Below are 179,417 nucleotides of genomic sequence, written 5' to 3'. Positions count from 1 at the left end.
GGCGGCTTTGAAGTAGTTCTGGCATTCGGTTGGCGGGTAGAGTGTGCAGATGTCGCCGATCGCCTGCCAAAGGCCGTCGATGGTTCGAATGGCGCGTGCCCTGAGCTGGGACTTCAACTTGGAGAAGGCCATCTCGATCGGATTGAGATCGGGGCTGTAAGGCGGCAGGAACAGCATCCATGCACCGCGGGCCTTGATGGCCGCCTCTGCCTTTGGGCTCTTGTGGGCGGAGAGGTTATCGAGGATGACGACGTCGCCTTTCAACAGTGTCGGTGCGAGTTGGGTCTCGACATAGGCCTCGAAGATGCGCCGGTTCATCGGCCTGTCGACGACGAAGGGGGCGGTCAGGCCGAAGCATCTGAGGGCGGCGATGAAGGTCTGGGTCTTCCAGTGCCCGAACGGCGCCTTGGAGCGCAGCCGCTGGCCCTTGGGACATCTGCCGCGCAGACGCGTCATCTTTGTAGTGGTTCCGGTCTCGTCGATGAACACCAGGCGATGGGGTTCAAGCCGCATCCTTGGCTGGCGGGCGGCCCACTCCTGGCGCGCGGCGGCGACGTCGGGGCGGTCCTGCTCGCTGGCCAGTAGCGTTTTTTTTGAAGCGGTAGCCGTTGCGGATCAGCCAGCGCGAGATCGACGACGGCGCCACCACCGTGCCCCGCCCGGCCAGTTCGGCCGCCAGCTCCGGCATGGTGATGTCGTCTGTCTCGGCCACCCGGCGCATCAGGAAGTCCCGGTACGGATCGAGCTTGGAATAGCGCCAGCCGCCCTCCGGCTTCGCCTCGAGGCTGCCAGTCCGCCGAAACGCCGCCATCAGCTTCACGGCGAACGATACCGAAACTCCGAAATGCGCCGCAGCCGCATGGCACGACCCGCCGCATTCCACAAACCGCGCAACACGCTCACGAAGATCAAGCGAATAGGAACGGGTCATCGCAAATCACCTCCAACCGAAGTGAATCACGAAATCCAGTTCTCAGGAATCCCATTCGATTCAATCAGAACGCTCGCCGCTCTAGCCTAATTATCGGGGAAAACCATCCGTCTGCATCTGCCAATCGAGACTTCGGCAACCAGGTCTTGGCTAGCCAGCTTTGGAGTTGGCGCCGACGCTGCACTCGATCCCGTATTCGGCAAGCAGCGGCAGGGTACGCCTGCCGATCTGGTTCAGGTGGCTGATGTAATCGGGCACGACCAGCAGAATGCCATCGAGGTCGGCGTTCTGAACCTGCGTCGCGATCTTGCGGGCGAGCGTCCCGTAGGAGCCGATGAACGCTCCCGGCATCACCGATCGATATTGCGCGCCGCCGAGCGGCGCCAGAGACGAGCTGCTCATCTCCTTGAAGCCCTTGACGTTTTTCTCGTAACCGCGAGCGAGATCGGCAAGACCTTCGAGATCGACGCCCGCCTCGAGGTGATCCATCAGGGCCTGCGCCTCGGCGTCGGTTTCGCCCGGGATGAGCGTCATCAGGCCATAGACCTTGAAGTCGGGCTTGTTCAGTTCCTGGGCGATCGATTTGGCCTGTTTCGCCGAGTTTTCGAAACCGGACTCGGAGCCGCTCATGAGGAACGCGACGTCGCAATTGGCAACCGCAAATCGCAGCCCCCGCGTCGACGCACCGGCATTGACCAGCGTCGGCATCTTGGACGGCCGCGGGCTCAAAATGCCGTCGTCCATCTTGAAGAAGCGGCCTTCATGGTTCACCCGTTCCTCGGTCCAGAATTTCTTGACGACCTTGATCCACTCGTCGGCGACGTCATAGCGGTCGTCATGTGAGAGCGTGTCGTCCCACAGCCCGAGCGGATAGAAGCTCGATTGATGTCCGCCGGTGACGATGTTCATGCCGACGCGCCCCTCCCCGATCTCCGACAGCGAGGCCACGATCTTGGCGATGGCCGCGGGCGGATAGACGTTGGTGTGGGTGGTGCACCAGACCTTGATGCGGTCTGTCGCCTGGAGCAGGCCGCCGGTCGCGGCGATCGACTCCACCGTGTCGCCCCAGAAGCGGGTTGGGCCCTGCGCGCCGCGCCAGTTCTGGGGGCTGAGCACAAAGTCAAAGCCGAGAAACTCAGCAAGGCGTGCCACCTCAAGGGCGTGCTTGTAAGAGCCGGGGCTATACGGAGCATTGGCGGAGTGAACCCAGCCGTGTCTCACCGTCGGCAGAAACACTCCCGCTTCGATCTTCTTTGTCATGATACGTTCCACTCTTTTTGATTTAGCTGATAGGTATTCGAGGGCGTATTCACGACTATGCTGCATGAACAAATCGACTGACTATCCAGTTTTCATTGAGTATTTATCCACTCGGAGATGCCCCAAGAGATTAGGGACCCAAAGCGGGATCTTACCGCGCAAAGGTGGATTTTCGATTGGGAAAGGCGGCCATTTCAACGGACGGGTCTGTCGATCAGGGCTCGTGCGACTGTCTCCTTCGGGCTTTCGCCAAAGGCTTCTTTGTAGTCGATCGAGAACCGACCGAAGTGGTTGAAACCAACGTCCAGCACGACCGTAGAGATCTTCCGAACTGGACCCGGACACATCAACAACTCCCGAGCCCGCTCAAGGCGGATCTGCTTGAGATACCCCATGGGTGATTGTCCAACGTGCTCTCTGAACTGCGTACCGAGACGCGAGGCATTTAGACCTGCCGCGCGCTGCAAGTGACCAAGAGTGAGGGGTTCGGCATAGTTCTGTTCGACGAACGCCTTCGCCCTCTCAATGGAGGGAGGAAGAGCCGTCGACACCGCCTGGTCGATCTGGTCCTTCATGTTACTGTCTTGCGTAAGCAAGAGAGAGCGGATCAGCCCTCGCTCGAGCTCGGGTCCGATCCCTGGCAGGGTGAAAATACTCTGATCCCGGGCCAGCTCTCGCAGGTAAACTCGGACGCTGCGCCACCAGGAGGCAGACAATCCGCCCATGCCAGTCATTTCAAGGGCAAAGACTGGCAACTTGCCTCTCTTGCTGCCAAGCAGACGGCGCAGCTCGAGCTCGACCGTGCTGCGATGAATGGTAACGAGAAGGAAGCGACAGCCTTCGCTCACCTCGATCGAACCTTGTTGGCCGGGCGACAGGATGAAGGCACGCCCGTCGGAAAAATGGCTCTCGTGTTTGCCAGCAACGACAGTCTGCCTGCCCTTAAGCGGTAGACTGAGACTATAGTTTTCGTAGTCGCTGTTCAGCTGAACGGAAACGTTTGAGTTGTATTGCAGGTGACCGAACGAGCCGTTGCCCGCGGAGGTCACACTTCCCTGAAAGCTGAAATTGAACTTGTCTGGCGCCAGCACACGGAAAGCGTGCTGGCCGCAGAAGCTTTCCAGAAACCGGTACGCCTTGTCGGGGCTCTTTTCGCAGTAACTGACAAGTCTCTGCGCGGACATCGTTCTCCCTCGACCATAACCATGTTCACGGGAACTGGCGGCTTCGCCAGCCGGCGTCTTTGCCCGCAGGGCGGAAGATCAGCGCGTTGACCGCAACACCGGTGCTGGCAGGTCGGTAGTCACCGAAATACTCGGCACGGACTTTCCAGTATTCCTTGGTCACGTCCGTGGTGAGCGGACAGGCATAGTAGGTGGTCATCTTCACGATATCGGACGTCGCAGCGCCCTCTCGCTTGAGGATCGCCTTGATGTTCTCGAAGCACTGCCTGGCCTGAGCGATCACGTCGCCTTCCCCCACGACTTCGCCGTTCGCACCAAGAGCGATCTGCCCGGAGAGATACAGGGTATTGCCCGCGCGTACGGCCGGAGCCGGCGGCATGTCCTTCTCCCACTCCCATTCCGTTGCTACGGACTTGATGTGACGCGCGCTCATTCCGATCCTCCGAGTTTCCGGTCGACTGCTCATGTCTGCGTTGACCGGGTTAAGCATGGCCGCATTTGAGCGCAGTCCCCTGAAGCGGCCTATCCGGTTTTCCATCTCGTTCTGTCCAAGAATGTTCGGCCTGTTCGAAGTGCGCCATCAAGGCAGCGCTTCCTGACGAGTTCATGCCCTGCGAACGCAACAAAAACGCCGCCCGATGCAGAAGCGTCAGGCGGCGAGACATGTCCTGGGAGGACACGGGGAGACTTCGGTGTTCTTGTAGCGTGGGCCTAGCTGTCGGAAGGCACTTTCTGCAGGCTGCGAAACGCGCTTCCATGGAAGACGAGTGGTTCCTCCTGCGGGCGGATGGTCAGAGCATCGACCCGCAACAAGACGATGCCGTGGTCCCCGGCGGGCACCACTGCCTCAATGGCGCAGTCGAGCCAGGCCGTGGCGCCATCGACAAAAACGGCGCCTTCCGGACTGTACGAAAGGCCGAGCTGATCGAATTTGTCTTCCGCTCTGGAGGCGAGACGGCGGACACTCTCATTGTGACGATCGCCGAGAACGCTAATCCCGACCCGCGGCAAATCCTTGAGAGAGGCCCATGTCTGCGAGGTCCATTGTACGCAGAAGGCGACCAAGGGCGGGTCGATCGAGACGGCGACGAAGCTGCTTGCCACCAGGCAAATCGGCTCGTTGTTGCAAACCGCGCTTACCGCGACCACTCCAGATGGAAAGCAGCCATACGCACGTTTGAGCAGTTTGATCTCTTCGTCAGTTCCTTGAAGGGGTTGGAAGGGCGGATCAGGAGTTAGATTGGTTTCGAGATAGCGAGACATCATCGTGCCCTCCACCCAAGGACCGCATTGGACAGTACATGCCCCCAAGCCTCGGCATACTTCCCAATCTGGATACCGTCTTCGTAGGTCTTGTCCGAAAGATACAGGCCTGGTGCCGGGCATGTTGCCCTCAGTTCGACAAGCAACGGCTTAAGGAGCAGATCAGGTGCCATGCCATGGGCAGGTCCAGCGCCGAGCATCAGCGGCACGGCGACAACGCCACGCAGGCCGTCACCTGTGGCGAACTGGTCGAGGAAGAGCTTCAACAGGCCGCTGTAAGTAGCCTTGAAGGTTGGACTTGCCACTATGACCAGTTCAGCGTTTGAGGTGGCCTGCACGGCCCTTGTGACACCCGGATCCTCCCACCCCAACAGGCCGGCCCCCAATTCGACGACATCGATGATCTGGTCCGGCTGGTGTCCGGTCAGCGCCGTCGCAAGCAACGTTGCGGCATGTGCTGTCCGCGATCCTGGTTTTGGATTTCCAACTACGACAACCGTAGACATTCTACCTCCCGTATTTGACTAGAGCCTTTTCCGCCAAGTGTCGGAAGGAGACTGAGATCGCGAACGGTGGGATGGGCAGATCCGGCGCATTGCCAACTTGCCTTTACCGCCGACCGCGACCTCGAATGACAGTCAGTTTGAAGATGACGCGGTAGCCGAGCTATCCAGTTATCTCAGCAACCTTGTACATATCTGGGCCTCCGCCGAGTGGTCGGCTCAGTTGCGGAGCACCTTTGCGGCCTCTCCTCCATGCCGGACATGGAGGGGCGATGTCTCGCGTAGGGACAAGACAACCAACGCCCCGAGCACCAATGCACCCAACGCAAGATGCATGACGTACTGGATGCCGTAGTGCTGGGCGACGTAGCCAGCGATGGCAGGCGCAATCCCGCCGCCAAATACTTCACCGACACCAATAACTATTCCCGATGCGCTGGACATCAGCTTCGCCGGCACCGCCTCCACGCTCAGCGGGCCTGTCGTCATCGCGATCAATCCAAAGAAAAACAAGGTGACCAGGAGCCAGATGAAGAGCTGCATTGCGTCCGGCCCGGTGGACATCAGCATCCACATCGCGCCCACTGCACCGATGCTGGCTATGACAACAACGGGCTTGCGGCCGAGACGATCCGAAAGCGTCGGCATCAGGAATGTCCCGAACATTCCACCGAAACCGATGGCCGAGAGCACAAATCCCATCTGCGTGATGTTGAGGTGGAGATAGTCGGTGAGGTAGCTCGGAAACAGTGCGCTCAGGACGATCAGGCACGTGAGCCAGCACAACATGGTCACGATGTTGCGGGGAATGTTGTGGTAGCGCAAGACATCCGACCATTTGTGATCTGACACGTCGGCGACCGACGTATGGCTTGCTGCAACCGATGGCTTGGTGTCACGCAGCACCCTGTACATCAGGAAGGCTACGATCAACCCTGGCAAGGACACCATGGCGAATATCCAGTGCCAATCCACCACGCCGAGCAACTGCGTGACCACGATCGGCGCGACACCGAGTCCGAACAACGGGAAGGCCGTCTGTTGAAGCCCGATGTTCAGTCCGTGGCGGCTCGGCTTTGACGCTTCGAGCGTCGCAACGATACTGGCTGGCGTATACGCACCTTCTGCAAATCCCATCAGCCTGCGGATCAGCATCAGGCTGAAGACCCCTGTCGCCGCGCCGCTCAATCCGGCCAACAGTGAAAAGATGATCAGCGCCGGAATGATGACCCGTCGATGCCCGATCCGGTCCGACAGGTTTCCCATGAATATCGCCGAAATGCCCCACGTAACGGCCAGAACTCCAGTGATGTGGCCGAGATCCTGGTAATCAAGATCCAAATCCTTCATCATCACCGGAAACAGCGGCATGATCATAAAACGATCAACGCCAACCAGAGCAAAGCCGCACGCCAGCAGCGCCACGGCCTTCCATTCATATTTCGGATCCCACGCAGGGCTGCCGCTTTGGTTCACTATGCTTCTCTCCGCTCGGGTTCCACGAGACCTCACGGAAGGCAATTTCCTCCTTTGCACTATCCGCAATCCTGGGGATTTTTGTCCAAGTCCAGATGGGCTGATCTGCGAGCCAACGGAACAAACGCGAGTGATACGACCGCGTTCCGACAAATTTTGCGGATATGTGTGGCTTATCGAGTGCGCTGCGGGACCGGCATGCCAAGCTCCGCAGCAGGTGCATGCGGCATACTGAGATGCGACAATTGCGCCAAAAATACTCCGCCGTCCAACGGAGGTAAACTTTGCCAAGCGTCGCAGGACAGGACATCGCCAAGAGCAGCAGTGGGTGCTTGACGTCGCCCGCAGATCTGGGCACACAGGTGATGCACAAATTGTGGCAAGGCCACTTCGAAAGAACGATTTTCTCAGCAAGATCAAATGTCTAGCTGGGATGCGGTGTTTATTTGGCTGGGAATCCAGGTTCCCCAGCCATTACTCCCTTCATCAACAAAAACAGCTACTTAGCTGAAGCGATGTTCGCAAGCGGAACATTTTTTCGGGTCATAATTCGGAACTCGGGCGGCGGCTAGGTCGTCTTGCGCGCCCCTGCCAAGAAACGCGGTTCCAGAACTCAACGGCCTCAGTTCGGGACTGTTGTTCGCGGTCCACGAGGTCCAGGGCGTGGCCCGCGACCGCGATTCTCGCCGGATCAAGCGGAAAAGCCAGGTGATACCCCCGTCGGTGAGCGCCTGCCGGAACCAGCGCTGTCGTATGCCGGTACCATCAACGCAAGACATCTACAAAATTATTGACTGACCAGTCAGTCTGCGTAATGTGGAGCCACACGAGCCGTCGGGTCGGTGCTCCTTCCATTTCACATTGACCTATCGACCCTACGATTTGCGCGCTTTCCTTCCTGGTACAACCACGCCCCGACGATTGCACGGCCACAGCAAGCAAAGGTCTCAGAATGCAGCCAAATACCTTGCCCATTGCGAACGAGACCATACTTAGGCACCTGGTGGATGAGCTTGTTCCAGGCGACGGTCGCTGGCCCTCAGCCTCCGAGGTCGGCGTCCACGGCGTGGTGATGTTGCGCCTGTTTGGCGATCAACCCTCCAGCGCCATCGAACAATTGGCTTTAGCGCTCGATTGTGGCTCGGACGGCCTGCTGAACGCCGCTTCGGAACGCCGCATCTCGGCTGTCCGACAGTTTGAAGCTGCAAACCCTGTCTTGTTCGAGAAAATCTACACCGCAGCGGTACTCGCCTATTACGAGATGCCGGGCGTAGTGGAGGCGATCAGGGCCGGGGGTCGACCATACTCCACATTCCCCCATGCAGACGGATACCCGATGCCGGCCTTTGACCTTGAACACGATACGCCGACCCACGGCCGCGGACGCTATCTGCGGACCGAAGACGTCGTGCCCCTGGACGTGTCGTCGATCGACCTTGGTTCAGCAACAACCGAACGTTGGGGGATGGAGCGATGAGCCGGCAGCGTATCTGCGACGTGCTGATCGTCGGCGCCGGTGCGACAGGGTCGCTCGCCGCGCTCGTCTTCGCGCAGGCCGGGCTCGATGTGGTCTGCCTGGAGCAAGGATCCTGGGTAAAGGCTGACGATCGGCCGCACGGACATGCGGACTGGTCTTGGCAGAGACGCACCAGATGGAACCCCGACGTCAACAAACGCGACCACGCCGACGATTTTCCTGTCGAGTCCAACTCATCGCAGGTCCTGATGTGGAACGCCGTTGGCGGGTCGACCAACGCTTATGGCGGGCTATGGCCCCGCTACCGCCCGTCGGACTTCAGGAAGGGCACCGAACACGGCCTTCAGCCCGACTGGCCCATCACCTATGAGGACGTCTCCCCCTTCTATGAGCTTGCGGATCAGGTCGTAGGCGTCTCGGGGCTGGCCGGCGACCCGGCAATGCCACCGCGAGAGCGCTGCCCAACCCGACCGCTGCCTGTATCCGACGTCGCCCGGCGGCTTTCGGCCGGTTTTGACAGACTTGATTGGCACTGGTGGCCCGTCGAGGCATCAGTCATCTCCGAAGACTATGACGACCGCCCTGCCTGCAACAACTGCGGCGTTTGCAATGGCTGCCCGCGCAGCTCAATGAACGAATACGCGACATCGATCTGGCCCAAGGCATTGCGTGCGGGGTGTGAACTGCGAACCCATGCCCGCGTCCTCAAGATCGAGAAGGGAGCGGATGGCCGCGCAACCGGTGCCTACTACAAAGATCGCAACTCCGGCCAGGTCCTGTTCCAGAAGGCGCGGATTGTTGTCGTGGCGGCCAACGGCGTTGGCACGCCGCGCCTCCTGCTGGCCTCCGACAACCTGGCCAACGGCAACGACCAGGTCGGCCGCAACCTGCTGCACCACACGCTGGTGGCGTCCGAAATGTGGGTCGACCGCCCGGTCGACGGCCACATCGGCTATGCCGCCTCGCTGATCAGTCGCGAATTCGCGGAAACCGACCTGTCGCGCGGCTTCGTCAACGGCTTCAACCTCAACTGCATCACTTCAACCCCCTCTGCCGGGGAGTTGGCAGCCGGATGGTTCTCGTCGGCCCGCGCGCCCTGGGGATCCGGGCACCATCGATGGTTCGAAAATCATTTCGGCCATTCCATCGGGGTCTTTGCCATCGGCGATGATCTTCCCAATCCCGAAAATCGCGTCACGCTGGACATCAGGACGGATTCGGACGGAATGCCCGGAGCCAGGCTGCATTACGCGCCCGGTGAGAACGACAAGCGCATGATGAACTACATGCTGGATCGGCTGAAGGATCTCGCGCAGGCATGCGATGCCGTCGAGTATCGCCTGCAGGATTACCGCGACGAAAATGGGGTCTACCGGACGCCCGCCTGGCATATGCTGGGCACATGCCGGATGGGCAAGGATCCGGAAACCTCCGTGGTGAACGGCTGGAACCAGAGTTGGGAGGTGCCCAACCTGTTCATCATCGACGGGAGCGTCCTTGCAACCGGCGGCACCGTGAATCCGACGCCGACGATATCCGCGCTGGCCTTACGGTCCGCGACCTACATACGCGACAACTTCGCCGCCTTGTCCAAGGCCACAAGTGTTCCGTCAATGGCATGATTGCCGAGCGGAGCGAGCAGTCTCCGTGACGCTCGCTCCGTCTCAACTACAAGAAAACGTGGGCCACATCCCTCAATAGTGGCCCACTCAACCGGGACGCAGACCGGTTCCGTCCAGCGAACTCAGGTGATCCGGCCGCGCGCTGCCACCGGCTCGGCCCGGACGTAATACTCTCCCCTGACGAGATGCACGCAATCGACCATGTTGCTGACGACACAGGCATGGTTGGGGATGATGCGCAGGAATTCCCCCACCGAAGGCATCTGCTCGCCGCCATATTCGATCCGTCCGTGCTCTTCGTTGAGCGAAATGACCGAGCTGTCGGGGCGGTCCAGAACCAGGCCATGGCCGCTCATGCCGAAGAGATCGGACGTCAGGACCTTTGTGCCGGCATCGATGATCGCGCGGCCGCGCGCGGGCGAACTGATGACGGTGGTCAGCACCGTCAGCGCGCAATCCTCTGGCCCGCAAGCACCTGAAGTGACAAGCGAGCGATCATTGTAGATGTAGCTGCCCGGCCTGTACTCGGTCAGGCTGGCGTGATGCTTCATTGCATAGAGGTCGGGGGTTCCGCCGCTCGACACGACTTCAGCTTCGATCCCCGCGGAACGAATGAGGCAAGCAACACGCTCCAGCCATTCGCCGGCCGCATTGCCCTGGCCGGGAGCCGGGTAGGTCATCACGCCAGCGAAACGCAAGCCTGGGGAGCTGGAGATCTGCCTTGCCAGTTCGAGCGCATCCTCCGGCGTCAGGACGCCGCACCGCTGCATGCCGGTGTCGCATTCCACCAGGACGCCGAGTTCACTTTTCCCGTCCGCGAATGCACGCGCAAGGCCATCAACGACTTCGGCACTATCGGCAACCACCGAAAGGTGGCACCGCTCGGCGAGACGCCTGAGCCGCCCAAGCTTGCGATCGCCGACAATGTTGTAGGAAATGAGGATGTCGTCGATCCCGGCATCGGCCATTACCTCGGCTTCGCCGATCTTCTGCGCCGTCACGCCGACCGCCCCCGCCGCCAATTGGGCGTACGCCAGTAGCGGCAATTTGTGCGTCTTGATGTGGGGCCGGACTGTGACGCCGAGCTTGTCACACTGCTCCTGGCAGCGCGTGATGTTCCGTTCGACGACATCCAGGTCGATCAGCACCGCGGGTGTTTCGACGACGTCGCGCCAGCGCAGCGGCCCGGCTTCCGGCAGCATCAGGGGCGTTTCGGTCATTCTTTTCCGTCCAAGGATTTGACGTTGCGCAGATAGTCGAGAACCATTTCGGTCATATGCTGGAGACGTACCTCTTCCGCACCCTGCCCCAGCAGATCGCGATTGAAGACCACGCCGAGGGTCCAGCGATTGGCCAGGAAGAAATAGCCCAGGCCGACGATCGAGATGTAGAGTTCGACGACATCGACATTCGACCGGAAAATGCCCTGCTCCTGACCGCGGCTGATCAGCTCGCTCAGGCGCCGCGATAGCGGCGTGAACATGTTGCGGATGCTCGCCGATTGCTCGAGATGCTGGGCCTTCATCAGGTTTTCGGAATTCACCAGCACGATGAATTCGGGATGATCGACGAAGTACCGGTATGTGTGCGCGATGAGTTCGCGGATGCCGGCTTCCGGTTCGAACTCGTCCAGAACCAGGGCCTCGTTCTGCGAGCGAAGCTCCTGATAGATATCTTCCAGGACTGCTACGAAAAGATCATCCTTCGAACTGAAGTAGTGATAGAGAACACCCTTGCTCATGCCCGTGCGAGTGGCGATCCGGTCCGTGCGGGCGCCGTCGTAGCCGTTCTCGGCAAATTCCTCGCGAGCTGCCTCGATGATCACGAGCCTGGTGCGCTCGGGGTCGCGCTTTCTTCCCTCAGCCGGCTTTGCTTCGCTGCCAGAGCCTCGATTACGCGTTGCTACCATTGGATACGCTCCTTGGTTTCGGCTGCGAAGAGGTGGAGGTTGGTCGGGTCGAAGGCGAGCCCGACACGCTCTCCTTGCACGAGATGCTGGCGGGTCCGGGACTGGACCGTCCACTTCTCGGATCCAACTGAAAGAATGACGTTCGTTTCACACCCGGTATGTTCGACGAGATCAACCGTTCCGGTGAGCCCGGCGCCCTCCGGAGAAACAACTTCCAGGTGTTGCGGACGCACCCCAGCCACAACCTCCTTGTGAGCCGACGGCGGGACGTTGGCAAGGTCGATCGGACCAGAGCCGGCATGGAATTCGAGCGTGGCTGATCCGTCTCCGGCCGAAAGCGTTGCGCTGCCCAGGTTGATCGTCGGCGAACCGAGGAACCCAGCGACGAAGACATTTGCCGGCTTGTCGAAGAGTTCAAGCGGCGTGCCCACCTGCTCGACCTTGCCGCGGTTCATCACCACGATCCGGTCGGCCATGGTCATCGCCTCGATCTGGTCGTGCGTGACATAGATCGACGTGGCGCCCAGCTGCTTGTGCAATTGGCGCAGCTCGATGCGCATGTGATGCCTTAGTTTCGCGTCGAGATTGCTCAGCGGTTCGTCGAAAAGGAAAGCCCGCGGCTCCCGTACCATCGCCCTGCCCATCGCGACGCGCTGACGCTGTCCCCCGGAAAGGGCACGCGGTTGGCGGTCAAGAAGGGCGTCGAGATGCAGCGTGTTGGCGACTTCGGCGACAGAACGACCAATATCGTCCTGGCTGGCGCCGCGCAGCTTCAGGGGAAAGCCGATGTTCTGCGCGGTCGTCATATGCGGATAGAGCGCATAGGTCTGAAACACCATCGCGAGATCACGCCGCTGCGGCCCAACGTCGTTAACGACCTCGCCATCAATGGCAATGGTGCCTCCCGAGATCGATTCCAGCCCTGCGATCATCCGCAGGAGCGTGGACTTGCCGCATCCGGACGGACCGACCAGGACGACGAATTCGCGATCCTCGATTGCGATACTGACGTCGTCGATGATCGTGACCGAGCCATATTGCTTGCGAATATTGGTGAGATTGATCGAAGCCACTCAGCTCCTCCTACTTGACCCCACCAAGCGCCATTCCCCCAATGAGGTAGCGCTGGATGGTTGCGAAGACGATTGCGACAGGCACCGACGCAAGTAACGTCGCGGCCATGATGAGATGCCATTCAATTTGATAGAGAGTGCCTGTCAGGAACGCGATCTGGACCGGCGCGGTCTGCTGGCTGACCTGGCGCAACAGCGTCAGCGACATTGCGTATTCGTTCCAGGAATTGACGAAGGTGAAGATTGCCGTGACGACAATTCCGGGAAGGCACAACGGCAGGAAGACGCGGACGAAGGCACTGAACCGGCCGGCGCCGTCGATCCACGCGGCCTCTTCGAGATCCTTCGGAATGGTCGCGAAATAGCTCTGCAGCATCCACACGGCAAACGCCATGAAGAAGGCGCTGTGCGCGATGATGACCGACAGCAGGCTGTTGACCAGGCCGAAATAGGCAAACATCCGGAACAGGCCAATGATCAGTACGATCGGCGAGATCATCTGGGTGATGAGCAGGTAGTTGGTCAGCGCGCCCTTGGCGGGAACCCGCATCCGGGTGAGCGCATAGGCGGCCGGTATCGCCACGGCGAGGGACAAAACGGTAGCCCCGACGCTGATGGCAAGTGAATTTGCCAATGCCCGTCCAAACCCCTTCTCGAAGATGAGTTCGGCAAAATTGCCCAGATAGAACTCGCGCGGCAGCCATGTCCGATGGAAGGTGAATATCTCGTCCTTCTGCTTCAGCGACGTCGACAGCATCGTCGCGTAGGGAAAAAGTACGACCACGAGGAAGGGCGAAAGCAGCGCCCAGCAAACGAGACTTTTCTTCGCCTTAGACATCGTTGCGCGCCCCCTGCGCTTTTGTCAGAAACAGATAGACGACGGCAAAGACCAGCAGCATCGCGAACATGACCACGGAACCGGCTGCTGCGTTGCCAAGCTTTCCGAAGGCGAAGGCCTGCTTGTAGACATAGGTAATCAGAATGTCGGTCCGGTTGGCGGGACCGCCATTGGTCATGATCCAGATGATCGGGAAGGAATTGAAAACATAGATGACGTTGAGGACGAGCGCGATCTGCATGAACGGCCAAAGCAGCGGCATCGTGATGTAGTAAAAGCTCCTGGTCGACGACGCGCCGTCGATGGCGGAGGCCTCATACAGGGACTCCGGGATGGACGTCAGCCCGCCGAGGAGGATCGTCACGGTGAACGGCACCGACACCAAAATTCCGACCAGTATCTCAAGTAGGAACGCCATCCTGGCGTCGGCCAACCACGGATAATTCTCGAACGGCAGGCCAAGTGCGGCCAAGGTCATGTTGAGCGTGCCGAAATCACCATTGACGACATAGCGCCAGACCACCGCCGTCATCGCCAGCGAGATGGCCCACGGCAGCAGCACGATCGTTCGGGCAATTGTCCGGCCGTAGAAATCCTCGTTGAGGATCAAAGCAATCGGCACCGAGATCAGCAGGGTTCCGCCCACGACGGCGACCGTCCAGACAAGGGTCTGGCGCGCAGCCTGCAGGAAAACCGGGTCGGCGAACGCCTTGGCAAAGTTGGCAAGGCCAGCAAACTCGCGGACAACGCCGGTGCGGCTTACGTCAAAGAGCGACATGCGGATCACGTCGAATATCGGATAGCCGATCACGGCGACCGAAAGCAGCAGACAAGGCGCAATCAGGATCAGCGCGAAGGCCGGACCCGGTAGCCCCGTCTTGCTCGGCCGGCCCGCGTTAACGCCCCGTCCTGGAGCGGTCTTCTCAATTGCCCGCATGCGCGCTTGACCTTTAAGGAAGAGAGGTGGCGTGGTCGTCACGCCACCTGAGTAGAGTGGGATTGCCCGCAGGCGATGATTTCAGGGCCTATTCTTCTTCGGCAAGAATCGCGTCCATCTTCGCGGCCGCCTGCTTCAAGCCTTCCTCAGCCGAAACCTCGCCTGCGTAGATCCTGGACAGTTCGGACTTGAGGCCGTCCGCCATCTCTTCCCAGCGCGGGAACAGAGGTGCGAACTTGGCCATCGATCCCATTTCCAGGAACACCGACATCTTCGGATTCTCGGTGAAGAAGGGCTCGGTCGATTCCGCCTTCAGGACCGGCACGAATCCTTCGAGCTTGCCGAACTCAAGCCTGTTTTCCTTGTTGAAGATGAACTCCAGGAACTTCATAGCCTGGGGCTTCACCTTCGAGGATTCCAGGACGGCGATCGTGTCGGTGACGCCGTAGGTCGCCTCAGTCGTGGCGACAGGGATGCGGCTGATGCCGTATTCGACATCCTTGCCCTGCTCGGCGAGTTGCGCATTAAACCAGGGGCCCGACAGGACCATGCCCATCTTTCCGGCGGCGAAGAGATTCTGCAGGTCTTCGCGGCTGGCGCCGTTTACCCCCGGCTGCGTGACATTCGCCTTGATCATGCGCAGGTAATTGTTGGTTGCCGTCACGGCCTCAGGCGAAGCGAAACCGCTCTTGCCGTCAGGTCCGAGAATGCTGCCGCCATGGGTCCAGAGGCTGTAGAACCAATAGCCCTCGGTATCCAGGTCTCGACCCTGGACGCCGATGCCGTACACTTCATCGCCCAGCGCGTCGATCTTCTTGGCTGCCTCGAACGCTTCGTCCCAGGTTGCCGGCGGATTCGCGATGCCAGCCTTCTCGAAGAGCTTCTTGTTGTAGAACAGGCCGCGTGCCGACGCGGCAATCGGCAGGCCCCATGTATGGCCGTCCTGCTTCTGGAGGTCGAGATAGGTCGGCACGAAGGTGTCGGCAAAGTCGGGCGACATCAGGCCTTCGATCGGCGCCAGCGCCCCGTCCTTGGCAAAGCCCGCCATCCAGCGAGTCGCCATATGCGAGATGTCAGGCGCGGTACCAGCTGAGATGTCACTCACCAGCTGCTGCTGCATTTCAGGCCAGGGCAGGTGCTCGACCTTGACCTCGATTTCGGGATTCGCCGCGTTGAACTTTGCCGCCAGATCCTGGAAAAACGGACCGGTCTTCGTGCTGTATTCCGCGACGCGGACCCGAACTGTTTCCTTGGCCCAAGCGCTGCCAGAGTGCAGCAACGCCGCTGCAGTGGCCGTGCTGACGATCAGCGCGGCCAAAAACTTCTTGCCCATAAGAACCTCCCAAATGGTGCTGTAGATGTCGAATGACGCAGCCATCTGGAATGAAAATGGTGTCATTGTCAATATTGACTGACCAGTCAGTATGTGCTTTTTTGCTGCGCAGATCACTACCCCATCTTGAACGGCCCGAGCGCAACAGGCGCTGCACAGGGCCCTCACCGGAGACGAGCTCGCCAATGGCACGACGAACAGTTCTACAAGGCGGCCACGTCCTGGCCTTCGGCGGCGCACCGGGCGCAATTGCCGATGTCGCTATCGCTGACGGTCGCATCGTGGCGATCGGCGCCGGCTTGTCGCGCCCGGAAGATATCGTTGTCGACGCGCGAGAAGCAATCGTTCTGCCGGCGCTGACCGACATCCACACACATATCTACTGGGGCGCCACCTCCCTGGGGGTCCGCCCCGAGCTGGTTGCGCATCGGTCCGCGACCGGAACCTTCGTCGACGCCGGTTCGGCCGGGGCAGGAAACTTCGAAGGCCTGAAAACCTTCATCTTCGAACCGCTGCCCTTCCACGCATTTGCCTTTCTCAACATCTCGTTTCCGGGAATCTTCGGCTTTTCCAAGCGCGTGATGGTCGGCGAATGCTGCGACATGCGCCTGGTCGACGCCGAGAGCTGCATCGAAGCCGCGCAAGCCTATCCGGAGCAAATCGTCGGTATCAAGGTGCGTGCCGGCCGGAAAGCTTCCGGCGAAAACGGCGGCGCAGCGCTCGAGGTGGCACTTGAGGTGGCCGAGCGCCTGAACCTGCCGGTGATGTGCCACGTCGACCTTGACCCTCCCACCATCGAGGAAGTCCTGCAACGGCTGCGGCCCGGTGACATCATCACGCATTGCTGCCGGCCGGATCCCAATGCGGCGACCGAAAATGGCCGCGTCCGCGAGGCCGTATGGCGCGCACGCGAGAACGGCGTCCATTTCGACATCGGCCATGGCATGGGTGGTTTCTCCTTCCGCGTCTGCCGCGAGATGCTGGCCGAAGGCTTCGTGCCTGACCTGATCAGCTCGGACATCCATTCGCTTTCGGTGAACGGCCCTGCCTTCGATCTTCTGACCACGATCAACAAGATGATCGCACTCGGCGTCGACCAGACGACGGCCCTGGCTGCCGGCAGCGCCAACCCTGCAAAGGTGATCGGCCGTCCTGACCTCGGCCGTATCGCTGTCGGCGACGAAGCCAATGTTGCCGTGCTGAAATGGCGGGATGAACCCTGGACCTTCAGGGACGCGGCCGGTGAAGGCCTCGACGTTTCCACAAGGCTGGTGTGCGATCGCCTCATCGTGAAGGGCCGTCAGATCGACCCGGCGGGCGGCAGCCATCCCATGCAATCCCAGTAAGAATCCAAGCGGAACAACGACGATGGAACACAGCGTAGTTCAGGCGCACCATTTCATAGCGGGCAAGTGGACGCCCTCACACAGCGGCAAGACGTTCGAGGCGAGGTCGCCTTACGACGGCAAGCTGCTGGCAGTGCTTGCCGAGGGTGACCGCAGCGACGCCCAAGATGCGATCAAGGCAGCGGAAGCCGGTTTCAATGCGCTATCCCGAATGTCGGCATGGGATCGGTCACGCCTCTGCAACCGCGTCGCCGATATCATCGAGAAGCGCCGCGACGAACTGGCCCTCACGCTCGCACTCGAGCAAGGCAAGCCGCTGGCGTCAGAGGCCTATGGCGAAGTCGATGCCGCCGCCACCGGATTCCGGGAGGCTGGTGAACTCATCAAGTGGCTCGAAGGCGAGTTCATCCCGGTCGAGACACCCGGCAAGCGCGCCATCAGCTTCCGTCAGGCACGTGGCGTCTACGCGATCGTCACGCCCTGGAACTTCCCGATCAACATTCCCGTCGAGTATCTCGCGCCCTGCCTAGCGGCAGGCAACGCGGTGGTGTGGGTGCCCGCCCCGACGACGTCGCTTTGTGCCGTCAAGCTGATGGAATGCATCGCCGAAGCTGGTCTCCCCGACGGGGCGGTAAACCTTGTCCTCGGCCCAGGTGCGGTTGTCGGTGACGAGATCGTCGCCAATCCCGGCACGCATGGCATCGGCTTCACCGGCAGCCCGCAGACCGGAAACGCCATCGCAAGGCGTGGAGCCGGCAAGCCGATGCTGCTGGAGCTCGGCGGCAACGGACCCGTCGTCGTGCTCGATGATGCAGATCTGGATCGCGCCGCACAGGCTGCCGCCTTCGGCAGCTTCTTCAATGCCGGGCAGGTCTGCGCCGCCACAGGCCGCATCCTCGTCACCGAAAAGAACCACGACGCCCTGGCCGCCCGCATCGCCGGCATTGCCGAGGCGATCCGCCTTGGCGATCCGCTTCTCGCCGAAACGACAATGGGTCCGCTGAACAACCCCCAGGTGCTCGCCAAGGTCGAACAACATGTGGCAGACGGATTGTCCCGCGGCGCCGACATCCTCACCGGTGGAAAGAAAGGGGCGGGTCTGCTGTACCACCCCACCGTCATGGGACGCGTAGACCGCCATGCCCTGCTCAACACATCCGAGACCTTCGGACCAGTAGCACCCCTGGTGGTCTGCGCTGACGACGCCGACCTGCTCGACACGGCCAACGCTTCATCGCACGGACTTGCCGCCAGCGTGTTCACCCGCGATCTCAGCCGTGCCTTTTCATTCGGCGAGAAACTGCGTGCGGGTCTCGTCAACATCAACAGCGCAAGTTGCTACTGGGAACTGCACCTGCCGTTTGGCGGCGCTTCGGGCAAGGCCAGCGGGCTGGGCCGCCTCGGCGGCAAGCATACGCTGCGCGAAGTCACCGACGTCAAGACGATCACTTTCGACATCAGCTGAGCAATAGGCCGGGCGGCTTCGCGCCGCCCGGTTCGCCACACCAACGATCAAACACAGGCCGGCATCGCGCCGCCCGCGAACATGCGCCCGGTTTCCCGGGACCAAACACCATCGAATCGCAAGCGAGGAACGATGCGACTTTGTAGCTATCTCCATAACGGCCGCGCCGGATACGGCGTTGTGGCGGACGACCGCGTCATCGACATCAGCAGCGTCCTTGGCGACCGCTTCCCGACCCTCGCAAATCTCCTCGCCGAGGAGGACTTCCTCGACATCTGCACCCAGGCGATCGGCCGCAGCTCCGAGCTGCCGCTTGCCGGCATCGCGCTGCAAGCGCCAATTCCCAATCCGGGAAAGATCATCTGTGTCGGGTTGAACTATCACGACCACATGGTCGAAACGCGCCACGCACCGACACAGCATCCGACCTTGTTTGCCCGCTTCGCCGACTCCCAGTGCGCGCATGGTGAGCCGATGCTGATGCCGTCGGTTTCCACTGAGTTCGACTTCGAGGCGGAGCTCGCCGTCGTCATCGGCAAAAGCGGCCGTAAACTCCAGGCGGATGCCGCATTGGATCACGTCGCCGGCTACTCGTGCTACAACGACGGCTCCGTGCGCGACTGGCAGGTCCACACGTCGCAGTTCCTCCCGGGCAAGAACTTCCCGGCGACCGGAGCCTTCGGGCCGTTCCTGGTCACCGCCGACGAGATCCCCGACCCGCAGGATCTGGCCATCAGCTGCCGCTTGAACGGCAACACCGTCCAGGCGGCGCGCACGAGCCAGATGATTCACTCGGTGGCCGAGCTGATCGCCTACATCTCGCGCATCACTCCACTTTCACCCGGCGACGTGATTGTGACCGGCACGCCCGGCGGGGTCGGCTTCGCCCGCGTGCCGCCCCTCTTCATGAAGGAAGGCGATCTTGTCGAAGTCGACATCGAAGGTGTCGGCCTGCTGCGCAACCGGATTGCGCGTGAAACCATCCAAAGCGCCTAGCGGCAATGCGCGCAGGCACAGTGCTTGCCTTGCCCTTGCCAGCCAGGTCGGCACGTGGCGAGGGGCACGTTCGTTTGTTTCAGACCAGATGGCGACAGGCCCATCTGGCATTTCATTTTCAGGAGAGACACCATGGGCGAAGTGATTGAATTTCCATCTGGCGGCTACCGTTTCATCAAGGGCGTATCGCAATATTCGGGCGGCGTAGCGGCCTTGCCGGGCTTTCGCCTGGAACGGGTGCGCTTTGCGCAGCCCCTGCCCCTGAAGGAAGGTTTTGCCGAGATAAAGAAGATCATCGCGGCTGCCGGCCGGCCGCTCACGGCATTTGCGGCGTGCGAATTGCGGTCTCCGGCGCCATTCACCGAAGAGGGTTTCGTTGCCTTCAACAGCACCTACACGGAAACGCTGAAAGCCTGGGGCCTGCTCGACACCGGCCTCAATCCCGTGGCGCGCAGCAACGTCTGTCCGCAGATCGCGCCGCCGCCGGTTCCGTCGATCTATGCCTTCTCATTCACGGTGGCCGCCGCCGAAGCCACGCCTTCCTTCGTCATCTCCGGCTCCGCCGAAGTGCCGGAAGGACATGCGGCCTATCGCGACCATATCGTCAGCCGTGGCGATCTCTCCCCCCAAGGCTTGCGCACCAAGGCGCAATTCGTGCTTGAAGAAATGGAGCGTCGCGCCAGCACGCTGGGCTTCGGATGGGAAAGTGCGACGGCGGTCCAGGTCTACACCATCCACGATCTCTACCCGTTCCTGGCTGACGAGATCGTCAAGCGCGGTGCCGCACGCGCCGGCCTGACCTGGCACTACAACAATCCGCCCGTCGTGGATCTCGAATACGAGATGGATCTCCGGGGCGTTGCCGCGGAACATGTCGTCTGAAAGCGCTTATCGGATGACCATGCGTACTGACATCGGCAGCTATGACTATGTCATCGTCGGGGCGGGCTCGTCCGGTTGCGTTCTGGCAAACCGGCTGAGCGCCGACCCCGGCAAACGGGTGCTGCTTCTGGAAGCCGGCGGTTCGGACAACTATCACTGGATCCACGTCCCGGTCGGCTATCTCTACTGCATGGGCAATCCGCGTACGGACTGGGGCTATCGGACAGCGGCGGAGCCCTGCCTGAACGGCCGCTCGCTTGCCTATCCACGCGGCAAGGTGATGGGCGGCTGCTCGTCCATCAACGGCATGATCTACATGCGCGGCCAGGCCGCCGACTACGATCAATGGCGCCAGCTCGGAAATCCGGGCTGGGGCTGGGACGACGTGCTGCCGCTGTTCAGGAAGTCGGAGGACCACCATGGCCTTTCCGGCCAGTTCCACGGCCAGGGCGGCGAACTCAAGGTCGAACGTCAGCGCCTGAGCTGGCCGATCCTCGACGCCGTGCGCGAGGCCGCCGAAGAGCTCGGCGTGCCGAAGGTCGACGATTTCAACGACGGCAGCAATTTCGGCTCGTCCTATTTCGAGGTGAACCAGAAATCCGGGTTCCGCTTCAATGCCGTGCGCGCCTTCATCAAGCCTGTTCGGCACCGCAGGAACCTGACGATCCTCACCCATGCGCAGGCGCAACGCATCCTGTTTTCCGGCCGTCGGGCCACCGGGCTCGAACTGCGCCACAAGGGCCAGCCTGCCCATGTGAAGGTATCAGGCGAACTCATCCTGTCAGGCGGCGCCATCGGCACGCCGCAGCTGCTGCAATTGTCGGGCGTGGGACCGGCCGGCCTGCTCGGACGTCACGGCATAGACGTGGTCCACCACTTGCCCGGCGTCGGCGAGAACCTGCAGGACCACCTGCAGATCCGGACGGCGTTCAAGGTTTCGGGAGCAAAGACGCTCAACGAGCGCCAGGCAAGCCTCACCGGCAAGGCCCTGATCGCGCTCGAATATGCTCTCAAGCGTTCCGGCCCCATGTCCATGGCACCGAGCCAGCTCGGCATCTTCATGAAGTCGGATGCGCGCTTTGCGACACCCAACATCGAGTTCCATGTCCAGCCGCTGTCGCTGGAAGCCTTCGGCCAGCCACTGCACAGCTTCCCGGCGATCACCGTTTCGGTCTGCAATCTCAGGCCTGAAGCGCGCGGCCATGTGCGCATCGTCTCATCCCGTCCCGACGATCATCCCGAGATCGCGCCCAACTATCTCTCCACGGAGGGCGACCGCGAGGTCGCTGCCGCTTCGATCACCATCGCCCGCCGGCTGATGGAAACCCGACGCATGGCCCAGTTCCGCCCCGAGGAATTCAAGCCGGGCGCACATATCCAGGCGCCCGAGGAGCTCGCCCGCGCCGCCGGCGACATCGCCACGACGATCTTCCATCCCGTCGGCACGGCTCGCATGGGCAGCGACGATATGGCGGTGGTCGATCCTCAACTGCGCGTGCGCGGGCTTGAGGGACTGCGCATCGCCGATTGCTCGATCATGCCGACGATCGTCTCTGGCAACACGCACGCCCCGGCGGTGATGATCGCCGAAAAGGCAGCCAAGTTAATCGCGTGAATTCTGGCCATGTTCGAACATGGGACGGGCCGACAGGCAGCTTGCCACTGAGAGGTTCTAATTGCGAGTAGATGGGTCGAATATGCGCGGCGGGGACTACGAGTAGAGATATCCAACCCCGCGGATGGTCTTGATTACCTGCGGCTTGGAAGGATCGCTTTCGATCTTTTTTCGCAGCCTGGAAATCCTGATGTCGATACTGCGATCGAAGGGATCCCATCCGCGATCATGGGCAAGCTCCAGCAATTGGTCACGGTTGAGCGTTCGGCCGCGATTGTCCGCAAACACCTTCAGGAGCTGGAACTCCATCGGCGTAATGGCGATGTCCGTACCAATGGCGTCGAGAAGCTTGTGGGTTTCCAAGTCCAGGCGGCAAGTGCCAAATTGGGCTATGTGCGGACCCAGATGATCCCCCCTCGCCGGTTCCTGGCCCGAGGTTCGGCGCAGAACAGCTTTCACCCGCGCGAGCAACTCGCGCAGGTCGACGGGCTTGGCAACATAGTCATCGGCGCCAACTTCCAGACCAACCACCTTGTCGATGATCTCGGCAGACCCTGTCAGCATGATGATCGCGACGTTGGAATGCTCGCGCAGATAGCGCGCCAGCGAGAGACCGTCTTCGCCAGGCATGCGGATATCGAGTATGACGACATCGACTGGCTGCGCGTCGATGAGCGTGCGCAGCGCGGGACCGGCATCGGCGGTCGTTACGGCGTAACCATTGCGCTCCAGATACTCCGCGACCGCATCGCGTACATCCGGCTCGTCATCGCAGACTACGACGTGTGGGCTGGCGGTCAACGCGTCCTCACCTCAGGCTGAAAATAACCTTCTTCGACCGGGCAGGCAAATCAATCGTGCTTCAGCCGCCCCTGTCGACCAGTTTGGAAACAAACATCCGGAGTTCGAACGGCTTTACGGGCTTCTCGAGGTAAGGCCGCTTCGTTGCGCGCAAGAAGACCTGCGCGTCGGGGCTGATCGTATCGCCGGTCAGGAAGGCGAGCCTGCCCACCTCCGCGGGGTGGTAGTCGGAGACATGATTGTAAAGCCTGCGACCATCCATGTCAGGCATCCTCAGATCGCTGAGAATGACATCGAATGGTCGCTGCTTCAGCTGCGCCACCGCCTCTTTGCCCGACCTGGCAATGAACACCGTGAACCCATCGCGAGTTAGAATTTCGGCTATCAACTCGCCGACGTCCTTTTCGTCATCCACCACCAGGCAGAAGCGCCCCGTCGACCTGGACGGTTCGGATGCGTCGGTCTCGGCGCGGTCGGGGACCTGGTCGGATGCGGGCAGCGACACCACGAAGGTGGATCCGCCGCCTTCCGTCGTTTCGACCCGGATCGTGCCTTGGTGGGATTGTACGATGCGATGACAAAAAGACAGGCCGATACCGGTCCCCGCCCCTACCTCCTTGGTGGTGAAAAAGGGCTCGAAGATACGGGGCAGGATTTCTTCCGATACGCCAGGGCCGCTATCTGCCACCTTGACGACGATATTGCCGCTCTCCGCGTGACGACAGGTCGAAACCGTGATCTGCCGTTGGCCGTCCCAGTCATGCAGCGCGTGCTCGGCATTGACCAGCAAATTGATCAGAACCTGGCTGAGTTGATCAGGGTCAGCCCAGATCGCCGGCAGGTCAGATTCGAGTTCAAGTGCCAGCTTGATGTCGGACGACTTGATGGAATAACCCACCACTTCCGTCGCCGCCGTCACGATGTCGTCGATTGCGACGTTCGAGGTCCTTGTCGGTTGCTGCCTGGCCATCGCCAGGAATGTCTTGACGATCCGGGCGCAGCGTTCCGCAGCCTTGCTGATCTTGTCGGCTCGTTCAATTGTCTTGGTGTCCGATGCCGTCTCCTTCAGCGTCAAGGACATGCCGAGCACCACAGACAGCGGGTTGTTCAATTCATGTGCCACGCCCGCAAGCAACCCACCGAGCGCCGACAGCTTCTCGTTCTGGTGTAGCGTTTCGCGCTGACGCTCCAGCTGCTGCTGCATCTCGATACGATCGGAGAGGTCGTAGGTGTGCGAGACGATGACTTGCTCGCCATGAAAATCGATCAGCTTGGCCGAGATCGAGCACCAGCACGGTTGCCCGTCCTTGCGCTTGAGCTGTGTCTCGAAATCGTCGACCGCCCCCTCCCGCAGCAGGCGCTCGACGAATTGCTTCCGATGCAACGGGTTGATGTAACTGTCGAAGGCGCGCTCGACATCGCCGAGCAACTCTTGCGATGCCGGACTGCGATAGAGCACCCTCCCATCATCCACCCGGGTCATCTGGATGCTGGCCGGGCACGCCTCGAGAACGCGACGCAACAGTTCGTCGGCCTCCTTCGCCGCCAGTTCGGCACGCTTGCGCTCGGTGATGTCGATCCGGGTGACAACGAACCCGCCCTCGCGGGTCGGACAATTCGAAACGAAGAACCAGCCTCCATCGCTGTGCTGGAATTCCTGCTGGCGGAACTCTCGCCGATCCTTCGCCCGTTCCACCAGCCAGTCATCGATCCTGTCCCTTGAAATGGGAAACTGGTTGCGTTGCGCCGTCACCCGCAGGAAGTCGAACCAATTGACCCCCGGAACCAGCACGTCGGCGCTGACGGAATGCATCTTGCGGTACTGGCTGTTGGCCAGAACCAGTCGATCGTCCTTGTCGTAGAGCGCAAAACCTTCGGCCAGGGATTCGATACCGTCGGCCAACCGCTCGTTGGCCTGCCGGGTCTGATCCTGAGCGACGATCATGTCGGTGATGTTTGTCGCGTTGGAGACGATTACCGACCGTCCCTGGAAATCGATCAGCCTCGCCGAGATCGAGCCCCAGAAGATATTGTCGTTGGCATCGTACTGGCGCACGCGAAAATCATCGATGCAGCCCTTTTCCAGCAGGACGCCGACCAGCGCCTGTCGGTCTTCGGGCTCAACGTAGTAGTCGTCAATGAGCGTGCGGTCGCCATAAAGCGCCTTGCTGGCGGGATTGCGGTACAGCGTTTCCCCGGCGATGGTCGACATGCGCGTCGGCACCGGGCAGGCATCGAGCACCAATTGCATGAGGACCATCGCGTCACGTTCAGCCGCCTCGGCCTTCTTGCCGTCAGCTTGTTGCATGCGTCATCTCCTCGAAATAGGCAGAAGCCTCCGTATCGCGTTCACTGCGGCGTGAAGGCCGCTCGCTGAATACAGGCCCTGTGTTTCGGTTTGAGATCGAGACCCTCCCGTTTTGTTTCAATTTTTCCGGACTTCGCGCCAATTAGGTGAACAAACGAAACATTTCTTCTCCGGTTTGGAAGGCTGGCTGAAACAGGGCTGCGTTAGCTTTGCAGCACCGACTTCGCTCGGCCGCTCTGCGCAGCCGAAGGAGTCTACCAAAAATCCTGAGCTCTGTTGATGGGCTACGGCTCGGTGCGCGACGTCAACGACCCGAACTTCCCATGAGGAGATGGACGATGAGACTGACCCTTTTCGCCTTAGCCGCTGTCTTGCCGACATTCGGCGCAGCCTTTGCCAACGATATCGGCTCGATAATGGTGTTTCCGAGCTTTGACGGAGTGCCCGTCAGGCAGCCACACGCGGCGCCTTATACTGCCATGCCGGGAGTGGCTCCCGATTTCCCGTCGAAAACCTCGCTGGGTGTCCCTGGAAGGATGCGGTACCTGTTTCGGGAAGCGCCAGTGCGTTCCACGGTCCGCAACGGCGCCAAGCCACTCATCCAGTGCGCTGATCCCACGCGGCATGCAGACTGAGCCCCGATATGGCAAAAGACGCGTCGGGTACGAACTGAAACAGAACTGGTGTCCGGCATCAGCTGGCGCCTTGGCCCGTAGTTCGAAAACGATTTTCTGAAATCCCGATGCGCAGATCTAAGCATTGGTGTGTCCTTCTGTGCATTGGCCCGACCCGGGAGCCTGGAAGAGATCCAGCGGAACTCCCCGGCACAACTCGTTGCCCAACATCGCGGGCGGTCTCGGACCCGGCAATCTCCCTCACCGGGTCTGGCCACAAATGCCCTGCACGCTCCGCCTGACGCTGGCGGTGATGGCTACCAAGCCCGATCGCCAGCCTGCGCGTCGCGGAAACTCGCTACCCCATCCCCACTGACCGACCCTTTCGCCGTGATCCGAGGGCTGCGACCTGTCAAGGCGCGCTGTCCAGGCGTGGCACATGGCCCATGCCTGCTTTCCGCCGACAGACGGGCCCCGCACCCATTGGCCGCCAAGATGAAGCCGCCTGTTCCGACGCCTCAAGGGGTTTCGCAGCCACGACGCAAGCGTGGGTCTGTCTCCCTGGCTCGCTCGCCAACCTGAAATGGCCCGAGCCCAGTGCCGGTTGAATGGAGTTCCGACATTCTTGTCGGGGCTGATCTTGTCGGAAAACCAGTTTCCTGCGCCTGGAGACGCGATCGCCAGGGGCTGCCTGAAACGCCTCTGTGGCGGGCATATCTTCCATTTTTCTTCGTTCCTTGCCCGATTGAAACAAACGAAACACTGATTATCGATTTCAGAAAATAGCTCGAAACAGCGAGAGCCTAGAACGGGGACGTCGCCGATTTGGCGTCACCTCCCAAGAAGGAAGCACTCAATGAAGACCTTTGTTCTCGCCGCCGCTTCACTCGCCTTCATGTCTGGCGCCGCCCTGGCATCGTCGTCGAACGGCATGATCGCCATGTTCAACCCGTCAGCGCGCGTCATCACGCTCGAAAACGGCAAGAGCTTTACCATTCCGCGCGATGTTGCCCTTCCCCCCCTCCAGGTCGGCGAAAGGGTCTCGATCCAGCTCAATGACGAAGGTGACAAGGTCACAAGTGTGTTGCGGTAGTTCTGATCCCCACGGATCTCCGCAGCAGGCGGCCTGACAGGCAGCCGCAAAGCCATGGGCGCCGCTCCGCCCATGGCTTTTGATCGGCGTCAGGCCGGCATCATCAGCGCCACGGCTGCGAACGAAAATCGATTGCTTCGGATCGCGACGCTCATAGCCAGGCTGTGTCGCCCCACGCCGCCGTTGCAATTTCGCGATTGTCAGGAGTCAGCATCTGCGCTATCCATCATTTCGACATTTATAGGATTGTTGAAATATGGATGAACGCCAGGCGCTGATCGCATTGGGGGCAATGTCCCAGGAAACGCGGCTGAAGATCGTTCGGCTGCTGGTGAAGGCTGGCCCGGAAGGCATGGCCGCAGGCTCCATCGCGGAAGCCGCGGGGGTCTCAGCGTCGAATGTCTCGTTTCATCTCAAGGAGCTCGAGCGTGGTGGTCTGGTTGCCGCCCGCAGGGACGCGCGCTCCATCGTCTACTCTGCGGAGTTCCAAGCCTTGAGCGGCCTGATCCGGTTTCTGATGGAAGACTGCTGTGCGGGCAACCCGGCCATATGCCAGCCAGCCCCTGCCTGCTGCTAGCATTCGGACAACCAGAAATCATGTCGACATTCGAACGCTATCTGACCCTCTGGGTCGCCCTTTGCATCGTCGTGGGCATCGCTCTCGGCCATCTGATGCCTGATGTCTTCCACGCAATCGGCGGGGCAGAAATCGCCAAGGTGAACATTCCGGTCGCCGTCCTGATCTGGCTGATGATCATCCCGATGCTGTTGAAGATCGACTTCGCCGCCATGGGCGAGGTCGGCAGGCATTGGCGCGGCATCGGGGTCACGCTCTTCATCAACTGGGCGGTGAAACCGTTCTCGATGGCGCTGCTTGGCTGGCTTTTCATCGGCTGGCTTTTCCGCCCGTATCTGCCAGCAGACCAGATCGATTCCTACATCGCAGGCCTCATCATCCTGGCAGCGGCCCCCTGCACGGCCATGGTCTTCGTGTGGTCGAACCTGACCAAGGGCGAACCGCATTTCACCCTGTCGCAGGTGGCGCTCAACGATGCCATCATGGTGGTTGCCTTCGCGCCGATCGTCGGTCTGCTGCTCGGCCTGTCCGCGATCACCGTTCCGTGGGGCACGCTCGTCCTGTCTGTCGTGCTCTACATCATCATTCCGGTGATCATTGCGCAGGTGATAAGACGTCGGCTACTCGCCTCAGGCGGCCAAAAGGCGCTCGACCGCCTGCTTCATACCCTGCAGCCTCTCTCCCTCGTGGCGCTGCTGGCGACGCTTGTCCTTCTGTTCGGCTTCCAGGGTGAGCAGATCATCGCGCAGCCGATGATCATTGCGCTGCTGGCGGTGCCGATCCTGATCCAGGTCTACCTGAACTCGGGCCTTGCCTACCTGCTCAACCGCATCTCCGGCGAACAGCATTGCGTCGCAGGTCCGTCGGCGCTGATCGGCGCATCCAATTTCTTCGAACTGGCGGTTGCCGCCGCCATCAGCCTGTTCGGCTTCAGTTCTGGCGCAGCACTGGCAACCGTCGTCGGCGTGCTGGTCGAGGTGCCTGTGATGCTGTCGGTCGTGTGGATCGTGAACCGCAGCAAGGGCTGGTACGAGCGCGGAGCGGCGGTCAAAACCTCCAACGAAGCTGAAAGGACCGCATGATGGACATCACCATCTACCACAATCCTTCCTGCGGCACGTCCCGCAACACCCTTGCCCTCATCCGCAACGCCGGGATCGAGCCCATGGTCATCGAGTATCTGAAAGCGCCGCCGACGCGCGCGGTCCTGCAAGACATCATCTCAAGGGCTGGCCTGACAGTGCGCGAAGCCATCAGGCAGAAGGGAACGCCCTATGGCGAACTCGGCCTGGAAGACTCCACGCTGACCGACGATCAGCTTCTGGATGCCATGCTGAAACATCCTATCCTGATCAACCGCCCGTTCGTCATCACGCCGTGGGGCGTGCGCCTTAGCCGCCCGTCCGAGGTCGTTCTCGACATCCTGCCGCTTCCCCAGAAGGGACCCTTCTACAAGGAGGATGGCGAGCCATTGATCGATGCCGAAGGAAACCGAGTTGCCTGACCTGCCCAACATCGCCGAAGACGCGCTGGAACTGCCTGACCCCTCCAAGCTGTCCGTCGCCCTGTCGACCCACAAGCCGCGGATCCTGCTTCTCTACGGTTCGCTTCGTGGACGCTCATACAGCCGTTTCCTGACCCAGGAGGCTGCGCGCCTGCTGGAGCACTTCGGTGCCGAGACCCGCATCTTCGATCCGGCTGGCCTGCCTCTCCCAGATGGCGCTACAACCGATCACCCGAAGGTTAAGGAACTCCGCGAGCTCTCCCTGTGGTCAGAAGGACAGGTCTGGACCAGCCCCGAACGACACGGCGCGATGAGCGGCGTCATGAAATCGCAGATCGACTGGATCCCGCTGGCCGTCGGCTCAATCCGGCCGACCCAAGGTCGAACCTTGGCCGTCATGCAGGTGTCGGGCGGATCGCAGTCGTTCAACGCGGTCAGCCAGATGCGCATCCTCGGCCGCTGGATGCGCATGATCACCATTCCGAACCAGTCTTCCGTGGCGAAGGCCTACCAGGAGTTCGATGAGGCTGGTCGCATGAAGCCGTCGTCCTACTATGACCGCGTGGTCGACGTTATGGAGGAGCTGGTCAAGTTCACCCTGCTCACCCGCGATGTCGCCCCGTATCTGACGAACCGCTACAGCGAGCGGAAGGAAGAAGCACAGAAGCTCGAAGCTCGCGTCAAGCTCAAAGCCATCTAGGTCGCATCATGACGTGGAAGACGGCATCGTCCGTTCCTATCGAAGATCGACGCGGCGCAGTCATCTGGGGCCTGGGCCTGACCCAGATCATTGGCTACGGCACTTTGTACTACAGCTTCAGCATCCTGGCGCCCGACATGGCCAGGGATCTCGGCTGGACACGGGAATGGGTGTTCGGCATCTTTTCGGCAGCCCTGCTGCTCGGCGGCTTGGCCGCGCCTTCCATCGGCCGCCGCATCGACCGTCACGGCGCAGGCTCGATGATGGCGCTCGGTTCGCTGGCCGCAGCCCTCTCGCTGGTCATGTGCGCGCTTGCGCCAAGCCGCCTCGTCTTCGTCGCCGGCATGATGGCGATGGAGATCGCCTCGACATTTGTCCTCTACAACGCCGCCTTTGCCGCCTTGGTACAGGCAACGCCCCGAACGGCCCAGCGAAGCATCACCCACCTCACCCTCATCGCCGGCTTCGCATCGACCCTTTTCTGGCCGGTCACAGCCGAGCTTCACAAGCATCTGACCTGGCGGGAGGTGTATCTGGCCTTCGCCGTCCTCCATGTTGCCATTTGCCTGCCGATTCATGTCTGGCTTGCGCGGACGATGGGCATGGAGCGCAGGAATCAGGCTGTCGGCCGGAGCAATGCCGGGGCAATCGTCGAAGGGAAACTGGCTCCGGGTGACCGTCGCAGGGTGTTCGCGCTCATGGCGCTGGGATTCGCGCTTCAGGGGCTCGTCCTGTCGTCGCTGCTCGTTCACATGGTCCCGCTCCTCACCGCAGTCGGGCTCGGGACCAGCGCGGTACTGGTGGGGACGCTGTTTGGTCCTTCACAGGTCGTCAGTCGCTTCATCAACATGCTCGCCGGCCACGGCCTGTCCCAGTTGGCCCTGGCTGTCATTTCCGCGGCCCTCCTGGTAGTGGGCCTGGCAGCGCTGCTGTTGTCGGCGCCACGGCTCTATGGCGCAGTGGCCTTCGCCATCCTGTTCGGCCTGGGCTCTGGCCTGACGAGCATCGTACAGGGCTCCCTCCCCCTGGCCCTGTTCGGTTCCGAGGGCTACGGCGCGCTGATGGGTCGGATATCCGCCATCAGGCTGATCGTGTCGGCGCTCGCACCGTTTGTCTTCTCGATGATGATGGCGCATGTGGGGACCTGGTCGGCGTTGTCCGTGACTATCGCGCTGGGGATTACAGCCGCTGCCGCGTTTGCCAGCATCGGATGGAAGCCGCAATCACCCGAATTGGTATCGGCGACGTGAGCTTTGGCGCCGATCCCCGCGAGCCGTCTCGCCAGCCCCTCCCATTTCTACGTCAGGGAAAGAGCGGATCGCTCGTCATTGTCTGCTCTCCGGCGCGTAGTGGAGGATGACAACTCCTGACTTGAGCGTCCTCGTTTCCAGATGTCTCAGGGGTACCCGGTTCAGACCGCCCTTGAAGAGCGGCGTGCCTCTCCCGAGAATGACGGGGTTGATCCCGAGGTGATATTCGTCGATCAGGCCGTGCTCCATCAGGGTCGCCGTGAGGTCGGCGCTGCCGAACACGAATATGTCTCCGCCGTCCCTGGCCTTCATCTTGGAAACTTCTTCCACGACATTGCCATTGAAGAGCGTCGTGTTGTTCCAGTCGGCGCTTTTCAGCGTGCGCGAGAAGACGACCTTCTCGACCTTGTTCATGAAGTCCGCGATCCAGCCTTGCTCGGCCGGCCAATAGGCTGCCATGAGCTCGTAGGTCACACGGCCGAAGATCAGCGTGTCGGCCTTTTCCTGGGTCTCACGAATGTAGTTCTCGAGTTCTTCGTCGAAGACGAACCAGCTGATGTCCCTGTCCGGACCCTCGAAGAAGCCGTCGACGGTCACCATGTCCCATATGATCAGTTTTCTCATGGAACCCTCCTCTTTGTGTCTTGAATTCCTGGCCTTATTCCGCGAAGCGGAAGCGCATGTCGCCCGCCAACCCGAGCCGACGGGAACCATTTCAGCGGGCTGTGACGAAGCGTTCCAGCTTGCCCAGGGTTTGCAGACCCAGTTCCACGGCACCGAAGCCCTTCGCCTCCTCGAACTCGACGGGCGTGCTGAACACCATGCCCAGCGTTACCTTCGTTGCCCCGTCCTGATCCTCGAACGAGGCCCAGGCGTCGGCATGTTTCGGCCCGTTTTCGCCCCATAGCAGCGCATAGCCGATCCTCGCCTCGGGCCGGACCTCGTGATAGCGATGGTGGTTCGGGAAGACCGTGCCGTCGGGCGCGATCATGTCGAACACCCATTCGCCGCCGCTGCGCAGGTCGATCCTCTGCGTGCGACAAGAGTAGCCTTCCGGCCCCCACCATTGCGGCAAGGTTTCAGGGTTCATCCAAGCTCCCCACACGATGGACCGCGGTGCCTGAATCACCCGCTGCAACACCATGGTCCGTCCAGCCACGCCCGCGAGGTTGTCCAGTGCTGCGCCGTAGCCTGCTCGATAGCCCGCCTCCATATCTTCCGCCAGCGAGGAGAGCTGCACCGTGATGACCAACCGGCTACGCTCGTGCGTGCCCGACATATCCGCCGTCACCAGCGCGACCGATTGCGTCACGCCGTCGGATGACATCACCTCGTAGTTCACGCTGCCCAGTTCCGGCTGCAACGCCAGCCAGCCGCACTCGCAGCGGATGTCCGGCGGGCGCTCGCCCTTGCAGAGCGTGACCTCGCGTCCACCCACCCTGGTATCTGCTTCCAAGAACTCCACGGTGACCGAGGGCGATGGCGCAGCCCAGATCGCCCGCGCGGCCGGGGCTGTCCACGCCTCCCACAGCACGGCCAATGGCGCGGCCACGTCCCGTTCGAAGGTGAGCGTCGCAATACGGCCCTTCCCGTCCTCAGGAGAAGCGCTGGTCGCACTGTATGCAGCGAGGTTCTGTGTCATGCTCCGCTTTCCTTCATCACATTCATCACAAATGCATCCAGCCGGTCGAGGCGAGCCTGCCAGATAGACCGCTGTTCATCGAGCCATGACCGCATCGGATCCAGAGCCTCAGGTACGATGGCGCAGGTACGTATCCGCCCATCCTTGGACGTGGTGATCAACCCTGCCTCCTCCAGCACGGAAAGGTGCCGCATCACCGTGGGCAGCCGCAGTCCGGTAGGCCCGGCCAGATCCGTTACCCGCGCAGGTGTTTCGGCAAGCCGGGATAGGATCGAGCGGCGGGTCGGATCCGCCAGTGCATGGAAGAGCAGCGAGAGATCAGTGTCATGCTTAGCCATATCGCTAACTATCACCCGATTTGAGCGTGGCGCAAGTGAATACTTCGTCAAATAGCTAAGTTTTCTCCGCCCGAGCTAGGAGCGGTCGCCATTCTCGTTCGCATGAATGTCGCACAGGCCGACGCCTCACGGAGATCGCCGAACTCGCAGCGGCGTGACGACGCTGGCCGGGACACACCGAAACGCTTTGCAGGCAATGCCAGACCCGGCTCACCACCGGTCCGGCGACGACAAGGATGTGCATCGGCTTCGCGCAGCGGCCGGTGCCAAGGCTGGACCGAATTGCGGATCGTGAAAGCGGGCTGGTGGCTATCACGGCAGGCGCCACTCGACTTCGCTGGGAACAGCTTCACCGGCCCTGGGCGCGTCTTCGCAATAAACAAGGACAGCTGTTGCAGCTGCCAAACGTCTTGTCACACGTGCTCCGCGATCACCGCGAGGAAGGCGGGGCCGTAGCGGTCGAGCTTGGCTTCGCCGACACCGGGCACGTTCGCCATCTCGGCGCGCGACGCCGGTCGCGCCGCCGCCAGCTCGATCAGGGTCTTGTCATGGAAAATGACATAGGGCGGCACGTTCTGCAGGCGCGCTATTTCCGTGCGCTTCCGCCGCAGTGCCTGGAACAGGTCCTGATCCCCATCGCTGACGGCAGGCTGCGCGGTGCTGCCTGCGACCTTGCCGCGCCTGGCGCGCGAAGGCGCAGCCACACGCAGCATCAGTTCAGGCTTGTCGCGCAGGAACTCGCGGCCGGCGGGCGCGATCGACAGGCCGCCATGGCCGGTGAGGTCGACGTCGATGAGGCGCAGCGCGATCATCTGGCGCAGGATCGCGCGCCACGTGCGGTTGTCATGCTCGGTGCCGATGCCAAAGGTCGATATTCGGTCATGGCCGAACTGGGAGATGCGCTCGTTTTCCACGCCCAGCAAAACGTCGACAACATAGGCTTGCCCGAAACGCTCGCCGGTGCGGTAGATGCACGACAAGGCCTTTTGCGCAGCAATGGCGCCGTCGAACAATCTTGGCGGCTCGGCGCAGGTATCGCAATTGCCACATGGTTCGCAATGGTCGCCGAAATAGGACAAAAGAACCTGCCGGCGGCAGCTTGCCGTCTCGGCCAGCCCCAGCAGCGCGTCGAGTTTCTGCCGCTCCATGCGCTTGCGCTGGTCGGGCGCCTCCGACTCCTCGATGAAGCGGCTGCGCAGCGCGATGTCGTCGTAGCCGTAGAGCATCAGCGTGTCGGACGGCAGGCCGTCGCGCCCGGCGCGGCCGGTCTCCTGATAATAGGCCTCGATGCTGCCCGGCAGGTCGATATGGGCGACGAAGCGCACATCCGGCTTGTCGATACCCATGCCAAAGGCGACAGTGGCGACCATGATGACCGCCTCGCCATGCTGGAAGCGCATCTGGTTGGCCTCGCGCGCCGCCTTGTCCATGCCAGCGTGATAGGCGAGCGCATCGTAGCCGAGGCCTTGAAGCCAGGCGGCGGTTTCCTCGGTCTTGCGTTTCGACAGACAGTAGACGATGCCGCTCTCGCCTCCGTAGCGCTTCAGGAATTCCTTGAGCTGGGCACGCGGATTGTCCTTTTCCTCGATGGCGTAGCGAATGTTGGGCCGGTCGAAGCCGGCGATGAAGGCGTCGGTTTCGTCAATGGCGAGATGCGACAGGATTTCCGCGCGCGTCGGCTCGTCCGCCGTGGCCGTCAGCGCCATGCGCGGGGTACCGGCAAAGCGCGACACGACCGCGTCGAGCTGACGATAGGAAGGGCGGAAATCGTGGCCCCATTGCGACAGGCAGTGCGCCTCGTCGATGGCGATCAGCGACAGCTTCACACCATCCAGAAGCTCCAGCACGTCAGGCCGCAGCAGTGTTTCGGGGGCGACATAGAGCAGGTCGAGCGTACCCGTGCGGATATCGTGCCACAGGGTGCGGCGGTCGTCGAACGACAGGTCGGAATTCAGGCTTGCCGCCCGCACGCCTGCCTGCCGCAATGCCGCCACCTGGTCGGCCATCAGCGCCAGAAGCGGCGAAACGACGACACCCATGCCGGGACGGACGATCGCGGGGATCTGGTAACAGAGCGACTTGCCGCCACCTGTCGGCATGAGCACGAAGGCATTGTTGCCGGCAAGCACATGCTCGACGATCCGCGCCTGCGGCCCCCTGAACGCATCATAGCCAAAAACAGTCTTGAGGATTTCGAGGGCGGTGGCGGTCATCGGCAGCTGCATGGAGAATCACGGAGATGTCCTTCATAGCAGCATCGCCGTCTTGGCTGTCCGTCTCCCTGCAACTGTTTCTCATAGCCACCGTAGTTGTCGCGTCGCAGCATAAGATTGCTGCAACGGCCATGACCATCACCGTGACATGCCTCATCCCGCGACGATGTCTTTTTGCATTGCACAATGGCGCCGGACAGTCAAAATATGGCGGCATGAGCCGCACTGCCCTAAGGATTCTTATCATCGACGAGAACCGCATTCGTGCGGCCATCATCGAGGCTGGGCTGCACGAAGCCGGGCACACCGCGGTGACGTTGATTCATGAGATGACGGGCATCGCGCGGCGTATCGCCGAGGTCAGTCCCGACGTCATCGTGATCGACCTGGAAAACCCCAATCGCGACATGCTGGAAAACATGTTCCAGCTTTCGCGCGCGGTGAAACGACCGGTTGCGATGTTCGTCGACCGTTCCGACAGCGCCTCCATCGAGGCCGCGGTGGAAGCAGGCGTTTCAGCCTATGTCGTCGACGGCCTGCGCAAGGAGCGGATCAAGCCGATCCTCGACATGGCGATCAGCCGGTTCAATGCGTTTTCGCGGATGGCGCGCGAACTTGAGGAGGCGCGCAGCGAACTCGAGGACCGCAAGGTGATCGACCGCGCCAAGGGCATCCTGATGAAGTCGCGCAAACTCTCCGAGGCGGACGCCTACGCGCTGCTGCGCAAGACGGCGATGAACCAGAATCGCAAGCTTGCCGAGATCGCGCGGAGCCTGGTGACCGCGGCCGGGTTGTTGGGGGACGATGCATGACCGAAACCCGCTTCGAGATTTCAGCCGGTTTCCTGCCGCTGCTCGACAGTTCGCTTCTGGTGGTTGCGCGGGAGAAAGGATTTGCGGGCGACGAAGGCGTTGCCCTTCATCTGGCTCGCGAAACCTCATGGGCAAATGTCCGCGACCGCATCGCTGTCGGCCATTTCCAGGTCGCGCATATGCTGGCGCCGATGCCGATCGCCTGCAATCTCGGGCTGACACCGCTGGCCGCGACGACGGTCGTGCCGATGGCGCTCGGGCTTGGCGGCAATGCCGTGACCGTTTCGAACCGGCTGTGGGCGGAACTGACCACGCATGGCGCCGCCGGCGATCTCGCGCCGCGCGCGACAGGTGAAGCGCTCAAGGCGGTGGTGGCGCAAAGGGCGGGAAAGCCGCCATTGCGCTTCGCAGTGGTGCATCCGCATTCCGGGCACAACTACGAGCTTCGCTACTGGCTTGCCGCCTGCGGCATCGATCCGGACCGCGACATCGAGATCGTGATCCTTCCGCCGCCGCTGATGGCCGATGCGCTCGGCTCGGGCGCGCTCGACGGCTTTTGCGCAGGCGAACCGTGGAACACTGCCGCCGTTTTGCTCGGCCACGGGCGCATCGCCACCGTCAAGGCCAAGATATGGCGCTCAAGCCCGGAAAAGGTGCTGGGTGCCGACGCGCGCTGGGCGGAGGCCAATCCCGAGGCGCTGGCAGCGCTGCTACGCGCCCTCTACCGCTCCGCGCAATGGTGCGCGGAGCCTGTCAATCATCCCGAACTGGCCGCCATCCTGTCGGCGCCCGGCTATGTCGACCGGCCGGCGGAATGGATGCTGCCAGCGCTGTCAGGTATCCTGCGCGCCGGGCCCGAGACGACGGTCGGCGTCGAGGATTTCTTCGTTCCGCAGGCAAAAGCGGCAACTTTTCCGTGGAAAAGCCACGCGCTGTGGTTCTACAGCCAGATGGTTCGTTGGAGCCAGGTCGCGCATTCGGCCGAGAACGCGGCAGTGGTCCGCGAAACCTACAGGCCCGATCTCTATCGCGCCGCCCTCAAGCCGTTGGGCGTGGCCCTGCCGGGCGCCAACGCCAAGGTCGAAGGCGCGCTTGCCGCGGCCACTCCCGTCGGCTCGGCAGGCGCCAGCCTGACGCTCGGGCCTGACGGCTTCTTTGACGGCAGCCTGTTCGACCCCGACGAACTTGATAGCTATATCGCCGGCCAGCGAGACGCGTTCGCCCGCTGACCCGCCGTCAATTTTTGTGCACTGCACATGAAATAGGCAATCGCCACCTGCAATTGATCATTCATTGATCGCCGGAATTTCAACGGCCACCATCGTTCTGCATAGCTAAGCATCTGACAATAAACGGAATCGCCGTGCCCACCCAAACTGGCACGCTTTGTGCGTTGCAATAGACAAGGCCTCCGCATCGGTCCGAAACATCGGGTTTCGGCAAGCACGATGCGGAACTCCAGGACTGGAGCGTCCTTGGCGCGTCTGACCGATGCGCGGCGCTCCAGAGGCCAGACATATCGGCGTCCAATGGCGGGCGCCCCAGGCAAAGCTGCCGACCAGACGACCGCGATCCCGGATGTACGGACGCGCGACCCTGGCCGGCAGCTTTTTTTGTTTTCGCGATCCAGACCAGCGCGGCGCCTCCCACGCCGCCCAACGGAGCCGACAATGACCGCAACCCTCCAAGGCGCGCCCTGCCAGGACAATGCTCCAGCCAGGGCGCTTGCCATCTCCACCCTCGCCTTCACCGTCTGCTTTGCGGTGTGGACGATCTTTTCCATCATCGGCGTGCGCATAAAGCAGGAGCTCGGCCTCTCCGAAACCCAGCTTGGCCTGCTCATCGGGACGCCCATCCTGACTGGTTCGCTGGTGCGCATCGTGCTCGGTGTCTGGACCGACCGCTTTGGCGGGCGCCTCGTCTACACCGCCACCATGCTGGCGGCGGCCATCGCCACCTTCCTGCTCGCCTTTGCCCAGACCTACACGCAGATGCTGATCGCGGCCCTCGGCGTCGGCCTCGCTGGCGGCTCCTTCGCCGTCGGTGTCGCCTATGTCTCGCGCTTCTTCCCGGCGGCAAAGCAGGGCACGGCACTCGGCATCTTCGGCGTCGGCAATGTCGGTGCGGCCGTCACCAAGTTCCTGGCGCCGTTCGTGCTGCTTGCCGGCGGATGGCAGGAGGTGGCGCTGATCTGGGCCGCTTGCCTGGGCTTTATGGCCTTCATCTTCTGGTTCGGCACCGAGGATGACCCGGTCATCCGCGAGCGTCGCATCCATGGCGGTCAGCCGAAGGCTTTGTGGAGCGAGTTCGCGCCACTGAGGAACGTCCAGGTCTGGCGCTTCGGCCTCTACTATTTCTTCTCCTTCGGCGCCTTCGTCGCGCTGGCGCTGTGGCTGCCGCGCTATCTCATCGGCGTCTACGGCTTCGACATCGTCACCGCAGGCATGATCGGCGCCGCCTATTCGATCCCCGCCAGTATCTTCCGCGCCTATGGCGGCGTGCTGTCCGACAGGATTGGCGCGCGCACGGTCTTGTACTGGACCTTCGGCGTGTCCGCACTCGCCACGCTGATCCTGTCGCTTCCCGCGGCCGACTATGTCGTTCACGGCATCAGCGGCCCGATGTCCTTCCATTTCGAGGTCGGGCCCGTGGCCTTCATGGTCGTCGCCTTCGTACTCGGCTTCTTCATGAGCCTGGGCAAGGCGGCCGTCTACAAGCATATCCCGGTCTATTACCCGCAAAGCGTTGGCGCCGTCGGTGGCCTTGTCGGGATGATCGGCGGGCTCGGCGGCTTCATCCTGCCCATTGCCTTCGGTGCCCTCAACGACCTCACCGGCCTGTGGTCGAGTTGCTTCATGCTGCTCTTTGCCATCGTCGTCGTCTCACTCATGTGGATGCACCTGTCTATCCGCAAGATGTCGAGCGAACCTGTCACGCCGGTCTCCGTTGCCGCAGAGTAAGGACCATCACCATGACCGAACGTCTCGTCATCATCGGCAACGGCATGGCTCCGGGCCGCATGCTGGAGCATTTGCTGGAAGCAGCGCCCGGCCGCTATCAGGTCACCATCTTCAACGCCGAGCCACGCGTGAACTACGACCGCATCATGCTGTCGCCGGTCCTGTCAGGGGAAAAGGCCTTCGAAGAGATCGTGATCCACGGTGACGGCTGGTACATCGCCAACGGCATCACCCTCTACAAGGGGCACAAGATCGTCGCCATCGACCGCGAGGCCAAGACCGTCACCTCCGACCAGGGCGTGACCGAGCCCTACGACAAGCTTGTCGTTGCCACCGGCTCGGTGCCCTTCATCATCCCGGTGCCGGGCAAGGATTTGCCCGGCGTGCTGACCTACCGCGACCTCGACGACGTCAACGCCATGCTGCTCGCCGCCCAGTCGCGAGCGAAGGCGGTGGTGATTGGCGGCGGCCTGCTCGGCCTGGAGGCCGCGGCGGGTCTGAAGGAGCAGGGCATGGATGTGACGGTGCTGCACGTCATGCCGACGCTGATGGAGCGCCAGCTTGATCCGGCCGCTGGCTATCTGCTGCAGCGGGCTGTCGAAGCCCGTGGCATCGCGGTCATGACCAAGGCCAACACCAAGGCCATCGTCGGCAACGGCAGGGTCAAAGGTGTCGAACTTGCCGACGGCACCATCATCCCGGCGACGCTGGTGGTGATGGCGGTCGGAATCCGGCCGAATGCCGTCCTTGCAAGGGAGGCCGGCCTTGAGGTCAATCGCGGCATCGTCACCGACGACCGGATGCAGACCTCGGACCCGGATATCCTCGCTGTCGGCGAATGCGCCGAAGTTGGCGGCAATGTCTATGGCCTTGTCGCGCCGCTTTACGAGATGGCGCGCGTGGCGGCGGCCGGCCTCGCGGGTTCAGGCGATCGCCGCTTCGCTCACGTCGACACCCCGACGAAGCTCAAGGTCACCGGCATCGACCTGTATTCCGTCGGCGATTTCGCCGACGGCGACGACCGCGAGGAGATCGTGCTGCGCGACGCATCCGCCGGCATCTACAAGCGCGTCGTACTGCGTGAAAACCGCATCATCGGCACGGTGCTGTTCGGCGAGACCTCGGACGGCGCCTGGTTCGGCGACCTGCAGAAGAAGCAGACCGACATTTCCGAGATGCGCGACACGTTGATCTTCGGCCAGACATTCCAGGGAGGGCCGTCCGCGGACCCTTTGGCGGCCGTTGCGGCACTGGCGGATGATGCGGAAATCTGCGGCTGCAACGGCGTCTGCAAGGGCAAGATCGTCTCCACCATCACCGACAAGGGCCTGACCTCGCTCGATGACGTCCGCGCCCACACCAAGGCCTCGGCATCGTGCGGCACCTGCACCGGGCTGGTCGAGAAACTGATGACGCTGACGCTCGGCGACAGCTACAACCCGGCGGCCGTGCAGCCGATGTGCAAGTGCACCGACCTCGGCCATGACGACGTGCGCCGGCTGATCAAGGCCAAGGGGCTGAAAACCATCCCCGAGGTCATGCAGGAGCTGCAGTGGAAGACGTCCTGCGGCTGCGCCAAGTGCCGGCCCGCGCTCAACTACTACCTCGTCTGCGACTGGCCGGACCAATATGCCGATGACTACCAGTCGCGCTTCGTCAACGAGCGCGTCCACGCCAACATCCAGAAGGACGGCACCTATTCGGTGGTTCCGCGCATGTGGGGCGGGGTGACCAATGCGGACGAGCTGCGTGCCATCGCCGATGTCGTCGACAAATTCGAAATCCCGCTGGTCAAGGTCACCGGCGGCCAGCGCATCGACATGCTCGGCATCCGCAAGGAAGACCTGCCGGCTGTCTGGTCCGACCTCGGCAAGGCAGGGTTCGTCTCCGGGCACGCCTATGCCAAGGGCCTGCGCACGGTGAAGACCTGCGTCGGCTCCGACTGGTGCCGCTTCGGCACGCAGGATTCGACAGGGCTCGGCATCCGCATCGAAAAATTCATGTGGGGTTCGTGGACACCGGCCAAGCTCAAGATGGCGGTGTCGGGCTGTCCGCGCAACTGCGCCGAGGCGACCTGCAAGGACGTTGGCGTGATCTGCGTCGATTCCGGCTATGAGATCCACTTCGCGGGTGCTGCCGGCCTCGACATCAAGGGCACCGAGGTGCTCGGGCTGGTGAAGAGCGAGGACGAGGCGCTCGAGGTGATCGTCGCGCTGACGCAGATGTATCGCGAGCAGGGCCGCTATCTCGAACGCATCTACAAATGGGCCAAGCGCGTCGGGGTGGCCGAGATCAAGCGCCAGACCCTCGACGATGCCGACAAGCGCAAGGCCTATTACGAGCGCTTCGTCTTCAGCCAGAAATTCGCCCAGGTCGACCCGTGGTCGGAGCGCGTTTCCGGCAAGGACAAGCACGAGTTCCGCCCGATGGCCTCGGTCGGTTTCGCGGAGGCAGCGGAATGAGCGAGATGGACTGGATCGCGATTGGCACGTTGGCCGACATACCGTTGCGCGGCGCGCGCTGCGTGAACACGCCCCAGGGCAAGATCGGCGTGTTCCGCACCGCCGACGACCAGATCTTCGCCATCGAGGACCACTGTCCGCACAAGGGCGGGCCGCTGAGCCAGGGCATCGTGCATGGCGCGTCGGTGACCTGCCCGCTGCACAACTGGGTGTTTTCACTCGAAACCGGCAAGGCGCTCGGCGCCGACGAAGGCGCGGTCAGGACGATACCGGTACGGGTCGAGAACGGCCGGATTTCGCTGGCGCTGGAACCGGTGGCGTTGGCTGCGGAATGAATGCGATGGACACGATGCCGGCGGCCGAAGTGAGGACGACCTGCCCCTATTGCGGGGTGGGTTGCGGCGTGCTGGCGCGCGTCGCCACGGACGGATCGGTCACCGTCCGTGGCGACCCGGATCATCCTGCCAATCGCGGCAGGCTTTGCTCGAAGGGCACCGCACTTGGGGAAACCACTGGCCTCGAAGCGCGCGTACTGTCGCCCGAGATCGGCGGCCGGGAAGCGGGTTGGGACGAGGCGCTCGGGCTGGTGGCGCAGCGTTTTTCCGAAACGATCGCCCGACACGGCCCGGATTCGGTCGCCTTCTACGTCTCGGGGCAACTGCTCACCGAGGACTATTACGTCGCCAACAAGCTGATGAAGGGTTTCATCGGCTCGGCCAACATCGATACCAATTCGCGGCTCTGCATGGCCTCCAGCGTTGCCGGCCACAAGCGCGCCTTCGGCGAAGACATCGTGCCTGGTGTCTACGAGGATTTTGAGCTCGCCAACCTCGTCGTGCTCGCCGGATCGAACGCCGCCTGGTGCCACCCGGTCCTGTACCAGCGGCTGCTTGCCGCGCGGGCCGAACGCGGGACACGCATCGTCGTCATCGATCCCAGGCGGACAGCAACTGCCGACGAGTGTGACCTGCATCTGGCGATAGACCCCGGCACCGACGTTCTGCTGTTCAATGGCCTGCTGGCGCAGCTTGGGCGCAGCGGCTCCCTCGACAAGGACTACATCGGCGAGGCGACCTCGGGTTTCGCCGAGGCACTTTCGGTCGCCACGGCCGACGCGCCTTCACCTGAGGCGGTCGCGGCAGGATGCGGGCTGGCGCCGGCCGACGTCAGGATGTTCTTCGAGCTGTTCGCGGCGACGGAGCGCTGCATCACCGTCTACAGCCAGGGCGTCAACCAGTCCGCGCACGGCACCGACAAGGTCAACGCCATCATCAACTGCCATCTTGCCACCGGGCGCATCGGGCGGCCTGGCATGGGGCCGTTCTCGGTGACGGGCCAGCCGAACGCCATGGGCGGCCGCGAGGTCGGCGGTTTGGCGAACCAGCTTGCGGCGCACATGAACTTCGACGATCCCGGGGCTATCGACCGTGTCGGCCGTTTCTGGCGTGCACCGAACATCGCCCGCAGCCCCGGCCTGAAGGCGGTCGACATGTTCCGCGCCGCCGGCGACGGCCGCATCAAGGCGCTGTGGATCATGGGGACCAATCCAGCCGCCAGCATGCCTGACGCGACGCGCGTGCGTTCGGCCCTGAAGGCCTGCGATTTCGTCGCCGTTTCCGACGTCACCAGGACCGATACGACGCGCTTTGCCGACGTGTATCTGCCGGCAGCCACCTGGGGCGAAAAGGACGGCACGGTCACCAGTTCGGAACGGCTGATATCGCGCCAGCGGCCGTTCCTGCCAATGCCCGGAGAGGCACGGCCTGACTGGCGCATCGTCTGCGATGTCGCCAGGCTGATGGGCTTCGGCGCGTCCTTCGACTATGCCGGACCGGACGCGATCTTCCGTGAGCATTCCGCACTCTCTGGTTTCGAGAACGATGGCGAGAGGCTGTTCGACATTGGCGCGCTCGCCGGCCTGGAGAAGTCGGAGTACGAAAGCTTCGTGCCGCGCCATTGGCCCGCGACGGGCGGCGGAAACGATGCGGACCGCCTGCTCGGGGGCCGGCGATTTCCAACGCCCGACGGCCGCGCGCGCTTCGTTGCCGTGCGACAGGAAGGCGTCGCCCACCCAACCGATGCGCAGCGCCCTATCGGGCTCAACTCGGGGCGCCTGCGCGACCAGTGGCACACGATGACCCGCACCGGCCAAGTGCCGCGGCTGATGGCCAATGCGCCGGAACCAAATATCGAGATCAATGCGCTGGATGCAGCCCGCAGCGGCTGCGCCGATGGCGACCTCGTCCGGCTGGACAGCCCTCATGGCTTCGCGCGCGCCAGGGTGAAGATCAGCGACGCCCAGAGGCCGGGCACCGCCTTCCTGCCGATGCACTGGAGCGGTCAGTACGCCGCGAACGCTGGAACCGGGTCGCTCGCAAGTCCGCTGTGCGATGCCTTTTCGGGCCAGCCGGAACTCAAGCATGTGCCGATCAGGATCCAACGGGAAGAAATAGCCTGGACCGGCATCCTCGTGACCCGGCGCGACCTCAGGCCGACAGGCTTCGTGCACTGGAGCCGCCGGACCGTCGAGGGCGGCTGGGTCTACGACCTCTGCGGCACCGAAACGCCTGACCAGGGCATCCTGCTTGCACGTCCGTTCCTGGATGTCTTTCGCCGCGATGCCCTGGTCGAATACACCGACAGGCGCGGCCTCAACTACCGGGCTGCCGCGTTGGGCGATGACGGGACGCTGGCCGAAGCGTTGATGGTGGCGCCACCTGGCCAATTGCCGCCGCGCGACTGGCTGGTACAACTTTTGGGATCGCGCCAGCCGCTGTCCCCGGCCGACCGGATGGCGCTGCTGTCAGGGCGTTCGCCAGTTCCGCTGCCGTCGATCGGCCGCGTCGTATGCGCCTGTTTCAATGTCGGCGTAAGCCAGATCACGGATGCCGCCGCAGTTGGCTGCACCAGCGTCGAACAAATCGGCGAACGCCTGCGTGCCGGCACCAATTGCGGCTCCTGCCGGGCCGAGATAGGGGCAATCATCAATGCAGATCGTCGCGCCGCAGCCGAGTGAACTCTCCGCGCCACGCATTGGCTGGGCACGTTCCCAGCTATTGGCTTCGCGAAAGAGACCTTGAATGGGGCCGTTCCGGTCGCTGCGCATTGCAGACAACCGCGAGTTGATCCACTAATTGCGGCCGCCGGGTTGGTCCCGCAGAAACGTCAAGTGCGAAGTGCACTGGGCATGAGGAGGAAACGTCGTGCATGAACTTGCAATCCTGTTCTCCATCCTCGGGGTGTTCCTGCTCGGGGCCATCAGCCCGGGCCCTAGCTTTGTGGTGGTTTCGCGGATCGCGATTTCCAGTTCGCGTGCAGATGGCATAATGGCAGCGTTGGGCATGGGTATAGGCGGCTTTGTTTTCGCCTGCGTCGCGGTCGCGGGCCTGACGGCGATCCTGCTGCAAGTTGAATGGCTTAACATTGCGCTACGGCTGACCGGAGGAGCCTACTTGGTTTGGCTGGGCATCAATATCTGGCGCGCCGCGCCAGAACCGATTGAGGTTGCCGAGACGGCGGCTGGACGGCCAAGCACACTTTGGAAGTCCCTGACACGAGGACTCTTGGTGCAACTGTCCAACCCAAAGACAGCAGTTTTCTATGCTTCGATGTTCGCCGCGCTTTTGCCATCGCCGACGCCATCCTGGATGTTGCTTGCTTTGCCGCCGCTGCTCTTCCTCAACGAATTTTTATGGTACACCATCGTCGCGCTGGGTTTCTCATCGCGTGGACCGAAGGCTGCCTATCTGCGATCTAAGATCTGGATCGACCGCGCTGCAGGAATGGTGGTTGGAGCGCTTGGCGTGAAACTCATAACCGACAGCGTACGATCTTCTGCTTGAAGCATTGCTCCTGCGTAGATCGCCCGGTCGCCCGCACCGGGTGGGACGGCCCCTTCAAAGCCGGCGTTGCCGTTCCTGGCGGCGCGCTGACTTGGATTACGGCAGCAGGCACACTGGCGTTGACCTGTGCGTCGACGGCCGCGCACGCACTGTCATGCCTGCGTACCAATCCGGCAGGGCTCGGCCATTTGTCATGATGGCCGAGCCCCATTGTGCGTCGGTCAATCGCGCCACGAAAGGCGCGCTCCGAAAACCGGAGCACCCTCCTTTGTGCAGGCAGCCGACCTAGGCCTCGAGCCAGACGCGCGACGCCACATAGCCGTTCGACATGTCGTTGCCGACGTCCTCGGTATAGCCCTTTAGAGCTGATGTCGCGGCGTTGATGTTGTTGTTGAACACCGGAATGATCGAGCCGCCTTCGTCGCGCACCATCAGTGCGGCAGCACGATACAGTTCCGCGCGCTTTGCCTCGTCTTCGACGACGCGCGCTTCCTTGATGAGCTTGTCGAAGTCCGGACGATTGAAGTTGGTCTCGTTGGCCGGCGAACCCGCCAGGTGCTCGGTGGCATACATCAGGTCCTGGGTCAGGCGGCTGCCGTAGTAGGACATGCAGAACGGGGCCTTGCGCCAGATATTGTTCCAGTAGCCGTCAGCCGGCTCGCGCTTGACCTCGATCTGGATGCCGGCCTTCTTGGCGTTCTCCTGGTAGAGGATGGCTGCGTCCACTGCGCCGGGGAACGTGCCGTCGGACGTGCGCAGCACGACCGGACCGTCATGGCCGGACTTCTTGAAATGGAAGGCGGCCTTGTCCGGATCGTAGGCCCGCTGCTCGATGTCGGACGGGAAGTTGGGATAGGTGGCGTTGATCGGGAAGTCGTTGCCGATGGTGCCGAAGCCGCCGAGGGTCGTCTGCAGCATGGCCTCGCGGTCGATAGCATATTTCAACGCCAGACGCAGGTCGTTGTTGTCGAAGGGCGCAGTGTCGACGAGCATCGGCAGCGTGTAGTGGCCGCGGCTCGGTGCGTTGAGAATCGTGACGTTTTGCGCGCGCTTCAGCAGCGTCACGGTCTTGGGGCTGACGGCATTGATGAAGTGAACGCGTCCCGCCGAAATCGCCGCTATGCGCGCGGTGGCGTCGTTCATGGCGATCATCTCGACGCTGTCGACGTAACCGCGGTCCTGCCAGTCATTGACGTTCTTCTCGAACACGGCACGCACGCCCGGCTCGAAGCTGACGAGCTTGTAGGGGCCGGTGCCGACGCCTTCGGCAGGATTGTCCATGCCGCCATTCGGCTGGATCATCAGCAGGTGGATGGTGAAGACCAGCGGCAGGTCGACATTGCTCTCCGAGAGCCTGACGTGGAGCTCCTCACCCTTGGCCTCGACGGTCTCGATGGAGGCGATCATGCCCCGCGCACCGGAACCCGACTCTTCCTTCATGTGGCGGCGGATCGTCTGGGCGCAATCCTCCGCGGTCAGCTTCTTGCCGTTGTGGAAGGTGATGTCGTTGCGGACCTTGAACACCCAGTCCTTGGACTGGTTGCTGGATTCCCAGCTGGAGGCGATGCCCGGGAGGGCCTTGCCGGTGGCAGGATCGCTGGTGACCAGCGTATCGCCGATCGTGCGCGCGACCAGGAAGGCGAAGGAGCCGATCACCTTTGCAGGGTCAAGCGTGTCGGTCGTGGCAGCGCCATCGATGCCCAGCTTGAGGGTGCCGCCCTTTTTCGGCGTTGCCGCCGCTTGCGCATGGGCTGCACCGGCGAGCCCGCCCAGCAGAAGGCCAGCCCCGATCGTGCCCTTCAGGAAGTCACGCCTGTTGGCCGCAAGGTCCATGCCGATCAAGTTCGATTTCTTCATTTCCATTCCCCCTTCTTAGAGATCAGTCAGGCAGCCGGAACCAGAGCGCGCCCGGCAAGGACGCGCTCCAGCCAGCCGATTTGCATTTCGGGCACCGAGCTCAAGAGCTTTTCGGTGTAGTCGTCGTAGGGTGGTGCAAGGACGGACGCCTTGTCGCCCTGACGAACGATGCGGCCGCGATGCATGACCGCGACGCGATCGGCGATCGCCCGCACGATGGCGATGTCGTGGGTGATGAACAGGTAGGAAACGGCTGTCGCCTCCTGCAGCCGCATCAGCAGCTTCAGAATGCCCTCAGCCACCAGCGGATCGAGCGCGGAAGTCGGCTCATCGCACAGGATCAATTCCGGTTCGGCCGCCAAGGCGCGGGCGATGGCGACACGCTGTTTCTGCCCGCCGGACAGCTCGGCCGGATAGCGGTCGAGAAACTGCGGACCCATCTCGATCTGGCCAAGCAGTTCAGTGACCCGTGAGGTTCGCGCAGCTCCCCTGAGGCCAAAATAGAGGGTCAGCGGCCGGCCAATGATATCGCTGACCTTCTGGCGCGGGTTCATCGCCGTGTCGGCCATCTGGTAGATCATCTGGACGCGGCGCAGTTGCTCGAGCGTACGTTCCTTGCGGGCGGGCGGCAGCCTTTCACCCTTGAACGTGACGGTGCCCTGACGCGGCGGGAGCAGCCCGGTGACGACGCGCGCCAGGGTCGATTTTCCCGATCCGGACTCGCCGACCACAGCCAATGTCTGGCCTTTCGGCAGCGACAGCGACACGTCGTGCAGGACAGTCATGCTCGAATAGCCGGCCGTCAGCCCTTCGATTTTCAGCAGCTCTTCCTCGGCCTTGCGGACAGGCTCGCGCACGGCCTGGCGAATGCTCACCAAGGCCTTGGTGTAGTCCTCGCGCGGCGTCTCGATGATCTGCCGGGTCGGGCCATATTCCACCGTCTTGCCGTGCCTGAGCACCATGATGTCGTCGGCGACCTGGGCGACGACAGCGAGGTCGTGCGTGATGTAGAGCGCGGCTGTTCCGGTCTCGGAGATCGCGTGCTTGATTGCTGCCAAAACCTCGATCTGGGTGGTCACGTCGAGTGCGGTGGTCGGCTCGTCGAAGACTATGAGTTCGGGCCTGGCACAGAGCGCCATGGCGGTCATGGCACGCTGCAGCTGACCACCAGAGACCTGGTGCGGGTAGCGTTCGCCAAAGCGCTCCGGTTCGGGAAGGCCGAGCACCTTGAACAGGTACTGGGCGCGCTTCTTGGCTTCCGGCTGCGTCATGAGGCCATGCCGCACGGTCGCCTCGATGACCTGCCGTCCCAGCTTGTGAGCGGGATTGAAGGCGGCGGCGGCCGATTGCGCGACATAAGCCACGCGCGCGCCGCGAATGGTGCGCACGCCGCCCGGCGACAGGGCCGTCACGTCAACGCCATCGAGCAGCACCTGGCCGCCTGAAATGCGCACGCCACCACGGCCATAGGCCAGCGTCGACAGGCCGATGGTCGACTTGCCAGCACCGGATTCACCGATCAGGCCAAGGACCTTGCCTTTTCCAACATCGAAGGAGACGTCATCTACCAGCACCAGGTCGCTGGCCGATCCATCAGCCTGGTGCGCGCGCACCTCGATGCGCAGATCCCGGACCGAGAGCATCTCACGCATCGCCACGCCCTCCCTTGAGGCTCGCGGTGGAATTGATCATCCAGTCGACGACCAGATTGACCGAGATCACCAGGCCGGCGATCGCGGCACCGGGAATGAGCGAGGCCGAAACGCCGAAAATGATGCCGTCCTTGTTGTCCTTGACCATGCCGCCCCAGTCGGCGGCCGGCGGCTGGATGCCAAGGCCCAGAAACGACAGGGTCGCGAGGAACAGGATGGAGTAAGCAAAACGCAACCCGAACTCGCCCAGCAGGGGTGCCAGGGTATTGGGCAGGATTTCGCGGAAGATGATCCACAGCTTGCCTTCGCCACGCAGCCAGGCGGCCTCGACAAAATCCATGACGCTGACGTCGAGCGCGACTGCCCGGCCGATGCGGTAGACGCGCGTCGAGTCGATCGCAGCCATGACCAGGATGAGGATCAGGGTGCCTTGCGGCAGCACCGCGAGCACGACAAGCGCCAGGATCAGCCCTGGGACGGACATCATCAGGTCGTTGAACCGCGACAGCAGCTGATCGACCACGCCGCCGCTGACGACTGCGGTGAAACTGAGCAGCATCCCGATGGCGAATGACAGCATGGTGGCGGCCAGGGCGACGAAGAGCGTGGCGCGCGCACCAAAGATCAGGCGCGACAGGAGATCGCGACCGAGGCTGTCGGTACCAAGCAGGAAGTCTCCACCCATCGGGGCCCAGACTTCACCGACGATGGCGCTCTGATCGTAGGGCGCGATCAGCGGCGCAAAGACTGCGCAGGCCACAACGACCAGAATCCCCGCCGCGCCCACGCGTGCACTTATGGGCATCGATTTCAGTCTCATCGCGGATGCCTCAAGCGTGGGTTCGCCAGGATCGAAACGATGTCGGCCAACAGGTTGAGTACGATATAGATGGCCGCGAAAATCAGTCCGCAGGCCTGGACAACGGGCATGTCGCGCACCGTCACGGCATCCACCATGTATTGGCCGATGCCTGGGTAGACGAACACCACTTCGATGACGACGACGCCGACCACGAGCGCTGCAAGGTTCAGCGCAATCACCGTGACGATGGGCGCCACGGCATTGGGCGCGGCGTGTTCGGCAATGATGCGCAGCGCCGAAAGTCCCTTTAGTTCGGCGGTTTCCACATAGGGCGACGACATGACGTTGAGGATCGCCGATCGCGTCATGCGCATCATGTGAGCCAACACCGCGACGACCAGCGTCAGCACCGGCAAGGCGATGGCCGAAAGCCGTTCGCCAAGGCTCATCCCGTCATAAACGGTCGCTGGAAAGGCCGCGACGCCGAGCTGGACGGTAAAGAACTGGATGAGCAGGTAACCGATGAAAAACTCGGGCAACGACACCGCGGCAAGCGACAGGATGCTGATGGCGCGGTCGGGAAAGCGGTTGCGGTAGCGCACTGCGATCATGCCAAGGCCGAGCGCCAACGGAACCGCGATTGCTGCTGAGGCAACGGCAAGCAGCATCGAATTGCCCAGGCGTTTCCAAAGCTGCTCGGCGACCGAGTTGTGGTTGGACCACGAGGTTCCGAAATCACCCTGGACGATGCCCCCCAGCCATTCGCCGTAGCGCTGGATCATCGGGCGGTCGAGGCCCAGTTCCTTGCGCACATGCTCGACCGATTCCGGTGTCGCGTCGCGCCCGAGATAGGTCGCGGCGAAATCGCCCGGCAGCATCTCGACCCCGCCATAGACCAGCATCGAGGCCGCCAGCAGCAGCCCGAAGCCAAGCAGGATGCGGCGCAGGATCAGCCTTGCGAGCAGGTTGTTCGAGCGCCCTGCTGAGGTCGCTATCTGGTCGTTGCCCGGCGCGCTCATCCGTACCGTGCTCCCGGCCCTTCACCGTAGACCAGCATATTCAAGGCAACCGGACGGCGGCTTTGCGCTTCACGCACGCTGCGCATCCGCGAAATGCCCCTCACGCCTCCTGCGCGACCATTTCGGCATGGCTGCTTCGACCTCCGCTTCGGTGGCGAAGGTGTCCTTCTCGAACCGCTCGAGACGAAAGCGGGTCGGATCGACGAAAGGTTTCTGGCCGAGGATCAGTTCTGCCGACAGGCGGCCAAGGCCCGGGCCATGGCTCACGCCGCTTTCGTTGTCACCGCCCACAGCAACGACATTGGCCGTGCCGGGGACGCGGCCGACCAGCAGGCCACGGTCGGGGGTGTAGCAGGGCACGCCCTGCGCCCAGTTCGAGATCTTCGATCCGCGCAGCGGCGGGAAGATTTCTTGCAGACGCGCGAGATCGCCATCGGCCATGGCCTGCATCAGGTCAGGCTTGTGCGGCTGTCCGGGCGCAATCCATGCGTCGCTGAGCTTGTGATAAGAGTGGTAGTGCCCACCCGTTCCCCACATGATGGCGCCAAAGGTTTCGCGCAGCCAAAGGCCCAGTTCGCGGCACTGGACGGTCGGGATGGTCGACGGCAGGCCACGGCTGTCGGTGACGATGCGGGTTGCGAGCACCCGGAGCAGCGGCAGTTTCCAGCCGAGCGTCTCAAGCAGCTCGTTGTTCCAGGCGCCCGCGGCGATCACCACGCCATCGGCCTGCAACGTGCCCTTGTCGGTCTCGATCGTCACGCCGTTGCCGGCATCTTCAATGCCAACGACCTTCGTATGGTCCCGGAACGTACCGCCCAGCCTGGCGATTTCGCCAGCCAGCGCACGCAGGCCCAGCGTCGTGTCGAACTGGATGCCATGAGGGTTGTAGGCGCCCGAGTGGACCTTCGACGGGTCGATCAGGCCCTGCATCTTCTCGCCAATCTCGGCCGCGTTGAGGTCCTGCATTTCGGCCGGCGCATAAGGCGAGTCCAGCACAGGACGTACGAATTCTTCGCGACCTTCTTCCGTCAGCGCCATGATCAGCGTGCCGTTGGGACGGTAGCCGATTTCGTCGCCGAGCTCGCTCAGTGCCTTGTAGAAGTCGAGCCCGTATTGCTGGAGCTTGAACCCCTCCTCGCCAAGCGGGATCATGCCGGCAGACCAGTGCGACACGAAACCGGCGCCTGCGCCGCTGGTCGCCTTGGCGAGTTCGCCGGCCTCGACGATGGTGACGTCGGCGCCTGCCTTCAGCAGGTGGTAGGCGGTGCAGCAACCGATGATGCCGCCGCCGACAACGACGATCCGCTCGCGTTTTGCATTCGTGGCCATGATGTTCCCCCTTCTTGCCGCCTGTTCAGGCGGCGTTATGCACGTATGTATCGAGCCACCACAGGATGCGGGCAGCGCTGTCGAAATATTCCGGGTAGCTGCGCATGCTGTGCCCGGCGTTGGGATAGATGACGAGCTCGGCAGGCGAGCCCGACCTGACGGCAGCGAAGTAGCATTCCTCCGCCTGGCCCGCCGGGGTGCTGCGGTCGATGCCGCCGGCCATCACCAGCGTCGGCACCTTCTTCTTGTGCTTGAAGAAGGCCGGGCTGCGCTCGAAATAGGCCCCCGCTTCCGCCCAGGGCGAGGCATCAAGCATGATCTCGTCGAATTCGGGGATCTGCGTCGTGCGGTGCTGGCTGTACCAGTTGCCGACAGGCGACAAAGGGATCGCCGCGGCGAAGCGATCGCTCTGCGACGGCAGCCAGGCCGACATGAAGCCGCCATAGCTGGTTCCTGTCACGGCGACCTTGGCGTCGTCCGCCCAGCCCTTTGCCACCAGCGCGTCGACGCCGCTGATGATGTCGAGCACGTCGGCGCCGCCCATGTCGCCCTTGACGGCGCGGGCAAAAGCGTCGCCCCTGCCGGTACTGCCACGCGGATTGGGGTAGAAAACCGTCCAGCCGAGGCTGACGAGCATGGGCGTCGTGCGCATCCGCCCCATCCAGCGATTGCGGTGCGCGGAGATCGGACCGCCATGGACATCGACCAGAAGCGGTGTCGGCCCCTTGATGTCGCGGGGGCGTACCACCCAGCCCTGCATCTCCAACCCATCGGGCGCTGTCCAGGTGAATGGCTCGACGGAGCCGCAAGGCGACATTGCCTGCTCCGCTTCGGGCGCAGCCAGCGTTACCACCTCGCGCACGCCGGCGGCGGACGCTTCTGCCAGGAACGGCGCCCGCGCATAGGCCTCACCGACGAACAGGCAGCTTCCTGCGCCTAGCGGGAACGAGGCCGGAACCCACTCGCCATGGGCCATATCTCTGGACGCCCAGCTTTCAGTCGCTGTCGAGCGCGTCAGATCGTAGTCGCCCGCCACCGTTTCGTGACCGCGAAGGCCGGCGAAGTGGATGACGGACGGCGAACGCCATTCGACCGAGGTCACGTCGGCGCCCCGGCTGTCCAGCACCTCGACCGCTCCACTGCGTGGGTCGAGCAGGCAGAGCTGGCCATAGACGATGCCGCGGTCGCTGCAGAACGCTTTGACAAATGCGATCTTGCCGCCATCGGGCGAAGCCCTGACGCAGCCGATCTGGTCGGGCGGACTGTATTTCGTCGTTGCAACGCCGGTGGTCGAATCGACGAGAGAAAGGACCGCCCGATACCAACTGCCCTCGCTGTGATGGTCGCTTGATATCGCCGCGATCGAACCGTCGCCGCACCAGCTTGCTTCCCACACATTCAAGGGTGCCGCCGTGAGCTGACGCGGCTCGCCCTCGCCGTCCCAGGTCCAGATCGTACGCCACAGTTCGCCGCCTTCGTCGGAGCGGACTTCCGGAATCCATGCTGGCGCATCCGACTTCTGCTTCTGGGCGAAACCGCCATGAATGCCGGCAAGATCGGCGGCCGTGCCCGCCACCACCATCAGCAGCTTCGATCCGTCCGCCGACCAGTCGATCTGCTCGATCCGTCCGGCAACGGTCCGCGTCTTCAGGCAGCGGCCGTCCGACCAGATCTCGATCCGGTCGGCTGCAGCGTCGTCGCCGGCACAAGCCACCGCCAGTGCGTCGCCCGCGGGCGAAAGCCTTATCTGACGGGTGTCCCGTTCATTCAGGCGCTCGATCGCGCCACCATTGCGCGCGACGCGGCAAAGCCTGTTGCTCACGCCATATTCGAGACCGCCCTCGAAGCTCTGCCCGATGAAGTGCAAATGCGGAACATTCTCGTGCCCGCACAGCGCGCGACCGCTGTATATGTGCCCGCCCGGCGCAAGCAGCGCTCCGTACAGCTTCAAGGTCGCCGTGAACTCGGGCGACGAACGGAAATCTCGCTCCATGGGCTCTCCTCCAAGGGCCAACTCGGCACACGCCAGACGCACCTCCTCCGCCCGGGCACACACGGTGCACCGGCCAGAAAATCCAACGGCTTGGCGAGGTTGCCTGTGCGTTAGGCGGCAACATTACAGGCAATATCACGCCTGTCTAGACATAGATGTACATTTCTATGTCATAAAAGTCTGGCGACTTCGACGTGACGAAAAATTCGCTGCCAAGGGCCTGACGCCGACCGTATAAGGGTCAAAAAGGGGAAGACGGACCATGCCACAAAAAGAACGGAAGGCAGCCGCTTCAGGGGAGGACATGAAACCGGTCGAAGAAGCGGCAATCGAGGGATCGTCGCGGACGTCGAAGCAGGACTGGCTCAACCTGGCGATCAAGACGCTGGTCGAGGACGGCATCGACCAGGTCAAGATCCAGGTCATGGCCAGGAAGCTGAACGTCTCCCGCTCCAGTTTCTACTGGTTCTTCGAGAGCCTGGGAGACCTGCACGAACAGCTGCTGCAGAACTGGCTGCGCAGCAACACCGATCCGGTGGTCGATCACGCCTTGAGACCGGCGCCAAACATCAACCGCGCGATCCTCAACGTGTTCCAATGCTGGATCGACGACCGGCTGTTCGACCCGCAGCTCGACATTGCCGTCCGCATCTGGGCGCGACGCGATCCCTCGATCCGGGCCGTGATCGACGAAGCGGATACGCGCCGCATCGATGCAATCACCGCCATGTACCAGCGCTACGGCTATGACGAAAAGAACGCCTTCATCCGCGCCCGCGTGCTCTATTTCATGCAGATTGGCCATTACACCCTCGACGTCGACGAAGCACTCGACGTCAGGGTCTCGTATGTGCCGGCCTATCTGCTGTCCTTCAGCGGCCAGGAAGCCGAACCCGGCGATATCGCCGCCTTCGACGCGTTCATCGGCAGCCTCGGGCGTCGGCAAAAAATGGCCAAGGACTGAACGTTGGCCGGTTTGGCGCACCCCTGTGTCGCGCCTCCATCGCGTCCGGGCGTTTGACTATAGCTTCGCCTTGGTGCTGCGCGGCGTGGCCAATAGCAGGTTTGTTTCGCTGCCTGTGATGCCTGGGATCAGCCTGATGCGGCGCAGGACGGCGTCAAGATCGGTGAGCGTGGAAGTCCGCAGTTCGACCACCAGGTCCCAGCGACCGTTGGTGGTGTGAATTTCGGAGACTTCCGAGAAGCCGCCAAGGGCGCGGATCACCCGATCCGAAACATGGCCCTCGATCTCGATCAGCATGATGCCGCGCACAGCCTGGTCGACAGCGTCGGCGCGTAGGATGACAGTGTAGCCAACAATGTCGCCCGACTTTTCCAACCGCTCCATGCGGGCCCGCACAGTGGCACGGGAAACACCGAGATCGACTGCCAGATCGGAGATGCTGCTGCGCGCCTGGTGACGAAGCAAGGTGACAAGCCGCTTGTCCAAATCGTCCATGATGGTTCCATTCCGCGCATTTTGACCGCCGATTTGGACAGTTTGCATATCGAAACCACCATTTCAATGGCTTCAAAATGCCAGCGTGAACCCGTCCAATATGCCCTCTTCAAGCTCAATTGGCGGGTGACGACGAATGCACTGCAAGATCCTGGGAGCTCCGGTTCAAGACGGGGCCGGACGCATGGGCTGCGAGATGGGGCCGAGCGCGCTGCGCACCGCGGGCCTGGGCGCGGCGTTGCTGGAACTCGGCCATACCGTGACTGACCTTGGCACTGTCGAGCCTCGTCCGGCCGAGGTGCCCAAACACGCCAACAGCGCGCTCAAGTCGTTGCCCGAGATCGTCGCATGGACAACGGCTATCGCCGAAGCCGCTTATGCCGCCAGCGACAACGCCATGCCGATCTTTCTCGGCGGCGACCACAGCATGTCCGCCGGCACCTTGTCGGGCGTTGCCCGTCGCGCCGCCGAACAGGGCCGGCCGCTGTTTGTCCTGTGGCTTGACGCCCATCCCGACTTCCACACGCTCGAGACGACGGCGAGCGGCAACCTGCACGGCGTTCCCCTCGCCTATGCCAGCGGCCTTGCCGGCTTCGAGGGCTATTTCCCCGCGCTTGCCGCCACGGTCGATCCGCGTCGGGTATGCACGCTCGGCATCCGCAGCGTCGATCCGGCCGAGCGGCTGGCGCTGACCAAGGCGGGCGTTACCGTGCATGACATGCGCTCGATCGACGAGCATGGGCTGGCGCCGCTGCTGCGCGCCTTCCTCGAACGGGTCGCCGCGGAGAACGGCCTGCTGCATGTCAGCCTCGACGTCGATTTCCTCGACCCGGCGATCGCACCTGCCGTCGGCACCACCGTTCCCGGCGGCGCCACCTTCCGCGAGGCGCACCTCGCCATGGAAATGCTGCACGACAGCGGACTGGTCTCCAGCCTCGACCTGGTCGAGCTCAACCCGTTTCTCGATGAACGGGGCCGCACCGCAATCCTGATGGTCGACCTGACCGCCAGCCTGATGGGCCGCCGCATCATGGACCGCCCGACGAGGAGCTTCTGATGACCGCGCCCAAGCTCAACATCGTGCCTTTCGTCAGCGTCGACAACATGATGACGCTGGTGCTCGAAATCGGCGTCGACCGTTTTCTCGGCGACCTCTCCGGCTATATCGAGGAAGACTTCCGCCGCTGGGAACTGTTCGACAAGACCCCGCGGGTGGCCTCGCACAGCCATGACGGCGTCATCGAGCTGATGCCGACCAGCGACGGCCAGCTCTACGGCTTCAAATACGTCAATGGCCACCCCAAGAACACGCGCGAGGGCCTGCAGACCGTGACCGCCTTCGGCGTGCTGGCCGATGTCGGCTCGGGCTACCCGATGCTGCTCACCGAAATGACCATCCTGACCGCGCTGCGCACCGCGGCGACGTCGGCGGTCGCGGCAAAATACCTGGCGCCGAAGGGCTCCGACACGATGGCGATCATCGGCAACGGCGCACAGTCCGAGTTCCAGGCCCTCGCCTTCAAGCAACTTCTCGGCATCGACAAGCTGCGCCTCTACGACATCGATCCCGAGGCGAGCCGCAAATGCGCCCGCAACCTTGCCGGCCAGGGCTTCGAAATCACAATTTGCAGGACCGGCCAGGACGCCGTCGAAGGCGCCCAGATCATCACCACCGTCACCGCCGACAAGCAGTGCGCGACGATCCTGACCGACAACATGATCGGCTCCGGGGTCCACATCAACGCGGTTGGCGGCGATTGCCCCGGCAAGACCGAGCTGCATCGCGACATCCTGCTGCGCTCGCAGATTGTGGTGGAGTATCCGCCGCAAACCCGTATCGAGGGTGAGATCCAGCAGTTGCCTGCCGACTATCCGGTCATCGAGCTGTGGCAGGTGATGACTGGCGCGGCGCAAGGGCGCAGCGACGCCGGCCAGATCACGCTGTTTGATTCCGTCGGCTTCGCCATCGAGGACTTTTCAGCGCTTCGTTATGTCCGCGACCAGTTGCGCCTGACCAGACACTACGAAGAGCTCGACCTGCTCGCCGACCCGGACGAGCCGCGTGATCTGTTCGGCATGCTGTTGCGGCACCGCAAGCAATCGGCCTAGCTGGAGACGCGCTCGGACACGGCCAGCGCAAGATTTCTTGCCACTGGCGCGCCCGACACCGACTCTCAGAGGCGGCATTGTCGCATCTGGGTCTCGTAGCTCTGCGCCATCGAGACCGTCGAACGCGCGTAGCGCTGCATGGAACTGTTGTTCTTCCAATCGCCGCGCCCATAGCCGCTCCAGCCGAAATAATAGGCCAGATAGAGCGAATAGGCGTCGTCGCGGGCAACGCCATAGGTCTGGGCCGTTTTGGAATGATACCAGCCGACAAAATCGATTGCCGAGGCGAAGCTGGTGCGGCGAGCCGACCAGTTGCCGGTTTCGCGCTGGTACTGCGTCCAGGTGCCGTCGAGCGCCTGCGAATAACCATAAGCTGTGCTTGGACGCTTCCACGGTATGAAGCCCAGGAGCTTTGTCCGAGGCGGACGGGCGTTGCTCTTGAAACCTGATTCCTTGCGCAGCGTCGCCATCAGCACATGCACGGGCACACCATACTTTTGTTCGGCCCGCTTGGCATCGGTGTGCCAACTTTCGATCCAGCCATCGCGCTGCTGGAAGACCGCGCAGAGATTGTTGATGTCCTCGGGCGGGGTTGCGCAACCGGCGACCGCGAGCACGACCGCGATCGGAAGCATTTTGATAAAATTGGAGCTGCGCATGTTGTTGGGCTATGGCGCAAAGGTAAACAGAACCTTGCTGGCGGCGGCGGCGCCCTCTCAACCCTAGCCAATTGGGCGAACCGATGCACGCTTGGTAAACAGGGAGTTAACCAAGGCGCGTTTGGTGCCAATCCGGCTGCGCACGCAGCGAAAATTGGTTTGCGCGGTGCCAATTCCCGATTTTCAGGCCGATGCTGTGGTCAGACAAGTGCGTCGAGTGCCTGGCGCTGACGATGCATCTCAAGAAAGACGCGGTAGTCGCGGTCGAAACGCGCGCGTGCCGCCGGATTGGGACGACGCGCCCGGCCTTCCTGCCGCATCGCAATGCAAGCATCGGCTAGGCTCGGATAAATGTCCGACGCCGCAGCGGCCGCCATGGCGGTGCCCAGCAATACGGCGTCGCCGCCGACCGGTTCGATGACAGTGCAGGCAGTGGCGTCGGCATAAAGCTCCATCAGCAGCGGATTGCGGGTATGGCCGCCTGTGATGTGCAGCGTGTCTATCACGTAGCCATTGCCGTTGAGCGCATCGAGCACATTTCGCGTGCCGAGCGCTATCGCGACCGCGGTACGCCAGTAGAGCCTGCATAGGCTGTCGAACGAGGCGTCGAGCGTCAGCCCACTGATGACGCCTACTGCGTGCGGATCCGCAAGCGGCGAGCGGTTGCCATGGAAATCCGGCAGCACGTGGAGCCGTCCCGCGAGATCGAGGCCTTCGATGGCGCGCAACTGCAGGATGCGCTCGGTGATCGCCTGGTGCATGGCGGCTTCGGGTTCGCCGCCCGCGCCATGCCAGCGGATGACGTGGTCGAGCAGCGCCCCGGTGGCCGACTGTCCGCCCTCGCTGAGCCACAAGCCTGGCAGGGCCGCGCCGTAATACGGACCCCATCCGCCGGCAAAGGCGCGAGGCTCGGGCGACATCGCCATGACGCAGCTTGAGGTTCCGGCGATCAGCGCCAGGTGGCGCTCGATGCCCGGCATGCCGCCGATCACGCCGAGTGCGCCGGCAAAGGCGTCGATCATGCCGGAACCGACATGGCATTGCGTCGTCAGTCCAAGCGCCTTCGCGGCGTCTTCGGTGAGCAAGCCAAGGTTCGCGCCGACCGGACTTGCCCTTGCTGGCAGGCTGGCATGTTCAAAGAAGTCCGCGAGGCCGACCGAAGCAAAGAAATCGTGCCGCCAGCCTTCGCGCTCATGGGCGAGATAGGTCCATTTGGCGGCCAGCGTGCATTGCGAGCGGGCAAGAGAACCACAGGCCTTGTAGGTCAGGAAATCGGCAAGGTCGAACAACTGGCCGGTGCGCGCCCAGCTTTCCGGCCGATGACGCTTCACCCACATCAGCTTGGGCGTCGCCATCTCAGGCGACATCACGCCACCGACATATTTCAAGACCTCGTGCCCGGTGGCGGTGCATTCGTCGGCCTCCGCCAGGGCACGATGATCGAGCCAGACGATGGTGTCCCAACGAGCCTCGCCATCGTCGGATACTGAGATCTGTTCGCCGCTCCAGCCACGAAATACCGTCGAGCAGGTCGCGTCGAACGAAATGCCGGCGATGTCCTCCGCCGCAACTCCCGCTTGCTGGCGTGCGTCGCGAACCGACGCCGAAACGGCAGACCAGATGTTTTCGGAATCATGCTCGGCATGGCCGCTCGATGAGCGGTTCATCGCGATCGTGTGCTCGGCGCGCCCCAGCAGGTGGCCAGCGCGGTTGAAGATGCCCGCCCGCGCGCTTCCCGTCCCCACGTCGACCGCGCAGACCAGTTTGTCCATTCAGGACGCTTTCTTTCCCGCTCTCGGCTTGGTGACAAGCGCCAGCGTTTCCAACCTGCCGGCGAATATAAAGGGCAGCCGGATTGACGCAAGCGCGGAGCTTGCGTCGGCGGCCACCGGATCTGGTCACTCAGGCAAGATACCGTTCAAGGGTAGCGGGCGTCCCATTCTTCCACAAATCGGCGAGGCTGCGCCCGAAAGCCAGCGCAAAGGCGGCATTCTTGCCGACGTCACCGTAAATGTCCTCCATGGTCAGCCAATGCTGCGGATCGTCTTTGGCCTTGCGGGCAGTGGCTTGCAGGCGATCCCAATTGGGATCGTTCGGCTCAATGGCGACACCGGACTCGGTCGTGCCATGGCAGTAGCGGCACCAGAGCGCGGATTCGAGCGCAAGACCGTCAATGCCCTTGCCCGCTTTCAGCCTGTCGGCGATGGTCGGGATGACGAATTTCGGCTGCCTGTTCGAGCCATCCAGGCACAGGCGGCGCACAGTGTCGCCGATCTTCGGATTGGCGAAGCGCTGTTCGATCAGTTGGCAATATTCCTCAAGTACGACGCCGGGCACCGGCGGCACGGTCGGCATGATCTCCTCACGCTCGAGCTTGGCCAGAAAGCCGCGCACCAGTGGATTCTCCATTGCCTCGTGGACGAAGTGAATGTCCATCAGCCCGGCAGGATAGGCGATGGTCGCATGTCCGCCATTTAGTATCCTGATCTTCATCAGTTCGAACGGGGCGACATCCTTCACGAATTGCGCTCCAGCCTGTTCAAGTGCCGGCCGTCCCGTTGGAAACCGGTCTTCCAGCACCCACTGCCTGAACGATTCGCAAAATACCGGCCAGTTGTCGTCGACGCCGAATTGTTCCGAAAGGATCGCGCGCTCGCGGTCCGTGGTTGCGGGCGTGATACGGTCGACCATGCTGTTGGGGAAAGCGACGTGGTCGCGTATCCATGCCGCTAGCTGGCTGTCCACCAAGGCCGCAAGGCCGACCAGCGCGTCCGCCGTGACCCTGCCATTGTGGGGGATGTTGTCGCAGGACATGACAGTGAACGGCTCGGTCCCTTCCTGCCTTCGGCGCATCAGGCCAGCCAGCATCAATCCGAACACCGTCCTGGAAGCGGCGATATTGGCTGCGTCGGCCACGATCTGGGGGTGAGACGGATTGAACAGCCCCGACGCAGGATCGATGAAGTAGCCGCCCTCGGTGATGGTCAGCGACACGATACGGATATCCGGATCGGCCAGACGGGCAACGATGGCTTCGCTGTCGCCAGGGCGGATAAAATCGATCATCGCGCCGGTGACGCGCGCGCTCATATGGCCGCTGTCCTGCTCTACGACGGTGGTCAGCCAGTCCTGTTCGGCCAGCTTCTGGCGTCCGGCTTCTTCCGCCGCAAGCACGCCCGCACCGACGATGGCCCAGTCGTGATCGGCCCCTGAATTGAACAGTTCGTCGAGATAGACCGCCTGATGCGAGCGATGGAAATTGCCCACTCCGAAATGCAGGATGCCGGCCCTGAGCCTGGCGCGGTCGTAGGCTGGGCGCTGGACGCGCAGAGGCAATTCCGCAAGTGTTGCGGAAGACAATTTGACGGTCATGGTCTCTACCCTCTCCTTGAGGAGTTCGGGGTTCAGCTCATCCACTGGCCGCCGTCGACATTGTATGTCTGGGCGACGATGTATTCGGCCTCGCTGCTGGCCAGGAACACGGCCATGCCGACGAGGTCCTCGGCCCGGCCCATGCGGCCGTAAGGCACGCTCGCGCCGACAAGGCGCTTCTTTTCGCCGAGCGGCCGACCTTCGTGTTTGGCAAACAGCGCATCGACATGGTCCCAATGCTCGCCGTCGACGACGCCGGGCGCGATCGCGTTGACGTTGATGCGATGCTTGATCAGGTCGAGCCCAGCCGACTGGGTCAAGCTGATGACAGCGGCCTTGGTGGCGCAATAGACCCCGACGAGTGCTTCGCCCCGTCGCCCCGCCTGGCTTGCCATGTTGATGATCCGGCCGCCGCGGCCGCGTGCGATCATCGACCTGGCCGCCGCCTGCAGGGTGAACAGGGTTCCCGCGACATTGACCGCAAACAGCTTGTCGTAGCTGGCCTTGCTGATCTCGACGATGGGCGCCAGGTCGAACAGCGCGGCATTGTTGACCAGGATGTCGATGCCGCCAGCCTTGGCTTCCACCGCCCGGATCGCTGCCTCGATGGAGCCGAGATCGGTGACGTCAAGCTTTACGGCGTAGGCGTTGCGGCCGATTTCCGATGCGGTCCGCTCGGCTGCCTCAAGGTTGATGTCGCCTATGGCAACGACGGCCCCTTCGGAGACATAGGCCTCGGCGAAGGCCCGGCCGATGCCGCGCGCTGCCCCTGTTATCAGCGCTGACTTGCCCTCGAGCCGGTTCACAGTGCGCTCCCGTCCGGGCCGAAGCGATGCAGCTTGGCAAGGTCCGGAGACAAAAAGACGGTGTCGCCGTGACTGACGACAAACTCGCCGCCCGTTCGGACGTTGATCGTGCCGACGTCGGTATGGACATGCAGGAAAGTGTCAGCGCCGAGATGTTCGGCAACTCCGACCGTGCCTTTCCAATCGCCAGCGGTGGTGGAAATGTTGATGTGCTCGGGCCGGATGCCGATGGTGGAGGCGCCGTATTTGGCAGCGGTGGCGCCGTCCATGAGATTCATCTTCGGAGAACCGATGAAGCCGGCGACAAACAGGTTTTTCGGCGAACGGTAGAGCTCCAGCGGCGAGCCAACCTGCTCGATGTTGCCGGCGTTCAGCACGACGATCTTGTCGGCCATGGTCATCGCCTCGACCTGGTCGTGGGTGACGTAGATCATCGTGGTCTTCAACTGATGGTGCAGTTCGCTGATTTCGAGCCGCATGGTGCCGCGAAGTGCCGCGTCCAGGTTCGAAAGCGGCTCATCGAACAGGAATGCGGAAGGCTGCCGCACGATGGCGCGGCCGATGGCGACGCGCTGGCGCTGGCCGCCAGACAGCTGGCCGGGACGTCGCTCGAGATAGTTGGTCAGGTTGAGCACGCGCGCGGCGTCGCCCACCTTGCGCTCGATCACTGCCTTGTCCTCGCCGGCCATCTTGAGCGGGAAGGCGATGTTGTTGCGCACGGTCATGTGCGGATAGAGCGCGTAGGACTGGAACACCATGGCGAGCTTGCGCTTGGCCGGCTGTTCCGAGGTTACGTCGCGGCCGTCGATGTTGATCGATCCGGCCGAGGTGTCCTCCAGCCCGGCGATCAGGCGCAGCAGCGTGGACTTGCCGCACCCCGAGGGGCCGACGAAGACAACGAACTCGCCGTCTTCGATTTCGAGATCGATCTCGGGGATGATCGTCGTCGCGCCGAACGACTTCGACACCTTCTTCAGAACTATGTTGCCCATCGTTTCCTCCCGGGATCGACTATTTGACGGCGCCGAAGGTCAGGCCGCGAACCAGCTGGCGTTGCGAGAACCAACCCATGATGAGGATCGGCGCGATCGCCAGCGTTGAAGCCGCCGATAGCTTTGCCCAAAACAGCCCCTGCGGGCTCGAGAACGAGGCGATGAAGGCGGTGAGAGGCGCAGCGTTGGCGGCCGATAGCCGGATCGACCAGAACGACTCGTTCCAGGCGAGAATGATGTTGAGCAGCAGCGTCGAGGCGATGCCCGGCACCGCCATTGGCGTCAGCACATGGACGATCTCGTTGAACAGCGAGGCACCGTCCATGCGGGCTGCTTCCAGGATCTCTCCCGGAATTTCGCGAAAATAGGTGTAGAGCATCCAGACGACGATCGGCAGGTTGATCAGCGTCAGAACGATGGTCAGGCCAAGCCGCGTGTCGAGCAGCCCGGTGTCGCGGAATATCAGGTACATCGGCACGAGCACGCCGACCGCCGGCATCATCTTGGTCGACAGCATCCACATCAGCACGTCCTTGGTGCGCTTGGTCGGCGAGAACGCCATCGACCATGCGGATGGAATGGCAATCACGAGGGCGATAAGGGTCGAGCCGACGGAGATGATCACCGAGTTGATGAACGGCTTGAAGTAATCGTTCTGGCTCTGCACCGCGAAATAGCTCTCAAGCGTCCCCGAGGGGATCAGGCTGAAGCCGGCAATCGCTTCCGGCTCGGTCTTGAGGCTCGTGATGATCGTGTAGAGGATCGGAAAGAAGATCATCAGGGCGACCGCCCACGCGGCTATCGTGAAGCCTATCTTGCGTCTGGTGGAGACTGCGCGTGCCATGGTGCGCTCCTACTTGTCGAGGTTCTTGCCGACCGCGCGCATCAGGAAGATGGCGACGATGTTGGCGAGGATGACGGCTATGACGCCGCCCGCGGATGCACCGCCGACGTCATAGCCAAGAAGGGCCGTGCGATAGATCAGGAAGGCCAGATTGGTCGTGGCGTAGCCGGGGCCGCCATTGGTGGTGACCAGGATTTCCGCATAGACGCCAAGCAGGAAGATCGTCTGGATCAGGATGACCACCGTGATGGCGCGGGCCAGGTGCGGCAGCGTCAGGTACCAGAAGCGATTGGCGAAGTTGGCGCCGTCCATTTCGGCGGCTTCCTTCTGCTCCTCGTCGAGCGACTGCAACGCGGTGAGCAGGATGAGCGTCGCAAACGGCAGCCACTGCCAGGCGACAATGATGACGATCGAAATCAGCGGGTAGTGGGCAAACCAGTCGATCGGCTTCAGCCCGACGGATTTGCTGATGTCGGCCAGCACGCCATAGCCGGGGTGCATGATCATGTTCTTCCACACCAGCGCCGCCACCGGCGGCATGACGAAGAACGGTGAAATCACCAGGATACGGACGATGCCCTGGCCGAACATCGGCTGATCGAGCAGCATGGCCAGCGCAACGCCGCCGACCACGGTGATGACGAGCACGCCGATCACGATTGCCAGCGTGTTCCAGATCGACTGCAGGAATGCCGGATCGGTCAGGAAGAACTTGTAGTTGAACAGGCCGGCGAAGCTGACATTGCCTGGATTGAGCAGATTGTAGTTCTGGAACGAGAACCACAAGGTCATCGCCAGCGGCACGATCATCCAGATAAACAGGAGAATGACCGACGGCGCCATCATGAAGCGCGCAAGCGTGCGGGTCTGTCGAGTAGCCATGGCGAGCACCCTGTCGTCTAACGGGGAAAAGCGGCCGCCCGACTGGGAACGGGCGGCCGAGGCTCTGGGAGGTACTTTTCTACTTGATGTAGCCGGCGCGGGTCATCTCGCGGACCGATACCTGCTGTGCCTGTGCCAGCGCATCATCGACCGGCATCTGCCCGGCGAGTGCCGCCGAGAAGAGCTGCCCGACAGTCGTGCCAAGGCCCTGGAATTCGGGAATGGCGACGAACTGCACACCGACATAGGGCACCGGCTTGACGGTGGGCTTGGTCGGGTCGGCCGAGTTGATCGAGTCCAGCGTCATCTTGGCGAACGGCGCGGCCTTCTGGTACTCAGGATTGGCGTAGAGCGAGCTGCGCGTGCCCGGAGGCACATTGGCCCAGCCTTCCTTCGAGGCGACGAGCTCGAGATAGGGCTTGCCGGTCGCCCACGAGACGAACTTCTGGGCTGCTTCGGCTTTTTGCGTGCCAGCCGGAATACCGAGCGACCATGCCCACAGCCAGTTGCCGCGCTTGCCCAGCCCGTTGTCGGGCGCAAGCGCATAGCCGACCTTGTCGGCGACGGTCGAGTTCTTCGGATCGGAGACAAAGGATGCGGCGACGGTTGCGTCGATCCACATGCCGCATTTGCCCTGCTGGAACAGCGCCAAATTCTCATTGAAGCCGTTTGACGATGCGCCCTGTGGCCCGGCGTCGTTCATCAGCTTGACGTAGGTGTCGAGCGTGTTCTTCCACTCGGGCTGGTCGAACTGCGGCTGCCAGTTCTCGTCGAACCAACGCGCGCCGAAGGAATTGGACATGGCGGTCAGGAAGGCCATGTTTTCGCCCCAGCCGGCCTTGCCGCGCAGGCAAACGCCATTGATGTCGTTGGCGCGGTCGGTCATCTTGCGCGCCGCCTCGCCGATGAACTCCCAGGTCGGAGCCTCGGGCATGGTCAGGCCGGCCTTCTCCATCAGGTCCTTGCGGTACATGACGAAGGAGCTCTCGCCATAAAACGGCGCTGCGTAGAGCTTGCCGTCAGCCGAAAGGCCGCCGGCGATCGCGGGGATGATGTCGGCGGTGTCGTAGTCGGCGCCGAGATTGTCGAGCGGCAGGAGCCATTGCTGCTTGGCCCAGATCGGCACTTCGTAGGTGCCGATGGTCATGACGTCGTACTGGCCGCCCTTGGTGGCGATGTCGGTGGTGACGCGCTCACGCAGCACGTTCTCTTCAAGCGTCACCCACTGCAGGTCGATGTCGGGGTTCTTGGCTTTGAAGTCATCCGCAAGCTTCTGCATGCGGATCATGTCGCCATTGTTGACCGTGGCGATGGTGATGGTTTCGGCATGCGCGGCGAATGCGAGCGCACTCGTCCAGCACAGGCTCGCAACGAGCATGTTGAGTTTCATCGAATTCCTCCCAAAAACCAAAGTGAGCATTTGCCTTGGTTGTGAGCAATTATTCATTCGTCGTGATTTATGTCAAGCGGGAATCTGCTGACGGCAAAAACCCGCAGGCCGGGGTTGCCGGCGCGCGGGTCGATGATGATAACGATGTCCTGGTAGAGGCCGGGTCGCTGCCTTGCCGCGTGGGCAGCCTCAGCCCGCGAGAAGGGCCGCGGCGGTGCGCTCGTCGGTAATCAGCCCGTTGACGAGGCGGCGCGTGATCGCGGCCAGGATGCCGGGCAGCTTTCGCTCGCCCATGGCAAGGGCGACGACGAGCGACTTTTCGCGCGACGGCAGCGGCGCCGAGGCGACGCGGTCATTGGTGATGCCCTCGATAAGCCGGCCATCCTTGTCGAACGCCCAGCCAACGATTTCGCCGACCGCACCCGCCTTCTGCAGCGCCTTGAGCTCGGTTTCGGTGATGAAACCGTCTTCGTAGAGCGGCGCCTTCGGCCCCATGTCGCCAACACCGACAAAGGTAACGTCGGCCTGGGCCGCGAGTGCCAATGTCGGCTGGATCAGTGGCTGGCTGTGCAGCATCTTGCGCTCGTCCGGAGACGAGGCGATTGCCGGCAAAGGCATTGGAAAACTACGGGCCTTGATGGTGTCGGCCATCGTGAAGATGACGTTGTAGAACGCGGCCGAACCGTCGGGCGAAATGTTGCCGGTCAGCGAAACCACCTTGTGTTGCGGGCACTCCATCGGCGGCAATTGTTCGATCGCTGCCTTCAGCGTTCGGCCGGTGCCGATGGCCATCACGATCGGCTCGGGCGAGCGCAGCCATTTTTCGATTTCCGCTGCCGCGGCCTGGGCGATGCCCATGGTGGAAGAGGTGGAGTCGGGATCGCTCGGCGTTACTTCGACCAGATCCAGCGCGAAGCGGGATCGCAGCCTTGCGGCGAGATCCAGGCAACTGGCGATGGGGTGGTCGACGCGGACCTTGATCAGTCCTTCGGACATTGCCAGCGACACCAGGCGCTGCGCCGTCTGGCGCGATACGCCGAGTTTGGCGGCGATCTGGTCCTGCGTGTTGCCGGCGACATAATAGAGCCAGCCGGCGCGAGCCGCCTCGTCGAGTCGTGGGTTGCCGCTGTCTTGCCGGGCGCTCATGTGAAAATGCCTCGAAATGCTTGGGGCAGTTTCGCAGGCTTTGCGTCATTGTGCAATTGCCTCAGCAGTGCGGCATTTGTTCGAGCGGTGCGACGGGCAAAAATCGGCCGAACTCCCAAGTCACCGGCGTTGCGGCCGCCTGGATATCTGGCTCCCCTTTCGGTTGCAGAGGGAACGGCGTGTGGTCTCAATGGTTCCGAGGGCTGCGTCGAACTCAAAACCGGAACGACCAAAAAAGGCATGCCAACGTGGCAACGGCGAACACAACGAAGGCGAGGCTGCGCAACAGCACGTTTCGCCGAAACTCGTTCATTGCGAGATGGCTGCCGACCACGGCGGCAACGACCAGGAAACGCCAGTTGAGAAGCGCCGATGGCGCCGACGTCTGGCCGAACGCCCAGCGCGCGGCGATGCAGCCGACAATGGTCGCAAACAGCGCAACCACCACCCAATTGAGCATGTCGGCGGCGTTGAGCAGCACGAAGCTCGCCGCCTTCAGCGGCAGTACCATCATCAAAAGTGCCGCGAAGAAATAAATGCCGGCCAGCGGCAGGAAGCTGTCGGCGTTGGCGATGGCTTCCAGCCGCTTTGCCCCAGAGTTGCCGAAAGGGTAGCCATGCTGAAGCACCGCAAGGCTGAGCGCCATCAGCAAGGCTGTAAGAGCTGAGATCAGCAGAAATGTCGAGACCGTCTTGTTCATCGCAGGGAGCATCCGAATCGATATTCGCCTGCGTAGTCTAGAGCGCCGTGCGTCCGAATGGACGCACAAAGGACGCTCTTACTTACTGAGTTGGCGCATCGTGCTTTCCGAAAATCGGTTCCGATTTTCGGGCCGATGCGCTAGCCGAACGGCAGCTTCCAAATGCTTGGGCGGGCGTTCAGATTCCCATTACCCAGACGACCGCGCTCGACGCTCCGAACATCACCGCCAGGTAGAACCAGTCTGTCCAGTCCATCGCAACCTCCTGCTTGGCATCACAGTGCCTCAGAGTCCGGTAGAACTTCCCATCCCGTTGCCAAGCCCTCGCGCAATTCTCTCCGGCACAACGCTTCACGAGCGCAAGCGTTGCGTCGGGCGAAAAGATAGCCGCCTGCCTTGCCCACATCGGAAGCAGTGAAGGTGCTGGAAAGCTGCCGCCCGACGGGCAAGGCAAGCGCGATCAGTCGACCTGAAGCGATACGGCCGGATGCAGCTTCTTGAGATTTGGCAGCGACTTGGTCTGCCAGGGGATCTCCGAGCTGCCCTTGACGACCAGTTGGACGTCGGGATGCTTGCGCACCTCGATGGTGAATTTCGCCAGAAGGTTGATCCCGGACGAGTTGAGGAATTCGAGGTCCGTCAGGTCGAGCGTGATCGACGCCGGCTTCGTCGCCAGAATGTCGGTCATCAGCGCCATGATCGGTGCGTAGGCGTCGGTGCCCGACAGCCGCATGGTGCCGTCGAAATGGACGTCCGTTCCCTCGGTCCAGACACGGTATTCGTCCGTTTTGATTTCCATGAGCGGTTCTGCTTTTCTAGTGGGACTGGGAGACGGGGATGGTGGCGAATGTCTCGACGTGCACGCGCTTGCCGTCATCGACAGGGCTGAAGATCCAGGCAAGACGCGCGCCATAGTCGCTCATCAGCGTCAACAGGCCAAGGCCCGAGCCGGAAGCCTCGGGATCCGCGGCATTGGCCTCGATGCGCTCGATCAGCAGGTCGCCCGGATCGCCCACGGTGATCTCCGAAAGCAGTTCCTGGAAGGCAGCCGCGGTTTGCGTTGCGACGACATTGGAAACCTTCACCTTGAAGCTGTCCTGATCCATGGACGCCTCGACCATGATCTCGCCCGGTTCGCGGAACTTCACCGCATTCTCGATCAGTTCGTTGACCAGGTAGCCGATATTGTGCCGGACCTCGCGATAGTCGTTGCGCGAGGAATGATAGGGCAGCGCGAACATGTCGGCGATGAAATCCGACGTCGTGGCGCAATGGTGCCACTTCAGGTCAAGCGGCCCGTCGAACAGCCTGACGCGGCTGATGCTGTCGTTCATGCCGATCACGATCTCGGCTGGTCCATACAGAGTGGTCATGGCTCACCTGTGCCTCATGACGACGAGGGTGATGTCGTCGTGGATTTTTCGGGTTCCGATGTGGGCCATGAGGTCCTCGACGATACCCGTCTTGATTTCTTCGGCGCTGGCCCCGCGACGCTGCACCGCGCTTTCGCAAAGCCTGTCGAGACCGAACAGTTCGCCGCGCGCGCCCTCGGCTTCAGTCACGCCGTCCGTGTGCAGGACCACCACGTCGCCGCTGGCGAAGGGTATGTTGCGTGTCGCCACGAATGGCGAAATGTCTTTCTCGAGGCCGATGGGCAGGCCGAGGTCGATCGTGTCGATACGCTCGACCGAGCCACCGGCGCGCACGACAAGCACCTCCTCGTGCTGCCCCGACAGCACCAAGTGTTCGTCTTCATAGTCGAGGAACGCCAGCGACAGATGCTTGTCGGAGTTGGTCCGCTCGAGGTTCTTGAAGATGGCCCGGTTGAGCTGGTTGAGGAACAGCAGCGGGTCCCCCTGCCCGGTTTCCTGCAACGCGCGCGCCACCGACTGCACCATCAGCATCAGGACGCCGCTTTCCAGGCCGTGCCCGGTGACGTCGCCGATGCCGATCTTCAGCTTCCCGGCGTGCTGCAAGACGTCGTAATAATCGCCGCCGACTTCGTCGGCCGGGCGCATGAAGGCAGCGATTTCGACGCCCGGAATCTTGGCGAGCTCGCGGTCCTTGGGCAGAACCATCATCTGGATCTGGCGGGCGACGTCGAGTTCGGCACCGAGGCGGACATTTTCGCTGCGCAGTTTCTCATTGAGCGAGGAAATCTCGACATTGGCGTATTCAAGGTCCCTGGTGCGCTCGTCCACCAGCTGCTCGAGATTTTCGGTGTTGTAGCTGATCTCCTCGGCCATGCGGTTGAACGCGACGCCCACCTCTCCGACCTCGTCCTTGGTCGGGATGTTGACGCGGACCGAGTAGTCCTTGTTCTGCAAGCGCCGGGCAGCAGCTGCCAGCGCGCTGAGGCCCGCCGTGATGCGCTTCGACAGCCCGAACACCGCGGCGAACACGATCAGCAGCGAAACGATGATCGCCAGCAACTGATAGAGCAGGATGCGGTTCGTGGCCTTTGAAATGCTCTCCTGGGCGGCAACCAGCGAGGCGTAGATCTCGCCCTCCGGCACGACGATGCCGACCGACATTGCCTGCTTTTCAGCCGGCCCGGCGCTCCACAGATTGGTCGGCTTCAGTCCCTTGAGTACCACGATATAGGGAACGCTCTCGCCATCCTGCTGCAGCATGACGTGCTGGATGACGCCGTCATTTTCTTGCTTGAGATCGAGCGAGGCGATCGCCGGCTGCGTGCTGCCGTGCAACGAACGCTCCAGTCCGGTAACGCCGTCGACGCCCTTGTCGCTCGACGAAACGAGGCCGATCGTCGCTTCGCTCTTCGGATTGATGGCGATGACGTTGCCGTTCGGCATGCTGAGGAAGCCGAAGCCGGTCTCGGCGATCTTCACGTTCTCGACGATCTCGGCAAGCTGGTCGAGCGTGATGTCGGCGCCCGCCGCACCGGCCACGCCCTTGCGGTCCTTGGTCCACAGGGGGTGGAAGAAGCTGACGATGAGCTTGCCGGTGATCGCGTCGGTGTAGGGGGCGGTCTGGGTGATGCTGCTTTCCGGTACCGGACGCGTCGCCGGATCGCGCGCCCATTGCTCCCACGAGCCATAGATTCCGGGAAAGAAGAACTCCCAGAATTCCGCGCTGTTGTGCCCGGGGTACAGCCTGTCGAAGGTCTGCGCCTGGTCGGTATAGGGTGCTGTGCGGAAGATCGGCCGTTCCTTCGGCCCGATGAAATACATCTGCAGCTTCGACGAACCGCTGTTCATCAGGCTCGGCGCGACGAGGTCGAGCACCGCGCTGTTGTCGATCTCCTGCTGGACGGCAGGCAACGGCTTGTGATCAGGGCCGAGCAGGTAGCTCCAGACGCTGACCACCGACGGGGCCCCCGGGAGGTTCTGCGCCCATTGGCCCTTCGCGTCGTAGACGACATCCACCGAACCAGATGCCTGGCCGGCAAGCGTCGAGCCCACCTTCGCCTGTCTGTCGGGATCGTCGATCTGCCCCTGGATCACGCCGGCCAGCGATTGCACGTCGGCATGGACGCGGTCGAGCAGAAGGTCGACGCGCGAAGCCGTCGATTCCGCGTAGGAGCGTATGTAATCCTGGTTGGCCTCGGTCAGGCCGGCGCCAACTTCCGACGCCGCGTCCTGCGATAGCCGCTGCACGTTCCACAACGCCAGCCCGCCGCTCAGCAGCAGGTCGAACAGCACCGCACCGCCCACGACAAGCACGAACTTGGCGCGGAACGAGCGCAGCCCGAAACGGGGCATTTCCTTGCTGTCGTCACTCATCGTGGTTTACGTCCCGATGCGACCCAGATCGGCCAGCCCGCATATCCCTTGGGATGAAGTGCCGCAAATATATGATCCTTGAAGCCCTGCCGGAACTGCTTGATGAATTCCGGCGAATCGCCGCGCTTGACCGCCATCTCTCCGGCATAGACATCTTCCCACGCGGCGACGACATCGGCAAAGTCCTGCGGGTCGCCGTCGAGATTCGTCACCATGAAGCTTTCGACGCGGATGTCGTCGAAACCGGCGTCGGTCAGGTAGCGCCGGCTCTTCGGTCCCAGCTCGACGTCCATGTCGAAATGCTCGAACAGCCTGGCCACCTCGGTGTAGGTCCACTGGATGCTTTCGGCGCGTGGTTCGCCGAGGCAGTGCGAGTTCTTCTCATTGGTGATGTAGACGCGGCCGCCCGGCTTGCAGATCCGGAACAGCTCCTTGAGGATCAATCCGGGCCGGTCGAAAATCTGCAGCGAATGCCGGCAGGTCACAAGATCGAACTGGTTGTCTTCGAGCAGCATCTCCGACGCGTCGCCATAGGTGTATTCGATGCCGCTGATGTCGAACTCGGCCGCGACCTGGCGCGCATAGGCAAGGCTCGACTTCGAATGGTCGAGGGCCACGATCCGGGCCGGCTGGAATTCCTTCTGCGCCAGCACGGCGAAGTCGCCGATACCGCAGCAGATGTCAGCCATGGTGATGCCCGCGCGCATGCCATGCCTGGGCAAGATCGCACGCTCGTGGCGCCAGGTCATCTTGGTCTGCGTGCGCAGGATCGGGATGAAGCCGCCCTCTTCGAGGAAGCTTTGGCCGGGGTAGAACTCGCTGTCGTACTCCTCGACCGAGATGTTCGGCTCGATATGGTGGAGACGGCCGAACTTCTGTGTCGTCCAGCCGACGACGCTCGACGTGATGACCACAAATCTGAGGTCGGCCCGGGCGCGGCAGCTGTCGATGATCACCCTGGAGAAGGCGTGGAACGCCATGTTGTTCATTTGCGCCAGGCGCCTGACGTTCACATACAGGATGCCTCGCACCCGCTCGATCGAATCCTTGAGCAATGCCAGCGACGGCGCGATTTCCTCGATCGCCTGGGGCCGCACGGACCCGGATATCGTGAATTCCTGGTTGCTCAGGTCGAATTGCGCCTTGTATCGCGCCTGAGCGCCGAAAGCGGTTGCGCTCAATGTGCAAGTCCCCCGAGAGGGAGATCGACAACGAGGGTAACCGTGCCGTCATCGCCCTCGCCCAGGTTGACCGTCGCATTGTAGCTGACGGCCAGTTCGAGCAGCATGATATCGCGGCTGGGCGCGACATCGCCCGAGAGCGAGCTCAGGTAGCGGTCCTTGACGTCGCTGGCCTGGATGCGAGCTACCGCCGCTTCGAAGAAACGGCGCTCTTCCTCGCCGCATGAGAAAGTCAGCTCGACGCGGTCCATATCGCCGTCGCGCGACACCTTGCATGCGAGCGCCCCGCCATTGTGGCGGGTGCGGAAGGTGATCTCCAGAAGCTCGTTGAGGGCCGATGAGAACAGGTTCGAAAACAACACAGAATCCGGCCGGTTGTGGCTGATGGTACGGGCCAGGTAGGTCGCGATGTAGTCGCAGTGCGACCAATTGGCGTGGAAAGAGGCAATCTGCATGTCGATCTGGATCATCGTGCGAAACTGATCGTCCGCAGCGGTCTCGTGCGTTGGTGTCATCGGCATGGGCTGCTCTCGGTTATGCGGCATTGGCTGCTCTGGCAAGTGGTTCGGGAAATTCGTTTCAGTAGCGGTGCGCGTGGACGCCGGCGCGCTATTTATGGCGCCCTTGCCCTTCCAAATCGTGCACTTCCTGCAACGGACGGACGGTGTAGTCGCGCAGCGCCGACACGCTCATGGCCGCGCCCAGGAAGTTGCCTTGCAGGCAATCGCACCCCTCGTCGATCAGCCATCGCGCCTGCCCCTCGGTTTCAACCCCTTCGGCGGTGACGCTGATGCCCAGCCCGTGCGCCAGGCTGAGGATCGATCGCACGATGGTCTGGCTCTTCTGATCGGTGACCAGGTCCTTGATGAAGTACTGGTCGATCTTCAGCGTGTCGAACGGGAAGTTCTTGAGGTAGCCCAGTGACGAGTAATGCGTGCCGAAATCGTCGAGCGAAATCCGGATCCCCAGCACGTTGAGCGTGTTCAGAGTATCGAGATTGTCGACGGTCTGCTCAAGCAGCACTGTTTCGGTGATTTCGAGCTCGATCCGGTCGGCGCGGATGCCGACGCTGTCGATGATCTGGGCGACGGTGTCGGTCAGCGATCCACCCAGGAACTGCGCCGGCGACAAGTTTACCGCAATGGTCAGGGGTGACGGCCAGGTCATGGCCTGCCGGCAAGCCTGTTCGAGTACCCAGCGGCCGATTTCGTCCATGAGGCCATCGGTTTCGGCCATCGGGATGAACACATTTGGCGGAATCAACCCGATTTCGGGATGATTCCAGCGCAACAGCGCCTCGAACCCGACGATTGTAGCCGGCGGACGGATCAGCGGCTGGTATTCGAGGTAAAGCTCGTCGCGCTCCAGCGCCATGCGCAGGCTGCGCCGGAGATTTTCGCGCTGCTCGAGCAGCAACATCATCGAGCGATTGAAGGTGCGGAAGCAGCCGCGACCGTCGCGCTTGGCCGCATAGAGCGCGATATCGGCAGCCTTCATCAGCTCTTCGCTCTCGGTGCCATGTTGTGGGCCGAAGGCGATGCCGACGCTGGCACCGACGAAAAGCGGGATATCGTTGATGATGAACGGCGCCTTGAAGGCATCCACCAAAGCCTCGGCAAGCCATTCGGCATCCCCAGGCTGCCCCTTGCCGTACTGGATGACCGCGAACTCGTCCCCGGCATAGCGATAGGCCGAGTCGCCATCCTGCAACACACCGCGAATGCGATTGGCCGCCAGTTGCAGCAAGGTGTCGCCGGTGCCATGGCCAAGGGTATCGTTGACTGACTTGAAGTCGTCGAGATCGATCTGCAGAAGCGCCGAACGCTCACGTGGCCCGTTGGCGTCGGACAGGATCTCGTCCAGGCGTTCGCTGAAACGCCGCCTGTTCTGCAAGCCGGTCAGCACATCGTGCGTGGCCTGGTGCAGCAGCTTCACATGCTCGGCTTCTTCGACTGGCTTGGCATGCATGTCCGCCGATTCAATGATGCCCAGGCCGTCGGATGTGCGAAACAGCAGCGCTCGAAGCGGCTTGCGGTTGGGCACCAGATGCAGCGCGGTGGTGCATGGCACGCCGTCGCGCAGAACGCGGTCGAGCGCTTCCCGGGATTCGCCGTCGGCAAGCGCCGGATAGATCTCCCACACACTCGCGCCAGCCACCATGGCGCTGCCGCGAATGTCGCCCAGCCGCGCCGCAAATTGCGTCAGACGCAGGTCTCCATCGTAGAATGAGACCAGATCGGCGGTATTCTCCAAGAGATTGGCTAGCCGGGAGTCATTGACCGATGGCTCATGGTGCCCAGCCCCGCTCTTCCCTGCGCCCTTCAGATACCCAAACAAATTCCAAAAGCGGTGCAAGTCCGCATCTCCTCGCCGCTAGTGATTCAAAAACTAGCACAGAGCCGGAAGCGCTTACAAACCTCGTTCCACGACTGTACCAAGATATTGTGCACTGCGAACAGGTTGGGAGCCTCAACTTAAGCCAGCGGTTAACAAGCGCCTCAGAACATGAGTAATTTCTGATATTTAGCAACAGTTGACTGTGGATCTGCAGTAGATGGCGCTGCCACCACCTGCACTTGCCCAGGGCAATCTGACGCCTTGTTGTCGAAACATGCCGCCTAACTTGCCCGGCCCGCCAAAACAGGGAAATTACCGGCGCGTTCTGCCCGGCAGGATGCATGCGTCTTTGCTACATCGTCCAGCCGACCCTGAATTCACCGGCAAAAACACGAAACTGCTTCTAACAGAATTGGCGGTTTGCCCACTTGTGCCTGCAAAGCAACGGGCAGAAGCTGCATCACGTTTGCTCGGCAATCATGCCGGGCGTGGAGCAAACGGTCGCCGCCCGGCTCGGGAAGGCGGCGCCTGCAAGGCGCCGTGAGCTGCTGGCGGCATGAGGGACATCGGATTTCGACGCAAGCCTTGGTGATCCGTGCGGCTTCACGGTTCTCGCCAAAAGCGCGCGTCAGGAACCGCGGAACCTCGACCGCATGGGAGGAAGCAAAGAGTGCTCGAGAAGTATTTCAATCTGAAGGACCAGGGGACATCCGTCCGGACGGAGGTGATCGCCGGCATCACCACTTTCCTCACCATGTCGTACATCATCTTCGTCAACCCCGAGATCCTGTCGACCACCGGCATGGATCGCAACGCCGTGTTCGTGGCAACCTGTCTGGCCGCCGCGCTCGGCTCCATGATTATGGGCCTGCTCGCAAGATGGCCCATCGGCATGGCGCCGGGCATGGGCCTCAACGCCTTCTTCGCCTTCACCGTCGTTGGCGCCATGGGCTTCACCTGGCAGCAGGCGCTGGGCGCCGTGTTCATTTCCGGCGTCATCTTCCTGCTGCTGACGATCAGCGGCATACGCAGCTGGCTGATCGCCGGCATCCCGCATTCGATGCGCAGTGCGATTGCCGCCGGTATCGGCCTGTTCCTCGGCATCATCGCCCTGAAGAGCTCGGGCATCGTGGTGGCGAGCCCGGCGACGCTGGTTACGCTCGGCGACCTCAGCCAGACCGGCACGCTGCTGGCCATCGCCGGCTTCTTCATCATCGCAGCACTCGACGCGCTCAAGGTGCGCGGCGCGATCCTGATCGGCATTCTGATCGTCACCATCGTCTCGATGATGCTCGGCGTCAGCCAGTTCGGCGGTATCGTGTCGATGCCGCCAAGCATCCTGCCGACATTCCTGCAACTCGACATCGTCGGCGCGATGCATTCGGGTCTGGTGCATGTGATCCTGGTGTTCGTTCTGGTCGAGGTGTTCGACGCCACCGGAACCCTGATCGGCGTCGCCAAGCGCGCCGGCCTGATCGAGCCCGGCAAGCCGAACCGCCTCGGTCGCGCGCTGCTCGCCGATTCCACGGCCATCGTCGCCGGTTCGCTGCTCGGTACCAGCAGCACCACCGCCTATGTCGAAAGCGCCTCGGGCGTGCAGGCCGGTGGCCGCACCGGGCTGACGGCAATGGTCGTGGCCGTGCTGTTCCTTGCTGCGCTGTTCTTCTCGCCGCTGGCAGGCTCGGTTCCGGTCTATGCGACCGCGCCTGCCCTGCTCTACGTCGCCTGCCTGATGGTGCGCGAACTGATCGACGTCGAATGGGCCGACATCACCGAAGCAGCGCCCGCCGCGCTGACCGCGCTGATGATGCCGTTCACCTACTCGATCGCCAACGGCCTGGCCTTCGGCTTCGTCAGCTATGCCGTGCTGAAGACGCTGACCGGCCGGCCGGGAGACGTCCACCTGGCAACCTGGCTGGTGGCGGCGCTGTTCGTCATCCGCTTCGCTTTCTTCGCTGGATAAGGCAGTTCCGGCGCGGACAGGCGCCTGGACAAAACTCGGCCCGCCGGGGTTCGCGATGGCGATCCCCGGCGTCTTTTTTGATCCATTCTCACCGGCTATTGCGGCGCTGCGGCTGCCGTCTCGCCGGGTGGCAATATCCTGAACAGGAAGGTCGATACCTTTTCTCCCGGTTTCACGGGATCCGGCACCTTGTGACTGACCGGCTTGACGCTCTGCAGGAAGGCGGCGATGGCGCCTGCATCCTCAGGCGTCAACTGGGCAAATGCATGCCACGGCATGATGGGCGCGAGTTCGCGCCCGTCCGGCCGCTGGCCGGTCTGGATTGCGGCGACGATCTGCTCCCTGGTCCAGTCGCCAATGCCCGTTTCCTTGTCCGGCGTGATGTTGCGCCCGACAAACACGCCGAGACCCGGGATTTCAAAGCCGACGTCGGAGCCGCCCAAAAACTTGGCGTCGTCCGGCTTGCCAAAAAAATAGCCAGGCGTGTGGCAGTCGTTGCACCCGCCGATGGTGACCAGGTATTCGCCGCGCGCAACGTCCTTGTCTTGAGCCTCGGCCGCTGATGCTGCGGTCAACGCTGCGGCCAGCAATGCAAGTCCAAGTGGTGTCCGGTTCATCGCCTCACCCTTTGTCATTTGCTGTTGTGTCGAGCTCGCAAATCCGCCGCGATCTGCCATCCTCCCGCCCCAGGCAGGGGCAAAGGGACCGGCGATTCTGTCATCGCTGCGCCGGCCTGCAAAGTCACCCAATCGGATACGGTCGCGACGCGGCCCGGGCACACTTCCACAGCACGCGAAAAGTGAGCTTTCGTTTTTCCGAATCTCCACGAAAAACGAAACCTTGCATTGCGAAAGATGCCGGGACTGCGCGACTCGACCCGCATTCGCGGAGAATTTGAGCAAAGATGCCCAATAGGCATGGCAGGCGGATGTCCCTCGTATCTCCGCGAGATCCCATCAGGTCGGCATGCTTAACGCAAAGCGAAGGCGCTGCATCATCGGTATATTTCGTTTGACATTCGATCTTGGTTCGAAATAATCCAGCACCAGCTTCGAAAAGGTGCTGGATTGCTGCAGTGCGAAAAGGCGGCGAAGGCGTGAGCATACCGGAAATACACGACATTTTTGTTATCGGCGGCGGCATCAACGGCTGCGGAATTGCACGCGATGCAGTTGGCCGCGGCTATTCGGTCTATCTCGCCGAAATGAACGATCTGGCTTCCGGCACATCATCGTTTTCCACCAAACTCATCCATGGCGGACTGCGCTATCTCGAGCACTACGAGTTCCGCCTGGTGCGCGAGGCACTGATGGAGCGCGAGGTGCTGTGGAAAAACGCACCGCATATCATCTGGCCGATGCGCTTCGTGCTGCCCTACGCCAAAGGTCTGCGCCCGGCATGGCTGATCCGGCTCGGGCTGTTCCTCTATGACCATATCGGCGGCCGCAAGCTGCTGCCGGCGACACGCACGCTGGACATGCGCACCGACGCCGCCGGCAAGCCGCTGAAGCCGATCTTCGCGCGCGCCTTCGAATATTCCGACGGCTGGGTCAACGACGCAAGGCTGGTGGTGCTCAACGCCCGCGACGCCGCCGACCGTGGCGCTATCGTTCGCACCCGCACCAAGGTCACCAGCGCGCGCCGCGAGGCCGACCACTGGACCGTCGAGGTCGAAGACACCCGCACCGGCGCTCGCGAAGAGGTCAAGGCGCGGCTGGTGGTCAACGCGGCAGGGCCGTGGATCGACCACGTGCTGACCGAAACCGTCGGCCAGAACAACGTCCACAACGTTCGCCTCGTTCAGGGCAGCCATATCGTCGTGCGCAGGAAGTTCGACGATCCGCGCGCCTATTTCTTCCAGAACAGGGATGGCCGCATCATCTTCGCCATTCCCTACGAGGAAGACTTTACCCTTATCGGCACCACCGACCAGGACTATGACGGCGACCCGCATGAGGCCAGGATCACTCCGGCCGAGACGTCCTATCTGTGCGAGGCGGCGAGCGAGTACTTCTCGGAACCGGTGAAGCCGGAAGACATCGTCTGGACCTATTCAGGTGTGCGCCCGCTCTATGATGACGGGGCGACGAAGGCGCAGGAAGCGACCCGCGACTACGTGCTGAAGGCCGAGTCGCGCGACGGCCAGGCGGCGATCGTCAACATCTTCGGCGGAAAGATCACCACCTACCGCCGTCTCGCCGAGTCGATGCTCGAGATCATCGAGAAGCACCTCGGCAAGAAGGGCAAGCCCTGGACTGCAGCGGCCGCCCTGCCCGGCGGCGAATTTCCGGCCACCGCCTTCGACGCGGAGGTCGCCAAGCTCAAGTCGGCTTATCCGTTCCTCGAGATGAAGCTCGCCCGGCGGCTGACGCGGCTTTACGGCACCCGGGCAAAAACGCTGCTCGGGCTGGCCAAGTCGGAAGCCGACCTCGGGCGCAATTTCGGCGCCGACCTGTTCGAGGTCGAGGTCCGCTACCTGGTCGCCAACGAATGGGCGATGACTTCGGAAGACATCTTGTGGCGGCGGACCAAGCGCGGGCTCAAGCTCGACGCAGAGCAAGCGGCGGCACTCGACGAATTTCTGCATGGAATTAGCCCAGGCGTGCATCACGCCGCGGCAGAGTAGGCGCACATCCGCCTGCATCTGCCCTCGGGAGGAGGGGAAATGCTGGAACTGCGGAATGTAACCAAGACAGTCGCCGGCGTGGATCACATCCGCGACGTGACGCTTTCGCTTCAGCATGGCAGCCTCAACGTGCTGCTTGGGCCGACGCTGTCGGGGAAAACCAGCCTGATGCGGCTGATGGCGGGGCTTGACCGGCCGACCTCGGGCTCGGTGTGGTTCGACGGAGCGGACGTGACCGGCGTTCCGGTGCAAAGGCGCAATGTCGCCATGGTCTACCAGCAGTTCATCAACTACCCGGCCATGACGGTGTACGAAAACATCGCCTCGCCACTGCGTGTCGCCGGCATGGACGGTGCGAAGATCGACGCCGAGGTCCGGCGGGCGGCCGAACTGTTGAAGCTCACGCCCTATCTCGACCGCACCCCGCTGAACCTGTCTGGCGGGCAGCAGCAGCGCACCGCGCTCGCCCGCGCCATCGTCAAGAACGCCAGGCTGGTGCTGCTCGACGAGCCGCTCGCCAATCTCGACTACAAGCTGCGCGAGGAGTTGCGCGCCGAGTTGCCCAAGATTTTTGCCGAGACCGGCGCGATCTTCGTCTATGCGACGACCGAACCGCACGAGGCGCTGCTCTTGGGGGGCAATGTCGCGACGCTGTCCGAGGGACGCGTCACCCAGTTTGGGCCAACGATCGAGGTGTTCCGCAAGCCGAACGACCTGGTCACGGCGCGCACGTTCGCTGATCCGCCCCTGAACACCATCGTGCTCAGGAAAAGCGGCGACAGCTTCCAGCTTGATGGTGAGGTGGACCTCCCAGTGCCGGAGGAACTCACCGGCATTGCCGACGCGAGCTATACGATCGGCTTCCAGCCCCACCATCTTTCTTTCAACAGGCGCACGACCGACGCGGTCGGCGTGAAGGCCAAGGTCTCGGTGACCGAGATCACCGGGTCGGAAAGCTTTGTCCACCTCGACTTCGCCGATGTGCGCTGGGTGATGCTGGCCCACGGCATCCGCGTCTTCGAACCCGACGAGGCGATCGAGGTGTTCATCGACCCCTGCCACATCATGGTCTTCGACGCGGACGGCCGTTCGGCTGCGCCGCCGCCGCGGCTTGCGGCATAGGAGGAGAGTGAGATGGCGCGCATCGATCTCAACCACATCCGCCACGCCTACGGCGCCCATCCGAAGTCGGAGAGCGACTACGCGCTGCGCGAGGTGCACCACACCTTCGAAGACGGCGGCGCCTATGCCCTGCTCGGCCCCTCGGGTTGCGGCAAGACCACGCTGCTCAACATCATTTCCGGATTGCTGCACGCTTCGCACGGCCAGCTGCTGTTCGATGGCAAGGACGTGACCCGGCTGTCGACGCAGGAACGAAACATCGCCCAGGTGTTCCAGTTCCCGGTCATCTACGACACCATGACGGTGTACGACAATCTCGCCTTCCCCCTGCGCAACCGCGGCGTTGCCGAGCCCGAGGTCGACCGCAAGGTGCGCGAAACGCTCGACATGATCGACCTCGCCGACTGGGCGAAGCGCAAGGCGCGCGGGCTGACCGCCGACCAGAAGCAAAAGATTTCGCTCGGGCGCGGACTGGTGCGCTCCGACGTCAACGCCATCCTGTTCGACGAGCCGCTGACCGTCATCGACCCGCACATGAAGTGGGTGCTGCGTTCGCAGCTGAAGCAGCTACACCGCCGCTTCGGCTACACCATGATCTACGTCACCCACGACCAGACCGAGGCCCTGACCTTCGCCGAGAAGGTGGTGGTGATGTATGACGGCCAGATCGTCCAGATCGGCACGCCGGCGGAACTGTTCGAGCGTCCCCGACATACCTTCGTCGGCTACTTCATCGGCTCGCCGGGCATGAACGTGTTGCCGGTGGCGATCGACGGCCGCCGCGCGCGGCTCGGCGACCATGTGCTCGACCTGCCCGGAACGCCCGAGACCGACGGCAACGCGATCGAGCTCGGCATCCGCCCCGAATACGTCCGGCTGGGCACAAGCGGCATGCCCGTTTCGATCCATAAGGTCGAGGACATCGGCCGCCACAAGGTGGTGCGGGCGCGCCTGGAAGGGCGCGAGATCGCCGCCATCCTCGGCGAGGACGACCATGTGCCGGCGGAACCGCACGTGTCCTTCGACCCGGCCGGCATCAACCTCTACGAAAGATCCTGGCGCGTCGAGATGGGAGCGTAGACCATGGAAAAGACCTGGAACAACAGAGCCTGGTTCATGGTGCTGCCGGTGCTGGTGCTGGTCGCGTTTTCGGCCGTCATCCCGCTGATGACCGTCGTCAACTACTCGGTGCAGGACACCTTCGGCGGCAACCAGTTCTTCTGGGTGGGCAGCGAGTGGTACCAGGAAATCCTGCATTCCGACCGCTTCTGGGCGGCGATGGGGCGCAACCTGCTGTTTTCCGCCATCATCCTTGCGATCCAGATCCCGCTCGGCATCTTCATCGCGCTCAACATGCCGCGCAAGGGCTGGGGCGTGCCGGTGTGCCTGGTGCTGATGGCGCTGCCGCTGCTCATTCCATGGAACGTCGTCGGCACGATCTGGCAGGTATTCGGCCGCATCGACATCGGCCTTCTCGGTCGCGGGCTGGCCGAACTTGGCTTCGACTACAACTACGTCAACGACCCGTTCGACGCCTGGGTGACGGTCATCGTCATGGACGTCTGGCACTGGACCAGCCTTGTCGTGCTGCTTTGCTATGCCGGCCTGGTGTCGATCCCCGACGCCTTCTACCAGGCGGCCAAGATCGACGGCGCCTCGCGCTGGGCGGTGTTCCGCTACATCCAGCTGCCCAAGATGCAGCGCGTGCTTTTGATCGCCGTACTGCTGCGCTTCATGGACAGCTTCATGATCTACACCGAACCGTTCGTCGTTACCGGCGGCGGCCCGGGCAACTCCACCACCTACCTGTCGATCGACCTGGTCAAGATGGCCGTCGGCCAGTTCGACCTTGGGCCGGCGGCGGCGATGTCGATCGTCTACTTCCTCATCGTGCTCCTGCTGTCATGGGTCTTTTACACCGTCATGACCAACTACGACGCGGAGCGCTGAGATGGCCGGGACAAAGGAAATCGTCATCAACGCTGCCGACGACAGCGTTATGCGCAGCGCCGGAACCAGCCGGTCGCAGGCGCATGGCGGCGCCTTCAACGAGGCGCTGGCCAGGCGCATGCGCCGGCGTGGCGAGGAATCGCGGCTCTGGTGGCTGGTGCCGACGCTCTACATCATCTTCCTGATGCTGCCGATCTACTGGCTCATCAACATGAGCTTCAAGTCGAACCAGGAGATCCTCGGCACGTTCTCGCTGTGGCCACAGAACCCGACGCTGCGCAACTACGGCGTCATCTTCTCCGACCCGTCCTGGTACAAGGGCTACATCAACTCGATCATCTATGTGGTGATGAACACCGCGATCTCGATCGCCGTCGCCCTGCCGGCCGCCTACGCCTTCTCGCGCTATCGCTTTCTCGGCGACAAGCACCTGTTCTTCTGGCTTCTGACCAACCGAATGGCGCCGCCGGCGGTGTTCGCCCTGCCCTTCTTCCAGCTTTATTCGGCCTTCGGCCTGATCGACACGCACATCGCCGTTGCGCTGGCGCACTGCCTGTTCAACGTGCCGCTGGCCGTGTGGATCCTCGAAGGCTTCATGTCGGGCGTGCCGAAGGAGATCGACGAGACCGCCTATATCGATGGCTATTCGTTCCCGCGCTTCTTCCTCAAGATCTTCGTGCCGCTGATCGCAAGCGGCATCGGGGTCGCGGCATTCTTCTGCTTCATGTTTTCGTGGGTGGAACTGCTGATCGCCCGCACGCTGACCACGACCGACGCCAAGCCGATCGCCGCGATCATGACCCGCACCGTCTCCGCCTCGGGCATGGACTGGGGCGTGCTCGCCGCGGCCGGCGTGCTGACCATCATTCCTGGCGCGCTCGTGATCTGGTTCGTCCGCAACTACATCGCCAAGGGCTTTGCCCTGGGCCGGGTCTGAGGGAGCGCTGAGATGGACTTTTCCTGGATGGCCTGGACGCTGCCCACAGCAGCCTTCTTCACCACCATCTTCCTTATGCTCGCCGGCATGTGCGTGTGGGAATATTTCTCGCCCGGCGGCAATCCGCGCGTCGGCGTGCTGCGCTTCGAGACGACGCGGGGCGACAGGCTGTTCGTCTCGCTACTCGGCAGCGCTTTCATCAATCTCGCATGGCTGGGTCTCGTCGGACCCAACCTGTGGTGGGCTCTCGCTCTCTGCGTGGTCTACGCTATCGGCGTATTCCGCTTCGTCTAGGGCGAGAAATGTTGGAACCGCGGCAAGCACGCCGCGGCGCCAAAAGGCAATTGCAACCTTGTTTGGGAGGACTGGAATGCGACTGAAAATCTTGACGTCAACCAGCGTGATCGCCCTGCTCTTGGGGGCCAGCAATGCATTTGCCGGGATGGACGAGGCGAAAGCCTTCCTCGATACCGAGATCAAGGACCAATCGGCGCTCGATCGCGCCGCACAGGAAGCCGAAATGCAGTGGTTCATCGATGCCGCGAAACCTTTCGCCGGCATGGATATCAAGGTCGTTTCGGAAACCATCACCACGCACGAATATGAATCAAAGACGCTCGCCAAGGCGTTTACCGACATCACCGGCATCAAGATCACCCACGACCTGATCGGCGAAGGTGACGTCATCGAAAAGCTCCAGACCCAGATGCAGTCGGGCGAAAACATCTATGACGCCTATGTCAACGACTCCGACCTGATCGGCACGCACTGGCGCTACCAGCAGGCGCGCAGCCTGACCGACTGGATGGCCAACGAGGGCAAGGACGTCACCAATCCGGGCCTCGACCTCGCCGACTTCATCGGCTCCAAGTTCACGACTGCTCCTGACGGCAAGCTCTACCAGCTTCCCGACCAGCAGTTCGCCAACCTGTACTGGTTCCGCTACGACTGGTTCAACGACGAGAAAAACAAGGCCGACTTCAAGGCGAAATACGGCTACGACCTCGGCGTTCCGGTCAACTGGTCGGCCTATGAGGACATCGCCGCGTTCTTCACCGGCCGCGACATCAACGGCCAGAAGGTCTATGGCCACATGGACTACGGCAAGAAGGACCCCTCGCTCGGCTGGCGTTTCACCGATGCCTGGCTGTCGATGGCCGGCAATGGCGACAAGGGCCTGCCGAACGGCCTGCCGGTCGACGAATGGGGCATCAAGGTCAACGACAAGTCGCAGCCCGTCGGCTCGTGCGTGGCACGCGGCGGCGACACCAATGGCCCTGCCTCGGTCTACTCGATCGTCAAGTATCTCGACTGGCTGAAGGCCTATGCGCCGCCGGAAGCCCAGGGCATGACCTTCTCGGAATCCGGCCCCGTGCCGGCCCAGGGCGCGATTGCCCAGCAGATCTTCTGGTACACCGCGTTCACGGCCGACATGGTCAAGCCCGGCCTGCCCGTGATGAACGAGGACGGCACGCCGAAGTGGCGCATGGCGCCCTCGCCGCACGGCGTCTACTGGAAGGACGGCATGAAGCTCGGCTACCAGGACGTCGGGTCCTGGACGATCCTCAAGTCAACGCCGGAGGATCGCGCCAAGGCGGCCTGGCTGTATGCCCAGTTCGTCACATCCAAGACGGTGGACACGAAGAAGAGCCATGTCGGCCTGACCTTCGTGCGGCAGTCGACGCTCGATCACAAGAGCTTCACCGACCGCGCGCCGCAGCTTGGCGGCCTGATCGAGTTCTACCGCTCGCCGGCCCGGGTGCAGTGGTCGCCAACCGGCACCAACGTGCCTGACTACCCGAAGCTGGCTCAGCTGTGGTGGCAGGCGATCGGCGATGCGTCTTCCGGCGCCAAGACGGCACAGGAAGCCATGGACTCGCTGTGCGCCGAGCAGGAAAAGGTGATGGAACGGCTCGAACGTGCCGGCATCCAGGGCGACATCGGCCCGAAGATGGCGGAAGAGCACGACCTCGCCTACTGGAATGCGGAAGCGGTCAAGGCCGGCAATCTCGCGCCGCAGCTGAAGATCGAGAACGAAAAGGAAAAGCCGATCACCGTCAACTACGACGAGCTGGTGAAGAGCTGGAGCAAGTAAACATTTCGGGCGAAGCTTTCGCCCGGCCAACTATCCGGGGAGACGGCGCACTGCCGTCTCCCCTATTTGTGCAAGTGACTGCAGGAGTTTGGAAATGAGCGGTTTCGTTTTGGCCATCGACCAAGGCACGACATCCAGTCGGGCAATCGTGTTCGATGCGTCGATGAAGGTTGTCGGCGTCGGCCAGAAGGAATTCACCCAGCATTTTCCCGATTCCGGCTGGGTCGAGCACGATCCGGAGGAGATCTGGCGCAGCGTGGTCGACACATGCAAGACCGCCCTTGCGAAAGCGGGCAAGACTGCCGCGGACATCGCCGCCATCGGCATCACCAACCAGCGCGAAACCGTGGTTATCTGGGACAAGGCGACGGGCAAGCCGATCCACAACGCCATCGTCTGGCAGGATCGCCGGACCGCGGAGCTGTGCGCCAAGCTCAAGAAGCAGGGCCTCGAGCCACGCTTTACCAAGAAGACCGGGCTGCTGCTCGATCCCTATTTCTCCGGCACCAAGATCGCCTGGCTGCTCGACAAGGTGAAAGGCGCACGCAAGCGCGCCGAGCGCGGCGAACTCCTGGCCGGAACCATCGACAGCTTCCTGATCTGGCGGCTTACCGGCGGCAAGGTGCATGCCACAGACGCCACCAATGCCTCGCGCACGCTGGTCTACAACATCGAAAAGAACCTCTGGGACGCCGAGTTGCTCGACATCCTGCGCATTCCGGCCGTCATGTTGCCACAGGTCAAGGACTGCGCCGACGACTATGGGGTCACCGAAAAGAGCCTGTTTGGCGCAGAGATACCGATCCTCGGCGTCGCCGGCGACCAGCAGGCGGCGACCATCGGCCAGGCCTGCTTCGACCCGGGCATGATGAAGTCGACCTATGGAACGGGGTGCTTCGCCATCCTCAACACCGGGAGCGACATCGTCCGGTCAAAGAACCGGCTGCTGACAACCATCGCCTACCGGCTCGACGGCAAGACGACCTATGCACTCGAAGGCTCGATCTTCGTTGCGGGGGCTGCCGTGCAATGGTTGCGCGACGGCATCAAGGTGATCGGCAAGGCCGAGCACAGCGGCGAGCTCGCGGCGCATGCCGACGACAACCAGAACGTCTATCTGGTGCCGGCCTTCGTCGGTCTCGGCGCGCCCCATTGGGATGCCGAGGCGCGCGGAGCGATCTACGGCCTGACACGCAACACCGGCCCTGCCGAATTCGCCCGGGCAGCATTGGAGTCCGTTGCCTATCAGACCCGCGACCTGCTCGACGCGATGAAGAAGGACTGGAAGACCAAGAACGGCAAGACGGTGTTGCGCGTCGATGGCGGCATGGTCGCCTCGGACTGGACCATGCAGCGGCTGGCCGACATCCTCGATGCGCCGGTTGACCGCCCGACCGTGCTGGAGACGACGGCGCTGGGCGCCGCATGGCTGGCGGGTTCGCGGGCCGGCGTCTGGCCGAAGGCGAAGGAATTCGCCAAGGCATGGGCGCTCGACCGCCAGTTCAAGCCGGACATGGAGCCCAAGCTGCGCACCGCCAAGCTCAAGGGCTGGCACGACGCTGTGCGTCGGACGCTGACCCCATGACAACGGACGCGTAGCGGCCAGTCCTACCGGCGGGCGGGATCATCCCGCGAGTTTCGGAAACAGCGCCAAGGCCTCGGCGGCAAGCGCGCGGGTCAGTTCGCCGGCCGGCATCTCGCGGCCGAGGCGGGCCGCCTGGCCCGACCACAGCGACATGAAATCGCCGGAGCCCTTTGGCTCCGATGCCGCCCTGAGGGGCGCCAGCGCGCCGCCAGCCAGCGGAAACGCCGGGGCGATATCCGAGATCGGGCCAACTTCGCGCATGATCCGATTGACGATGCCGCGCGCCGGGCGGCCGGTGAAGACATTGGTCAGCGCGGTGTGATCGTCCTTGGCGGCGCGCAGCGCCTGCCGGTGCGGTGGCGCGACCTTGGCCTCGGGACAAAACAGATAGGCGGTGCCGATCTGGACGGCTGACGCGCCAAGCGCGAAGGCGGCGACAATGCCGCGTGCGTCGGCGATGCCGCCCGCGGCGATGACCGGCAGCCTGACCGCATCCACCACTTGCGGCACCAGCGCGAAGGTTCCGGGCTGGTTGGCGACGTCGTCGGTCAGGAAGATGCCGCGATGGCCACCGGCCTCGGCTCCCTGCGCGATGATCGCGTCGCAACCGTGTTGCTCCAGCCACGCCGCCTCGTCGGCAGTTGTTGCCGAAGCCAGTACCTTGGCGCCAGCCGCCTTGACCCGGTCAAGCAGGGCGGCGTCCGGCAGGCCGAAATGGAAGCTGACCACCTCCGGCCGGAATTCCTCGACGATGCCGCAGAACTCTTCATCGAACGGCGCGCGCGCCGAGCGCGGCGTCGGGGCCGACGGATCGAGACCAAGTTCGACATAGAAGGGCTCGAGCCGCTTCTTCCACGCCGCCTCCCGCGCCGGATCGTCCTCGGGCTGCCGGTGGCAGAAGAAATTGACATTGATCGGCCGCGACGTGCGCTGGCGGATGATGCCGAGTTCCGTTCGGGCTTTCTCGGGCGTCATCAGCGCGCAGGGCAGCCCACCCATGCCGCCGGCTTCGGAAACGGCGATGACCATTTCGGACTCGACGGGACCTGCCATCGGCGCTTGCAGGATCGGAAGCTCAAGGCCCAACAGATCAAGAATTCTACGATCGGGCCACATGGCGTCGTCCTCCGAAGGGCAGCTTTCAGGCTGTCTGCTGGCGCTCCGCCCTGCGGGCTGCGATCTGGCGCATCGCCATGACGCGACGGCGCAAGATCTCGGTGCGCATCACCATTAGATGCAGGGTGAAGAACAGAAGGGTAAAGCCAAGCGCCATGATCATCAGGGGCCAGAGCATGGACGGGTCGATGGTCGGACCGTCCATGCGGAACACCGAGGCCGGCTGGTGCAGCGTGTTCCACCATTCGACCGAGAACTTGATGATCGGAATGTTGACGAAACCGACCAGCGTGATGACCGCGGCTGCACGGGCGGAACGCGCGGGGTCATCGAGCGCGCGGGTCAGCGCGATGATGCCGAGATACATCAGGAACAGCACGAACACCGACGTCAGCCGGGCGTCCCAGACCCACCAGGTGCCCCACATCGGCTTGCCCCAGATCGACCCCGTCAGCAGGGCGAGCGCGGTGAACACCGCACCAACCGGGGCGGCCGACTTCAACGCGACATCAGCCAGCGGATGGCGCCAGACCAGCGTACCCAAAGCGGAGATCGCCATGACCGAGTAACACATCATCGACAACCAGGCGAAAGGCACGTGGATGTACATGATGCGGACGGTAATGCCCTGCTGGAAATCTTCCGGCGCGGCGAAGGCAAGATAGAGCCCGATGCCAAGCGCAAGCGCCGACATCGCGGCCAGCCATGGGACAAGCTTGTCCACCAAGGCGATGAAGCGTGTCGGGTTGGCGAGATCGCTGATGCGCCGGGATTGCGAGGTCGTCTGGGTCATGGATGCTAATTAACCCCACTGCGGCTGCGCTGCAATCGGCCGCGACGTCGCGGCGAGCTTCAGGCGGGGCCGGCCAGGCGATGTCCACACATGCGCTCAAAGACAAACGGGGCGCCGAAGCGCCCCGCCGAATTGCAGAGGATGCAGGCCTATGCGATCAGGCCGCAGCCTCGACATGGGTAACGCGACGCACCTCGTCGTCGTTGAGCAGGCCGCCGGCGCGAAGCAGCGAGGCGAAGCGGCCATTGCGGGCGGAAAGCTCGGCAAAACCGCCCATCTCGACGACATGGCCATGATCCATGAAGACGACCAGGTCGGCATCACGCACGGTGCTGAGGCGATGGGCGATGATGAACGTCGTTCGTCCATCGCGCAGCATGTCGATGGCATCCTTGACGCGGTTCTCTGTCTCGACGTCGAGCGCGCTTGTCGCTTCGTCGAGCACGAGGATCGGCGCGCTCTTGAGGATGGCGCGGGCGATGGCGATGCGCTGGCGCTCGCCGCCCGACAACGCGCCGCCGCGTTCGCCGACGCTTGTGTCGTAACCTTCGCTTTTCGACAGGATGAAATCCTGCGCAGCCGCCGCGCTGGCTGCGGCGTGGACTTCCTCGTTGCTGGCGCCGGCGCGGCCGAGGCGAATATTGTCCTCGATCGAGCGGTTGAGCAGCCCGGCGTCCTGGAACACGGTCGCGATCGAATGGCGCAGCGACTTGCGGGTCACCGTGCGGGTGTCGATACCATCGACGAGGATGCGGCCATGCTCGGGCGTGTGGACGCGCTGCAGCAGGTTGATGAGCGTGGTCTTGCCGGCGCCCGTCGGGCCGACGATGGCGACCGTCTGGCCGGCGCTGACCTCGAACGACACGTCGCGCACGCCCTGCCCCGAATTCGGGAATTCAAAGCTGACGTTTTCGAAGCGGACGTGACCGGTGACGTTTTCAAGCTCACGCAGGCCTTCCGGCTCACGATGATCGCCGGCCGTGTCTTCCATGCGGTAGAACTCTTCCAGCTTCGACCGGGCGTCGAAGATCTGGTTCACGAAATTCGAGACCTGGTCGAGGCGGCTGATCAGAAGCGTGGCAAAGCCGGTGAAGGCAACGATGTCGCCGATACGCAACTGGCCCTCCGTGACCAGATAGGCGCCGATCAGCAGAACGACCATCATCGAAATCGTCGACGCCAGGCGATGCATCGCCGAAGCCAGCGCCCACCAGTCCAGGACTGGGTTCTGGGCGGTGATCAGCGCCTGAACGAAGCTGCGCAGCGATTCCGTTTCCTGGCCGAGGCGGTTGTAGCTCTGCAGAACAGCGACGTTGCTGACCGAGTCAGAGACGTGAGAGAACACCTTGTGGTGGTGACGCTCGACCATGGCCTGGCCTTCCTTGGTCTTGCGCATGACCAGGCGGCCGATGGCGACGTACAGCGCGCCGAGCGCAATCAGCACCAGGGACATGCGGACATCGAGCGAAAACGCGGTCGGAACGAGCAGCACAAGGGCAACGGCGGTCGAAAGATGCGTGCGCATGAATTCGAGCCACAGCGTAAACAGCGAGTCGACCGCGCGCAGCAGGGTGTGCAGCGAATGCGAGGTGCCGCGCTGCTGGTGCCAGGACAGCGGCATGGTGACGACGCGTTCGAAAGACTGGCACAGCACTTCGCCACGCCGGGCATGGGCCAGGCGGTCTGCGCCACGGGCGACCAGAACGAAGGCTACGATGTTGAACGCACCGAAGCCCGCCCACAGCGCCATGGTTGGAACGACTTCCGATTTCTCGGCTATGGCATCGATGATGCGTCCGAAGAGGATCGGTTCTGCAATGGTGACGATCGCCAGCACGATGTTGGCGGCGCAAATGAGCGCAACCTTCCTGCCGTCAGCGGCAAGATAGCGGAGCGCTCTCCAATAAACCTCAAGCAACGACACTTTGGTACCCCTTGAGTCCCGTCCGTCCCTTTATTGTGCACTGCACAACGGCCGATAGATAGCGACCGCCAGTCCGCAAGACAATGCGCACATAGCCGCTACGTTCAAAAATATCGAACAAAACATTTCAACGGCCAGTAATCTGGTGTGATGCGATAAGGAATTGAGAAATAAGGAAAAAAGGCATGGTTGCGGCAAAATAATGACGAAACCACGTTACTTGGCGTCGCAGCCCGCTCCGGCCTAAGCCGGAATGCGGACCACGACCTCGATCTCCCCGCTGTCGCGCATGGCAAAGGACCCGTCCTTGCCCTTGACGCCGTCAACGTCCGCCTTCGCAGCCTTAGTGGCCTTGTCCCTGACCACCCGCAACCTGTAGACGGCGCCACCCATACGCAGCGTGGCCGAATACCCTTCCCAATGTTTGGGGATGGCGGGCGAAACCACCAGTCGGTCACCTCGGCGGGTGATGCCGAGAATACTTTCCACTGCCGCTCGATAGAGCCAGCCGGACGAGCCGGTGTACCAGGTCCAGCCGCCCCGGCCGGCCTTCGAAGGGTCGGCATAGACGTCGGCTGCCACGACGTAGGGCTCGACGCGATAAGTCTCGGCGGCCTTTTCATCGAGCGCGTGGTTGACCGGGTTGAGCATGGAGAAGCAGCGATAGGCTTCATCCACCTGTCCCATTTCGGCCAGGGCGATGACAAACCAGATCGCGGCGTGGGTGTACTGCCCGCCGTTCTCGCGCACCCCCGGCGGATAGGCCTTGATATAGCCCGGGTCCTTGGCGGTCTTCGAGAATGGCGGCGAGAACAGCTTGATGATGCCAAGCTCGTTGTCGACCAGCGCGGCGGTGGCCTGGTCCATGGCGGTGCGTGACCGCGCCGGGTCGCCTTCGCCCGAGATCACGCTCCACGACTGGGCGATAGAGTCGATCTTGCACTCGTCGGAATGGCGCGAGCCGAGCGGCGAGCCGTCGTCGAAGCTGCCGCGGCGATACCACTCGCCGTCCCATGCCGCGTTCTCCAGCGCACGCTTGAGAGAAGCCGCATGCTTTTCCCAGGCGCCGGCGCGCTTGGCGTCGCCCTCAGCCTTGGCCAGTTGGGCGAATTCGCCCAATGTCCTCAGCAGGAACCAGCCAAGCCAGACGCTGTCGCCCTTGCCGCCCTCGCCAACGCGGTTCATGCCGTCGTTCCAGTCGCCGCCGAGGATCAGCGGCAAACCGTTCTTGGCGGTCCGCTTGATGGCAAGGTCGAGCGCGCGCGCGCAATGCTCGTAGAGCGTGGCCTTCTTGCTCGAACGATCGGGCGTGAAGAACGCATCGTGTTCGCCCGGTTTCAGCGCCGGCCCTTCAAGGAACGTCAACTGCTCGGCAAGGATCGCCTTGTCGCCGGTGACGGCAACATAGCGGGCAGCAGCGCTGGCCAGCCAGACGACGTCGTCGGAAATCATGGTGCGCACGCCAGCGCCAGTACGTGGCAACCACCAATGCTGGACGTCGCCTTCCGCGAACTGGCGGCTGGCGGCGTTCAATATCTGTCCACGCGCCAGATTTGCGTCGTGCATCAACAGCGCCAACGTGTCTTGCAGCTGGTCGCGGAAGCCAAACGCGCCGCTTGCCTGGTAGAAGGCCGAACGGGCCCTGATACGGCAGGCCAGGCTCTGGTACGGCAGCCAGTTGTTGACCATCGCGTCGAGCGCCTTGTCCGGCGTCTCAACCTGGATGGTGTCGAGGAAGCAGCGCCAGTCACGTTGGTTGTCCGCCAGCCTGGTATCGAAATCAACCTTGAGATGACGCGCGACAAGGTCGCTCGCCTCTCCCTCGGAGCCGGCATCGCCAAGCAGCCATAGCAGCGACACCGAGCCGCCTGCGGGCACCTCGACGTCGTGGGCAATGGCGGCGCACGGATCGACGCCCGCCTCGACGCGGCCCGACAGCTCGGCAGCGAGCGTCACCGCCCGCGGGGCGTCGACCGATCCGCCGGAGCCGATGAACTCGTGGCGGTCGGCAGTCAAAGAGCTGGCCTTGCCACTGATCGCCATGAACGCGACGCGTTCGCCAAAATCGAGTCCGTAGCTGTTGCGCGCGAACATGGCGCCCGTCTTGTCGTCGACCGACGGAACGATGTTGGGCGCGGTCTTGGCGCGGCTGCTGCCAAGTACCCATTCGGCATATGCGTAGACCCGGACCTTGGCTGCCACCGCACCGGAATTTTCGATGCGCAGGCGCGAGACCCTGACCGGGTCGGCCGGGTCGACCAGATGGGTCAGCTCGGTGCCCAAGGTGCCGCGCTTGGACTTGAAAGTCGAATAGCCCTGGCCATGTCGCGCCTCATAGGCGGCGCCCGCCTCGCGCACGACAGCGGCGATCGGCGAGTAGGTCCGCCCACTGGCCTTGTCGACAATGTAGACTGCCTCGCCCGGCCGGTTGGTGACCGGATCGTTGGTCCATGGCGTCAGCTGGTAGTCGCGGCTGTTGCGGCTCCAGGTAAACGTCGCTCCCTCGGCGGACGAATGGAATCCGAACCCGCTGTTGGCGACGACGTTGATCCACGGCTGCGGCGTCGTACGCTGGCCGTTGAGACGCACGACGTAGTCGCGGCCGCCGGCGTCGAAGCCGCCGAAACCGTTCCAATAGGCCAGGCCCTCGCCCGACGCCTTGCGGGCGCCGCGCGAGGCGGGCATCTGCGAGACAGGCGCGACAGGTCTGTCGGGGGTCTGCGACTGCGCCAGGGCATCGCGCGCCAGCAAGGCGGCCGCTTCGGCGCGTTCGATCTGGTCGAAGATGGTGCCGTTGCGGGTGTGCAGGCAGACACGGGAGACCGCCAGAAGCGTGCGATACGACGCCTCGTCCATCAGATCGCGCCGGACCGCGAAGATATGCTGGCGCGGCCCGAGCTCCTTGCCGCGCAGGCGGCTGTTCTCGCACAGATGCTCGATCGCCTGCTGCAGGTCCTGGACATAGGACGAGGCCTGCTCGTTGACGATGACCAGATCGGCAACGAGGCCGCGGGCGCGCATGTACTCCTGGAAGCGCAGCGCCTGGGCGACGATCTCGATGTCGGCGATGTCGCCGATCCTGATTGCCAGGATCGGGAAGTCGCCGGAAATCGCCATCGGCCAGAGCGCCGATTGCGGACCGAGCCCGGAAGCAATGGCATCCGCCGACAGGCGCAGGAACGGATCCGGATAGATCAGGTACCGCGCCAGCTTCTGCACATTGGCGGCATCCGCCAGGCTGAGCCCGAGATGGCGGGTCTGCACCTGCGAACGCGTCCACGACAGCATCGCCTGACGCTGGTAGCCTTCGGGATGGTCGAGCCGCGAGACCGTCTCCTCGACCTCTTCGCGCGTCGCACCAACGATGGTCCAGAAGGTCAGCGTCACCTTCTTGTTGGCGGGAACGCGCACGCGACGGCGCAGGGCAGCAACCGGGTCGAGCGTGAAGCCCGCGCTGCCAGTCAGTTTGGCGCCGGGGTCGAACGCTGCCGGGTCGGCAATCGTGCGCCCGCGCCCAATGAAGGCGCGGCGGTCTGTTTCGGCCTCGGTGTCGCGCACATGACCAGACTGATCGGTGACGAAATGCGCGGCAACGACCGAAGGCTCGCCGGCGGACCGCGTGCGGCGGGTGGCCAGGATGGTGCTGCCGTTGTGCGTGATCTCGGTCTCGACGAACATCTTCGAGAAGGCCGGATGCGCAGTGTCGTTGGCCTCGGGCGCAAGGACCAGTTCGGCGAACGACGTCACCTCGATGTGGCGATCGACGGCCGCATCGTTCCAGATAACCACGCGACGCGCTTCGCCATTGCCCTCGGACACGACTATGCACTCGACCTCGCTGCGCAGCGTGCCGACTGTCTTGATGAAGTTGGCCTTGTCGTCGCAGAACACCGTCTGCACCTGCTCGCCGGTGGCGCGCTTCGGTTCGGACGTCGCCGACCACCAGTCGCCGGTCTCGGTGTCGCGCAGGAACAGGTAGGTGCCGAGACGGTCTTCCGTCGGATCGGGCTGCCAGCGGGTGATCGCCATGTCGTTCCAGCGGCTGTAGCCGGAGCCGGTGGCTGTCACCATCACCGAATAGCGGCCGTTCGACATCAGGTTGGTCGACCGCAGCGACCGCATCGGATTGAGCAACAGACGCGTGTCGGCGCTGTGATCGGCGGTCTCGTCCTTGGTGTGCTCGGCGACTTCGGTGCGCACGGTTGCGACAGGAATGTCGCGCGGCGCCTTCTCCTGCAGCAGCAGTTCGGCCGCCTCGATGACCTGATCGCTGTGGAAGCGGTCACGCATCCTGCCTTCGAAGATGACGTTGGCGATCGACACGATCGACATGCCCTGGTGGTGGGCCATGTAGTTGTAGACGACGGCATGGTCGGTGCCTTCGGGCACGCGCTGCGGCGTGTAGTCGACGGCGTCGTAGTAACCGTAGCGGCCCATCGCCCCGACCTTGCGCAAGCGCCTGAGGTTGGACGTAGCCTCGGCCGGCATGAACTGCGCGGCAAGCACGGTGGCGTAGGGCGCGATGACGGTGTTCTGGCCAAGACCGCGCTTGAGGCCGAGACCGGGCACGCCAAAATTGGTGTACTGATAGGTCAGCTCGCGGTCGCGGCCGTTGTAGGCGGCTTCCGAAATACCCCACGGAATGCCCTTCGAGCGGCCATACTGGATCTGGCGGCGGATGATCAGCTTGTTGGTCTGGTTGAGGATGCCGCCCTGCGGCTCCTTCATCACCAGCGGCGGCATCAGGTACTCGAACATCGAGCCGGACCACGACATCAGCGCGCCCTGGAAGCCGATCTCGACGATCGGGCGGCCCAGGCGGAACCAATGCTCGGTCGGCACGTCGCCCTTGGCGATGGCGAACAGGCTGGTCAGACGCGCTTCCGACGCCAGAAGGTCGTAGCAGCTTTCATCGAGCTGGTGCTCCTCGACACGATAGCCGATGGACAAGAGCTTGCGCTCGTTGCGCATCAGGAACGAGAAGTTCATCTCGAAGGCGAACTTGCGGGCGCGCTCGCGCAGTTCCATCAGCTTGACGCGGAGTGAGCTAACCGCTTGATCGTCGCTATGGGCGTCGTTGACATGGGCCTCGCAGGTAACTTCGAGCGTCCTGGCCCAATCGGCCAGCTGCTCGCTTTTGGTCGAGGCGGCCTCGGTGTGGATCGCACCGGCCAGCTTGCGGATTTCGCCCGACAGCACGGCGAGGTTGATCGTGCGGATCGAGGCCATTTCCGGTTGCGACTTGATGGTTTCAACCGCACGACGCATGCCGTCGACCCGGTCGATCAGGCGCTGGCGCAACGGGCGAAGCTGGCGGCGGTCGTCCGGAAGCTCGGCGACGCTCTCCTCGATGATTGAAACGATGTCGAGAATGCCCTGGAAATCGCCCTGCAGATGCACCGACGGCGCCTCGGCCCATTCCGAACAGGCGGCGGCGACGGCGACCAGGTGCCCGGCCAGATTGCCGCTGTCCACGCTCGAGACATAGAGCGGATAGAGCGGCCGCAGCGTCGTTGTGTCGTACCAATTGTAGAGATGGCCGCGAAACCGCTCCATCTTCTCGATGGTCGACATCGTGGCGTCGATACGCGTGACTGCGTCGGATAGGCTGATCCAGCCGAAATCGCGGGCCGAAACCACCGACAGCAAGTAGACGCCGATGTTGGTCGGCGAGGTGCGCGTGGCGATGACGCCGGTCGGATTTTCCTGGAAATTGTCCGGCGGAAGGTGGTTCTGCTCCGGGGTGACGAAGGTCTCGAAATAGTGCCAGGTGCGGCGCGCGACGGTGCGCAGCATGTGCACGTCCCATGGCGCGACGTGCAGCCGGTCCTCGGTCTCCGCCGAGCGGCTGATCAAGCAGGCAAAGGCGGGGGAGCCGGCCCAGAAGATGGCAAAGGCGAAGGCGACGAAGGCACCGGTCGAGTCGGCGAAAACAGGTATCGCCAGGCCAACGACGGCGATGATCACCGCACCATACATCATACGGTAGTAGGCGGCGAGGTCGTTGCCGCCGGACTTGTGCGCCTGCGAGGCCGTGCGCCACTCAAGGAGGTTCTTGCGGCTGACAAACAGACGATAGAGCGTACGGATGATCGCATCGCCCATCATCCAGGCGAGATGCGCCATCAGCACGACCTTGAGCGCCACCATGGCGGTGCCGAAGGCGAGATCGCGGGCCAGCGCGCTGAAATGGCCGCGCGCCGTGGCCTCGCGGTTCTTCGGCAGGATCGCATCGATGATATCGAAGGTCGGCGCCATGAACAGGCTGAGAATGAGCAAGGCCTGCCATTGCGCGGCCTGGGTGAACGGCAGCAGGGTCCAGCCGGCGATGGCCGCCATGACCCAGAAGATCGGAGTCAGCGAGCGGCGCAGGTTGTCGATCATCTTCCAGCGCGACAATGCGGGAACGCCAGAGCTCGGATCGAAGATGAAGCCGAGCAACTGCCAGTCGCCGCGCGCCCAGCGATGCTGCCGCGAGGCGTCGACCGAATAGCGCGTCGGGTAGTCTTCCACCACCTCGACGTCGGTGACAAGGGCGGCGCGTGCCAGCGCGCCTTCGAGCAGATCGTGGCTGAGAACGGTGTTTTCAGCGATGCGGCCCTTGAGCGCTGCCTCCATGGCATCGACGTGGTACAGGCCCTTACCGGTGAAGGTGCCCTCGCCGAAGACGTCCTGGTAGAGATCGGAAACGGCGAAAACATACGGATCGAGGCCGCGGTTGGCCGAAAAGACGCGCTGGAAGAACGACGCTTCGTCACCCGTGGTCAGGGACGGCGTGACGCGCGGCTGCAGGATGGCGTAGCCGGCCGTGACAACGCGGCGCTCGGCGTCGAACTCCGGCCGGTTGAGTGGATGGCACATCTTGCCGACCAGCTTGGCGACGGAGCCGCGTGTCATGCGCGTGTCGGCGTCGAGCGTCATGACATGGATGACGTTCTCCGGCAGCGGCGCGTCGGTGGGCAGGAAGGTGGTGTCGCCGTCGCCACGCAGCAGCAGGTCGAGTTCATGCAGCTTGCCGCGCTTGCGTTCCCAGCCCATCCAGCAATCCTGCGCGGGATTATGCAGCCGGCGGCGGTGCAGCAGGTAGAACCTGGGCGCGCCTTCGCTGGGGTAGCGCTGGTTCAGCCGGGCGATTTCGCGGCGGGCGTACTCGTAGATCTCGCGGTCGCCGGTCGACACCTCGACCTGGCTGTCGGGCCAGTCCGACAAGACGGCGAAATGGATTTCACCGGCCATGTTGGCGAGGTGGTGGACCTCGATGTTGCGGATGTTCTCGTCAACATCGTCACGCGAACCGATCAGCGACGGCACAACGACCAGGGTACGCGCTTCGGCCGGAACCCCGTCCTTGAACTCGTAGCCAACGAGCCGGGTCGGTTCGAGGAACTTGAGCACGATGGTGTTGAAGAAGGCCAGCGCGCCTTCGCTGGCCGGCACCGAAAACAACACCAGCATCAGCGCAATGGCGCCCGCCGGCAGGCCAAGCGCGGCCAGCGCGTTGCCGGCGAGGAACAGCAACAGCACGGTCAACGCGAACACCGGCACGGCAATGCCGAGCCAATTGGTCTTGCGGAAGGCGCGGTTGACCAGCCGGCCTATCGTCGGCCGGTATCCGATTGCCCGTTCAAGCTCCTGGCGGCGTGGCCCGACAAGGAAGAAGCCAACGTCGGAGCAATCCTTCTGCAGTTGTGGCGCACCCTCCGGAACCGGCTTTTCGGCGTCGGCAAAATCCGTCGCCCGTTCGGCGACCTGATATTCCGAGAGCTTCGAGTGCCGGGCGAGTTCCTCGATGGCCGCGCGGTACTGGTCGCGCGACGCGAAATCGAGTTGGGCGAAATTCGTGCGCTCGCGCAACAGCGCGTCAACACGGCTGACGTCCTCGAACCATACGGTCCAGTCCTGGTCGTCAATGAGCCTCAGGCCGCGGATGATGTTGCCGGTGGTGACATTTCCTGACGACAGCGTGTGATGCTCGCCGATGATGATCTCTTCGGCGTCGCTGCCAGACTTTTCGAGCTCATTTTCCAGCCAGCTCAATGCCTTACCGGCATTTTGCGAGCCATCGCGCAAACGGTACAGAAGCTGCGTGGCGAAGGTGGTGTCGCGGGCATGCGCGGCATAGGCCTGCAGCAGGGCCAGGCCGTCGTCCTTTTCCTGCACGGTTTGCAGGCGGTCGGCGACGTCGTTGGCGATGGCGCGCATTTCGCGGGCGCGATTGACGCGCACCGCGATGCGACGAAGGTTTTCGATCAGCACGAAGCGCAAAAGCGACGGCAACGCCCAGAGCTCGCCGATCTGAAGCGGTTCGATGGACTGGTAGCCCTCGACGATGGCCTTGAACATCTGCGCCGAAACAGTGCTGTCGGAATGGGCGACGTAGACCCAGGCTATTGCAAGGGCGCGCGGCACCGACTGGCCCGGCGCGATCTCCATCGTCGGCAGCTCGCGATAGAAGCGCTTCGGCAGGTCGCGCTTGACCTGATAGATCGTCTCTTCGACCAGATAGTTGTTGTCGAGCAGCCATTGCGCGGCAGGCGTGATCGGCTCGCCCCTTCCCTGCGCCGCATTGGTGTCGCGATAGACCTGAAGGATACGCTTGGCGCTTTCGCGGATGCGCGCGTGGAAATCAAACCCGCCAAGGCCGAAATAGGATGGCAGCTCCTTGCGCGCCAGGCTTTCGCCCGTGGCCCTGAGCCGATCCTCATGCAGCACGGTCGCCCGGATGGGCTGCTCCGCGACGGCCGGGAAGCTCGGCACTACATCGTTGATCCGGCGTGGGTCGGTCTGAATATTCATATACAGCATTGTCCGTTTGGCAGAAAAATCCGCGCCACCTTGCGGCGTCGCGGACCTGCCGCATAACCAGTTCAAACAACAAATGGTTGCATGGCAATACAACAGTCGTTGTACCGCTTTGCACCTGCGATTTAGTGAAAATATGACGTCGCCATCGCCCGCGACGCCACGTGCCACATAGCAGTGCCGAGTTCAGATCGGAACGCAAGTATTCAGGCTTTTTCGTGTTCAGCCAAACAAAATTGGGCATATGTCAGGCAGTGCCCTCAACAGGGCACCGCCTGCCGAGTTAGGCACCCGGTCCAGCGTCACCTGCTGCGCGGCAGAACCGTATAGACCCGGTCGATGAAGGCGTGAAACTCGGACATGTAACTCTCGAGGAATTTCGCGGTGTCCGGAACCGTCACGTCTCCGTCGTCGGTAATCAATCCCGGCTTGAACTGGATATAGGCCTCGGGCGCGTTCATCTGCGGCGAATTGCAAAAGCTGAGCACGCTGCGAAGGCTCTGCTGCGCCACTGCAGTGCCAATCGCACCCGGCGACGTTCCGATCACCGCCGAGGGCTTGCGGGTGAACGAATTCTGCCCGTAGGGCCGGCTCGCCCAGTCGATGGCGTTCTTCAATCCGCCAGGGATGGACCGGTTGTATTCGGGGGTGACGAACAGCACGGCGTCGACGTTGGCCAGGGCCTCCTTGAATGCGCGGGCGGCGGGCGGGAAATCAGCGTCGTAGTCATAGCTGTAGAGCGGAAGGTCGCGGAACGAGATTTCTTCCATCTCCAACGTTTCCGGCTTTAGCCGAACCAGAGCCTTGGCAAGTTTGCGATTGATCGAACCGGCCGCCAGACTGCCGATGAAATAGCCGACCCTGTGGTTGTCCATCACAGCTTCTCCCTTTGCCGCGCGGTTTCGGCCGGCGGCCTGACCTACCGTCCCTGAAAAGGAACAGTCCTCCAGTAACTAGCGGACGTCACGGCAAAGTGGAGGGTGCCGCCATGACATGATGTTGACGGCCAGCAGGCTCACCGCCGTGGCAGGCGCGATACGGAGCCTTCCCGCGCCGGGATCGAGACACAGCGTGTCCCGCTCGCCGAGGTCGATCGTCCCCTCGCCAACGCCGATGAGCGCCGCACCGGAAGCGATAAACAGCAGGAACGTCCCGTCACCCGCCTCAATATCGGCCTCGCGCGCCAGCTCAAGCCGGCGAACCCGATGGTTGTGGCTTCCACGGCGGGTCATCACGTTGAAGTCGAGCACGGGGCCGTCGACCAGTTTGGCGGATGTTGCGACATCGCCGGGGAAGACGCAGGGCTCGGAATGCCGCGACAGCAAGTGTTCGCCAGCGCCCTCGATCGCCAGCCGCATGGTGCCTTCGAGCACTGTCAGCGTGCGGTCGATACCGGAAAAGACGGAAAACGGGCCGCCGGCTGCCACCTGCGCCATCGAAATGCGCCAGTGGAAGTCGTCGAGCCCGGCCGCAGGCGGCCACGCGATGATTTCGGTCGTCACGCCGCCGCCGTTCTTCCACGGCATCGGGCGGCAGTCGGCGTGACGGATGATGCGCATGGTCAGCCCAGGATTGTTAGCCCAAGATCCCGGGCAGGTTGAGGCCCTTGTCCCTGGCGCAGTCAACGGCGATGTCGTAGCCGGCGTCGGCGTGGCGCATGACGCCCGTTGCCGGGTCGTTCCACAACACGCGCTCGAGTCGGCGGGCAGCATCGTCGGTGCCATCGGCGCAGATGACCACGCCCGAATGCTGTGAGAAGCCCATGCCGACGCCGCCGCCGTGGTGGAGCGACACCCAGGTTGCGCCGGATGCGGTGTTGAGCAGCGCGTTGAGCAGCGGCCAGTCGGACACGGCGTCCGAGCCGTCCTTCATCGCCTCGGTCTCGCGGTTCGGCGAAGCCACCGAGCCGGAGTCGAGGTGATCGCGGCCGATGACGACGGGCGCCTTGAGCTCGCCCTTGGCGACCATCTCGTTGAAGGCGAGGCCGAGACGGTGGCGATCGCCGAGGCCGACCCAGCAGATACGCGCCGGCAGGCCCTGGAAGTGGATGCGCTTGGCCGCCATGTCGAGCCAGTTGTGCAGGTGCTTGTTGCCGGGGGTCAGTTCCTTCACCTTGGCGTCGGTCTTGTAGATGTCCTCGGGATCGCCCGAAAGCGCTGCCCACCGGAACGGTCCGATGCCACGGCAGAAGAGCGGCCGGATGTAGGCCGGCACGAAGCCCGGAAAATCGAAGGCGTTCTCGACACCCTCTTCCTTGGCCACCTGGCGGATGTTGTTGCCGTAGTCGACGGTGGGGATGCCCATCTTGTGGAAGTCGAGCATCGCCTTGACGTGCACCGCCATCGACGCACGCGCGGCTTTTTCCACGGCCTTGGGGTCACGCTGGCGCTTGTCTTCCCACTCGGCCACCGTCCAGCCAATCGGCAGGTAGCCGTTGACAGGGTCATGTGCCGAGGTCTGGTCGGTCACCGCATCCGGCTTCACGCCGCGCCTGACGAGTTCCGGCAGGATTTCGGCGGCATTGCCGAGGAGTGCGACCGAAATCGCCTTCTTTTCCTTGCAGGCCTTGTCGATGATGGCGAGCGCGTCGTCGAGATCCTTGGCCTGGACGTCGACATAGCCGGTCTTGAGGCGCATCTCGATGCGGCTCGCCTGGCATTCGATGGCGAGGCAGGCGGCACCGGCCATGGTCGCGGCCAGCGGCTGGGCGCCGCCCATGCCGCCGAGGCCGGCGGTCAGGATCCAGCGGCCGGCGAGGTCGCCGCCAAAGTGCTGGCGGCCCATCTCGACGAAGGTCTCGTAGGTTCCCTGAACGATGCCCTGGCTGCCGATATAGATCCACGAGCCGGCCGTCATCTGGCCGTACATCATCAAACCCTTCTTATCGAGGGCGTTGAAATGGTCCCAGTTGGCCCAGTGCGGCACCAGATTGGAGTTGGCGAGCAGCACGCGCGGCGCATCCTTGTGGGTGCGGAATACGCCGACCGGCTTGCCCGACTGGATCAGCAGAGTCTCGTCGCCTTCCAGCTTGCGAAGGGCGGCTACGATGCGGTCGAAGCTGTCCCAGTCACGGGCGGCGCGGCCGATGCCGCCATAGACGACGAGTTCGCCCGGCTTTTCCGCGACCATCGGGTCGAGGTTGTTCATCAGCATGCGCAGCGGCGCTTCGGTGAGCCAGCTCTTGGCGGTCAGTTCCGTGCCCGTCGCTGCGCGGATGACGCGGGCATTGTCGATGCGGGAATGTTGGGTCATGCGGAAACCTCCCTTGGCGTGTGTCAGTTGCCCGCCCAGGCGAGCGCGGTCTTGAGGATGTCTGTCAGCGTCGCGCGGATCGGCGCGGAGAATTCGGCGTCGTAAGGCACTGGCCAGTTGGACGGTTCGCCCTTGCCTTCCGGCTCGAGCATGTAGCCGCGATTGGCGAGTTCCATCTGCAAGGCATGGACCCCTTCGGAGGGACGACCATGGTGACGGGTGATCCAGCCACCCTTGAAGCGGCCATTGACCACCCACGGCCTGCCGGTTCCGGCCATGATCGCAGCGACCTTGTCCTGCAGCACCGGATCGGTGCTCGTGCCGTCGTTGGTGCCAAGATTGAACACCGGCAGCCGGCCATCGAACAGGCGTGGCATCACCGAGCGGATCGAGTGGCAGTCATAGAGCACGATCTTCGGATGCAGCGCGCGGAGGCGCGAGATTTCGCTCTCCAGGGCAGCGTGATAGGGCTCGAAATAGGCAACGCGACGCCGGTTTATCTCGTCTGCGTCCGGCTGATGCTCCACCTTGTAGAGTGCATCGCCGTCGAACGTAGTCGTTGGGCAAAGCTCAGTCGTCGCCTGCCCCGGATAAAGCGAAGCGCCGGAAGGGTCGCGGTTGACGTCTATGACCGAGCGCGACACGGACGTCCGCACCACTGTCGCACCAAGGCCTTCGGCGAAATCGTAAAGCTTGTCGATCCACCAGTCCGTGTCGCGGCGCGCAAGCCATGTCGTGACGAAACGATCATCGAGCCCGACAAGGTCGGTTCCGGTATGCGGAATGCTGACCAGAAGCGGCGCATCGCCCCGCTTTACCGCCAGCCAGGAGGTTTCACTCATGCCGGCGCCCCCGAGACTGCTGGCAGTTCGACGCCGGCGATTGCATCAACAATCGCGCCTGAGCGAACCAATGCGATGGCCTTCTCCATGTCGGGATGGAAATGGCGGTCGTCGTCGAGATGCGGCACCTGGGCCCGCACCATCTTGCGCACCGCCTCGAGCGCTTCGCTGGAGGCGAGCGGCGCATGGAAGTCACAACCCTGGGCTGCCGCAAGCAGCTCGATGCCGAGCACGCCATTGGCGTTTTCGATCATGCCAAGCAGTCGGCGGGCGCCATGGGCGGCCATGGAAACATGGTCTTCCTGGTTGGCCGAGGTCGGGATCGAGTCGACGCTGGCCGGATAGGCCTTCTGCTTGTTTTCGGAAACGAGCGCCGCTGCCGTGACCTGCGGGATCATGAAGCCGGAGTTGAGGCCGGGCTTCGGCGTGAGGAACGCCGGCATGCCCGAAAGTGCCGGGTCGACAAGCATGGCGATGCGGCGTTCCGACAACGAGCCGATCTCGCAGACGGCCAGCGCAATCATGTCGGCGGCGAAGGCCACCGGTTCGGCGTGGAAATTGCCGCCGGACAGTGCGGTGTCGTCCTCGGTGAAAATCAGCGGATTGTCGGTGACGCCATTGGCTTCGGTGCCGAGCGTGTCGGCCGCCTGGCGCAGCAAGGTAAGCGCAGCGCCCATCACCTGTGGTTGGCAACGCAGGCAATACGGGTCCTGCACACGCTCGTCACCGACCCGGTGGCTTTCGCGAATGGCGCTGCCGGCCATCAGGTTGCGCAGCGTGTCGGCGGTCTCGATCTGGCCTGGATGCTTGCGCAGCATATGGATGCGCGGATCGAACGGCGCGTCCGAGCCCTTGGCGGCGTCGGTCGAGAGCGCGCCGGTGACCAGCGCCGACTGATACAGGTTTTCCGCCTCAAACAGGGCGGCAAGCGCGTAGGCCGTCGAAAACTGCGTGCCGTTGAGAAGCGCCAACCCCTCCTTGGCACCCAGCGTGATCGGCTCGAGTTCATGCGTGACGAAGGCCACCTTGGCTGGCACGATGCCGTGCGGCGTATGGCAATCGCCAACGCCGATCATTGTCGCAGTCATATGCGAGAGCGGTGCGAGATCGCCTGACGCGCCGACTGAGCCCTGCGCCGGGACGACCGGGATGACGTCCCTGGCAAGCATTTGCTGCAGCAGGTCGATGGTCTGCTCGCGCACGCCCGAAGCGCCCTGTGCGAGGCTGGCGAGTTTCAGCGCCATCATCAGGCGCGCAACAGCGACGGGCATCGCCTCGCCGACGCCGGCGGCATGGCTGAGCACGATGTTGCGCTGCAGGGTTTCGAGGTCGGATGCCGGAATGCGAACGCTGGCGAGCTTACCGAAACCAGTATTGATGCCGTAGACCGGTTCGCCCTTGGCGACGATCCGCGCCACCGTCTCGGCGCTGGCCTTGATCCTGGGCCGGCAGGCCGGATCGAGCTGCGGGATGGCTCCACGATAGATGGCACGCCAATCGGCAAGCGTTGCGCTACCGGGCTTGAGAACGAGCGTGGTCATTTTCCTCTCCAGATACGGGCATGGAGCGGGTTGAACCCCATGCGATAGACAAGTTCGGCCGGGCTCTCGATGTCCCAGATGGCCATGTCCGCCCATTTGCCTGCTTCGAGCGTGCCGGTTTCGGCCAACAGCCCAAGCGCACGCGCTGCTTCGCGGGTGGTGCCTGCGATGCACTCCTCGACGGTCATCGCAAACAGCGTGGCCGCCATATTCATCGTCAAAAGCAGCGACGCGAGGGGCGACGTGCCGGGGTTGTTGTCGGTGGCGACCGCCATTTTCACCCCGTGCTTGCGAAACAGGTCGACCTGCGGCTTTTTCGTCTCTCTGATGAAGTAGAAGGCGCCGGGCAGGATAACGGCGACCGTGCCCGCTTTCGCCATTGCGGCGGCACCCGCGTCGTCGGTGTATTCGAGATGATCGGCCGACAGTGCGCCGTAACTGGCGGCAAGTGCGGCGCCGCCGAGATTGGACAGCTGGTCGGCGTGGAGCTTGACCGGCAGGCCCTTGGCCACGGCCGCATCGAAGACGCGGGCCATCTGGTCTGGCGAAAACGCGATGCCTTCACAGAATCCGTCGACCGCATCGGCGAGCCCCTGAGAGGCGATCGCCTCCAGCATCGGACCGGCGACGAGGTCGACATAAGCGTCCTTGTCACCATTGGCTTCCGGCGGCAGCGCATGGGCGCCGAGGAAGGTGGTGCGAACGGTGACCGGGCGCTTGCCGGCTAGCTGCCGCGCAGCGCGCAGCGACTTGGTTTCGTTGTCGATGTCGAGGCCGTAGCCGGACTTGATCTCGACGGTCGTCACTCCTTCGGCGATCAGCGCATCGAGACGCGGCAGGGATTGCGCCACCAGATCGGTTTCGGAGGCTGCACGCAGCGCCTTGACTGAGGAAATAATGCCGCCCCCCGCCCGCGCCACCTCTTCATAGGTCGCGCCGGCAAGACGCATCTCGAACTCGTTGGCGCGATTGCCGGCGTGGACGAGATGGGTGTGGCAATCGATCAGGCCGGGTGTGATCCAGCGGCCTGCACAATCGACGGTCTCCGCGCCCACCACCAGATCGGCGGGCATGTCGGCTTCAGGCCCGGCAAAGGCGATGCGCCCATCGCGAACGGCAATCGCGCCCCGCTCCACCCTGCCCAGATCCGGCGCCCCCTCGATGAGGGTCGCCAGCCGCGCATTGCGCCAGATCCTCACTGCTGACTGCTCTCCAGCCATGATCTTTTTCATTTCCTCCAACTGCTATTATGTATATACATATTGGAATGCGATGCAAGTGGTATCGTGCGGGTCGCAAACAGGGTGAGGAAAACGATGGCGACGATCTATGCGCAGAGGGCGCTGCTGGCGGATGGCTGGCAGGAAAATGTGAGACTGGAGATAGCGGACGGCATGGTCTCCACCGTCCAGCCTGATGCAACGCCGCAGCCCGGCGACGAACGCCACGCCATTATCATCCCCGGCATGCCCAACCTGCACAGCCACGCCTTCCAGCGCGGCATGGCGGGGTTGGCCGAAATTCGCGGACCTTCCACCGACAGCTTCTGGTCCTGGCGCGAGGTGATGTACAAGTTCGCGCTGTCGATGACCCCGGAGCAGGTCGAGGCGGTGGCGGCACAACTCTATGTCGAAATGCTTGAAGCAGGCTTCACCCGCGTCGGCGAGTTCCACTATCTGCACCACGACCGCGACGGCAGCACCTATGCCAACATCGCCGAGATGGCCGAACGCGTCGCGGCCGCCTCGACCGAAACCGGCATCGGCCTGACATTGCTACCCGTATTCTACGCCCATTCGAGCTTCGGCGGCGCGCCGGCCAATCCCGGCCAGCGGCGATTCATCAACGATACGAATCGCTTCGCAAGGCTTTTTGAGAAATGCAGCGAAGCGCTGAAAGGCATCGATGGGGCAGTGCTAGGTCTCGCCCCGCACAGCCTACGCGCCGCGACGCCGGAGGAGCTTGCCGCCGTGACCGCGATGACGCGCGGTCCGATCCACATCCACATCGCCGAGCAGGTGAAGGAAGTGGAGGACTGCATTGCCTGGTCGGGCGCTCGCCCGGTGGAATGGCTGCTCGGCCACTCCAATGTGAGCGGGCGCTGGTGCCTGATCCACGCCACGCACATGACCGAGACGGAGACGATCGCCCTGGCCCGCACGGGTGCTGTGGCCGGTCTGTGCCCGATCACCGAGGCCAATCTCGGCGACGGCGTCTTTTCGGCGCCTTTGTTTGCCGAACATGGCGGCAGGTTCGGTGTCGGCTCGGATTCAAATGTCGAGATCAGCGTCGGCGGCGAGCTGCGCATGCTCGAATATTCGCAGCGCCTCGCCCACCGCGCCCGCAATGTGCTTGCCGCCGCCGGCCAGTCGACCGGACGCGCGCTGTTCGATGCGGCACTTGCCGGCGCGGCGCAGGCCCTGGGTGCAGGCCCCGCAGGTGTCACCAAGGGCGCTGCGGCCGATCTGGTCTCGCTCGACGCCGACCATCCGACGCTCGCCGGCAAGAGCGGCGACGCCATTCTCGACGCCGCGATCTTTGCCGGCGCAGACCGGATCGACAGCGTCTGGGTCCGCGGCCGCAAGGTTGTGACCAACGGCGCACATTTCCGCCGCGAGGCTATTGCGGCAAGGTTCCGCGCCGTGATGATTGAACTGTCCGCGGCTTAGGCGAAGGAGTTTCTGTGGCTGATTCGACTGGAGAAGCCGAAATTTCAGACGATACGGCGGGCGCGGAAGCCTCGCCGTCACTGTACCAGCGCATCCTCAACGACATCCGGGACCGCATCGTTTCGGGCGAATGGGAGCCGGGCTATCGCATCCCTTTCGAGCATGAACTGACCGAGCAGTATGGCTGCTCGCGCATGACGGTGAACAAGGCGCTGTCACAACTGGCCAAGGCCGGGCTGATTGAAAGGCGACGGCGCTCCGGCAGCTTCGTGCGGCGGCCACGGTCGCAGGCGGCGGTGCTCGAAATCCACGACATCCGCATCGAAGTCGAGGCGCTCGGCCTGCCCTACCGCTACGAGTTGATTGCCCAGTCCAAGCGACGGGCGACCGCATCCGACCGCGAAAGACTGGGCCTGGGCACTTCGGCGCCGGGCCAGATCATGGCGCTGCAATGCCTGCACTATGCCGGCTCGCGGCCGTTTTGCCTGGAAGACCGGTTGATCAATCTCGCGGCGGTGCCAGGCGCCGGCGACGAGCGCTTCGCCGAGGCGGCGCCAGGTCCGTGGCTGATTGACCGCGTCCCGTGGAGCGCGGCCGAGCATGTCATCCGGGCAACCGCAGCCGCCGCCGAGATCGCGGCCGACCTCAATCTCGCGCCGGGCGCGCCCTGTCTTGTCATCGAACGCCGGACCTGGAGCGCCGAGCATCCGGTGACGCATGTGCATTTCACCTATCCGGCCAACGCGCATGCGGTGGTCGCCCGCTTCACGCCTTCGGACAGCTAGAGCATTTTCGCTTTTCTTCGAATCGCGAAAACGCTCTATCTCCTTGTTTTGACGCAATTCCGAACGGAAAACCGCGTCACACTTTTCCTGGAATTGCGCTAGGCACCTTCAAACAAGAACGCCGCACGTCCAGGGACGCGCGGCGTTGATGCGAAATGCCTGCCGAGAACGCGAACGCCCCCGGCTGGACGCGTCAGGCGGCAGCCGTGACGATGATCTCGACCTTGTATTCCGGCGCGGCGAGCTTGGCTTCGCCGGTGGCGCGCGCAGGCGTGTTGCCCTGCGGCACCCAGCCATCCCACACCGAGTTCATTTCGGCGAAGGTCGACATGTCGTCGAGCCAGATGATGGCCTGCAGGATCTTGGTCTTGTCAGTGCCGGCCTTGGCCAGTAGCGCGTCGATCTCGGCGAGGATCGCCTTGGTCTGAGCGGCGACGCTTTCGCCCGGCGCGCCAACCTGGCCGGCCAGGTAGACGGTGTTGTTGTGGATGACGATCTGGCTCATGCGCGGGCCGACATCGATACGACGAATGCTCATGGTGGTCTCCTTCCGTTGGGGTGGCGCCCTTGTAGATTTCGCAAGCCCTTGGACGCAAGGCCGCAATGGCCAAATTCCGTGGTCCAGCCGCCGTCACAGCCGTTTTCACCAGCCAAATCCACGACATTGTCGCGGCGGCCGCGTTGACTAATGTAATAACATCACATATCCAGTCTCCATATTATCAGTCGCAGCAAGACACGCCGATGACCGACGCCTGCCTGACATTCAAGGACCTGACCCTTGGCTACAACAGCCATCCAGCGGTCCATCACCTGAACGGCTCGATCCGCACCGGGTCGCTGACCGCTATTGTTGGCGCCAACGGTTCGGGCAAATCGACCTTGATGAAGGGAATCGTCGGCGTGCTGAAGCCGATGGCGGGCAGTTGCACCATTTCGCCGGGCAAGCGCATCGCCTACCTGCCGCAGCAATCGGAGCTCGACCGCAGCTTTCCCGCCCGCGTCATCGATCTCGTATCACTCGGGCTTTGGCCTCGCCGCGGATTGCTCGGCCGCTTTACCCGCGACGATCGCGAGGCGGTCGCCAAGGCGCTGATGGCCGTTGGTCTCGAAGGCTTCGAGAAGCGGGCGATCGATACCCTGTCTGGCGGCCAGCTGCAGCGCGCGCTGTTTGCCCGCGTGCTCGTCCAGGACGCCGACATCATCCTGCTCGACGAGCCGTTCAATGCCGTCGACGCCAAGACGGTCGGCGATCTCATCGCGCTCATCAAGCGCTGGCACGGCGAGAACCGTACGGTGATGGTGGTCGCGCACGATCTCGAACTGGTTCGCGCCAATTTTCCCGACACGCTGCTGCTTGCCCGCCATCCCGTTGCCTGGGGCAAGACCCTCGACACGCTGAGGTCCGAAAACCTGCTGAAGGCACGCCGTTTCGACGAGGCCTGGCACGACGATGCACCGTGGTGCGAGCCGGTCCACGGCCATTCGCATGACCATGCGCACGACCACGACGACCACCATCATCATGAGCATGGCGACGTCCACGACCGCCCCGACCATGAATCCGGCCCGCGGGCAGCCTGACCATGTATGATTTCCTGATCGCTCCCTTTGCCGAATTCGGCTTCATGCAGCGCGCCCTTGCCGGGTCTCTGATGCTGGCGCTCGGTGCCTGCCCGGTCGGCGTGTTCCTGATGCTGAGGCGCATGAGCCTGACCGGTGACGCGATGGCCCACGCCATCCTGCCGGGGGCCGCCGCCGGCTTCCTGCTCTACGGCTTGCAGATCGTTCCGATGACCATAGGCGGGCTGATCGCCGGGGTCATCGTGGCGCTCGGCGCCGGTGCCGTGTCGCGCTTCACGGTGCAGCGCGAAGACGCCTCGATGGCGGCCTTCTACCTGATTTCGCTGGCGCTCGGCGTGCTCATCGTGTCGCTGCGCGGCTCGAGCGTCGATCTGATGCATGTGCTGTTCGGCACCGTGCTGGCGCTCAATGACGACGCCTTGACGCTGATCGCGCTGATTTCTGGCATCACCTTGCTGACGCTGGCGATCTTCTGGCGCGCGTTGGTCACCGAATGCCTCGACCCGCTGTTCCTGCGTTCGGTCAGCCGGCTGGGCACGCCGGTGCACTTCATCTTCCTTGGCCTTGTCGTGCTCAATCTCGTTGGCGGGTTCCAGGCGCTTGGCACGTTGCTTTCGGTCGGGCTGATGATGCTGCCGGCTGCGGCCGCCCGCTTCTGGACGGCGCGGGTCGAGCCGATGTGCCTGGTTGCGTTCCTGTTTGGCGCCGTGTCGTGCATTGCCGGACTGCTGATCTCGTATCACGCCTCCCTGCCCTCAGGCCCGGCGATCATTCTGTCGGCCGGCGTGATCTACCTGGCGTCCATCTTCTTCGGCACGCGCGGCGTCTTCAACACCAAGCTTCGCCGCCATCGCCACCGCACCGCCTGATTTCGATTTTCTGGTCCCCAAGACGGGAGAACTTCATGCTGACAAAGATTGCTTTCGCCTCCGCGATGAGCGTTATAACATTAAATTTCTGGTCCGCTTCCGCTTCGGCGGAGCCGTTGAAGGTGGTGGCGAGCTTCTCGATCATCGGCGACCTCGCCAACAATGTTGGCGGCGACCGCATCGAACTGACAACGCTCGTCGGCCCTGACGGCGACGCCCATGTCTACGAACCCTCGCCGGCCGATGCCGTCAGCATGTCCAGGGCAGATGTGGTTCTGGTCAACGGCCTGAATTTCGAAGGTTTCCTCAAGCGGCTGGTAGAGGCGAGCGCGACCAAGGCGTCCGTCGTCGAGTTGACCAAGGGCGTCATGCCGCGGAAGATGCAGGAAGCGCACGACCACGCCGCCGAAGGCGAACAGGCCGATGACGGTCACGACCACGGCGATATCGATCCGCACGCGTTCCAGTCGATCGCCAACGCCAAGGTCTATGTGAAGAACATTGCCGACGCCTTTTGTGCGGCCGATGCGTCGGGCTGCGACACCTACAAGGCGAATGCCGCGGCCTATGCCGGCAAGCTCGATGCGGCAGAGGCAGACGTGAAGGCCACGGTCGAAGCCATTCCCGCAACCAAACGCGCCATCATCACTTCGCACGACGCCTTCGGCTATTTCGAAGACGCCTATGGGCTGACCTTCCTTGCACCGGAAGGCATTTCGACCGAAGCGGAAGCGTCGGCAGCCGATGTCGCCGCCCTGATCAAGCAGGTGCGCGGCGACGCGGCATCCGCCATCTTCGTCGAGAACATCACCAATCCAAGGCTGATCGAGCAGATTTCCGCCGAAACCGGCGTCAAGGTCGGCGGAACACTCTATTCGGACGCACTGTCCAGGGTTGACGGGCCGGCTGCGACCTACATCGACATGATGACCGGCAACATCGCCACGATACGGAAGGCGATCGAAGGTGATTGAGGACGCCCGCCCGAGCACCGTTCGTCACGACATATCAGCACGTTAGAGCGCAATTCACGTAATCTGATTCAACACCCTGGCGTGCCGGGATCCCCATCCCCGATCAGCCTGCAAACGGCGGGATCACTCGTCTCTTGCCCTCAGCCTCCATGTAACGCAATAACATTTGGAGTTTCAGCCTCGTCGCCATCGGTGGTTCGGGCGAAGCTCACTGAGCACACGGCGCCGGCTTCCGGGCCGGCGCTTCGCCTCGAACGCATCTCAACAGCTGTTGCCCCGATGCGCCGACAGTGGCAAGACTGGCGCGCCGACCCGCCGCGTCGGCGGCCAACATTCTGCGAGGACACCATGGAATACCGCCAGATCACCGAGGAGTACTCGGTTTCCGGCCAGATCGAGCCGGACGAAGTTGCAGCCATCAAGGCTGCCGGCTTCAAGAGCGTCATCTGCAATCGCCCCGACAATGAGCAGCCAGGCCAGCCTTCGGCCGACAGCGTCAAGGCGGCTGTCGAAGCTGCAGGCCTGACGTTCCGCTACATTCCGGTAATCAGTGGCCAGATGACCGGCGACAATGTCGCCGACATGGCGGACGCACTGGACGAGATGGAGGGCCCGGTCTTCGCCTATTGCCGCTCCGGCACGCGCTGCACCAACCTCTATCTGGCGATTCAGCAGAACAAGGGCTGACTTCTTCGTCAGCCTAACCCCAGCCGCTCGACCTCCTCGCCACGAAACCTCAGGTCGTAGTCGAGAAAGAACTCGTCGAGCGGCGGCGGCGCGACCGAGGTGCCCGACAACATCGCGTGGACCTGCCCGCGATGATGGATTTCATGAAGAAACAGATGCGCCAGAAGGTCGCCGATACGCTCGGGGATCTGGCCTGCTTCACCGCGGTCCGACAGGACGTGGCGGTCAAGATCGGCTTCGCCGAGACGGTCGCAACAGGCGACAAGTCGCCGATCGAACGCCCCCTGCGCCTTGGCGAGCGCTGCGGGATCGTCAAAATCGACAAAGCGGTGGAAAACCTTCCGCCCCTCACCGCCCTCCTCGATCATGTCGAGGTAATACAGGTCGACCGAGAGGATGTGGTTGAGCGTCTCCCTGAGCGAGGGAAAGAAGCTCGTGCGTTCGGCTTCGAACTCGCCGGGCTGCAACGCTGCCATGGCGCGGTAAATGCGGTCGTTGGACCACAGATTGTTCCGCGCCATGCGGCGGAAATGTTCGCTCATCCGCATGACGGCCGGGCCCGAGCGCTCAGGGCAAAGGCTGTTCGAAACGGCCGACAAGCCGTTCGATGGCACCGAAAATCGAGTGACCGGCCTTGTCCTTCATTTCAACCCGCACCGTATCGCCAAGCGAGACCGCAAGCGTTTCGACCTGCCCCCTGACGACAGCGCCTGCAATCAACGAACGTCCTGCGGCCGCCTCGGCGATCAGCTTCGGAAAGTTGGTCGACCCCGTCGAAGCCACGGTGCGCGCACCGGCGAAAAGGGGAAGATGCACCGCGCCATCCCAGGCGGCCCCGAGCTCGTCGGTTGTCACTGCAACTGGCGACAGGGCCGACGTGCCGATCTGGCCACCGTCCAGCACGGTGTCGACGCAAAGCACGACGAGCGCGACGGACTCGAGCGCCGACGCCTCGCTTGCGCCCATGGCGACATCCGCCACAACCACCGCCGCGGCCGCTTCGACCTTGGCGTCGCGGGCCTTGCCGGCAAGCTCGATGGCATCGCGCGGGCCAACGATGGCGTCGCCGCCACCGACTCGCTGGAATGCCCTGGGCAGCGGCGAATGCGCGTCATGCTCGTGAAAGCGCGCGGAGGGTACCGAGCCAACCTCCAGGGACTGCGCGAGCGACGCCAGATGTGGCGAAATCCGTCGCCAATCGTCGAGCGCGGCCTGCAGGCTTGGTACGAGGAAGGATGCGTCGGTGTAGCGCGTCAGGTCACGCGATACGACGACCAGTTTGCCGTCACGCGAGCCGTTCTTCAGCGTTGCCAGTTTCATCTCGATCCTCCCGAATCCCGATATGGTCGCCCCCGAGTGCAACAACATGCCCGTCGTGACCGATCGTCAAGGGACCTGCCCAGGTTTTCCTGACAGCCTCGATCCAGTGGGCCTCGCTGATCTCGGCATCGTCGGCCGGAATGAGGTGGTTGAGCACGAGGCGGCCGACCCGGGCGCGCGCCCCAATCTCGCCGGCCTCGCCGGCCAGGCTGTGGCTGGCCATCAGGTGTTGCCTCAGCCGCGCGCCATTGCCGGTGCGCGCGACCAGTCGCTCGACGCCCTCCTCGAGCATGGCCTCGTGCAAGAGGATGTCGACGCCGCGCGCGAATTCGGCGAGCGGCGGGAAGAAGGCGGTGTCGGCGGAAAAGACGACGCTCTTGCCTTCGCAATCGAAGCGCAGGGCAAAGCAATCGGTCACCGGCGGATGATCGACGCGCAGCGCCGTCACCCGAACATCGCCTTCGAGGGTGACGTCCCCTTCATCGAACTCGACAATCTCGACCATGGCGCGCAGGTCCGGACGCCCCTCATCGTCGATGCGGGTTTCGATATCGAATTCAAGCGCTTGCAGGAACCCACGCCAGTATTGATTCAAGCCGGCCGGGCCGAATACCTTGACCGGGGTGGCGAGTCCGGCGGTCCATGCGGTGTGGATGAGTGGGCCGAGCTCCAGCACATGATCGGAATGCAGGTGGGTGACGAAGATCAGGTCGAGCGCCTTGAGGGCAACCCCGGCATCGGTCAGTCCGCGCGTCACGCCCAATCCGCAATCGACGACGATGGTTCGGCCGCCCAGCTCAAGAAGTGTCGATGTCGGCCACGGTCCGCCCGGGCGGATCGCCGGGCCACCCTTGGTTCCAAGCAAGACGAGGCGGTCGCTCATGCGCCCGCGTCCGAATTCAAGTTGCGCCGATGCCTCATGCCAAAGCTCTCCCTGACGCCCAAGCTAGAGCGCGGCCGGCGATCAAGGCAATATGAAAAGCGTCAGTCGACGCGGCGCGGGTACTGGGCGCGCGGCGGAATCCAGTGATGCACCAGCGCCAGCACCAGCAGGCTGACGCAACTCAGCAGCACGACGATGAACAGCGTGCTGCCATGATAGGGCGTGGCTGTCGCCACCAGAGGGATCGCTCCTGCCGGGGGGTGGGTGACACGGAACATCAGCATCAAGGCAATCGACACGCCGACCGCCACCGCCGACACTTCCCAAAGGCCGGGGAACGTCATCGCAGCCGCCACGCCGATCAGCGTGGCGATGAAATAGCCAGCGAAGATGTTGATCGGCTGCGCCAAGGGGCTGGCAGGCTGACCGAACAAAAGCACCGCAGTCGCGCCCAGCGGCGCGATCAACATCGGCAGGCCGGTGAACGATGCCAGGCCGCCTACGGCGGCCAGGCCGACAACCGCGCCCGACCCCGACTTGAGGTGCGACAGGAACTGCCCTTTCGGCTCATGCCGGGCGGTCAAGGTACGAATGTGGCGGCGCATCGGCATATCCAGTCGAACAGCGAGCCTCGATAGCAAATCGCAGGCCCGACTGACAATGCGCTTTTGTTCGAAAAATTCGCCTTACAGTGAAATTTCTTTCCTTACGTCACCAATCCATCACGACCTTGCCGGAATTGCCGCTGCGCATGGCGTCGAAACCAGCCTGAAAGTCGTCGATGCCGATGCGATGGGTGATCAGGCCGCTCACGTCAAGCGGCCCCTGGACCAGCGCGATCATCTTGTACCAGGTCTCGAACATCTCTCGACCATAGATGCCCTTGAGATGCAGCATCTTGAAGATGACCTTGTTCCAGTCGATCTCGAAACCGGTCGGCGCAATGCCGAGAATGGCGATCTTGCCGCCATTGTTCATGGTGTCGATCATGTCGCGGAAGGCGACGGCGGAACCGGACATCTCAAGACCCACATCGAAGCCCTCGGTCATGCCTTCGTCGCGCATCACATCGCGCAGCTTTTCCTTGGACGCGTCGACGACATGACGGACGCCCAGTTTCCTGGCCAGTTCCAGACGCACGGGGTTGATGTCGGTGATAACGACCTTGCGGGCGCCGACGCACTGCGCCACCAGCGCGCCCATGATGCCAATGGGGCCGGCGCCGGTCACCAGCACGTCCTCGCCGACCAGGTCGAACGACAGCGCGGTGTGCACGGCGTTGCCGAGCGGGTCGAAGATGGCTGCGACCTCGTCGGGCACATCGTCGGGGATCGGCACGACGTTGTGTTGCGGGATCGCCAGAAATTCGGCGAACGAGCCGGGACGATTGACCCCGACACCGAGCGTGTTGCGGCACAAATGGCCGCGCCCGGCGCGGCAGTTGCGGCAGTGGCCGCAGACGATGTGCCCTTCGCCCGAGACGCGCTGGCCGACCTTGTAGTCCTTCACCGCCGTGCCGAAATCCACAACCGTCCCAACGAACTCGTGGCCGGTCACCATCGGCACCGGCACCGTCTTTTGGGCCCATTCGTCCCAGTTATAGATATGAACGTCGGTGCCGCAGATCGCCGATTTCCTGACCTTGATCAGCACGTCGTTCGGCCCGATCTCGGGCATTGGCACTTCTTCCATCCAGATTCCGGGTTCGGCCTTCGCCTTCACCAGCGCGCGCATCATGTTCGACATCGTTTAGTCCTCGGAATCCCTTGATCCAGAATCACTTTTCCAAGTGCGGTCGTTTCAGGAAATAACGCCCAATTCGCGTCCAACCTCACCAAAAGCCGCAACGGCCCTATCGATATCCGCAGTCGAATGCGCCGCCGACATCTGGGTGCGGATACGCGCCTGCCCCTTTGGCACCACCGGGAAGGAGAAGCCGATGACATAGATGCCGCGCTTCAGCATGCGCGCCGCCATTTCCTGGGCGAGTGTTGCATCGCCAAGCATGACGGGGATGATCGGATGATCGGCACCGGCGAGCTTGAAACCGAGATTGCCCATGCCGGACCTGAAGCGGGCCGCGTTGTCATAAAGCTTTTCACGCAAGGTCCCACCTTCGGCGATGAGCTCCAGCACTCTGATCGACGCGCCGGCGATGGAGGGCGCCAGCGTGTTCGAGAAAAGATACGGGCGCGAGCGCTGGCGCAACCAGTCGACGACCTCGCGCTTGCCCGACGTGTAGCCGCCGGAGGCGCCGCCGAGCGCCTTGCCGAGCGTTCCGGTGATGATGTCGACCCGGCCCTCGACGCCGCAATGCTCCGGCGTGCCACGACCGTTAGCACCAACGAACCCGACGGCATGGCTGTCGTCGACCATCACCATCGCACCGTACTTGTCGGCTAGATCGCAGACGCCCGTCAGGTTGGCGATTATGCCATCCATCGAGAACACGCCATCTGTGGCGATCAGCTTGAAGCGGCTGCCCTCGGCCTTCTTCAACTCTGCCTCGAGCGCGGCCATGTCGTTGTTGGCGTAGCGGAAGCGCTTGGCCTTGGACAAGCGCACGCCATCAATGATCGAGGCGTGGTTCAGCGCATCCGAGATGATTGCGTCTTCTTCGCCCAACAGCGTTTCGAAAAGCCCGGCATTGGCGTCGAAGCATGACGAATAGAGGATCGTGTCCTCGGTGCCGAGGAAGGCCGACAGCTTTGCCTCGAGCTCCTTGTGCTCTTCCTGCGTGCCGCAGATGAACCGCACCGAAGCCATGCCGTAGCCGTAGCGATCAAGCGCCTTTTTGGCGGCGTCGCGCAAATCATGGCTGTCGGCGAGTCCGAGATAATTGTTGGCGCAGAAGTTCAGTACCTTTTCGCCGGCAACCTCGATCTCTGCCGACTGCGTCGAGGTGATGACGCGCTCGGACTTGTAAAGGCCTGCCTGTTTCAGGCCTTCGAGTTCCGAGGACATGTGCTCCAGGAACGCTTTGGTCATCGACAGTTTCTCCTGCTTCGCTTTGGAAGCGGACTGTCGCGCGGCGCGGCTGAAAAATCCATGAAAAAGGCGACACCGATGACGACCGGGTGACGCTGTGCCGCGCCCGGTCGTCGTCGCGGATCGGCTAAGGCCGGTCGCTGGTCAGCGGGGCGCCGATGATGTCGATGCCGTTGCGTGCGCAAACCTCGGTAAGGGCCGCGATCACCTCAGGGGTAGGCATCTCCTGCGGCGGAATCTCCGCCCGTTCGGCCGGAACGCTGACCTCGCGCACCATGCGCTCGAAATCGCCGCGCGTCGTGATGGTCAGGCAGCGCGCGCCTTCGGCCGAGATGACGCGATAGCAGTGCGGTATGCCCTTCGGCGCGAGCAAGGTCTGGCCGGCGTGGCCGTAGAAGTCCTTGCCCTCGACGTTGAAGCGCATGACACCTTCGAGGATGTGGAACACCTCGTCCTCGTTCCGGTGGATGTGCAGCGGCGTGGCCGAACCGTAGGGCATCAGATGTTCGATGACGCTGATGGTGTCGGCACCGGCCTCGCCAGATACCTTTATGGTGGCGAGGGTGCCGTTGAACCACAACAATTCACCGTTGCTGTCCGTCTTCGCATTGATGGTCATAGTCTGTCCTTTTCGAGCAGCGCGGCGGGAAGAGCCGCGGTGGCCTCGGGTTAAAGCGCCACCGTATCCGTTCGAATTCGACAAAACCGAAAGCTGTATCCGTTATCTGAAACAATTCGCGCATTTTGCGAAAACAGCGCCAGCCGCGCCTGTCAGGATGCGACCTGGCCGTGCGCCGCTTCCCTGACTTCGAACGATTGCGCCTGGCGATCCTGCCTGTCGGATCAGCAGCGCCAGGGGACGACATGAGCGACGCCAGCATTTCGAGCATCCGCATCTTCCGGCAGTGGCAGCCGTTTCGTGGCGGCACCTGTCGTTGCTCCGGCGGGCGCAGCGCAGAAGGCTTCGATTCGACGATCGTCGAAATATCCAGCAGGGACGATGCGACCGGCTATGGCGAGATGGCCCCGCCGGGCAGCTTCCACGACCCCGCCTTCGCCGCCGGCGAGGCGATGAAGGAGCTGGCGCCGCAGTTTATGGGCAGCGAAGCATCGGGAACCTGAAGGTCACGATCGAGGATACGGGCGGTGCGCAAGTCGATACGGCAGCCTATGGCGGGCTGATGATGTCGACGCCGGAAAACCTGCGCCAGCACACGGTCGACTTCCACAACTGGGTGACGGTGGCCTCCGCCGGCGGCGACTTCGCCATCGCCGATGGTGCGATGGTTCCGCCACAGGGGCCGGGGCTCGGCCTGGCCGTCGATCCGCTGGCGTTCGACGAGCCATTGTTCAGCTGCAAGCTTTGAAATGAGTTGGCTGGACGGACACGCCCCCGCACCCGTCCAGCCGAGCATCGGCGCTATGGTAGCGGGGCGCCGATGACCTGAAACTTGTCGTGTGCAAAGCCACGCGGATCCTTCGCCAATCCGGCCTGCGGCATGAACGCATCTTCGGGCAGGCTCATTTCGCGGATCAGCTGCTCGAATTCACCGCCTTGGGTAACGACGAGACACGACGCGCCCTCCGCCGATTCGATCCGGAACGTGTGGGGCATGCCCTTGGGTGCCATCACCGTCTGGCCGGCATGTGCCAGGAAAGCCTTGCCGTCGACCTGGAAACGCATGCTGCCTTCCAGGATATGAATGATGTCATCGCCGCTGAGTTCGACATGGAGAGGGGTCGCACCTCCGCGCGGCATGCGGCACTGAATGATGCTGACCCCGTCATTTTCGGCGCTCGCCGGCACCCGGATGGTCATCAGGTTGTCGCCAAACCAAAGAACCCTGGCGGCGCTCCCGGTCTTCTCATGCGCGGTCATCGATGCTCCCCTGCCCTGCGACGCAAACTGTCGCGCAGTCCGGGAAGTAGCGATGCCTTGTAACCATTTGAAGCCGAGCAGCGCGGCTGATGTTACAGAGCCTGAAACAATACGCGCTCCAGGTGAATTATATTCGAACCAACTAAACCCAGAAGCGAATGCGTAGCGCAAATCCGCATTCAACAAACATGCCTCAATGTATGACGGCCGCAGGATCGCTCCCACGGCCGTCAAGGCAGAATTCAGATGAAATTCGGCTTAGAAGAACGCCTGCAGGCCGGTCTGGGCACGACCGAGGATGAGCGCATGCACGTCGTGCGTGCCCTCATAGGTGTTGACCGTCTCCAGGTTCTGCGCGTGGCGCATGATGTGGTAGCCGATCTGGATACCGTTGCCGCCATGCATATCGCGAGCGACGCGGGCGATGTCGAGCGCCTTGCCGCAGTTGTTGCGCTTGATGATCGAAATCATCTCGGGCGCGAACTTGCCCTCATCCATCAGGCGGCCGACGCGCAGCGAAGCTTGCAAGCCAAGCGTGATTTCGGTCTGCATGTCCGCCAGCTTCTTCTGGTAGAGCTGCATGCCGGCGAGCGGCTTGCCAAACTGCTTGCGGTCGAGGCCGTACTGGCGGGCGCGGTGCCAGCAGTCCTCGGCAGCGCCCATCGCCCCCCAGGAGATGCCGTAGCGGGCACGGTTGAGGCAGCCGAACGGCCCCTTGAGACCCGACACATTCGGCAACAGCGCGTCTTCGCCGACTTCGACGCCGTCCATGACGACTTCGCCGGTGATCGAGGCGCGCAGCGACAGCTTGCCGCCGATCTTCGGCGCCGACAGGCCCTTCATGCCTTTTTCCAGCACGAAACCGCGGATCTGGTTGTCGTGGGCTGCCGACTTGGCCCAGATGACGAACACGTCGGCGATCGGCGCGTTGGAAATCCACATCTTGGCGCCGGAGATCTTGTAGCCATTGGCCGTCTTTTCAGCGCGGGTCTTCATGCCGCCCGGATCGGAACCTGCGTCCGGCTCGGTCAGGCCGAAGCAGCCGATCCATTCGCCCGAAGCGAGCTTGGGCAGATACTTCTTGCGCTGTTCTTCCGAGCCATAGGCATAGATCGGGTACATCACCAGAGACGACTGCACTGACATCATCGAGCGATAGCCCGAATCGACGCGCTCGACTTCGCGCGCGACGAGGCCGTAGGTGACGTAGCTGGCGCCAAGGCCGCCATATTCCTCAGGAACGGTAATGCCGAGCAGGCCAGCCTCGCCCATTTCGCGGAAGATCGACGGATCGGCCTTCTCCTCGAGATAGGCCTCCTCGATGCGCGGAGCGAGCTTGTCGGCTGCAAACGCCGCCGCGCCGTCGCGCACCATGCGCTCGTCTTCGGTCAGCTGGTCTTCAATCAGGAAAGGGTCGGCCCACACAAAAGTGCCACCGCCTGCCGGGCTTGATCCGCTCATAGTTCCTCCGAAACAGTCAATTCGTTGGCCGCATCCTAGACCGCTTCGGCGGCTTTCGCTAACAAGTAATCTTGCAAAGTTGATGCATAAATCCGATCAACTTGGATCAGGGCCCTTCCCATGCGCCGCGCCTATGTACCAACGATTGCAGAGCTTGAGGCCTTTCGCGCCTGCGCCCGATACGGCACGACCATTCGCGCGGCCGATCAGCTCGGGCTGACGCAAAGCTCGGTCAGCCGCTCGATCGGGCAACTGGAAGACCGACTGGGCGTTGCGCTGTTTCATCGCGTCAGGCAGCGGCTGGCGCTGTCCGACGCCGGCCGGCGTTTTGCCCGCGACGCCGAGGCAATCCTCGACAGCCTGCATGAGGCTGCGGTTCGCACCATGGCCTTTGGCGGCCAGTCCGACGTGCTGAGCCTGGCAGTGCTGCCGACGCTGGCCGACCGCTGGCTCATTCCGCGCCTGGCGGGCTTTCACGCTGCGGCACCCCATGTCGCCATCGATCTGGCGGTGCGGCTGGAGCCGGTCGACCTCGAAACCGAAGCCTTCGACGCGGCCGTGCAACGCGGACCGGTCGAGCCGGGGCAGCCGGGACTTGTCCGCCTGTTCGATGAAGAGCTGGTCGTGGTGGCGGCGCCGGCACTTCTTGACGGCCGCGCCTCGCTAGACGATGCGGAACTGGCGGCGCTGCCGCTGCTTCAGCAATCGACGCGGCCGACGCTTTGGCTGCAATGGTTCCAGGCCGCCGGCGTCGACCCGCGCACCACCTTGCGCGGCCATCGCTTCGAACAATTCTCGATGGTGGTCGAGGCGGCCGTCGCCGGCCTTGGCGTAGCCCTGGTGCCGCAGGTGCTCGCCGAACGCGAGCTGGCGGCGGGCCTGCTTGCCATGGCCTCGCCCAACCGCATCGCCGGCGACTTTCCCTATCGCCTTGCCTTCCGCCCCGGCACCGAGGACCGGCCGGGGCTGCGCGAATTCGTGCGCTGGCTGACTGCAGAGGCGCAGCCGATCAGATCCTGAGGCCATAGCGGATGCCGTCATAGATGGCGGCGTGGATGTTGCGCGCCTGCACGGCATCGCCGATGCGCAGCAGCAGGAAGCGGCCGTTCGGATTGCCTTGCGGGAAGATATCGCCGCCCTGGATCAGGCGCTCATAGTCGATGGCGCCGGCGTTCTTCGACAGCGGCTTGAGCTCGAAATAGAGGTCATCAAGCGGTAGCGTGCCGTGTTCGACGACCACCTGGTCGACACGCCGTTCCTCGCTCCACCCCTTGGCGAAGTCGGAGGTCAGGGTCGCGACCAGCTGATTGCCGTCGCGCCGCACCTGTTGCAGCCGTGTGTTGACGGTGATCTTCACGCCGTTGCGGTGGAACGCCTCCATATAGGGTACGTGGTTCATGCCGCCGATCTCGGGGGCAAAGAAGCGCTCGGGCGTCAAAAGCTCGAGCTTGCTGCCGGCCTTGCCGATCAGCTCGGCCGCCGTCATGCCCTGGTGGCCGCCATTGTCGTCATAGAGCAGCACGTTCTCGGCCGGCTTGACGCTGCCGGCGATGATATCCCAGCTCGACGTCACGAGGTCGTCGCCGGCATCGAGCGGCGGGTTCTGCGGCAGGCCACCGGTGGCGATCACCACCGCATCCGGGCCGAGCGCCAGTACGTCGTCCACACCGGCCCAGATGTCGTAGCGGATCTCGACGCCGAGCCGCTCCAGCTCGGCCAGCCGCCAGTCGACGATGCCGATCAGCTCGCGCCGGCGCGGGTTCTGGGCTGCCAGCCGAACCTGGCCGCCTGCCTGGCTCGATGCTTCCAGCACTGTCACCTTGTGACCGCGCTCGGCCAACACCCGCGCCGCTTCGAGACCGGCTGCACCGGCGCCGACCACGACGACATTGCGCAGCGGGCCGTCGGTGCGGGCAATGACATGCGGGATCGTCGCTTCGCGGCCGGTGGCGGCATTGTGGATGCACAGCGCACCACCGCCTTCGTAGATGCGGTCGAGGCAGTAGGTGGCGCCGACGCAGGGCCTGATCCGGTGCTCCTCGCCGGCCATCACCTTGGCCGTGATATGCGGGTCGGCGATGTGGGCGCGCGTCATGCCGACCATGTCGAGTTTGCCGGCGGCAATCGCATGACGAGCGGTGGCGACATCCGAGATGCGCGCGGCATGGAAGACCGGAAACTTGGTCGCGGCCCTCACCTCGCCGGCAAAATCGAGATGCGGCGACGCTGCCATGCCATGAATGGGGATCACGCCGGTCAGCGCGGCATCGGTGTCGATATGGCCGCGGATGATGTTGAGGAAATCGAACTTTCCCGACGACGCCAGGCGTCGGGCGATCTCGACGCCCTCCTCGCGCGAAAGACCCTTGTCCATGTCCTCGTCGGCGACCATGCGGATGCCGACAAGGAAATCCGGCCCGACGGCCGATCGCACCGCATCGATCACCCGCCGGGTGAAGCGCAGGCGATTGTCGAGGCTGCCACCATATTCGTCGTCGCGATGGTTGGTGGCCGGCGACCAGAAACCGTCGAGCAGATGGCCGTAAGCCTCGAATTCGATGCCGTCGAGCCCTGCCGCCTGCATGCGCTGGGCGGCCGAGGCATAGTCGGCGACGATGCGGTCGAGATCCCAGTCCTCAGCGGTTTTTGGGAATGTGCGGTGGGCGGCCTCGCGCACCGGCGAGGCACTGAGCACCGGCAGCCAGTCGGCCTTGTTCCAGGTGGTGCGCCGGCCGAGATGGGTCAGCTGGATCATCACCTTGCAATCGTGCTCGTGGCAGGCATCCGCCAGCTCTGACAGCCACGGCACGATGGCGTCGTCATAGGCATGCAGGTTGCCGAAGGCTGCCGGGCTGTCGCGCGAGACGATGGCCGACCCGGCCGTCATGGTCAGCGCCATTCCACCCTTGGCCTTCTCGGCGTGGTAGAGCCGGTAGCGCTCCTTGGGCATGCCGTCCTCGGAATAAGCCGGTTCATGGCTCGTCGACATGACACGGTTCTTGAGCCGCAGATGCTTGAGCTGGTAGGGTTGGAGAAGCGGATCGTTGCTCGTCATTGCCTTCCTGCATTATCAGGCGCTAATACACGCCACTTGAAAATCTGGCCCGTGCAGTCTGGCGCATGCCGCCTTTCAGGCAATGAGCCAGGCCAATTCAGAAGAGCCACCCAATGACCGTCACCGACACCCTCACCCAGCTTGGCACCCATGTTCAGACGCCGACTTCGCCCGAAGCCGCCGTGCTCGAAACCGTGCCCTACGAGCGCGTCGGCGGCCCACCCGCCATCGTGCGCTTCACCTGCCCGGAGTTCACCTCGCTGTGCCCGGTGACCGGCCAGCCCGACTTCGCCCACATCGTCATCGACTATGCCCCGGACCGGCTGCTGGTCGAATCCAAGTCGCTGAAACTGTTCATGGTTTCGTTCCGCAACCATGGCGCTTTCCACGAGGATTGCACGGTCATGATCGGTCGTCGCGTCGTCGAAGCGACAAAGCCGCTGTGGCTGCGCATCGCCGGCTACTGGTATCCGCGCGGCGGCATCCCGATCGACGTGTTCTGGCAGACCGGCACGCCGCCCGAGGGCTCCTGGCTGCCCGAAACAGGTGTCGCGCCCTATCGCGGGCGCGGCTGAACTGCTTCGACGCTCCGGCATATGCTCATGGCGCCACGGGGTCATCTTGCACCTCGACCTTGGCGATCCTGCCGCTTGCATCGAAATGCACCGTCTCCTCGCCGGACCTGACGAGCCGTGCGCCGGTGACGGCATGCGTCGCCTCGAGCCGCCAGCGCGACCAGGCGGAGCACGGCGAGCGTGCGGCCACCTCCTCGTCCTTGGAGACCTGGTCGCCATAGACGGCGAAATAGCCGCGAAACGCCGCCATGATCGCGTCGCGGCCGACAACGATTGCGCCGACGCCATCGGAGACATACTCGGCATCCGGCGCGAAGCAGGCCTCGATGGCCGCGAAGTCGAGGACGTCGATGGCGGCGTGGTAGTGCGTCAGCGCCGCAACGGGATCGAACGCGGTCTCATGCATATTGCCGGCGACCATCAATACCACGCGTCTTCCATCGACGCCTTCTTGCGCGTCATGAAGTCCTGCAGCGCCTCGTCGATGCCGGGGTCGAGCGGCGGCGCCTCATACTCGGCGAGCATCGTCTTCCAGCGCTTGTTGGCGCGCTTGGCCGCGTCGTCCGAGCCTGCCGCCTGCCACTTCTCATAGGGCTCGTTGTCGGCGATGGCCGAATCCCAGAAGGCCGTCTCGTAATTGGCCATGGTGTGGGCGCAGCCGAAGAAATGGCTGCCTGGGCCGACCTCGCGGAAGGCATCGAGCGCCAGCTGGTTGTCGTCGATCTTCACGCCGTCGAGATAGGTGTGCAGCGCACCGCAGAAATCGGCATCCATGACGAATTTTTCGTAGGACATGGACAAAAGCCCGTCGAGGAAGCCGGCGGAGTGCAGGATGAAGTTCGCACCGCAATGCACGGCGGCCAGCATCGACATGGTGCCCTCGTTCATGGCGTGGGCGTCGGGCAGCTTCGAGGTGGTGAAATTGCCGGAGCATCTGAGGGGTAGATTAAGCCTCCGCGCAAGCTGCCCAATGACCATTGAGCCGATGGCGGGCTCCGGCGTGCCGAAGGTCGGCGAGCCCGAGCGCAGCGACATCGACGACAGGAAGTTGCCGAAGATGACAGGCGCGCCGGGCCGTTCGAGCTGGGTCAGCGCACAGCCGGCCATGGTCTCGGCCAGCGACTGGGCGATGGCACCCGCATTGGTCACCGGCCCCATGGCGCCACCAAGGATGAAGGGCACGATCACCGCCGCCTGGTTGGCGCGGGCATAGGCGCGCAGCGCGGTGGTCATCGTCGCGTCCCAGACCAGCGGCGAATTGACGTTGACGTTGCCGAGGATGACGCAGTTCTGGTCGACGAACCTGTCGCCGAAGACGATGCGCGCCATATCGATGGAATCTTCCGCGCGGGCTTCCGAGGTCACCGAACCCATGAAACCGCGGTCGGAATAGCGGATGTGGCTGTAGACCATGTCGAGATGGCGCTTGTTGACCGGCACGTCGACCGGCTCGCAAATGGTGCCGCCGGAATGATGCAGCCAGGGCGAGGACTGCGCCAGCTTCACGAAATTGCGAAAATCCTCGATGGTCCCGTAGCGGCGGCCCTTGTCGAGATCCATGACGAAGGGCGAGCCATAGGCCGGCGAAAACACCACGCTCTTGCCGCCGATCTCCACCGAGCGTTCGGGATTTCTTGCGTGTTGAGTGAAGGTCGCAGGTGCGGTCTTGAGCACCTCGCGCAGCAGGCCGGGCTCGAACTTCACCAGCACGCCCTCGACCTTGGCTCCTGCCCGCCGCCAGTGATCGAGCGCAACGGGATCGTCGCGGAACTCGATGCCGATCTCGGCGAGGATCCTGTCGGCCGTCTGCTCGATGCGGACCAGGTTCTCCTCTGAGAGGATGTCGTAGGTCGGGATGTTCCTGACGATATAGGGTCGGCCATGCGCCTCGGGACCGTGCGAGCGCTGCTCGCGTCGGGCGTTGCGGCCACCACGCTCGCGGCGCTTGGCTGGCTCGGTCTGGGTTTCGGGCGCAATGACGTTCATGCATGGCTCCAAGGCGTTCCAGCATGAAGCTAGCCTTTGGATCGCGCGCTGTGACGCTTGAAAATCCTCATCATTTGCATAAGCTGCATTTATGCAAAGCCTGCGACACCTCCTGCCCTCAGCCGGCAGCCTGATCGTCTTCGAAGCCGCCGGGCGGCTGGCGAGCTTCACCGCCGCCGGCCGCGAGCTCGGCATGACCCAGGCCGCGGTCTCCTATGCGATCCGTGGCCTGGAGGACCAGTTCGGCGCCAAGCTGTTCCAGCGCCGCCACCGGCAGGTTCTGCTGACCGAGGCCGGCGAACGCTTCTATGCCGACGTCACGCTCGGCCTGTCGCATATCCGCAAGTCGGCGGAGGAGCTTCGCGCCCGCGCCGGCGGCATGCATGTGACGCTGTCGGCCTCCACCGCCTTTGCCTCGTTCTGGATGATGCCGCGGCTGCAGAAGTTCCGCGACGACCTGCCCGGCATCGACCTGCGCATCCAGACCGCCGACCGCGACCTCGACCTCATCGCCGAGGGTATCCCACTGGGCATCCGCGGCGGCGACGCCACCGACTGGCCCGACTACGAGTTACTGCAGATCGCGGACGAGGAGGTCTATCCGGTCGCCGGCCCAACCTATCTGGCGCGCGCCGGCACGCCCACGACACCGGCCGAGATGACGCTGCATCACTTGATCCACCTCGAAGAGCCTTATCGCCCAGCGACTAACTGGAACGAGTGGTTCCAGTCAGCCGGCGTGAACGGCGCTGTCGCCAAGCGCGGACTGGTCATCAACGACTATGTGCTCGTCATCCAGGCGGTCATGGAGGGCCAGGGCATCGCGCTCGGCTGGCGTCACCTCACCGACCGCCTGATCGCGGCGGGGCTACTGGTCAGGCTTTCCGATCACGTGATGATGACCGGCAAAGGCTTCCACGTCGCCTGGCCGAGGAACCGCGTCCTGAGCGAAAGCGCTGAAAAGGTGCGCGACTGGCTTGCGGCGCAGGCATAGAGCGTCCCCGCAGACTACGATTCCCACCGATATCACCTCGCCAAAGCTGTCCCGGCGCGACCGAATCCCGCTATAGTCTGGCGATGCCAATTCGCCAGCTTTCCGAAACGATGATCAACCAGATCGCCGCCGGCGAGGTCGTGGGGCTACACGGTGGCTAACAAGAACCTAGCTCCTGCAGATAGTCGTGTGAGACGTGCCCTGCTCAAGCCGCTCTCACCATCTAGGCGAGGCGGTCGCAAACATAATCTGCTTGAGGCACTAGGGCGACTTGATGAGCGCGTGCAGAGTGAAGACACCCTAAACAATATCAAGAAAATGTTGGATCGGCGGCATACGCCAAAACGGCCAAAGACAAACAAGGATACTGTCCGGCAGATCGCACTAGCCCAAGCTCTTTATGATTCTAGACGCATATCTCTGCACCAATATGTAGTAATGGCATCCTTTCCGGTAGAAGACATACACTCCAAACGCTGGCTTGGCAGAGAGTATGATGATGATCTCGCACCGCTCGTCGCAGCCATCGACGCGATCGAACGCACCGGGGGATTAGGCCCCAACGAGTACTGGGGAAGGAATGAAGGCCCGCCGGAGCACATAATTCTAAATCAGCAGTACGAAGATGTTCTTGACCAGAAATTTGAGAGTGCTCTTCGCGAATTTGGTCTCGACGACCTATCGCGAATGTATCGAGATGATCGAGAGCGTTTCGACAAACTGCGGGAGCGCGGACGCCGATCCGTCTTCCATGATGGCGAATACGAACTAGCTCTCAGAGATCTGGTAGATCAGTACGAGAGGGAAGCTCGCAAGGCTGCCAATGTAGGCGCATATACCGTGGCCATTGCCGGCCTCGGGGCAGGCATAGAAGGCTTGCTTTTACTTCGGTGCCTTCGTTCGCCAGTAAAATCGGCTAAAGCATCTAAGGAATTAGCGCGAAGACCAAAATCACCCAACGACCCTAAGACTTGGTCATTCGAAACCTTAATTGAGGTCTGTCTGTCGTGCGGATGGCTCCCTCCAATCGAAACGGCGATTGCAAGGTACGATACAGCCGCCTTGAGCCATATGCTTCGGCACATGCGGAACTACATACACCCTGCGAGAAGAGCGAGAGACAAACCCTGGGCTGAAACCGACGGGCGAGATTTTGCAGATGCTGAAGCCATCTATATCGTTCTGCTATCGACCTTAGCGAAAGGTCGGTCGACCAAAGCTAGAAAAGTTGATTGAAATGCCCATTCGCCAGCTTTCCGAGACAATGATCAACCAGATCGCCGCCGGCGAGGTCGTGGAACGGCCAGCCAGCGTGGTCAAGGAACTGGTCGAGAACGCGCTCGACGCAGGTGCGGCGCGCATCGAGGTGGCGACATCAGGCGGCGGGCTCGGCCTGATCCGCGTCGTCGACGACGGCTCCGGCATGCCCGAGGACGAGCTTTCGCTCGCAATCTCGCGGCACTGCACGTCAAAGCTCGGCGAAGACATCCTCGACATCCGCTCGCTCGGTTTCCGCGGCGAGGCCTTGCCGTCGATCGGCTCGGTGTCGAGGCTGACCATCCGATCGCGCACCAAGACCGCCGACAGCGGTGCAGAGATCTCGGTCGAAGGTGGCCGCGTCGCCTCCGTGCGTCCGGCACCGAGCAACCGCGGCACCACCGTCGAGGTGCGCGACCTGTTCTTCGCCACCCCTGCCCGGCTCAAATTCATGAAGACCGAGCGCGCCGAGGCAACGGCCATCGCCGACACGGTCAAGCGCATCGCGATTGCCTTTCCCTCCGTGCGCTTCACGCTGTCGGGCACCGACCGCTCGACGCTGGAGCTTTCGGCCACCGGCGACGATATCGACGGCAGGCTCGGCCGCATCGCCCAGGTGATGGGCAGTGATTTCCCCGACAACTCGATCGCCATCGATGCGGCGCGTGAGAGCGTACGGCTCGAAGGCCACGTCTCGATCCCCTCCTACACGCGCGCCAATGCGTTGCAGCAATACGCCTATGTCAACGGCCGGCCGGTGCGCGACAAGCTGATCGCCTCGGCGATCCGTGGCGCCTATGCCGACGTCCTGCCGCGCGACCGCCATGCGGTGACGGTGCTGTTCCTGACGCTCGACCCGGCCACTGTCGACGTCAACGTTCATCCGGCGAAAGCCGACGTGCGCTTCCGTGACCCGGGGCTGGTGCGCGGCCTGATCGTCGGCGCCATTCGCCAGGCGCTGGCCAACGCCGGCATCCGACCGGCGACGACGGGCACCCAGGCGATGATGAGCGCTTTCCGTTCCGGCGGGCCTGCCTACGCGCATCCCGGTCCGTCAGCCAACCACCGCAGCTACAATCCGGAATTCCGCGCCACTCCCTCAGCGGGCTTCGGAGCCGACTTTCGCGCCGCGCCTTCGGCAGGCTTCGGATCCGGTTTCCGAGGAACGCCTTCCGCCAACTACGATGCCGCGCACTCGCCGTTCCGGCCGCTCGACACGGGCTTCGCCGAGGCGGAGCAGGCGAGCTTCGATGCCGGGCCGCTCCACAGCGCCGATGCCCGCGCCGGCCAGGCCGAGGTGGTCGAAGCGCTGCTGCAAACCGAGCTGGGCGCCGCACGGGCACAGGTGCATGAAAACTACATCGTCGCGCAGACAAGGGATTCGCTCGTCATCGTCGACCAGCACGCAGCACATGAGCGGCTGGTCTACGAGGCGCTGAAGAACGCGCTGGATTCGCGCCCGATCCCCGCGCAGATGCTGCTGCTTCCCGAGATCGTCGACATGCCCGAAGAAGACGCCGAGCGGCTGGCCTTGCATTCGGAAACGCTGGCCCGCTTCGGCCTTGGCGTCGAACGTTTCGGCCCTGGTGCTGTCGCCGTGCGCGAAACGCCTGCCATGCTGGGTGAAACCGACGTCACGCAACTGGTGCGCGATCTTGCCGACGAGATCGCCGACAGCGACACGGCGGATACGCTGAAGGAGCGGCTCCACGCCATCGCCGCCACCATGGCCTGCCACGGCTCGGTCCGCTCGGGGCGCAGGCTGCGGCCGGAGGAGATGAACGCGCTGCTGCGCCAGATGGAGGCGACGCCCGGATCAGGCACCTGCAACCACGGGCGCCCGACCTATATCGAACTCAAGCTCGCCGACATCGAAAAGCTGTTCGGCCGGCGGTAGATGCTGCCGGCGTCTCCAGCGCATGCGTGCTTGACCTGACCGGTGTTTTGTGGCCGTAAAAGCCTTGCCGACGCCACGCATCCGCAGGATGGGCAAAGGGCGCTCAAATGTTTATCCTGTGCGTGATCCCGAGGCCCGGGCCATGCACGACGAAGTAGAGCACTGATCGATGATGAACCGCTTCGAAGGTCCCGGCTCGCGTGAAGCCCGCATCCGCTATCTCGATGGCGACTTCCAGGTGACGAGCCCCGGCTCCTTCGTGCGCTGCGCGGTGACGGGCGATTCCATTCCGCTCGACGAGCTCAAATACTGGAGCGTGGCCCGCCAGGAGCCCTATCGCGACGCAACTGTTTCGCTGGCGCGCGAAATCGACATGAACCCGGACCTGCGCAAGCGCCGCTAACCGGGCGCCCGCCTACGCCGACTGGGTTCGGCCCTCAGCCCGCGATCTTGCGGCGGCGCCAGGCTTCCAGCGTCTCGTCGATGATGCGCTCGGCGGTATGCTCGATGTCGAAGACCGCATCGATTTCCAGAACGTTGAGGCGCTCGAGGAATTCGGCAGACGCCGCGCCATGGCGCAAGCGGGCGGCATCCTTCGACGTCGTCACCAACTCGAGTTCGCCCGCCTTCGCCGCAGCGACCAAGTCGTCCAGTTCATCGGGCAGGTAGAAATGATGGTCGGCGAAGGAGTGCGCCAATACCACCGTTGCGCCAGCCTTGGTCAGCGTGTCGAAGAATTTTTCCGGATGCCCAATGCCCGCGAATGCAAGGAAGCGGCGGCCGGCGAACGCCTTCTTCGCGCCACGCGGCTTGGCAATCGCTGAAAAGATCGGCTTGCCGGCGCGGGCCGCCTGACGCACAACCATGTCCGCCCTGTCGCCCTCGCCCATCTTGAGAACGGCGTCGGCGTAGCGCAGTTGGTCGGCCAGCTTGGCGCGCATCGGACCACCGGGGATGACGTGGCCGTTGCCCAGTCCAAAACGGGCGTCGATCACCACCAACGCATAGTCGATATGGACGCGCGCGCTCTGAAAGCCATCATCCATGATCAGGAAATTGCAGCCGCGCTCGATCAGCAGGCGCGCGCCCGCCGCGCGGTTGGCCGACACGGCGACCAGCGCATGCTCGGCCAGAAGCAACGGCTCGTCGCCGACATGCTTGGCGCTGTCATGATGCGTGTCGACCATATGCGGCTCGGAAAAGCTGCCGCCATGCCCGCGCGACAGGATGCCGGGCACCAGATGCATACGTTTTGCCTGTTTCGCCAGCGCGATGGCGACGGGCGTCTTGCCGGTTCCGCCAACGGTGAAGTTGCCGACGCACAGCACCGGCGCGGCCACCTTTTCGCGTCTGGCGGTCTTCATGCGCCGTCCGGCGACAAGGCCATAAAGCGCCGACGCCGGGTACAGCGCGAATGCGCGCCAGTCCGGCTTTTCCCACCAGAAAGGAGGCGCTTCGCTGGCCAATTTACCTCCCGCCCGCGCCCTTGAGGCGCGATTGCACGATCAGGGGGTGGATGAAGGGCTCAAGCGCCTTGAGCGTGCGGGCGAGCGCGCCGCGCATCTCTTCCACGGTCGAGGCACTGGCAGCTATCATGTCGTGGCGGGCGATCTCGTTGCCGAGCAGGAAGTTCACCGCGCCGGCAAGCATGTCGCGATCGCGCACGATCTTGGCACCGCCGCGATCGATCAGACGTTGATAGGTGTCGCGGAAATTCTGGACATTGCGCCCGGCGAGGATGGCAGTGTCGAGCATCGCGGGCTCAAGCGGGTTTTGCCCGCCTTCGGAGGTCATTGAACGGCCAACGAAAGCGATTTCGGTCAGGCGCAGATAAAGCCCCATTTCGCCGATCGTGTCGCCGAGCAGAATATCCGTGTCCGGCATGATGCGATCGCCGGTGCTGCGGCGCGCGACGTTGAGGCCCATGCCCGTCAACTCCGCCGCCAGATCCTTGCCGCGACCAGGATGACGCGGCACGATTGTGGTCAGCAGGCCGCGATGACGATTGCGCAACATGGCGTGCACTTCGGCCGCCACGACCTCTTCGCCTTGATGCGTGGAGATGGCCGCCCATGTCGGGCGACGTCCGATCTGGCGTTTGACCATTTCAAGCGCTTGTTCATCGACAGGCGGAGGCGCCGTATCGACCTTCAGATTGCCCGACACGGTCACCGGTCGGGCGCCCAGCGCGCGAAACCGTTCGCCGTCGACCTCGGACTGGGCGACCACATGGGCCATGTTCTCAAACAGAGCCTCGGCGATGTAGGCGCGCTTCTTCCACGACTTGAACGAGCGATCCGACAGGCGGCCGTTGACCAATATCTGCGGAACCCGGCGCGCGCCGAGCTCAAGAATGGTCATCGGCCAGATTTCGGATTCGGCGATGATGGCGAGGTCGGGATGCCAATGGTCGAGGAAACGGCTGACCGCCGGCTTGAGGTCGAGCGGCACATATTGATGGATGATGCGATCTCCCAGACGCTCCTCCGCCACCTGCGTCGACGTCACCGTTCCGGTGGTCAGCACGACGTTGATGCCATAGCCCAGGATGCTTTCGATCAGCGGTACAACCGCGATGGTTTCACCGACGCTGGCCGCATGAAACCAGATCAACGGACCATCCGGCCGGTCGCGGCTGGCGATACCGTAGCGCTCGCGCCGCCGGTTCTTGTCTTCCTTGCCTTTAGAGGCCCGCCAGGAAACATAGCCGCCGACGAACGGATAGGCTGTCGCTCCGGCAAACCGGTAGGCGCGAAGCAGCGTGCGAGCCCAGCGTTCGCTCATTTTTCGCCATCCACCAGGCGGTACGCCTGCTCGGTGGCGTAGTCGATGGCAGCGGTCAGTTCCAGGCGCTTGCGCTCCATTTCGGCGTCGTCGGCGTCGGCGGAAACCTCGATCAACGGCGCGACATAGATCGCGCTGCGACCAAAGGGCAGATTGATCGTTGTCTTGTCCCAGCTTTTCTCGACCACCTTGCGCCGGCTGGTGGCGACGGCCGCCGGGGCGATCGGCCGCCCCGAAAGGCGCGCGAGCAGAATGATGCCCATGCCGGCGTCGCGCGGCGTTCCGTGGGGAATGTCAGCGATCATGCAAACGTTCTTGCCCGCATCGAGCGCCTTTTTCAGGGCGATGAGAGCCGTTGCCCCGCCCTTTTCAAGCTTGCTCTTGGTCGAACGACCGCCGGACCCGCGAACGGCGTCGATGCCGAACTTCTTGATGACCAGCGCATTAAGCTCCGCATCGGCGCTTCGCGACACCATGGCGACGAGCTCGCGACCGCTCGGATAGAGCGCCGGAGCGAGCAGATGCTGGCCGTGCCAAAGCCCGACGATCAACGGCTCGCTATCAGCATAGGTGCCGCCCGAAAGCTCGAACGAACCCTTCACCAGCGGATTGGTCACGCGAACGAAGCGCATCGCGCCGGCAAACAGGCTGGCAAGCGCTGCCTTGGCGAAACGCGACTTCGCGAGCGGCTCGCGAATGCGGCGCCAGACGTTCTTGGTCGGCGCGGCCTTGGCCTTGGCACGCTTCTTCTTCGTCGCGGGCCTGACGGCCGACGACGCTATGCGAGACTGCTCCATCAATTCTGACCGGGCGCCTTCGCGTCCGGCTCGAGCAGCCGATGGAGATGCACGACGAAGTAGCGCATGTGGGCGTTGTCGACGCTGGCCTGAGCCTTCGACTTCCAGGCCAATTCGGCCGACTTGTAGTCGGGATAGATGCCCACGATGTCGAGCGCGTCGAGATCGCGGAACTCCGTGCCGCCCAGCGTTTTCAGCTCGCCACCGAACACCAGATGCAAAAGCTGCTTCTTACCGTCTTCTTCGGCCATCTGCTTCCTTAATTCATCATATCAGGGGTCCGCTTGGTCTAGACCAAAGCGGGCCGTTTTGGAACAGGCTCCAGCGCTATCGGCTGTCGAGCCTTTCGAGCACCGCCGCCATGGCCTGCAACAGCTCACCGCTGCCGGCCATCAGCGCCCCGTGGACTATGTTCGCGCCGGCGAATGCAGGCCTGCGGCCGCGCCCGTCGAGCAACTGCCCGCCAGCCTCGGACAATATAAGCTCGGCCGCCGCGATATCCCAGTCATGCGCGCTCGGCTTGACGAAACTCGCGTCGAGCGCGCCGCTTGCGATCATCGCGATGCGGTAGGCCAGCGATGGAATGTATGCTTCGCGCTCGAGCCTTGCCTGCCATTCCTCGGGCAGCTTGTCTATCATCGGTTTCGGTCCGGCAATGCGCAATCGCTCGCCCCCGGCCTTCAGCCTGATCGGAGCGCCATTGAGGAAGGCCCCTCCATCTGCGGTAGCCCAGTATGTCTCGGCACGGGCGGGACATTCGAGCACGCCGGCAAGGGAACGGCCATCTTGAACCACGGCGACGCTGACGCACCAGGCGGTGCGGCCTTCGACGAAACCGCGGGTGCCATCGATCGGATCGACGACAAACGTGCGGGGCGCCGAGAGCCGGTCGCGATTGTCGGCGGTTTCCTCCGACAGCCAGCCATAGTCTGGACGGGCGGCAAGCAGCGTCTCGCGCAGATACCGGTCGGCGGCGTAGTCGGCTTCGCTGACCGGCGAATCGCCGGTCTTGAACCAGACTTCCGGGCTCTGGCGGAAATAGCCCATGGCGATACGCCCGGCTTCGGCAGCGGCCTGACGAAGCAGTTCGAGATCGGCCATAACGCCTTCTTTGTCGGCTAGATCAGTTCCCGGCAAGGGTCATGCCTTCGATGAGCAAGGTGGGGGCCGCGGTACCGTAGTTGCGGTCGAGATCGCTGGCCGGAACCATGCGCAGGAACATGTCCTTGAGATTGGAGGCGATGGTCACCTCCGATACTGCCCAGGCGAGTTCGCCATCGTCGATCCAGAAGCCCGATGCGCCGCGACTGTATTCGCCCGTCACCATGTCGACGCCCTGGCCGAACACCTCGGTTACGTAGAAGCCGCTTTTCAGCGAACGAATGAGCTCTTCCGGCGACTTGTCGCCCGCCTCGATGGAGAAATTCGTCGACGTAGGCGACACCGAGGATCCGCCGCGCGCACCGCGCCCGTTGGTGACGAGCCCGAGTTCGCGGGCCGCTGATGTCGACAGGAACCAGTGGTTGAGAACGCCGTTCTCGACCATCTTCAGCGTCGCGCCCTCGACACCCTCGCCGTCGAACGGACGCGATGCCTGGCCACGGCGCTTCAGAGGCTCGTCGATGGCGGTGATTGCCGCCGATGCCACCTGCTTGCCCATCATGTCGCGCAGGAAGCTGGTCTTGCGAGCGACCGAAGCGCCATTGATGGCGCCGGCGAGATGTCCGGCGATACCGCGCGCAACACGGGGATCGAAGATCACGTCGACGGGGCCGGTCGCCGCCTTGCGCGCGTTCAGCCGCTTGACGGCGCGTTCGCCGGCCTTGCGGCCAATGTCCGCCGCCGCGTCGAGATCGGCGAAATGGATGCGTGAGGAATATTCGTAGTCGCGCTCCATCGCCGTGCCCTCGCCGGCAATGACGCTGGCCGAGCGCGAAAAGCGCGATCCGACGTAGTGGCCGACAAAACCGTGCGAGGTGGCAAGCACCAGACCGCCCAGGCCGGCGCTTGCACCGGCGCCGGATGAGTTGGTCACGCCCTTGACCGCAAGCGCTGCCTCTTCGGCGGCGAGGGCGTCTTCCTTCAGCTGTTGCGCGGATACGACGGTATCGTCGAACAGATCGAGGTCGCGCTGCGATCTGGCGAGCAGCGATGCGTCAGCCAATCCCTGATAAGGATCCTCCGGAGATACCTTCGCCATTGCGACGGCGCGCTCGGCCAGAACCTTCGGGTCGGATGCCGCCGTGGCGGAGACACTGGCCACGCGCTGGCCGACAAACACCCTCAGCGACACGTCTTCGCTTTCGGAAGCGCCGGTGCCTTCGACCTTGCCGAGGCGGACAGAGACACTTGCCGAACGGCCTCGCACCGCAACCGCGTCGGCAGCATCGGCCCCGGCCTTCCTTGCGGCTTCGACCAGGCTCGCCACGCGATCGGCCAGTTTTGCGGCGTCATTCGTATCGTTCATTGGTGTGTTCCGGTTGCTGCCGCGTCGGGGCACGGCCCATACCACCCATCTATTGTCCCCACCCCGCTTGTGCAATGGGCGGGTGCGTGTTCAAACGGCGAGACTTGGGGTCAAGTGCGCCGTTGCGGGCGCCCGACGTTTCCCCAAAGCCTTGAATCCGCGCATCGGCGCCGAATCATTTCGGGAATTCGACATGTCCAACCAGGCCAGGGCTGCATCGACGGCGAAGTTCACCACCGGCTCGACCATGCGCCACGTCGTCGTGATGACCGGCACCGGCTCGATCGGCCTGATCGCCATCTTCATCGTCGACGCACTCAACCTGTTCTACATATCGCTGCTCGGCGTCGAGGAACTGGCGGCGGCGATCGGCTTTGCCTCGACGCTGCTGTTCTTCACCGTGTCAATCTCGATCGGCTTCACCATCGCCTGCAGCGCACTCGTCGCCCGTCGCCTTGGTCGCAACGAGCGCGAGGAGGCAGCAAGAATGGGTGGCGCATCGATGGTCTTCATGGGGCTCGCCACCTTGCTGGTGACGTTGGCGACGCTTCCCTTCCTGCGGCCGATGCTGTCGCTGCTCGGCGCAACCGGCGACACCCTTGAGCTGTCCACACGCTTTTTGTTGATGGTGCTGCCGTCGTTTCCGATCATGGCGCTGGGCATGTGCACGACCGGCATCCTGCGCGGCGTCGGCGATGCCAAGCGGGCGATGTATGTGACGCTGGGCAGCGGCGTGGCCGCCGCTATCTTCGATCCGCTGCTGATCTTCGGGCTGGACCTGGGGCTCGACGGCGCAGCTATCGCCACCGTGCTTTCGCGCGCGGTGATGCTGCTCATCGGCCTGCACGGCGCACATGTCGTGCACAAGCTGATCCGCCTCCCCAACGTCAGTGGCCTGCGCGAAGCGGTACGGCCGTTCTTCGCCATCGGCGTGCCGGCCATGCTGACCCAGGTGGCGACGCCTGTCGGCAATGCTTACGTCACCATCCAAATCGCGGCCTTCGGCGACCAGGCCGTCGCAGGCTGGGCGATCATCGGCCGACTTGTGCCGGTAGCGTTCGGCGTGATCTTCGCATTGTCGGGAGCGGTCGGGCCGATCCTCGGCCAAAACTACGGCGCTCGGAAGTTCGATCGGCTGACCACGACGATGCGCGATAGCCTGGTCTTCACCATCGGCTACGTGCTGGTCGTATGGGGGCTGCTGGCCATCTTTGCCAATCCGATCGCCAACATCTTCGGCGCACAAGGCATCTCGCGCGAACTGATCGTCTTCTTCTGCCACTTCGCCGCCGGTAGCTTCCTGTTCAACGGCGCGATCTTCGTGTCGAGCGCGGCCTTCAACAATCTCGGCTATCCGACCTATTCGACGGTGTTCAACTGGGGCCGCTCGACACTGGGCGTCATTCCCTTCGTCTGGGCCGGGGCGCACTATTGGGGCGCCATCGGCGTCATCGCCGGCTGGGGACTGGGCGCGGTGGTGTTCGGCGTGGTGTCGATGGTGGTGTGCTTCAGGGTGGTCAAGGCGATCGCCAGTGAGCCGCTGCATGAGGACGTGCCAATCCCCGCCCCGCCTCCGGCAGCGCAATCGCCGTTCTCAACGGGCAAGGCCTCGACCCTGCCGTAGTAGCCCCGGCTGCTACTGCAACAGTTCGTCGACGGCTTGCTTGAGCTCGTCCTTGATCGCCACGGTCTCAGCCATCAACTGGTCGATCTTGAGGAAGTCCAGCGCGCGGAAGCGCGACACCGGCGGACGCAGGAAGATGTCCGGCTGGCTCTGCCCGAGCTTGTTGGCGATGATCGATTGCATCATCAACTGGCTCGCACCGAACATCAGGTCGATGGAATTCGGCTGCTTGCGCTCATTTTCGAAAGGTGCGCCAACGACATCGATGGCAATCGTGTAGTCGGCCATGCCGTCGAGCAGGTCGAACGGCACCGGATTGTAGATGCCGCCGTCGATGTAGAGCGTATTGCCCCGCGTCACCGGCTTGAACACCGCGGGAATCGCCGCCGACGCCGCCAAAGCCGATATCAGCTCGCCATTGTCGAACACCGCCAGGCAATGGCCGTAATAGTCGGTCGCCGTGACCTTGAGTGGCGTCTTCAGCTCTTCGAACGTCGCCGGAAGCGCCTCGGGCAGGAATGCCTTGAGAATGCGTTCGACATTGAACTGGGTCACCCGGATGCCGCTTTCGACCATTTCCGAAAGCGTGCCAGGCCGCGCCTTCCACATGCGGCTTGCCACTTCGGCCGGCCGGCCGAGTACGGCGCGGGAATGCTCGTGGATTTCCTTGCCGCTCAATCCGGCGGCCATGCCGGCGCCCATGATGGCACCGATCGAGGAGCCGGCGATCGCCACCGGCCTGATGCCCAATTCGTCCAGCGCCTCGATGACGTGGATGTGGGCAAGGCCGCGCGCGCCGCCGCCGCCGAGAGCGAGTGCGAAGGTCGCACTCACCCCTTCGAACCCTCGGCCAGCTTCGGGCCAAGGATCATCACCGCCGGCTCGGCCGTCAAAAGCTTGCGGGCGACTTCCTTGACCTGGTCGAGCGTGACGGCATTGATGAGATCGATACGCTTCCGCATGTAGTCAATGCCCAGTTCGTCGGTCTGAAGATCGACGAGCGTGGCAGCGATCGCTCCCGAAGAGTCAAGATTGTTGATGGCGTAAGCGCCGAGCATGTACTTCTTGGCGGCCTCGAGCTCGGCCTCGGTCGGCCCTTCCTCCGCCATCTTGCGCACCACGTCGCGAATAACGCCGAGCGTTTCGCCGGCCCTGTCGGAGCGGGTTGCCGTCGAGATGATCAGCGCCGACGAATGCTCCTGGTTGGCCAGCGCCGAGCTGACATTGTAGGCAAGGCCGCGCTTTTCACGCACTTCCTCGAACAGTCGCGACGAGAACGTGCCGCCACCCAGAATGTGCTCCATCAGAGCGGCCGCGAGGAAATCGGGCGCATCGCGCGGCACGCCGGGGTAGATCAGCTGCAGCGAGGTCTGTGGCAATGGATATTCGACCTGCACGGTCTGGTCGAGCTTGGGTTCGACCCGTTCGACCGGGCGCAGGTCCGACTTTTCCGGCAAGTCGCCGAACACCTGGTCGAGACGCTTCTTCAGGGTCTCGGCATCGATCGCGCCGACCACGGCGACATGCAGGTTGTCGCGGGCGAAGTTCGCCTTGTGGAAGGCCCGAAGATCGTCGGCGGTAATCGTCGCCAGCGACTTTTCGGTGCCTTCGTCGGGGCGGGCATAGGGGTGGTTGCCGTAGATCGCTTCCGACCACTTGCGCGCGGCCTGGGTCTGGGGATCGCGAGCGTTGGCAACGATGCCGTTGACGATCTGCGAACGGATGCGGTCGATGGGCGCCTGATCGAAGCGCGGCTTTTCAACGGCCAGCTTGAGCAGTTCGAAGGCTTCGTCCTGGCGGTCCGCCAGCATGCGCATCGAGCCGCCGATGCCGTCATTGCCTTCGCTGAAGCGCATCTCGGCGCCAGCGTCGTCGAGCCGAACCTGGAAGGCGTCGCTGTCGAGTTCTCCGGCGCCCTCGTCGAACAGGCCGGTCATCAGGTTGGCGAGGCCTTCCTTGCCGGCCGGATCCTGCGTGCTGCCGCCGTCGAACAGGAAACGCATGGCGATGATCGGCACGGAGTAATCCTCGACCAGCCAGGCGGTGACGCCCTTGTCGGACTTGACCTCCTGGATCTTGACCTCGGCGCGAGCGGCGACCACGGCCGGCAAGAGCATGCACAGCACGGCGAGCGTCAGCGTCGCCGCCGACACAAGCGGCCTGAAACGGGTTGTCATGGATGTGGTCATCGGATCACTTCTCGACTGATTTTGCCGGAAGCAGGTAGCCGGCCACCGAACGATCGGGATTGAGGTACTTGGCGGCAACGGCCTTGATCTGCTCGGGCGTCACGGCGCGAATGCGGTCCGGCCACCGGGCGATGTCCTCGACCGAGCCGCCGGTCGCCAGCGTGCTGCCGTAGATGTTGGCCATGCTCGCCTGGTTGTCGCGGGCAAAGATCATCGAGCGGACGAAACGGTCCTTGGCCTTGTCGAGCTCGTCCTGCGTCACGCCGTCGTTGATGATGCGGCGGATCTCGACGTCGACCGCCTCTTCCACCTGCTGCAGCCCGGCTTCGCCCCGCGGCCCGCCATAGACGGTGAAGCTCGTGTCGTCGACCATCGTCCCTTCGAAGAAGGCGCCGGCCGAAGACGCGATGCCGTCCTTGACGACGAGCCCCTGATAGAGCCGGCTGCGGTTGCCGCCCCCGAGGATTTCGGAGAGCAGGTCGAGCGCTTCGGCCTCGCCGTCCTTGGCGGTCTGGTATGAAGGCACCAGCCAGGACTTGGAGAAGCTCGGAACGCTGACGCGCTCGTCGGTCAGCTCGACCGTGCGCTTGGTGTTCTGCTCTGGTTCCTTGGGCCGCACCCGCGGCGGCAGATCAGGCCCGCGGGCGATCTTGCCATAGGTCTTCTCGGCCATCGCCTTGACGGCTTCCGGCTCGACGTCGCCGGCGACCACCAGGATCGCATTGTTCGGCGCATAATAGCGATTGTAGAACTCGGTCGCGTCGACGCGGTTGAGCTGCTCGATTTCCTGCATCCAACCGATCACGGGGATGCGGTAGGGCTGGTTCTGGTAGAGCGTCGCATCGACCTCTTCGTTGAGCAGCGCGCCGGGGTTGTTTTCGATGCGCGAGCGGCGCTCCTCGAGAATGACGTCCCGCTCCGGACCGATCACGGCATCGGTCAAAACCAGGTTGCGCATCCGGTCGGCTTCGAAACTCATCATGGTTTCAAGCGCTTCGGGCGCAACCGTCTGGTGGTAGGCGGTGTAGTCGTAGGTCGTGAAGGCGTTCTCGGAGCCGCCGATCTCGGCGACCTTCTGGCCGAACTCGCCAGCCTTGTGGTTGGTGGTGCCCTTGAACATCAGGTGTTCGAAGAAGTGGGCGATGCCCGACTTGCCCGGCGGTTCGTCGGCGCTGCCGACCTTGTACCAGACCATGTGGGTGACAATCGGCGCGCGATGATCGGGGATGACCACCACCTGCATGCCATTGTCGAGGGTGAAGCTGGAGACCGCCCAGTCCTTGCGCGGCGCCTCGGCCAGGGCCGGCGCGGCGATGGCCAGGCCTAGAGCAAGCACTGCCGGCAGCGAGCCTTTGGCCCGCAAGAATCCCAATATCATCGACTGCCTCTGAATGTGTACGTGCCCGCCTTATAGGCCCGGGCACGAAGCAGCAGGAAGTGAATTGTTCGTAATGTAGCGGGCAGAACGCGGCTGAAGTCAGGCGAACGCAAGCATATTCCATTGTCTGCAGAGCGCTAATCGTCGCGACGGGGTAACGGCACGGCTTCCGCAACTCGGCGCAGGAACGCTGTACATTCAAGCGGTGCTGGAAGCGCCTTTTTTCGAGGCGACGTTCGACGACAGCCACGAGCCGATCAGGCAGTGGCGGTGGCGCCGATTCAGGCTGCCTCGAGAAAGCGGATTACCGTTTCGCCGTACGACCGTTCGTCGACGACGGAAAAGCCCGGACCCGGCTCGAAGGCAACTGACGCGGTCTCTTCGACAACGCAAAGCGCACCGGGCGCGAGCCAGCCGCCGTCACGCGCCGATTTCAGGGCGCGTTCGCCAAGGCCCTTGCCATAGGGCGGGTCGGCGAAGACCAGTCCGAAAGGCCCGAGCGTGCCGGCATCGCCGAGGCCGGTGGCGTCGCGGCGGAAGATCTTGGTCCGGCCGGTCAGCCCGAAAGCCTCGACATTGGTGCGGATCAGGCCCCGGCCTTCGGCCGATTCCTCGATGAAGACGCAATAGGCGGCGCCGCGCGACAGCGCCTCGATGCCAAGAGCGCCTGTGCCGGCGAAAAGGTCGAGCACACGCGCGCCTTCAAGCCGGCCGCCGAAGCGGTGGGCAAGCATGTTGAACACCGCCTCGCGGGTACGGTCGGTGGTCGGACGGATCGCGTGATCGCGCGGCGTGGCCAGAGCACGACCACGCAATTGCCCACCGACTACCCGCATCAGCTACGGCCGCCCTTGCGCGGTCCGCCCGAACGTCCGCCACCATCGGGACGGTCGCCCCTCGGCTTGTCGAAACGCGGCTTGTCGGCGCGCGCCTTGTCGCGAGGCGGCCGCGAAGCGGCTTCGGCCTTGGACTTTTCGCTCAACGGGCGAGCGCCCGGCGCCATCCACACATTGGCCTTGCGCGCGCCGGGGGTTTCGAACGGCTTCTTTTCGCGGTCGTCGCCCTTCTTGCCGCCGAACTTCTTGTCGCCAAAGCCAGGCTTGTCGCCAAACCTGGGCTTGTCGCCGAACCTGGGCTTGTCGCCGAAGCTCGGACGCTCGGTCGACAGGCGGCCAAGCACGTCCTCGCGATGACGCTCGCGGTCGCGCTTGCGGTTCTTGATCAGGCCGCCCTCGCCGATGTCGAGGCGCGCAGCACGCGGGGCGCGGGGAGCTTCCTCTGCGCTGCGTTCCTCGCGACGCAGAGTCGGCTTGTTGGAGAACGGCTTGACGATGTCGGCGTCGAAATTGGCGCCGGACTCCTCGATCAGCCGCTCGCCAAGCTGGTCGCGCAGCATCTTGCCCTTGATTTCCTGGACGTGTCCCTCGGGCAGTTCGCCGAGCTGGAACGGTCCGTAAGAAATGCGGATCAGGCGGTTCACCTCGAGGCCGAGCGCGCCGAGGATGTTCTTGACCTCGCGGTTCTTGCCTTCGCGCAGGCCGATCGTGATCCAGGCGTTGCTGCCCTGCTCACGATCGAGCGTCGCCTCGACGGCGCCGTAGAACACGCCGTCGACGGCAATACCGTCCTTGAGGCCGTCGAGCACCTTCTGCTCGACCTTGCCGTGGACGCGAACGCGGTAGCGGCGCAGCCAGCCGGTGGCAGGCAACTCGAGCACGCGCGACAGTCCGCCATCGTTGGTCAGCAGCAGCAGGCCCTCGGTGTTGATGTCGAGGCGGCCGATGGTCATCAGGCGCGGCAGTTCCGAAGGCAGAACGTCGAAAACGGTCTTGCGGCCCTCGGGATCGCGGTTGGTGGTAACCACGCCCGCCGGCTTGTGGAACAGGAACAGCCGGGTGCGCTCGATCGGCGGAATTTCCATGCCGTCGAGGTGGATGACGTCATCGGCCATGACGTTGAAGGCCGGCGAAGACAGGATCTTGCCGTTGACCTTGACGCGGCCGGCCGCAATCAGTTCCTCGGCGTCGCGGCGCGAGGCGATGCCGGCACGCGCCAGGCGCTTGGCGATACGCTCGCCCGGCTCAGGAGCCTCTTCAGTCCTGCGCGGGCGGGGCTTGAAGCCCTCTTCCCTGGGGCGACGATCGCCTTCGGGACGGGGACGAAACGCCCTCGCCTCGCCGCCTTCGCGCTTCTCGTAAGGCCTGCCGCCTTCGGGACGGGGGCCAGAACGGAACGGACGGTCGCCACTTGCGGGCCGTGCCTCGCCGTCGCGTGGGCGGAACTCACGATGAGGACGCTCGCCGCCTTCGGCCGGACGTGCGCGATAGGGCTTGTCGCCGCCAAACGAGCGGCCGCCTTCGCGCTTTTCGTATGGCTTGCCTTCTGGACGCGGTCCCTTGCGGAACGGACGCTCGCCGCCCTCGGCGCCGGCTTCGCCGTCGCGCGGACGGAATTCACGACGTTCGCCGCCTTCGGCCGGACGCGCGCGATAGGGCTTTTCGCCGCCAAAGGAGCGGCCGCCTTCGCGCTTCTCGAACGGCTTGCCATCCGGGCGCGGTCCCTGGCGGAACGGCCGATCGCCACTTGCAGGGCGTGCTTCACCATCACGTGGGCGGAATTCGCGATGCGGACGCTCACCGCCCTCGGCGGGACGGGCGCGATACGGCTTGTCGCCGCCAAGCGAGCGGCCGCCTTCACGCTTCTCATAGGGCTTGCCCTCAGGGCGCGATCCCTTGTGGAACGTGCGTTCGCCGCCTGCGGGCCGGGCGTCGTCGCGGGGGCCGAAATCGCGTTTGGGACGATCAGGACGATCACCGCCGCCGGCAGCGGCCGGGCGCGGTGCATACGGCTTCTTGGCAAACGGCTTGCCTGCGCCATCGGCGCGCGGCTTGCCGAATTTCTTTGCTCCCGCGTCGCGGTTGCCCGCGCCGCCGGGTTTGGATCCGCCCTTGCGGAATTTTTTTCGATCGTCGTCCATGGTGGCCTTTGCCCTTTTCGGCGGCTAGATAACAGGAAGCTCAGGGGTTAGCGAGGGGTAACAGGATGGTTAAGGCGTGAAGCGGCCCGATTTCATGGCGTTTGCCTTTGCCGAAGCCGAAGCCGCTGCCGCTCGCGGCGAGGTTCCAATCGGCGCTGTCATCGTCAGCGGCGGCGAAATCATCGCCCGCGCCGGCAACCGGACCCGCGAACTGAACGACGCCACTGCCCACGCCGAAGTGCTGGCAATCCGCGAGGCATCCGAAAAACTCGGCTCCGAGCGGCTCACCGGCCACGATCTTTATGTCACGCTGGAACCCTGCACGATGTGCGCTGCGGCCATTTCATTCGCGCGGCTGCGGCGGCTTTATTTTGGCGCCGCCGATGAAAAGGGCGGCGCAGTGGTCAGCGGTGTGCGCTTCTTCGCCTCGCCGACCTGCCATCACGCGCCCGACGTCTATCCGGGAATAGGCGAAACGCGGTCAGCAGAAATACTGAAGGGCTTCTTCAAGGACCGGCGTGACCTCTAGCCGCGCCGTACCAGGCCTAGATCAGAATGGCCACCAGCTGCTGCCCTTCTTGGCCAGCTTCTTCTTGCGGCGTTCCTTCTTGATCTCGTCTTCGCCGAGTTCGTCCTGGGCCGCGCTGGTGGCAGCCTGGCGATAGGCGAGCGGCGGCTCGCTCAAATACTTGCGGCTCGTGATGCTGCCCTGCTTGTTCTCGCGCAGGCGGCGTTCGATCTCGGCCTTGCGCTGCGCAGGCGTCCACTTGCTCATGTCCGGTCCGTTGAGCGCGGACATGTCATTGACGACCTGCGGCTCGAAGTTCGGATTGTCGCGATTCTTGGTCGCGTCGTCGCGAATGCGGGCACGGCGCGCCTCGGGCGATTCGGGCCAGTCCGCGCTCGCGGTCTGCACGATGTTGTCCTGCGGCGCGGGCAGCGCGGCGGCCTGGCCAGCCTTGGGCTTCACCAGTTCCGGCCGCGGCTTGTAGTCGATGTTGTTGGTCTTCGGCTTCAACGACATGACGTTGGTCAAGTCGGTGGCAAGCTGCTCGGTCGCAGACTTGTCAGTGCCGTAGGTGGGCGCGCTCATGCAGCCCGTCAGCGCGAGGCCGGAAACGGCGAGCGATGCATACATAGCTGCGCGCGCGCTGATGCGGTCCGTCATGCCAAGAATTTTCACTCGAACGCCTCTCGCTAGATGCCGGTTTTGAGCCGGGCCCCGATCCGTGTTGCTCATCCGACGGAAATCCGGCGACATAATGTCTGCCGAAGATTTGCGCTTTTACCTTAACGAGCCGTCAAGGGCAACGACCGGAGGACTGTCGCCGTCCGGTCGTTGCATTTCAGTCACCCGTCAAATGCGGCCAAGCGCCTGCAATTCATGCAGCGTCGCCGCATCGCGGGCCGAGACGTCGGCGAAAGCCGCGTCAGACCCGACATCGGCGGTGTAGCGCCAGGACCGCGCGCACTTGACCAGACCGCGGTCCTCCGCCTTTTCGACGACGACGGCGACACCCGGAACCTCGCGGAGAGCGAAGGCAGCGGCCGGCACGTCGCCGTGCGAGATGACGAGATCGCTGGTGATGCTGATCTCGGCCAGGTCGATGCCATCGAGAGCTGCCTCGAGCACGGCGTCGGTCATGTAGACGACCGGCACTGCTTCCAGCGACGAACCGATGGTCTTCTTGGCCCGTTCCAGCTCCAGAGCCCCCGTCACCACGCTGCGCACCTGGCGAACCTTGCGCCATTTCTCGGCCAGCGCCTCGTCGCGCCAGGCGGCCGGCACCCCTGGGAACTGCTCGAGATGAACCGAGACAGCCTCGGGGTTGCGCTCGAGCCATGCCTCTTCGGTGGTGAAGGGCAGCATTGGCGCCAGCCACTTGACCAGGCAGTCGAACAGTTCGCGCACGACGTGGACGGCGGCCTTGCGGCGGGTGCTCGACGGCGCGTCGCAGTAAAGCACGTCCTTGCGGATGTCGAAGTAGAAGGCCGAGAGCTCGACGACCATGAAGTCGATCAGCGCGCGGGTGATGCGCTTGAACTCGAACTCGTCGTAGCCCTTACGGACCAGCGCATCGAGTTCGGAGAGCCGGTGCAGCATCAGCCGCTCCAGTTCCGGCATCTCGGCAAGCGCCACCTGCTCGCCGTCGTCATGGGCGAGCGTGCCGAGCATCCAGCGGATGGTGTTGCGCAGCTTGCGGTAGGCGTCGATGTTGGTCTGCAGCACGTTCTTGCCGAGGCGCTGGTCTTCCCAATAGTCGGTGGTCATGACCCACAGCCGCAGGATATCGGCGCCCGACTGCTTCATGACGTCCTGCGGAACGACCGTGTTGCCGAGCGACTTGGACATCTTGCGGCCTTCCTCGTCCATGGTGAAGCCATGGGTGACGACCGCATTGTAAGGCGCGCGGCCGCGTGTGCCGCAGCTTTCGAGCAGTGACGAGTGGAACCAGCCGCGATGCTGGTCGGAGCCTTCGAGGTAGACGTCAGCCGGCCACTTGAGGTCCGGACGGTCCTCGAGCGTGAAGGCATGGGTCGAGCCCGAGTCGAACCAGACGTCGAGGATGTCCATGACCTGTGTCCACGGCTCGCCAGCGCGGTTACCCAGGAAACGCTCGCGTGCACCTTCGGCGAACCAGGCGTCGGCGCCTTCCTTTTCGAAGGCATCGACGATGCGGGCGTTGACCGCTTCGTCGATCAGCACGTTGCCGTCGGGGTCGGCGAAGATGGCGATCGGCACGCCCCAGGCGCGCTGGCGCGACAGCACCCAGTCGGGGCGATCCTCGATCATCGCGCGCAGGCGGGTCTGGCCGGCGGCGGGTACGAAACGCGTGTCGTCGATGGCCTGCAGCGCGCGGCTGCGCAGGGTCGTGCCGTCGCCGAGTTCCTTGTCCATGTGGACGAACCACTGCGGCGTGTTGCGGAAAATGATCGGCTTCTTCGAGCGCCAGCTGTGCGGATAGCTGTGCTTTAGGCGACCGCGGGCGAACAGGGCGTTGCGCTTGATCAGTTCGTCGATGACGGCCTTGTTGGCGTCGCCCTTCTTGCCGTGGTCGTCGATGACGCGGGCTGCGCCGCCTTCGCGATCGGGACCGAAGCCCGGCGCGTCCTTGGTCAGGAAGCCGGCATCGTCGACGGTGAAGGGGATCGAGGTGTCGATGCCGCGCCTGTGCAACGCGGCACTCGCATCCATCCAGGCATCAAAATCCTCGCGACCATGGCCGGGAGCCGTGTGCACGAAACCGGTACCGGCGTCGTCGGTGACATGGTCGCCAGCGAGCATCGGCACGGGGAACTCATAGCCGCCGCCAAAACCTTTCAACGGATGCGATAACACAAGCTTTCCAAGCTCTTCGCCGGAAACGCTGCGGATCAGATTCAACGTGATCTTGGCTTTGGTCGCAGCATCTTCGGCAAGAGCCGCGGCAAAGATCAGCTTCTCGCCCGGCTGTGGTCCGAAATCGTTCTCAGCGGCCATCACCTCATAGAGGCCATAAGCAATGCGCGGCGAATAGTTGACTGCCCGGTTGCCGGGAATGGTCCACGGCGTCGTCGTCCAGATCACGACATGGGCGCCGGCCAAGCTCTCTCCATCGACCACCAGATCGCTGACGTCACTGGCATCAACGTCGGTCCGACGAATATTCCTATCGAATTCCTTATGGAACTCTGACGGACGTAGCGAGTTATCTGCGCTCGCCACTGGGAACTTCACCCAGATCGTGTCGCTCTCGTAGTCCTGGTACTCGACCTCGGCTTCGGCAAGTGCTGTGCGCTCGACCACCGACCACATGACCGGCTTCGAGCCGCGATAGAGCTGGCCCGACTTCGCGAATTTCAGCAATTCGCCGGCGATGCGCGCCTCGGCGTGGAACGCCATGGTCGTATAGGGGTTCTTGAAATCGCCGACGACGCCGAGACGCTGGAACTCCTCGCCCTGGACCTTGATCCAGCCGGCGGCGAACTCGCGGCATTCCTTACGGAACTCGTTGATCGGCACCTCGTCCTTGTTCTGGCCGGCGGCGCGATACTTCTCCTCGATCTTCCATTCGATCGGCAGACCGTGGCAGTCCCAGCCCGGCACGTAGTTGGAGTCATAGCCGCGCATCTGAAACGAACGGGTGATGACGTCCTTGAGGATCTTGTTCAGCGCATGGCCGATGTGGATGTTGCCGTTGGCATAGGGCGGGCCGTCGTGGAGCACGTATTTCTCGCGGCCGGCGGCGCTTTCGCGCAGGCGCTTGTAGAGGTCCATCTTCTGCCAGCGGGCAACCGTCACCGGCTCCTTCTCGGGCAGGCCGGCGCGCATCGGAAACTCGGTCTGCGGCAGATATAAGGTCTTGGAATAGTCGATCTTTGCGGACGTATCGGTCATCTGTCTTGCCATCTTGCCCGGCAAAGCTGCCACGGGCGTTCAACTGTCGTGATGTGGAAAAGCGCCTGAAAGCGCGCAGGCAGAAACTCCCGGACTTGCGGACAGCCTCAGGCCGCCCGGAAGGCCGGGCCTGTAATTCGTATTGCGGTCGCGAAGACGGGCGCGAAAAATCTCATGGCCGCGCTTTTAGCGGAGCCGGAGCGCGGAATAAAGCGCCTAATTCAATCGGGATCAAAGGTTGAAGTCGAAGCGGTAGCTGGTCGACACGCCAACCGTCAGCTGATCGCGCGAGCCGCGCTCCTTGACGATCGAGGAATCGGCCGCCGGCCCCATCAGCCTGGAGTATTCCGTGAACAGGCTGGCGGTGACATTGTCCGTTGCCTTCCAGGTGATCGCGCCGCCGATGCCGGCCGATTTGACGCCGCCGCCCGGATCATACTGGCTAAGACCAGAAGCAGCGGATTCCTGTGCATTCACGCCATAGTAGGTGTCGAAATAGTCGTCCGTCGCAAAGGAAACGCGGGGGCCGCCGGACACGCGAATGGCTGGCGTGACGTCATGGAACGCATCGACGGCGATGTCGGCGACAAGACCGCTATGCGACCTGATACCATGACGGACCTCGGCGCGCGCGCGCATCCAGTCGGTGGGATAGAATTCGAAGAAGCCGCCGACCTCACCGCCCCAACGGACATCGTGCAGGCCTTCCAGCTCGTCTTCGGCGTCACGGCCAAAGATGATCTTGCCGGTGGCACCTGCCCTGACCACGCCGTCGTCGATCAGCGCCAGGGAGATGTTGTCATTGCGGGATGAGAAGCGGGTGTCATTGCCGGCCTTGCCGAGCGAGATGATCGGCTGGGCGCTGAACATGAATTTCTTGGAACCCTCGAAGCTCGGACCGACCATGCCGGTCGCGCCGAGCGTCAGGTACCAGTCGCCCTTGATCCAGCCAAATGCGCCGTCGCCGGCCATTGCCGGGCTAGCCACAAGCACGAGGGTAGCAGCCGCTACAGAATATCGACCGAAAAACAACATCATTTCCCCACGTACACAAAAATCACTCGCCGGCACAGCTTGGATTTGCTGCGAGTTCGGTAAAATTTGAATTAAATCGGAAATGTCTTTGTTGACGACCACAAGTTGAGAGCACTGGACGGACTCTCCTGACAGGGCTAGCGTCGGCACTGGCACAAAGCCACGCCTTTATCGTCAGCAATATCAAGGAGAAGGGAAACATGGCAATTTCCGATCAACTGCCCGCCGGAGACGTCGCCGCGCTGCGTTCCAAGTGGGGTTGGTTCGTATTCCTGGGCATCGCCCTCTTGGCACTTGGCGTTATCGCCGCTGGCAACCTTCTGGTTGCCACGGCGGCGTCGGTGTTCTTCGTCGGCGCGATGATGATCGTCGGCGGCATCGTCGAGATCATCCACGCATTCGGCGTGAAAAGCTGGGGCACCTTCTTCTGGTGGCTGCTCAGCGGCATCTTGTACCTGGTGGCTGGCTACCTGGCCTTCGCCAACCCGATGCTGGCGGCAGGCATCATGACGCTGTTCCTGGCCATCGCCCTGATAGCCTCGGGCTTGCTACGCATCTGGGTCGGCTTCACCGGCAAGGGACTTCAGGGCTGGGGCTGGGTTGTCGCAGGCGGCGTGATCACCGTGATCGCCGGCCTGATCATCTCCAGCGGCTGGCCGGTCAACAGCCTGTGGATCCTCGGCCTGTTCCTGGCGATCGACCTGATCTCCCAGGGCGTTGCCAACATCGCCTTCGGCTTCGGCCTGAAGCGGGCTTGATCTGCAGGCAGGGACGGAATGGACACGCCGCGCATTTGGGCGCGGCGTATCCGGTATCGAGCTAGAAGGCGACGGCCTGATCCAGTTGGGAAAGCGGGCGCACGCCCGAAAGCAGCGCCCTGGCCTCCTCTTCGTCGCGCTTCATCTGGACGACCAGCGCATCGAGGCCTTCGAACTTCACTTCGCCGCGCAAATAGCCGAAGAACGACACCGAGGCGATTTCGCCATAGAGGTCGCCGGTAAAGTCGAAGACGAAGGTTTCGAGCAACGGCGCACCATTGTCGTCGACAGTCGGCCGGCGGCCGAAACTTGCGACACCGTCGTGCAAGGTGCCATCGGCACGACGGAATCGAACAGCATAAATCCCCTCCTTCAGTGCGGCTTCGGGCGACAGCCGCATGTTGGCGGTAGGAAAGCCGAGCGTGCGGCCAAGCTTGGCGCCGCCGACCACTTCTGCCTCGACCGTATAGCGATAACCGAGCAGGCCGGCTGCCTCCGCCGCCTCGCCTTCGGCGAGCAGCAAGCGGATACGGCTCGACGAGACGATCTCGGCGCCCTCGTCGCGGAAGGCGTCGACCAGCGTGACGCCAAAACCGAGCCGCTCGCCGGCAGCCATGAGGAATGCCGGCCCGCCCTGGCGGTTCTTGCCAAAGTGGAAGTCGAAGCCGGTCACGGCATGGCTGATGCCGAGGCGGCGCTCGAGGACGCCGGTGACGAAATCCTCGGCCGAAAGACTGGCAAACTCACGCGTGAAGGGGATCTCGATCACACCGTCGAAACCGAGCGCTTCGATCAATCGCGCTTTGACATGCGGCGGCGTGAGCACGAAGAGCGGTACATCCGGCTGAAAAACCTTGCGCGGGTGCGGCTCGAAGGTCAGCACGAGCGCCGGCACGCCCAGGCGGCGCGCCTCTTCCAGTGCGCGTTCCAGCACCGACAGATGGCCGCGATGGATGCCGTCGAAATTGCCGATGGCCACGACGCCGCCACGCAACCGTTCCGGAACCGTTTCCCCACCCGAGACGCGAAGAAATGCCTTTTGCATGGCGACGACTACCGAAGCCTCGGAATGGTGGCGACCGGCGAATAGCCGTGCTTTTCGAGAAACGCCGCCAGCCTGTGCGGATCGGGCGCATGCGCTTCGCCGTAGTCGCGGGCATGGATGCCGCCCGACACATAGAGCACGTCAATGCCATTGTCGGCGGCGCCCTTCACGTCGGTGAACATGCCGTCGCCGATGGCAAGCGCATCAGCCCTGGCGACATCGTGACCAAGCACCTCCGACGCCGCTGCCAGCGCCGCCTCGTAGATCGGCCTGTGCGGCTTGCCGGAGACAAGCGTGCGGCCGCCGAGCAATCCGTAGTCACGCGCCAGCGCGCCGGCGCACCAGATCATCTCGTGTCCGCGTTCGACAACGATATCGGGGTTGGCGCAAATGAACGGCAGATTTCGCGCGCGCAGCCGCCGCAGCATCTCGGCGTAGTCGGCGGGCGTTTCCGTCTCGTCGTCAAACAGCCCGGTGCAGACCACGCAAGAGGCCTCGAACTCCTCGACCAAGTCGATGTCGAGACCGTCATATATCGGATAGTCGCGCTCGGGGCCGACGTGGAAGATGCGTCGCGGGCCAGAGCGGATCAGATCGCGGGTGACGTCGCCTGAGGTGACGACCCTGTCCCAGGCCGTGGCCGGAACGCCCAAGGTCGCCAACTGGGCGATGACGCCCTCGCGCGGACGCGGCGCATTGGTGATGAGAACCACGGCGACGCCCTTGTCGCGCGCGGCCGCAAGTGCGGCTGCGGCTTCAGGAAAAGCGCTGACGCCGTTGTGAATGACGCCCCAGACATCGCAAAGCAGCGCCTTGTAGCGACCGGTAAGCGCTTCAAGCGACGCGATTGATTGGGGCAAGCCCGCCATTGTTCATCCTCAGATCGATCCCACAGGGGAAAATCCGGCCGGGCGGCCGAGCAGTCCGGAATTATCCGAACCCGCCTCGCCTGTCACGACCTTTCGGCCACCGATATGCGGCCAGCGCATTCCGCGGCTCGTTCGTCCGCCCATGGCAAGTGGGCGATTTGGTTACCGTCCCACTAAATGGCGAGCGAGAGTTCTCGTTATTTCAGGAACTCGAAATTTAAATGTTTGTGAGATCGTTGCCAGATTGCGCTGGGGGCATCATCACATGATCCGCAATTTCCTGAGGGACACCCGAGGCAACTATGCAGTCCTGGCGGTAATCGCGATGGTGCCCATCATGGGCGCGCTTGCGCTGGCGGTCGATTACGCCGAAGTGTCGCGGCAGCGCGAGGCAACGCGGAACGCCCTGGACGCAGCGAACATGGCGGTCGCACGCCAGATGCTGCAGGGCACGTCGGACGAACCGACGCTCAAGCGTTTCGCCGAAGATTTCTTCAAGGCCAATCTGGGACCTGTCAGTCCGGCGAATGCACCGCTTACGGTGACGTTTCCGGCCAACAATTTTGGCGGCGGCACGCTGAAGCTGGAAACCAACCTGAAATACAAACCGATGTTTCTGCCGGTTGCCGCGGCTTTGCTCAACCAGTCGAGCAAAGACGTAGATCTTAGCTTCCACGTCATTTCCGAGGTCCGCCTCAAGAACACGCTCGAAGTCGCACTTGTGCTCGATAACTCAGGCTCCATGGCCTATCTGGGTTCCGGCACAGGGCAAAAGCGCATCGACCTGCTGAAGGCCGCCTCCAAGCAGCTCGTGGACAAGATGGCGGATCAAGCCGCCGCGATGAAACAGATAAATGAGCCGGTGCGCTTCGGCCTCGTGCCATTTGCTGCGGCCGTCAACGTCGCTCCTGACACCGACGACCAATCCTGGCTGGACACGGAGGGGCTGTCCCCTATCCACCATGAGAATTTCGATTGGTCGAAAATGACGGCGGCAAATGCTCCGTTGCTCGGCAACAGATACGCCGAGTTCTCGGGCGGCACCTGGCGCAAGCGGGGTACCGGTTGGGGCGATACGGTTGGCCAACCGCTCACCCGCTTTAGCCTCTATCAGGACATGGTCGCGCAGACCGACCGTGAAGAAATCCCGAATACCAAGCGCCGTGTCTGCAAGAAATCCAGCAGCAAGTGCGACAGCTACACCTACGAGCCGGACTACGAATACACAATCGCCCAGTACACCAGTTGGCAGGGTTGCGTGGAAGCCAGGCCAGCGCCCTACAACAACAATGACGCACCAGCTTCGAAGACCGAGCCGGCAACCCTGTTCGTGCCAATGTTCGCGCCTGACGAAGCCAAGCATCTTTGGCGCGACCTGGACAACGACAATATCTACGACCTGAATGGAGACAGTTTCGACTACTCCAATAACTGGTGGGCGGATTGGGAAGATTCCGACGCCACCTCGCGCCAGCGCGACGTGAGAAAATATTTCCGCGTCAAGCCCTACGATGCCTCGCCGGCCGGATCGGGCGCCGGGCCGAACCTTTCCTGCACCACAAATCCAATCACGCCGCTTGCGGATGTCAGCGTCCAGGAGGGCAGATCGGCGATCAAGGCCGCCATTGACGACATGGCCCCGAGTGGAAACACAAATGTTCCTGAAGGCACCGCCTGGGGTTGGCGGGTCGTTTCCAGCGGGCCGCCTTTCACCAACGGGCGGAAGGACGGCGAACGCGGCAACGACAAAGTCGTCATCGTCCTGACGGATGGCGCCAACACATACACCGACCTGGGCAACACGGACGCAGGTTACGCCAAGAACAGGTCAACTTACGCAGCCTATGGCTACACCGGACAGAGCTACGATGGGACCGGTGTCACAAGGATGTTCTTGGGGACCAGTTCGTCTGTCGGCAAGACCAACTACACCGCCTCCAATTACCAGGCGGCCATGGACGAGCAAATGCAGGCGGTCTGCGCGAACGCAAAAGGCCCGAAGGCGCGCAATGAACAAGGTGCAGGCAACGACAGCGTCATCGTCATGACTGTGGCGCTCGATCTGAGCCCGAGCAAGGATGACGAGAAGAAGGCGATCGAAGCGCTGAAAAGCTGTTCGTCCTATTCCCGGACAACGGTTGGCAAGAAGCTGTTCTGGAACGCCACCGGCGCCAACCTGATGCAGGTGTTCAAGGAAATCGCCGACGAACTTTCCAACCTGCGCATCGTCAGCTGACGCCAGCTCCTGCAATCACACGGCCGCCGCCGTTTCCGCGGCAGCGGCCTCGCTTCTTCCTGCTGCCGTCCTCAATCCATATGCACGGCAGGCGCGCCGCCTGACACTTGCGCCCTGGGCTTGCGCAAGAGCAGAGCGAGAGGAATGGCGCACAGTGTGACGATCATCATCAGCTTGAAGTCGTCGATGTAGGAGATCATCAGCGACTGCACGTTGACCAGCCCGTCGATCTGGGTCAGCGCCGTCGGGTCGCCGGCGGCGGCTCCGGGCGACAGCGCCGCGAGGTTCGGATTGTAGGGCGTGATGTTCGTCGACAGCTCGGCATGATTGATCTGGATGTTGCGGGTCAAAACCACCGAGACGATGGAAATGCCGATCGACGAGCCGATGTTGCGCACGAGGCTGAACAGGCTCGCGGCGTCGGTGCGGTATTGCGGCGCAAGCGTCGCAAACGAGATCGTCGACAGCGGCACGAATACCAGTCCGAGCCCGAGCCCCTGGAGGACCCCGGTCCAGATGATCAGGTAGTCGTCCATCTGCGGCGTGAAACCCGTCATGTAATAAAGCGACGTCGCCGTGAAGACGAGGCCGGTGACCACCAAGACACGGGCGTCGATGAGGCGGATCAGCCGGCCGACAAGCAGCATCGAGATCATGGTGCCGACACCGCGCGGCGCCATCACCAGGCCGGTGGTGATGGTCGGATAGCCGTATATGCGCGACAGCATCGGCGGCAACAGCGCCATGCTGGCCAGAAGGATCACGCCGATCACGAAGATGAAGACCAGGCCGGTCACGAAGTTGCGGTCGGTGAAGATCCTGGGATCGATGAAGGTGTTGCGCGAGGTCATCATGTGGACCGCAAAGACCCAGAATCCGGTGATCGACAGGCCGAGTTCGATCCATATCTCCGCTGACGAGAACCAGTCGACCTCGCCACCGCGATCGAGCATCAGTTGCAGCGCACCGACGCCAAGCGACAGCATGGCGAAGCCGAAGAAATCGAACCCGCGCAACCGTTTGGCGACCGCAGGCAGGAAGGCCGCCGAGCCGAGGAAGGCTGCAATGCCGACAGGCAGGTTGATGAAGAACACCCAACGCCAGTTGAAGCTCTCGGTCAGCCAGCCGCCGAGCGTCGGACCGATGATCGGACCAACCATGATGCCGGCGCCCCACAGCGCCATGGCCTGGCCGTGGCGCTCCTTGGGGTTGATGTTCAGGAGGAAGGTCTGGCTCAGCGGCACGATGGCCGCGCCGAACACGCCCTGCAGCAGGCGGAACAGCACCATGGACTCGAGGTTCCATGATATTCCGCAGAGCATCGAGGCAACGGTGAAGCCGACCACCGAGGTCAGGAACAGCTGCTTTGCGCCGAGCCGGTCGGCCATCCAGCCGGTCAGCGGCGTCATGATGGCGGCGGCGACGATATAGGACGTCAGGACCCAGTTGATGGTGTCCTGGGAGGCGCCGAGATCACCCACCATCGACGGCAAGGCAACGTTGGCAATGGTGGTGTCGAGCACCTGCATCACCGTCGCCAGCATGATGGAGATGGTGATCAGGCCGCGGTGCGGCACATCGGTGAGTGACTTTTCAGCTGACTGGCTCATGGGAGCGACCTTGAAAGACCATTGTCTGGTCGTCAGGCGGCGACCGGAGATATGCCCTGCACGGTTCGGCCGCAAGCGGCCGGACCGTCAGGAAAACACGCGCGAGCTGGAGGGCTTGCGCTCTTACTCAGCGGCCACGGCGTGGCCGAAAACCGAACCAAATCCACGCGAAACGCCAGTGTCGATGGTTACGGTTGCGCTCATGCCGGTGCGCATCGCCAGTTCGGCGGCGGCATCGTCGAGCTTGATGCGAACCGGAATGCGCTGGGTGACCTTGACCCAGTTGCCGGTAGCGTTCTGTGCAGGCAGCAGCGAGAACTCAGCGCCGGTGCCGGCGCCGATCGCCTCGACCGTGCCGCGGAAGGTGCGGTCCGGATAGGTGTCGAGCACGATCTCGGCTTCCTGGCCCGGCTTGATGTGGGTCAGTTGCGTTTCCTTGAAATTCGCCTCGACCCACGAGTCATCGGTTTCCACCAGGCTGAACAGCGCGGTGCCGGTGCCAACGAACTGGCCGACCTTGAACGATGCGGCCTGCGAAACGACGCCGTCGGCCGGTGCACGAACCGTGGTCTGCGCCAGGTTGAACGCAGCCTTGTCGCGCATTGCCTGCGCCGACAGGACCGTCGGATGCTGGTCGGTCGCAATGTCGGGATTGCCGCCGAGCGCGGCCTTCGCGCTGACGATGCCCTGAGCGGCCACGCCATGCAGCTGCCTGGCCTTGTCGAGATCCATGCGGGCTTCGTCGAGCGACGACTTGGTGTTGACGCCCTTGGTGACCAGATCGTCACTGCGATCGAACTGCGACTGGGCATATTCGAGCCCGGATGCCGCGACCCGCTCCTGGGCGACCGCCTGGCTGTAGGCGGCGCGCAACTGCTCGACATTGAGGCGCGATGTGGCCAACGCCGCATCGGCCTGGGCCAGAGCGATACGATATGGCTCGGGATCGACCTCGAACAGCACGTCGCCGGCCTTGACCAGCGTGTTGTCCGCGACCGCCACCTTGGTGATGCGCCCCGGCGTTTCGGAAGCGATGCTCACCCTGGCCTGGCGCAGATTGGCGTTTTCGGTCTCTTCGTAGCGGCCGCCTGTCACCCAATAATAACCACCGCCAACAACCAGCGCCACGGGCAAGGCAGCCATCAGCACGAAGCGGCCGCGCCTTTTGGGCGCGGGCTTGGCCGCAGGTACCGGCTGTGGCTGGCTGGCAGGGGTCTCGAGTTCGACCTTCTCGCTGTTCTCGTTCACTTTCGCCACCGCGTTCATTTCATTGCCTCTTTCAAACAGTTCGGCTCGGCGGTGTCACCCGCGGAAAGGTTGTCGACGATCACACGCAGGCCGTGGATCGTTGCCTGCCGTTCGTCCGGCGTCAGTCCAGTGAGCGCACGCTCATAAACATCTCCGGCTACGGCCTTGATCTTGGTGAAGACATCACGGGTCTTGTCGGTCGGGAAGACCATGCGCACGCGCCGGTCGCTCGTTCCCTGGCGACGTTCGACCCAGCCGGCCTCTTCCATCCGATCCAACAATCGCGACACGCTGATCGGTTCAATTTCAAGAAGCTCGGCGAGACGCGCCTGCGCCACGCCCTCCTCCTTGATGAGCCGAACCAACAGCCGCCATTGCGCCGCCGACAGGCCATATTCGCTGCCGCGCTGCTCAAACGTGCGCCGCATCAACCTGGCCGCGTCGTGGATCAGGAAACCCAACCTATCTACACCTTCGTTATTCATGAGCCGCATATATTATAAGCATGCTCACCATTCAAGGCTTTTTTTGCAGTGCGGCATAACCAGGCAGATCACATTGTCGCGCCAATCCAGGGCGATTAAGGCAGCGTTAAGCACCACCGCCGAGAATCGCTGAAAGGCTGCCCATGTCAGACGAAACGCCCCTCCCTCGCCGCCCCATGAGCCGCAGACTGGTGCTGCAGGCCGCCGTCGGCATGGGTGCGCTTGCGGTGGCACGTCCCGGCTGGACGGCGATAATGCCAACCGTCGACGAAGTTGCCCGCGATCCCGAGTTGCCCGCGCTGGGCAATGCGGACGGCGATGTGACCATCGTCGAGTTCACCGACTACCAGTGCCCTTACTGCAAGCTGAGCTTCCACCAATTGTCGGAGGTGATGAAGGAGGACACGGGCATCCGCCTCGTCCTGCGCGACTGGCCTATATTCGGCGAAGTATCGCGCAACGCGGCCCTTCTTACCCTCGCGGCCAACGGCCAGGGGCGCTATGCCGACGCGGTCCACGGACTGATGGCCAACCACGACCGCCTAACCTTCCGCCGAACGGCCGACCTTCTCGGCGAGGCGGGCGTCGATGTGAAGCTGGCGCGACAGCACCTCGACGCACAGGGCGACAGGCTGGCCCAGTTGCTCTCCCGCACCGATGCACAGGCCAGTGCCTTCGCACTCCGGGGGACACCTGGATTTCTCATCGGAAATGCGCTCTACAAGCGCGGCATGACGGCGGACGACTTCCGCCAGGCAATCGCCAAGGCGCGGGCATAATCGCCCACATTTTCCTGCCGTCACGCCATTGTCGTTCCCTTGACAGTATATGGGTGAACTACTATTTCAGCGGCACGTTAGCACTCGCCTGAAGTGAGTGCTAACCAAGTCCGGCTCGACCGGACCGAGGGTTCTCAACAGTTCACCGAGGAAGTTCAAATGGCACAGTCGAAGTTCCGCCCGCTTCATGACCGCGTGGTCGTTCGCCGGGTTGAATCCGAATCCAAGACCGCCGGCGGGATCATCATTCCCGATACGGCCAAGGAAAAGCCGCAGGAAGGCGAAATCGTCGCCGTCGGCACGGGCGCTCGCGACGAAGCTGGCAAGCTGGTCCCGCTGGACGTCAAGGCCGGCGACCGCGTTCTGTTCGGCAAGTGGTCGGGCACCGAAGTGAAGCTCAATGGCGAAGACCTTCTGATCATGAAGGAATCCGACATCATGGGCATCATCGGCTAATCGCCGTTCCCATTCGCACCATCCAATCTGAAATTCGGGCCTTAAAGGCCCATCGAGGAGCTTAAAATGGCTGCCAAGGAAGTAAAGTTCTCCCGTGACGCCCGCGAGCGCATGCTGCGCGGCGTCAACATCCTCGCTGACGCGGTCAAGGTGACCCTCGGCCCGAAGGGCCGCAACGTCGTCATCGACAAGTCGTTCGGCGCCCCGCGCATCACCAAGGACGGCGTTACCGTCGCCAAGGAAATCGAGCTTGAAGACAAGTTCGAGAACATGGGCGCCCAGATGGTCCGCGAAGTTGCTTCGAAGACCAACGACATCGCCGGCGACGGCACCACGACGGCGACCGTTCTGGCCCAGGCCATCGTTCAGGAAGGCCACAAGTCGGTTGCCGCTGGCATGAACCCGATGGACCTGAAGCGCGGCATCGATCTGGCCGTGGCTGAAGTCGTCACCCACCTCGTCAAGAGCTCGAAGAAGATCAAGACTTCGGAAGAAGTCGCTCAGGTCGGCACCATCTCGGCAAACGGCGAGAAGGAAATCGGCACGATGATCGCCGAGGCGATGCAGAAGGTCGGCAACGAAGGCGTCATCACGGTTGAAGAAGCCAAGACCGCCGAGACCGAGCTCGAAGTCGTCGAAGGCATGCAGTTCGACCGCGGCTACCTCAGCCCCTACTTCGTCACCAACCCCGACAAGATGGTCGCCGAGCTGGAAGACGCTTACATTCTCCTTCACGAGAAGAAGCTCTCCAACCTCCAGGCCATGCTGCCGGTTCTCGAAGCCGTCGTGCAGACCTCCAAGCCGCTCGTCATCATCTCTGAAGACGTCGAAGGCGAGGCTCTGGCCACGCTCGTCGTCAACAAGCTGCGTGGCGGCCTGAAGATCGCTGCCGTCAAGGCTCCGGGCTTCGGCGATCGCCGCAAGGCCATGCTGGAAGACATTGCCATCCTCACCGGTGGCCAGGTCATCTCGGAAGATCTCGGCATCAAGCTCGAAAACGTTGGCCTGAACATGCTCGGCCGCGCCAAGAAGGTGTCGATCTCCAAGGAGAACACCACCATCGTCGACGGCGCCGGCAAGAAGGCCGAGATCCAGGGCCGCGTTGCCCAGATCAAGCAGCAGATCGAAGAGACCACGTCGGACTACGACAAGGAGAAGCTGCAGGAACGTCTCGCCAAGCTGGCAGGCGGCGTTGCCGTCATCCGCGTTGGCGGTGCGACCGAGATCGAAGTCAAGGAGCGCAAGGACCGCGTCGACGACGCGCTGAACGCAACCCGTGCAGCCGTTGAAGAAGGCATCGTTCCTGGCGGCGGCGTGGCTCTGCTGCGTGCTTCGCTCGCGATCACCGCGACCGGCGAAAACTCCGATCAGCAGGCTGGCATCAACATCGTCCGTCGCGCTCTGCAGGCTCCGGCCCGCCAGATCGCTTCGAACGCTGGTGCGGAAGCGTCGATCGTTGCCGGCAAGATCCTTGAAAACAAGGGCGCGACGTTCGGCTACAATGCACAGACCGGCGAATACGGCGACATGATCGCTTTCGGTATCGTCGATCCGGTCAAGGTCGTTCGCACGGCACTTCAGGACGCGGCTTCGGTCGCCGGCCTGCTCGTCACCACCGAAGCCATGATCGCCGAAGCTCCGAAGAAGGACTCCGGCGCTGCAGGCGGCATGCCCGGCGGCATGGGCGGCATGGGCGGCATGGGCGGCATGGACTTCTAAGAAGTCCAACAAGCACGCCCATGAACTTCGGTTGCTCAAGCCCGCGAGCGGGCTTGAGTGGCGGCATGGACTTCTAAGTCCAGCTTCCCGGAAGCTTACGGAAAGGGCGCCTTCGGGCGCCCTTTTTGCATTCCAAGACAAGCAAAAGAAAATCATGCAGCACCCGGAACCAAACCCGACCTGCCGCGTTGTGCTGATGTCCCAGGTATCCGGAAGGAGAAATCCCAAGGAAAACCGAAAGACAACAGGACGCCTCCAGCACGTTAAGCGGTGCGGGAGGCGTTCTGCTATCTCGGCCTATTCGGCAGCGGCGACATAGCTTGGAACGCCGGCGTGGCGCCTGATCTCGGCGACCGCCGCTGCGATGTTCTGGTTGCCGCGCAATGCCCGCCTGCCCGCCTCGATGGTCAGATCCACCTCATCCTCCGGCAGTTTCAGGCGCGTCGGGACACGGTTCAGCTTGGCGCGCATGGCTGCGTCGACATCGTGGAACGAGATCAACTCGATCACCAGATCAACGTCCCGACAGTTCCAGCCGGAGAGAGTCCCCCGCAGCCGCCTGACTTCGGACAACGGCAGGCCGCAGCGGAAGCGCACGAGTTCGTCCTTCCAGTTGTCGGTCGCCAGCTTGAGCGCGTCGAATTCGTTGCGGACCAATGACGAAATCGTCGTGGCGGTAACCGCGCTCAACAGCGGCACGATCGTCGGGCCGCCGATGGTCTCCCCCCAGCTTGCGGTGGTCGACTGCCCGGCGTCGGCAACGATGAAGATGAACTTGCGCAGCTTGACCGCCCCTGCCGGCGACAACGGGCCGTAGGGCGTCTGCGCCGACAAGCGCTCGATGGTGAAGCCGGTCACGCCGATGTTGTCGGTCAGGCCGCCATCGAGCAGCTTCACATAATCGAGGTCGTCTGTCTTCTGGTAGGATTCGAGCGCACGCGCATAGGAACGCAGCCGCATCGAAACACCGGGCGCCTCCAGCGCACTGGTCAGCCATTTCGGCTGCCTGTAGCTGCAGTTGGGGTCGCTTGCAGAGACCACAAGCGGCGCGAAGGCCACCGGAACAGCCGCCGAAGCCGCCACAGCGTCAGACAGGCGGACTTTGTCGAGGTCGCTGCACAGGGCGGCAAACGTGTCATAGGTGAACAGGAATGGCGTGCGGTTGTAGACGTCGGACGCATTGATCCAAACCACCGGCGCATCGGAGCGATCGAGCGCCTCGAATGTAGCGCCGTCGAACAGATTGTCATCGAGCCAACGCGGAAATCCCTGGCGGTCGTTGACGCCGCCATTGTAGGCACGCGCAAGATTGACCGGCGAAAGTCGCATGCGCAGATAGGCCTCGCCGTCCTTGAGCAGGAACCGCTCGCGCAAATCCTGATAGCCGTCCCGCCCCTTGTAGCCGAAATAGGTTGCCGTAACCGCGCCGCCCGAGGCGCCGGAGATCATCCTGATGTCGTCGACGAGCGTTCGCCGCTCGGGCTGCATGTCGATGACCATCTCGTCGAGTTCGCGCAGGACGCCGTAGGAGAATGCCGCCGCCCTGGTTCCACCGCCGGAGAAAGCTAGCCCGACAACGGTCGAACCGTCGTCGGAAGGCTCGGGGATGAACTCTTCGGAATCGCGGCCGACGACGGATACAAGCTGGTTGATCGGACCGACATCGCCGCTGACGCAACTGGTGGACAGCAAGGCGCAGGCGAGCGCGACGCTTGAACTAAAAACCCTCACGCCATCCCCCTGGCACTCGCACTTACGGTGGCGAGCTTACCCATATTGCGGAGGCAGGGCAAACCAGCACGGCCTTTGCGGCGACGCCGACCGCAACATAGAAATCATTGAACCGATTAGGATTCCGTATGGCCTCAATCTCCGCTTGATGCCTTTGGTGCAACGCGATAGGCCGATGCCCGAAACGAGATTTTTCGGAGACCTGATCGTGACAGCCCAGAAGACCAGAACCGAGACCGACACCTTCGGACCAATCGAGGTTGCTTGCGACCGCTATTGGGGCGCGCAGGCGCAACGCTCTCTGGGCAACTTCAAGATCGGCTGGGAAAAGCAGCCGCTGTCGGTCGTGCGGGCGCTCGGCATCGTCAAGCGCGCTGCAGCTGAAGCCAACATGGCCCTCGGCCGCCTCGACCCCACGGTCGGCAACGCCGTTGTTGCCGCCGCCCAGGAAGTCATCGACGGCAAGCTCAACGACCACTTCCCGCTCGTCGTCTGGCAGACCGGCTCTGGCACGCAGTCGAACATGAACGCCAATGAGGTGATCTCCAACCGCGCCATCGAGATGCTGGGCGGCGAGATGGGCTCGAAGAAGCCCGTGCATCCCAACGACCACGTCAACATGAGCCAGTCGTCGAACGATACCTACCCGACGGCCATGCACATTGCTTGCGCCGAGCGCATCGTCCACGACCTTCTGCCGGCGCTCCAGCACTTGCATGCCGCGCTGGCCCAGAAGGCCAAGGAGTTCGACCACATCATCAAGATCGGCCGCACCCACACCCAGGATGCGACGCCGCTGACGCTCGGCCAGGAGTTCGGTGGCTATGCAGCCCAGGTCGCCTCGTCGATCAAGCGCATCGAACTGACCCTGCCCGGCCTGCAGGAACTCGCCCAGGGCGGCACCGCCGTCGGAACCGGCCTCAACGCCCCCATCGGCTTTGCCGAGAAGGTCGCCGAAAGCATCGCCGCGATCACCGGCATCGCCTTCGTCACCGCACCGAACAAGTTCGAGGCACTGGCCGCCCACGACTCGATGGTGTTCAGCCATGGCGCGATCAATGCGGCCGCAGCCGCGCTGTTCAAGATCGCCAACGACATCCGCTTCCTCGGTTCAGGCCCGCGCTCGGGCCTCGGCGAACTGTCGCTGCCGGAAAACGAACCCGGCTCGTCGATCATGCCGGGCAAGGTCAACCCGACGCAATGCGAGGCGCTGACCCAGGTCTGCGTGCAGGTGTTCGGCAACAACGCCGCCCTCACCTTCGCCGGCAGCCAGGGCCATTTCGAGCTCAACGTCTACAATCCCGTCATGGCCTACAACTTCCTGCAGTCGGTGCAGCTGATGGCGGACGCGGCAGTCTCCTTCACCGACAACTGCGTCGTCGGCATCGAGGCGCGCGAGGACAACATCAAGGCAGCGCTCGACCGTTCGCTGATGCTGGTCACGGCACTTGCGCCGACCATCGGCTACGACAATGCCGCCAAGATCGCCAAGACCGCGCACAAGAATGGCACGACGTTGCGCGACGAAGCGCTAGCGACGGGCTTGGTCAGCGCTGAAGACTACGATCGAATCGTTCGTCCCGAGGACATGACCCGTCCGGGCTGATAGCTACTGCCAAGATTTGGCGCTGCGCTTGTGCGGGAAGCGTGGCGCCAACTGCAAAACCATTCTATTGGTGAACGATCTGTCGACACATTCGCACCTTTAGTGAACAGTCGAATTCCGCTAGGTGTTGGGCATCGAATTTCAACGGAGCCCATCCCAATGTCGAACGCTTCCATCACCGCTTCAAAGACTGCCCTCAGCACCAATGCCTCGGCCCTCACGCTCGTCGGCCGCGTCTTGCTGTCGATCATCTTCATTCTCGCAGGCTTCGCCAAGCTGACCGCCATTTCCGGCACCGCCGGCTGGTTCGCCAGCCTCGGCCTGCCCGCTCCGACCGCGACCACCGTCGTCATCGGCCTGGTCGAGCTGCTCGGCGGCCTGGCTATCCTGGTCGGCTTCCAGACCCGCATCGCCGCGATCGTGCTCGCAGTGTTCACGCTTACCGCAACCGGTATCGCGCATCTCGACTTCGCCGATCAGGTACAGGTGATGTTCCTGCAGAAGAACCTCGCCATCGCCGGTGGCCTGTTCGTGCTCGCGGCCTTCGGCGCCGGCGCACTTTCGGTCGACGGCCGCCGCGCATAATCGAAACAGTCGCCTCCCAAGAAGAGCCCGGGCTTGTCCCGGGTTTTTTTGTATCTGCGCCAGCCGGCCACATCTCCCGCCGACTGATGACTTTCGCAACGGCCCAGCGCATCCTCCGCCTTCGATGGAGGGAAGACGCCAATGCTCAAAGGCCTGGTTCTGCTCGCAGCCCGACTGCTCATCGCCGTGCTGTTCGTTCCCGCCGGCGTCAGCACGCTGACCAATATTTCGGGATCGGCCGGCTACTTCGCCGGTTTGGGCCTGCCGCTCCCTACGCTGCTTGCGATCGTCGTCGGGCTGATCGAGCTGCTCGGCGGCGCGCTTGTGATGGTCGGTTTTCAAGTGACGCTGGTGTGCGCCGGCCTCGCGCTCTTTGCGGTGGCAGCCGGCTTCATCGGTCACTACGGCCAGGGCGGCGGCGACCCGGCGCTGACCTTCATGCACCAGCAGGCGCTGATGAAGGACATCGCCATATCCGGCGGACTGCTCGCGCTGGCAGCGGCCGGTGGTGGCGCGTTGTCGCTCGACCGGATATTCGGGCGGCGGCCTATTTGACCGATATGCTCGGACCGCCCTCGACGGCCAGCACCAGCTTGCGGCCAGTGACTTTGGCCAGCTGCGCGAGGCGGCCTGCCGGGCGCTCGCCGTAGAGCTCGCTGAACTCGGCCGGGATGACCAGCGCAAGGACGCCGTCGCGCTCTTCCCAGCGCAGCTTGGGCATGACACCGGGCATCGAGGCGGACAGCAGGTAGACGACACGCATCATCGCACCCAGGATGCGGGCGCGTTCGAGATAACGCGGCGTGGCCAGCTCCTTCAGCTCCGGCGCGTAGCTGTCGTTGAAGACGCCGTCATGCCGGAACAGGTTGGCCAGCGCGAGGAAGGCGCGGCCGGGATGGTCGACGCCGATGAACGAGGCGTGAGCAATGATGTTGAGCGACTGCCTGCCGCGATACTCGGGGTGCGCGCGCCAGCCAATGTCGGCAAGCAAGCATGCCGCGTGGCGGTAGCGCGCCTCCTCGTCGGTCTCGTCGATGCCGAAGGCGGCAAACGACTTGCGCGTCCACTCCGTCAGTTCATGGGCATGCAGCACCGAGCGCGCCCGCAGCAGGGCAAGCTCCTCGGCTGCGGAGATCAGCGGATCGGCGCGTCTGTCGTCTTCGTCGAGCAGCGAATAGAGAAAGCCTTCGCGCACGCCGAGGGCGGAAACGACAATCTTCTCGGGCTTCATCGCCGCGATGATTTCCTGCAGCACAAGCGCGCCATAGGGCAGCAACGAACGACGGTTCTTCGAAACGCCTTCGATGCCCTTGATCTTTTCAACTTCGCCGCGCGCCACCTGACGCAGGAACGGCGAGAGTGTGCCAGGGTCCATCTGGTAGTGATGCATCACTTCCAGCGGGTAGTTGGTGGTGTTCATGTGCAGCCGGGCGAGATTTCGCCAGGTGCCGCCGACGGCATAGAAGGTGCGCCCCTGCCCGCCCTGCAACAGCTTGGCGCGGGCCAGTTCGGCATGGGCGATCCTGGTCGCCTGCACGAGCGAGCCCTTGGCCATGTCCTGCAGCCGCAGGCCGCCCAGCGGCAGGGTGATGCCATCGCCGATCTGTTCGCCCTTGACGTCGACAAGCTCGAGACTGCCGCCGCCGAGGTCGCCGGCGATGCCATCGGCCGGATGGAATGCGGAGATGACGCCCATGGCCGAGAAATAGGCTTCCTCGCGACCGGAGAGCACGCGTATCTCGGTCCCGAGGATCTGCTCGGCGCGATGGATGAAGTCCGGACCGTTCACGGCTTCGCGGGCCGCGGCTGTCGCCAGCACATACATCTTCTCGGCGCCAGCCTGTTCGGACAGAGCCCGGAAGCGGCGGAACTCCTCCATCGAGCGCGTCACGGCCTCGGCGTCGAGCTTGCCGGTCGAGACGATGCCGCGGCCAAGACCGGCCAGCATCTTTTCGTTGAACAAAAGGGTCGGCGAACGCGCCAACCCTTCATAGACGACAAGACGAATGGAGTTCGAGCCGATATCGATGATCGACAGCGGTCGGCGGTCCTTGAGCCGGCCCTGCGAAAGAGCCGCCATCAGTTGGACGCCGCCTCGGCCTTCTTGCGGCGTTTGAACTGGGCGATGCGCCTGGGCGCATGAGATTTCAGCGCGTCACCCCGTCCGGAAAGGCTCGGATTGGTCATGAAATATTCCTGCGCGTTGAACGGCTCTTCACCCTCGTCCAGCGTCACGCGCCGCGAGGTACCATCCGCCAATACTTCGAAACTTTGCTGGTTGTCCATGATGTTTCCCAGCATGACCTGGCCAAGCACCTGCTCGTGTACAGTCGGAATGGTGATCGGCACCATGCACTCGACGCGTCGGTCGAGATTGCGCGGCATCAGGTCGGCCGACGAAATATAGACGATCGCTTCGTCCGAAGGCAGGCCATGGCCGTTGCCGAAACAATAGATGCGGCTGTGCTCGAGGAAGCGGCCGACGATCGACTTGACGCGGATGTTCTCCGACAGACCCGGCACCTGCGGCCTGAGGCAGCAGATGCCGCGCACGACGAGATCGATCTCCACGCCGGCCCGGCTGGCGTCGTACAGCGCATCGATGATCGCCGGGTCGACGAGCGAGTTCATCTTCATCCAGATCTGCGCCGGACGGCCGGCACGCGCATGCTCGACCTCGTCGGCGACGTGCTTGAGGATGCGGCTTCTGAGCGTGTAGGGCGACAGCGCGATGCACATCTCTTCCGCCGGCTCGGCATAGCCGGTGATGAAATTGAATATCTGCGCGACGTCGCGGGCAATCATCGAGTCGGTGGTGAAGAACGACAGGTCGGTGTAGATGCGCGCGGTGATCGGGTGATAGTTGCCGGTGCCGAGATGCACGTAGTTGCGCAACCGGCCGTCCTCGCGGCGCACCACGAGCGACATCTTGGCGTGCGTCTTCAGCTCGAGGAAGCCGAATACCACCTGCACGCCGGCGCGCTCGAGATCGCGGGCCCAGCGGATGTTGGCTTCTTCGTCGAAGCGCGCCTTGAGCTCGACCAACGCCGTCACCGACTTGCCGGCCTCGGCGGCGTCGATCAGGGCGCGCACGATCGGGCTGTCGTTGGAGGTGCGGTACAGCGTCTGCTTGATCGCCACGACCTCGGGATCCATCGCCGCCTGACGCAGGAACTGCACCACCACGTCGAACGATTCATAGGGGTGATGGACGACGAAGTCCTTCTCGCGGATCGCCGCGAAGCAGTCGCCGCGATGGTCACGGATGCGTTCGGGGAAGCGCGGGTTGAAGGGCGGGAACTTGAGATCGTCGCGCGGCACGGCGACAATCTCCGAGATCTGGTTGATCGCCAGCGGTCCGCTCAGCACACTGACCCGGTTGGCCGAGACGCCAAGTTCGCCGGCGACGAATTCGCGCAGTTCCGACGGCATCTGGCTGTCGAATTCGATGCGGATCACCGAACCGCGACGCCGGCGCTTGAGCGCGGTTTCAAACAGTCGGACCAGGTCCTCGGATTCTTCCTCGACCTCGATATCGCTGTCGCGGATGATCTGGAACGTACCCGAGCCCTTGACCTCATAGCCGGGAAACAGCTTGCCGATAAACAGGTTGACCGTTTCTTCGATCGGAATGAAGCGGACGGCGCGCTTGCGGTCCGGCAGGCGGATGTAACGGCGCAAAGCCACCGGCAAGCGCAACAGCGCGGTCATTTCCTCGCCGTTCTTGCGATGCCTCAGCTGCAGGGCGATGGAAAAGCCGAGATTGGGGATGAACGGGAACGGGTGCGCCGGATCGATCGACAGCGGCGTCAGGACCGGAAAGACCTGCCCCATGAAGTGCTCTTCGAGCCACTTCTTCTCATCCTTGGTGAGGTCGCCGGCCGAAATCGTCTCGATGCCTTCGAGCTTGAGCAGCTCGAGCAGGCTCGACAGGCTCTTTTGCTGATCCTCCTGAAGCCGCTCGACCTCGAGCAGCAACTGCTCGAGCTGCTGTTCCGGCGTCCGTCCGTCCGGGCTTCTGACGGCAATGCCCTCGCGCACCTGGCCGGCAAGGCCGGCGACGCGGACCATGAAAAACTCGTCGAGATTGCCGGCCGAAATCGAAAGGAAACGAACGCGTTCCAGCAATGGATGGTTCGGATTCTGCGACTGCTCGAGAACGCGCCGGTTGAACTGGAGCCAGGAGAATTCGCGATTGACGAAACGGTCCGGGTTGCCGTCGGCACTATCGGTCGGCGACTTGTCGTTTACGAAATCGGTATGGACCGGCCTCAACTGATTCATGGCAACCCTTCCACTGCAGCGTTCCGCCGCTTATCCGGCTCAACTTATCCTCTGACAGGCAATTGCGACAGTTTCATTTCAGCATCTTGCAAACCCGCCGCTTATGATACAAACGCTGTCGAATTGCGGCGCCGCGCATCCCTGTGGACGCGCCTACGGCGCCGTGGCATTCATGCGCGAAATTCCTCAGAAGGGAAAAACACCATGGCCGGCGGCTCCATCCCCCACTTCCAGAACGATGCTGGACATGCCGTGATCGAGATCGGCGTGAAGGAATTCATGTGCGTTGGCGCGAACCCGCCCTTCGATCACCCGCATGTGTTCCTCGACATGGGCGCCGACTCAGAAAAGGTCTGCCCCTACTGCTCGACGCTGTTTCGCTATTCGCCTTCTCTGAAGGCCACCGAGACCCAGCCGGCCGGTTGCCTGTACGTCGTCGACCGGGCTGCCTGACAAAGCCATGCAAAAGCGACAGGTCGTCATCGCCGGCGCCGGTATCGCCGGCCTGACCGCCGCGCTTTCATTTGCCAGACACGGGTTCGCGGTTCGACTCTACGAACGTTCGCCGATCCTCGAGGAGGTCGGCGCCGGGCTGCAACTGTCGCCCAACGCCACCCGCATACTTGATCGGCTTGGCGTCCTCGACATCGTCAGCCCGGCCACTGTACGCCCTGACGCGGTGGTGCTGCGCGAAGCAACAACCCTCGCCATGCGCGCGCATGTGCCGCTGGGTACTATCGGCGAACGCCGCTGGCATGCGCCCTATCTGGTTGCCCATCGCGCCGATCTTCAGAGCGCCCTGCTGGCGCGCGTTGCCGGTGACAATTTCATCGAGATCGTGACCGGGGCGACCGTCGCCAACGTCGAGCCGAACGACGACGGCGTTGTCTTGTCGATCGACCAGGGCGGCATCGTCTCAACCACGCAAACGCCGCTGTTTGTCGGCGCCGACGGGGTCTGGTCGCAGACCAGGCGATTGGTCGGCCCTAACGAAAAGAGCCGCTTTGTGGGCCAACTGGCCTGGCGAACGACGGTACCAACGGACAGCGAGGCTGGCCGCGGCTTTGCCGGGTTCGGTTCGCTCGGTGCGGTAACCACGTTCCTGCATTCAGGGTTCCATCTCGTCGCCTACCCGATCCGCGCCGGCAGCGCGATCAATCTTGCCGCCTTCACGCCGGGGACCGCCATCGCCGAGCAATGGTCGGGAGAAACCGACGCCGGGGCTCTGGAACGCGCCGCCGCAGGCGCGGCGCCTGCCCTGTTGGAAGTGATCAGGCAAGCAGGCCCCTGGACGGTCTGGCCGCTGCACACCGTGGATGCGTCCAGGCCATGGAGCACGCCATCGGGCATCGTCGTCATCGGCGACGCCGCCCATGCGATGACGCCGTTTGCGGCGCAAGGCGCGGCGATGGCCGTTGAAGACGCATTTACGCTTGCCGATGCGGTCGCTGCGGCGCGGAAGCCGGCCGAGGCCCTACCTCAATGGGAGACGATGCGCCGCCACAGGGTTACCAAGGTCGCCCGGCGCGGAGCGCTCAATCAGTTTGCCTGGCATGCAGCCGGACCGGTGGCCCTGGCGCGCAACCTGTTCCTCAAGCTGAAATCGCCGCAAGGCCTCGCCGCCGACCTCGACTGGCTTTATGGATGGACGCCGCCTGGCTGGTCGGACGAACGGTTGTAAAGATCCAGCGACCAGCGCAGTGACACCGGCAACGGGTTCCACCACCCCGTGGTGAGTCCTGCTTGTCGCAAGGCTGCGGCAGTCCAGGTGTTGCAGCCGGCAAGGGCCGTGAACCTGCCATTGGCCTCAAAGAATGCATCGTTGGCGCCATAGCCAGCGCCGGCGATCCTCAGAACGCCGCGGCCGTCGCGCTGGAAACTGGCAGACATGAAATCGAGCATCGCGGCGAATCCGTCTTGCCCTACGTCGAAACGTTGAACGGCGGGATGGCGCGGATCGATATCGCCTGCCACGTCGACATGCATGGCGGACTCGTCAAGCGTCAGCGCAGTCGCCAGCGGGCCGGCCTTGAGCTCCGACCATGTCGGTGTCTGCAGGTAGAAGGCGCGACTGCCCCAGCCGAACACCAGGTAGCGTGCACCCGCCACATCGAGTGGAAGGCCTTCGCCGAGGAGGAAGCCGAACGTCGCCAGCGTCTCATCGTCAATCGGCACCGCGATATCGGTGTGGATCGGATTGGTGAGAACCAGGATATGGCGCGGGGTGCCGCCGGGCTCGGCAGTGCTAAACAATGGTCTCGGCAACAGCGTGCCAAGGGCGAGCGCGGCGCATGCCAGCGCCACGGCAAGACCGAGGAAACGCAGTAGTCTTTTCACCTCGCCGCCTTCTCCATGGGACCGATATGAAAAGACCCGGCTTTACCGGGTCTTTTCGCATATTCGGAGCAGATGGCTGCTAGAGCGCCGTGCGTCCGAATGGACGCACAAAGGACGCTCTAACTTACTGAGTTGGCGCATCGTGCTTTCCGAAAATCGGGTCCGATTTTCGGGCCGATGCGCTAGTGCAGGATCTGGCTGAGAAACAGCTTGGTGCGCTCATGGCGCGGATGGTCGAAGAATTCGGCCGGCGTGTTCTCCTCGACGATCTGGCCCTGATCCATGAAGATCACGCGATTGGCGACCTTGCGCGCAAAGCCCATCTCGTGGGTCACGCACAGCATGGTCATGCCTTCTTCGGCGAGGCCGACCATGGTCTCCAGAACTTCCTTGATCATTTCCGGATCGAGCGCCGAAGTCGGCTCATCGAACAGCATGATACGCGGGTTCATGCACAGCGACCGCGCGATGGCGACGCGCTGCTGCTGGCCGCCCGACAACTGGCCCGGATACTTGTTGGCCTGCTCGGGGATCTTGACCCGGCGCAGGAAGTGCATCGCCTGCTCCTCGGCCTGCTTCTTCGGGGTCTTGCGTACCCAGATCGGCGCCAGCGTGCAGTTCTCGAGGATCGTCAAATGCGGGAACAGGTTGAAGTGCTGGAACACCATGCCGACTTCGCGGCGGACCTCGTCGATCTTCTTCAGATCGTTGGTCAGTTCCTTGCCATCAACGATGATCTTGCCCTTCTGGTGCTCCTCCAGGCGATTGATGCAGCGGATCATTGTCGACTTGCCGGAGCCGGAAGGTCCGCAAATGACGATGCGCTCGCCACGCATGACGCGCAGATTGATGTCCTTGAGGACGTTGAACTCGCCATACCACTTGTGCATGCCGACGATGTCGATGGCCACATCCGTGTCCGAGATGTGCATCTTGGCGCGATCGACCTTTATTTCGTCTGCGCTGACTGCGTTTTCGATGGCCATAGGCCTCTCCCCTGTAATTTGCGTTAGCGCTTATGCCCTGTGTCGAGGCGTTGTTCCATATAAATAGAATAACGCGACATGCCGAAACAGAACATCCAGAATACCAGCGCCGCGAAGACGAGGCCCGAGGCCGGCGTCTGCGGCGAGGCCCAGGCCGGATCCGAGAAGTTCTGCCTCACGACGCCGAGCAGGTCGAACATCGAGATGATGTAGACAAGACTGGTGTCCTTGAACATGCCGATGAAGGTGTTGACGATTCCGGGAATGACCAGCTTCAGCGCCTGCGGCAACACGATCAGGCCCATCTTCTGCCAGTAGCTGAGCCCCAGAGAATCAGCGCCTTCGTATTGTCCTTTCGGGATCGCCTGCAGACCACCGCGCACCACCTCCGCCATGTAGGCCGAAGCAAACAGCGACACACCGATCAAGGCACGCAGGAACTTGTCGAAGCTCATGCCGGCCGGCAGGAACAACGGCAGCATGACGCTGGCCATGAACAGCACGGTGATCAGCGGCACGCCGCGAACCGTCTCGATGAAGATGACCGAGACCATCTTGACCACCGGCATCTTGGAGCGTCGTCCCAACGCCAGCAATATGCCGAGCGGCAGCGACACCACGATGCCGACGAACGACAAGGCGAGCGTGACCAGCAGGCCACCCCAGAGCGGGGTTTCGACATGCGTCAAGCCGAACATATCGCCGACCAGCAGGACGTAGGCGACGACCGGAAACACAAGGAACAGCAGGAAGGCGTTCAGCCCCTTGCGAGGAACGCGCGGCACCATCAGCGGCACAAGCAGCACCACGAACATGATCGCCACCAGGATCACCCGCCAGCGCTCCTCGATCGGGTAGCGGCCGAACATGAACTGGCCGAACTTCGCCTTGACGAAAGCCCAGCACGCGCCGGACCAGCCGTCGGGCTGGATGCCACCTTGCGCCACCGTCGAGCAGTAGGTGCGGTCGGTGCCGGTCCACTGCGCGTTGACCAGCGCCCATTGGAAAAGTGGCACGACAATCGTCGCCGCGATCGCCAGGCCGATGAAGGTCAGGATCGAATCGACCGGGGTCGCAAACAGGTTCTTGCGGGCCCAGGCCACCGGCCCGCGCTCGCGGGGCGGCGCCGGTTCGGGCAGAGCCATTTCCGTGCGGACATAACCGATATTCTCAGACATATCCGCCTCCTACCTTTCCACCAGCGCCATCTTGGCGTTGAACCAGTTCATGAAGGCCGAGGTGATCAGGCTGAGCCCGAGATAAACGACCATCCAGATGGTCACGATCTCGATGGCCTGTCCGGTCTGGTTGAGCACGGTACCGCCAACCGCGACCAGATCGGGGTAACCGATGGCGATCGCCAGCGACGAATTCTTGGTCAGATTGAGATACTGGCTGGTCAGCGGCGGAATGACGATGCGCAGCGCCTGCGGCACGACGACGAGCCGAAGCGTCTGCCCCGACCGCAGACCAAGTGCGGCGGCGGCTTCGCTTTGCCCGCGGCTGACGCCCTTGATGCCGGCGCGCACGATCTCGGCGATGAACGACGCGGTGTAGAACGACAGGGCAAGGTAGAGCGCCAGAAACTCCGGCTTGATCTGGAAACCGCCGGTCAGGTTGAAGGTCGATTTCTTGGGCAAGTCGAAGGTCAGCGGAAAGCCGGTCGCGGCGAGGGCCAAAAGCGGCAAGCCCACGATCAGCGCGATCGACACCCACAGAACCGGAAACGGCTGGCCGGTGGCCATCTGGCGCTGCTTTGCGCGCCGCGCCACAAACACCGACATGGCAATGCCGATGGCCAGCGCCACCAGGATCAGCGATGCGCCCTCGTCCCAGACAGGCCGGGGCAGATAGATGCCGCGGCTGTTGAGGAACGAGCCGAACGGCAGCTCGATGCTCTCCTTTGGCAAAGGCAGCACCGACAGCACGCCAAAATACCAGAAGAAGATGACCAGCAGCGGCGGGATGTTGCGGAACACCTCGACATAGACCGTGCAGATCTTGCGGATCAGCCAGTTGTTGGCAAGCCGCCCGACGCCGAGAAGAAAGCCGATGATCGTCGCGGTGACGATGCCGGCCAGCGCCACGATGACGGTGTTGAGAAAGCCGGCCAGCAGCGCGCGGCGGTAGGTCGAATCGGAATCGAACTGGATAGGCGTATCGCTGAGGTCGAAACCGGCGCGGCCATTGAGAAAGCCGAAACCGGAGGCCACGTTGGCTCGCTTCAGATTCTCGGCGGTGTTGCCGACGATCCAGTAGACGAGCACGCCGAGCGCGACGACGACGAGTGCCTGGACGAAGATGCCGCGCACCTTCGGATCGTAGAGCAGCGACGCGCGGCCGCCCCCTACGTCACGGGGTATGTCCTGCGTAGCCATCTGAAGTCCCTCTTGAAGAGTTACCGGGAGACGGTGGATCCGTCTCCCGGTTCAGACTTCTGATCAGCGGATCGGCGGTGCGTACTGCAGGCCGCCCTTGGTCCACTGCCCGTTGAGACCGCGTGCGATCTTCAGCGGGCTGCCCTGACCGACATTGCGTTCGAACAATTCGCCATAGTTGCCGACAGCCTTGACGATGCTGACGACCCAGTCGTTGTTCAGGCCGAGATCGGTGCCGATCTTGGTGTCGGCCTCGGTGCCGAGCACGCGCTTGATCTCAGGATTGCCGGAAGCCTTGAGCTCGTCGACATTCGCCTGGGTGATGCCGAGTTCCTCGGCGGTGAGCAGCGCGTAGTAGGTCCAGCGGACGATGTCGTTCCACTTGTCGTCGCCCTGGCGGACGGCCGGCCCAAGCGGCTCCTTGGAGATGATCTCGGGCAGAACGACGTGGTCGTCCGGCGAGCTCAGCGTCAGGCGGATGCCATAGAGGCCGGACTGGTCGGTGGTGTAGACGTCGCAACGACCGGCGTCGTAGGCGGCGTTGACCTCTTCGAGCTTTTCAAAGACGACCGGATTGTACTCCATCTTGTTGGCCTTGAAGTAGTCGGCCAGATTGAGCTCGGTCGTGGTGCCGGTCTGCACGCACACTGCGGCGCCCGACAGCTGCAGCGCCGAATTGACGCCCGGCAGCTTCTTGGCGTTGATCATGAAACCCTGGCCGTCATAGTAGGTGATGCCAGCGAAGTTCAGGCCAAGCGCCGTGTCGCGGTTGATCGTGTAAGTCGTGTTGCGCGACAGCAGATCGATTTCGCCCGACTGAAGCGCGGTGAAACGCTCCTTGGCCGAAAGCGGCGTGAACTTGACCTTGGTGCCATCGCCGAACACCGCGGCCGCAACAGCGCGGCAGAAGTCGGCGTCGAGGCCCGTCCAGTCACCCTTGTCGTTTGGCGCCGAGAAACCGGCCAGGCCGGTACTGACGCCGCATTGCAGAAACCCCTTCGCCTTGACGTCCTCAAGCGTGCCTGCCGAAGCGGCCGATGCCATGAGGCTTAGTGCGGCAGCCCCGAGAATGCCCGAAACAATGTATTTCATGACCCACGAACCCTTTTCTGTTTTTCCAGGCTGGCGCCTGTTTTTTTAAAGTGTGAACTCAGCATCCCCTATCCGGCCCATTTCCGGATTACGCATCCTGCCGGCGCGCTTTGCTGCAGTCCGGTCCACAAATGCCATCGAAGGCGATAATTCTTATCAGGTCAAGCAATAAAGCCGGGCATGCGACCAACATCCAAGGCATGCCAAAGATCGCGGCCAGGGCCGGCCGCCCAGCGACAGAAACTGTCGAAATATGAATTGGCTACCTGCGCCGCAGACCAATGGCTGCGGGGAGCATCCGTCCGGCGCGCGGCCTGAAGCCGACGCGCCTTGCGGCCAGGAAACGGGCCATCACGACGGTGACGATGACGCCGAAGAAGAAGCCGGCGACCACATCGGACGGATAGTGGGCGGCGGCTGCGACCCGCATCATCGACAGGACGATGCCAACACCGCAGAACAACGGCCACTGGCGCGGAAACCAGATGCACAGCACGGCCGCCACGGCGCCCAGCGTCGTCGAGTGGCCGGAGGGAAAGCTCGACAGGTACTTGCTCACCACGAACGGGTCGAAATGATAGGCGCCGACTTCGCCGAACATCCACGGACGCGCCCGCCCGACGACGATCTTGACCAGATTGACCGCGATGCCGCTGATCGCCACCGCACCGAACAGGAACGCCGACTGGCCGAACACCGTCACCAATCTGGATTTCACCCGGTGGCCATTGCCGCGCCAGTCGGCCGTGGCGGCGAGCAGGTAGAACACCAGCGCCGGAACCAGGAACCATTCGGATTTTCCGCTCTGGCTCAGCGCCGCCATCCAGCCGGTGAGCCTGCCGCGATGGCTCAGGACAAAGTCCATGACGCGCGCATCGAACGGAAACAGAATCGCCACTGCGACCGCTCCGACAAGCGCCACGATCGACAGCTGGCGCGGCCAGAGCCGATAGCGCTCGCCCACGGGGCTGCGCCACATGCGCCGCCACGAAAACGCAATCGTGCCGCCGAGCCGCCTGACATGCCCGGCCGGCCAGATCTGGCCCAGCCGACGCCCTTGCCCTTGCGGTTGCGCGGGCCTGGCCGTCCCATCATGGCTGGCGTCTTGACTGAAGGGGTGCGGATTCATGACTCGAGACAACAGCAGGATCAAAGGCATCAACACGCGGCTCGCGCATTCGGGCCACGATCCACACGGCTTTCATGGCTTTGTCAATCCGCCGCTCGCGCATGCCTCGACGGTTCTGAACCCCAACGCAGCAACGATGGCGTCGCGTGGCCAGAAATACACATATGGCACGCGCGGAACGCCGACGAGCGAAGCCCTGTGCGAGGCCATCGATGAACTGGGGGGCTCGGCGGCACTGCTGCGGCCCCTTCCGGCCTTGCTGCCGTCACCCTTGCGCTGCTCGGCTTCCTTTGGTCCGGCGACCATGTGCAGATCACCGATTCCGTCCACCACCCGACGCGTCAGTTCACCGACGCGATGCTGACGCGCCTCGGCGTCGATGTCTCGATCCACGCAGCCACCAAATACTCGGCTAATTCATTGGCTTTGAGGGGAGCCCAGCGATCCTTAGAAGAGATATTGCGGCATGTCTGTCTGTACAGTTCGCCAACACCCAGTCTCTAGGACTGTATTGCTCAGGCGAAACCTGCAGCAATTGCAGGA

The 179,417-nt window shown here is 63.1% G+C and carries 153 protein-coding genes and 1 pseudogene (1 of these 154 running past the window's edge); 59 read left to right on the top strand and 95 right to left on the bottom strand.

The window, feature by feature from the left end; translation table 11 throughout:
* From PCJ21_RS12695 to PCJ21_RS12665, 7 genes are all read right to left on the bottom strand, one after another.
* Window positions 1–931 (bottom strand): IS630 family transposase gene (locus PCJ21_RS12695; protein WP_442866007.1). Its coding sequence is split into 2 segments (ribosomal slippage), with 933 coding nucleotides annotated over them: window positions 1–616 and window positions 615–931; the frame shifts between segments, so codons are not numbered across the junction. This gene is flagged as partial in the annotation.
* 150 nt (window positions 932–1,081) lie between these two features.
* Window positions 1,082–2,257, bottom strand: a complete 1,176-nt coding sequence (locus PCJ21_RS12690) for an LLM class flavin-dependent oxidoreductase (RefSeq protein ID WP_269931779.1) — start codon at window positions 2,255–2,257, stop codon at window positions 1,082–1,084.
* A gap of 128 nt (window positions 2,258–2,385) precedes the next feature.
* Window positions 2,386–3,375, bottom strand: a complete 990-nt coding sequence (locus PCJ21_RS12685; protein ID WP_269931763.1) for an AraC family transcriptional regulator — start codon at window positions 3,373–3,375, stop codon at window positions 2,386–2,388.
* Between the two features lie 25 nt (window positions 3,376–3,400).
* Entirely contained in the window at window positions 3,401–3,808 is a 408-nt protein-coding gene (locus tag PCJ21_RS12680) for a RidA family protein (protein WP_269931762.1), read from the bottom strand.
* A gap of 278 nt (window positions 3,809–4,086) precedes the next feature.
* Window positions 4,087–4,641, bottom strand: coding sequence for a flavin reductase family protein (locus tag PCJ21_RS12675; protein WP_269931761.1), 555 nt, complete (start codon window positions 4,639–4,641; stop codon window positions 4,087–4,089).
* The gene (locus PCJ21_RS12670; RefSeq protein ID WP_269931760.1) at window positions 4,638–5,144 is read right to left on the bottom strand and encodes an NADPH-dependent FMN reductase; all 507 of its coding nucleotides are present in this window, start codon (window positions 5,142–5,144) and stop codon (window positions 4,638–4,640) included. Before PCJ21_RS12670 ends, PCJ21_RS12675 begins: the two co-directional genes overlap by 4 nt.
* Window positions 5,145–5,360: 216 nt before the next feature.
* Complete coding sequence (locus PCJ21_RS12665) at window positions 5,361–6,617, bottom strand: MFS transporter (protein WP_269931759.1); 1,257 nt, start codon at window positions 6,615–6,617, stop codon at window positions 5,361–5,363.
* Window positions 6,618–7,569: 952 nt separating this feature from the next.
* Here PCJ21_RS12665 and PCJ21_RS12660 point away from each other — a divergent pair.
* A complete protein-coding gene (locus PCJ21_RS12660) occupies window positions 7,570–8,094 on the top strand; it encodes a hypothetical protein (protein ID WP_269931758.1) in 525 nt (174 codons plus the stop codon).
* A 20-nt stretch (window positions 8,095–8,114) separates the two neighbouring features.
* Window positions 8,115–9,716, top strand: a complete 1,602-nt coding sequence (locus PCJ21_RS12655; RefSeq protein WP_269931757.1) for a GMC family oxidoreductase — start codon at window positions 8,115–8,117, stop codon at window positions 9,714–9,716.
* Between the two features lie 122 nt (window positions 9,717–9,838).
* On the opposite strand, the gene PCJ21_RS12650 is transcribed toward PCJ21_RS12655, so the two are convergent.
* From PCJ21_RS12650 to PCJ21_RS12625, 6 genes are all read right to left on the bottom strand, one after another.
* Window positions 9,839–10,918: a D-TA family PLP-dependent enzyme gene (locus PCJ21_RS12650; RefSeq protein WP_269931756.1), complete on the bottom strand. Its 1,080-nt coding sequence runs from the start codon at window positions 10,916–10,918 to the stop codon at window positions 9,839–9,841.
* 14 nt (window positions 10,919–10,932) lie between these two features.
* Window positions 10,933–11,625 (bottom strand): TetR/AcrR family transcriptional regulator, encoded by a 693-nt coding sequence (locus PCJ21_RS12645; protein ID WP_269931755.1) that lies wholly within the window; start codon window positions 11,623–11,625, stop codon window positions 10,933–10,935.
* A complete protein-coding gene (locus PCJ21_RS12640) occupies window positions 11,619–12,698 on the bottom strand; it encodes an ABC transporter ATP-binding protein (RefSeq protein WP_269931754.1) in 1,080 nt (359 codons plus the stop codon). Before PCJ21_RS12640 ends, PCJ21_RS12645 begins: the two co-directional genes overlap by 7 nt.
* Before the next feature lie 10 nt (window positions 12,699–12,708).
* The gene (locus tag PCJ21_RS12635; protein WP_269931753.1) at window positions 12,709–13,536 is read right to left on the bottom strand and encodes a carbohydrate ABC transporter permease; all 828 of its coding nucleotides are present in this window, start codon (window positions 13,534–13,536) and stop codon (window positions 12,709–12,711) included.
* A complete protein-coding gene (locus tag PCJ21_RS12630) occupies window positions 13,529–14,473 on the bottom strand; it encodes a carbohydrate ABC transporter permease (RefSeq protein WP_269931752.1) in 945 nt (314 codons plus the stop codon). The genes PCJ21_RS12635 and PCJ21_RS12630 overlap by 8 nt, the downstream gene beginning before the upstream one ends.
* Window positions 14,474–14,561: 88 nt before the next feature.
* Window positions 14,562–16,046: an ABC transporter substrate-binding protein gene (locus PCJ21_RS12625; protein ID WP_269931778.1), complete on the bottom strand. Its 1,485-nt coding sequence runs from the start codon at window positions 16,044–16,046 to the stop codon at window positions 14,562–14,564.
* Between PCJ21_RS12625 and PCJ21_RS12620 the strand changes: the two genes are divergently transcribed.
* The 5 genes from PCJ21_RS12620 to PCJ21_RS12600 all read left to right on the top strand — a co-directional run bounded on the left by PCJ21_RS12620 (window position 15,992) and on the right by PCJ21_RS12600 (window position 22,110).
* Window positions 15,992–17,152, top strand: a complete 1,161-nt coding sequence (locus PCJ21_RS12620; protein ID WP_269931751.1) for an amidohydrolase/deacetylase family metallohydrolase — start codon at window positions 15,992–15,994, stop codon at window positions 17,150–17,152. The genes PCJ21_RS12625 and PCJ21_RS12620 overlap by 55 nt on opposite strands.
* Before the next feature lie 22 nt (window positions 17,153–17,174).
* A complete protein-coding gene (locus PCJ21_RS12615; protein ID WP_269931750.1) occupies window positions 17,175–18,617 on the top strand; it encodes an aldehyde dehydrogenase family protein in 1,443 nt (480 codons plus the stop codon).
* Between the two features lie 132 nt (window positions 18,618–18,749).
* Window positions 18,750–19,613: a fumarylacetoacetate hydrolase family protein gene (locus PCJ21_RS12610; RefSeq protein ID WP_269931777.1), complete on the top strand. Its 864-nt coding sequence runs from the start codon at window positions 18,750–18,752 to the stop codon at window positions 19,611–19,613.
* 132 nt (window positions 19,614–19,745) lie between these two features.
* On the top strand, window positions 19,746–20,495 hold the full coding sequence (gene cnbZ, locus PCJ21_RS12605) for a 2-amino-5-chloromuconate deaminase CnbZ (protein ID WP_269931749.1): 750 nt from the start codon (window positions 19,746–19,748) through the stop codon (window positions 20,493–20,495).
* A 13-nt stretch (window positions 20,496–20,508) separates the two neighbouring features.
* Entirely contained in the window at window positions 20,509–22,110 is a 1,602-nt protein-coding gene (locus tag PCJ21_RS12600; protein ID WP_269931748.1) for a GMC family oxidoreductase, read from the top strand.
* Between the two features lie 96 nt (window positions 22,111–22,206).
* On the opposite strand, the gene PCJ21_RS12595 is transcribed toward PCJ21_RS12600, so the two are convergent.
* Both PCJ21_RS12595 and PCJ21_RS12590 read right to left on the bottom strand, forming a co-directional pair.
* The gene (locus PCJ21_RS12595; protein ID WP_269931747.1) at window positions 22,207–22,911 is read right to left on the bottom strand and encodes a response regulator; all 705 of its coding nucleotides are present in this window, start codon (window positions 22,909–22,911) and stop codon (window positions 22,207–22,209) included.
* A gap of 61 nt (window positions 22,912–22,972) precedes the next feature.
* Window positions 22,973–25,219: a hybrid sensor histidine kinase/response regulator gene (locus tag PCJ21_RS12590; protein ID WP_269931746.1), complete on the bottom strand. Its 2,247-nt coding sequence runs from the start codon at window positions 25,217–25,219 to the stop codon at window positions 22,973–22,975.
* 1,470 nt (window positions 25,220–26,689) lie between these two features.
* On the opposite strand from PCJ21_RS12590, the gene PCJ21_RS12585 reads away from it, so the two are divergent.
* The 6 genes from PCJ21_RS12585 (at window position 26,690) to arsK (ending at window position 30,957) form a co-directional block, all read left to right on the top strand.
* Window positions 26,690–26,926, top strand: a complete 237-nt coding sequence (locus tag PCJ21_RS12585; protein WP_269931745.1) for a hypothetical protein — start codon at window positions 26,690–26,692, stop codon at window positions 26,924–26,926.
* A gap of 256 nt (window positions 26,927–27,182) precedes the next feature.
* Entirely contained in the window at window positions 27,183–27,503 is a 321-nt protein-coding gene (locus PCJ21_RS12580) for an ArsR/SmtB family transcription factor (protein ID WP_269931744.1), read from the top strand.
* A 20-nt stretch (window positions 27,504–27,523) separates the two neighbouring features.
* Complete coding sequence (arsB, locus tag PCJ21_RS12575) at window positions 27,524–28,585, top strand: ACR3 family arsenite efflux transporter (RefSeq protein WP_269931743.1); 1,062 nt, start codon at window positions 27,524–27,526, stop codon at window positions 28,583–28,585.
* Window positions 28,585–29,007: an arsenate reductase (glutaredoxin) gene (gene arsC, locus PCJ21_RS12570; RefSeq protein WP_269931742.1), complete on the top strand. Its 423-nt coding sequence runs from the start codon at window positions 28,585–28,587 to the stop codon at window positions 29,005–29,007. The genes arsB and arsC overlap by 1 nt, the downstream gene beginning before the upstream one ends.
* On the top strand, window positions 28,982–29,707 hold the full coding sequence (gene arsH, locus PCJ21_RS12565) for an arsenical resistance protein ArsH (RefSeq protein ID WP_269931741.1): 726 nt from the start codon (window positions 28,982–28,984) through the stop codon (window positions 29,705–29,707). The genes arsC and arsH overlap by 26 nt, the downstream gene beginning before the upstream one ends.
* Before the next feature lie 8 nt (window positions 29,708–29,715).
* On the top strand, window positions 29,716–30,957 hold the full coding sequence (arsK, locus tag PCJ21_RS12560; protein ID WP_269931740.1) for an arsenite efflux MFS transporter ArsK: 1,242 nt from the start codon (window positions 29,716–29,718) through the stop codon (window positions 30,955–30,957).
* 75 nt (window positions 30,958–31,032) lie between these two features.
* On the opposite strand, the gene PCJ21_RS12555 is transcribed toward arsK, so the two are convergent.
* From PCJ21_RS12555 to recQ, 4 genes are all read right to left on the bottom strand, one after another.
* Entirely contained in the window at window positions 31,033–31,581 is a 549-nt protein-coding gene (locus tag PCJ21_RS12555; protein WP_269931739.1) for a dihydrofolate reductase family protein, read from the bottom strand.
* A 91-nt stretch (window positions 31,582–31,672) separates the two neighbouring features.
* Window positions 31,673–32,599, bottom strand: coding sequence for an SRPBCC family protein (locus PCJ21_RS12550; protein WP_269931738.1), 927 nt, complete (start codon window positions 32,597–32,599; stop codon window positions 31,673–31,675).
* Window positions 32,596–32,937 carry an ArsR/SmtB family transcription factor gene (locus PCJ21_RS12545; protein WP_269931737.1) on the bottom strand — a complete coding sequence of 114 codons (342 nt, stop codon included), beginning with the start codon at window positions 32,935–32,937 and terminating at the stop codon, window positions 32,596–32,598. Before PCJ21_RS12545 ends, PCJ21_RS12550 begins: the two co-directional genes overlap by 4 nt.
* 413 nt (window positions 32,938–33,350) lie before the next feature.
* On the bottom strand, window positions 33,351–35,150 hold the full coding sequence (gene recQ, locus PCJ21_RS12540; RefSeq protein WP_269931736.1) for a DNA helicase RecQ: 1,800 nt from the start codon (window positions 35,148–35,150) through the stop codon (window positions 33,351–33,353).
* Window positions 35,151–35,365: 215 nt separating this feature from the next.
* Here recQ and PCJ21_RS12535 point away from each other — a divergent pair, with 215 nt between their 5' ends.
* The 7 genes from PCJ21_RS12535 (at window position 35,366) to PCJ21_RS12505 (ending at window position 45,226) form a co-directional block, all read left to right on the top strand.
* The gene (locus PCJ21_RS12535; protein ID WP_269931735.1) at window positions 35,366–35,962 is read left to right on the top strand and encodes an ANTAR domain-containing response regulator; all 597 of its coding nucleotides are present in this window, start codon (window positions 35,366–35,368) and stop codon (window positions 35,960–35,962) included.
* Complete coding sequence (locus PCJ21_RS12530) at window positions 35,959–37,191, top strand: CmpA/NrtA family ABC transporter substrate-binding protein (RefSeq protein WP_269931734.1); 1,233 nt, start codon at window positions 35,959–35,961, stop codon at window positions 37,189–37,191. The genes PCJ21_RS12535 and PCJ21_RS12530 overlap by 4 nt, the downstream gene beginning before the upstream one ends.
* Before the next feature lie 441 nt (window positions 37,192–37,632).
* Window positions 37,633–38,922 carry an MFS transporter gene (locus tag PCJ21_RS12525; protein WP_269931733.1) on the top strand — a complete coding sequence of 430 codons (1,290 nt, stop codon included), beginning with the start codon at window positions 37,633–37,635 and terminating at the stop codon, window positions 38,920–38,922.
* 11 nt (window positions 38,923–38,933) lie between these two features.
* Window positions 38,934–41,384, top strand: a complete 2,451-nt coding sequence (nirB, locus tag PCJ21_RS12520) for a nitrite reductase large subunit NirB (protein ID WP_269931732.1) — start codon at window positions 38,934–38,936, stop codon at window positions 41,382–41,384.
* 5 nt (window positions 41,385–41,389) lie between these two features.
* Complete coding sequence (gene nirD / locus PCJ21_RS12515; RefSeq protein ID WP_269931776.1) at window positions 41,390–41,719, top strand: nitrite reductase small subunit NirD; 330 nt, start codon at window positions 41,390–41,392, stop codon at window positions 41,717–41,719.
* Between the two features lie 5 nt (window positions 41,720–41,724).
* Window positions 41,725–44,400 (top strand): nitrate reductase, encoded by a 2,676-nt coding sequence (locus tag PCJ21_RS12510; RefSeq protein ID WP_269931731.1) that lies wholly within the window; start codon window positions 41,725–41,727, stop codon window positions 44,398–44,400.
* Between the two features lie 187 nt (window positions 44,401–44,587).
* Window positions 44,588–45,226 carry a LysE family translocator gene (locus tag PCJ21_RS12505; RefSeq protein WP_269931730.1) on the top strand — a complete coding sequence of 213 codons (639 nt, stop codon included), beginning with the start codon at window positions 44,588–44,590 and terminating at the stop codon, window positions 45,224–45,226.
* Window positions 45,227–45,511: 285 nt separating this feature from the next.
* On the opposite strand, the gene PCJ21_RS12500 is transcribed toward PCJ21_RS12505, so the two are convergent.
* The 6 genes from PCJ21_RS12500 to PCJ21_RS12475 form a co-directional block, all read right to left on the bottom strand.
* Complete coding sequence (locus PCJ21_RS12500; RefSeq protein ID WP_269931729.1) at window positions 45,512–47,083, bottom strand: ABC transporter substrate-binding protein; 1,572 nt, start codon at window positions 47,081–47,083, stop codon at window positions 45,512–45,514.
* 26 nt (window positions 47,084–47,109) lie between these two features.
* The gene (locus PCJ21_RS12495) at window positions 47,110–48,735 is read right to left on the bottom strand and encodes an ABC transporter ATP-binding protein (protein ID WP_269931728.1); all 1,626 of its coding nucleotides are present in this window, start codon (window positions 48,733–48,735) and stop codon (window positions 47,110–47,112) included.
* On the bottom strand, window positions 48,728–49,555 hold the full coding sequence (locus PCJ21_RS12490) for an ABC transporter permease (protein WP_269931727.1): 828 nt from the start codon (window positions 49,553–49,555) through the stop codon (window positions 48,728–48,730). Before PCJ21_RS12490 ends, PCJ21_RS12495 begins: the two co-directional genes overlap by 8 nt.
* Complete coding sequence (locus PCJ21_RS12485) at window positions 49,552–50,556, bottom strand: ABC transporter permease (RefSeq protein ID WP_269931726.1); 1,005 nt, start codon at window positions 50,554–50,556, stop codon at window positions 49,552–49,554. Before PCJ21_RS12485 ends, PCJ21_RS12490 begins: the two co-directional genes overlap by 4 nt.
* A gap of 69 nt (window positions 50,557–50,625) precedes the next feature.
* Window positions 50,626–51,885: an NAD(P)/FAD-dependent oxidoreductase gene (locus tag PCJ21_RS12480; protein WP_269931725.1), complete on the bottom strand. Its 1,260-nt coding sequence runs from the start codon at window positions 51,883–51,885 to the stop codon at window positions 50,626–50,628.
* A 25-nt stretch (window positions 51,886–51,910) separates the two neighbouring features.
* Complete coding sequence (locus PCJ21_RS12475) at window positions 51,911–53,878, bottom strand: alpha/beta hydrolase family protein (protein ID WP_269931724.1); 1,968 nt, start codon at window positions 53,876–53,878, stop codon at window positions 51,911–51,913.
* A gap of 304 nt (window positions 53,879–54,182) precedes the next feature.
* Between PCJ21_RS12475 and PCJ21_RS12470 the strand changes: the two genes are divergently transcribed.
* Window positions 54,183–54,842, top strand: coding sequence for a TetR/AcrR family transcriptional regulator (locus tag PCJ21_RS12470; protein ID WP_269931723.1), 660 nt, complete (start codon window positions 54,183–54,185; stop codon window positions 54,840–54,842).
* A 57-nt stretch (window positions 54,843–54,899) separates the two neighbouring features.
* Here PCJ21_RS12470 and PCJ21_RS12465 read toward each other — a convergent pair whose 3' ends face one another.
* Window positions 54,900–55,337, bottom strand: a complete 438-nt coding sequence (locus PCJ21_RS12465; RefSeq protein ID WP_269931722.1) for an Lrp/AsnC family transcriptional regulator — start codon at window positions 55,335–55,337, stop codon at window positions 54,900–54,902.
* Between the two features lie 136 nt (window positions 55,338–55,473).
* Between PCJ21_RS12465 and rocF the strand changes: the two genes are divergently transcribed.
* Entirely contained in the window at window positions 55,474–56,394 is a 921-nt protein-coding gene (gene rocF / locus PCJ21_RS12460) for an arginase (RefSeq protein ID WP_269931721.1), read from the top strand.
* The gene (locus tag PCJ21_RS12455; RefSeq protein ID WP_269931720.1) at window positions 56,394–57,446 is read left to right on the top strand and encodes an ornithine cyclodeaminase; all 1,053 of its coding nucleotides are present in this window, start codon (window positions 56,394–56,396) and stop codon (window positions 57,444–57,446) included. Before rocF ends, PCJ21_RS12455 begins: the two co-directional genes overlap by 1 nt.
* Window positions 57,447–57,511: 65 nt before the next feature.
* Here the strand turns inward: PCJ21_RS12455 and PCJ21_RS12450 are convergent, their stop codons facing one another.
* From PCJ21_RS12450 to PCJ21_RS12375, 16 genes are all read right to left on the bottom strand, one after another.
* Window positions 57,512–58,105 carry a transglycosylase SLT domain-containing protein gene (locus tag PCJ21_RS12450; protein ID WP_269931719.1) on the bottom strand — a complete coding sequence of 198 codons (594 nt, stop codon included), beginning with the start codon at window positions 58,103–58,105 and terminating at the stop codon, window positions 57,512–57,514.
* Window positions 58,106–58,305: 200 nt separating this feature from the next.
* The gene (locus tag PCJ21_RS12445) at window positions 58,306–59,877 is read right to left on the bottom strand and encodes an FGGY-family carbohydrate kinase (protein WP_269931718.1); all 1,572 of its coding nucleotides are present in this window, start codon (window positions 59,875–59,877) and stop codon (window positions 58,306–58,308) included.
* A 130-nt stretch (window positions 59,878–60,007) separates the two neighbouring features.
* Window positions 60,008–61,477 (bottom strand): mannitol dehydrogenase family protein, encoded by a 1,470-nt coding sequence (locus PCJ21_RS12440; RefSeq protein ID WP_269931717.1) that lies wholly within the window; start codon window positions 61,475–61,477, stop codon window positions 60,008–60,010.
* A 32-nt stretch (window positions 61,478–61,509) separates the two neighbouring features.
* The gene (locus PCJ21_RS12435; RefSeq protein WP_269931716.1) at window positions 61,510–62,283 is read right to left on the bottom strand and encodes an L-iditol 2-dehydrogenase; all 774 of its coding nucleotides are present in this window, start codon (window positions 62,281–62,283) and stop codon (window positions 61,510–61,512) included.
* Window positions 62,280–63,275, bottom strand: a complete 996-nt coding sequence (locus tag PCJ21_RS12430; protein ID WP_269931715.1) for an ABC transporter ATP-binding protein — start codon at window positions 63,273–63,275, stop codon at window positions 62,280–62,282. The genes PCJ21_RS12435 and PCJ21_RS12430 overlap by 4 nt, the downstream gene beginning before the upstream one ends.
* A 19-nt stretch (window positions 63,276–63,294) precedes the next feature.
* Window positions 63,295–64,119: a carbohydrate ABC transporter permease gene (locus PCJ21_RS12425; protein WP_269931714.1), complete on the bottom strand. Its 825-nt coding sequence runs from the start codon at window positions 64,117–64,119 to the stop codon at window positions 63,295–63,297.
* A gap of 9 nt (window positions 64,120–64,128) precedes the next feature.
* Window positions 64,129–65,001, bottom strand: a complete 873-nt coding sequence (locus tag PCJ21_RS12420; protein ID WP_269931713.1) for a carbohydrate ABC transporter permease — start codon at window positions 64,999–65,001, stop codon at window positions 64,129–64,131.
* 79 nt (window positions 65,002–65,080) lie between these two features.
* Window positions 65,081–66,391: an ABC transporter substrate-binding protein gene (locus tag PCJ21_RS12415; RefSeq protein WP_442866006.1), complete on the bottom strand. Its 1,311-nt coding sequence runs from the start codon at window positions 66,389–66,391 to the stop codon at window positions 65,081–65,083.
* A gap of 189 nt (window positions 66,392–66,580) precedes the next feature.
* Window positions 66,581–67,537, bottom strand: a complete 957-nt coding sequence (locus PCJ21_RS12410; RefSeq protein WP_269931712.1) for a sugar-binding transcriptional regulator — start codon at window positions 67,535–67,537, stop codon at window positions 66,581–66,583.
* A 214-nt stretch (window positions 67,538–67,751) separates the two neighbouring features.
* On the bottom strand, window positions 67,752–68,237 hold the full coding sequence (locus PCJ21_RS12405; protein ID WP_269931711.1) for a hypothetical protein: 486 nt from the start codon (window positions 68,235–68,237) through the stop codon (window positions 67,752–67,754).
* Between the two features lie 460 nt (window positions 68,238–68,697).
* Entirely contained in the window at window positions 68,698–69,036 is a 339-nt protein-coding gene (locus tag PCJ21_RS12400; RefSeq protein ID WP_269931710.1) for a slr1659 superfamily regulator, read from the bottom strand.
* A gap of 16 nt (window positions 69,037–69,052) precedes the next feature.
* Window positions 69,053–69,610, bottom strand: coding sequence for a slr1658 superfamily regulator (locus tag PCJ21_RS12395; protein WP_269931709.1), 558 nt, complete (start codon window positions 69,608–69,610; stop codon window positions 69,053–69,055).
* Between the two features lie 3 nt (window positions 69,611–69,613).
* Window positions 69,614–71,983 (bottom strand): SpoIIE family protein phosphatase, encoded by a 2,370-nt coding sequence (locus tag PCJ21_RS12390; RefSeq protein WP_269931708.1) that lies wholly within the window; start codon window positions 71,981–71,983, stop codon window positions 69,614–69,616.
* Window positions 71,980–73,164 carry a class I SAM-dependent methyltransferase gene (locus PCJ21_RS12385; protein WP_269931707.1) on the bottom strand — a complete coding sequence of 395 codons (1,185 nt, stop codon included), beginning with the start codon at window positions 73,162–73,164 and terminating at the stop codon, window positions 71,980–71,982. The genes PCJ21_RS12390 and PCJ21_RS12385 overlap by 4 nt, the downstream gene beginning before the upstream one ends.
* On the bottom strand, window positions 73,161–73,685 hold the full coding sequence (locus PCJ21_RS12380; protein ID WP_269931706.1) for a ubiquinone biosynthesis methyltransferase UbiE: 525 nt from the start codon (window positions 73,683–73,685) through the stop codon (window positions 73,161–73,163). The genes PCJ21_RS12385 and PCJ21_RS12380 overlap by 4 nt, the downstream gene beginning before the upstream one ends.
* 88 nt (window positions 73,686–73,773) lie before the next feature.
* A complete protein-coding gene (locus PCJ21_RS12375; RefSeq protein WP_269931705.1) occupies window positions 73,774–75,417 on the bottom strand; it encodes a putative bifunctional diguanylate cyclase/phosphodiesterase in 1,644 nt (547 codons plus the stop codon).
* A 754-nt stretch (window positions 75,418–76,171) separates the two neighbouring features.
* Between PCJ21_RS12375 and PCJ21_RS12370 the strand changes: the two genes are divergently transcribed.
* Window positions 76,172–77,464, top strand: coding sequence for an NCS2 family permease (locus tag PCJ21_RS12370; protein WP_269931704.1), 1,293 nt, complete (start codon window positions 76,172–76,174; stop codon window positions 77,462–77,464).
* A 95-nt stretch (window positions 77,465–77,559) separates the two neighbouring features.
* Here the strand turns inward: PCJ21_RS12370 and PCJ21_RS12365 are convergent, their stop codons facing one another.
* Window positions 77,560–78,081: a cytochrome c gene (locus PCJ21_RS12365; protein WP_269931774.1), complete on the bottom strand. Its 522-nt coding sequence runs from the start codon at window positions 78,079–78,081 to the stop codon at window positions 77,560–77,562.
* A 479-nt stretch (window positions 78,082–78,560) separates the two neighbouring features.
* Here PCJ21_RS12365 and glpD point away from each other — a divergent pair, with 479 nt between their 5' ends.
* From glpD to glpK, 8 genes are all read left to right on the top strand, one after another.
* Window positions 78,561–80,090 (top strand): glycerol-3-phosphate dehydrogenase, encoded by a 1,530-nt coding sequence (glpD, locus tag PCJ21_RS12360; RefSeq protein ID WP_269931703.1) that lies wholly within the window; start codon window positions 78,561–78,563, stop codon window positions 80,088–80,090.
* A gap of 39 nt (window positions 80,091–80,129) precedes the next feature.
* Window positions 80,130–81,212 carry an ABC transporter ATP-binding protein gene (locus PCJ21_RS12355; RefSeq protein WP_269931702.1) on the top strand — a complete coding sequence of 361 codons (1,083 nt, stop codon included), beginning with the start codon at window positions 80,130–80,132 and terminating at the stop codon, window positions 81,210–81,212.
* A gap of 12 nt (window positions 81,213–81,224) precedes the next feature.
* Window positions 81,225–82,292: an ABC transporter ATP-binding protein gene (locus PCJ21_RS12350; protein ID WP_269931701.1), complete on the top strand. Its 1,068-nt coding sequence runs from the start codon at window positions 81,225–81,227 to the stop codon at window positions 82,290–82,292.
* A 3-nt stretch (window positions 82,293–82,295) separates the two neighbouring features.
* Window positions 82,296–83,162, top strand: a complete 867-nt coding sequence (locus tag PCJ21_RS12345; protein WP_269931700.1) for a carbohydrate ABC transporter permease — start codon at window positions 82,296–82,298, stop codon at window positions 83,160–83,162.
* 118 nt (window positions 83,163–83,280) lie between these two features.
* Window positions 83,281–84,099: a carbohydrate ABC transporter permease gene (locus tag PCJ21_RS12340; protein WP_269931773.1), complete on the top strand. Its 819-nt coding sequence runs from the start codon at window positions 83,281–83,283 to the stop codon at window positions 84,097–84,099.
* Between the two features lie 12 nt (window positions 84,100–84,111).
* Window positions 84,112–84,393, top strand: a complete 282-nt coding sequence (locus PCJ21_RS12335; RefSeq protein WP_269931699.1) for a DUF2160 domain-containing protein — start codon at window positions 84,112–84,114, stop codon at window positions 84,391–84,393.
* 76 nt (window positions 84,394–84,469) lie between these two features.
* Window positions 84,470–86,194, top strand: a complete 1,725-nt coding sequence (locus tag PCJ21_RS12330; RefSeq protein ID WP_269931698.1) for an ABC transporter substrate-binding protein — start codon at window positions 84,470–84,472, stop codon at window positions 86,192–86,194.
* 94 nt (window positions 86,195–86,288) lie between these two features.
* Window positions 86,289–87,779, top strand: a complete 1,491-nt coding sequence (glpK, locus tag PCJ21_RS12325) for a glycerol kinase GlpK (protein WP_269931697.1) — start codon at window positions 86,289–86,291, stop codon at window positions 87,777–87,779.
* A gap of 39 nt (window positions 87,780–87,818) precedes the next feature.
* On the opposite strand, the gene PCJ21_RS12320 is transcribed toward glpK, so the two are convergent.
* The 10 genes from PCJ21_RS12320 to hutI form a co-directional block, all read right to left on the bottom strand.
* On the bottom strand, window positions 87,819–88,895 hold the full coding sequence (locus tag PCJ21_RS12320) for an NAD(P)H-dependent flavin oxidoreductase (protein WP_269931696.1): 1,077 nt from the start codon (window positions 88,893–88,895) through the stop codon (window positions 87,819–87,821).
* 25 nt (window positions 88,896–88,920) lie between these two features.
* Window positions 88,921–89,688, bottom strand: coding sequence for a heme ABC transporter permease (locus PCJ21_RS12315; protein WP_269931695.1), 768 nt, complete (start codon window positions 89,686–89,688; stop codon window positions 88,921–88,923).
* 157 nt (window positions 89,689–89,845) lie between these two features.
* A complete protein-coding gene (locus tag PCJ21_RS12310; RefSeq protein ID WP_269931694.1) occupies window positions 89,846–91,612 on the bottom strand; it encodes a glucan ABC transporter ATP-binding protein/ permease in 1,767 nt (588 codons plus the stop codon).
* Between the two features lie 243 nt (window positions 91,613–91,855).
* Window positions 91,856–100,408 (bottom strand): GH36-type glycosyl hydrolase domain-containing protein, encoded by an 8,553-nt coding sequence (locus PCJ21_RS12305; protein WP_269931693.1) that lies wholly within the window; start codon window positions 100,406–100,408, stop codon window positions 91,856–91,858.
* A gap of 308 nt (window positions 100,409–100,716) precedes the next feature.
* Window positions 100,717–101,289, bottom strand: coding sequence for an NADPH-dependent FMN reductase (locus PCJ21_RS12300; protein ID WP_269931692.1), 573 nt, complete (start codon window positions 101,287–101,289; stop codon window positions 100,717–100,719).
* 78 nt (window positions 101,290–101,367) lie between these two features.
* A complete protein-coding gene (locus PCJ21_RS12295) occupies window positions 101,368–101,973 on the bottom strand; it encodes a HutD/Ves family protein (RefSeq protein WP_269931691.1) in 606 nt (201 codons plus the stop codon).
* A gap of 16 nt (window positions 101,974–101,989) precedes the next feature.
* A complete protein-coding gene (gene hutU, locus PCJ21_RS12290) occupies window positions 101,990–103,666 on the bottom strand; it encodes a urocanate hydratase (RefSeq protein WP_269931690.1) in 1,677 nt (558 codons plus the stop codon).
* A 23-nt stretch (window positions 103,667–103,689) separates the two neighbouring features.
* Window positions 103,690–104,508, bottom strand: a complete 819-nt coding sequence (gene hutG, locus PCJ21_RS12285; protein WP_269931689.1) for an N-formylglutamate deformylase — start codon at window positions 104,506–104,508, stop codon at window positions 103,690–103,692.
* Window positions 104,505–106,049 carry a histidine ammonia-lyase gene (gene hutH / locus PCJ21_RS12280; protein WP_269931688.1) on the bottom strand — a complete coding sequence of 515 codons (1,545 nt, stop codon included), beginning with the start codon at window positions 106,047–106,049 and terminating at the stop codon, window positions 104,505–104,507. The genes hutG and hutH overlap by 4 nt, the downstream gene beginning before the upstream one ends.
* The gene (gene hutI, locus PCJ21_RS12275; RefSeq protein ID WP_442866005.1) at window positions 106,046–107,281 is read right to left on the bottom strand and encodes an imidazolonepropionase; all 1,236 of its coding nucleotides are present in this window, start codon (window positions 107,279–107,281) and stop codon (window positions 106,046–106,048) included. The genes hutH and hutI overlap by 4 nt, the downstream gene beginning before the upstream one ends.
* An 84-nt stretch (window positions 107,282–107,365) precedes the next feature.
* Between hutI and PCJ21_RS12270 the strand changes: the two genes are divergently transcribed.
* Both PCJ21_RS12270 and hutC read left to right on the top strand, forming a co-directional pair.
* Entirely contained in the window at window positions 107,366–108,718 is a 1,353-nt protein-coding gene (locus PCJ21_RS12270) for a formimidoylglutamate deiminase (protein ID WP_269931687.1), read from the top strand.
* A 14-nt stretch (window positions 108,719–108,732) separates the two neighbouring features.
* Window positions 108,733–109,503, top strand: coding sequence for a histidine utilization repressor (gene hutC / locus PCJ21_RS12265; protein WP_269931686.1), 771 nt, complete (start codon window positions 108,733–108,735; stop codon window positions 109,501–109,503).
* Window positions 109,504–109,696: 193 nt separating this feature from the next.
* Here hutC and PCJ21_RS12260 read toward each other — a convergent pair whose 3' ends face one another.
* Window positions 109,697–110,041, bottom strand: coding sequence for a RidA family protein (locus PCJ21_RS12260; protein WP_269931685.1), 345 nt, complete (start codon window positions 110,039–110,041; stop codon window positions 109,697–109,699).
* A gap of 206 nt (window positions 110,042–110,247) precedes the next feature.
* Between PCJ21_RS12260 and aztA the strand changes: the two genes are divergently transcribed.
* The 4 genes from aztA to PCJ21_RS12240 all read left to right on the top strand — a co-directional run bounded on the left by aztA (window position 110,248) and on the right by PCJ21_RS12240 (window position 113,617).
* Window positions 110,248–111,087: a zinc ABC transporter ATP-binding protein AztA gene (gene aztA / locus PCJ21_RS12255; RefSeq protein WP_269931684.1), complete on the top strand. Its 840-nt coding sequence runs from the start codon at window positions 110,248–110,250 to the stop codon at window positions 111,085–111,087.
* Window positions 111,088–111,089: 2 nt separating this feature from the next.
* On the top strand, window positions 111,090–111,956 hold the full coding sequence (aztB, locus tag PCJ21_RS12250) for a zinc ABC transporter permease AztB (RefSeq protein ID WP_269931683.1): 867 nt from the start codon (window positions 111,090–111,092) through the stop codon (window positions 111,954–111,956).
* 35 nt (window positions 111,957–111,991) lie between these two features.
* Complete coding sequence (aztC, locus tag PCJ21_RS12245; protein ID WP_269931682.1) at window positions 111,992–112,930, top strand: zinc ABC transporter substrate-binding protein AztC; 939 nt, start codon at window positions 111,992–111,994, stop codon at window positions 112,928–112,930.
* A gap of 348 nt (window positions 112,931–113,278) precedes the next feature.
* Window positions 113,279–113,617 carry a TIGR01244 family sulfur transferase gene (locus tag PCJ21_RS12240; RefSeq protein WP_269931681.1) on the top strand — a complete coding sequence of 113 codons (339 nt, stop codon included), beginning with the start codon at window positions 113,279–113,281 and terminating at the stop codon, window positions 113,615–113,617.
* Window positions 113,618–113,625: 8 nt separating this feature from the next.
* On the opposite strand, the gene PCJ21_RS12235 is transcribed toward PCJ21_RS12240, so the two are convergent.
* The 7 genes from PCJ21_RS12235 to PCJ21_RS12205 all read right to left on the bottom strand — a co-directional run bounded on the left by PCJ21_RS12235 (window position 113,626) and on the right by PCJ21_RS12205 (window position 119,427).
* Window positions 113,626–114,165 carry a DinB family protein gene (locus tag PCJ21_RS12235; RefSeq protein ID WP_269931680.1) on the bottom strand — a complete coding sequence of 180 codons (540 nt, stop codon included), beginning with the start codon at window positions 114,163–114,165 and terminating at the stop codon, window positions 113,626–113,628.
* A gap of 19 nt (window positions 114,166–114,184) precedes the next feature.
* Window positions 114,185–114,937, bottom strand: coding sequence for a 2-keto-4-pentenoate hydratase (locus PCJ21_RS12230; protein WP_269931679.1), 753 nt, complete (start codon window positions 114,935–114,937; stop codon window positions 114,185–114,187).
* Window positions 114,903–115,820: an MBL fold metallo-hydrolase gene (locus PCJ21_RS12225; RefSeq protein ID WP_269931678.1), complete on the bottom strand. Its 918-nt coding sequence runs from the start codon at window positions 115,818–115,820 to the stop codon at window positions 114,903–114,905. The genes PCJ21_RS12230 and PCJ21_RS12225 overlap by 35 nt, the downstream gene beginning before the upstream one ends.
* 101 nt (window positions 115,821–115,921) lie before the next feature.
* Window positions 115,922–116,425, bottom strand: a complete 504-nt coding sequence (locus PCJ21_RS12220; protein WP_269931677.1) for an HPP family protein — start codon at window positions 116,423–116,425, stop codon at window positions 115,922–115,924.
* A gap of 106 nt (window positions 116,426–116,531) precedes the next feature.
* Window positions 116,532–117,566: an L-threonine 3-dehydrogenase gene (tdh, locus tag PCJ21_RS12215; protein ID WP_269931676.1), complete on the bottom strand. Its 1,035-nt coding sequence runs from the start codon at window positions 117,564–117,566 to the stop codon at window positions 116,532–116,534.
* A gap of 54 nt (window positions 117,567–117,620) precedes the next feature.
* The gene (locus PCJ21_RS12210) at window positions 117,621–118,808 is read right to left on the bottom strand and encodes a glycine C-acetyltransferase (RefSeq protein ID WP_269931675.1); all 1,188 of its coding nucleotides are present in this window, start codon (window positions 118,806–118,808) and stop codon (window positions 117,621–117,623) included.
* 127 nt (window positions 118,809–118,935) lie between these two features.
* Window positions 118,936–119,427: a cupin domain-containing protein gene (locus PCJ21_RS12205; RefSeq protein WP_269931674.1), complete on the bottom strand. Its 492-nt coding sequence runs from the start codon at window positions 119,425–119,427 to the stop codon at window positions 118,936–118,938.
* A 245-nt stretch (window positions 119,428–119,672) separates the two neighbouring features.
* Here PCJ21_RS12205 and PCJ21_RS12200 point away from each other — a divergent pair, with 245 nt between their 5' ends.
* Window positions 119,673–119,930, top strand: a complete 258-nt coding sequence (locus tag PCJ21_RS12200) for a hypothetical protein (protein WP_269931673.1) — start codon at window positions 119,673–119,675, stop codon at window positions 119,928–119,930.
* A 59-nt stretch (window positions 119,931–119,989) separates the two neighbouring features.
* Entirely contained in the window at window positions 119,990–120,175 is a 186-nt protein-coding gene (locus tag PCJ21_RS12195) for a hypothetical protein (RefSeq protein WP_269931672.1), read from the top strand.
* A gap of 53 nt (window positions 120,176–120,228) precedes the next feature.
* Here the strand turns inward: PCJ21_RS12195 and PCJ21_RS12190 are convergent, their stop codons facing one another.
* Both PCJ21_RS12190 and PCJ21_RS12185 read right to left on the bottom strand, forming a co-directional pair.
* Window positions 120,229–120,870, bottom strand: a complete 642-nt coding sequence (locus tag PCJ21_RS12190) for a cupin domain-containing protein (protein WP_269931671.1) — start codon at window positions 120,868–120,870, stop codon at window positions 120,229–120,231.
* Between the two features lie 75 nt (window positions 120,871–120,945).
* A complete protein-coding gene (locus PCJ21_RS12185) occupies window positions 120,946–122,148 on the bottom strand; it encodes an acyl-CoA dehydrogenase (RefSeq protein ID WP_269931670.1) in 1,203 nt (400 codons plus the stop codon).
* Between the two features lie 120 nt (window positions 122,149–122,268).
* Between PCJ21_RS12185 and PCJ21_RS12180 the strand changes: the two genes are divergently transcribed.
* On the top strand, window positions 122,269–123,168 hold the full coding sequence (locus PCJ21_RS12180) for a LysR family transcriptional regulator (protein WP_269931669.1): 900 nt from the start codon (window positions 122,269–122,271) through the stop codon (window positions 123,166–123,168).
* On the opposite strand, the gene PCJ21_RS12175 is transcribed toward PCJ21_RS12180, so the two are convergent.
* Entirely contained in the window at window positions 123,158–125,203 is a 2,046-nt protein-coding gene (locus PCJ21_RS12175) for an NADH:flavin oxidoreductase (RefSeq protein ID WP_269931668.1), read from the bottom strand. The genes PCJ21_RS12180 and PCJ21_RS12175 overlap by 11 nt on opposite strands.
* Window positions 125,204–125,316: 113 nt before the next feature.
* Between PCJ21_RS12175 and queF the strand changes: the two genes are divergently transcribed.
* Complete coding sequence (gene queF / locus PCJ21_RS12170; protein WP_269931667.1) at window positions 125,317–125,778, top strand: preQ(1) synthase; 462 nt, start codon at window positions 125,317–125,319, stop codon at window positions 125,776–125,778.
* 25 nt (window positions 125,779–125,803) lie between these two features.
* Here the strand turns inward: queF and PCJ21_RS12165 are convergent, their stop codons facing one another.
* Together PCJ21_RS12165 and PCJ21_RS12160 are read right to left on the bottom strand one after the other, a co-directional pair.
* The gene (locus tag PCJ21_RS12165; protein WP_269931771.1) at window positions 125,804–126,199 is read right to left on the bottom strand and encodes a nuclear transport factor 2 family protein; all 396 of its coding nucleotides are present in this window, start codon (window positions 126,197–126,199) and stop codon (window positions 125,804–125,806) included.
* Entirely contained in the window at window positions 126,199–127,764 is a 1,566-nt protein-coding gene (locus tag PCJ21_RS12160; RefSeq protein ID WP_269931666.1) for a trimethylamine methyltransferase family protein, read from the bottom strand. Before PCJ21_RS12160 ends, PCJ21_RS12165 begins: the two co-directional genes overlap by 1 nt.
* 91 nt (window positions 127,765–127,855) lie before the next feature.
* Here PCJ21_RS12160 and PCJ21_RS12155 point away from each other — a divergent pair, with 91 nt between their 5' ends.
* From PCJ21_RS12155 to PCJ21_RS12140, 4 genes are all read left to right on the top strand, one after another.
* Window positions 127,856–128,758, top strand: a complete 903-nt coding sequence (locus tag PCJ21_RS12155) for a LysR substrate-binding domain-containing protein (RefSeq protein WP_269931665.1) — start codon at window positions 127,856–127,858, stop codon at window positions 128,756–128,758.
* 282 nt (window positions 128,759–129,040) lie between these two features.
* The gene (locus tag PCJ21_RS12150) at window positions 129,041–129,994 is read left to right on the top strand and encodes a hypothetical protein (RefSeq protein WP_269931664.1); all 954 of its coding nucleotides are present in this window, start codon (window positions 129,041–129,043) and stop codon (window positions 129,992–129,994) included.
* 1 nt (window position 129,995) lies between these two features.
* The gene (gene mutL / locus PCJ21_RS12145; protein WP_269931663.1) at window positions 129,996–131,912 is read left to right on the top strand and encodes a DNA mismatch repair endonuclease MutL; all 1,917 of its coding nucleotides are present in this window, start codon (window positions 129,996–129,998) and stop codon (window positions 131,910–131,912) included.
* Between the two features lie 169 nt (window positions 131,913–132,081).
* Window positions 132,082–132,315: a DUF2093 domain-containing protein gene (locus tag PCJ21_RS12140; RefSeq protein ID WP_269931662.1), complete on the top strand. Its 234-nt coding sequence runs from the start codon at window positions 132,082–132,084 to the stop codon at window positions 132,313–132,315.
* Between the two features lie 34 nt (window positions 132,316–132,349).
* On the opposite strand, the gene lpxK is transcribed toward PCJ21_RS12140, so the two are convergent.
* The 6 genes from lpxK to PCJ21_RS12110 all read right to left on the bottom strand — a co-directional run bounded on the left by lpxK (window position 132,350) and on the right by PCJ21_RS12110 (window position 137,960).
* Window positions 132,350–133,378: a tetraacyldisaccharide 4'-kinase gene (gene lpxK, locus PCJ21_RS12135; protein ID WP_269931661.1), complete on the bottom strand. Its 1,029-nt coding sequence runs from the start codon at window positions 133,376–133,378 to the stop codon at window positions 132,350–132,352.
* A gap of 1 nt (window position 133,379) precedes the next feature.
* On the bottom strand, window positions 133,380–134,696 hold the full coding sequence (waaA, locus tag PCJ21_RS12130) for a lipid IV(A) 3-deoxy-D-manno-octulosonic acid transferase (RefSeq protein ID WP_269931660.1): 1,317 nt from the start codon (window positions 134,694–134,696) through the stop codon (window positions 133,380–133,382).
* Window positions 134,693–135,493, bottom strand: coding sequence for a lysophospholipid acyltransferase family protein (locus PCJ21_RS12125; protein WP_269931659.1), 801 nt, complete (start codon window positions 135,491–135,493; stop codon window positions 134,693–134,695). The genes waaA and PCJ21_RS12125 overlap by 4 nt, the downstream gene beginning before the upstream one ends.
* Window positions 135,493–135,744, bottom strand: a complete 252-nt coding sequence (locus tag PCJ21_RS12120) for a DUF4170 domain-containing protein (RefSeq protein ID WP_269931658.1) — start codon at window positions 135,742–135,744, stop codon at window positions 135,493–135,495. Before PCJ21_RS12120 ends, PCJ21_RS12125 begins: the two co-directional genes overlap by 1 nt.
* A gap of 76 nt (window positions 135,745–135,820) precedes the next feature.
* Window positions 135,821–136,630 (bottom strand): 3'(2'),5'-bisphosphate nucleotidase CysQ, encoded by an 810-nt coding sequence (locus tag PCJ21_RS12115; protein WP_442866004.1) that lies wholly within the window; start codon window positions 136,628–136,630, stop codon window positions 135,821–135,823.
* Window positions 136,617–137,960: a TldD/PmbA family protein gene (locus PCJ21_RS12110; RefSeq protein ID WP_269931656.1), complete on the bottom strand. Its 1,344-nt coding sequence runs from the start codon at window positions 137,958–137,960 to the stop codon at window positions 136,617–136,619. Before PCJ21_RS12110 ends, PCJ21_RS12115 begins: the two co-directional genes overlap by 14 nt.
* Before the next feature lie 193 nt (window positions 137,961–138,153).
* On the opposite strand from PCJ21_RS12110, the gene PCJ21_RS12105 reads away from it, so the two are divergent.
* Entirely contained in the window at window positions 138,154–139,584 is a 1,431-nt protein-coding gene (locus tag PCJ21_RS12105) for an MATE family efflux transporter (protein WP_269931655.1), read from the top strand.
* A gap of 12 nt (window positions 139,585–139,596) precedes the next feature.
* On the opposite strand, the gene PCJ21_RS12100 is transcribed toward PCJ21_RS12105, so the two are convergent.
* From PCJ21_RS12100 to PCJ21_RS12080, 5 genes are all read right to left on the bottom strand, one after another.
* Window positions 139,597–140,418 carry a patatin-like phospholipase family protein gene (locus PCJ21_RS12100; protein ID WP_269931654.1) on the bottom strand — a complete coding sequence of 274 codons (822 nt, stop codon included), beginning with the start codon at window positions 140,416–140,418 and terminating at the stop codon, window positions 139,597–139,599.
* Complete coding sequence (locus PCJ21_RS12095; protein WP_269931653.1) at window positions 140,415–141,773, bottom strand: M16 family metallopeptidase; 1,359 nt, start codon at window positions 141,771–141,773, stop codon at window positions 140,415–140,417. Before PCJ21_RS12095 ends, PCJ21_RS12100 begins: the two co-directional genes overlap by 4 nt.
* A gap of 4 nt (window positions 141,774–141,777) precedes the next feature.
* Window positions 141,778–143,151, bottom strand: coding sequence for a M16 family metallopeptidase (locus PCJ21_RS12090; RefSeq protein WP_269931652.1), 1,374 nt, complete (start codon window positions 143,149–143,151; stop codon window positions 141,778–141,780).
* A gap of 281 nt (window positions 143,152–143,432) precedes the next feature.
* A complete protein-coding gene (rsmD, locus tag PCJ21_RS12085) occupies window positions 143,433–143,987 on the bottom strand; it encodes a 16S rRNA (guanine(966)-N(2))-methyltransferase RsmD (RefSeq protein WP_269931651.1) in 555 nt (184 codons plus the stop codon).
* Entirely contained in the window at window positions 143,987–146,128 is a 2,142-nt protein-coding gene (locus PCJ21_RS12080) for a pseudouridine synthase (RefSeq protein ID WP_269931650.1), read from the bottom strand. The genes rsmD and PCJ21_RS12080 overlap by 1 nt, the downstream gene beginning before the upstream one ends.
* A 76-nt stretch (window positions 146,129–146,204) precedes the next feature.
* Between PCJ21_RS12080 and PCJ21_RS12075 the strand changes: the two genes are divergently transcribed.
* Window positions 146,205–146,657, top strand: coding sequence for a nucleoside deaminase (locus PCJ21_RS12075; protein ID WP_269931649.1), 453 nt, complete (start codon window positions 146,205–146,207; stop codon window positions 146,655–146,657).
* Window positions 146,658–146,678: 21 nt separating this feature from the next.
* Here PCJ21_RS12075 and PCJ21_RS12070 read toward each other — a convergent pair whose 3' ends face one another.
* From PCJ21_RS12070 to PCJ21_RS12060, 3 genes are all read right to left on the bottom strand, one after another.
* Complete coding sequence (locus PCJ21_RS12070; protein ID WP_442866003.1) at window positions 146,679–147,311, bottom strand: hypothetical protein; 633 nt, start codon at window positions 147,309–147,311, stop codon at window positions 146,679–146,681.
* 174 nt (window positions 147,312–147,485) lie between these two features.
* Window positions 147,486–150,506 (bottom strand): isoleucine--tRNA ligase, encoded by a 3,021-nt coding sequence (gene ileS / locus PCJ21_RS12065; RefSeq protein ID WP_269931648.1) that lies wholly within the window; start codon window positions 150,504–150,506, stop codon window positions 147,486–147,488.
* Window positions 150,507–150,737: 231 nt separating this feature from the next.
* The gene (locus PCJ21_RS12060) at window positions 150,738–151,541 is read right to left on the bottom strand and encodes a MipA/OmpV family protein (protein ID WP_269931769.1); all 804 of its coding nucleotides are present in this window, start codon (window positions 151,539–151,541) and stop codon (window positions 150,738–150,740) included.
* Window positions 151,542–151,741: 200 nt separating this feature from the next.
* On the opposite strand from PCJ21_RS12060, the gene PCJ21_RS12055 reads away from it, so the two are divergent.
* Window positions 151,742–152,299 (top strand): HdeD family acid-resistance protein, encoded by a 558-nt coding sequence (locus PCJ21_RS12055; RefSeq protein ID WP_269931647.1) that lies wholly within the window; start codon window positions 151,742–151,744, stop codon window positions 152,297–152,299.
* Window positions 152,300–152,360: 61 nt separating this feature from the next.
* Here PCJ21_RS12055 and PCJ21_RS12050 read toward each other — a convergent pair whose 3' ends face one another.
* Window positions 152,361–153,344, bottom strand: coding sequence for a bifunctional riboflavin kinase/FAD synthetase (locus PCJ21_RS12050; protein WP_269931646.1), 984 nt, complete (start codon window positions 153,342–153,344; stop codon window positions 152,361–152,363).
* An 8-nt stretch (window positions 153,345–153,352) separates the two neighbouring features.
* Window positions 153,353–154,213, bottom strand: coding sequence for a TIGR01459 family HAD-type hydrolase (locus PCJ21_RS12045; RefSeq protein WP_269931645.1), 861 nt, complete (start codon window positions 154,211–154,213; stop codon window positions 153,353–153,355).
* 265 nt (window positions 154,214–154,478) lie between these two features.
* Here PCJ21_RS12045 and PCJ21_RS12040 point away from each other — a divergent pair, with 265 nt between their 5' ends.
* Window positions 154,479–156,449 carry a pilus assembly protein TadG-related protein gene (locus PCJ21_RS12040; protein WP_269931768.1) on the top strand — a complete coding sequence of 657 codons (1,971 nt, stop codon included), beginning with the start codon at window positions 154,479–154,481 and terminating at the stop codon, window positions 156,447–156,449.
* 71 nt (window positions 156,450–156,520) lie between these two features.
* On the opposite strand, the gene PCJ21_RS12035 is transcribed toward PCJ21_RS12040, so the two are convergent.
* From PCJ21_RS12035 to PCJ21_RS12025, 3 genes are all read right to left on the bottom strand, one after another.
* A complete protein-coding gene (locus tag PCJ21_RS12035) occupies window positions 156,521–158,059 on the bottom strand; it encodes a DHA2 family efflux MFS transporter permease subunit (RefSeq protein ID WP_269931644.1) in 1,539 nt (512 codons plus the stop codon).
* A gap of 123 nt (window positions 158,060–158,182) precedes the next feature.
* Window positions 158,183–159,325 (bottom strand): HlyD family secretion protein, encoded by a 1,143-nt coding sequence (locus PCJ21_RS12030; RefSeq protein ID WP_269931643.1) that lies wholly within the window; start codon window positions 159,323–159,325, stop codon window positions 158,183–158,185.
* Window positions 159,322–159,792, bottom strand: a complete 471-nt coding sequence (locus tag PCJ21_RS12025; protein ID WP_269931767.1) for a MarR family winged helix-turn-helix transcriptional regulator — start codon at window positions 159,790–159,792, stop codon at window positions 159,322–159,324. Before PCJ21_RS12025 ends, PCJ21_RS12030 begins: the two co-directional genes overlap by 4 nt.
* A gap of 176 nt (window positions 159,793–159,968) precedes the next feature.
* Here PCJ21_RS12025 and PCJ21_RS12020 point away from each other — a divergent pair, with 176 nt between their 5' ends.
* The 3 genes from PCJ21_RS12020 to groL all read left to right on the top strand — a co-directional run bounded on the left by PCJ21_RS12020 (window position 159,969) and on the right by groL (window position 162,746).
* A complete protein-coding gene (locus PCJ21_RS12020; protein WP_269931642.1) occupies window positions 159,969–160,571 on the top strand; it encodes a DsbA family protein in 603 nt (200 codons plus the stop codon).
* A gap of 159 nt (window positions 160,572–160,730) precedes the next feature.
* Entirely contained in the window at window positions 160,731–161,027 is a 297-nt protein-coding gene (gene groES, locus PCJ21_RS12015) for a co-chaperone GroES (protein WP_269931641.1), read from the top strand.
* A 66-nt stretch (window positions 161,028–161,093) separates the two neighbouring features.
* The gene (gene groL / locus PCJ21_RS12010) at window positions 161,094–162,746 is read left to right on the top strand and encodes a chaperonin GroEL (protein WP_269931640.1); all 1,653 of its coding nucleotides are present in this window, start codon (window positions 161,094–161,096) and stop codon (window positions 162,744–162,746) included.
* Between the two features lie 297 nt (window positions 162,747–163,043).
* On the opposite strand, the gene PCJ21_RS12005 is transcribed toward groL, so the two are convergent.
* Entirely contained in the window at window positions 163,044–164,477 is a 1,434-nt protein-coding gene (locus PCJ21_RS12005; protein ID WP_269931639.1) for a patatin-like phospholipase family protein, read from the bottom strand.
* Between the two features lie 208 nt (window positions 164,478–164,685).
* On the opposite strand from PCJ21_RS12005, the gene fumC reads away from it, so the two are divergent.
* The 3 genes from fumC to PCJ21_RS11990 all read left to right on the top strand — a co-directional run bounded on the left by fumC (window position 164,686) and on the right by PCJ21_RS11990 (window position 167,223).
* A complete protein-coding gene (gene fumC / locus PCJ21_RS12000) occupies window positions 164,686–166,083 on the top strand; it encodes a class II fumarate hydratase (RefSeq protein ID WP_269931638.1) in 1,398 nt (465 codons plus the stop codon).
* Between the two features lie 159 nt (window positions 166,084–166,242).
* Complete coding sequence (locus PCJ21_RS11995; protein WP_269931637.1) at window positions 166,243–166,668, top strand: DoxX family protein; 426 nt, start codon at window positions 166,243–166,245, stop codon at window positions 166,666–166,668.
* 141 nt (window positions 166,669–166,809) lie between these two features.
* Window positions 166,810–167,223, top strand: a complete 414-nt coding sequence (locus PCJ21_RS11990) for a DoxX family protein (protein ID WP_269931636.1) — start codon at window positions 166,810–166,812, stop codon at window positions 167,221–167,223.
* On the opposite strand, the gene ppx is transcribed toward PCJ21_RS11990, so the two are convergent.
* Complete coding sequence (ppx, locus tag PCJ21_RS11985) at window positions 167,216–168,748, bottom strand: exopolyphosphatase (RefSeq protein ID WP_269931635.1); 1,533 nt, start codon at window positions 168,746–168,748, stop codon at window positions 167,216–167,218. The two genes, PCJ21_RS11990 and ppx, sit on opposite strands and share 8 nt — an antisense overlap.
* The gene (locus tag PCJ21_RS11980; protein WP_269931634.1) at window positions 168,748–170,952 is read right to left on the bottom strand and encodes an RNA degradosome polyphosphate kinase; all 2,205 of its coding nucleotides are present in this window, start codon (window positions 170,950–170,952) and stop codon (window positions 168,748–168,750) included. Before PCJ21_RS11980 ends, ppx begins: the two co-directional genes overlap by 1 nt.
* Window positions 170,953–171,156: 204 nt before the next feature.
* Between PCJ21_RS11980 and PCJ21_RS11975 the strand changes: the two genes are divergently transcribed.
* A complete protein-coding gene (locus tag PCJ21_RS11975) occupies window positions 171,157–171,405 on the top strand; it encodes a zinc-finger domain-containing protein (protein WP_269931633.1) in 249 nt (82 codons plus the stop codon).
* 7 nt (window positions 171,406–171,412) lie between these two features.
* Window positions 171,413–172,633 (top strand): FAD-dependent monooxygenase, encoded by a 1,221-nt coding sequence (locus tag PCJ21_RS11970; RefSeq protein WP_269931632.1) that lies wholly within the window; start codon window positions 171,413–171,415, stop codon window positions 172,631–172,633.
* Here the strand turns inward: PCJ21_RS11970 and PCJ21_RS11965 are convergent.
* The 6 genes from PCJ21_RS11965 to PCJ21_RS11940 form a co-directional block, all read right to left on the bottom strand.
* Window positions 172,591–173,289 carry a TIGR02117 family protein gene (locus PCJ21_RS11965; protein ID WP_269931631.1) on the bottom strand — a complete coding sequence of 233 codons (699 nt, stop codon included), beginning with the start codon at window positions 173,287–173,289 and terminating at the stop codon, window positions 172,591–172,593. The two genes, PCJ21_RS11970 and PCJ21_RS11965, sit on opposite strands and share 43 nt — an antisense overlap.
* Window positions 173,290–173,471: 182 nt before the next feature.
* Window positions 173,472–174,275 carry an amino acid ABC transporter ATP-binding protein gene (locus tag PCJ21_RS11960; protein WP_109574548.1) on the bottom strand — a complete coding sequence of 268 codons (804 nt, stop codon included), beginning with the start codon at window positions 174,273–174,275 and terminating at the stop codon, window positions 173,472–173,474.
* A gap of 23 nt (window positions 174,276–174,298) precedes the next feature.
* Window positions 174,299–175,453: an amino acid ABC transporter permease gene (locus tag PCJ21_RS11955; RefSeq protein ID WP_269931630.1), complete on the bottom strand. Its 1,155-nt coding sequence runs from the start codon at window positions 175,451–175,453 to the stop codon at window positions 174,299–174,301.
* Window positions 175,454–175,462: 9 nt separating this feature from the next.
* Window positions 175,463–176,653, bottom strand: coding sequence for an amino acid ABC transporter permease (locus PCJ21_RS11950; protein WP_269931629.1), 1,191 nt, complete (start codon window positions 176,651–176,653; stop codon window positions 175,463–175,465).
* Between the two features lie 63 nt (window positions 176,654–176,716).
* Window positions 176,717–177,745, bottom strand: a complete 1,029-nt coding sequence (locus PCJ21_RS11945) for an amino acid ABC transporter substrate-binding protein (RefSeq protein WP_269931628.1) — start codon at window positions 177,743–177,745, stop codon at window positions 176,717–176,719.
* 262 nt (window positions 177,746–178,007) lie between these two features.
* Window positions 178,008–178,709 (bottom strand): phosphatase PAP2 family protein, encoded by a 702-nt coding sequence (locus PCJ21_RS11940; RefSeq protein ID WP_269931627.1) that lies wholly within the window; start codon window positions 178,707–178,709, stop codon window positions 178,008–178,010.
* A gap of 163 nt (window positions 178,710–178,872) precedes the next feature.
* Between PCJ21_RS11940 and PCJ21_RS11935 the strand changes: the two are divergent.
* A pseudogene (locus tag PCJ21_RS11935) lies at window positions 178,873–179,267 on the top strand (PLP-dependent transferase); the annotation flags it as partial.
* Between the two features lie 19 nt (window positions 179,268–179,286).
* Here PCJ21_RS11935 and PCJ21_RS11930 read toward each other — a convergent pair.
* Window positions 179,287–179,417 carry the end of a hypothetical protein gene (locus PCJ21_RS11930; protein WP_269931780.1) on the bottom strand. Its footprint extends 814 nt past the window's final position, so the window shows 131 of its 945 coding nt (coding positions 815–945); its start codon lies off the right edge, out of view — the gene reads right to left on this strand; its stop codon occupies window positions 179,287–179,289.

Origin of the sequence: Aminobacter sp. HY435, assembly GCF_027568395.1 — a bacterium.
In the GTDB taxonomy this organism is placed as follows: domain Bacteria; phylum Pseudomonadota; class Alphaproteobacteria; order Rhizobiales; family Rhizobiaceae; genus Aminobacter.
The sequence above is the reverse complement of the archived record's forward strand: the minus strand, read 5'-3'. Positions and strand labels throughout refer to the sequence as shown.

Bases quoted from the DNA above. Each gene is read 5' to 3' on its own strand.
- PCJ21_RS12060 (WP_269931769.1), bottom strand. From the start codon at position 151,541: ATGTTGTTTTTCGGTCGATATTCTGTAGCGGCTGCTACCCTCGTGCTT.
- PCJ21_RS12230 (WP_269931679.1), bottom strand. From the start codon at position 114,937: ATGAAACTGGCAACGCTGAAGAACGGCTCGCGTGACGGCAAACTGGTC.
- PCJ21_RS12040 (WP_269931768.1), top strand. From the start codon at position 154,479: ATGATCCGCAATTTCCTGAGGGACACCCGAGGCAACTATGCAGTCCTG.
- PCJ21_RS12020 (WP_269931642.1), top strand. From the start codon at position 159,969: ATGAGCCGCAGACTGGTGCTGCAGGCCGCCGTCGGCATGGGTGCGCTT.
- PCJ21_RS12225 (WP_269931678.1), bottom strand. From the start codon at position 115,820: ATGAGCGACCGCCTCGTCTTGCTTGGAACCAAGGGTGGCCCGGCGATC.
- PCJ21_RS12080 (WP_269931650.1), bottom strand. From the start codon at position 146,128: ATGGACGACGATCGAAAAAAATTCCGCAAGGGCGGATCCAAACCCGGC.
- hutH (WP_269931688.1), bottom strand. From the start codon at position 106,049: ATGACCACGCTCGTTCTCAAGCCCGGTAGCGCAACGCTTGCCGATTGG.
- PCJ21_RS12635 (WP_269931753.1), bottom strand. From the start codon at position 13,536: ATGTCTAAGGCGAAGAAAAGTCTCGTTTGCTGGGCGCTGCTTTCGCCC.
- PCJ21_RS12105 (WP_269931655.1), top strand. From the start codon at position 138,154: ATGTCCAACCAGGCCAGGGCTGCATCGACGGCGAAGTTCACCACCGGC.
- PCJ21_RS12345 (WP_269931700.1), top strand. From the start codon at position 82,296: ATGGAAAAGACCTGGAACAACAGAGCCTGGTTCATGGTGCTGCCGGTG.
- PCJ21_RS12630 (WP_269931752.1), bottom strand. From the start codon at position 14,473: ATGCGGGCAATTGAGAAGACCGCTCCAGGACGGGGCGTTAACGCGGGC.
- PCJ21_RS12045 (WP_269931645.1), bottom strand. From the start codon at position 154,213: ATGGCGGGCTTGCCCCAATCAATCGCGTCGCTTGAAGCGCTTACCGGT.
- PCJ21_RS12530 (WP_269931734.1), top strand. From the start codon at position 35,959: ATGACCGAAACCCGCTTCGAGATTTCAGCCGGTTTCCTGCCGCTGCTC.
- aztA (WP_269931684.1), top strand. From the start codon at position 110,248: ATGACCGACGCCTGCCTGACATTCAAGGACCTGACCCTTGGCTACAAC.
- PCJ21_RS12475 (WP_269931724.1), bottom strand. From the start codon at position 53,878: ATGGAGCGAGATTTCCGTTCGTCGCCCGAGTTCACGGCGACCTTGAAG.
- nirD (WP_269931776.1), top strand. From the start codon at position 41,390: ATGGACTGGATCGCGATTGGCACGTTGGCCGACATACCGTTGCGCGGC.
- cnbZ (WP_269931749.1), top strand. From the start codon at position 19,746: ATGGGCGAAGTGATTGAATTTCCATCTGGCGGCTACCGTTTCATCAAG.
- PCJ21_RS12405 (WP_269931711.1), bottom strand. From the start codon at position 68,237: ATGAACAAGACGGTCTCGACATTTCTGCTGATCTCAGCTCTTACAGCC.
- PCJ21_RS12415 (WP_442866006.1), bottom strand. From the start codon at position 66,391: ATGAAACTCAACATGCTCGTTGCGAGCCTGTGCTGGACGAGTGCGCTC.
- PCJ21_RS12300 (WP_269931692.1), bottom strand. From the start codon at position 101,289: ATGGACAACCACAGGGTCGGCTATTTCATCGGCAGTCTGGCGGCCGGT.
- PCJ21_RS12620 (WP_269931751.1), top strand. From the start codon at position 15,992: ATGGCACGACGAACAGTTCTACAAGGCGGCCACGTCCTGGCCTTCGGC.
- PCJ21_RS12650 (WP_269931756.1), bottom strand. From the start codon at position 10,918: ATGCTGCCGGAAGCCGGGCCGCTGCGCTGGCGCGACGTCGTCGAAACA.
- PCJ21_RS11955 (WP_269931630.1), bottom strand. From the start codon at position 175,453: ATGTCTGAGAATATCGGTTATGTCCGCACGGAAATGGCTCTGCCCGAA.
- PCJ21_RS12335 (WP_269931699.1), top strand. From the start codon at position 84,112: ATGGACTTTTCCTGGATGGCCTGGACGCTGCCCACAGCAGCCTTCTTC.
- PCJ21_RS12390 (WP_269931708.1), bottom strand. From the start codon at position 71,983: ATGAGTGACGACAGCAAGGAAATGCCCCGTTTCGGGCTGCGCTCGTTC.
- PCJ21_RS12685 (WP_269931763.1), bottom strand. From the start codon at position 3,375: ATGTCCGCGCAGAGACTTGTCAGTTACTGCGAAAAGAGCCCCGACAAG.
- PCJ21_RS12425 (WP_269931714.1), bottom strand. From the start codon at position 64,119: ATGGCACGCGCAGTCTCCACCAGACGCAAGATAGGCTTCACGATAGCC.
- PCJ21_RS12380 (WP_269931706.1), bottom strand. From the start codon at position 73,685: ATGCCGATGACACCAACGCACGAGACCGCTGCGGACGATCAGTTTCGC.
- PCJ21_RS12210 (WP_269931675.1), bottom strand. From the start codon at position 118,808: ATGACCAAAGCGTTCCTGGAGCACATGTCCTCGGAACTCGAAGGCCTG.
- PCJ21_RS12590 (WP_269931746.1), bottom strand. From the start codon at position 25,219: ATGCAACAAGCTGACGGCAAGAAGGCCGAGGCGGCTGAACGTGACGCG.
- rsmD (WP_269931651.1), bottom strand. From the start codon at position 143,987: ATGCGGGTAGTCGGTGGGCAATTGCGTGGTCGTGCTCTGGCCACGCCG.
- PCJ21_RS12455 (WP_269931720.1), top strand. From the start codon at position 56,394: ATGACCGCGCCCAAGCTCAACATCGTGCCTTTCGTCAGCGTCGACAAC.
- PCJ21_RS12550 (WP_269931738.1), bottom strand. From the start codon at position 32,599: ATGACACAGAACCTCGCTGCATACAGTGCGACCAGCGCTTCTCCTGAG.
- recQ (WP_269931736.1), bottom strand. From the start codon at position 35,150: ATGACCGCCACCGCCCTCGAAATCCTCAAGACTGTTTTTGGCTATGAT.
- PCJ21_RS12495 (WP_269931728.1), bottom strand. From the start codon at position 48,735: ATGCGTGAGATGCTCTCGGTCCGGGATCTGCGCATCGAGGTGCGCGCG.
- PCJ21_RS12235 (WP_269931680.1), bottom strand. From the start codon at position 114,165: ATGCGGATGAGCGAACATTTCCGCCGCATGGCGCGGAACAATCTGTGG.
- PCJ21_RS12240 (WP_269931681.1), top strand. From the start codon at position 113,279: ATGGAATACCGCCAGATCACCGAGGAGTACTCGGTTTCCGGCCAGATC.
- PCJ21_RS12125 (WP_269931659.1), bottom strand. From the start codon at position 135,493: ATGGAGCAGTCTCGCATAGCGTCGTCGGCCGTCAGGCCCGCGACGAAG.
- PCJ21_RS12195 (WP_269931672.1), top strand. From the start codon at position 119,990: ATGATGTCGACGCCGGAAAACCTGCGCCAGCACACGGTCGACTTCCAC.
- PCJ21_RS12395 (WP_269931709.1), bottom strand. From the start codon at position 69,610: ATGACCACTCTGTATGGACCAGCCGAGATCGTGATCGGCATGAACGAC.
- PCJ21_RS12140 (WP_269931662.1), top strand. From the start codon at position 132,082: ATGATGAACCGCTTCGAAGGTCCCGGCTCGCGTGAAGCCCGCATCCGC.
- PCJ21_RS11950 (WP_269931629.1), bottom strand. From the start codon at position 176,653: ATGGCTACGCAGGACATACCCCGTGACGTAGGGGGCGGCCGCGCGTCG.
- groL (WP_269931640.1), top strand. From the start codon at position 161,094: ATGGCTGCCAAGGAAGTAAAGTTCTCCCGTGACGCCCGCGAGCGCATG.
- PCJ21_RS12660 (WP_269931758.1), top strand. From the start codon at position 7,570: ATGCAGCCAAATACCTTGCCCATTGCGAACGAGACCATACTTAGGCAC.
- PCJ21_RS12330 (WP_269931698.1), top strand. From the start codon at position 84,470: ATGCGACTGAAAATCTTGACGTCAACCAGCGTGATCGCCCTGCTCTTG.
- rocF (WP_269931721.1), top strand. From the start codon at position 55,474: ATGCACTGCAAGATCCTGGGAGCTCCGGTTCAAGACGGGGCCGGACGC.
- PCJ21_RS12350 (WP_269931701.1), top strand. From the start codon at position 81,225: ATGGCGCGCATCGATCTCAACCACATCCGCCACGCCTACGGCGCCCAT.
- PCJ21_RS12165 (WP_269931771.1), bottom strand. From the start codon at position 126,199: ATGGTCGCCGGCAATATGCATGAGACCGCGTTCGATCCCGTTGCGGCG.
- ppx (WP_269931635.1), bottom strand. From the start codon at position 168,748: ATGGCGGCTCTTTCGCAGGGCCGGCTCAAGGACCGCCGACCGCTGTCG.
- waaA (WP_269931660.1), bottom strand. From the start codon at position 134,696: ATGAGCGAACGCTGGGCTCGCACGCTGCTTCGCGCCTACCGGTTTGCC.
- queF (WP_269931667.1), top strand. From the start codon at position 125,317: ATGACCGTCACCGACACCCTCACCCAGCTTGGCACCCATGTTCAGACG.
- PCJ21_RS12095 (WP_269931653.1), bottom strand. From the start codon at position 141,773: ATGACCACATCCATGACAACCCGTTTCAGGCCGCTTGTGTCGGCGGCG.
- PCJ21_RS12180 (WP_269931669.1), top strand. From the start codon at position 122,269: ATGCGCCGCGCCTATGTACCAACGATTGCAGAGCTTGAGGCCTTTCGC.
- PCJ21_RS12220 (WP_269931677.1), bottom strand. From the start codon at position 116,425: ATGCGCCGCCACATTCGTACCTTGACCGCCCGGCATGAGCCGAAAGGG.
- PCJ21_RS12420 (WP_269931713.1), bottom strand. From the start codon at position 65,001: ATGGCTACTCGACAGACCCGCACGCTTGCGCGCTTCATGATGGCGCCG.
- PCJ21_RS12120 (WP_269931658.1), bottom strand. From the start codon at position 135,744: ATGGCCGAAGAAGACGGTAAGAAGCAGCTTTTGCATCTGGTGTTCGGT.
- arsK (WP_269931740.1), top strand. From the start codon at position 29,716: ATGACGTGGAAGACGGCATCGTCCGTTCCTATCGAAGATCGACGCGGC.
- PCJ21_RS12615 (WP_269931750.1), top strand. From the start codon at position 17,175: ATGGAACACAGCGTAGTTCAGGCGCACCATTTCATAGCGGGCAAGTGG.
- hutG (WP_269931689.1), bottom strand. From the start codon at position 104,508: ATGAGTGAAACCTCCTGGCTGGCGGTAAAGCGGGGCGATGCGCCGCTT.
- PCJ21_RS12440 (WP_269931717.1), bottom strand. From the start codon at position 61,477: ATGACCGTCAAATTGTCTTCCGCAACACTTGCGGAATTGCCTCTGCGC.
- PCJ21_RS12400 (WP_269931710.1), bottom strand. From the start codon at position 69,036: ATGGAAATCAAAACGGACGAATACCGTGTCTGGACCGAGGGAACGGAC.
- arsH (WP_269931741.1), top strand. From the start codon at position 28,982: ATGCCGAAGGAAACCGAGTTGCCTGACCTGCCCAACATCGCCGAAGAC.
- PCJ21_RS12270 (WP_269931687.1), top strand. From the start codon at position 107,366: ATGGCGACGATCTATGCGCAGAGGGCGCTGCTGGCGGATGGCTGGCAG.
- PCJ21_RS12200 (WP_269931673.1), top strand. From the start codon at position 119,673: ATGAGCGACGCCAGCATTTCGAGCATCCGCATCTTCCGGCAGTGGCAG.
- PCJ21_RS12585 (WP_269931745.1), top strand. From the start codon at position 26,690: ATGAAGACCTTTGTTCTCGCCGCCGCTTCACTCGCCTTCATGTCTGGC.
- PCJ21_RS11945 (WP_269931628.1), bottom strand. From the start codon at position 177,745: ATGAAATACATTGTTTCGGGCATTCTCGGGGCTGCCGCACTAAGCCTC.
- glpK (WP_269931697.1), top strand. From the start codon at position 86,289: ATGAGCGGTTTCGTTTTGGCCATCGACCAAGGCACGACATCCAGTCGG.
- PCJ21_RS12205 (WP_269931674.1), bottom strand. From the start codon at position 119,427: ATGACCATCAATGCGAAGACGGACAGCAACGGTGAATTGTTGTGGTTC.
- PCJ21_RS12025 (WP_269931767.1), bottom strand. From the start codon at position 159,792: ATGAATAACGAAGGTGTAGATAGGTTGGGTTTCCTGATCCACGACGCG.
- PCJ21_RS12340 (WP_269931773.1), top strand. From the start codon at position 83,281: ATGCGCCGGCGTGGCGAGGAATCGCGGCTCTGGTGGCTGGTGCCGACG.
- tdh (WP_269931676.1), bottom strand. From the start codon at position 117,566: ATGTCGAACATGATGCGCGCGCTGGTGAAGGCGAAGGCCGAACCCGGA.
- PCJ21_RS12110 (WP_269931656.1), bottom strand. From the start codon at position 137,960: ATGAACGATACGAATGACGCCGCAAAACTGGCCGATCGCGTGGCGAGC.
- PCJ21_RS12525 (WP_269931733.1), top strand. From the start codon at position 37,633: ATGACCGCAACCCTCCAAGGCGCGCCCTGCCAGGACAATGCTCCAGCC.
- mutL (WP_269931663.1), top strand. From the start codon at position 129,996: ATGCCCATTCGCCAGCTTTCCGAGACAATGATCAACCAGATCGCCGCC.
- groES (WP_269931641.1), top strand. From the start codon at position 160,731: ATGGCACAGTCGAAGTTCCGCCCGCTTCATGACCGCGTGGTCGTTCGC.
- PCJ21_RS12365 (WP_269931774.1), bottom strand. From the start codon at position 78,081: ATGAACCGGACACCACTTGGACTTGCATTGCTGGCCGCAGCGTTGACC.
- arsB (WP_269931743.1), top strand. From the start codon at position 27,524: ATGTCGACATTCGAACGCTATCTGACCCTCTGGGTCGCCCTTTGCATC.
- PCJ21_RS12480 (WP_269931725.1), bottom strand. From the start codon at position 51,885: ATGGCCACGAATGCAAAACGCGAGCGGATCGTCGTTGTCGGCGGCGGC.
- PCJ21_RS12445 (WP_269931718.1), bottom strand. From the start codon at position 59,877: ATGGACAAACTGGTCTGCGCGGTCGACGTGGGGACGGGAAGCGCGCGG.
- PCJ21_RS12260 (WP_269931685.1), bottom strand. From the start codon at position 110,041: ATGAGCATTCGTCGTATCGATGTCGGCCCGCGCATGAGCCAGATCGTC.
- PCJ21_RS12485 (WP_269931726.1), bottom strand. From the start codon at position 50,556: ATGAGCGCGCCGGGCAACGACCAGATAGCGACCTCAGCAGGGCGCTCG.
- aztC (WP_269931682.1), top strand. From the start codon at position 111,992: ATGCTGACAAAGATTGCTTTCGCCTCCGCGATGAGCGTTATAACATTA.
- PCJ21_RS12430 (WP_269931715.1), bottom strand. From the start codon at position 63,275: ATGGGCAACATAGTTCTGAAGAAGGTGTCGAAGTCGTTCGGCGCGACG.
- PCJ21_RS12410 (WP_269931712.1), bottom strand. From the start codon at position 67,537: ATGAGCGCCCGGCAAGACAGCGGCAACCCACGACTCGACGAGGCGGCT.
- PCJ21_RS12050 (WP_269931646.1), bottom strand. From the start codon at position 153,344: ATGCAAAAGGCATTTCTTCGCGTCTCGGGTGGGGAAACGGTTCCGGAA.
- PCJ21_RS12030 (WP_269931643.1), bottom strand. From the start codon at position 159,325: ATGAACGCGGTGGCGAAAGTGAACGAGAACAGCGAGAAGGTCGAACTC.
- PCJ21_RS12470 (WP_269931723.1), top strand. From the start codon at position 54,183: ATGAAACCGGTCGAAGAAGCGGCAATCGAGGGATCGTCGCGGACGTCG.
- PCJ21_RS12295 (WP_269931691.1), bottom strand. From the start codon at position 101,973: ATGCGCATCATCCGTCACGCCGACTGCCGCCCGATGCCGTGGAAGAAC.
- PCJ21_RS12500 (WP_269931729.1), bottom strand. From the start codon at position 47,083: ATGAAGAAATCGAACTTGATCGGCATGGACCTTGCGGCCAACAGGCGT.
- ileS (WP_269931648.1), bottom strand. From the start codon at position 150,506: ATGACCGATACGTCCGCAAAGATCGACTATTCCAAGACCTTATATCTG.
- PCJ21_RS12490 (WP_269931727.1), bottom strand. From the start codon at position 49,555: ATGAGACTGAAATCGATGCCCATAAGTGCACGCGTGGGCGCGGCGGGG.
- PCJ21_RS12185 (WP_269931670.1), bottom strand. From the start codon at position 122,148: ATGAGCGGATCAAGCCCGGCAGGCGGTGGCACTTTTGTGTGGGCCGAC.
- PCJ21_RS11975 (WP_269931633.1), top strand. From the start codon at position 171,157: ATGGCCGGCGGCTCCATCCCCCACTTCCAGAACGATGCTGGACATGCC.
- PCJ21_RS12670 (WP_269931760.1), bottom strand. From the start codon at position 5,144: ATGTCTACGGTTGTCGTAGTTGGAAATCCAAAACCAGGATCGCGGACA.
- PCJ21_RS12580 (WP_269931744.1), top strand. From the start codon at position 27,183: ATGGATGAACGCCAGGCGCTGATCGCATTGGGGGCAATGTCCCAGGAA.
- arsC (WP_269931742.1), top strand. From the start codon at position 28,585: ATGGACATCACCATCTACCACAATCCTTCCTGCGGCACGTCCCGCAAC.
- PCJ21_RS12305 (WP_269931693.1), bottom strand. From the start codon at position 100,408: ATGAATATTCAGACCGACCCACGCCGGATCAACGATGTAGTGCCGAGC.
- PCJ21_RS12510 (WP_269931731.1), top strand. From the start codon at position 41,725: ATGGACACGATGCCGGCGGCCGAAGTGAGGACGACCTGCCCCTATTGC.
- PCJ21_RS11960 (WP_109574548.1), bottom strand. From the start codon at position 174,275: ATGGCCATCGAAAACGCAGTCAGCGCAGACGAAATAAAGGTCGATCGC.
- PCJ21_RS11990 (WP_269931636.1), top strand. From the start codon at position 166,810: ATGCTCAAAGGCCTGGTTCTGCTCGCAGCCCGACTGCTCATCGCCGTG.
- PCJ21_RS12160 (WP_269931666.1), bottom strand. From the start codon at position 127,764: ATGAACGTCATTGCGCCCGAAACCCAGACCGAGCCAGCCAAGCGCCGC.
- PCJ21_RS12090 (WP_269931652.1), bottom strand. From the start codon at position 143,151: ATGATATTGGGATTCTTGCGGGCCAAAGGCTCGCTGCCGGCAGTGCTT.
- PCJ21_RS12450 (WP_269931719.1), bottom strand. From the start codon at position 58,105: ATGCGCAGCTCCAATTTTATCAAAATGCTTCCGATCGCGGTCGTGCTC.
- PCJ21_RS12690 (WP_269931779.1), bottom strand. From the start codon at position 2,257: ATGCAGCATAGTCGTGAATACGCCCTCGAATACCTATCAGCTAAATCA.
- PCJ21_RS12465 (WP_269931722.1), bottom strand. From the start codon at position 55,337: ATGGACGATTTGGACAAGCGGCTTGTCACCTTGCTTCGTCACCAGGCG.
- PCJ21_RS12155 (WP_269931665.1), top strand. From the start codon at position 127,856: ATGCAAAGCCTGCGACACCTCCTGCCCTCAGCCGGCAGCCTGATCGTC.
- PCJ21_RS12035 (WP_269931644.1), bottom strand. From the start codon at position 158,059: ATGAGCCAGTCAGCTGAAAAGTCACTCACCGATGTGCCGCACCGCGGC.
- PCJ21_RS12680 (WP_269931762.1), bottom strand. From the start codon at position 3,808: ATGAGCGCGCGTCACATCAAGTCCGTAGCAACGGAATGGGAGTGGGAG.
- PCJ21_RS12320 (WP_269931696.1), bottom strand. From the start codon at position 88,895: ATGTGGCCCGATCGTAGAATTCTTGATCTGTTGGGCCTTGAGCTTCCG.
- aztB (WP_269931683.1), top strand. From the start codon at position 111,090: ATGTATGATTTCCTGATCGCTCCCTTTGCCGAATTCGGCTTCATGCAG.
- PCJ21_RS12175 (WP_269931668.1), bottom strand. From the start codon at position 125,203: ATGACGAGCAACGATCCGCTTCTCCAACCCTACCAGCTCAAGCATCTG.
- hutI (WP_442866005.1), bottom strand. From the start codon at position 107,281: ATGAAAAAGATCATGGCTGGAGAGCAGTCAGCAGTGAGGATCTGGCGC.
- PCJ21_RS11995 (WP_269931637.1), top strand. From the start codon at position 166,243: ATGTCGAACGCTTCCATCACCGCTTCAAAGACTGCCCTCAGCACCAAT.
- PCJ21_RS12535 (WP_269931735.1), top strand. From the start codon at position 35,366: ATGAGCCGCACTGCCCTAAGGATTCTTATCATCGACGAGAACCGCATT.
- hutU (WP_269931690.1), bottom strand. From the start codon at position 103,666: ATGACCCAACATTCCCGCATCGACAATGCCCGCGTCATCCGCGCAGCG.
- PCJ21_RS12555 (WP_269931739.1), bottom strand. From the start codon at position 31,581: ATGAGAAAACTGATCATATGGGACATGGTGACCGTCGACGGCTTCTTC.
- PCJ21_RS12645 (WP_269931755.1), bottom strand. From the start codon at position 11,625: ATGGTAGCAACGCGTAATCGAGGCTCTGGCAGCGAAGCAAAGCCGGCT.
- PCJ21_RS12675 (WP_269931761.1), bottom strand. From the start codon at position 4,641: ATGATGTCTCGCTATCTCGAAACCAATCTAACTCCTGATCCGCCCTTC.
- PCJ21_RS12315 (WP_269931695.1), bottom strand. From the start codon at position 89,688: ATGACCCAGACGACCTCGCAATCCCGGCGCATCAGCGATCTCGCCAAC.
- PCJ21_RS12355 (WP_269931702.1), top strand. From the start codon at position 80,130: ATGCTGGAACTGCGGAATGTAACCAAGACAGTCGCCGGCGTGGATCAC.
- PCJ21_RS11980 (WP_269931634.1), bottom strand. From the start codon at position 170,952: ATGAATCAGTTGAGGCCGGTCCATACCGATTTCGTAAACGACAAGTCG.
- PCJ21_RS12600 (WP_269931748.1), top strand. From the start codon at position 20,509: ATGACCATGCGTACTGACATCGGCAGCTATGACTATGTCATCGTCGGG.
- nirB (WP_269931732.1), top strand. From the start codon at position 38,934: ATGACCGAACGTCTCGTCATCATCGGCAACGGCATGGCTCCGGGCCGC.
- PCJ21_RS12055 (WP_269931647.1), top strand. From the start codon at position 151,742: ATGGCAATTTCCGATCAACTGCCCGCCGGAGACGTCGCCGCGCTGCGT.
- PCJ21_RS12545 (WP_269931737.1), bottom strand. From the start codon at position 32,937: ATGGCTAAGCATGACACTGATCTCTCGCTGCTCTTCCATGCACTGGCG.
- PCJ21_RS12610 (WP_269931777.1), top strand. From the start codon at position 18,750: ATGCGACTTTGTAGCTATCTCCATAACGGCCGCGCCGGATACGGCGTT.
- PCJ21_RS11970 (WP_269931632.1), top strand. From the start codon at position 171,413: ATGCAAAAGCGACAGGTCGTCATCGCCGGCGCCGGTATCGCCGGCCTG.